At 64.9% G+C, this 192,622-nt stretch carries 171 protein-coding genes, 2 pseudogenes and 1 riboswitch; of the genes and pseudogenes, 104 read left to right on the plus strand and 69 right to left on the minus strand.

Annotation, left to right across the window (positions count from 1 at the left end; all coding sequences use genetic code 11):
- Positions 1-163: 163 nt before the first annotated feature.
- The 9 genes from AC51GT_RS21280 to AC51GT_RS21320 form a co-directional block, all read right to left on the minus strand.
- Positions 164-844, minus strand: coding sequence for a PIG-L deacetylase family protein (locus AC51GT_RS21280; protein ID WP_496330082.1), 681 nt, complete (start codon positions 842-844; stop codon positions 164-166).
- Positions 845-930: 86 nt separating this feature from the next.
- Positions 931-2,331 (minus strand): class II fumarate hydratase, encoded by a 1,401-nt coding sequence (locus AC51GT_RS21285; protein ID WP_496326156.1) that lies wholly within the window; start codon positions 2,329-2,331, stop codon positions 931-933.
- Between the two features lie 2 nt (positions 2,332-2,333).
- Entirely contained in the window at positions 2,334-4,034 is a 1,701-nt protein-coding gene (locus tag AC51GT_RS21290; RefSeq protein ID WP_496330083.1) for a fumarate hydratase, read from the minus strand.
- Between the two features lie 75 nt (positions 4,035-4,109).
- A complete protein-coding gene (glpX, locus tag AC51GT_RS21295; protein WP_496326154.1) occupies positions 4,110-5,120 on the minus strand; it encodes a class II fructose-bisphosphatase in 1,011 nt (336 codons plus the stop codon).
- A gap of 204 nt (positions 5,121-5,324) precedes the next feature.
- The gene (locus AC51GT_RS21300; protein ID WP_496326153.1) at positions 5,325-7,577 is read right to left on the minus strand and encodes an MMPL family transporter; all 2,253 of its coding nucleotides are present in this window, start codon (positions 7,575-7,577) and stop codon (positions 5,325-5,327) included.
- 90 nt (positions 7,578-7,667) lie between these two features.
- On the minus strand, positions 7,668-8,270 hold the full coding sequence (locus tag AC51GT_RS21305) for a DUF4245 domain-containing protein (protein ID WP_496330084.1): 603 nt from the start codon (positions 8,268-8,270) through the stop codon (positions 7,668-7,670).
- Between the two features lie 80 nt (positions 8,271-8,350).
- Positions 8,351-8,629, minus strand: coding sequence for an exodeoxyribonuclease VII small subunit (locus AC51GT_RS21310; protein ID WP_496330085.1), 279 nt, complete (start codon positions 8,627-8,629; stop codon positions 8,351-8,353).
- Positions 8,630-8,746: 117 nt separating this feature from the next.
- On the minus strand, positions 8,747-9,997 hold the full coding sequence (xseA, locus tag AC51GT_RS21315) for an exodeoxyribonuclease VII large subunit (RefSeq protein WP_496330086.1): 1,251 nt from the start codon (positions 9,995-9,997) through the stop codon (positions 8,747-8,749).
- 9 nt (positions 9,998-10,006) lie between these two features.
- Complete coding sequence (locus AC51GT_RS21320) at positions 10,007-10,642, minus strand: lipid droplet-associated protein (RefSeq protein WP_496326149.1); 636 nt, start codon at positions 10,640-10,642, stop codon at positions 10,007-10,009.
- A 69-nt stretch (positions 10,643-10,711) separates the two neighbouring features.
- Between AC51GT_RS21320 and AC51GT_RS21325 the strand changes: the two genes are divergently transcribed.
- Together AC51GT_RS21325 and AC51GT_RS21330 are read left to right on the plus strand one after the other, a co-directional pair.
- Positions 10,712-11,680 (plus strand): 4-hydroxy-3-methylbut-2-enyl diphosphate reductase, encoded by a 969-nt coding sequence (locus AC51GT_RS21325; RefSeq protein ID WP_496326148.1) that lies wholly within the window; start codon positions 10,712-10,714, stop codon positions 11,678-11,680.
- Positions 11,681-11,745: 65 nt separating this feature from the next.
- Positions 11,746-12,174 (plus strand): TIGR03667 family PPOX class F420-dependent oxidoreductase, encoded by a 429-nt coding sequence (locus AC51GT_RS21330; RefSeq protein ID WP_496330087.1) that lies wholly within the window; start codon positions 11,746-11,748, stop codon positions 12,172-12,174.
- Between the two features lie 24 nt (positions 12,175-12,198).
- Here AC51GT_RS21330 and mycP read toward each other — a convergent pair whose 3' ends face one another.
- Together mycP and eccD are read right to left on the minus strand one after the other, a co-directional pair.
- Positions 12,199-13,641: a type VII secretion-associated serine protease mycosin gene (mycP, locus tag AC51GT_RS21335; protein ID WP_496330172.1), complete on the minus strand. Its 1,443-nt coding sequence runs from the start codon at positions 13,639-13,641 to the stop codon at positions 12,199-12,201.
- Entirely contained in the window at positions 13,641-15,128 is a 1,488-nt protein-coding gene (eccD, locus tag AC51GT_RS21340) for a type VII secretion integral membrane protein EccD (RefSeq protein ID WP_496330088.1), read from the minus strand. The genes mycP and eccD overlap by 1 nt, the downstream gene beginning before the upstream one ends.
- Positions 15,129-15,328: 200 nt before the next feature.
- On the opposite strand from eccD, the gene eccCa reads away from it, so the two are divergent.
- The 9 genes from eccCa to AC51GT_RS21385 all read left to right on the plus strand — a co-directional run bounded on the left by eccCa (position 15,329) and on the right by AC51GT_RS21385 (position 26,349).
- Positions 15,329-19,327 carry a type VII secretion protein EccCa gene (eccCa, locus tag AC51GT_RS21345; RefSeq protein ID WP_496330089.1) on the plus strand — a complete coding sequence of 1,333 codons (3,999 nt, stop codon included), beginning with the start codon at positions 15,329-15,331 and terminating at the stop codon, positions 19,325-19,327.
- Between the two features lie 11 nt (positions 19,328-19,338).
- Complete coding sequence (locus AC51GT_RS21350) at positions 19,339-20,598, plus strand: type VII secretion-associated protein (RefSeq protein WP_496326143.1); 1,260 nt, start codon at positions 19,339-19,341, stop codon at positions 20,596-20,598.
- A 187-nt stretch (positions 20,599-20,785) separates the two neighbouring features.
- Positions 20,786-21,229, plus strand: a complete 444-nt coding sequence (gene rplM, locus AC51GT_RS21355) for a 50S ribosomal protein L13 (protein ID WP_482138295.1) — start codon at positions 20,786-20,788, stop codon at positions 21,227-21,229.
- A complete protein-coding gene (gene rpsI / locus AC51GT_RS21360; protein WP_496326142.1) occupies positions 21,226-21,762 on the plus strand; it encodes a 30S ribosomal protein S9 in 537 nt (178 codons plus the stop codon). The genes rplM and rpsI overlap by 4 nt, the downstream gene beginning before the upstream one ends.
- 102 nt (positions 21,763-21,864) lie before the next feature.
- Positions 21,865-23,199: a phosphoglucosamine mutase gene (gene glmM / locus AC51GT_RS21365; RefSeq protein WP_496326141.1), complete on the plus strand. Its 1,335-nt coding sequence runs from the start codon at positions 21,865-21,867 to the stop codon at positions 23,197-23,199.
- Positions 23,200-23,625: 426 nt separating this feature from the next.
- Positions 23,626-23,865 carry a hypothetical protein gene (locus AC51GT_RS21370; RefSeq protein WP_496326140.1) on the plus strand — a complete coding sequence of 80 codons (240 nt, stop codon included), beginning with the start codon at positions 23,626-23,628 and terminating at the stop codon, positions 23,863-23,865.
- Positions 23,866-24,024: 159 nt separating this feature from the next.
- The gene (locus tag AC51GT_RS21375; protein ID WP_496330090.1) at positions 24,025-24,339 is read left to right on the plus strand and encodes a hypothetical protein; all 315 of its coding nucleotides are present in this window, start codon (positions 24,025-24,027) and stop codon (positions 24,337-24,339) included.
- Positions 24,332-25,990, plus strand: a complete 1,659-nt coding sequence (locus AC51GT_RS21380) for a hypothetical protein (RefSeq protein WP_496330091.1) — start codon at positions 24,332-24,334, stop codon at positions 25,988-25,990. Before AC51GT_RS21375 ends, AC51GT_RS21380 begins: the two co-directional genes overlap by 8 nt.
- Positions 25,987-26,349, plus strand: a complete 363-nt coding sequence (locus AC51GT_RS21385; RefSeq protein WP_496326137.1) for a hypothetical protein — start codon at positions 25,987-25,989, stop codon at positions 26,347-26,349. Before AC51GT_RS21380 ends, AC51GT_RS21385 begins: the two co-directional genes overlap by 4 nt.
- A gap of 37 nt (positions 26,350-26,386) precedes the next feature.
- Here AC51GT_RS21385 and AC51GT_RS21390 read toward each other — a convergent pair whose 3' ends face one another.
- On the minus strand, positions 26,387-27,244 hold the full coding sequence (locus tag AC51GT_RS21390; protein WP_496326136.1) for a dienelactone hydrolase family protein: 858 nt from the start codon (positions 27,242-27,244) through the stop codon (positions 26,387-26,389).
- A gap of 120 nt (positions 27,245-27,364) precedes the next feature.
- Here AC51GT_RS21390 and AC51GT_RS21395 point away from each other — a divergent pair, with 120 nt between their 5' ends.
- Positions 27,365-28,777 carry an alanine--tRNA ligase-related protein gene (locus AC51GT_RS21395; RefSeq protein ID WP_496330092.1) on the plus strand — a complete coding sequence of 471 codons (1,413 nt, stop codon included), beginning with the start codon at positions 27,365-27,367 and terminating at the stop codon, positions 28,775-28,777.
- Between the two features lie 73 nt (positions 28,778-28,850).
- Here the strand turns inward: AC51GT_RS21395 and AC51GT_RS21400 are convergent, their stop codons facing one another.
- Positions 28,851-31,079, minus strand: coding sequence for a bifunctional lysylphosphatidylglycerol flippase/synthetase MprF (locus tag AC51GT_RS21400; RefSeq protein ID WP_496330093.1), 2,229 nt, complete (start codon positions 31,077-31,079; stop codon positions 28,851-28,853).
- A gap of 110 nt (positions 31,080-31,189) precedes the next feature.
- Entirely contained in the window at positions 31,190-32,476 is a 1,287-nt protein-coding gene (locus AC51GT_RS21405) for an alpha/beta hydrolase (RefSeq protein WP_496326133.1), read from the minus strand.
- A 455-nt stretch (positions 32,477-32,931) separates the two neighbouring features.
- Between AC51GT_RS21405 and glmS the strand changes: the two genes are divergently transcribed.
- The 9 genes from glmS to AC51GT_RS21450 all read left to right on the plus strand — a co-directional run bounded on the left by glmS (position 32,932) and on the right by AC51GT_RS21450 (position 42,132).
- A complete protein-coding gene (glmS, locus tag AC51GT_RS21410) occupies positions 32,932-34,794 on the plus strand; it encodes a glutamine--fructose-6-phosphate transaminase (isomerizing) (RefSeq protein ID WP_496326132.1) in 1,863 nt (620 codons plus the stop codon).
- Between the two features lie 18 nt (positions 34,795-34,812).
- On the plus strand, positions 34,813-36,231 hold the full coding sequence (locus AC51GT_RS21415) for an NAD(P)H-hydrate dehydratase (protein ID WP_496330094.1): 1,419 nt from the start codon (positions 34,813-34,815) through the stop codon (positions 36,229-36,231).
- A 13-nt stretch (positions 36,232-36,244) separates the two neighbouring features.
- A complete protein-coding gene (gene alr / locus AC51GT_RS21420; protein WP_496330095.1) occupies positions 36,245-37,390 on the plus strand; it encodes an alanine racemase in 1,146 nt (381 codons plus the stop codon).
- Entirely contained in the window at positions 37,390-38,439 is a 1,050-nt protein-coding gene (locus tag AC51GT_RS21425) for an alpha/beta fold hydrolase (protein ID WP_496326130.1), read from the plus strand. Before alr ends, AC51GT_RS21425 begins: the two co-directional genes overlap by 1 nt.
- Positions 38,436-38,894, plus strand: coding sequence for a tRNA (adenosine(37)-N6)-threonylcarbamoyltransferase complex ATPase subunit type 1 TsaE (tsaE, locus tag AC51GT_RS21430; RefSeq protein WP_496330096.1), 459 nt, complete (start codon positions 38,436-38,438; stop codon positions 38,892-38,894). Before AC51GT_RS21425 ends, tsaE begins: the two co-directional genes overlap by 4 nt.
- A gap of 115 nt (positions 38,895-39,009) precedes the next feature.
- A complete protein-coding gene (gene tsaB / locus AC51GT_RS21435; RefSeq protein WP_496326128.1) occupies positions 39,010-39,672 on the plus strand; it encodes a tRNA (adenosine(37)-N6)-threonylcarbamoyltransferase complex dimerization subunit type 1 TsaB in 663 nt (220 codons plus the stop codon).
- On the plus strand, positions 39,669-40,148 hold the full coding sequence (gene rimI / locus AC51GT_RS21440; RefSeq protein ID WP_496330097.1) for a ribosomal protein S18-alanine N-acetyltransferase: 480 nt from the start codon (positions 39,669-39,671) through the stop codon (positions 40,146-40,148). Before tsaB ends, rimI begins: the two co-directional genes overlap by 4 nt.
- Positions 40,145-41,176: a tRNA (adenosine(37)-N6)-threonylcarbamoyltransferase complex transferase subunit TsaD gene (tsaD, locus tag AC51GT_RS21445; protein WP_496330098.1), complete on the plus strand. Its 1,032-nt coding sequence runs from the start codon at positions 40,145-40,147 to the stop codon at positions 41,174-41,176. The genes rimI and tsaD overlap by 4 nt, the downstream gene beginning before the upstream one ends.
- 98 nt (positions 41,177-41,274) lie before the next feature.
- The gene (locus tag AC51GT_RS21450; RefSeq protein ID WP_496326125.1) at positions 41,275-42,132 is read left to right on the plus strand and encodes a class I SAM-dependent methyltransferase; all 858 of its coding nucleotides are present in this window, start codon (positions 41,275-41,277) and stop codon (positions 42,130-42,132) included.
- Between the two features lie 13 nt (positions 42,133-42,145).
- Here the strand turns inward: AC51GT_RS21450 and AC51GT_RS21455 are convergent, their stop codons facing one another.
- Complete coding sequence (locus AC51GT_RS21455) at positions 42,146-42,589, minus strand: MarR family winged helix-turn-helix transcriptional regulator (protein WP_496330099.1); 444 nt, start codon at positions 42,587-42,589, stop codon at positions 42,146-42,148.
- A gap of 86 nt (positions 42,590-42,675) precedes the next feature.
- Here AC51GT_RS21455 and AC51GT_RS21460 point away from each other — a divergent pair, with 86 nt between their 5' ends.
- The 3 genes from AC51GT_RS21460 to groL all read left to right on the plus strand — a co-directional run bounded on the left by AC51GT_RS21460 (position 42,676) and on the right by groL (position 46,375).
- Positions 42,676-44,175, plus strand: a complete 1,500-nt coding sequence (locus AC51GT_RS21460) for an MFS transporter (protein ID WP_496330100.1) — start codon at positions 42,676-42,678, stop codon at positions 44,173-44,175.
- Positions 44,176-44,328: 153 nt separating this feature from the next.
- Positions 44,329-44,628, plus strand: a complete 300-nt coding sequence (gene groES, locus AC51GT_RS21465) for a co-chaperone GroES (protein ID WP_482138334.1) — start codon at positions 44,329-44,331, stop codon at positions 44,626-44,628.
- Positions 44,629-44,749: 121 nt separating this feature from the next.
- The gene (groL, locus tag AC51GT_RS21470; protein ID WP_496326122.1) at positions 44,750-46,375 is read left to right on the plus strand and encodes a chaperonin GroEL; all 1,626 of its coding nucleotides are present in this window, start codon (positions 44,750-44,752) and stop codon (positions 46,373-46,375) included.
- Positions 46,376-46,585: 210 nt separating this feature from the next.
- Here the strand turns inward: groL and AC51GT_RS21475 are convergent, their stop codons facing one another.
- A complete protein-coding gene (locus AC51GT_RS21475) occupies positions 46,586-46,882 on the minus strand; it encodes a WhiB family transcriptional regulator (protein WP_331884365.1) in 297 nt (98 codons plus the stop codon).
- Positions 46,883-47,320: 438 nt separating this feature from the next.
- Between AC51GT_RS21475 and AC51GT_RS21480 the strand changes: the two genes are divergently transcribed.
- From AC51GT_RS21480 to AC51GT_RS21490, 3 genes are all read left to right on the plus strand, one after another.
- Positions 47,321-48,169 carry a hypothetical protein gene (locus tag AC51GT_RS21480; RefSeq protein ID WP_496330101.1) on the plus strand — a complete coding sequence of 283 codons (849 nt, stop codon included), beginning with the start codon at positions 47,321-47,323 and terminating at the stop codon, positions 48,167-48,169.
- A gap of 196 nt (positions 48,170-48,365) precedes the next feature.
- Entirely contained in the window at positions 48,366-48,953 is a 588-nt protein-coding gene (locus AC51GT_RS21485; RefSeq protein ID WP_496326120.1) for a sigma-70 family RNA polymerase sigma factor, read from the plus strand.
- A complete protein-coding gene (locus tag AC51GT_RS21490) occupies positions 48,937-49,872 on the plus strand; it encodes an anti-sigma-D factor RsdA (RefSeq protein WP_496330102.1) in 936 nt (311 codons plus the stop codon). The genes AC51GT_RS21485 and AC51GT_RS21490 overlap by 17 nt, the downstream gene beginning before the upstream one ends.
- An 83-nt stretch (positions 49,873-49,955) precedes the next feature.
- Here AC51GT_RS21490 and AC51GT_RS21495 read toward each other — a convergent pair whose 3' ends face one another.
- A complete protein-coding gene (locus AC51GT_RS21495; RefSeq protein WP_482138344.1) occupies positions 49,956-50,348 on the minus strand; it encodes a DUF5319 family protein in 393 nt (130 codons plus the stop codon).
- Positions 50,349-50,567: 219 nt separating this feature from the next.
- On the opposite strand from AC51GT_RS21495, the gene guaB reads away from it, so the two are divergent.
- From guaB to guaA, 4 genes are all read left to right on the plus strand, one after another.
- Positions 50,568-52,100, plus strand: coding sequence for an IMP dehydrogenase (gene guaB, locus AC51GT_RS21500; RefSeq protein WP_496326243.1), 1,533 nt, complete (start codon positions 50,568-50,570; stop codon positions 52,098-52,100).
- A gap of 99 nt (positions 52,101-52,199) precedes the next feature.
- Positions 52,200-53,342, plus strand: coding sequence for a GuaB3 family IMP dehydrogenase-related protein (locus AC51GT_RS21505; protein ID WP_496326118.1), 1,143 nt, complete (start codon positions 52,200-52,202; stop codon positions 53,340-53,342).
- 138 nt (positions 53,343-53,480) lie between these two features.
- Positions 53,481-55,208 carry a GMC family oxidoreductase N-terminal domain-containing protein gene (locus AC51GT_RS21510; protein ID WP_496330173.1) on the plus strand — a complete coding sequence of 576 codons (1,728 nt, stop codon included), beginning with the start codon at positions 53,481-53,483 and terminating at the stop codon, positions 55,206-55,208.
- Positions 55,209-55,286: 78 nt separating this feature from the next.
- Positions 55,287-56,879 (plus strand): glutamine-hydrolyzing GMP synthase, encoded by a 1,593-nt coding sequence (guaA, locus tag AC51GT_RS21515; RefSeq protein WP_496326117.1) that lies wholly within the window; start codon positions 55,287-55,289, stop codon positions 56,877-56,879.
- Between the two features lie 33 nt (positions 56,880-56,912).
- Here the strand turns inward: guaA and AC51GT_RS21520 are convergent, their stop codons facing one another.
- Together AC51GT_RS21520 and AC51GT_RS21525 are read right to left on the minus strand one after the other, a co-directional pair.
- The gene (locus AC51GT_RS21520) at positions 56,913-57,131 is read right to left on the minus strand and encodes a hypothetical protein (RefSeq protein ID WP_496326116.1); all 219 of its coding nucleotides are present in this window, start codon (positions 57,129-57,131) and stop codon (positions 56,913-56,915) included.
- On the minus strand, positions 57,124-58,470 hold the full coding sequence (locus AC51GT_RS21525; protein WP_496330103.1) for a PspC domain-containing protein: 1,347 nt from the start codon (positions 58,468-58,470) through the stop codon (positions 57,124-57,126). Before AC51GT_RS21525 ends, AC51GT_RS21520 begins: the two co-directional genes overlap by 8 nt.
- Before the next feature lie 123 nt (positions 58,471-58,593).
- Here AC51GT_RS21525 and AC51GT_RS21530 point away from each other — a divergent pair, with 123 nt between their 5' ends.
- Complete coding sequence (locus AC51GT_RS21530) at positions 58,594-59,907, plus strand: ATP-binding protein (protein WP_496330104.1); 1,314 nt, start codon at positions 58,594-58,596, stop codon at positions 59,905-59,907.
- On the plus strand, positions 59,907-60,578 hold the full coding sequence (locus tag AC51GT_RS21535) for a response regulator (protein ID WP_496326113.1): 672 nt from the start codon (positions 59,907-59,909) through the stop codon (positions 60,576-60,578). The genes AC51GT_RS21530 and AC51GT_RS21535 overlap by 1 nt, the downstream gene beginning before the upstream one ends.
- A 14-nt stretch (positions 60,579-60,592) precedes the next feature.
- Here AC51GT_RS21535 and AC51GT_RS21540 read toward each other — a convergent pair whose 3' ends face one another.
- Complete coding sequence (locus tag AC51GT_RS21540; protein ID WP_496330105.1) at positions 60,593-61,825, minus strand: serine/threonine-protein kinase; 1,233 nt, start codon at positions 61,823-61,825, stop codon at positions 60,593-60,595.
- A 234-nt stretch (positions 61,826-62,059) separates the two neighbouring features.
- On the opposite strand from AC51GT_RS21540, the gene imuA' reads away from it, so the two are divergent.
- The 6 genes from imuA' to AC51GT_RS21570 all read left to right on the plus strand — a co-directional run bounded on the left by imuA' (position 62,060) and on the right by AC51GT_RS21570 (position 68,192).
- On the plus strand, positions 62,060-62,917 hold the full coding sequence (gene imuA' / locus AC51GT_RS21545; RefSeq protein ID WP_496330106.1) for a DnaE2-dependent mutagenesis accessory factor ImuA': 858 nt from the start codon (positions 62,060-62,062) through the stop codon (positions 62,915-62,917).
- Entirely contained in the window at positions 62,914-64,494 is a 1,581-nt protein-coding gene (locus AC51GT_RS21550) for a DNA polymerase Y family protein (RefSeq protein ID WP_496330107.1), read from the plus strand. Before imuA' ends, AC51GT_RS21550 begins: the two co-directional genes overlap by 4 nt.
- Before the next feature lie 269 nt (positions 64,495-64,763).
- Positions 64,764-65,366, plus strand: a complete 603-nt coding sequence (locus AC51GT_RS21555) for a hypothetical protein (protein WP_496330108.1) — start codon at positions 64,764-64,766, stop codon at positions 65,364-65,366.
- Positions 65,367-65,583: 217 nt separating this feature from the next.
- Positions 65,584-66,552 carry a HipA domain-containing protein gene (locus AC51GT_RS21560; protein ID WP_496330109.1) on the plus strand — a complete coding sequence of 323 codons (969 nt, stop codon included), beginning with the start codon at positions 65,584-65,586 and terminating at the stop codon, positions 66,550-66,552.
- Positions 66,539-67,315, plus strand: a complete 777-nt coding sequence (locus AC51GT_RS21565) for a hypothetical protein (RefSeq protein WP_496330110.1) — start codon at positions 66,539-66,541, stop codon at positions 67,313-67,315. Before AC51GT_RS21560 ends, AC51GT_RS21565 begins: the two co-directional genes overlap by 14 nt.
- A 100-nt stretch (positions 67,316-67,415) precedes the next feature.
- On the plus strand, positions 67,416-68,192 hold the full coding sequence (locus AC51GT_RS21570) for a hypothetical protein (protein ID WP_496330111.1): 777 nt from the start codon (positions 67,416-67,418) through the stop codon (positions 68,190-68,192).
- 34 nt (positions 68,193-68,226) lie between these two features.
- On the opposite strand, the gene AC51GT_RS21575 is transcribed toward AC51GT_RS21570, so the two are convergent.
- A complete protein-coding gene (locus tag AC51GT_RS21575) occupies positions 68,227-69,510 on the minus strand; it encodes a serpin family protein (protein ID WP_496330112.1) in 1,284 nt (427 codons plus the stop codon).
- Positions 69,507-70,628, minus strand: a complete 1,122-nt coding sequence (locus AC51GT_RS21580; RefSeq protein WP_496330113.1) for an alanine racemase — start codon at positions 70,626-70,628, stop codon at positions 69,507-69,509. The genes AC51GT_RS21575 and AC51GT_RS21580 overlap by 4 nt, the downstream gene beginning before the upstream one ends.
- Before the next feature lie 117 nt (positions 70,629-70,745).
- Here AC51GT_RS21580 and AC51GT_RS21585 point away from each other — a divergent pair, with 117 nt between their 5' ends.
- Together AC51GT_RS21585 and AC51GT_RS21590 are read left to right on the plus strand one after the other, a co-directional pair.
- The gene (locus AC51GT_RS21585; RefSeq protein ID WP_496330114.1) at positions 70,746-74,033 is read left to right on the plus strand and encodes an error-prone DNA polymerase; all 3,288 of its coding nucleotides are present in this window, start codon (positions 70,746-70,748) and stop codon (positions 74,031-74,033) included.
- A gap of 51 nt (positions 74,034-74,084) precedes the next feature.
- Entirely contained in the window at positions 74,085-74,315 is a 231-nt protein-coding gene (locus AC51GT_RS21590) for a DUF167 domain-containing protein (RefSeq protein ID WP_496330115.1), read from the plus strand.
- Positions 74,316-74,795: 480 nt separating this feature from the next.
- Here AC51GT_RS21590 and AC51GT_RS21595 read toward each other — a convergent pair whose 3' ends face one another.
- Complete coding sequence (locus AC51GT_RS21595; protein ID WP_496330116.1) at positions 74,796-74,927, minus strand: hypothetical protein; 132 nt, start codon at positions 74,925-74,927, stop codon at positions 74,796-74,798.
- Positions 74,928-75,028: 101 nt separating this feature from the next.
- Here AC51GT_RS21595 and AC51GT_RS21600 point away from each other — a divergent pair, with 101 nt between their 5' ends.
- A complete protein-coding gene (locus AC51GT_RS21600) occupies positions 75,029-75,727 on the plus strand; it encodes an HNH endonuclease (protein WP_496330174.1) in 699 nt (232 codons plus the stop codon).
- A 228-nt stretch (positions 75,728-75,955) separates the two neighbouring features.
- On the plus strand, positions 75,956-76,375 hold the full coding sequence (locus AC51GT_RS21605) for a hypothetical protein (RefSeq protein ID WP_496330117.1): 420 nt from the start codon (positions 75,956-75,958) through the stop codon (positions 76,373-76,375).
- Positions 76,376-76,395: 20 nt separating this feature from the next.
- On the opposite strand, the gene AC51GT_RS21610 is transcribed toward AC51GT_RS21605, so the two are convergent.
- Positions 76,396-76,860 carry a tRNA (cytidine(34)-2'-O)-methyltransferase gene (locus AC51GT_RS21610; protein WP_496326102.1) on the minus strand — a complete coding sequence of 155 codons (465 nt, stop codon included), beginning with the start codon at positions 76,858-76,860 and terminating at the stop codon, positions 76,396-76,398.
- Between the two features lie 147 nt (positions 76,861-77,007).
- Between AC51GT_RS21610 and AC51GT_RS21615 the strand changes: the two genes are divergently transcribed.
- The 5 genes from AC51GT_RS21615 (at position 77,008) to AC51GT_RS21635 (ending at position 81,596) form a co-directional block, all read left to right on the plus strand.
- A complete protein-coding gene (locus AC51GT_RS21615; protein ID WP_496326101.1) occupies positions 77,008-77,604 on the plus strand; it encodes a pentapeptide repeat-containing protein in 597 nt (198 codons plus the stop codon).
- A 5-nt stretch (positions 77,605-77,609) separates the two neighbouring features.
- A complete protein-coding gene (locus AC51GT_RS21620; RefSeq protein ID WP_496330118.1) occupies positions 77,610-78,623 on the plus strand; it encodes an SMP-30/gluconolactonase/LRE family protein in 1,014 nt (337 codons plus the stop codon).
- A 48-nt stretch (positions 78,624-78,671) separates the two neighbouring features.
- Complete coding sequence (locus AC51GT_RS21625) at positions 78,672-79,544, plus strand: bifunctional methylenetetrahydrofolate dehydrogenase/methenyltetrahydrofolate cyclohydrolase (RefSeq protein WP_496330119.1); 873 nt, start codon at positions 78,672-78,674, stop codon at positions 79,542-79,544.
- 6 nt (positions 79,545-79,550) lie between these two features.
- Positions 79,551-79,907, plus strand: a complete 357-nt coding sequence (locus tag AC51GT_RS21630; RefSeq protein WP_496326098.1) for a DUF3017 domain-containing protein — start codon at positions 79,551-79,553, stop codon at positions 79,905-79,907.
- 177 nt (positions 79,908-80,084) lie between these two features.
- On the plus strand, positions 80,085-81,596 hold the full coding sequence (locus AC51GT_RS21635) for an Hsp70 family protein (protein ID WP_496330120.1): 1,512 nt from the start codon (positions 80,085-80,087) through the stop codon (positions 81,594-81,596).
- A gap of 75 nt (positions 81,597-81,671) precedes the next feature.
- On the opposite strand, the gene metX is transcribed toward AC51GT_RS21635, so the two are convergent.
- Positions 81,672-82,814, minus strand: a complete 1,143-nt coding sequence (metX, locus tag AC51GT_RS21640) for a homoserine O-acetyltransferase MetX (protein WP_496326096.1) — start codon at positions 82,812-82,814, stop codon at positions 81,672-81,674.
- 1 nt (position 82,815) lies between these two features.
- Positions 82,816-84,132: a bifunctional o-acetylhomoserine/o-acetylserine sulfhydrylase gene (locus AC51GT_RS21645; RefSeq protein WP_496326095.1), complete on the minus strand. Its 1,317-nt coding sequence runs from the start codon at positions 84,130-84,132 to the stop codon at positions 82,816-82,818.
- Positions 84,133-84,188: 56 nt separating this feature from the next.
- Positions 84,189-84,298, minus strand: a riboswitch (SAM riboswitch).
- A gap of 247 nt (positions 84,299-84,545) precedes the next feature.
- On the opposite strand from AC51GT_RS21645, the gene AC51GT_RS21650 reads away from it, so the two are divergent.
- From AC51GT_RS21650 to yhjD, 5 genes are all read left to right on the plus strand, one after another.
- Positions 84,546-86,078 carry a PE-PPE domain-containing protein gene (locus AC51GT_RS21650; protein WP_496330121.1) on the plus strand — a complete coding sequence of 511 codons (1,533 nt, stop codon included), beginning with the start codon at positions 84,546-84,548 and terminating at the stop codon, positions 86,076-86,078.
- 163 nt (positions 86,079-86,241) lie between these two features.
- Positions 86,242-87,459 (plus strand): MFS transporter, encoded by a 1,218-nt coding sequence (locus AC51GT_RS21655; RefSeq protein ID WP_496330122.1) that lies wholly within the window; start codon positions 86,242-86,244, stop codon positions 87,457-87,459.
- An 11-nt stretch (positions 87,460-87,470) separates the two neighbouring features.
- Complete coding sequence (locus tag AC51GT_RS21660; protein WP_496326092.1) at positions 87,471-88,277, plus strand: exodeoxyribonuclease III; 807 nt, start codon at positions 87,471-87,473, stop codon at positions 88,275-88,277.
- Between the two features lie 75 nt (positions 88,278-88,352).
- On the plus strand, positions 88,353-89,396 hold the full coding sequence (gene trpS / locus AC51GT_RS21665; RefSeq protein WP_496326241.1) for a tryptophan--tRNA ligase: 1,044 nt from the start codon (positions 88,353-88,355) through the stop codon (positions 89,394-89,396).
- 18 nt (positions 89,397-89,414) lie between these two features.
- Positions 89,415-90,527: an inner membrane protein YhjD gene (yhjD, locus tag AC51GT_RS21670; RefSeq protein ID WP_496326091.1), complete on the plus strand. Its 1,113-nt coding sequence runs from the start codon at positions 89,415-89,417 to the stop codon at positions 90,525-90,527.
- Positions 90,528-90,555: 28 nt separating this feature from the next.
- Here yhjD and AC51GT_RS21675 read toward each other — a convergent pair whose 3' ends face one another.
- From AC51GT_RS21675 to AC51GT_RS21700, 6 genes are all read right to left on the minus strand, one after another.
- Positions 90,556-91,911 (minus strand): D-alanyl-D-alanine carboxypeptidase family protein, encoded by a 1,356-nt coding sequence (locus AC51GT_RS21675; RefSeq protein WP_496330123.1) that lies wholly within the window; start codon positions 91,909-91,911, stop codon positions 90,556-90,558.
- A 138-nt stretch (positions 91,912-92,049) separates the two neighbouring features.
- The gene (locus AC51GT_RS21680; protein WP_496326089.1) at positions 92,050-93,048 is read right to left on the minus strand and encodes a TauD/TfdA dioxygenase family protein; all 999 of its coding nucleotides are present in this window, start codon (positions 93,046-93,048) and stop codon (positions 92,050-92,052) included.
- A gap of 78 nt (positions 93,049-93,126) precedes the next feature.
- On the minus strand, positions 93,127-94,119 hold the full coding sequence (locus AC51GT_RS21685; RefSeq protein ID WP_496330124.1) for a glycine betaine ABC transporter substrate-binding protein: 993 nt from the start codon (positions 94,117-94,119) through the stop codon (positions 93,127-93,129).
- Complete coding sequence (locus AC51GT_RS21690; protein ID WP_496326087.1) at positions 94,116-94,886, minus strand: ABC transporter permease; 771 nt, start codon at positions 94,884-94,886, stop codon at positions 94,116-94,118. The genes AC51GT_RS21685 and AC51GT_RS21690 overlap by 4 nt, the downstream gene beginning before the upstream one ends.
- Entirely contained in the window at positions 94,883-96,085 is a 1,203-nt protein-coding gene (locus AC51GT_RS21695; protein WP_496326086.1) for an ABC transporter ATP-binding protein, read from the minus strand. Before AC51GT_RS21695 ends, AC51GT_RS21690 begins: the two co-directional genes overlap by 4 nt.
- The gene (locus AC51GT_RS21700) at positions 96,082-96,729 is read right to left on the minus strand and encodes an ABC transporter permease (RefSeq protein ID WP_496326085.1); all 648 of its coding nucleotides are present in this window, start codon (positions 96,727-96,729) and stop codon (positions 96,082-96,084) included. The genes AC51GT_RS21695 and AC51GT_RS21700 overlap by 4 nt, the downstream gene beginning before the upstream one ends.
- A gap of 104 nt (positions 96,730-96,833) precedes the next feature.
- On the opposite strand from AC51GT_RS21700, the gene AC51GT_RS21705 reads away from it, so the two are divergent.
- The 5 genes from AC51GT_RS21705 to AC51GT_RS21725 are packed head-to-tail and all read left to right on the plus strand — an operon-like array spanning position 96,834 to position 100,642.
- Positions 96,834-97,115 carry a hypothetical protein gene (locus AC51GT_RS21705; RefSeq protein WP_496330125.1) on the plus strand — a complete coding sequence of 94 codons (282 nt, stop codon included), beginning with the start codon at positions 96,834-96,836 and terminating at the stop codon, positions 97,113-97,115.
- Positions 97,115-98,056, plus strand: coding sequence for an ABC transporter ATP-binding protein (locus tag AC51GT_RS21710; protein ID WP_496330175.1), 942 nt, complete (start codon positions 97,115-97,117; stop codon positions 98,054-98,056). Before AC51GT_RS21705 ends, AC51GT_RS21710 begins: the two co-directional genes overlap by 1 nt.
- A complete protein-coding gene (locus AC51GT_RS21715) occupies positions 98,053-98,871 on the plus strand; it encodes an ABC transporter permease (protein WP_496330126.1) in 819 nt (272 codons plus the stop codon). The genes AC51GT_RS21710 and AC51GT_RS21715 overlap by 4 nt, the downstream gene beginning before the upstream one ends.
- Positions 98,811-100,025, plus strand: coding sequence for a sensor histidine kinase (locus AC51GT_RS21720; RefSeq protein ID WP_496330127.1), 1,215 nt, complete (start codon positions 98,811-98,813; stop codon positions 100,023-100,025). The genes AC51GT_RS21715 and AC51GT_RS21720 overlap by 61 nt, the downstream gene beginning before the upstream one ends.
- On the plus strand, positions 100,022-100,642 hold the full coding sequence (locus tag AC51GT_RS21725) for a response regulator transcription factor (protein ID WP_496330128.1): 621 nt from the start codon (positions 100,022-100,024) through the stop codon (positions 100,640-100,642). The genes AC51GT_RS21720 and AC51GT_RS21725 overlap by 4 nt, the downstream gene beginning before the upstream one ends.
- 49 nt (positions 100,643-100,691) lie before the next feature.
- On the opposite strand, the gene AC51GT_RS21730 is transcribed toward AC51GT_RS21725, so the two are convergent.
- Together AC51GT_RS21730 and AC51GT_RS21735 are read right to left on the minus strand one after the other, a co-directional pair.
- Complete coding sequence (locus AC51GT_RS21730) at positions 100,692-102,065, minus strand: aspartate aminotransferase family protein (RefSeq protein ID WP_496326081.1); 1,374 nt, start codon at positions 102,063-102,065, stop codon at positions 100,692-100,694.
- The gene (locus AC51GT_RS21735) at positions 102,062-102,523 is read right to left on the minus strand and encodes an Lrp/AsnC family transcriptional regulator (RefSeq protein WP_482138426.1); all 462 of its coding nucleotides are present in this window, start codon (positions 102,521-102,523) and stop codon (positions 102,062-102,064) included. Before AC51GT_RS21735 ends, AC51GT_RS21730 begins: the two co-directional genes overlap by 4 nt.
- Positions 102,524-102,713: 190 nt before the next feature.
- Between AC51GT_RS21735 and AC51GT_RS21740 the strand changes: the two genes are divergently transcribed.
- On the plus strand, positions 102,714-104,207 hold the full coding sequence (locus tag AC51GT_RS21740; RefSeq protein ID WP_496330129.1) for a gamma-aminobutyraldehyde dehydrogenase: 1,494 nt from the start codon (positions 102,714-102,716) through the stop codon (positions 104,205-104,207).
- A complete protein-coding gene (locus AC51GT_RS21745; RefSeq protein ID WP_496330130.1) occupies positions 104,174-105,640 on the plus strand; it encodes an NAD(P)/FAD-dependent oxidoreductase in 1,467 nt (488 codons plus the stop codon). Before AC51GT_RS21740 ends, AC51GT_RS21745 begins: the two co-directional genes overlap by 34 nt.
- Before the next feature lie 96 nt (positions 105,641-105,736).
- On the opposite strand, the gene AC51GT_RS21750 is transcribed toward AC51GT_RS21745, so the two are convergent.
- Both AC51GT_RS21750 and AC51GT_RS21755 read right to left on the minus strand, forming a co-directional pair.
- Positions 105,737-106,603 carry a universal stress protein gene (locus AC51GT_RS21750; RefSeq protein WP_496330131.1) on the minus strand — a complete coding sequence of 289 codons (867 nt, stop codon included), beginning with the start codon at positions 106,601-106,603 and terminating at the stop codon, positions 105,737-105,739.
- Between the two features lie 60 nt (positions 106,604-106,663).
- A complete protein-coding gene (locus AC51GT_RS21755) occupies positions 106,664-108,181 on the minus strand; it encodes an APC family permease (protein WP_496330132.1) in 1,518 nt (505 codons plus the stop codon).
- Between the two features lie 230 nt (positions 108,182-108,411).
- On the opposite strand from AC51GT_RS21755, the gene AC51GT_RS21760 reads away from it, so the two are divergent.
- Complete coding sequence (locus AC51GT_RS21760) at positions 108,412-108,990, plus strand: DUF222 domain-containing protein (RefSeq protein WP_496330176.1); 579 nt, start codon at positions 108,412-108,414, stop codon at positions 108,988-108,990.
- On the plus strand, positions 108,987-109,730 hold the full coding sequence (locus AC51GT_RS21765; protein WP_496330133.1) for a hypothetical protein: 744 nt from the start codon (positions 108,987-108,989) through the stop codon (positions 109,728-109,730). The genes AC51GT_RS21760 and AC51GT_RS21765 overlap by 4 nt, the downstream gene beginning before the upstream one ends.
- Positions 109,731-109,739: 9 nt before the next feature.
- Here the strand turns inward: AC51GT_RS21765 and AC51GT_RS21770 are convergent, their stop codons facing one another.
- The gene (locus AC51GT_RS21770; protein WP_496330134.1) at positions 109,740-110,615 is read right to left on the minus strand and encodes an SDR family NAD(P)-dependent oxidoreductase; all 876 of its coding nucleotides are present in this window, start codon (positions 110,613-110,615) and stop codon (positions 109,740-109,742) included.
- 18 nt (positions 110,616-110,633) lie between these two features.
- Positions 110,634-111,281 carry a TetR/AcrR family transcriptional regulator gene (locus AC51GT_RS21775; RefSeq protein ID WP_496330135.1) on the minus strand — a complete coding sequence of 216 codons (648 nt, stop codon included), beginning with the start codon at positions 111,279-111,281 and terminating at the stop codon, positions 110,634-110,636.
- A 114-nt stretch (positions 111,282-111,395) separates the two neighbouring features.
- On the opposite strand from AC51GT_RS21775, the gene AC51GT_RS21780 reads away from it, so the two are divergent.
- The 3 genes from AC51GT_RS21780 to AC51GT_RS21790 are packed head-to-tail and all read left to right on the plus strand — an operon-like array spanning position 111,396 to position 115,136.
- Positions 111,396-112,745, plus strand: coding sequence for a hypothetical protein (locus tag AC51GT_RS21780; protein WP_496330136.1), 1,350 nt, complete (start codon positions 111,396-111,398; stop codon positions 112,743-112,745).
- Positions 112,742-114,202, plus strand: coding sequence for an acyl-CoA reductase (locus AC51GT_RS21785; RefSeq protein WP_496330137.1), 1,461 nt, complete (start codon positions 112,742-112,744; stop codon positions 114,200-114,202). The genes AC51GT_RS21780 and AC51GT_RS21785 overlap by 4 nt, the downstream gene beginning before the upstream one ends.
- Before the next feature lie 16 nt (positions 114,203-114,218).
- On the plus strand, positions 114,219-115,136 hold the full coding sequence (locus AC51GT_RS21790) for an HpcH/HpaI aldolase/citrate lyase family protein (protein ID WP_496330138.1): 918 nt from the start codon (positions 114,219-114,221) through the stop codon (positions 115,134-115,136).
- 78 nt (positions 115,137-115,214) lie between these two features.
- Here AC51GT_RS21790 and AC51GT_RS21795 read toward each other — a convergent pair whose 3' ends face one another.
- Genes AC51GT_RS21795 through sdhC form a run of 4 tightly spaced genes read right to left on the minus strand, consistent with a single transcriptional unit; the run spans position 115,215 to position 118,659 of the window.
- A complete protein-coding gene (locus AC51GT_RS21795) occupies positions 115,215-116,006 on the minus strand; it encodes a succinate dehydrogenase iron-sulfur subunit (protein WP_496326071.1) in 792 nt (263 codons plus the stop codon).
- Complete coding sequence (gene sdhA, locus AC51GT_RS21800; RefSeq protein ID WP_496326070.1) at positions 116,006-117,760, minus strand: succinate dehydrogenase flavoprotein subunit; 1,755 nt, start codon at positions 117,758-117,760, stop codon at positions 116,006-116,008. The genes AC51GT_RS21795 and sdhA overlap by 1 nt, the downstream gene beginning before the upstream one ends.
- A 28-nt stretch (positions 117,761-117,788) precedes the next feature.
- Positions 117,789-118,241, minus strand: a complete 453-nt coding sequence (locus tag AC51GT_RS21805; RefSeq protein ID WP_496326069.1) for a succinate dehydrogenase hydrophobic membrane anchor subunit — start codon at positions 118,239-118,241, stop codon at positions 117,789-117,791.
- A gap of 13 nt (positions 118,242-118,254) precedes the next feature.
- The gene (sdhC, locus tag AC51GT_RS21810) at positions 118,255-118,659 is read right to left on the minus strand and encodes a succinate dehydrogenase, cytochrome b556 subunit (protein WP_496326068.1); all 405 of its coding nucleotides are present in this window, start codon (positions 118,657-118,659) and stop codon (positions 118,255-118,257) included.
- Between the two features lie 224 nt (positions 118,660-118,883).
- Here sdhC and AC51GT_RS21815 point away from each other — a divergent pair, with 224 nt between their 5' ends.
- The 3 genes from AC51GT_RS21815 to AC51GT_RS21825 are packed head-to-tail and all read left to right on the plus strand — an operon-like array spanning position 118,884 to position 121,718.
- Entirely contained in the window at positions 118,884-119,306 is a 423-nt protein-coding gene (locus tag AC51GT_RS21815) for a cytidine deaminase (RefSeq protein ID WP_496330139.1), read from the plus strand.
- The gene (locus AC51GT_RS21820) at positions 119,293-120,606 is read left to right on the plus strand and encodes a thymidine phosphorylase (protein ID WP_496330140.1); all 1,314 of its coding nucleotides are present in this window, start codon (positions 119,293-119,295) and stop codon (positions 120,604-120,606) included. The genes AC51GT_RS21815 and AC51GT_RS21820 overlap by 14 nt, the downstream gene beginning before the upstream one ends.
- Positions 120,603-121,718, plus strand: a complete 1,116-nt coding sequence (locus AC51GT_RS21825; RefSeq protein WP_496330141.1) for an adenosine deaminase — start codon at positions 120,603-120,605, stop codon at positions 121,716-121,718. The genes AC51GT_RS21820 and AC51GT_RS21825 overlap by 4 nt, the downstream gene beginning before the upstream one ends.
- A gap of 94 nt (positions 121,719-121,812) precedes the next feature.
- Here the strand turns inward: AC51GT_RS21825 and AC51GT_RS21830 are convergent, their stop codons facing one another.
- Positions 121,813-123,108, minus strand: a complete 1,296-nt coding sequence (locus AC51GT_RS21830; protein ID WP_496330142.1) for a SatS C-terminal domain-containing protein — start codon at positions 123,106-123,108, stop codon at positions 121,813-121,815.
- A 157-nt stretch (positions 123,109-123,265) separates the two neighbouring features.
- On the opposite strand from AC51GT_RS21830, the gene AC51GT_RS21835 reads away from it, so the two are divergent.
- Complete coding sequence (locus AC51GT_RS21835; protein WP_496326063.1) at positions 123,266-123,430, plus strand: hypothetical protein; 165 nt, start codon at positions 123,266-123,268, stop codon at positions 123,428-123,430.
- A gap of 18 nt (positions 123,431-123,448) precedes the next feature.
- On the opposite strand, the gene AC51GT_RS21840 is transcribed toward AC51GT_RS21835, so the two are convergent.
- Both AC51GT_RS21840 and AC51GT_RS21845 read right to left on the minus strand, forming a co-directional pair.
- The gene (locus AC51GT_RS21840) at positions 123,449-124,552 is read right to left on the minus strand and encodes a C40 family peptidase (protein WP_496330177.1); all 1,104 of its coding nucleotides are present in this window, start codon (positions 124,550-124,552) and stop codon (positions 123,449-123,451) included.
- Positions 124,552-124,869, minus strand: coding sequence for a type VII secretion target (locus AC51GT_RS21845; RefSeq protein ID WP_496330143.1), 318 nt, complete (start codon positions 124,867-124,869; stop codon positions 124,552-124,554). Before AC51GT_RS21845 ends, AC51GT_RS21840 begins: the two co-directional genes overlap by 1 nt.
- A gap of 52 nt (positions 124,870-124,921) precedes the next feature.
- Here AC51GT_RS21845 and upp point away from each other — a divergent pair, with 52 nt between their 5' ends.
- A complete protein-coding gene (gene upp, locus AC51GT_RS21850) occupies positions 124,922-125,545 on the plus strand; it encodes a uracil phosphoribosyltransferase (RefSeq protein WP_496326061.1) in 624 nt (207 codons plus the stop codon).
- 16 nt (positions 125,546-125,561) lie between these two features.
- Here upp and AC51GT_RS21855 read toward each other — a convergent pair whose 3' ends face one another.
- From AC51GT_RS21855 to AC51GT_RS21875, 5 genes are read right to left on the minus strand one after another with little or no spacing between them, the layout of a single operon-like run.
- Positions 125,562-125,975, minus strand: coding sequence for a VOC family protein (locus AC51GT_RS21855; RefSeq protein ID WP_496330144.1), 414 nt, complete (start codon positions 125,973-125,975; stop codon positions 125,562-125,564).
- A 30-nt stretch (positions 125,976-126,005) separates the two neighbouring features.
- Positions 126,006-126,785, minus strand: a complete 780-nt coding sequence (locus AC51GT_RS21860) for an ABC transporter ATP-binding protein (protein WP_496330145.1) — start codon at positions 126,783-126,785, stop codon at positions 126,006-126,008.
- A 32-nt stretch (positions 126,786-126,817) separates the two neighbouring features.
- A complete protein-coding gene (locus tag AC51GT_RS21865) occupies positions 126,818-127,414 on the minus strand; it encodes a hypothetical protein (protein WP_496330146.1) in 597 nt (198 codons plus the stop codon).
- Positions 127,415-127,423: 9 nt separating this feature from the next.
- A complete protein-coding gene (locus AC51GT_RS21870) occupies positions 127,424-129,055 on the minus strand; it encodes a phospho-sugar mutase (protein ID WP_496330147.1) in 1,632 nt (543 codons plus the stop codon).
- A gap of 7 nt (positions 129,056-129,062) precedes the next feature.
- A complete protein-coding gene (locus AC51GT_RS21875; protein ID WP_496326056.1) occupies positions 129,063-129,902 on the minus strand; it encodes a purine-nucleoside phosphorylase in 840 nt (279 codons plus the stop codon).
- A 109-nt stretch (positions 129,903-130,011) separates the two neighbouring features.
- Between AC51GT_RS21875 and AC51GT_RS21880 the strand changes: the two genes are divergently transcribed.
- Genes AC51GT_RS21880 through AC51GT_RS21890 form a run of 3 tightly spaced genes read left to right on the plus strand, consistent with a single transcriptional unit; the run spans position 130,012 to position 133,163 of the window.
- Positions 130,012-130,704: an enoyl-CoA hydratase/isomerase family protein gene (locus AC51GT_RS21880; protein ID WP_496330148.1), complete on the plus strand. Its 693-nt coding sequence runs from the start codon at positions 130,012-130,014 to the stop codon at positions 130,702-130,704.
- Between the two features lie 41 nt (positions 130,705-130,745).
- Entirely contained in the window at positions 130,746-131,945 is a 1,200-nt protein-coding gene (locus tag AC51GT_RS21885) for an amidohydrolase (protein ID WP_496326054.1), read from the plus strand.
- A gap of 36 nt (positions 131,946-131,981) precedes the next feature.
- Positions 131,982-133,163, plus strand: coding sequence for a M20 family metallopeptidase (locus tag AC51GT_RS21890; RefSeq protein ID WP_496330149.1), 1,182 nt, complete (start codon positions 131,982-131,984; stop codon positions 133,161-133,163).
- Between the two features lie 36 nt (positions 133,164-133,199).
- On the opposite strand, the gene AC51GT_RS21895 is transcribed toward AC51GT_RS21890, so the two are convergent.
- Positions 133,200-133,688, minus strand: a complete 489-nt coding sequence (locus AC51GT_RS21895) for a gamma-glutamylcyclotransferase (RefSeq protein ID WP_496326052.1) — start codon at positions 133,686-133,688, stop codon at positions 133,200-133,202.
- Between the two features lie 119 nt (positions 133,689-133,807).
- Here AC51GT_RS21895 and AC51GT_RS21900 point away from each other — a divergent pair, with 119 nt between their 5' ends.
- From AC51GT_RS21900 to AC51GT_RS21925, 6 genes are all read left to right on the plus strand, one after another.
- The gene (locus tag AC51GT_RS21900; protein ID WP_496326051.1) at positions 133,808-135,226 is read left to right on the plus strand and encodes an NAD(P)H-quinone dehydrogenase; all 1,419 of its coding nucleotides are present in this window, start codon (positions 133,808-133,810) and stop codon (positions 135,224-135,226) included.
- 147 nt (positions 135,227-135,373) lie between these two features.
- Positions 135,374-136,549, plus strand: a complete 1,176-nt coding sequence (locus AC51GT_RS21905; RefSeq protein WP_496330150.1) for an aminotransferase-like domain-containing protein — start codon at positions 135,374-135,376, stop codon at positions 136,547-136,549.
- A gap of 77 nt (positions 136,550-136,626) precedes the next feature.
- Positions 136,627-138,198, plus strand: coding sequence for an HNH endonuclease signature motif containing protein (locus AC51GT_RS21910; RefSeq protein WP_496330151.1), 1,572 nt, complete (start codon positions 136,627-136,629; stop codon positions 138,196-138,198).
- 112 nt (positions 138,199-138,310) lie between these two features.
- The gene (locus tag AC51GT_RS21915; protein WP_496330152.1) at positions 138,311-138,622 is read left to right on the plus strand and encodes a hypothetical protein; all 312 of its coding nucleotides are present in this window, start codon (positions 138,311-138,313) and stop codon (positions 138,620-138,622) included.
- A complete protein-coding gene (locus tag AC51GT_RS21920; RefSeq protein ID WP_496330153.1) occupies positions 138,622-139,224 on the plus strand; it encodes a DUF3558 family protein in 603 nt (200 codons plus the stop codon). The genes AC51GT_RS21915 and AC51GT_RS21920 overlap by 1 nt, the downstream gene beginning before the upstream one ends.
- 121 nt (positions 139,225-139,345) lie before the next feature.
- On the plus strand, positions 139,346-140,599 hold the full coding sequence (locus tag AC51GT_RS21925) for a hypothetical protein (RefSeq protein WP_496330154.1): 1,254 nt from the start codon (positions 139,346-139,348) through the stop codon (positions 140,597-140,599).
- 12 nt (positions 140,600-140,611) lie between these two features.
- Here the strand turns inward: AC51GT_RS21925 and glpK are convergent, their stop codons facing one another.
- Positions 140,612-142,099, minus strand: a complete 1,488-nt coding sequence (gene glpK, locus AC51GT_RS21930) for a glycerol kinase GlpK (protein ID WP_496330178.1) — start codon at positions 142,097-142,099, stop codon at positions 140,612-140,614.
- A gap of 160 nt (positions 142,100-142,259) precedes the next feature.
- On the opposite strand from glpK, the gene glpD reads away from it, so the two are divergent.
- Positions 142,260-144,005, plus strand: a complete 1,746-nt coding sequence (gene glpD / locus AC51GT_RS21935; protein WP_496330155.1) for a glycerol-3-phosphate dehydrogenase — start codon at positions 142,260-142,262, stop codon at positions 144,003-144,005.
- 27 nt (positions 144,006-144,032) lie between these two features.
- Here glpD and AC51GT_RS21940 read toward each other — a convergent pair whose 3' ends face one another.
- The 4 genes from AC51GT_RS21940 to AC51GT_RS21955 form a co-directional block, all read right to left on the minus strand.
- A complete protein-coding gene (locus AC51GT_RS21940; RefSeq protein ID WP_496326043.1) occupies positions 144,033-144,440 on the minus strand; it encodes a Zn-ribbon domain-containing OB-fold protein in 408 nt (135 codons plus the stop codon).
- Between the two features lie 14 nt (positions 144,441-144,454).
- On the minus strand, positions 144,455-145,666 hold the full coding sequence (locus AC51GT_RS21945) for a thiolase family protein (protein WP_496326042.1): 1,212 nt from the start codon (positions 145,664-145,666) through the stop codon (positions 144,455-144,457).
- Between the two features lie 64 nt (positions 145,667-145,730).
- Positions 145,731-146,342 carry a TetR/AcrR family transcriptional regulator gene (locus tag AC51GT_RS21950; RefSeq protein WP_496326041.1) on the minus strand — a complete coding sequence of 204 codons (612 nt, stop codon included), beginning with the start codon at positions 146,340-146,342 and terminating at the stop codon, positions 145,731-145,733.
- A 108-nt stretch (positions 146,343-146,450) separates the two neighbouring features.
- Positions 146,451-151,037, minus strand: coding sequence for an ATP-dependent helicase (locus AC51GT_RS21955; protein ID WP_496330156.1), 4,587 nt, complete (start codon positions 151,035-151,037; stop codon positions 146,451-146,453).
- A gap of 265 nt (positions 151,038-151,302) precedes the next feature.
- Between AC51GT_RS21955 and AC51GT_RS21960 the strand changes: the two genes are divergently transcribed.
- The 4 genes from AC51GT_RS21960 (at position 151,303) to AC51GT_RS21975 (ending at position 154,230) form a co-directional block, all read left to right on the plus strand.
- A complete protein-coding gene (locus tag AC51GT_RS21960) occupies positions 151,303-151,554 on the plus strand; it encodes a CbtB domain-containing protein (protein ID WP_496330157.1) in 252 nt (83 codons plus the stop codon).
- 14 nt (positions 151,555-151,568) lie between these two features.
- On the plus strand, positions 151,569-152,381 hold the full coding sequence (locus AC51GT_RS21965; RefSeq protein WP_496330179.1) for a CbtA family protein: 813 nt from the start codon (positions 151,569-151,571) through the stop codon (positions 152,379-152,381).
- A 44-nt stretch (positions 152,382-152,425) separates the two neighbouring features.
- A complete protein-coding gene (locus AC51GT_RS21970; protein WP_496330180.1) occupies positions 152,426-152,920 on the plus strand; it encodes a histidine phosphatase family protein in 495 nt (164 codons plus the stop codon).
- Between the two features lie 71 nt (positions 152,921-152,991).
- A complete protein-coding gene (locus AC51GT_RS21975) occupies positions 152,992-154,230 on the plus strand; it encodes an acyl-CoA dehydrogenase family protein (protein WP_496330158.1) in 1,239 nt (412 codons plus the stop codon).
- Here the strand turns inward: AC51GT_RS21975 and AC51GT_RS21980 are convergent.
- From AC51GT_RS21980 to AC51GT_RS22025, 10 genes and pseudogenes are all read right to left on the minus strand, one after another.
- A pseudogene (locus AC51GT_RS21980) lies at positions 154,224-154,345 on the minus strand (IS3 family transposase); the annotation flags it as partial. The gene AC51GT_RS21975 and the pseudogene AC51GT_RS21980 sit on opposite strands and share 7 nt — an antisense overlap.
- 8 nt (positions 154,346-154,353) lie before the next feature.
- The gene (locus AC51GT_RS21985) at positions 154,354-155,427 is read right to left on the minus strand and encodes a porin PorA family protein (RefSeq protein WP_496330159.1); all 1,074 of its coding nucleotides are present in this window, start codon (positions 155,425-155,427) and stop codon (positions 154,354-154,356) included.
- A 250-nt stretch (positions 155,428-155,677) separates the two neighbouring features.
- Complete coding sequence (locus tag AC51GT_RS21990) at positions 155,678-156,505, minus strand: SDR family NAD(P)-dependent oxidoreductase (protein ID WP_496330160.1); 828 nt, start codon at positions 156,503-156,505, stop codon at positions 155,678-155,680.
- Between the two features lie 46 nt (positions 156,506-156,551).
- On the minus strand, positions 156,552-157,517 hold the full coding sequence (locus AC51GT_RS21995) for a PDR/VanB family oxidoreductase (protein WP_496330161.1): 966 nt from the start codon (positions 157,515-157,517) through the stop codon (positions 156,552-156,554).
- 35 nt (positions 157,518-157,552) lie between these two features.
- Complete coding sequence (locus AC51GT_RS22000; protein ID WP_496330162.1) at positions 157,553-158,767, minus strand: cytochrome P450; 1,215 nt, start codon at positions 158,765-158,767, stop codon at positions 157,553-157,555.
- Positions 158,768-159,114: 347 nt separating this feature from the next.
- Positions 159,115-159,891, minus strand: coding sequence for an SDR family NAD(P)-dependent oxidoreductase (locus tag AC51GT_RS22005; protein WP_496326032.1), 777 nt, complete (start codon positions 159,889-159,891; stop codon positions 159,115-159,117).
- Between the two features lie 28 nt (positions 159,892-159,919).
- Positions 159,920-161,137 carry a TetR/AcrR family transcriptional regulator gene (locus AC51GT_RS22010; RefSeq protein WP_496326031.1) on the minus strand — a complete coding sequence of 406 codons (1,218 nt, stop codon included), beginning with the start codon at positions 161,135-161,137 and terminating at the stop codon, positions 159,920-159,922.
- On the minus strand, positions 161,134-161,574 hold the full coding sequence (locus tag AC51GT_RS22015) for a MaoC/PaaZ C-terminal domain-containing protein (protein WP_496326030.1): 441 nt from the start codon (positions 161,572-161,574) through the stop codon (positions 161,134-161,136). The genes AC51GT_RS22010 and AC51GT_RS22015 overlap by 4 nt, the downstream gene beginning before the upstream one ends.
- Positions 161,571-162,047 (minus strand): MaoC family dehydratase N-terminal domain-containing protein, encoded by a 477-nt coding sequence (locus AC51GT_RS22020; protein WP_496326029.1) that lies wholly within the window; start codon positions 162,045-162,047, stop codon positions 161,571-161,573. The genes AC51GT_RS22015 and AC51GT_RS22020 overlap by 4 nt, the downstream gene beginning before the upstream one ends.
- Complete coding sequence (locus tag AC51GT_RS22025; protein ID WP_496326028.1) at positions 162,047-163,231, minus strand: lipid-transfer protein; 1,185 nt, start codon at positions 163,229-163,231, stop codon at positions 162,047-162,049. Before AC51GT_RS22025 ends, AC51GT_RS22020 begins: the two co-directional genes overlap by 1 nt.
- A 225-nt stretch (positions 163,232-163,456) precedes the next feature.
- On the opposite strand from AC51GT_RS22025, the gene AC51GT_RS22030 reads away from it, so the two are divergent.
- From AC51GT_RS22030 to AC51GT_RS22075, 10 genes are all read left to right on the plus strand, one after another.
- Positions 163,457-164,281, plus strand: coding sequence for an SDR family NAD(P)-dependent oxidoreductase (locus tag AC51GT_RS22030; RefSeq protein ID WP_496326027.1), 825 nt, complete (start codon positions 163,457-163,459; stop codon positions 164,279-164,281).
- Positions 164,278-165,147, plus strand: coding sequence for an enoyl-CoA hydratase-related protein (locus AC51GT_RS22035; RefSeq protein ID WP_496326026.1), 870 nt, complete (start codon positions 164,278-164,280; stop codon positions 165,145-165,147). The genes AC51GT_RS22030 and AC51GT_RS22035 overlap by 4 nt, the downstream gene beginning before the upstream one ends.
- A gap of 27 nt (positions 165,148-165,174) precedes the next feature.
- On the plus strand, positions 165,175-166,164 hold the full coding sequence (locus tag AC51GT_RS22040; RefSeq protein WP_496326025.1) for a DUF7064 domain-containing protein: 990 nt from the start codon (positions 165,175-165,177) through the stop codon (positions 166,162-166,164).
- 164 nt (positions 166,165-166,328) lie between these two features.
- Positions 166,329-167,537, plus strand: a complete 1,209-nt coding sequence (locus AC51GT_RS22045) for an acetyl-CoA C-acetyltransferase (RefSeq protein WP_496326024.1) — start codon at positions 166,329-166,331, stop codon at positions 167,535-167,537.
- 40 nt (positions 167,538-167,577) lie between these two features.
- Positions 167,578-169,755, plus strand: coding sequence for a 3-hydroxyacyl-CoA dehydrogenase NAD-binding domain-containing protein (locus tag AC51GT_RS22050; RefSeq protein ID WP_496330163.1), 2,178 nt, complete (start codon positions 167,578-167,580; stop codon positions 169,753-169,755).
- Entirely contained in the window at positions 169,748-170,890 is a 1,143-nt protein-coding gene (locus AC51GT_RS22055) for an acyl-CoA dehydrogenase family protein (RefSeq protein ID WP_496326022.1), read from the plus strand. The genes AC51GT_RS22050 and AC51GT_RS22055 overlap by 8 nt, the downstream gene beginning before the upstream one ends.
- The gene (locus tag AC51GT_RS22060; RefSeq protein ID WP_496326021.1) at positions 170,887-171,702 is read left to right on the plus strand and encodes an SDR family NAD(P)-dependent oxidoreductase; all 816 of its coding nucleotides are present in this window, start codon (positions 170,887-170,889) and stop codon (positions 171,700-171,702) included. The genes AC51GT_RS22055 and AC51GT_RS22060 overlap by 4 nt, the downstream gene beginning before the upstream one ends.
- Positions 171,702-172,754 carry a phosphotransferase family protein gene (locus AC51GT_RS22065; protein ID WP_496326020.1) on the plus strand — a complete coding sequence of 351 codons (1,053 nt, stop codon included), beginning with the start codon at positions 171,702-171,704 and terminating at the stop codon, positions 172,752-172,754. Before AC51GT_RS22060 ends, AC51GT_RS22065 begins: the two co-directional genes overlap by 1 nt.
- 1 nt (position 172,755) lies before the next feature.
- Positions 172,756-173,166, plus strand: a complete 411-nt coding sequence (locus tag AC51GT_RS22070; protein WP_496330164.1) for a hypothetical protein — start codon at positions 172,756-172,758, stop codon at positions 173,164-173,166.
- Positions 173,167-173,196: 30 nt separating this feature from the next.
- Positions 173,197-174,726, plus strand: a complete 1,530-nt coding sequence (locus AC51GT_RS22075; RefSeq protein ID WP_496326018.1) for a long-chain-fatty-acid--CoA ligase — start codon at positions 173,197-173,199, stop codon at positions 174,724-174,726.
- 56 nt (positions 174,727-174,782) lie between these two features.
- Here the strand turns inward: AC51GT_RS22075 and AC51GT_RS22080 are convergent, their stop codons facing one another.
- Positions 174,783-176,711 carry a flavin-containing monooxygenase gene (locus AC51GT_RS22080; RefSeq protein ID WP_496326017.1) on the minus strand — a complete coding sequence of 643 codons (1,929 nt, stop codon included), beginning with the start codon at positions 176,709-176,711 and terminating at the stop codon, positions 174,783-174,785.
- A 361-nt stretch (positions 176,712-177,072) separates the two neighbouring features.
- On the opposite strand from AC51GT_RS22080, the gene AC51GT_RS22085 reads away from it, so the two are divergent.
- Together AC51GT_RS22085 and AC51GT_RS22090 are read left to right on the plus strand one after the other, a co-directional pair.
- Positions 177,073-178,275, plus strand: a complete 1,203-nt coding sequence (locus AC51GT_RS22085; RefSeq protein WP_496330165.1) for an acyl-CoA dehydrogenase family protein — start codon at positions 177,073-177,075, stop codon at positions 178,273-178,275.
- Between the two features lie 90 nt (positions 178,276-178,365).
- Positions 178,366-180,228, plus strand: coding sequence for an acyl-CoA dehydrogenase (locus AC51GT_RS22090; RefSeq protein WP_496326015.1), 1,863 nt, complete (start codon positions 178,366-178,368; stop codon positions 180,226-180,228).
- Between the two features lie 65 nt (positions 180,229-180,293).
- On the opposite strand, the gene AC51GT_RS22095 is transcribed toward AC51GT_RS22090, so the two are convergent.
- Together AC51GT_RS22095 and AC51GT_RS22100 are read right to left on the minus strand one after the other, a co-directional pair.
- Positions 180,294-181,817 (minus strand): AMP-binding protein, encoded by a 1,524-nt coding sequence (locus AC51GT_RS22095; RefSeq protein WP_496330166.1) that lies wholly within the window; start codon positions 181,815-181,817, stop codon positions 180,294-180,296.
- Positions 181,817-183,964 carry an acetate--CoA ligase family protein gene (locus tag AC51GT_RS22100; protein ID WP_496330167.1) on the minus strand — a complete coding sequence of 716 codons (2,148 nt, stop codon included), beginning with the start codon at positions 183,962-183,964 and terminating at the stop codon, positions 181,817-181,819. Before AC51GT_RS22100 ends, AC51GT_RS22095 begins: the two co-directional genes overlap by 1 nt.
- Positions 183,965-184,280: 316 nt before the next feature.
- Here AC51GT_RS22100 and AC51GT_RS22105 point away from each other — a divergent pair, with 316 nt between their 5' ends.
- The 8 genes and pseudogenes from AC51GT_RS22105 to AC51GT_RS22140 form a co-directional block, all read left to right on the plus strand.
- Positions 184,281-185,177, plus strand: a complete 897-nt coding sequence (locus tag AC51GT_RS22105; protein WP_496330168.1) for an alpha/beta hydrolase — start codon at positions 184,281-184,283, stop codon at positions 185,175-185,177.
- Positions 185,178-185,211: 34 nt separating this feature from the next.
- Entirely contained in the window at positions 185,212-185,727 is a 516-nt protein-coding gene (locus tag AC51GT_RS22110; RefSeq protein WP_496326011.1) for a flavin reductase family protein, read from the plus strand.
- Complete coding sequence (locus AC51GT_RS22115) at positions 185,724-186,632, plus strand: alpha/beta hydrolase fold domain-containing protein (RefSeq protein WP_496326010.1); 909 nt, start codon at positions 185,724-185,726, stop codon at positions 186,630-186,632. The genes AC51GT_RS22110 and AC51GT_RS22115 overlap by 4 nt, the downstream gene beginning before the upstream one ends.
- A 256-nt stretch (positions 186,633-186,888) precedes the next feature.
- Entirely contained in the window at positions 186,889-187,416 is a 528-nt protein-coding gene (locus AC51GT_RS22120; RefSeq protein WP_496330181.1) for a TetR/AcrR family transcriptional regulator, read from the plus strand.
- Positions 187,413-188,951 (plus strand): flavin-containing monooxygenase, encoded by a 1,539-nt coding sequence (locus AC51GT_RS22125; RefSeq protein ID WP_496330169.1) that lies wholly within the window; start codon positions 187,413-187,415, stop codon positions 188,949-188,951. The genes AC51GT_RS22120 and AC51GT_RS22125 overlap by 4 nt, the downstream gene beginning before the upstream one ends.
- The gene (locus AC51GT_RS22130; RefSeq protein ID WP_496330170.1) at positions 188,948-190,654 is read left to right on the plus strand and encodes a GMC oxidoreductase; all 1,707 of its coding nucleotides are present in this window, start codon (positions 188,948-188,950) and stop codon (positions 190,652-190,654) included. The genes AC51GT_RS22125 and AC51GT_RS22130 overlap by 4 nt, the downstream gene beginning before the upstream one ends.
- Positions 190,654-191,304 carry a hypothetical protein gene (locus AC51GT_RS22135; protein ID WP_496330171.1) on the plus strand — a complete coding sequence of 217 codons (651 nt, stop codon included), beginning with the start codon at positions 190,654-190,656 and terminating at the stop codon, positions 191,302-191,304. Before AC51GT_RS22130 ends, AC51GT_RS22135 begins: the two co-directional genes overlap by 1 nt.
- Positions 191,305-191,398: 94 nt before the next feature.
- Positions 191,399-192,622: pseudogene (locus AC51GT_RS22140) on the plus strand (IS30 family transposase); the annotation flags it as partial.

Below are 192,622 nucleotides of genomic sequence, written 5' to 3' on the forward strand. Positions count from 1 at the left end.
CCGCAGCCCTCCGAGCACTCCGACGCCGCCTGGTCCGCACCGTCTATCAACGCCTGATCACCGACACTGCGCCCCAACCACGAGCCATTCAGACCGCCGCCGCTTGACATAGGAGCAACTTTTGGCGAACGTTTCCCCAGGTGGGCACCGCCAAAAGGGCACATCATCGGGTACGGCGTTTGAGTTCGAAGGTGACCGCGTGACGCTCGTCGAAGTCTTCGCGAGCAGCGGTGACCATCTCGGTCTGCGTCCGGGCCTGGTTGATCACCGGTGTAACCGGATCGAGGGTCTTCAGGTAGACGTCATGCGCGGCCAGTGACCTCACCGCGGCCTCGATCGCCGCACTGTCGACCTCCTCGGCATGGGTGGCGTCCGGGCCGGCCTCGAACAACCAGCGCGGCTTGGTGCCGAGGAAGTCATAGGTTTGCAGCACCGCCGCCGCGAACTCGGTGTGGTCGCGTTGATTGGGCATGCCCGGACCCCACTGCGGCCCGCCGTACACCGAGACGACGACCTCGGGAGCCAGCCTGCCGATGACCTCGGCGATCCGTAGACGCAGATCCGGATCATTGACGATCGCCGAGTCGGGGAAATCCCAGAACTCGACGGACTCGACGCCGACGATCCGCGCCGACGCCCGCTGTTCGGCTTCGCGGATCGGGCCCGCCTTCTCCGGCGGCATGCCCTCGATACCGGCCTCACCGCGTGAGGCCAGTGCGTAGACAACCCGTTTGCCCGCACCGGACCATTTGGCGACGGCTGCCGCGAGCCCGTACTCGGGATCATCGGGATGCGGCACCAACACCAAGGCGGTGCGCCAATCGGTGGGAAACGGAATCAACACCGCCCCAAGATACCGAAAGTGTGCCCTTTTGGCGGGCAAAAGCCCAGGTCAGGCTCGCCAAAAGGGCACATCATCGGGGGTGGGGGTCAGCGTTCGCGATCCAGGTTGGCCATCTTGAGGACATCGAGGCGTTGGTCGAGCTCGGCCTCGGAGAGTTTGTCACCGATCAGTCCTCGGTCGATCACGGTCTGCCGGATCGTCTTCTTCTCCTTGAGTGCAGCCTTGGCCACGGCGGCGGCCTCTTCGTACCCGATCGCACTGTTGAGCGGGGTCACGATGGAGGGCGACGACTCGGCTAGTTCCTTGAGTCGGTCCTCGTTGGCGACCAGACCCTCGATGCAGCGGTCGGCGAACAACCGCGACACATTGGCCAGCAGCTTGAGAGACTCCAGGACGTTGCGGGCCATCATCGGGATGTAGACGTTGAGTTCGAAGGCGCCGTTGCCGCCACCCCAGGTGACGGCGGCGTCATTGCCGATGACCTGCGCGGCGACCTGGGTGACCGCCTCGGGCAGCACCGGGTTGACCTTGCCGGGCATGATCGAGCTGCCGGGCTGCAGATCGGGGAGTGCGATCTCGCCGAGGCCGGTGAGCGGGCCCGACCCCATCCAGCGGACGTCGTTGGCGATCTTGGTCAGGGAGACCGCAACCGTCTTCAACGCACCCGACAGTTCGACGAGACCGTCGCGTGCGGCCTGCGCCTCGAAGTTGTCCTTGGCCAGCGCCAGCTCGTCCACACCGGTGAGTTTGATCAGCTCGGCGACGACCTTGGTGCCGAACCCGGCAGGCGCGTTGAGGCCGGTGCCCACCGCGGTACCGCCGATGGGCAGCTCACCGACCCGAGGCAGGGTCGCGGTGACCCGTTCGACGCCGGCCTCGATCTGGCGGGCATAACCACCGAATTCCTGGCCGAGGGTGACCGGCACCGCGTCCATCAGATGGGTGCGGCCGGACTTGACCACGGTGCGCCACTGGCTCGCCTTGTCCGCCAAGACCTTCTGCAGGTGCTGCAGGGCCGGGATGAGGTCGGTGACCGCAGCCTCGGTGGCGGCGACGTGGGTCGCGGTGGGGAAGGTGTCGTTCGACGACTGCGACATGTTGACGTGGTCGTTCGGGTGGACCTCGACTCCGGCCGCCTTGGCGATCGACGCGATGACCTCGTTGGCGTTCATGTTCGAGCTGGTCCCCGAACCGGTCTGGAAGACGTCGATCGGGAACTGGTCGTCATGCTTGCCGTCGGCGATCTCCTTGGCCGCGGCCACGATCGCGTCGGCCTTCTGCTCGTCGAGGAGACCGAGGTCTTTGTTGACCTGCGCGCAGGCGGCCTTGAGCAGGCCCATCGCCCGGATCTGGGTCCGTTCCAGCGGCCGGTGGCTGATCGGGAAGTTCTCCACCGCGCGCTGGGTCTGCGCACGCCAGAGGGCGTCGACCGGAACCCGGACCTCGCCCATGGTGTCGTGCTCGATGCGATAGGCCTGCTCACTCACAGTTAGCTCTCCTTAGATCGAATCCTGATGCCACTGAGCGGGATGCTCACTTCACCCGAGGGATCGGTGAAGAAGTCATTCCCCTTGTCATCAACAACGATGAACGCCGGGAAATCTTCCACCTCGATCTTCCACACGGCTTCCATGCCGAGCTCGGGGTATTCGATGACCTCCTGGCTCTTGATGCAATCAAGCGCAAGCCGTGCCGCCGGACCACCGATCGAACCGAGATAGAAGCCACCATGGGTGTTGCAGGCTTCGGTGACCTGCTTGGAACGATTTCCCTTGGCCAACATCACCATTGACCCACCGGCGGCCTGGAACTGTTCGACGTAGCTGTCCATGCGGCCGGCCGTGGTCGGACCGAAGGAACCCGAGGCCATGCCCTCGGGGGTCTTGGCGGGTCCGGCGTAGTAGACGGGATGGTTGCGCAGGTACTCGGGCATCGGGTCGCCGGCGTCGAGGCGCTCCTTGATCTTGGCGTGCGCGATGTCGCGGGCCACCACCAGCGGACCGGTCAGCGACAGCCGGGTCTTGACCGGGTACTGCGAGAGCTGCTCGAGGATCTCGGACATCGGCCGGTTGAGGTCGACTTCGACCACCTCGCCGCTGGAGATGTCTTCTGCCACACCGGCGGCCGGCATGTACTTCGCAGGATCGGTCTCGAGTTGCTCGAGGAATACCCCGTCGGCGGTGATCTTGCCCAGCGCCTGCCGGTCCGCCGAGCACGAGACCGCGATCGCCACCGGACACGACGCACCGTGCCGGGGGAGGCGGACCACGCGGACATCATGGCAGAAGTACTTGCCACCGAACTGGGCACCGATCCCGAAGGACTGGGTCAGTTTGAAGACCTCTTCCTCGAGTTCGAGGTCCCGGAACCCGTGCGCCGACATCGAACCCGAGGTCGGCAGGTTGTCCAGGTAGTGGGCCGAGGCGTATTTCGCGGTCTTGAGCGCGAATTCGGCCGAGGTGCCGCCGATGACGACGGCGAGGTGATACGGCGGGCAGGCCGCGGTGCCCAGCGAGCGGATCTTCTCGTCGAGGAACTTGAGCATTCCCTTGGGGTTCAGGATGGCCTTGGTCTCCTGGAACAGGAACGACTTGTTCGCGCTGCCGCCACCCTTGGCCATGAACAGGAACTTGTATTCGGGGCCCTTGGGGCCCTGCTCGGTCGCGTAGATCTCGACCTGCGCCGGCAGGTTGGAGCCGGTGTTCTTCTCGTCGTAGGTCGTCAGCGGTGCCAGCTGCGAGTACCGCAGATTGAGCTGGGTGTAGGCGTCGTACACACCGCGGGAGATGGACGCGGCGTCGTCGGCGCCGGTCAGCACACCCTCGCTCTTCTTGCCCATCACGATCGCGGTGCCGGTGTCCTGACACATCGGCAGCACGCCGCCGGCGGAGATGTTGACGTTCTTCAGCAGATCCAGCGCGACGAAGCGATCGTTACCCGAGGACTCCGGGTCGTCGATGATCTTGCGCAGCTGCGCAAGATGAGCCGGACGCAGGTAGTGGCTGATGTCGTGCATCGCCTCGGCGGTCAGTTTCCGGATGGCTTCGGGATCGACCTTGAGGAAGGTCTGGCCGTCGACCTCGAGCGTCGACACCCCCTCCGTGGTGATGAGTCGGTAGGGGGTGTCGTCGCCGTCGATCGGAAGCAGATCGGAGTAGAGAAACTCTGGGGCTGAGGCTGGTTTACTCACGCAACGCATCGTATCGGTGCGGTTCGCAGTGCCTCGTCAGAGGTGGTACCGGGTGCTCTCGCACCCCGGTTTCGATCAGCTGCCGGCAGCGGTGTTCGTCGAGATCTCGCCGACCTTCTGGCGGGTGTGGCGACCCTCGATGGTGCGGATGGTGCCCGACTTCGAACGCATGACCAGCGAGCGGGTGGTGGCACCATTGGCGCGGTAGCTCACCCCGCGCAGCATGTCGCCGTTGGTGACACCGGTGGCGCAGAAGAACATGTTCTCTCCGCTGACGAGGTCTTCGGTCTTGAGCACACGATCGAGGTCGTGGCCGGCGTCGATCGCCTTCTGCCGCTCGGCGGCGTTACGCGGCCAGAGCTTGCCCTGGATCTCGCCGCCCATGCACTTCATGGCGACGGCGGTGATGATGCCCTCGGGGGTGCCACCGATGCCCAGCAGCATGTCGACGGAGCTCTCGTCCTGTGCGGCGGCGATGGCGCCGGCGACGTCACCGTCAGAGATCAGCCGCACCTTGGCGCCTGCGGCACGGATCTCGGCGATGAGTCCTTCGTGGCGCTCGCGGTCGAGGACGACCACAGTGAGGTCGGCGACCTCGATGCCCTTCGCCTTGGCGACGGCCTGGACGTTGTAATCGACGGACTCGTTGATGTCGATGACGCCGGCGGCCTCGGGGCCGACGGCGATCTTCTCCATGTAGAAGACTGCGGAGGGGTCGTACATGGTGCCCCGCTCGGACACCGCGATCACGGCGATCGAGTTGGGGCGGCCCTCGGCCATCAGCGTGGTGCCGTCGATGGGATCGACGGCGACGTCGACCTCGGGGCCTTCGCCGTTACCGACCTCTTCACCGTTGTAGAGCATCGGCGCTTCGTCTTTTTCGCCCTCGCCGATCACGACGACGCCACGCATGGACACGGTGGACAGGAGCTGACGCATCGCGTCGACCGCGGCCTTGTCGCCACCGTTCTTGTCGCCCTTACCAACCCACCGTCCGGCCGCGAGTGCGGCTGCCTCGGTCACGCGCACGAGCTCCATCGCCAGGTTTCGGTCCGGAGCCTCGAAGTTGGTGTTAGCGGCTGACATTGTGGTGGCCTCCTGAATCGCGGCGATTGTGTTGAAGGCCATCCTTTCATGCCCGTTATTGCAGGTGGTGCACCGGTGCCTGCGCTCACACGCAGAAGTTCGTTGGAATTCGCGCCGTCCGGGTCCCCACAACGCACTCACCCCCGTCGACCGGGGGACGACGGGGGTGAGTGGGAGGGAACTGAAATCAGTCGGCCGGCGGCGTCACTCGGTGGCGCCGACTTTGGGCGCGAGTGGCTTTCCGTCCGGCGAGATCGACGAGTCGATCGGGATCTCGCGGATGGCGGTGCCCTCGATGTCGACGTTGGGCAGGATCTTGTCGAGCCACGCCGGCATCCACCAGGCCTTGTCGCCCATGATCGTGATGAGCGCCGGGACGATCAACATGCGCACGATGAACGCATCGAAGAACACGGCCGCGGCGAGGGAGAAGCCCATCATCTTCGCGGTGGTGTCGGGCGCGAGCATGAACGCCGCGAACACGGAGATCATGATCACCGCAGCCGACGACACCACGCGCGCGCCGTGCTTGTAACCGATGATCACCGCCTCCTTGGCCGGCAACCCATGCACATACTCCTCGCGCATTCGCGTCACGAGGAAGACCTGATAATCCATGGCCAGACCGAAGACCACACCGATCATGAAGATCGGCAGGAACGAGATGATCGGTTGGGTGTGGGTGATCAGGCCGAAGTGGCCGAGCTGGAAGATCGCCACCGTGGCGCCGAACGTGGCACATACGGAGAACAGGAATCCGATGGTGGCCGTCAGCGGGACCAGGATCGACCGGAACACGATCATCAGGATGATGAACGCCAACCCGACGACCAGCAGCAGATACGGGATCAACGCCGAGTTCAACTTGGCCGAGATGTCGGACATGATGGCGGTCTGACCGCCGACGTTGAGCGTTACCCCTTCGGCGTCAGTGGTTTTCGAGTAGTCGCGGATCTGTTCCATCAAATCGTGCGTCTGCGGACCACTCGGTGACTGTTGTGGCGTCACGAAGATCAGCGCCGATGTCGCGCCGGTCTGGGAGTTGGCCGCGTCCGGACCGTTACCGCGCCAGGTGAGCTGTTCGGGCGTCGCGACGTTGGACAGCGTCTTGATGAACGAGACGGTCTGATCCGCGGCGGGACCGACGTCGCCACCCTTGGTGTCGTTCAGCACCACCAGCAGGGGACCGTTGATGCCCTCACCGAAACCGCGTTGCAGCAGCTCGGTCGCAGCGACCTCGGAGTCGGTGGTGGTCGACAGGCCCAGTTCCAGCTTGGTCATCGGCAATGCCACCACAACCAGCGCCAGCAGCGAGATGACCGCGATCGGCCACGGGTATCTGGTCACGAACTTGGCAAAACGAAGACCGTTGGTCTCCTGCGATTCGGGCTCGTCCCCGTGGCGCAGTTTCGGGATGGGCGGCGAGAACGCAAAGCGGCCGAAGGCTCCCAGCAATGCCGGGATCAGGGTGATGGCACCGAGCACCGCGACGATCACGGCCAGCGCGGCGGCCAGGCCCATCTGCGAGATGAACGGGATCCCGACCACCGACAGCGCCGCCACCGCGATCACCACCGTCAGGCCCGCGAACACGACCGCAGATCCGGCGGTGCCCACCGCGCGACCCACCGCCGCCTCGCGCGAGCCACCGAGATTGAGCTCACTGCGATATCTGGAGACGATGAACAGGGCGTAGTCGATGGACACCGCGATCCCGAGCATCGTGATGATGGCGGTGGCGCTCTGGTTGATGCTGAGGAACTCGGCGCCCAACGTGACCAGCATGATGGTGATGATCACACTGACGATGCCGGTGATGAGCGGGATGAACGCGGCAACGATCGCGCCGAAAGCCACGATCATCACGAAGAAGGCGATGACGAAACCGAGCATCTCGGCGGCGCCGCCCGCTTCCTGGACCTGCATCAGCGAGCCGGTGCCCTGGACGTCGAGGCCACCGACCCGGAATTCGGCGAGGATGTCCTCGAACTGCTTCATGTCGTCGATGGTCAGGTCTTGCGGGTTGATGGTCTGCGCAACCTGGATCAGACCGATGGTGTTCTTGTCTCCCAGCACGGACGCTGCCAGCGCCGGCTCCAGCTCCGCGACGGTCAGCGGGTTGGCCACCTCGTCAGGAGTGGTGATCTCGGGCAAGGTCTTGAGCTTGGCGACCAGCTGATCGATGGTGGCGTTGTGGGCCGCCAGTCCGTCGTTCGCGGCGACGAGCACGCTGGTAGATGCCTCGGATTGCTGAGCGTTGATCGCCGGGAAGTTCTTCTCCATCAACGACATCGCTTTGTCCGAGTCTGTGCCCGGTAACTCGAAATCTTTGGAGAACTTCGGATTCAGTGCGCTGACCAGCGTGACCACCAACGCCGCGAGCACGATCCAGCTGACGATCGCCCACCATTTGTGCCGAAAAGAGAACCGGCCGAGTCGATACAAGAACATTGCCATGAGCAGACCTTATAGTCTGCCGGTGACATCGCTCTCAACAGTGGCGCGAATGTAAGATCCGTAACATTCGTTATCGGACAATGGTTTCCGCTACTTCGTGGGTAGAACGTGTGCGCCGGGGGTCGCTGCCGGCAGTGGTGAAACCGCAAGAACCGCTTCGGCGAGCGTGGTGAGATCGGGCTCCTCGGCCTTGTTCGTCATCAGGCCGATCCGCACGTCACCGAGGTCGGTCACCCACACCGAACGTCCGCCCTCGGGCTCGGTGTAGACCACCCACTGCGATCCACCGATGTCGCGGGTGCCCGCGCCGAGCAGGGTCTCATCGCCGGATAGTTGCCCGACCAGGGCGTCTTTGGCAGCGCCGGTCTGGCTCAGCTGGACGTAGACACCGTTGGAGGTGATGTAACCGGCGTTGGAGACGGTGGTGTCCTCCAGTGCGACCGTGCTGCCGCTGTTGGGCTTCCAGTCCGGAGGCGTCTGGGGCAGCCGGATGGGGAACGACGAACTACGCGCGTCGGCCTTCAACCCGCTCTCGACGTCATATGCGGGAACCTTGTCGTCGCCCGCGCCGCCGGTCAGGCCGACGGAACAATTTCCGGAGACCCCCGCGACGAACAGGCAGAGCAACAACAAAGGGATCAAAGACCAGATCATGTCTTTGTTGTTGGTCAGAATCCGGGGTTTTGCAGCCACCACCCGAGTATTGCAGGGCGCCGGTAATGGTCATAAACGGCCCGAGAGTGACCGAGGGTGTGGTCGCGCCGAATCAGATCTCAGGCCTCGTCGTCCGGGTCGTCGTCGACGTCGTCCTCGAATTCGTCGGCGTCGTCGGCCCCGAGGACTGCTTCGATACGTTTGCGAGCGCCTTCGAGATGTTCCTCACACCGCCGCGACAAAGCCTCTCCGCGCTCCCAGAGTTCCAGCGATGCGTCGAGATCGAGACCGCCCTGTTCCAGGGTGCGGACCACCACGATCAGCTCGTCCCGGGCCTGTTCGTAGCCCAGTTCACTGATCGGCCGCTCGTTGCTGTCGGCGTCTTTCTTCGCTGCCACTGTCTTCCTTCTTGTCCGTGCCCGGACGCCGGTGTCTTGTTCCGGCGAGTGCTGGTGCGTCCGGTGTTGGGTTGGTCTGGTGAACTCGCGTCCGGTCGGACCGGCGTTCTCGGGTTGTCAGCCGCGTCGGGGTTTTTCGACGCCCATCACCGCGGCGCGGGTCGCGCCGTCGGCGACCCGGACCCGGAGCTGGGTTCCGATGGGCATGTCGTCGACCGAGGTCACGACGTGGGGATCTTCGTCCGAACTGCTCGCGGCCCCGGGTACGCGCTGCACGACGGCGTATCCACGGGCCAACGTCTGTGCGGGCCCGAGCGTGGACAGGCGGGCCGTGAGATGTTCGATTCGCTGTTCCTCGCCGGACACGTGCCGGGCGACGTCGCGGCGGATGTCGCGGGCGGCGCGTTCGATCTCGTCGATCCGGTCGTCGACGATGCGATAGGGCTGGGCCAGTACGGGCCGGCCGCGCAGGGAGTCGAGTCCGCGTACCTGGGTGGTCACCCAATTGCGCAACGCCCCGGCGCTTCGTGCACGCAGATCGCGGACGGTCGCGAGTTCGACGGCGACATCGGGCACCACTCGTTTGGCGGCATCGGTGGGAGTCGCCGCGCGCAGGTCGGCAACGAGGTCGAGAACGGGGGAGTCGGGTTCGTGGCCGATCGCGCTGACCACCGCCGTGGTGATCTGGGCGACGGCCCGGCACAGTGCCTCGTCGGAGAACGGCAGCAGATCCTCGACGCTGCCGCCCCCGCGGGCCAGGATGATGACGTCGACGTCGGGGTGCGCGTCGAGTTCGGCCAGGTGCCTCAGGATGGCCGGGACCGCCGTCGGACCCTGGACGGGCGCGTTGCGGATCTCGAAACGAACAGCAGGCCAACGCTTTTGGGCGACCGAGACGATGTCGCGCTCGGCGGCGCTGGCCCGTCCGGTGATGAGTCCGATGGAGCCGGGCAAGAACGGTAGCGGCCGCTTGCGGGCGACGTCGAACAGTCCCTCGGCGGCCAGTAGGCGGCGAAGCCGTTCGATGCGGGCCAGGAGTTCGCCGATGCCGATCGGCCGGATCTCCGTGACCCGCAACGACACCGTGCCCCGCCCGGTGTAGAACACCGGTTTGCCCAGGACCACCACCCGTGCCCCCTCGGTCAAGGGGACCGGCGCGCGGGTCAGCAGATCGGGGCTGCAGGTGACCTGGATGGAGATGTCGGCGGCGGGATCGCGCAGCGTCAGGAACGCGGTGCGGGTACCTGGGCGACGGTTGATCTGGGTCAACTGACCTTCGACCCAGACCTGTCCCAGTTTGTGTAGCCAGTCGGCGATCTTGGTGTTGATCGTCCGCACCGGCCACGCCGATTCGGGCGTATTGCTCACGTGGGAAGGTTACTTGGTCGCCGCGGTCACACGGTTGTCGAGCATCGTGACAAACGGTGCGCGGGCCCGCGTGGACTTTTCGTACGCGGCCAGTTCCTTGAGTTCGTCGAGTCCGACGGTGCGGAGTTTGGCCCGCAGTTGGGCCAGCGTCAGCGAGTCGTAGTCGAGTGCCTCGACGATTTCGGGAGCGTCGCCGTTGGAGCTCGCGGTCGGTGTCGGATCCCCGGCGTCGACGTCGATCTCGGGAGTCGAACTGTAGAGCGCGAACCGCCCGGATCCGGCCGGCCCGGTCGCGGACCCGGAGTCGTCTTTGTCGGCTTCGCCCGCATCCGCAGCGCCGGAATCGGTGGCTGTGGCCGGAGTCACCGGACGAGTTACGGTGGGCAGGACGAAGTCGTCCTCGTCCTCATCGAAGGTGGCCCACTCCGGCTCGTCTTCGGCATGGCCGAGGAGGGACTCGAAGACCTCGTCGCCCTTGATGGCCATTTCGGCGATGCCCTGCTGAAGACGCATCACGGCCTGCAATGTCTCGCTGAGTGCGGTCATCGGAAGGGTGATCGCTGTGGTCGGCAATTTGCGTGTCTCTTCGAGCACTGTGACAACAACCCCGGCAGCGACCCTTGCGGCATAAGGTGGTCGGATCATGTCCATACTCTGCCTCATGCTGCAGGCGGTGACCACTGGTAGGGGCCGATTGCCCGTACGCTGAACCACATGAGTTCGGCCGAAATCACCCCGTCAGGCAAGAAAATCCTGCTCGCTGAGCCTCGCGGCTACTGCGCGGGCGTCGATCGCGCTGTCGAGACAGTGGAAAAAGCGCTCGAGAAGCACGGTGCACCCGTGTATGTGCGCAAGGAGATCGTCCACAACCGGCACGTGGTGGAGACACTGACAGACCGCGGCGCGGTCTTCGTCGACGAAACCGATGAGGTGCCCGAGGGCGCGCTCGTCGTCTTCTCGGCGCATGGCGTCTCGCCCGCGGTCCACGAATCCGCCGCCGGCCGCAACCTGCGCACCATCGACGCGACCTGCCCGCTGGTCACCAAGGTGCACCAGGAGGCCAAGCGCTTCGCCCGCGACGACTACGACATCCTGCTGATCGGTCACGAGGGTCACGAAGAGGTCGAGGGCACCGCCGGTGAGGCTCCCGACCACGTGCAGCTCGTCGACGGGCCGGACAGCGTAGACCGCGTCACCGTCCGCGACGAGTCCAAGGTGATCTGGCTGTCGCAGACCACGTTGTCTGTCGATGAGACCATGCAGACGGTCTCGCGCCTGCGGGAGAAGTTCCCGCTGCTCAACGATCCGCCGAGTGACGACATCTGTTACGCCACCCAGAATCGGCAGGTTGCCGTCAAGGCCATGGCCCCGCAGTGCGAGCTGGTTATCGTGGTCGGCTCGCAGAACTCGTCGAACTCGGTGCGCCTCGTCGAAGTGGCCCTGCAGGCCGGTGCGAACGCGTCGTACCTGGTCGATTACGCCCGGGACATCGATCCGGCGTGGCTCGAGGGCGTACAGACCGTCGGCATCACCTCTGGCGCGTCGGTGCCCGAGATCCTTGTCGCCGGCGTCATGGACCTGCTCGGTGAGTACGGCTTCGACAGCGTCGAGACGGTGACCACGGCACAGGAGACCCTGACCTTCGCCCTGCCGCGCGAATTGCGTCCCGCCCGCGCGAAGTAAGACCCCACGACGCCCGGCGCGCCCGGTCCGGGAAGATCGGCGCCCCGGGCATCGTTGTGATGTAGATGACATCCACGACTTTGCAACTGACCGAGCGGCAACGCGAACGTTTGCGCGCCGAGTACGTCATCTGGTTGACCACCGTCAAACCGAACGGGACACCGGTGCCCACACCCGTGTGGTTTCTGTGGTCATCTGACGAGTTCCTGATCCTCAGTGAGCCGGGCACGGCCAAGCTGACCAACATCTCCCAGAACGCCTCGGTGGCACTGAATTTCAACAGCACCGCCGACGGTGGAGACGTCGCGGTGTTCACCGCGCAGGCGTCGACGGACCCCGGCGGACCCACCGGCCCGGAATGGGATGCCTACGCCGCCAAATACGAGACCGCGATCCATCAGCTGGAGATGACCCCGGAAATGACCCCGGAGATGTTCCGGGCGGCGTATTCGACGTTGATCCGCGTCAAGCCCCGCCGGGTACGCGGCTGGTGAGCCCCGGGCCGGACCACATGCGGGTCAGTACTCGTCGGGGTCCAACTTGCGCAAGCGCCGCGCCGGCATCGAGACCGCCCAGCCGGCCACCAGGATCACCGCACACACACCGATTCCGATGAGGGCTGCCGTGCGTGGCCCGGTGTCGGCGGGCTGATCCGGGATCGGCGTCGAGATCGCCTGCGGAACAGCCCAATCCGTCGCCACGTCCGGGATTTCGAAGGTGAGTGCGGCAACCGGGTCGATCACTCCGTGGCCGATCGTGTTGTCGCGGCCGGTTCCCGGTGCGTGCGCCGTCCGGGTGATCCGTTCCATCACCTCGGCCGCATCGAGTTCTGGAAATCGCGCCCGGACGAGCGCCGCGACGCCGGCGACGTACGGCGCGGCAAAACTGGTGCCGTCGATGCCGGAGAGCCCTTTGTCACCGTCGTGGGCGTTGACCAACCTGCTCGATCCACCGGCGTTGTCCAGGCTCAGGATGCCGGTACCCGGCGCCGCGACGCCCACCCAGGGCCCCGACAGGCTGAAACCGGCCGGTGATCCGGTCTCCGAATCGACGGCGGCCACACTCAGGACATACGGCGAGTACCAGGCCGGACTGGCGACGGTGGTCACCGTGTCCCAGCCGTCGAGCTCGGGTTCGGCGGGGTTCGGTGGGGGATTCTGGGTGGAGCAGGCCGAGCCCTGGGTGAGGTTGCCGGCCGCGGCCACCACGACCACATTGCGGTCGAATGCGTACTTCACCGCTGCGCCCAACTGTTTGTCGTGCAGGTCGGTGCCTGCCGAGCCGCACGCGACCTCGGAGATGTTGATGACCGTGGCACCGAGGTCGACGGCCCGGACAACCGCGTTGGCCAACGTCTGCACCGTGCCGAATCCGGAACCCACGGTCGGATCGGGGGGCGTGTTCTGCCGCCGGTCCTTCGCCTCGAACGCGCCGCTGGACTGCCGGATCGCGATGATGGAGGACTCGGGGGCCACCCCGGCGAACGCGTCGGTCGAGGACGGCTGTGCGGCAATGATCCCGGCCACGAGTGTGCCGTGCCCGTCACAGTCGTCGGTGCCGTCGGTGCGCGAGACGTAGTCGCCGCCGGCCTGGACGCGGGGGAGCCGGGGGTGCCGGGTGACGCCGGTGTCGATGACGGCCACCCGTTGGCCCGCACCCCGGCTGAACCGCCAGGCCTCGGGCAGTCGCATCATCGTCTGCGCTGCCGAGGGCACGGTGACCTCGGTGCCCGGTGACAGAACGGGTTTGGCGCACAACATCTTCTGCTCGGTGGCCTCCGGTGGCGCCACCGGCGCCCCTCGCACCAGCGCGCCGGGCTCGATGACCGGTTGGACGATCGCGCCCGCGGTGGGTGCCGGGAACGCGGTCAGCACCGCCAGGACGCCGACCACTGCGGCAAGACGAACGGTTCGGTTGCCAGGCTTCGGGGGGTGCGCGGTGCGGGTTCCGAGACCCTCGATCACAGGTCGCGCACCGCGGCGAAGAGATCCATGATCCAGAACATCAAGGGCACGATCATGGCGATCAACAGGTATTCGGCGATCTCGACCAGGCGACGCATCACCGGCGAGAAGGACGACTGAGGCGCCACGACCCCACAGAGCAGGGCCAGGACCGCGACCACCGCGACGGCGGTCATCGCGAACGCGGCGTGATCGTCGGGGCCGAGCACCACCAGTGTGGCGGTCACACCGAACCCGATCGCCCCGGCGGCGATGAGGATCGACGCCTGTGCGAGGTCGGCGTAGGAACGTCCACGCAGGCACAGGAGAGTGGCGATGACCAACGCGTACACCGTGCAAAGCCAACTGAAGTCATCGACGGGGTAGGCCACCATCGCGATACCGGCCACCGCGGCCACCGACGTGCCGGCGATGATCCCGGTGAGATAACGCGCCGCAGTCCTGGCCCGGAGTTCGAGTGCCGCGGCTGAGGGGAGCGCCATGGCACCGATCGCCCCGATACCCTCGATGGCGGGACGAGGTGCGGAGTCGACGGGGTCGATGGGCGCACCGGCGGTCGGGACCGGGGGCAGCGGCAGCCTGGCGAGCAGGATCGTGATGCGCGGGGCCATCGAGATCGCCAGGATCGCGACGGCGCACAGCCCTGCCCCGAGTTTGACGGTGCCCGGTGAGAAGACAAGCTGCACAAGGGACGCGAAGGTTCCGAAGATCGCGGCGGCACCGACGGCCGAATGGATCAGCGGGCCTGCCGTCGATATTCGATAGGACAGGGCCGCCGATACCGTGACCACCGCGCAGCCGAGCGCGAGGTGAGCTGCTCCGAATGCGCCGGGCGGCAACATCATTCCGGCCGCACCTGCCGGCGCCATCGAGCACAACGATGCGATGGCCGCGCTGGCCGGATCGTCGTAATAGCGACCGACCACCGCGCCGGCCACCATGAAGGCGAGCGCAACCATCGCGGCGATGAGTATCGGCCACAACAGCTCACGGTCACCGCGTTCTGAGAGCAGCGATAATGAGAGCAGCGTCGAGGCCCCCACCGCGACGGCATACCCCATCGCCCGGGCCGCGGCGGCATTCCAGCTCGAGAACTGCGCGTCACCGAGACGGGCGACCGCATCGATGACGTCGTCGAAGAGCACCGGACTCTCCCGGGCCGGAACTGCCCGGAGAATCAGCAGGTCACCGTCACGGACCCCGGCCTCGCTGAGGCTGCGATTGGGCGCGATGGGGTCGTGACCGACCCGGGACAGTGTCCAGTGGTCGCGGATGGGACCGGGCCTCGAGTCGCTGTCCTCGTCGTCGACCGGTGCTCGGGTGCTGATCAAGGCGACGAGGTCGGGGATCAGCGCGGCCACCGCAACCGCGGCGGGCAGGCCGACGTCGAATTGCGTCGTCCCACCGATCACCGACACCCGCGCGAGCGCCGGTTCGGTACCGGCCGCAGCATCGAGCTCCGCCAAAAGGTCAGCAGCGGTCATGATTCCCCCCCCAAGAGATCCCCACCAAGTACCGATGACCATAGCGAACCGCTCCGACATTGCGCCTGCCACCGGCGGGTTCGCTGTGGATTGATTGCACCCTTCGGGGTGCCCGGCGGACCGCCATGAGGAATGATGTGCGGCCAGGGGAGCAAGTTTGAGTTTCAGGGGTGGGGGGTTTTGAAATCCATGATGTCGCGATGACGACGGGTACAACCGAGGGTTTTGTCCGTCGGGCCAGGGTGCCGGCACCGCGGACGCCGGGCGGAGAGGTCAATCTTCAGGTGCCACCGGACGTTCCACGGGTGGTGCCGGGCAATCTGCTGATGAAGATGATGCCCGTGGTGATGGTGTTCGCCGTGGTGGGCATGATCGCGATGATGTTCGTGACCGGCGGACGCAACATGTTGTCGAATCCGCTGTTCATGATGTTCCCGATGATGATGCTGATGTCGATGTTCGGCATGTATGCAGGTGGGGGCAATCGAGGCGGCAAACGCGCCGCCGAACTCAACGAAGAGCGCAAGGACTACTTCCGGTACCTGTGCCAGGTCCGCGACGAGGTCCACGAGACGGGCGCCGCGCAACGGCAGGCCCTCGAATGGAGCCATCCCGAACCCGCTGCGCTGCTCGGTGTGGTCGGTGGCCGGCGGATGTGGGAACGGCGTCGCGGCGACAACGATTTCGGCCATGTCCGGGTCGGCGTCGGATCGCAGCGCCTGGCAACCCGCCTGATGCCGCCGGAGACAGGGCCGCTCGAAGACGTCGAACCGGTGTCCGCGGTGGCACTGCGTCGCTTCGTTCGCACGCATTCCGTGGTGCACGGTCTGCCCACCGCCGTCTCGTTGCGCGGATTCCCGGCGATCAACATCGAGGGGGCCAGGCAGGAGACCAGGCAGCTCGCCCGGTCGATGATGCTGGAACTGTGCGCCTTCCACGGACCCGATCAGCTCATGGTCGCGGTGGTCACCGCCGATCCGGCCGCGGAATCGTGGGATTGGTGCAAGTGGCTGCCGCACGTGCAGCATCCGCACGAACGGGACGGTGTCGGGTCGGTTCGGATGATCTACCGGTCGCTGGCAGATCTCGAGGATGACCTGGCCACCGATCTCCTCGAACGTGGCCGGTTCTCGCGGTCGGCACCACCGGCGGCGGGCCGGGCCCAGTTGGTGGTGATCATCGACGACGGTCACGTCACCGGTGACGAACGGATCGTCGGTGACGCCGGGATGGAGGCGGTGTCGGTGCTCGACCTGTCCGCCCCGCCGGACGGCCTCGCGGTCCGACGCGGTCTGCAGCTGGTCGTACGGGACGGAAAAGTTGGCGCGCGCAGCGCATTCGGTGTGGAGGAGTTCGCCGACATGGACGCGCTGAGTGTTCCGGAGGCGGAGGCCTTCGCCCGCACCATGGCCCGCTACCGCCTGGCCACCGCCGCGCAGATGGTCAGCCTGGAGCAGGAGGTCTCACCGACCGATCCCGGTCTGATGAATCTCCTCGGTATCGGTGATGCGACCCGCCTGGATCTGCGCAGTGTGTGGGCGCCGCGGCCTGCCCGCAATCGCCTGCGGGTCCCGATCGGCTACTCGGTCAACGGGACACCGGTCGAGATCGACATCAAAGAGGCGGCCGAAGGCGGCATGGGTCCGCACGGGCTGTGTATCGGTGCCACCGGCTCGGGTAAATCGGAGTTCCTGCGCACGCTGGTGCTCTCGATGCTGGCCTCGCATTCGCCTGAGGCGCTCAACCTCGTGCTGGTCGATTTCAAGGGCGGCGCAACATTTTTGGGACTCGACGCCGCCCCACACGTGGCGGCGGTGATCACCAACCTCGAAGAAGAACTGTCGATGGTCGACCGGATGCGCGATGCGCTGTCCGGTGAGATGAACCGGCGTCAGGAGCTCTTGCGTTCGGCGGGGAACTTCGCGAATGTCGGTGACTACGAACGGGCCCGGGCCGCAGGTGCCGCACTGGAGCCGATGCCTGCACTGTTCATCGTGGTGGACGAGTTCTCCGAGCTGCTGGCCCAGAAGCCGGACTTCGCCGACCTGTTCGTCGCGATCGGGCGGTTGGGCCGATCGCTGCACATCCATCTCCTGCTGGCCTCGCAGCGACTCGAAGAGGGCAAGATGCGCGGACTCGACAGTCATCTGTCGTACCGGATCGGTCTGAAGACCTTCTCTGCCAACGAATCCCGGTCGGTTCTCGGCGTACCCGACGCCTACCATCTGCCGAATGTTCCGGGCTCTGGTTATCTGAAATGCGATTCCGCCGAACCGATCCGGTTCAACACCTGTTACGTCTCGGGTCCGTACACACCACCGGTGTCGGCGATCGATGCGGTGTATTCGCCGACACCGGGCGGTGGTGGTCGGCTCAAGATGTTCACCGCGGGGCGGGTTCCCCTCGACCCGGTGGTGATGTCCGAACCGATTCTTCCGGACCAGGTTCCCGAACCGGTGAACGCCCCACCGGCACGCACGTTGCTCGAGACCGTGATCGGACAGATCGAGGGCCACGGCCCGGCCGCGCACGAGGTGTGGCTGCCGCCGCTGGATGAGTCGCCGACGATCGATGTGCTGGCCCCGCACTGGCAGACGCCGCAGACCGGTCGGCTGGAGTTCCCGCTGGGCATCGTCGACCGTCCCTATGATCAGCGGCGCGATGTCCTGACGATCGACGTCTCGGGTTCACGCGGCAACGTGGCGATTGTCGGCGGTCCGCAGTCGGGCAAGTCGAATGCGGTGCGCGCCTTGATCCTTGCCGCTGCGGTCACGCACGGTCCCGAACAGGTGCAGTTCTACTGTCTGGACTTCGGTGGTGGATCGCTGTCGGGTATCGCCGGGTTGCCGCATGTGGGTTCGGTGGCCGGCCGCGCAGACATGGACGCGGTCCGGCGGACGGTCGCCGAGGTGGCGGCCCTGGTCCGACAACGCGAACTGCGGTTCGCGGCCCTCGGGATCGAATCGATGCGGGACTTCCGGAACCGGCGCAGCGCGGGGGACCCGTCCTTGTCCGAGGACATCTTCGGCGACGTGTTCCTGGTGGTCGACGGCTACGCCGTGATCCGCGGGGAGTTCGATTTCCTGGAGGAGCAGATCAACGGCATCGTCGCGCAGGGCCTGTCCTACGGCGTCCACGTGATCGTGACCGCCGCGAGGTGGGCCGAGGTCCGGCCGGCAATCAAGGACCTGATCGGCAGTCGGCTCGAACTACGTCTGGGCGACCCGCTCGATTCGGAGATGGGGCGCAAGGTCGCCGGACTCGTCCCCGAGGGCCGGCCCGGACGTGGTCTGACACCGGAACAACTGCACATGTTGATCGCATTGCCTCGCACCGACTCCCGGACCGACGTCGAGTCACTGCGCGGCGCGCTGGCGGACACGGTCCAGAAAGTCTGTGCGATGTATCCCGGCCGCAAGGCCATGGCGGTCCGCAAGCTCGCGTCCCATCTGGATCGGGCGGAGATGCTCGATCGCGTGCGTGAACGTGGGATCACGCTGAACCCGAAACAGGTGGCGATCGGTGTCGGCGAAGCCGAACTCGCCCCGGTCATCCTCGATTTCGGGGCACAGCCACACTTCATGGCCTTTGCGGACGTGGAACACGGGAAGACCACGTTGCTCCGCAACATCGTCGCCGGTCTCGTCGAGAACGGCACCGCTGAGCAGACCAAGATCGTGCTGGTCGACTACCGGCGGACCATGCTCGGTGTGATCGAGTCGGATCACCTGGCGGGGTATGCGAGTTCGGCCCAGACCCTGGCGCCGATGGTGAACGAGTTGGTGGCCTTCTTCACCGCCCGGATACCGGGCGAGAACGTGACGCAACAGCAGTTGCGAGAGGGCAACTGGTGGTCCGGGCCGGATGTCTACATCGTGGTCGACGACTACGACATGGTGGCCACCGGTAACGGGAACCCGCTGGTGCCGTTGGTGGACCTGCTCTCGCAGGCCCGCGACATCGGGCTGCATCTGATCGTCACCCGGCGGTCGGGCGGCGCGGGCCGGGCTCTGTTCGACACGATCATCGGGCGTCTGAAAGACCTGTCGACCGATGGCCTGTTGATGAGCGGTGACCGGGATGAGGGTTACCTGCTGGGCCGGGTCCGGTTGCAGAAGTTGGTACCCGGCCGCGGTGAACTCGTCTCCCGGTCGCGTCCGCAGGAAATGATCCAAGTCGCCCATCTGCCGCCCTTGTGAAGGAGGGCGTGGTGAACCAGAACCCTGTGAACCCGACCGTGGTGACAATGCCCCGCGGCATCCGGGCGACGGTGGCCGACATCGCCTACGACGAATTCGTCGTCGGGTCGGGCGGCGCCACTCCCATCGGAGCGCTGGTCTCGGGTATCAACGCTGCGGGTGTCACGGTCGATGGCCGGCGGATGCACATCGCCGAGGCGTGGTCGCGGTTGTTCGCCCGGCTGGGCGGGATCGGGCCGGTGACGCTGACGTATCCGAGTACGTGGGGCCGTCGGCGAACCGAGATCTTGCGCAACGCGGCGCTGGCCCACTGCGGCGAGCTGGAACTGGTACCCCGTGCCGTCGCGATCGCCCGTTCACACCTCGACGCGGCGGCCCAGTGTGTGGTGGTGATCGAGGTCCATGGGCGAACCAGGGCCGACGCGCGGATCGACATCCACGAGCTGCGGTCGTCGACGGCCGGACTGCAGATCTGCTCGACACGGGTCCTCACCGATCCGGCCGGACTACCCGACCTCCTGGCCGATATGGACAACCGTGTCGAGGCGATCCTGGTCGACGGTTGCGACCGGGCCGCGGTGACCGAGGTCCGTCGGAGCGCTGAGGAGTCGACCATCGTGGGGCGGGTCCTGGCGGTCGACCGGTCCCTGTTGCGGCGATTCGGCGGTGCCGAACTGCCTCCACCGCGCATCGACGACGACCCGCCGGCGAACGGGGCGCGGAGCCGCGGTCGGCTCGTCGCCGCGATCGCGGCCCTGCTCGTGGTGGTGGCAGCGGCGACCGGTGTCGCCGTCGTGGTGATCAGGGACGGTGCGTCGGCTACGTCGGCGGCGCAGCCGGATCAGTTCGTCCAGCTCGGTCGGGTGGGGCTCACGGTTCCCGGCGGCTGGCGGAGCAGCAGTGAACCGCCGGCCGAGGGTGTGGTGTCCCGGACGACGTTCGCCGCCCCGGAGAACGACACCCGCCTGATCGTGCTGCAGAACACGGTCCGCGACACCTCTACATTGGCATCGGTCGCGGTGAGTCTGCGCAACCGCATCGATCAGCGCGGCGATGCCGTGGTGCAGGAGTTCTCCGCGAGCACGCGGTACGCGGGCCGCGAAGTGATCGGTTACCGGGAGGTCCCGGTATCGGGCGGGACCATCCGCTGGTATCTGTTGGTAGAACGAGGTCTGCAGGTCAGCATCGGTTGTCAGAGCGGTTCGGCGGGCGAATCCATCGACGAGCAATGCCGCGGTGCGGTCGGATCGGTGCGGATCGCCGGGCCGTGACACCACCGGCACCCGCGGAGCTGGTGGCAGGCGTTTTGACCATGCAGTCGCCAAAACGGTACTGTTGTTCGTTGGTGCGCGGCCGTCTGGTTTACCGGGCGAGTCGAGGCCTGGGTCCCCACTGGTCGCCAGGGTAACCTCTGCCACGCACCTGACCAGCTCCATCACCGAAACGACAGGACTTTCTGTGCCTACGTACACCCCGAAGGCGAGTGACATCACGCATGCGTGGCTTGTCATCGACGCCACCGACGTGGTGCTCGGTCGCCTTGCCGTGCAGAGCGCCAATCTGCTCCGCGGCAAGCACAAGCCGACCTACGCCCCCCACATGGATGGTGGCGACTTCGTCATCATCATCAACGCCGAGAAGGTTGCCATCAGCGGCAACAAGCTCGACGACAAACTGCTCTACCGCCACTCGGGTCATCCGGGCGGCCTGAAGTCCCGCACTGTCGGTGAGACCCTGGCCACCCGTCCAGAGCGCCTCGTCGAGAAGGCGATCATCGGGATGCTCCCGAAGACCAAGCTCGGTAACGCCATGGCCTCCAAGCTCAAGGTGTACGCCGGACCCAATCACCCCCACGCGGCTCAGCAGCCCGTGCCCTTCGAGATCACCCAGGTTGCCCAGTGACGGCGCCGGAGGAGCAGAACGTGTCCGATCAGACCGAAGCCGAAGTTGTGGCTGCTGAAGTCGTCGAGGCCGAGGTCGGCGCCGATGACTACATCGTGGACGAGGTTGTCGCCGAAGAGGCCGTCACCCGTGCGCCGATCGAGTTCGATCGCCCGGTCCAGACCGTTGGTCGCCGTAAGGAAGCTGTCGTTCGCGTCCGCTTGATGCCCGGCACCGGCGAGTTCAAGCTCAACGGTCGCAGCCTGGAGGAGTACTTCCCCAACAAGGTGCACCAGCAGCTGATCAAGGCTCCGTTTGTCACCGTGGATCGCAACGATGCATTCGACATCTTCGCGAACCTGCATGGTGGCGGCCCGTCGGGACAGGCCGGCGCTCTGCGTCTGGCCATCGCCCGCGCGCTGATCGAGGTCACCCCGGACGATCGCCCGGCCCTGAAGAAGGCCGGCTTCCTCACCCGTGACCCGCGTGCAGTGGAGCGCAAGAAGTACGGCCTGAAGAAGGCCCGTAAGGCTTCGCAGTACAGCAAGCGCTGATCTCTTCTCAGTCGCGAGAAATATCAAGCTCGACTTGACCACAGGCAGGCGTTCAGAAATCTCTGGACGCCTGCCTGTGTGCATGGGAAACAAAGGAACGTAATGGGGCACCTGTTCGGCACAGACGGTGTTCGGGGATTGGCCAACGCCGACCTGACTCCGGAACTGACACTCTCACTTGCGCAGGCCGGAGCGCGAGTGCTCGCGACCGACCGCACCTCGGCCGGACGACCGGTTGCGATCGTCGGCCGCGATACCCGGGCATCGGGGGAGATGCTCGAGGCGGCGGTGTGTGCCGGGTTGACCGCAGCAGGTGTTGACGCCCTGCGCGTCGGTGTGGTGCCCACGCCGGCTGTCGCCCACCTCACCGACCATTACGGCGCCGCATTCGGCGTGATGATCTCGGCTTCTCATAATCCGATGCCCGACAACGGGATCAAGTTCTTCGGCCCCGGCGGCCACAAGCTTGCCGATGCGGCCGAGGACGCCATCGAAGCAGCCTTGGACGCTGCCGTGCCGCGTCCGACCGGATCCGATGTGGGACGGGTCCGCGACGCCGACGACGCGCTCGATGTCTACCTCCGTCATCTGTCGGGGATGGTCGAGTCGAATCTGAAACCGGTGACGGTGGTGGTCGATTGCGCGCACGGTGCTGCGTACCTCGCCGCCCCGCGCGCCTACCGCGCCGCAGGTGCCACGGTGATCGCGATCAGCGCCGATCCCGATGGCAACAACATCAATGAGGGTTGCGGTTCAACACATTTGGAGCAGGTCCAGGCTGCAGTCCGGGAATACGGTGCCGATCTCGGACTGGCCCACGACGGTGATGCCGATCGGTGCCTGGCAGTGGATGCCTCGGGCGAGGTGGTCGACGGCGACGCCATCATGGCGGTGCTCGCCACCTCCATGAAGGACGCCGGCACCCTCAAGGACAACACCCTCGTCGCCACCGTGATGAGCAATCTCGGTCTGCATCACGCCATGACACAGGCCGGGATTGCGGTGCGCACCACCGGTGTTGGTGACCGGTATGTACTCGAAGAACTCCGGGCCGGTGGGTACTCCCTCGGTGGTGAGCAGTCCGGCCATGTGGTCATCCCGTCGCACGGCACCACCGGAGACGGCATCCTGACCGGTCTGGCACTGATGGACCGGATGGCGTCCACCGGCAAGCCCCTGGCCGAGCTGGCCTCGATCATGCAGGCACTGCCGCAGGTGCTGATCAACGTTCGCGTGGCCGACAAGAACGTCGTGGCACAGGCGCAGTCGGTGAAGCAGGCCGTTGCGTCGGCAGAGGGCGAACTGGGGGACACCGGGCGGGTGCTCCTGCGGCCGTCGGGGACCGAGCAGCTGGTCCGGGTGATGGTCGAGGCCGCCACGGCGGAGCAGGCCCAGTCTGTTGCCGGACGGATCGCCGCGGCGGTCGAGGCGGCCTGACCGCCGGAGCTTTGCGCCCTCGCGGTTCGGTGCGCAGGTGCACCCCGGCGCGCCCGCACACTTGGCGGGGACTTGTGACTAGAATCACTCTTTTGCGGATCTTTCCGTCCTCCCTTTCTTTATGTGAATTCTTCGAGAAGTATTCTTGCATTTGCAACTATTGGACGAATGAACATCGATGTCGGACTCGGTTCATGCTGGTAGGTGGCGCGGAAAGGAATTGCTGTCCCCGATACCGGGGACACCGCGACGCGGCTCTCGAGGGCGGGTCGACAGGTGTGTGTGAACACGAGTGTTTACCGACGTGAAATCGTCTTAATGCGCGATTGGGATCCTTCGGTGCTCTGACCTGCGTAGATATGATGTATAGCACTTCCGCAAGGAATTTTTGTGTGAACAGAACTTCCACGGGGGGACTTGTCGTCTGTGGCCGCCGTCGCGGGATTTCGTTATGACAGACATGCCCGACTGTGGAATGCTGTGTATCGGGAAAGGGCGCAGATGAATTGCCTTTTCCCGAATCGTCAGGTCGCGCAGGGTAACTGCGCTATCTCTATGAAGGGGTTCAATATGGGATCGACTACGTCTTTTGACTTCGATGTGCTGGAAATCTTCCAGTTCCTGATCGACAACGCACCGTTTCTTGGTGTCTTCTTCGGCTCCTGAGTCGGCATAGGCCCAAGCCTGCCGCGATGTCCGCGTTCCGAGTATTCGGGACGCGGACATCGCTGTTTCTAGCCGGTGATATCGACCGCCGCACAATTTTCGGGCCGACGAGGGGAACCTGACCCGACGGTGGCGCGTCTTACCTGGCGGGAGGTGAACATGGGCGATTCGACCCGTATCGACCCGCCGGAGGTCAGGCGGATCGGGGGCATTTTCGGGGAGGCCGCGCGAACCGTTGATGTCGCGTGTACGGGTTTGGGGGAGTGCGACTTCGGTGCCCAGCTCGGCCGCCGTTACGCGCATCACGAGTTGGCCTACAGCGCAGGGTTGTTGGCGATGGCGCAGAGCGTGCGAGTCCTGGCGCGAGCGACGCGGCAGTTCGGCGAGGGTTTGGCGAGTGCGGCCGACACCCTGGGCGGACAGGACACGACCAATGCCGATTCGTTCGGCACTGGGGAAGTGGGTCGTGGGTAGGGGGCCGGGCACCGGCGCGAGCCTGCAGTCAGACCTGGCCGCCGCGCGTGAGGCGGCCGAATCCGCCTTGCAGTTCTTTGTACATGTCGCCCCACTGGCGCAGCGTCTGGGCATGACCGACTTCCCGGAGTTCTCGGCTTTTCGCAGCCGCTTCTGTCAATCCGACGACCTCAGTACGGCTCGACTGCGAGCTGACGGCGTTGTGGTGCAACAACTCCACGCAACCGTGACATCGGCGGTCGACGTCCAGAAGCAGCACGAGGGTGCGCTGGCGGATGCCTGGCCGGATGGTTCCGGGATCGACGCGCGGCAGCAACTCCGGACGATACTGCCCCGCGCCGAGACCGATCTCGCGGAGATATCTGCGATCGGTGCCGGCATGCTGATCGCCGCCGACTGCATAGATGTCGCACGTTTCACCCAGTACGGCTGCATCGGGACGATCGACGCGGACAGTCTTCTCGGTGTTCCGATTGCGCTGTGGCTGAAGATGAATACGGCCTGTTTCACACACCACGTCGAACTCCGGGCCGCGATCTCCGCCGCCGTCGATCTGTTCGGCGCAGCGGTGACGACCTGCGATGAGGCCATCGAAGCAATTCTGTCGGGTCTGTGCGCTGCCATGGCCGCGGTCGGCAGCGCCGACTGTCCGGCCGCAACCGGGGGACAACCCGAAGCGGCCGATGAGCCGGCAGGTCAGGGAGGTGACTCCGGCTTGGCTGTTGGGGCGGGTGTACAGACGGCGGGCGTCGCGCAGTCATCGGACGGCGGGGCTCAGCCGGAGGGCCGGAGCGGGGGAACCGTGGGCTCGTTGTCCCCGGCGTCCGGTGGCCCGGACGGCCCGGACGGCCCGGCGGTTGCTGCCGGGCTTTCGCCGCCCGTGGTCACGTCGCCGGCCATGGTCACAACGCCCGCGGTGAGTACATCGGCGTTCTCGGGAGAGGCTGCGTCGGAACTGCTGGGGCCGCTCCTCGGTGCTGTCGGCACGCTCGCTGCCGCTGCGATGACCGGCTTGGCCGAAGCGATCACCACCGTTGTCGCCCAGGGTGGGCTGTCGGCCGACGGGTCGTTCGATGCGGGTCCGGAGGAAGATTCGGCGGGGACCGATGGCCGCCGCGGTCCGGACCCCGGCTCGGCCGCTTCGATCATGCTGGGCGACAGGGTGATCGAGATCAAGGCGGGTCCCGACGGTGCGTCGGTGACGCTGGCGGTGACCGGGGCCGGCGGCGATACCGATACCCACGTCCTGGAAGTCCGGCCGGATGGTTCGATCGGTAGCCCGGAGGCGGCAATCGAGCCGGGGCACACCGAAGACCAGGAAACGCCTGCCGCCGAGGAGGTGCACGGCGAACAGGATGCGGTCCCCGAACAGAAGGTCCCGGTACCGTCGTCGGCTCCAGATGCGGTCGCCGTGCCCCCGGAAGCGGGGCAAACGCCGTGCCCGCCCGCCGATTCGGGCGGGCCGCCCCCGCTTCCGCAGGCGTCACCACAGACCGCCGCGCGGCCGGTGCCGGGCCCAGAACACACCACGCCCGGAGTCGGTGACACCTCGCCTGAGGAGGCGACGCCGGTGTCGCCGCAATCGTCGCCACAGAGCGACGAAGGCACACCTGCGGACGACGGGCAGCTGGCCTTGGCCGGTGACCAATGAGTATTGCGGATCAATTCGACGAGATCGTGGCCGCAGCACAGCGCAAGACTGTCGCCGCGACAAAGGGCTATGAGCGGCAGGTGGCCGCACTCGGTGAACGCGTCCGGGTGCAGGCCGCCGATGATCGGCATCGTCGCGGTGTCACGCGCGAATCGATCGCCCGGGGTGGTGCGATCCTCCTGCCCGCTGACGACATCGACCTGAGCCCACACACGCCCGTCGCCGGATCGGTCCCGATCGAAACCGGAGCCGAGAACACCGTCGAGGCCGGGACCGAAGAGCCGACCGCGTCCGTGCACCACCGGGTCGCCACCGGCGTGGATTCATCGTTCGAGAACGGCTGGCTGACCGACCGCTGAGAGATCTCCGCCGGACGGGGCCTGCGGCAAGCGCAAGTTACTTGCGGAGCAATCGGGTCAGTGGATCGATCACATCTTCGGTGCCCGGCGGCAGTGATTCCGGATCGACGGTGAGCATCTTGCCCAGTGCGGCCTCGGGGTCGCTGAATGCGGAGTAGGTGTTGTCCGAGGTCAGCTGATGGAGCAAGAAACCGGTGAGGACGCCGCGGGTCGCGCGCTGGGTGGCTCTGCTGTTACCGCCGGCGCCGAGTGCGCCACGCACGCTGAATCCCTCGGCCAGGCCGCGGTTGTCGGCCCTGGGCACCAATCGCAGAACGGGCTGGGCTTCGGCCGGCAGCGCGCGCCGCAGCGCCAACGCGTTCGAGGTCATCGATTCGAACTCACCCGGCGCGGTCAGGATCATCGTCGGGATCCGGATGTTTGCGGCCGCCGGCAGCACAGCCTTGCTCGTCGGCGCCGGATACAGCGCGGCCAGTGCCTTCGCGCGGTCACTGCGGGAGGCCGCGAGGGTGGCTGCGCCCGCCCCGAAACCGTGGCCGACCAGCCCGAGGCGATGCTTGTTCACGGTGATGTTGCCGGTCCCGAGACGCACCTCGCTGATCACGCCCAGCGCTGTCTCGAGGTCGGCAGCAAGGCCCTCGTCCGAGCCGAGCATGCCTTTCTCGGTGGACGGCGCCGCTGCGACGATGCCCCAGGAAGCCAGATGCGCAAGCGTCTTGTAGTACTGCCTGGCGCCGGTCAGCCAGCCGTGCCCGAAGGCGATGCCGGCGAGGTCTTTGCCCTCGGCCGGCGTGTAGACGGTTCCGGGGAGCCCGATGATCGCCATGTCGCCGCGCAGGACCTTGTGCGGTCCGGTTCTGGACAGCTGCGAGAGAAGCTTCTTGGGGTTGGCCACGATCTGACTCTAGGTGATCGCGCCGACCAACGGCAGTAGGCCATCGCCTAAAGAAAGCAAGTTCGGCCCAGAGTGCCGTTTCAGCGCGCAATTGGTTCCGGACATTGGGAGAGTAATCCAATGGATGCCAACAAAATCCGCAGTGCCTATCTGTCTTTGATGCAGGAAAAGGGCCATGCCCTGATCCCGCGATCTCTTCTGGTGCCGCAGGACGACCCCACCACTTTGTTCACCGGCAGCGGTATGCAGCCACTACTGAAGTACCTGCTCGGTCAAGAGCATCCCGAAGGCAATCGGCTTGCCGATTCGCAGACCTGTTTACGCTCGCAGGACATCGAGGAGGTCGGCGACAACCGGCACACCACTTTTTTCGAGATGTTGGGTAACTGGAGTCTGGGTGATTACTTCAAATCCGAACAGATTCCACAGTTCTGGCATTTCCTGACCGACATCGTCGGTCTGGACCCGAACCGTATCTACGTCACCGTGTTCGCCGGCGATCCGGAGAACGGCATTCCGCGGGACGACGAGAGTGCCGACATCTGGTCCGAGTTGTTCACCAAGGCAGGGGTTTCTGCGGACCGGGTTGTCCTGCTCACCGAAGAGCAGGGCAACGAACAGGGCAATCAGGGCGCGCGGATCGCCTATTACAGCGACAAGAACTGGTGGTCGCGCTCGGGAGGTCCGGAGACCATGCCGGTGGGCGATCCCGGTGGCCCCGACAGCGAGGTCTTCTACTATTTCCCGCAGGTCGAGCACGACACCGCTTTCGGCAAGTACCCGCATCAGAACTCCGACGGCGGACAATACATGGAAATCGGCAACTCGGTCTTCATGCAATATGCGAAGACCGACGACGGGTTCGCCCAATTACCGAAGCGAAACGTCGATTACGGCGGTGGCCTCGAACGGATCGCGGCCGCAGCGATCGACAGTCCCGACGTGTACCGGATCAGTCTGCTCTGGCCCATCGTCGAAAAGATCGAAGAGCTCACCGCGAAATCGTATGAGGACAATACTGTCGCGATGCGGGTGATCGCCGACCATATCCGCGGGGCGGTCTTCCTGGCCGTCGACGGTGTGGTCCCGTCGAACAAGGAACAGGGCTACGTGATGCGGCGTCTGCTGCGTCGTGCGATCCGATTCGCCCATCAGCTCGGGGTGGAACAGAATCTGCTGACGCAGCTCGTCCCGGTGGTGGCCGACCTCTACACCGAGGCCTACCCCGAGGTCGCGCAGCGACGTGACGTCGTGATCGCGGTGCTCGAGAAAGAGGAGCGGTCGTTCCGCCGGACGCTGGGCAAGGGACTGCGAGAGCTCAAACGCCTCGGCAAGACCGGTGACGCCGTCACCGGTGATGACCTCTTCAAGCTCTCGGACACGTTCGGATTCCCGGTGGAGTTGTCGGCCGAGGAGGCGGTCACCCGTGGGTTGCCGCTGACCGAGAACTGGCGCAGGGAGTTCGATGACGCCATCGAGGCGCAGCGCGCCCGGTCACACGCCTCGACCAAGCTCGGGGCCGGGACCGTCTAGGCGTTCGCTGGTCCGGCCGCCGCACCCCGTCATGGGTGCGGCGGCCGGATCCGCGGCATGCGCGTCGGCGCGATCACTCCCTGTTCGTCGCCAACCTGAGCATCTGACCCGGGGTGGCATTCGGTAGGTACGCGCGGGTCAGCGCGATTCCGATACGGGGCAGGTCGCCCTCGTCGCGGAAGCACATGTAGACCGGCTCGTACCGGGGTTGGAACTTCATCTTGAACGCGTGCAGGGAACGGAATCCGTAGAACGGTTCCATCGCCGCACCCAGGGTGTCGAGAAGACGATCCATCGCCTCGGCATCGCCCGACTCGTTCTCGGCCCGCGCCAGTGGGGCGCCCGACAGCGAGAGGATCTGTGCACCTTCGGCTTTGAACGCCAGCGCGGAGCTGGCGATGAGGAACTCGATGCAGGGGCGGAAGCCGTCGTCGCGGCGTCGCATCACGTCGAGCGTCCATCCGCGCATGGTGCCGTCGGGTCCGAAGACCGGCAGCCAGGAGAGCACACCGTGGATCGATCCGCTCTCATCGGTGGCCAGCGCGATCCGGACCTCGGGGTCGAGGGCTTCTTCCACGCTCCCCAGGGTGAACCCCATCTCGGGGAGATCCTTGTCGCCCACCCATTCCTCGGAGATCGCCCGGACCTGGGCGAGTACCGCGAACGGCTCGTCCTTCAAGGTGGTGAGCTTGAAGGTGATGCCCTCCTTCTTCGCCCGGTTGATGGCAGACCGGATGTCCTGCCACGGTTTACCTTTGAACGCCAGCGTCGGTAGGTCGATGATGGTGTCCTCGGCGATCTGCAGTGTGCGCCAACCCATGTCACGGGCGACGGTCGCGGTTCTCTCGCTGACGGAGAACCAGAACGGTATCCGGCCGCTGTTCTCGGCGAGGTCGGTGAACTCCCGGACCGTCTCGGTGAGTTTGTCCGGAGCGCAGACCGGGTCGGCGAGTGCGACTAGGGTGCCGGCGGGACGCTGGTACCCGATGACACCCGTGCCGTCTTCCGTGAAGGCGTAGCGGTTGTTCTCCCAGGTGATCATCCAGCTCATCGTGCTGCCGCCGTGCTGTTTCAACAGCGTGCGCACCTGTTCGGCCGGATCCGGTCCACCGTTTCCTGCCATTACTTTTCGGCTGTTGAACGGGACGGTGAAGGCGTAACGACCGTTGAACAGCAGGACCAATTCGACGATCCAGAGCAGGCCGGTCCCCACGGTGACCGCACCCTGGCCCTCATACGACGAGGTGATCAGCGCGATGATGACCACGATGAGCGCGACGATGTACAACACGCCGTAGACCACGGTGATCCACCAGGCCCACCGGCGGCCGCGACGTAGCTGGTCGGCGATGAGCAGCACGAAGATCATCGTGACGATCGATCCCCAGCTCAGGTCGTCGGTCGAGTCGGTGGGACCGAAGGGTCCGTCGCCCGGGAACAGCGCAACGGCGATGTTCACGACCCCGATCAGGACCAGTCCGAGGAAGCTGATCATCCGGATCTCTTGCCGGGTACGGGGCATCACGCCCGATTCGTCGCGGCTGAAGAACTTCTCGCCGATGACCAGCATGACGGCCACTGCGATCAGGTGTGAGACATCGGCGAGGGTTCCCTCGAACAGGAACGAAATCGCCACGTAGGCAAGGAGGATCGCGCGGGCGCGAAGCCGCCACGGGGATCGCAGGCAGGCGGTCGCCGCGGCCACCGATGCCACGACCGCGGTGCTCACGCCGACGTCGTGGACCTCGGAGAGGTTATCGACCCAGCGCCACGACGTCGGCAAGAAGATCGCGATGAAGGCGATCGCGCCGAGGATTCCGACGATCTGGCCGACGATCGCGACACACGCCACCCGCAGTGTGCCCAGCAGCCATTCGGACCAGCCGACAAAAATCGCAAGCAGCAGGACGATGCTGAGGTATCGCAGTGGGTGGAGGCCGAAGAGGGTGCCGGACAGGGGCGTCCACAACTTGCCCTCGGTCAGCGGCGCATAGCCGTACGCGACGTCGTCGAACCAGCTCTTGTGCTCGACCGCCCCCCATAGTGACCCGGTGGCGATGCCCACCATCAGGATGAGCGCGATGAGGGAGATGGTGAACGGGACCCTCCGAATCGTCTGGCCGATGACCCTGACGACCTTGGCGACCGCCGACGGTGCCGCAGGCTCTACGGGTGTCTGCGCGGGGGCCGGTGGTGGTGGTGGTGCGACTGTCGCTTGCGCCGTCGTCGTCTCGGCGGCTGCCGGGGTGGCTGCCACCGGGTCGGCCGGGGTTGCCTCGCTGGGGGTCTCGGGCGTGCTCATCGGCACCTCTCGTTGTTTTTCGCCGGACGTGTCCGGTGATTGACGGGCCGGAACGGAGGATCAGGCCACATTGTGATTCACGTCGCTTGCCGTCGGGGCCGTCATCTGGCTCATGGCAGACCGAGTCGGGTACCGAGCCAAGGCATTTCCTGTCTCAGGCCCGCTGACCAGACGGCAAACGAGTGGCCACCCGGCACGGTGCTGAAATGCACGTCCATCCCGGCGGCCTTCGCGGTTTCGTAGACCTGCTGAAGTCCTGACCGATATTCGGCATCCTGTTTGCCGACCACGAATGCGCCTGCCACGCCCGGGTACTGCCTGGTTTTCATCAGGTCCATCGGGTTGACGGCGACGAACTTGGCGTCATCGCCGGCGAATGCCGCGTCGACGGTCTGTTTGCGGTTGCCGAGTGTGGGCTCCAACTGCCCGGACAGGTCGATGAATGTCGGGTAGATCTCCGGATGATTGGTGGTCATCTGCAATGCGCAGGTGCCGCCGTAGGAGAGCCCACCGATGGCCCACGCCTTCGCATCCTCGTCGACCTGGAAGCTCTGTTTGATCCAGTTCGGGACGTCTTGTGAGAGATAGGTCGCTGCGTTGCCCAGTTTTGAGTCCGTGCACAGGGGATTGGCCAGCGCGCTGCCGGTGGCGTCGGCCACAACCACGATCGGCGCCAACCCGTCGTTCTGGTTCGCGTAGTGGTCCATCGTCTCGGACAGTCGGCCGCCGACGAGCCAGTCCTGAGGGGATCCGGGTTGTCCGGCCATCAGGACCAGAACCGGAAGCAATGGGCGGGGGTGGGAGAAATAGGCGGGGGGAAGATAGATCTTCGCCGGGCGCGCGGTGAACTCCGATGCCGTGGGCGGAATCGACGCAGTGCTGATGCTGCCCTGGGCGGGCAGATCATGAGGGTTCTTCCATTCATTTGGCGACACGGTTTTGAGGTCGGTTTTGCTCGCCTCTTCAATGGAGATCGTCTTGAAGTGATTGATGCCGAACACCGAGCCGAGCGTGGGGTATTCGCTGAAATGTTGATTGATCGCGGATAGGGGCATGACAATCGCGAATACGGCCGCGAAAACGGTGATGACCCTACCGATGCGACCGCTCCCCATCACCAGTCTCGGAACGAAGAGCAGTGCCGCGAACACCGCCACCCCGGCCCAGATATAGCACTTGGTGGGCACCGCATCGGAAAAGAGCGTCCAGACGTCCTCGATGAGCCACTTGGCCAACAGCACCAATACCACCGCGGCCGCGGCCGCGGCCGGGACCACCACCAGCAGGTACTTCTTGCGGAAGAACAGAACGAGCCAGCCGAGGCCGGCGAACCCGGCGATGTCGACGATCCATGGCAGCGCGCCATCGAGTACCGATAAGTCCCAGAGCCAATTCATGCTTGTCCTTCAAATGCTGGTGATCACCGACGCGGGGGGATCACCGCTTATGGAAAGGTACCTGCAAAAATGCCCGTATATGTAGTTTGGGAAGGGAATTGGCGCGAGTGTGTCGGATGATTCGTGGAAACAATCCGGACGTCAAGAATCATTGATTCCATCGCCGGGGAAAAGAGTTGTCGAAGGTATCTGAATTGATATTCAACAATGTCTGGGTGCCAATCGAATTGGCCACCGGTGGTGGAGGACATACGGATCGAACGTATCGAGGGCGTCCCAACTGACGCATCCCCCTTGACTCTCGCGGCGCTTTCGCTCCGTGAACTCCAAGAGTGCGCTTACCTTAACCAGAAATGTGGTTCCCTGTCACGCCGAAGCGGCATTTTGGTTTCGTAAATCAGGTTCTGCTTGCGGCAATTCACTCCTGCCGCAGGCGGCAAGTACCCTGTAGCACTATGTGTGGAATCGTCGGATACGTGGGCAGACGCGATGCTCTCGAGGTTGTGGTCGAGGCGCTGCGGCGGATGGAGTACCGCGGTTACGACTCGGCCGGAGTCGCGATTCTGGACGGCGCGGGTAACGCTGCAGTCGAGAAGAAGGCCGGACGCCTGGAGAACCTCGACAAGGAACTCGCCTCCATCGGGCGCGAGTCGTTCAGCGGTACCACCGGTATCGGGCACACCCGATGGGCAACCCACGGTCGGCCCACCGACCGCAATGCGCATCCGCACACCAGCATCGACGGCAAGATCGCGGTGGTCCACAACGGGATCATCGAGAACTTCGCCACGTTGCGGGGTGAGGTGGAGCAGGCCGGCATCGAGTTCTCGTCGGACACCGACACCGAGACCGCAGTGCACATGATGTACCTGCAGTACGCGTCCGGACCCACTGCCGGCGACTTCGTGGCCAGTGCATATGCCGTCCTCGAGCGTCTCGAGGGCGCCTTCACGCTCGTGTTCACGCATGCCGATCACCCCGACACGATCGTCGCCGCCCGCCGGTCGACACCGCTCGTCGTGGGTGTCGGGCAGGGCGAGATGTTCGTCGGTTCCGATGTGGCGGCATTCATCGAGCACACCCGCGACGCCGTCGAACTCGGCCAGGACCAGGTGGTGGTCATCACCGCCGACAGTTACCTGATCACCGACTTCGAGAAGAACGTGCAACCGGGTAAGCCGTTCCACATCGACTGGGACCTCGCCGCCGCGGAAAAGGGTGGCTACGACTACTTCATGCTCAAGGAGATCGCCGAGCAGCCGCAGGCGCTCGCCGACACCCTGCTCGGTCACTTCGAGAACGGGCGCATCGTCCTCGACGAACAGCGGCTGACCGACGACGACCTGCGTGACATCGACAAGGTCTTCGTCGTGGCCTGCGGTACCGCCTACCACGCCGGATTGCTCTCGAAGTATGCAATCGAGCACTGGACCCGGCTGCCGGTCGAGGTCGAACTGGCCAGCGAGTTCCGCTATCGCGACCCGGTGCTGGACCGGTCGACGCTGGTGGTGGCGATCTCGCAGTCGGGGGAGACCGCCGATACCCTCGAGGCGGTTCGACACGCCAAGGATCAGAAGGCCAAGGTGCTGGCGATCTGCAACACCAACGGTGCGCAGATCCCGCGCGAATCCGATGCCGTCCTCTATACCCACGCCGGACCCGAGATCGGCGTGGCGTCGACCAAGTGTTTCCTCGCGCAGATCACCGCGACCTACCTGGTCGGATTGGCGCTGGCGCAGGCGCGCGGCACCAAGTACCCCGACGAGGTGGCCCGAGAGTTTGCCGCACTCGAGGCGATGCCCGCCGCGGTCAGCAAGGTGCTCGACACCATGGAACCGGTTCGATCACTCGCCCGCGACCTCGCCCACTGCGGGACAGTCCTGTTCCTGGGTCGGCACGTGGGTTATCCGGTGGCACTCGAGGGCGCACTCAAGCTCAAGGAGCTCGCCTACATCCACGCCGAGGGCTTTGCCGCCGGAGAACTCAAGCACGGCCCGATCGCGCTGATCGAGGACGAACTCCCGGTCATCATCGTGATGCCGTCCCCGACCGGACGTGCGGTGCTGCACTCCAAGATGATCAGCAACATCCGGGAGATCCAGGCCCGCGGCGCGACCACGATCGTCATCGCCGAAGAGGGCGACGAATCAGTGGTCGACGTCGCCGACCATCTGATCCGGATCCCGCAGACCCCGACACTGCTCCAGCCGCTGGTCTCGACGGTGCCGCTGCAGGTGTTCGCCGCCGCGGTCGCGCAGGCCAGAGGTTATGACGTGGACAAGCCACGGAACCTGGCCAAGTCCGTCACCGTCGAGTAGTCCGGGGGGATCGCGGCCATGATCAGCTACTTCAGTGCCGACCGGATCCGGGAGGCCGAGGCGGCCACCGGTGATCTGCTGTCCGGTGGTGTGTTGATGCGTAGGGCTGCGCATGCGGTCGCCGAAGTGGTTGCCGCCGAACTGAAGTCCCGGGCAGGTGGTTGTTATGGCCGGCTGGTCGGGGTGGTCGCCGGATCCGGTGACAACGGCGGGGATGCGCTCTACGCGGCGGCTGAGCTCCGTCGTCGTGGGGTGCAGGTGCAGGCGGTGCTGCTCGGCGATCGTACGCACGCAGCCGGACTGGCAGCGTTTGAAAAGGCCGGTGGTGTGGTCGTCGAAAGATTCCCCACCGCAGTCGATCTGATCATCGACGGAATCGTCGGTCTCAGTGGGACCGGCCCGTTGCGCCCAGCGGCTGCGGAAGTCCTGGCCACGACGGAGGCGCCGATCGTTGCGGTGGACATCCCGTCGGGTGTCGAGGCCGACACCGGGTTCGTCAACACACCCGCCGTCAAGGCCGCGGTCACGGTGACCTTCGGGGCGGCGCGGATCGCCCATGTGATGGCGGCGACGCAGTGCGGTCGAATCGTGGTGGCGGACATCGGTATCGATGCCACCGAACCGACGGCCGGTCAACTCACCGACGACGACGTGGCGGCACTCTGGCCGATCCCCGGGCCTGCGGACGACAAGTACAGCCAGGGGGTGGTCGGGATCGTGGCCGGTTCGGCCCGCTATCCGGGAGCCGGGGTGCTGTGTACCGGGGCCGCGGTGTCGGCGACGTCGGGCATGGTCCGATACGCCGGAGGCGCCGGTCCGCACGTGCTGGCACAGTATCCGGAGACCGTGGTGGCCGATGAACCGGAAAACGCCGGCACCGTGCAGGCCTGGGTGGTGGGCCCGGGCGCCGGCACCGATGCCGACGGGCTCCGCCGGCTGGAGTACGTCCTGTCCACCGATCTGCCGGTACTGATCGACGCCGATGGCCTCACGCTGGTCGCCGCTCACCGGGATCTGGTCGTCGGCCGCGATGCACCGACCCTGCTGACCCCGCACGCCGGTGAGTTCGCCCGCCTGACCGGCTCGGCGCCGGGCCCGGACCGCATCGCCGCGGTGCGTGAACTGGCCGGCGAACTGCAGGCGACGGTACTGCTCAAGGGGCGCGCCACGGTGATCGCCGGGGCCGACGACCTGACCCTGATCAACGACGCGCGGTCGTCCTGGGCGGCGACGGCCGGTGCCGGTGACGTTCTCTCCGGTATGGCGGGCAGTCTGCTCGCGGCCGGCATCGATGCCTCGCTCGCCGGCGCGGCCGCGGCTCGGGTCCACGCGCTGGCCGCGATCACCGCATCGGGCGACACGGCTCCGATCGGAGCATCGGCCCTGGTCAGGGCACTCTCGCCGACCTTGCGTGAATTGCTCGGTGGTCGTAGGTGAGAGAATGGACGTGATGAACACTCCGGCACTAGAAGCGCGGATCGACCTTTCGGCGGTCTCGCACAACATCGGCGTCCTCCGCTCGCACACCACCGCCCAGATCATCGCGGTGGTGAAAGCAGATGCCTACGGCCACGGTGCAGTCGAGGTCGGCCGGGCAGCGCTGGCGGCAGGCGCCGCCGAGTTGGGTGTGACGACGATCGACGAGGCGCTCGAACTGCGCCGCGCCGGGATCACCGCCCCGGTGCTGGCCTGGCTGCACGGCAGCAACTCCGACTTCGTCTCGGCCGTCGAGGCGGACATCCAGTTGGGGATCTCCTCCTCTCGGGAGCTCGAGGCGGTGGTGGCCGCGGCACGCACCGCCGGACGCACCGCGTCGGTGACGGTGAAGGTCGACACGGGTCTGGCCCGCAACGGCGTGCACATCACCGAGTGGGACGACACCAGGGACGCGTTGGCAAAGGCCGTCGCCGAACAGGTGATCACCCTGCACGGCGCGATGAGTCACCTCGTGCGGGGGGACGAACCCGAACATCCGCTCAACGATCTGCAGGCGCAGCGGCTGGACGAGGCCGCTGCCGATCTGGCGCGGGTGGGGGCGCCGGTTGCAGTGCGGCACATCGCCAATTCGGCGGCCACCCTGATGCGGCCCGATCTCGCGCGCGACCTGGTGCGTCCGGGTATTGCGATCTATGGGCGCTCACCGATCCCCGATCTCGGTGACTTCGGTCTGATCCCGGTGATGACCTTGTCGGCCGAGGTGCTCTCGGTGAAGAAAGTTCCGGCGGGACAGGGTGTTTCGTACAGTCACAGCTGGGTGGCACAGCAAGACACCACCGTTGCGCTGCTGCCGGCCGGGTATGCCGACGGTGTGCCCCGGCTGCTGTCGAACACACTCGACGTGCAGATCAACGGACGCCGATACCCCAATGTGGGGCGCGTCTGCATGGACCAGATGGTGATCGATGTCGGCCCCGACGGTGGCGGCGTGGCCGTCGGGGATCGGGCCATCCTGTTCGGCACCGGCGCCGGCGGGGGTCCGACCGCGCTCGAATGGGCAGAGGCGATCGGCACCATCGACTACGAGATCATCTCGGGTATCCGTGGCCGTGCGGTCCGTACCTATGTCACCACGCCCGGTGGCGGTGAGGTGGCCTGATGGAGCGATCCGGACGACTCGAGATCCTCGCGGGCACTGCGGGTGTCGCGACGCTGGGCGCGTTGGCGCTCGGTGCGGCGGCCCGGTCGCTGACCCGCAGGCAACCGGCCACCGCGGATCCGAATTCGATCGAGGATTTCGGTTTGATCTACACCGACCACGCGAGCATCGTTGTCGCGGACGACGGTGTGCCACTTGCTGTTCGGGAGGTCGGCCCCGCTGACGCACCGCTGACGGTTGTGTTCGTCCACGGATTCTGCCTGCGCATGTCGACGTGGCACTTCCAGCGCCGCGATCTCGAAAAGCGGTGGGGCCCAGACGTCCGGATGCTCTTCTTCGACCAACGCGGCCACGGCGAGTCGGGACAGGCCTCGCCCGGATCGTGCACCATCACCCAGATGGCCGCCGACCTCGAGGCCGTCCTGCGAACCGTGGTCCCGACCGGACCGGTCGTCGTGGTCGGTCATTCGATGGGCGGGATGGCGATCATGGCACTGGCCAGCCGGCGACCCGAACTGTTCGGGACAAGGGTCCTCGGGGTGGGGCTGGTGGCCTCGGCCGCGCACGGCATCGCCGAGGCGGGACTGGGACGGGGACTGCAAAATCCCCTGGTGGATGCCTTCCGGTTGTCGGTGCGGCAGGCACCGCGCGCGGTGGAGGCCGGGCGCGGGTTGACCCGGATGCTGATGGCCCCGGTCCTCGCGGCCGGCAGTTTCGGATCCACCTTCCATTCACCGGCGGTCAGCGAATACGTGGAATCGGTCATCCAGCGGACCCGGATCGACACCGTGGTCAACTTCCTGCGATCTCTCGAAGAACATGATGAGACCGCGGGGCTGGCAGTCCTGTCGGCGGTCCCGACCCTGGTTGCGTGCGGGTACGAGGACAAGGTCACCCCGCTGCCGAACTCGGTGGAACTGCACAACCGATTGGGCTCGGGGTGCGAGCTGGTGGGTGTCCCGGAGTGCGGTCACATGGTGATGCTGGAGAACCCGGACGTCATCACCGACGCCATCGAGACCCTCGTCGAGCGGGCCTGGCAATCATGAACCCGGTCCTGCCACACCAGTGCACTCTGCCGGACGTCGCCGACACCGAGGCCTTCGGCCGCCAACTCGCCGCCGAACTCACCGCCGGTGACGTGGTGATCCTCGACGGACCGCTCGGTGCCGGCAAAACGGCGCTGGCCCGCGGGATCGGGGCCGGACTCGGCGTGATCGGCCGGGTGTCGTCGCCCACCTTCATCATCGCCCGCCAGCACCGCCCGGGTGCGCAGGGCCGTCCCGGCATGATCCACGTCGATGCGTATCGGCTCGGTGGCCTCGACGAACTCGATGCGCTCGATCTCGACACCGACCTCGAGGATTCGGTGGTGGTGGTCGAGTGGGGCGAGGGGGTCGCCGAGCGGCTGAGCCGGCGGCATCTGCTGGTCCGGCTCTCCCGCGACGTCGACACCGACGAACGCACCGCCGCCTACGGCTGGATCACTGACCCACCCCGATGATGGGTCGAGCTCCGCTTCGCTTCGTCTCCCGGTGATGTGCCCTTCTGGCGAACAAAAGCCCAGGTGAGCTGCGCCAAAAGGGCACATCATCGGGAGGCGGGTACGCTGGCTCATCGTGCTTGTGCTCGCCATCGATACCGCCACTCCCGAAGTTGTCACCGGGATCGTCGAACTGACCGCAGAAACGGGTCAGACGGTCATCCGCGCGCAGCGCAGCGAGGTGACCACCCGCGGTCACGCAGAGATCCTGACCACCCGAATCCTGGAATGCCTCGACGAGGCCGGCCTGGCCCGATCCGATCTCGACGCGGTCGTGGTCGGACAGGGCCCCGGACCCTTCACCGGACTGCGCGTGGGGCTGGCCACCGGCGCTGCGTTCGGGGACGCGCTGGGGCTGCCGGTGTACGGGGTGTGTTCGCTCGACGCCATCGCCGCGCAGGCAACCGATGTCGCCTCGCTGTTGGTGGTCACCGACGCCCGCCGGCGAGAGGTCTACTGGGCGCGCTACTCCGCCGGGGTCCGGACCCACGGACCCGATGTGATGGCGCCTGCCGAACTCGGTGCCAAGCTGGCCGGTGAACAGATCGATGCGGTCGCCGGATCGCCGAGTCACACAGGTCTTTACGACTACCCGATCCTGACGGCGACCGCACCGACGGCTGTCGGACTGGTGGTCGTGGCACTGCCAGAGTTGGTGTCCGGTGTGGAACCCGGACCACTGATCCCGCTGTATCTTCGTCGGCCCGATGCGGTGGAACTCAAGGACCGAAAGAAATGATCGGACCGCTCCTGACGCGGGATGCGGCCCGATGTGCCCGGATCGAAGCGTTGCTGTTCGAGGGGGACTCGCCGTGGCCCGCCGAGGCCTTTCGGTCGGAAATCCTTGTGCCGCACAATCATTACTTCGCCATACGCGATGGCGAGACGCTGATCGGCTATGCCGGGATCTCGGTGCTCGGACCCGCCGACGACCCCGAGTGTGAGATCCACACCATTGCCGTCGACCCGCAGTTCCAAGGACAGGGGCACGGTCGAACCTTGCTCGCGGCGCTCCTCGACATCGCCGACAGTCGGCACGCACCGGTATTTCTCGAGGTGCGGACCGACAACGAGACCGCCATCAATCTCTACCGCCGCAACGGATTCGAAGAAGTGGGTGTGCGCCGTGGCTACTATCAGCCCAGCGGAGCCGACGCCTACACGATGCGACGCCGGGCCGTCGGTGAGCAGTCACAATCGGGAGATTCGCAATGATCGTCATGGGTATCGAGAGTTCCTGCGATGAAACCGGGGTGGGCATCGTTCGGTGGAACGCGGATCACACCACCACTCTGCTGGCCGATGAGGTCGCCTCCAGCGTCGAGGAGCATGCCCGCTACGGCGGTGTGGTTCCGGAAGTGGCATCCCGTGCGCACCTCGAGGCGATCGTGCCCACCATGCGACGGGCGCTGAGCGCTGCCGACATCAAGGTGCCGGACGCCATTGCGGTCACGATCGGCCCCGGTCTGGCCGGCGCGCTGCTGGTCGGGGTGGCGGCCGCGAAAGCCTATGCCGCAGCTTGGGATGTGCCGCTCTATGCGGTCAACCATCTCGGCGGGCACGTTGCCGTCGACACGCTCGAACACGGACCGATGCCGCCCTGTGTCGCATTGCTGGTGTCGGGTGGACACACGCATCTGCTGCACGTCACGGACCTGGGTGCCCCGATCGCCGAACTCGGCACCACGGTCGACGATGCGGCGGGGGAGGCCTTCGACAAGGTCGCGCGGTTGCTCGGCCTGGGATTTCCAGGTGGACCCGCGCTGGATGCGGCTGCCGCGCAAGGGGATCCGAACGCCATCAAGTTCCCGCGTGGGATGACCGGTCCCCGCGACGCCCGGCACGACTTCTCGTTCAGCGGTCTGAAGACCGCAGTCGCGCGGTACGTGGAGAAGTGCCGCCGTGACGGTGTGGAACCGCCGGTGGCCGACATCGCCGCGTCGTTCCAGGAGGCCGTCGCCGATGTGTTGACGATGAAGGCCATCCGAGCGTGCGGCGACGTCGGTGTCGACACGCTGGTTCTCGGCGGTGGCGCGACCGCGAACTCGCGCATCCGGTCGATGGCACAGGAACGGTGCGATGCCGCGGGCATCACACTTCGGATCCCGAAACCGCGTCTGTGCACCGACAACGGTGTCATGATCGCCACATTGGGGGCGCATGTCATCGCCGGTGGGGCTTCTCCGTCCGCGTTGACGGTTGCGACGGACCCGGGACTGTCGGTTCAGGTCAGCACCTATTGATTCCGATGGTGTCACGAGCGGACATCATCGAGCCCGAACCCGTGACAAGCAGCACCCGTTGGCGCATCCTCGGTGGTAACCCCTGATGGGAGGCCGCGATGGGCGATCCGGACAGCAACGATCCGTTACGCAACCAGCTGCATGCGATGTGGAATTCGGTGGCCGGTGGTTGGGCCGCGCACGTCGACTACATCGAAGAGCGCGGGGCCGAGGTCACCGAGGCGATGCTCGACGGGCTCGCCCTGATCCCCGGAGATCGTGTCCTGGAACTGGCCTGCGGTACCGGTGCCGGTGGAATCGGCGCGGCGCGGCGCGTCGGTGCGGCCGGAATGGTGACGATGTCGGATGTGGCGCCGGACATGGTCGAGGTGGCCACCGACCGGGTGAAGCAACTCGGGTTCTCCAACATCGCCACGGCGGTACTGGACATCGAGCAGATCGAGATGCCGGCAGATGCCTTTGATGCGGTCCTCTGCCGCGAGGGTCTGATGTTCGCGGTGGATCCCGGGCGGGGTCTCACCGAGATTCACCGGGTGCTCAAACCCGGTGGCCGGGTGGCGATTGCCGTGTGGGCCGAGCGGGAACGTAATCCGTGGCTCGGCGTGATGTTCGACGGGGTGACCGCGGAGCTGGGTTTCGAGGTCCCGCCACCGGGTGTGCCCGGACCGTTCTCCCTCTCGGACAGCTCCACCCTCACGGGCCTGATCGATGCCGCCGGGTTTGTCGATGTGGCGGTCCGGGACATCGACAATCCCTGTGTTGCAGAAGATTTCGATCAATGGTGGGATCGGGTATCGGTGATGGCGGGCCCGCTTGCCGCGATCATCAAGAACCTCGCACCCGAGGTCCGGGACTCGCTCCGCGGTCGGTTGCAGAAATCTGTTGCCGAGTATCGAACCGCTACCGGTGTCGAACTGCCCGGCGCGGCACTGGTCGCCACCGGCCGACGGCCCTGACGGGGCCCGTCGGTCAGCGTTTGACCTGTTCTTGATGTAGTTCCGTTGCGCCGCAGACGGATCCGTCTTTGTTGTCGTCAGCCTCGGCTCGCAGGATTGCGCGTTGTACCGGCTTGGCCGCCTCGTAGCGGGTGCGGCCGGCGTCGGTCAGTTCGGTGAACACCGAACGGCGGTCGTTGGCGCACATCGATCGCTCGACCAGGCCGTCCTTTTCGAGACCGGACACCAGTCGCGACAAAGCGCTTTGACTCAGATGTACCTGCCCGGACAGCTCGCTCATGCGCATCTTGTGGTCGGTGGCATCGGCGAGCAGTTCGAGCACCTCGAACTCGCTGCTGGAGATCTGTTGGCAAGCTTGCAGTTCCCGGTCGAGGTCGCACTGGAGTTTGTGGTAGCGCACGGACAGGATGTGCCAGGCCCGGGCCAGCTCGTCGTCGCTTCGATGCGGGTGTGACATGGGACGCATCATAGCACATGCAGACACATTAAATGCACACAGATTTAATGTAGACGAATAAGATGCAACTGCATATAGTTCCACGCATGACTGTGGAACTGAAACGGAAGACCGCGCCCGGGCGGCCGATCGATTCCGGGCGGCCGCCCGATCACGTGACCTCCGCCGGTGGGTGGAGTAAGAAGACCTGGATACTGCTGGTGGTCCTGGCCGGGGCGCTGTTCCTGGACGGGCTCGACATCTCGATGGTGGGCGTTGCGCTGCCGTCCATGGGTGCTGACCTGGACATGGATCAGTCGCAACTGCAATGGATCGTCAGTGGCTATGTGCTGGGATACGGCGGCCTGCTCCTGCTGGGTGGTCGTGCCAGTGACCTGCTCGGCAGGCGCAGGGTGTTCCTGACGGCCCTGGCGGTGTTCGGGGTCGCGTCGGTGATCAGCGCCGCGACCGAGATCGACAACCTGATCATCGCCCTGAGGTTCGTCAAGGGTGTGGCGGCAGCGTTCACGGTTCCGGCCGGACTGTCGATCATCACGACCACCTTTGCCGAGGGCCCGGCCCGGAACAAGGCGCTGTCGATCTACACCGTGTGCGGTGCGAGCGGCTTCTCGCTCGGTCTGGTCTTCGGCGGACTGCTCACCGAACTGTCGTGGCGGGCAACGCTGATCTTCCCGGGGCCGGTGGCGCTGCTGCTCCTGGTCGTCGGCGCGCGGGTGGTCCCGAGGTCGGCCCGGGCACCCTTTCGCTGGGCCCACTTCGACGTGGTCGGCGCGATCACGTCCACCGCCGCATTGCTCAGCCTGGTCTACGCGGTGGTCCGGGCTCCCGAAGTCGGCTGGTCGGCTCCGTCGACCATCGCGCTGTTCGCGGTTGCCGCGCTGCTCGCTCTCGCGTTCGTCGGAGTCGAGATACGCCATCGCCACCCGTTGTTGCGGTTGGGGATCCTGCGGTCGATGTCGCTTGTCCACGCCAACTTCTCGGCGGCCGCCATGTTCGGCGGGTACGTCGCTTTCCAATTCGTGGTCACCCTCTATCTGCAGGATTCGCTGGGCTGGTCACCGATGGAGATGGCCCTGGGGTTCTTGCCCGCCGGTGTGCTGGTCGTGGCAAGTGCGGTGTTCATGGACCGGGTGCTGGACCGGGTCGACACCAAACTCTTGATCTCGGGTGGGTTTGTCGCCTTCATGACCGGATACCTCTGGTTCCTGCAAGTGGAGCCGGGCATGAGTTACGTGATCTTCCTGCTGCCGACGGTGTTGTTCCTCGGCGTGGGTTTTGCGGTCACCTTCCCGTCGGTGAACTCCCAGGCCACCGCCGGTGTCGCCGATGAGGAGCAGGGACTCGCGTCGGGTCTGGTCAACACCAGCATCCAGATCGGCGGCGCCCTGATGATGGCCGTGGTGACCGCGATCCTGGGTAGTTCCGAGCCCGCAGAGGCGGGCGAACTCATCGGTGGGATGGTCCCGGCCATCACGGTGATCGCCGCACTGACGACGGTCGCGTTGGTGACAACCGTCGTTGTGATCGTCGCCCAGCGACGACGGATGTCGGCCGCAGCTCGAGACACTTGCACCCTCGGACCTTGAGTGCTGGCACTCGCATGTATAGAGTGCTAGTCGGCACCCAGTGAGGTCCCGGCACCCGCGACGACGGGACCGATCCAGGCGCCGAATACGTGTAACACACAGCTACGGGTCCACCTCGGGCCCGAACTACCCCGAAAGTGGAGGGCTCACATCGTGGCGAGCGTGAACATCAAGCCGCTTGAGGACAAGATCCTCGTCCAGGCCAATGAGGCCGAAACGACGACTGCGTCCGGCCTGGTCATTCCGGAAACGGCGAAAGAAAAGCCGCAGGAAGGCACCGTTGTCGCCGTTGGCGAAGGACGCGTGAACGAACAGGGCAACCGGATCCCGGTCGACGTCAAAGAAGGCGACACCGTCATCTACAGCAAGTACGGCGGCACCGAGATCAAGTACTCCGGCGAGGAATACCTGATCCTGTCCGCGCGTGACGTGCTGGCAGTCATCTCCAAGTAATTCCAAGGTCTCGAGCGATCGAACCTGAATTGGATCACCGCCCCGGCGTCCCCCTGCGGGGTTGCCGGGGCGGTTCTGTTCTTGCGATCACCCCACTCACTTTCTAGGAGCCACAACACCCATGCCCAAGCAGATCGAATACAACGACGAGGCCCGGCGCTCGCTCGAACGCGGCGTCAATCAGCTCGCCGACGCGGTCAAGGTGACACTGGGACCCCGCGGTCGGCATGTGGTGCTGGCCAAGGCATTCGGCGGACCCAGCGTCACCAACGACGGCGTCACCATCGCCCGTGAGATCGACCTCGAAGATCCGTTCGAGAACCTCGGGGCACAGCTGGTCAAGTCGGTTGCGACCAAGACCAACGATGTCGCCGGTGACGGCACCACCACCGCAACCGTTCTCGCACAGGCCATCGTCAAGGCCGGCCTGCGCAACGTTGCCGCCGGCGCCAACCCGATCGAACTCGGAACCGGTATCAGCAAGGCGGCCGATGCGTTGTCCGAGGCCTTGATCGCCGCCGCGACCCCGGTCGAGGGTGCCGCAGCCATCGCCCAGGTCGCCACGGTCTCTTCGCGTGACGAAGAGGTCGGCGAGATGGTCGGCCGCGCGATGGAGCGCGTCGGTGTCGATGGTGTGGTCACCGTCGAGGAGAGCTCGGGCCTGATCACCGATCTGGAGGTCACCGAAGGCGTCCAGTTCGACAAGGGCTACCTGTCGCCGTACTTCGTCACCGACATCGACAGCCAGGAAGCCGTCCTCGAGGACGCACTGGTTCTGATCTACCGCGACAAGATCAGCTCCCTTCCCGACTTCCTGCCGTTGCTGGAGAAGATCGCCGAGTCCGGCAAGCCGGTCCTGATCCTCGCCGAGGACGTCGAGGGCGAACCGCTGTCGACCCTGGTCGTGAACTCGATCCGCAAGACCCTCCGCGCGGTTGCGGTCAAGGCACCGTTCTTCGGTGACCGCCGCAAGGCCTTCCTCGAGGACCTGGCGGTTGTCACCGACGGCACCGTGATCACCTCGGACATCGGCATCACCCTCGCCGACGCCGGCCTCGACCTGCTCGGCAGTGCCCGCCGGATTGTCGTCACCAAGGACTCGACGACCATCGTCGACGGTGCCGGCACCACCGAGGCCATCGCCAACCGGGCTGATCAGCTTCGTCGTGAGATCGAGGCCAGTGATTCGGACTGGGATCGGGAGAAGCTCGCCGAGCGGCTGGCCAAGCTGGCCGGCGGCATCGCCGTCATCCGGGTCGGCGCAGCCACCGAGACCGCACTCAAGGAGCGCAAGCACCGGGTCGAGGATGCGGTCGCCGCGGCCAAGGCCGCCGTCGAAGAGGGCATCGTCCCCGGCGGCGGGTCTGCCATCGTGCAGGCCTCCGCAGCTGTTCTCGACGATCTCGCCGCGAGCCTGACCGGCGATGAGGCACTTGGTGTCCGGGTGGTCCAGCAGGCTGCTTCGGCTCCGTTGTTCTGGATTGCCACCAATGCCGGTGCCGACGGCGCCGTGGTGGCCGCCAAGGTTGCCGAGCTGCCTCGCGGACACGGCTTCAACGCCGGCACCCTGACCTACGGCGACCTGCTCGCCGACGGTGTCGTGGATCCGGTGAAGGTGACCCGTTCGGCCATCGTCAACGCCGCATCCGTGGCGCGGATGGTGCTGACCACCGAGGGCACGGTCACCGAGAAGCCTGCCGATGAGCCCGCCGGCGACGGACACGGGCATCACGGACACGCTCACTGATTCGTGACTCGGGGGACGTTTCGGAGTCCCTGACAAAACAAACGGTGCCCCGGCGAGATTTCGCCGGGGCACCGTTTGTTTGTCATCGGTTCAGTCGAATCTTGTTGTGGCTGAAAAATCAGATCGGTGCCAATTGTCTTCACACTGATTTGAAGTATCCGACATCAAGAATTCGAGTGGGGAGTCGCTCGGGGGTCGATGGTGCGTGGTTCAGCTCGCGATGCGCCGGCCGACGCCGCGCTTCATCAAGATCCCACGCTCGGACTCCGACAAACCGCCCCAGATGCCGTACGGCTCCGCCACGGCCAGTGCATGTTCACGGCAGTGTGCAACCACCGGGCACTGGTGGCAGAGTTCTTTCGCCCGACGCTCACGTTGGGCCCGGGCGCGACCACGCTCGCCGTCGGGATGGAAGAACATGGATGAGTCGATTCCGCGGCACAAGCCCTTCATCTGCCAATCCCAGATGTCGGCGTTGGGTCCTGGGAGGTGGTTTGGTTGAGGCATCTGCGTGCTCCTCTTTGACGTGCCTTAGCGGCTTAATTGTGAGCTATTTGAAACCGATTCGACGTTTTTCCTCGTCGTCTTGCACACCGTATGCAAATGGGTGAAATGGAGTCAATAGCCCGATAAATGGGGCTATGGCGGAGAAAAGTTAGACCGGTGTTAACCATTCGTTTATTGACTGAGAGTCAGTCACCATGTCGATGAGGTGTGGCCGGGGAAGTGGTTTGGCGGCCATCGTCGCAGTTCACGGCCCTGGATCGGATGCCGGTGAGGATGTGGCGGTTTGAAAGCCGTTCGTTACGACGGCGCGCCGGTACTGTGCCGATTAACATATCGGAAACAATCTCGCCATCTCCCGTTGACGAACCCTCGGCGTTTCGGCTGATGCAGGTACGTTAAATCTGCGCTAATTCGAAGTTCGCCGAGTCCTGGAGAGCGATGCAGATCACATTACCCGCTATTGCGTTCGGCGGCAGCGCGAGCGTGCAAGAGATTCCACCGGCGGATGGGGCATGGTCACGATGGTTGCGGGCAGTCGCTCTCGGCGGTCAGGGGTTCTATGCCGCTGCGGCAGTGGAGTTGCGGCGCATCGAGGTCGGTGGCGGTTCTGCGGTGGTCCGGTCGCTGGCCGCGAGTACGAGGGCCGCTCATCTGCGGCAGGGTGGGCGGCACCATCGCGCCGCAGATCACGACGGCCTGGCTCTTCATATTGTCGGCCCGGCAGATCTGGGTGATGCCCGATCGTCGACAGCGGTCTGTGATGCGCTGACCGGGCTGGCGGCCGATGACCTCGGACGAGGCATGTTCTCGGCCGCGGACCGTCTTCTCGGACGCGTGGAACAGATACTCGGCGATCGCGACATGGTGCCCGGTGGTGACGATGAAGACTGGATCTGGGGCCCGCGGCCGGAATTGCGGTGGCGCTGGGTACGGGCTGAGCTGGCGATGTACACCGCGGACCCGGTCTCGGCGTCCGAGCACGCTGCGGCAGCTGAGGAGATCGCACTCGCGGGTCCGTCGTTACGTCATAAGATCAAGACCGATTTGATCTGCGCGGCCGCTGCGGCATCGGGCGGGGATATGGGGGTCGCCGGCGATCGCGCCTTGCGGGTGGCCGACGCGGCAGCGGTGGCCCGGCAACCACCGCTGGAATGGGCCGCGGCAAAATTGCTGGAGGGTATCGGGGCGGGGGAGCACTGGGCGGGACGATCCGAGCGACTGGGCTCTCTGCTCGCCGAACGGGGTGGGGAGATGGGTCGACGTCACCGGCGCGATGCCGACGGCTGACTAAGCTGGCAATTCATATGGATCAAGCAGACGGGGGCGACCTCCGGGGTATATGAACGGGGGGCGACCCCCGGGCGACTGTCCGGGGGTGATTTCCTCGGATCAGCGGGGGAATCGTTCCCGGTGGTCCGCGGGGGGTTCGTCCTCGCGTGGACACGGACATTCGGCGAAAGTAACGCGGAGACTTCAACGAGCGATGATTTTTACAGGTGACGAGTTGGACCGGGCGGTCACTGCGGCGACGCAGGGCGATCGGTCAGCTCTCTCCGACGTTTTAGAGAGTGTCCGTCCCATGGTTGTGCGTTATTGCAGGGCCCGGGTCGGAGGCGGTGAGCGGCATTCGCTCTCTGCCGACGACGTTGCGCAGGAGGTCTGTATGGCCGTCATGACCGCGTTGCCCAGGTATCAGGACCAGGGCAGGCCGTTCATGGCGTTTGTGTACGGCATCGCCGCGCACAAAGTCGCGGATGCGCACCGGGCAGCCGGCCGGAACAAGTCCGAACCGGTCGACGAGTTGCCCGAACAGATGGCCACCGACGGTGGCCCGGAACAACAGGCCCTCGATTCCGATGCCGGTCGGCGGATGAACGCGCTGCTGACCACACTCCCGGAGAAGCAGCGGGAGGTCCTGGTACTGCGAGTGGTGGTCGGGCTGTCTGCGGAAGAGACGGCCGCCGCCATCGGCAGTACCGCGGGCGCGGTGCGGGTGGCCCAGCACCGGGCGCTCGCAAAATTGAAGAAAGAGATCTTGAAAGGTGGTGAGGGTAGTGTCCAAAAAGCGTGATCGTCGGGTCGGTGGTGTCAACAAGGGACCCGCAGACATGCCCTCGCGGGATGATGCAGTGCTGGACGAAGACTCGATCCCGGTCGATCTCGGTGCTGTCCGCGCCGACGACGAGTTCATCGAGGCGCTGCAGTCGAAGCCGATCGTCCCGACCCGAACCCAGGTCGACTACGAGCTGGCCGGACTCCTCTCCACCTGGCGCGACGACGTGCTGGCCCAGCCGATCGGGCACAGACCCACGCTCGAAGACGTCGAGGCCGGCATCGCCGCGGCCGCACGACGCCATGACTCCCACCGACGTTCCTTCCGTATCGTCCGTTACGCCGGCGGTGCGGCGGCCGCCTTCGCCCTGATCTTCGGTGGCATGAGCGCAGTTGCGCACAACGCCGCACCCGGTGACCCGTTGTGGGGCGTCAAAGAGGTCATGTTCGGCGCCGACGCGTCGTCCACACTGGCCATGGCGGATGTCGAGGCAAAGATCGAGCACGCCGCCGAAGCATTCGTGGCCGGCGACAAGGTGGCCGCGAAGAAGTACCTCGACTCCGCGGAGTCTCTGCTCCATGACGTGCGTGATGCCGGTGACCGAGCGTCCCTGGAACGCAAGATCGACAAGATGCGCGGCCTGTTGGGTGAGCCCGCCTCGAACTCGTCGACCTCGCGGGCAGAATCGGGATCAACCGACTCCAGTTCGTTGCAGGTGCCGTTGACGGTCCTGCCCATCACGCCGACGGAAACGGTGACGGTGCCGCAGGAGACGGTGACGGTCACACCGTCGGAGACCGTTCCGACCGAACCGCCGCCGTCGTCGTCGGAGACGGAACCACCGCCCACGATTGTCAGTGAACCGCAGAGTTCAGAGCCCCCGCCGCCGGTGAGTACTCCCAGCAGCGAGGTGCCGGTGGTTCCTCCCGGCTCATGACGACCGAAAACTGCTGGTGATCAGTTGATCACCAGCAGTTGGGTTCGGTCCGTTCCGCGCGTTTCAGTCGGCGCGCGGGGGAGTCAGTCGTCTTCGCGGACGTGCATCATCGCGTCGGCGTATCCACGGCAGTAGTCCCAGGTCACATACGCCTCCGGTGACGGATCGACGGCCGGTTCGTGCGGTCGCACGGTTCCCTCGACGAGGAGCTGCAACAGATTCGCTCGAAGCATGTCCCAGTCGTGGTAGTGGTCGAGCTGGCAGTCGTCGCAGATCACCACCAGGCCGCGGACACCGCGACGGTTGAGTAGTGCCTCATAGACGGCGAGGTCGGCAAGGTCTTCCTCGATCGCCATCCGCTCACCTGCGTCCAGGGGTTCTCCGGGAGGGGCCGCATCAAGGGCTGCCGATGGGTCCCCTCGGGGATCGTCGGCAAAAGGATCCGGTGGCAGGCCCGGTGGCAAATGGTCTCGCACCTTGACCACGGTAGTCAGCCGCACCCCACCAGCGCCACTCTGCGGCCGGGGTGGCGGAAAGTTTCCGTTGCGCGGATGACATCGCGACGGCGATATCGCGGTGTGATGGGCCGCTCTGCTGCCGTGGCAGGGGTTGCACTTTCGAGCAGATAGGATAGGGGCATTCAAATGACTGTGCTGTCCCACGACGATGGCCCGACCGGAATGAGCGTGCCCGGAATGAACAATCAGATAGCCGGCCCAGCCCACGTGTGGACCGGTGGTGACGATCCGAACAAGGTGGCCATGCTCGGCCTCACCTTCGACGACGTTCTGCTGCTTCCAGCTGCCTCTGATGTCATTCCGAGTGACGTCGACACGTCGACGCAACTGACCAGGGAGATCACCCTGCGGGTTCCGCTGGTGAGCTCGGCGATGGACACCGTGACCGAGTCGCGCATGGCGATCGCGATGGCCCGTGCCGGTGGCATGGGCGTCCTGCACCGCAACTTGTCGATCGACGCGCAGGCAGGTCAGGTCGAGACCGTCAAACGGTCCGAGGCCGGCATGGTGACCAATCCGGTCACCTGCAGTCCCACCGCCACGCTGGCGGAGGTCGACGCGATGTGTGCCCGGTACCGGATCTCCGGTCTGCCGGTCACCGACGAGGCCGGCGAACTGGTCGGCATCATCACCAACCGGGACATGCGGTTCGAGGTCGACCAGAATCGCCCGGTCGCCGAGGTCATGACCAAGGCGCCGTTGATCACCGCGCAGGAAGGCGTCTCTGCAGAGGCTGCGCTCGGACTCCTGCGGCGGCACAAGATCGAGAAGCTGCCCATCGTCGACGGCCATGGACGGCTCACCGGTCTGATCACCGTCAAAGACTTCGTCAAGACCGATCAGCACCCCCTCGCCACCAAGGACGCCGACGGCCGCCTGCTCGTCGGAGCCGCAGTTGGTACCGGTGGCGATCAGTGGACCCGCGCGATGGCCTTGGCCGACGCCGGTGTCGATGTGATCATCGTGGACACCGCCCATGCCCACAATCGCCTGGTGCTGGAGATGGTCAGCAAGCTCAAGGCCGAGATCGGTTCCCGCGTCCAGATCGTCGGCGGCAACGTAGCCACCCGCGCCGCGGCTCAGGCGCTCGTGGATGCCGGCGCCGACGCCGTCAAGGTCGGTGTCGGACCCGGATCGATCTGCACCACCCGTGTCGTCGCCGGAGTCGGTGCCCCGCAGATCACCGCCGTCATGGAGGCCGTCGCGGTCTGCAAGCCGGCCGGGGTCCCGGTGATCGCCGACGGCGGTCTGCAGTTCTCGGGTGACATCGCCAAGGCGCTGGCCGCCGGCGCCTCCACCGCGATGCTGGGATCGCTGCTCGCGGGGACCGCAGAGTCCCCCGGCGAGCTGATCCTGGTCGGTGGCAAGCAGTTCAAGAGCTACCGGGGCATGGGTTCGCTGGGTGCGATGCAGGGCCGCGGTCAGGCCAAGTCGTACTCGAAGGACCGCTACTTCCAGGACGACGTGTTGTCGGAGGAGAAGCTGGTGCCCGAGGGCATCGAAGGACGGGTTCCGTTCCGCGGACCGTTGTCCCAGGTGATCCATCAACTCGGTGGCGGCCTGCGGGCGGCCATGGGTTACACCGGGTCCAGCTCGATCGCCGAGCTGCAGAATGCCCAGTTCGTGCAGATCACCGCGGCCGGCCTGAAAGAAAGCCATCCGCACGACATCACCATGACCGTCGAGGCACCCAACTACACTTCCCGATGAAAACCCGGTCGGCGATGAGCCGGCCATCCGGGGAGCGGTCAAATCAGCTGGTCGGCATCACGACTGTGTGATGCGCAGCGGCAACGAAAGGCACAACACGTGCGCGATCATGTGGACATCGGCATGGGCAGAACTGCCCGTCGGACATTCGAACTCGGTGACATCAACATAGTTCCGTCCCGCCGGACCCGTTCGTCCAAGGAAGTGTCGACCGCCTGGCAGCTCGATGCATACCGTTTCGACACGCCGATCCTGAGTCATCCGACGGACGCACTGGTGTCGCCGCAGGCGGCCATCGAGCTCGGCCGTCTCGGCGGACTCGGTGTGCTCAACGGTGAAGGCCTGTGGGCGCGGCATCGCGACGTCGAAGACAAGATCGCGCAGGTTGTGGAGATCGCGGAGAACGAGATCGATCCGTCGGCCGCGGTGCGCAAGCTGCAGGAACTGCATGCCGCCCCGATCGATCGTGACCTGCTGGGCGCGGCGGTCAAGACGATCCGCGACGCCGGTGTGACCACCGCGGTTCGGGTCAGTCCACAGAATGCTGCCGAGTTGACCCCGGTGCTGGTGGCGGCCGGTGTCGAGTTGCTGGTCATCCACGGCACGATCATCTCTGCAGAGCATGTCTCACAAGAGGATTCGGCGCCCCTGAACCTCAAGACGTTCATCGCCGAGCTCGATGTCCCGGTGATCGCCGGCGGTGTGCACGACCACCGCACCGCGCTGCACCTGATGCGGACCGGTGCGGCCGCGGTCATCGTCGGGTACGGATCGACGATGGGCTCGACCACCACCAGTGAAGTGCTGGGCATGGGTGTGCCGATGGCGACGGCGATCGCCGACGCCGCGGCCGCACGACGCGAGTATCTCGACGAAACGGGCGGACGCTACGTCCACGTCATCGCCGACGGCGACATCAACACCTCGGGTGAGCTCGCGAAGGCGATTGCCTGTGGCGCCGACGCCGCGGTTCTGGGCAGTCCGCTGGCCGCGGCCGCCGAGGCGCCCGGTCGTGGGTACTACTGGCCGGCGGCGGCTGCGCATCCGTCGATGCCGCGTGGTGCGCTCCTGCCGGTTGCTTCGGACGAAGATCGTCCATCCCTGGAGACCGTCCTTCACGGTCCCACGGACGATCCGTTCGGTCATCTGAACATCGTTGGCGCACTTCGTCGTTCCATGGCGAAGTCCGGTTACTCGACTCTCAAGGAGTTCCAGAAGGTCGGGCTCTCGGTCTGCGACTGAGGGCCGGGTCCGGCCGCGGGGCGAGTCGCCGACCGGCGCTATGTGACAAGGTACGATGTCACGGTGTCTGTATCACGCGGTAACGGTTACTCGCAGCCCGAGAAGTCCGACGCCCGCGGCGACCTCGATTTCGATGTACTGATCATCGGCTCGGGGTTCGGCGGGAGCGTCAGTGCATTGCGGCTGGTCGAGAAGGGCTACAAGGTCGGCGTCGTCGAGGCCGGACGTCGTTTTTCCGACGAGCAGTTCGCCAAGACGAGCTGGCGACTCCACAAATGGCTGTGGGCCCCCAAGTTCGGCATGTTCGGTATCCAGCGGATCCACCTGCTCAAAGACGTGATGATCCTGGCCGGCGCCGGGGTCGGTGGCGGATCACTGAACTACGCGAACACGCTCTACAAGCCGCCATCGCCGTTCTTCGCCGATCCGCAGTGGGCGCACATCACCGATTGGGAGAGTGAACTCTCGCCCTATTACGAGCAGGCCCGTCGCATGCTCGGTGTGGTGACCACCCCGATCGAGACCCATGCCGACCGGGTGATGCGCAAGGTCGCCGAGGACATGGGGGTCGCCGACACGTTCGGTCCCACGCCCGTCGGTGTGTTCTTCGGTGAAAAGTCCGGTGGTACCGGGCTTCCCGGTGAAGACGTGGCAGATCCCTACTTCGGTGGAGTCGGTCCGGACCGGACCGTGTGCACCGAATGCGGTGCTTGTATGACCGGTTGCCGGGTGGGCGCGAAGAATACGTTGCTCAAGAACTATCTGGGTCTGGCCGAATCCCACGGCGCGACGATCATCGACCGCACCACGGTGACCGGCCTGCGGGAGCGGGCCGAGGGCGGGTGGACGGTCCAGATGAGTCGCTCGGCCGCGTGGGGCCGGCTGGGTGCGCGCCGCCGGACCCTGACCGCGGGTCAGGTCATCGTCGCCGCCGGTACGTTCAACACGCAGAAGATCATGCATCTGAACAAGAACAGCGGTGCGCTGCCGAACGTGTCGGACGCGCTCGGCCTGCTGACCCGGACCAACTCCGAGTCGATCCTGGGTGCGATGCGTCGCAAGTACGATCCGGCACAGGACTTCTCGGAGGGCATCGCGATCACCTCGTCCTTCCATCCGGCGCCGGACACACATATCGAGCCGGTGCGGTATGGCAAGGGCTCCAACGCGATTGCGCTGCTGCAGACCATGTTGACCGACGGGGAGCCGGGACGTTCGCGGCGTCTGAAGCTCATCGACAAGGTGCGTGAGGAAGGGCTGGGCAGCCTGATCCAGTTGTTCAAGTTGCGGCACTGGAGTCAGCGGACGGTCATCCTGCTGGTGATGCAGAACCGGAACAATTCGCTCACCACGTTCGTGCAGAAGTTCGGCCCGTGGCGTTTCGTGAACAGCAAGCAGGGCCACGGTGAACCCAATCCGACGTGGATCCCGGCCGGTAACGAGGCCACCGAACGTGCCGCGTCGCAGTTCGAGGACGGTCTGGCGGGCGGAACCTGGGGCGACGTGTTCAACATGCCACTGACCGCACACTATTTGGGTGGGTGTGTCATATCTGACAGTCCCGACAGTGGTGTGGTCGATCCGTATCACCGGGTGTGGAACTACCCGACACTGCACATCACCGACGGGGCGGCCATCTCGGCGAATCTGGGGGTGAACCCGTCGTTGTCGATCTGCGCACAGGCCGAGCGGGCGGTTGCGTTGTGGCCCAACAAGGGTGAGCCTGATATGCGGCCGGAGCAGGGGCAGCCCTATGCCCGGATCGCGCCCACCCGGCCCAACTCTCCGGTGGTTCCCGAGGGTGCTCCCGGAGCGTTGAGACTGCCACTGACGGTGGTGCCCAGGCCGGCGGCGGCCGGTGCATGAGTGTGTTCTCGCGCTCTTTGTGCTGCCGATCGTCTCCCCAGGGGCAGGTCACCCCATCGACGCGTTTAGACTGAACCGGTGGTAGACAGCGTAGATACAGGTGTGCAAGCAGCGGCTCCGCGACCGGTGCTGGTGGTCGATTTCGGCGCCCAGTACGCGCAGCTGATCGCTCGGCGGGTCCGTGAGGCCCGGATCTATTCAGAGGTGATCCCGCATACTGCGAGCCTCGATGAGATCAGGGCGAAAGAACCTGTGGCACTCATCCTTTCAGGCGGTCCCGCGTCGGTGTACGCCGAAGACGCGCCGGGGATCGACACCGGCCTGTTCGAACTCGGGATTCCCGTGCTCGGTATCTGCTACGGATACCAGGCGATGGCCAACGCGCTGGGCGGTGTGGTCGCCAACACCGGTGGGCGTGAGTTCGGCCGCACCACGATGAGCACGTCCGGAGGTGTCCTCCACGGGGGAACCCCGGATCAGCAGCCGGTCTGGATGAGTCACAACGACGCCGTTCAGGAGCCGCCGCCCGGATTCGTCGTCACCGCGTCGACACCCGGTGCGCCGGTTGCCGCCTTCGAATGTGTCGAGCGCCAGATGGCCGGTGTCCAGTACCACCCCGAGGTCATGCACACGCCGCACGGGCAGCACGTGCTCACCCGATTCCTGTACGAGGTCGCCGACCTGGAACCGACCTGGACCGCATCGAACATCGCCGACGCCCTGGTGGAGCAGGTCCGCAAGCAGATCGGCGACGGTCTGGCGATCTGCGGGCTGTCCGGTGGCGTCGACTCGGCCGTGGCCGCAGCACTGGTTCAGCGGGCTGTCGGTGACCGACTGACCTGTGTTTTCGTCGACCATGGGCTGTTGCGTGCCGGTGAGCGCGAGCAGGTCCAGCACGACTTCGTCGCCGCCACGGGCGCCCGGCTCGTCACGGTGGATGCCGAAGAGACCTTCCTCCGGGAACTCGCCGACGTCAGCGATCCCGAGACCAAGCGCAAGATCATCGGCCGGGAGTTCATCCGGTCGTTCGAGGGTGCGGTCAGTGATGTCCTCGGTGACCGTGCCGCGCAGGGTGACAAGGTCGAGTTCCTCGTGCAGGGGACGCTGTACCCGGACGTCGTCGAATCCGGCGGTGGCAGCGGTACCGCGAACATCAAGAGCCATCACAACGTCGGTGGACTGCCGGAAGACCTCGAGTTCAGTCTTGTCGAGCCGCTTCGCCTGCTGTTCAAGGACGAGGTCCGTGCGGTTGGCCGTGAGTTGGGTCTTCCCGAAGACATCGTTGCGCGCCAGCCCTTCCCGGGACCGGGACTGGCCATCCGCATCGTCGGTGCGGTCAACTCCGAGCGACTCGAGTTGCTCCGCAAGGCCGATCTGATCGCCCGTGAGGAACTGACCACAGCCGGTCTCGACAATCAGATCTGGCAGTGCCCGGTCGTGTTGCTCGCCGATGTCCGCAGCGTGGGCGTCCAGGGTGACGGCCGCACATACGGCCATCCGATCGTGTTGCGCCCGGTGTCGAGCGAAGACGCGATGACCGCCGACTGGACCCGTATCCCGTATGAGGTCCTCGAAATCATCTCGACTCGCATCACCAACGAGGTGCCCGAGGTGAATCGCGTGGTTCTCGACGTGACGAGCAAGCCGCCGGGCACCATCGAGTGGGAGTGATCGCCGAGTCCGGCCGCTGAACGGTTCGACCGTTCAGTCCACCGGTTCGGTGTCCTCGGTGTCGTGATGACGATTCTTGTCCGGGCATGCGCCGCTGAAGACCAGGGCGAGTCCGACGAAGACCGCGACGACCAGGGTGCTCCACAACGCGGTGCCCGAGTTGGTGATGTCCGGGCCGCCGAGGAGTCCCCAGGTCGCCAGCAGGAGGGCGCCGATACCGCTCAGGGCGAGTGTGGGAGAGAACTTATCCACGGGTGACCTCCACATGTCCCAGTGCTGCGCTCAGGTCGAGGGTCAGGACGGGCCCTTCGGTTCCGTCCTTGCCGCCGTCCAATCCGTCGGGGCACTTGACCTCACCGACGGCGACATCGCAGTTGGCCCGGACGTTCATGTCGTCCGGCGCGATGACCGTGAACTCCCCGGCCCCGACCTCGGCGGTCACGGTCTTGTCCTCGGTCAGTTCGATGTTCCGCAGATCAAGGGTGCCGTTGCCCATGGACAGGGAGTAGTTGTCGCGCAGGTCCGCGGTGGTCAGCGGCTTCCAGTCACGGTCACCGACCCCTCCGGACGGGAATTCGATGTCATTGATCAACGACGCGACCACGATGAAACCGGCGACCGGGATGGCGACGGTGATCAGCCCGAAGCCGCGTCGGCGGAATGCGCCGACCAACATCCCGGCGGCGAGCACCAGCAATCCCACCGACGCAACCTTGGCCGGGCTGAGCCAGTCCACGGTGCTGGAGATGCCGGCGGTCACGGCGGTCGCGATGATCGCGAGGCCGAGCACGATCGGGGTGTAACGCGAGGAGGGCTTCTGTTGGGGTTCCGGCGGGGCGGGTTCGGGCAGATCCCAGGCAAATGGCGCAACTCCCAACGGATCCCAGGACGGTGGTGACGACGGTGGAACATCGATGGCCGCGTTGTCGCCCACCGCGGCGGTGGTGTCATCGGGGGTGGTCGGTGGTTCGTCCTTGAGCCAGGCTCGCGGGGTCCAGCGCTGGAACTGGTCTGCCGGATCCGTGGCGCTGTTCGTGCCGGCACCGCTGTGCCACCACGAGCCGGGGGCAGTGACTGGTTGACCGTCGGGCCGTGCACCACCGGATCCTTGTCCGAGGGTGTCGGCGCTGGTCCCCGGCTGCGGGACCGGTGTCCGCTGATAGAGGAGCCACCAGCCCAGCAGCATGAGTGCCGTACCGGCCAGACCGCCGCCGCTCCACGCCAGATTGGGTTGCAGGACAAGGACAACGATCACCAGGACCACGATCGCGGCGACGGTGGGTGGATGTGATGAGGTGTGGCCCAGACCGTGCCACCGTCGCCCATGCTGCTGGGCGTTCGGTGGTGTGGTCGCCGAACCCTCGGGCAGGAGGATCCACGCGGCGATGTAGAGAACCAGTCCCGAACCGCCGAACAGGGCTGCGACGATGAACGCGACCTTGACCAGGGTCGGATCGACCTTGTAGCGGGCACCGATGCCGGCGCACACGCCGCCGATCGTGGAACCGGTGGTTGCCCGGGCTGGCCGGGTCTGCCACATCTTCAGAACCTGCTGTTGCAGGTCGTCGGTGCTCGGAGTGCTGGTACTCATGCTCCTATTCTGCGGAGACCGAGCTCGGCGCACCATCGGGATTCACCCTGATTTGCACCCTGTCCCGACATCTGGGGAATGTCCCCGATGTGGCCGGCGGCCCGGACATGTCAGTATCGACTGATGTCCACCGTTGTCCCACGCGTCCGCCGCCGTGACGGAGGCCGTGTCATCGGTGGAGTCGCCGGGGGCGTGGCCGATCATCTCGGCGTCGACGCATTTCGGGTGCGCGTGGTGTTCGTGGTGCTCAGTGCGCTGGCCGGCGCCGGGATCTGCGCCTACGGGCTGCTCTGGTTCATGTGTCCGCCGGGTACCGACACCGTGCCACCCACCAAGGCCGAACGCAGACAAGGGATCGGGCTGGCGATCGTCGGCGTCGTCGCGGTGGTGCTGGTCGGGTTCGTCGCTTCCGGTACCCCGGCACAGTTCCTGATCCCGCTGGTGGTCGTTGCCATCGGCGCATCACTGGTCTGGCGGGAACTCGACTCGAGCTGGCGGCCACGGTCGGCCTCGGCGCGGGCGCTCACCTGGACCCGGATCGCCGGTGGCGCAACGCTGGTGGTGATCGGACTGGTGGTGGTCGTGCTGGCCAGCAACAACATGATCGGCGGCTGGAGCACCATCGTGCTGGCGGTGGCGGCCACGGTGATGGGCGTGATGCTGCTGACCATCCCGCTGTGGTTGCGGATGGCGCGCATGCTCGGAATGGAACGGGCCGCCCGGATTCGCAACATCGAGCGTGAGGAAATCGCAGCGCACCTACATGATTCGGTTCTGCAGACGCTGGCGCTGATCCAGAAGCGTTCGGCCCATGCCGACGAGGTGCAGCGACTGGCCCGCAGCCAGGAGCGAGAACTGCGCAGCTATCTGTTCGGAGAGGTTGACAGACACGGTGATTCGCTGACCGCGGCCATCAAGTCCGTTGTCGCCGAGGTGGAGGACCACTACGGGGTGGAGGTCGAGGTGGTGACCGTCGGCGACGTCACCGCAGAAGATCCGGAATGGAGTACCGACACCCGTCGCTGGGCCGCGTTGATCGCCGCCACCCGGGAGGCCGTGGTGAACGCGGCCAAGCATTCCGGCCAACGATCGGTGGATGTCTACGCGGAGGTCGACGCCGGGCAGATCGTCGTCTACGTCCGTGACCGTGGGGTGGGTTTTGATCCCGGACAGGTGCCCGAAGATCGTCGCGGAGTGTCGGGTTCGATCAAGGGCCGGGTGATCCGGCACGGCGGTAGCGTTGACATCAAGTCGGCGCCGGGCAAAGGCGTCGACGTCCGGATGGCGATGCCGCGTGCCGAGCGCGGCGGTGAGCCGCCGGCGGACAACAGCGGTGAGCCGCCGGTGGACAACAGCGGTGAGCCGCCGGTGGACAACAGCGGCGAGACGCCGGGGGACAACAGCGGCGAGACGCCGGGGGATGGAGATCAGCAGTGATGACCGGGCAACGCGGACCGTACCGCGTGTTCTTGGTGGACGATCACGGCGTCTTCCGTTCGGGGGTCCGGGCCGAACTCGCCTCGGAGGTCGATGTCCAGGTGGTCGGTGAGGCGGGGTCGGTGCCGGATGCCATTGCCGGGATCCTGCAATCGACACCGGACGTGGTGTTGCTCGACGTCCACATGCCGGCCGGTGGGGGGATCGCGGTCCTGCGGGGTGTTGCCGACGCCGCCCCGAACAATCCACCGGTGTTCTTGGCGCTCAGCGTTTCTGACGCCGCAGAAGATGTGATCGCCACCATCCGTGCCGGTGCCCGCGGCTATGTCACCAAGACCATCGACGGTGCGGAGTTGGCCGAGTCGGTGCGGCGGGTGGCCGACGGTGATGCGGTGTTCAGCCCACGTCTGGCCGGGTTTGTGCTCGATTCGTTCACCGGTCGTTCGCCGGTACCGGAACCACAACTCGATCCCGAACTCGATTCGCTGACGCCCCGGGAGATGGAGGTGCTGCGGCTACTGGCCCGCGGCTTCACCTATCGCGAGATCGCCGAGGACCTGGTGATCTCGATCAAGACCGTGGAGACGCATGCCTCGAATGTGCTGCGCAAGACCCAGCAGTCCAACCGCAACGCCCTCACCCGCTGGGCCGTGAACCGGCACATCCACTGACGGCAGGGCTCTGGTCAGCGCACCAGGGCGATGATGGTGAGCGCGATGGCGGCGAGCAGTACGAACACCAGGAACACCGCAGCGGCGAGTCCGAGATGGCGCTGGGGTGGTTGTGGATTGGGTGGTTGCGCAGCGGCCCAGGACACCGGATAGGCCGACCCGGAGATCTGCGGGGCCTGCCCCGCATCGGGGCCGGCGGACGGCGGTGTTCGTTCCGGTGCGGGCCGGGGGTGCGGCCGTGGCGGGGGAAAGGTCTGCGGAGCGGGCCCCGGCACACCGGTGACCGCGGGGAGCCCGGATTCGGTGGTGGTGGGTATCCGGCGGGTCGCGGGGCGATGGGCGGTGGCGGATCTGCGCTCGAGCGGTGTGGTCAGGATCGAGGTGGTGTTGCTGTTCTCGCCGGCGGCGATCTGGGCGAGTCGGTCGCGGACCTGGACCATGGTCGGGCGCCGCGCCGGGCTGGGTTCGAGCATTGCCAGCAGGGCACCTTCGAGGGCGCCGGATCGTTTCGGCGGGATGATCTCTCCGCGGGCGACCCGGTGTAGCAACACGAGCGAGTTCTCGTCGACGCCGAAGGGAGGTTGCCCCTCGACGGACGTGTAGAGAGTGGATCCCAGGGAATAGACGTCGGAGGCCTCGCTGGGATTCTCGCCCCGGGCCACCTCCGGGGCGAAGTACGCCGGAGTTCCGGTGACCACCCCGGTCTGGGTGAGCGCGACATCGTCTTTGGATCGGGAGATCCCGAAGTCGGTGAGTTTGACCAGGCCGGCGTTGCGCCCTTCGGCGATCAGGATGTTGCCGGGCTTGATATCGCGGTGCAGGATGCCCGCGGCGTGCGCCTCGACCATGGCGTCGGCGATCTGGGCGCCGATCTGGGCCACCTGGTCGACGGGCAGGGTGCCGGACTGGTGCAGGATCTCGGCCACGCTGCGCGAGGGGAGATATTCCATCACCAGCCACGGCTCGCCGGAGTCGACGGCGACGTCGTGCATGGCGATGGCGTTGCGGTGGCTCAGGCGGGCGGCGATCCGGCCCTCTCGCATCGCCCGTTGCCGCATCTCGGCTGCCGAGTCCTCGGTCATCCCGGCGACGGAGAGCACCTGTTTGACGGCGACCTGGCGGTCGAGGAGGGTGTCGTGCGCCAGCCAGACCGCGCCCATGCCGCCGCCGCCGATCCTCGAACGCAGGCGGTAGCGCCCGGCGACGAGGTAGTCGGGGCCGGGAACGCGATAAGAGGGAGCGCTCACGGGATCACCTTAGTGGACGCGCGGCGGGTGCGGTGCGGTGTCACTCTGCCCACGACTCACCGCGGCATTTCGGGGCCGACTCGCCGTACATGTTGACGCTTGTCGGAGGGCTGACCTACGCTCGTGGATATCGAAAACATGTTCGATTTGTCATATTGGTTCTGACGGTGGCTCACCTTCCCTGTGCCGCTTCCTCACCGAGGTGAGGAGTGATGTGGAGGTGTGATGCGGGCGATGGAAACGGGACCAGAGATGGCACCGGGCATGGCAACGGACGCGGTACCGAGTAGGGCGCAGAAGCTGGAGATGTTGCGGCAGACCCTGGCTGCTGCCACTACTCGTTCGCGGCCGGAATCCGTTGTGCCGCAGAGACAGATGGCCGCCGTGCGGACGGTGGACGAAAAGTACTCTGAGCGGGATCGCCTGCCGGTGCCGCCGGCGTTCGAACGGGTGTTGCCGCCGTCTGGGCTGGCTCGGGGCACGGTGTTGGCGCTGGAAGGAGCGCGATCGCCGTTGCTGTCGTTGATAGCCCAGGTGAGTGCTGATGGGGGCCATGTCGCCGTGATCGGGCAGCCGCAGTTGGGGTTGTTGGCGGCGGTGGAGATGGGTGCGGATCTGTCTCGGATCGCGGTCATCCCGGATCCGGGTCCGGATCCGGTGGAGATCGCCGCGGTGCTGCTCGACGGGCTCGACCTGGTGGTGGTCGGACTCGGCGGGCTCAGTGTGCCGCCGTCCCGGAGTCGGGTGGTGATGGCGCGGGCTCGCAGCAAGGGCGCGGTCTTGGTCGTCACCGACGGCGAGTGGGCGGGGGCGCATGTGAAAGTGCAGTCCCGGGTGTGTGATTACCGGCATCAGCCGTCCGGGTTCGCCCAACCCGGGCTTCGGCGCGGGCACGGTCGGCTCGGTGGGGTCTCACTGATGGTGCGTTCGCGGGGCCGGGGGTTCGCCGGTGCCACCACCCGGCTGGATGTGATGCACCGTGACAACCGTGTTCAGCTGGTGGATTCTCTCGCCGATGTCGGTGTTGTGTCGGATGATGCTGTGGCACAGGGCGGTTTCGAATCCGGACAACTCAAGGTGCGCTGTAGATGAGTGGACGGAGCTTTGGGGTCTGGTGCCCGGATTGGCCGGCGGTGGCTGCGGCGGCCGACGTCGACATCTCGCCGGAGCGACCGGTGGCGGTGTTGCAGACGGGGCGGGTTGTCGCCTGTTCGGCGTCGGCGCGTGGCGCCGGGGTGCGCCGGGAGATGCGCAAGCGCGATGCGCAGGCCCGGTGTCCGCAGTTGGTGATCGCCGATGCGGATGAGGGGCGAGATGCCCGCTTGTTCGAGCCGGTGGTGGCGGCGGTGGCCGAGTTGATCCCGGTGGTCGAGGTGTTGCGGCCGGGTCTGCTGGTGTTGCCCGCCCGCGGTGTGGCCCGCTATTTCGGGAGTGAGGAGATCGCCGCCGAGAAGCTGACGGATGTGGTGTCGGCCTGCGGTGTCGAGTCGCAGGTCGGGGTGGCCGACGAGCTGTTCACCGCGATCATCGCCGCCCGTCGTGGGTTGGTGATCCCACCCGGGCAGGGTGCCGAGTTCCTGGCGCCGCTGCGTATCTCGGAGCTGGCCGTGGAGCCGAGTATGTGCGCCGATGATCGGGTCGCGCTTGTTGATCTGTTGTGGCGGATGGGTTTACGCACCATCGGCGACTTTGCGGCGTTGTCGGCGACCGATGTGGCAACCCGGTTCGCGGCCGATGCGATCTACGCCCACCGCACCGCGCGGGCCCTACCCCAACGTCCCGCCTCGGGTCAGGCGCCGCCACCGGACCTGGTGGTCGAGCACCAGTGCGATCCGCCGATCGACCGGGTGGATGCGGCCGCCTTCGTCGGGCGCCGGCTCTCTGCCCAGCTCCACGATCTGTTGGCGGCGGCGTCGGTGGCGTGTACCCGGCTGACCGTCCAGGCGGTCACCGACAGTGGCCGCGAGTATTCGCGTACCTGGCGATGTGCGCAGCCGTTGACACCGGATGCCACGGCCGACCGGATCCGCTGGCAGGTGGAGGGATGGCTCTCCGGGCGCAGTGCCGCCGACCGCCCGGATGGACCGGTGGTGTTGATCCGGCTGGATCCGGTGGAGGTGATCGGCGCGGGGGCAATGCAATTGGGATTCACCGGTGGTGGGCTGACCGGGGGCGACGGCGAGGTGGCAGAGCGGGTGCGCCGGGCCCTGGTCCGGGTGCAGGGTCTGCTCGGTGGTGAACGGGTCAAGGTTCCGGTGCGCAGTGGTGGTCGGGGCCCGGGGCAACAGATCACCCTGGTGCCACTGGGTGATGAATTGGTGGCGGCATCGGATCCGTCGGCGCCGTGGCCGGGTCGGCTGCCGGGGCCCTCTCCGGCGATCCTGCCGATGGCACCGGTGCGAGTGCTGGATGCAGAAGACCGATCCGTCGAGGTCACCGCCCGCGGCAGTTTCAGTGCCGAGCCCGCCAGCCTGTGCTGGGGCCGCCGGACCTGGTCGCTGAGCTGGTGGGCCGGGCCGTGGGCTGTCGACGAACGCTGGTGGTCCGCCGCCGAGGACGGATCGCATGCCGGGTCATATGCGAGAGCTCAAGTGTTACTGGAAGATTCACGGGCATTGCTGCTGCTTTATCAACAGGGCAAGTGGGTGGTGGAAGGGGTCTACGAGTAATGGAACGATACGGCCCACACCGGATGGGCCGCTGCGGCGTGGCACATAGGCCGCCGTCGCCTCGATCCGTCGGTGGAACCGGACACGCCCGGCTGTGCACCGGAAGCTACTGTCTCCCAAGCATTACTCGCCGGATCGCTGCACTGTGTCCTAGAGCGGGATGGGTAGCACCGCGTGGAGGCCCGTGGACGTTCTCAAGTAACGCACGTGTTCTCAGTGTTCGACCGAAACTACGCGTAAGGATCTGACAAATAGACTGGCTAGATTTCGTGGCAGAGATGCCCCAGAGTTTGGCGTGGCCGGTCGTCGTTGTCGCGGGCGGGCTGGTATTCCGTAAGCGCATAAATGAAGTCGCGAGTCGGTTTAAGGGTCTCCTAGATGATCGAGTTGAACAGGCTTCGATAGGTAAGGATGGTTTGTCGATACGACGAAAGGTGGAGGAGAACCTGCAGCTGGCCGAGGAGGAGTTTCCTCCTGTCGATTCGGTCGAGGGGGTAGCGGTCCCCTTCAGCTCGTCGCCCTTCTTGGACCAGATCGAAGAGCTGGCTGCGATCAACCCAGCCGCAGCCATCGCCGTCGGCGGTGCTCGCCTAGAAACCGTTCTTGTAGAGGTGCTAGCCGGCGTCAGCGATTCAGAGTCGGTTCAAAGAAGGGGATTGGGGGCGCTGTTGAGAGAGTGCGGTCGCAAGAACTTGCTGGCACCGAATGAAATAAATGCTGGCCAACTTCTCGTAGCGGTCAGAAACGAAGCGGTGCATCGCAACATCGCCACAGTTGATCAAGCGCGCGAGTTTGGCGAACTTGCGCTGCGCTTAGCTGCTGCGGCGCGGCTCGGTGCCGGGCAGGTCTCAAACGAAGGAGAGCTGCTATAGGAGCTGCGGGCACCGAGGATATTGATGCGAAACTTGGAGCCTCGGGCGTAGGCGTTCTTGGATGGTGGTTCGAATGAACACCTGGATCGGTACTCGGTGGTTGGTGTCGGCACGCGGGGATGTCCAAGCAGACGGCTCCGGCCAATTTCGGAAGCTCCCGTTTAGTGAATCGGTGAGCCATCGACAGGTTGCGGCGTCCGTCGTTTAGGGTTTCTGCGTGGTGCTGCCTTTTGAAATTGTTGACCTCGCCGAATGGACTCGGGGTGAAAGTGAGCCAGGCGGGGACGAGGCGAAACGTTGGTTCATTGCTCCTGCGTCTTCGATGTACGCAGGCCATTGGTTGTTTAAACCCCGCACAGAGAAGCGCTTGCTTCTTTCGGAACAGCGACGTGCTCGCGGTGACAACCCAGACCTGCTCGTAGGCGGAGAAAACTGGGCCGAAAAGATCACCTATGAACTCGCGAAGTTGGCCGAGATCCCCGCGGCAGAGACTGAATTGGCAACAGTGTTTCGGTTGCAGGACGGCCGACGGTCTGTCGGCTCAATGAGTCGTGACATGCGGCCAGGCGTAGAGAGTCGGTCGTGGACTTGGACGCCGGGCGCCGCGTTGCTCGCAGAGTTTGACGACGAGTTCGATGCACAGACCTGCGACGGACACACCATCGAGGCGGTGCGGCGTGCCCTAGACGGTCTCAGTGGGCCGGTCAACACTGCCTACTCTGATTGGGAGGCATTCGATGTCTTCGCTGGTTATTTGGTACTCGATGCTTGGGTCGCAAACACCGATCGACACGCGCACAACTGGGGAGTGCTCCAGAATTCTTTGACCGGGGACGTGTGTCTCGGGCCGAGCTTCGATCATGGTTCGGCATTGTCGAGCGGGCAGCGGGAAGAAGATCGAGCCAAGTGGAACCGTCTTGGTGCCGTCGAGCGGTGGTGCGCGAAGGGCAAAACGAAGCGCTTCGAAGGCGGTCGTAGACTGGGATTGGTCGCTGTTGCTCTAGAGGGTCTCGCGATGGCAAGTGAGCGTGCGCGGCAACACTGGGTGGATCGAATCACCAGCATTGACCTCGGAGTATGCGACGATGTTGTCATCGCCGTCCCAGATTTGTCAGACCCAACCCGTAGTTTCTTGCAGACCGCCATAGCCACCAACCGAAAGCGACTCTGTGATGCTCTCAAGTGACCTGATGTCCGGGTCGGCCTTCGCTGACGTGGATATGCGGGCATCTCGGTTGATCGTCACCCGTCGGAGTGCTGCAGATCGAGCCTATAGAGCGATCGGCTACCTCGACAAAGTCATCGGCGACGACGACGGGCCTATCTACGAGTTCACCTACTTGAGTCGGGTGGCAGACGAACCTGCCTTTGTACCGATCGTCGGCTTCCGCGATGTTCGCCGTCACTATCGCTCATCCCGGCTCTTCCCGTCATTTGCCGACCGCGTAATGAGCGCGAAGCGACCAGATCGGCCGCAGTATCTCGCAGCGCTAAGTCTGGAGTCGGACGCCGATGCCTGGGAGATACTGACTGCCTCGGGCGGGTATCGCGAGGGCGACCCGATTGAACTTGTTTCGTTGCCGAGCTATGACCGAAGCACTGGTGCTACGACTGCGCACTTTCTGGCTCACGCGGTGCGCTATTGCACCGATGACGCGAGCGCCTATATCAGCGGACTAGAGGCGGGTCACCGGCTTACGTTGCGGCCGGATCCCGCAAACCCAAAGGATCCCCGGGCGATTGAAGTTGCAGACGGCGCGTTCTGCTTGGGGTTCGTACCGAGCCCGCTTCTGGACTACGCCCATTCCGTAATTGAAGGGGGCCCACATGAGTTGATAGTTGTGCACGCGAACCCCGCCGAGACTCACCCCCACCTTCGGCTGTTGTTGCGCCTTGATGGACGGTGCGACGGGTTCGTGTTCGACGGCCCAGAATGGCAATCGGCCTAAAGTTAGGGCCGGGTTGGGGGTGCACGACGTGGGCAGTATTAAACGGTCGCCGTGCGAACACTCCGTCTGCGCTCCAGGCGAGGTCGAGGAGCGTGCTGCCGTGATTCTTGCCCGGCTTGTCGATGACGATGGGTTTGTCCGTGTCTGCGAAGTCGAGCCCCGTGGAATTGCGAAGCCGGACTATCGTTCAGAAGATCACGCGCTGGAAATCAAACAACTGATCAGTCCGGCAGTGAAGTCGTTTAACGACGCGCATCGAAGACACCTCGGTCGCATTCACTATCCCGTCCCGAGTCTTTCCCACACATGGGCGGTAATGCCGGGTGTCAGTGAGGCTTTCGATTCGAGTGATCCGGGGACTTCGACGCCAGCCGTGAAGGAACTCGTTAAGCGACTCGTGCCGCTGTTCGAAGACTTGGAGAGGAAGGGAGTGACCAATGCGATCCACTCCAACGAGATCGCGAGGCTTATTCACTCCCGATTCGGATGTAGCGTGATCCCTAACTCGCCGTTCGATCCCGGGATCGTGTTCATGGGTGTGTCTTTCAGTTCGTCGCGAACCATGGACGTAGAGATTGACGTCGTCGGGTTCCTGCAAAAGTGGATCACTTCCGAGCGTGCGCACAACATGCTTGATTCATTGCGTGAAGAAAGCGGGAAACGATGTGCCGTCGTGATTGCGACTGGTGACTACGCACCTGCGTGGTCGATGATTCGGACACTCTCCGATGGCGATCCGGATGCCGTTCCTGAAACGAAGCTGAGGTTACCCTCCGAGATCGACGCTCTCGTACTGATCGCTGGCAATCATGTACTCGACTACGATCTCAGCGGTGAGTGGCGACGACGCACGATTGAGTCGCTGGGTATCGGCTGACCGGGCAGCAGGCGCACGGTGTTCCTCGGTGTCCTCAGCCTTGACCGGGGCGGTTGACCACGCCGAGGAACAGGGGCAAGCCGGTGGAGGTGTCGACGATCTGAAAGACGAAGGGCCGGTCGGCGACAAATGTCTCGGCCGGGTCGGTGGGCATCGCGGTGACACCGACATCGACCTGTGTGGCAGATGCGGCAACCGTGCCTTTCTCACCGACGGTGATCGAGGTGTTCTGTGCCGCAGAGGTGACCACCAATTGTTGGCTGATCGCGGTGAGATCGGCGGCGTCGGTGAACAGATCTCGGACACCGAGCCGTTCTAGTGTGGCCTTGAGATCCACCTTGTCGTCGATGTCCCACCGGGGCAGACTCACCGCCACCGACGACTCGGGGCCGGCTCGCAGCGCGGTGTCCGCATCGGTCAGAGCGGTGCCGTTCAGGAGGTCATCCGGCGTGGATCCGATGTCCGGCAACAAGACCTGCATGGCCAGGTTCTGTGAGTACGGCAGCTCGATCGCGGACCATCCGGGCCCGCGACGCAGTGACACGGTCAAGGTCTTGTTCATCGTGGCGACCTTGGACACCGAACCGCCGGTGGTGGTGAACTCCGCGGAAACGGTGGACTCCGGGGAAAACGGTTGCTGCCAGGCGCCGGCGAGGAACACCGTCGACAGCAGACTGATCACGGTCTCGGTGCTGTACTCGGTGGGGGTCTCGGCGATCTCGCCACCGGTGTTGACCGAGATCCACTGGTTGAGTGCCGATTCGGTCTGCCGCACCGAGAAGTCGACCGGGTAGACGCCGGTACCGAAGCTGCGTCCGAGCACTTCGAGATAGTCGGCACCGACCTTGAGGGAGTCGTCGATGAAGATCCCCGAGGCCTGATGGAACACCGGGGGCGACGGTGGGTTCTTCCGATCGACGTTGCCGGGATCACCCGAGACCTGATCGAGCTGACCGATCAACGCTGCGACGGCGTCGGGATCGGAGACACCCAGGACGGTATCGAGTTCGGCGGCGGTGTTGCCGCCGGCGCCGGCCCGCACCATCTGCAGCGTGACCATGGCACCCCACGGGGAGACCACCTGATTGGCCGGCTGATCGGCGGCAGACTGGGCGTCGTGGATCATGTCGATCCCCAGATCGCTGGTCGATCTGACCAGCTCGGTTGCCGCATCGCGGACCTCGTCGATGCCGATCTGCTCGAACTCGATGTCGGGGGCGGTGGTCAATTCCAGTGTTGTCTCGGGCTGTTCGTCAGAAGCACACCCGGCGACGGCCAACATCATGGCGGCCACGGCCGCGGTTCCCAGACGTCTCACGTGTTGGCCCCCCGAGCGGTGACGGGCCAGGAGGTCACCGCGTCGTCCGCGCCGACCACGATCAGCGCATCGGCGAGATTGACGGCGGTACACACATGATTGGGGGCGATCCGGACCCGCGACCCCGGTGCCGGGGTTCGCGATGCATGGGAGAAATCGATCGTCGCGTGATGCTCGGAGAGTGCGGTGATGCGCGCCTCGGGTTCGTCGGGAAGCCGGCCACCGCCGCTGATCCAAGTCGGCTGGTCTGCTCCGAGGACTTTGCTCCCGACATCGGCGACGGCTTTTGTCCCGCTGCTGTGCACCACGGTGCCGATTGCCGTCAATGCCACGTCGGCCATGGTAGCGACCCCGAGTTCGACCTGTTGCGCGTCGTTGAACACGTAGACACCCGGACGGATCTCGGTCAGGACGGTGGGATCGGCATCGGAGACCGACGGCGTCGAACCGCCGCTGCGGATCACCGGGGTGATCGCGCGGCTGCGCAGTGATTCGGCCGCGGTGGCCAGGGCGCGGGATTCTTCCCCGGCGGCGTCGGATGGGCCTCCGGGGCGGTAACTGTGTCCGGGGAAGGTGAAGATGCCGACCACCTGCAGTCCCGCTTCGACCGCGCCTGCCCCGACCTCACCGGCGAGCTCCGGGGCGACACCGGTGCGGTGATGTCCCGAATCGACCTCGATCAGTACAGAAGTCCCGGGCAGGTGCGCTGCGAGTTGCTGCGCGCCGGCAACCGAATCGACCGCGAGCAGGACCCGCGCCCGCTTCATCACCGCACGCAGTCGCGCGGCCTTGTTCTCGGTGAGCCACAGCGGATAGGCGATGAACAGATCTGAGAATCCGTCGGAGGCAAAGGTTTCTGCTTCGGCGATGGTGGCAACCGTCAAGCCTGTTGCGCCGCCATCCAATTGGCGTCGCCCCAGAATCGGGGACTTGTGCGTTTTGGCGTGGGGCCGCAACCGGAGTCCGGCGGTGGCCGCGAAGGCGGCCATGCGGGCGATGTTCGCGTCGAGCACTTGCTCGTCGACCGCCAGGAACGGCGTGTCGATGACCGATGTCGCGGCCAGTATCCGACCACCCCGGTCGGGTTCGGCCGGGCGAGCTGCGATGCGTTCCGTCATGGGAGGCAACAATGCCAGAGACGACGTCACGGCACGGAGGTAGTTCAGCGCTCTCGACTGTGGGGCGGGCGGTTCAGCACAACTTGTCATTCGAAAATATGTTCGATACGATGGGTTATGGGCTGGCACAATGGCCCTCCGACCTGGTCGGAGATGGAGCGCGTACTGTCCGGTCGACCGTCTGACGGCGGCCGGTCCGGTGAGACCTTTGCCGGTGACGGCAGTGATAGTCCGGCGTGGTCGCGCAAGCGCGAACCCTATGCGGCCGGAGCGCTGAGCAGGGGGGTCTCTGCCACTGCCTACGCCGAATTGCATGCCCATACCTCCTATAGCTTTCTCGACGGTGCGAGTAGCCCGGAGGAGATGGCGGAAGAGGCCTACCGGCTGGGGCTCGAGGCGCTGGCGATCACCGATCACAACGGGTTCTACGGGGTGGTGCGGTTTGCCGAGGCTGCCCGGGAGTGGGATCTGCCCACCATCTTCGGGTCCGAGTTGTCCTTGGAGCACGACTCATCGCGGACCGGGATCGCCGACCCGAGTGGTTCTCACCTGCTCGTCCTGGCCCGGGGGCAGGAGGGGTACCGCCGCCTCTCCCGTCAATTGGCCGACGGCCACATGGCGGCCGGGGAGAAGGGGTTGCTGCGCTTCGACATCGATACGCTGGCGCAGGCCGCGCAAGGGCATTGGCTGATCCTGAGTGGATGCCGCAAAGGGGACGTGCGCCGTGCGCTGGAATCCGGGGGTCCGTCGGCTGCCGAGAAGGCGCTGCGTGATCTGGTGGAGAAGTTCGGCCGCGACAACGTGGTGATGGAACTGACCGCCCACGGCATTCCCGAAGACGACGAGCGCAATGCCGCCCTCGCACAGATCGCCCACCGTAATCGGGTGCAGACGGTGGCGACCACGGGCGCGCACTTCGCCGCACCACACCGTCGGCGGCTGGCGATGGCGATGGCCGCGGTGCGGGCACGGCGCAGTCTTGACGAGATGGACGGGTGGCTCGGTCCGCTCGGTGGCGCGCATCTGCGCAGCGGGGACGAGATGGCCCGGTTGCTTGCGGCGCATCCGGAATCCCTCGACAACGCTGTCATGTTGGCCAAAGACCTGGCGTTCGGGCTGCACCTGATCGCACCGCAGCTGCCGCCTTTTGATGTGCCGCAAGGGCATACGGAGAGTTCGTGGCTGCGGGAGCTCACCGCACGGGGGGCCCTGGAGCGATACGGCACCCCGCAACAGCATCCAAAGGCATACCAGCAGATCGAACACGAGCTGAATGTGATTGATTCACTGGGCTTCCCGGGCTACTTCCTGGTGGTGCACGACATCGTCTCGTTCTGTCGCACCAACGACATCCTGTGCCAGGGTCGGGGCAGCGCGGCGAACTCCGCGGTCTGTTATGCCCTGGGGATCACCGCGGTGGATGCGGTGAGCAACGGGTTGCTGTTCGAGCGGTTCCTGTCGCCGGCCCGGGACGGCCCGCCGGACATCGATGTCGACATCGAATCGGATCGGCGCGAAGAGGCCATCCAGTACGTCTACCGGCGCTACGGCCGGCAGAACGCGGCCCAGGTCGCGAATGTGATCACCTACCGCGGTAAGTCGTCGGTGCGCGACATGGCCCGGGCCCTCGGATACTCGGTGGGTCAGCAGGATGCCTGGAGCAAGCAGGTGCACCGATACGGGTCCGCGTCGCCCGACGAGACCGACATCCCCGACGACGTCCTCGATCTGGCCGAGCAGATCAACGGCATGCCACGGCATCTGGGCATCCACTCCGGTGGCATGGTCATCTGCGACCGGCCGATCGCCGATGTGTGTCCCACGGAATGGGCGCGGATGCCCGGACGCAGTGTGCTGCAGTGGGACAAAGACGACTGTGCCGCAATCGGTCTGGTGAAGTTCGACATGCTGGGCCTCGGCATGCTCTCGGCCATCCACTACGCCATCGATTTCCTGGCCGAGCACCGCGACATCGGTGTCGACCTGGCGAAGATCGATCTCACCGAAAAGGCGGTGTACGACATGCTCTGTCGCGCCGACACCGTCGGTGTGTTCCAAGTGGAGTCGCGGGCACAGATGGCCACCCTGCCGCGGCTCAAACCCCGCAAGTTCTACGACCTCGTGGTCGAGGTGGCACTGATCCGGCCGGGTCCGATCCAGGGTGGATCGGTGCATCCCTACATCCGTCGCCGCAATGGCCTGGAAGAGCCGACCTGTGAGCATCCCTCGATGGAGCAGGCACTCAAAAGGACACTGGGGGTGCCGCTGTTCCAGGAACAACTCATGCAACTGGCGGTCGATGTCGCCGGTTTCAGTGCCGCCGAGGCAGATCAGCTGCGGCGGGCGATGGGCTCGAAACGATCACCGGAGAAGATGGACCGACTGCGCAGCCGGTTCTATCAGGGCATGGAAGACCTGCACGGGATCACCGGGGAGGTGGCCGACCGGATCTTCGAGAAGATGGCTGCCTTTGCCAATTTCGGTTTCCCCGAGAGCCATTCGCAGAGTTTCGCCTCCCTGGTCTTCTATTCGTCCTGGCTCAAACTGCATCACCCGGCAGCGTTCTGCGCGGCACTGCTCAAGGCGCAGCCGATGGGTTTCTACTCGCCACAGTCACTGGTTGCCGATGCCCGCAGGCACGGGGTCAAGGTGCACGGACCGGACATCAACGTCTCGAAGCCCCATGCGGATCTGGAGAACGGTGGTCTCGATGTCCGGCTCGGACTGGGAGCGGTGCGCAACATCGGCATCGAATTGGCCGAGAAGATCGTGGCGCAGCGGGACGCCGGGGGACCGTTCACCGGAGCCGCGGACCTGTCGCGGCGCTGTGAGGTGAGCACCCGACAGCTGGAGTCGCTGGCCACCGCGGGCGCGCTGGAGTGTTTCGGGACCAGCCGTCGTCAGGCATTGTGGGATGCCGGGGCGGCCGCTGCGGAGAAGTCCGACCGGCTGGCGTTGCACGAGGTCAACGGATCACCCGCGTTGCCGGGGATGAGTGACGTGGAGATGGCCGCCTCGGATGTGTGGGCCACCGGGGTCAGCCCGGGCAGTTATCCCACCGAGTTCATCCGGCCCCAGCTCACCGAGCTCGGCGTGATCGCGGCGGCGGATCTGTTGTCGGTGCCCGATGGTTCCCGGGTGCTGGTCGGGGGAGCGGTGACACACCGCCAACGGCCGGCGACCGCCTCCGGGGTGACCTTTGTGAACCTCGAGGACGAAACCGGCATGGTCAACGTGGTCTGCTCGGTGGGTCTTTGGGCCAAATATCGTAAGTTGGCACAGTCGTCGCCTGCCCTGTTGATCCGGGGCCGGGTCCAGAACGCCGAAGGCGCGGTGACCGTGGTGGCCGAACGTATGCAGCGTATGGACCTTCGGGTAGCCTCCCGATCCCGGGATTGGGCGTGATCCGTCGAGTGCCGAGAACCGTCGTTGATCATGGCGTAATAATCTGAAGCGGTGGAGAAACTGGTGGTGGTCACGGTGAAGCCGAACAGCCGCAAGGGGCCGCTGATCGAAGCGGACGAGGCCGGCGCGCTCACCGTGTTCGTCCGGGAACCGGCCACCGAAGGCAAAGCGAACACGGCTGTCGTGGCATTGCTGGCCAAGCACTTCGGCGTCGCGAAAAGCTGTGTGTCGCTGGTCGGTGGTGCCACTTCACGCGTCAAACGGTTCAAAGTCGTCCTTTAGGCGTCGCGTCGAGTTTCTTTGTCTTGCTATCGAAAAGTATTGCAGGAAAACAGAATTAGTGAGATTAAGTCTTGCGAATGTGTGTTCGATTGGCTAGGCTGGAGTCAGTTGATCACAGAGACTACGACAACGTCGAGCAAATCGCCTTCCACGAGAATTGGTCAACTTCCCTGTTGCTTTCGCGCCCGGAGGTGTTTTGTGATGCGGCTTCTCGAGATGGTCGATTCCCTGGTCGACCTGGTACCACCCGACGATCCCCACGCAGTGCTCGGACTGACAAAAGATCTGATCACCTTACGTAACGCGGCCGAGCACCAACTCACGGTCTGTGCCGCGGTGATCGACGAGTCCGGTATCGCTCGCGCAGCCGGGTCGACAACGTCGAAGTTGTTGCAGGCCAACGGTGCAGCCCCCGCCTCCGCGTACCGCTGGTTACGCATCGGCGCCGGAATCACGGGCTTGGATCGAACTGCCGGTTATTCACGGGATGGGTTTCTGTCTTCCGAGCATGTTGACGCGGTGGTCAAAGGTGTCGAGCATATCGTCGGCCGGTCCGAAGAAGCTGTCACCGTCGAACAACGGATCGCCTTCGAGCGGAAACTGTTGAGCCACGCCATCTCCGGAGCACCGCCGGCGGAAATAAGTGTGGCCGCCCGTGCACTGGGCAACGATGTGGCCAAAGGCACCGGCGGGCCACCACCGGCGCAGGACCGATCACTGAACAGTCTGGACTACACCATTGTCGAGGGCAGGTTGGTCGGGAAGTTCGACCTGGACGCGGTGATCGGGGAAAAGATGTTCTCCGCCTTGGACTTCTGGAGCCGGAAAGTCCTGAACCCGATGGTTCCGACGACAGTCGCACCCTGGCCCAGCGTCGCGCCGACGCCCTACACCAGTTATTGGATTGCGGCGGGGGTGGCCAAACGCTGGTGTCGGCACCCCGGACCGAGGTCATGCTGTCCGTGCCCGCCGACCATCCGCACGCGGCGTCCCTGCCGTGGATGGGGCCGGTCACCGAGGCGACCGCCGCCGCGTTGGCCTGCGATTCGACGATCACGTCGGTCACCTTGGACGGACAGGACGTGCCCATCGATATCAGCCCACCTAAACGTCTGTTCACCGGACTCGTGCGTAAGGCGATCATCATTCGCGATAAGTGTTGTGTGAAGTGTGGGGCGTCGGTGACCTGGACCGACTGCCACCACATCGTGCACTTCGTCGACGGCGGCGCCACCACCCTGGACAACGGGTGCTTGTTGTGCCGCACCTGCCATATGGCGGTCCACAACACTGACTGGGACGTGATCATGGGCTCCGACGGACACCCCTGGCTGATCCCACCGGCCGACATCGACCCACAACGAAGACCGCTGCCCGCTTACAACCGACGAACACTCACTCTCGTAGCCTGACACGCCAATTATCCGGTGTCCCTTGGTCTAACCGAACCTCTGTACCCTCGCACCCGGCTCCGGCCGGGACCGCGCACGAACATCGACAACTCCATAGTGTGAAAGCGGTGGTGCTGCCGCTCGGACCTGGTCCGATCCAGTCAGATCAACAGGGCTATGGCGGCAGCACTCACCGCGGTCGCGGCCACGGAAACCACCCGGCGGCCGGAAAGAGCCTAACCTCGGTATATGACCACGAGAAGCACGTATTCGAGCAATCTCGACAAGCAAGCGTCGGGAGACGACCAGGCAAACGCCAAAAAGGTCATCGACTCCCACATCAAAGACCTATGGGAGTTGGAGGACGGTTGGAAAGGGCCCGGTTCACTGGCCCCTACGGCCGCGGCCAAGGCGTTCTTCGAGTCCTATTGGGACGGACTGAGCAGCTCGTACTGGACCGAGTCCACGCCATCCGCCACGGCGGAGGGTGGTCTGAGCATGCAATGGGCGCGCGACAAACGCGGCTACACCGCGGACATCCTGCCCAGTGGTGAACTGCAACTGACGGTCACCGAGGTCACCCCGGAGGACAACGCCGAACTCCTGATCGCCGAGCCGACAGCCGCCATGCTGCGCAGATTTGTCATGCGCGGTCTGCCCCTCGACTGATCACCACCACCGGGATCTGCTCAGACCGCGCCGGGGAATCCGTGTTGCCGCCAGGCCTCGTAGATCACGATGCTCGCGGCGTTGGCCAGGTTGAGGGAACGCCGGCCGGGCAGCATGGGGATGCGGACCGTCTCGGTGATGTGGGGGTCGGCCAAGACCTCGTCGGACAGTCCGGTGGGTTCCGGTCCGAACAGCAGGACGTCGCCGGGCTGATATTTGATGTCGGTGTAGAACGTGTCCGCATGGGCGGTGAAGGCGTACACCCGCTTCGGTGACAGGGCGCTCCAGGCCTCGAGTAGATCGGCATGAACGCTGACCGACGCCATGTCGTGGTAATCAAGTCCGGCCCGTTTGACTTTGGGCTCCGAGAGGTCGAATCCGAGTGGTTCGACCAGATGGAGTTCGCAACCGGTATTGGCGGCCAGCCTGATCGCGTTTCCGGTGTTGGGTGGGATACATGGTTCGTGAAATAGCATTCTGAACACTCGCCAAGCTTGCCGTATCGCCGTGTTGCCCCCACCGATGGGTGTCGCAAACGAGCCGCTTGTACGAAGACGCGCCACAAATATGTGGCGCGTCTTCGTATATGTGGCTCGTTTGGGCGGGGGGATGGGCCGGTGTAGACATGGGGCATGACTGATGTGGCCGAAGATGAACAGTTCGACTATGCCGACTTCTCCGGGGAGACCTGGGCGGATCGAGAGTTCGTCAACTGCAGTTTCGTCGAGGCTGACCTCAGCCAGTTGTCCACTCGGGCAGTGACATTCATGAACTGTGACTTCACCGGCGCCAACCTCGCGTTCTCGAAGCATTCTTCGAGTGCGTTCCGCAACTGCCACTTCGAACGCACACACCTGAACAAGGTGGAGATGACGGACTGCAGTCTGCTGGGATCGGTGATCACCAGTTCGCGCGTCCGGCCGATGAAGATCATCGACAGTGATCTCTCACTCACCTCGATCGGTGGTCTGGACCTCTCGGGTGTGGTGCTGCGGGGATGCCGGCTGCGGGAGGCGAACCTGTCCGACTCGAATCTCACCGGCGCGGATCTGGCCGGGGCGGACCTGTCCGGTGTCCGCGCGATCGGGACAAAGCTCGGTCAGGCGAATCTGCGTGGTGCGAGAATAGACCCGATGCTCTGGCTGCAGGCCAAGGTCACCGGTTCCCTCGTCGACCATGGCCAGGCGATGGAATTCGCCGCAGCACACGGACTCGACATCGGAGGCTGACCGCGGTGAGCAAGCCATCGATCTCCCCGGTCCGCTGGACGTCGACCCCGGCGACGACCGATGGCTGGCCGCCGCCACACGAACCCGAGATCACCGTCATCGATGTCGAATCCGACTCACCCGAGGACGTGGTCGTCGATGGCCGGGGACGGATCTGGACCGGGGCGATCGGCGGCAACATCATCTGCATCGATCCCGGCACCGGGCGCCGGCAGGTGGTCGCCACCACGGGCGGGCGACCGCTCGGCCTGGAAGTGCTGGGCAGGCGACTGTTCATCTGTGACAGCGAACGCGGACTGCTGCAGATGGACCTCGAGACCCACGTGATCGAAACGATCCTCGACGAGGTGGACGGTCACCGCCTGACCTTCTGTTCCAACGTGATCGTGACCGAACACACCGGCGGCGACGATCCGCGGCCGAAGGTGCTCTACGTCAGCCAATCCACCACGCGATTCGGTTACGGCCACTACAAAGCCGCCATCATCGAGCACTCGGCGACCGGGCGGCTGCTCCGGGTGGACCTCGACGACGATCTGCGTCCGAGCGCCACCGTTGTCCTGGACGACCTGCAGTTCGCCAACGGAATAGTGGCCAGTGGCGGACGTCTGTTCATCGCCGAGACCGGTGGACACCGGGTGCGGTCCTACGATCCGGCGACGGGCGAGCAATCGATGCTCATCGACCGGCTGCCCGGATACCCGGACAACGCGTCGTTGAGTCACGACGGACAGCGCATGTGGCTGGCGATGGCGGGTATGCGGAGCCGTCCGCTGGAACTGCTCGCCGGATATCCGCGGCTGCGGAAGTTGCTCTGGCAGGTGCCGGACCGTTTCCTGCCGGAGCCGGTGGCCCCGCTGTGGATACTCGAGATCGAGTTGCCCAGCGGCCGTGTTGTCGCAGATCACCGGGCACATATCCCGGGCTTCGGTCAGAGCACCGGGGTTGTCGAGGTCGGTGAAAAAGTATGGATCTCCGGCATCGGATCGTCGAAGATCGCGTGCTTTCCCATCCGCTAGATACATGGCTTGCACAACCCACGGGCGCGACCTGAAATGATGGGTGACGTGAGCGCAGCTGTGTTGGACGGAAAAGCCACCCGTGACGAAGTCTTTGTCGACCTGAAAGAGAGGGTGGACAAGCTCCGCGCCGCCGGGATCGTTCCCGGTCTGGGCACCGTGCTGGTCGGGGAAGACCCCGGCTCGCACGCCTATGTGCGCGGCAAGCACAACGACTGCGCCAAACTCGGCATCGCATCGATCCGCAAGGATCTGCCCGCCGACATCACCACAGAACAACTCAACGCGGTCATCGACGAGCTGAACGCCGATCCGGCGTGCACCGGATACATCGTCCAGCTCCCGCTGCCCAAGCACCTCGACGAGAACGCGGCCCTGGAGCGGATCGACCCCGCCAAGGATGCCGACGGACTGCATCCGATCAATCTGGGTCGGCTCGTCCTGGACGGCTCGGGGACCTCGTCCGATGCACCGCTGCCGTGTACCCCACGCGGCATCCTGCACCTGCTCCGCCGGTACGACGTACCGATCGCCGGATCCCACGTGGTCGTCGTCGGGCGCGGTGTGACCGTCGGACGCCCGATCGGGCTCCTGTTCACCCGCCGGACCGAGAACGCCACCGTCACCCTCTGCCACACCGGCACCGCCGACCTTGCCGCCGAGGTCTCGCGCGCCGACATCGTGATCGCGGCAGCCGGCGTGGCAGGCCTCATCACCGCCGACATGATCAAGCCCGGCGCCGCGGTAGTCGACGTCGGTGTCAGTCGAACAGATGCAGGTTTGGTCGGCGATGTCGATCCTGCGGTCTGGGATGTGGCCGGATACGTCTCACCGAATCCCGGTGGTGTCGGACCGCTCACTCGAGCATTCCTGATGGCCAACGTCGTCGAGCGCGCCGAAGCCACGTTGTCGCAGGGCTGACCCGGGATGAACAGCAGGTCGACCGCGGGTGAGGGGGCGGCAACGAGCGCACGGCGTGCGCGGGCCCGTCGTCTGCATCGAGTCCGGCAGCTGCGGTCTGTGCTGGTCCAGATACCTTTCATCGCCGTGATGGCACTGATCGTGGTGGCCGCCGTCTTCCTGATCTTCGACCGCTGGCGTCGCGGCACTTTTGTTCTCGGTTCTGCGGCGTTGCTCGCGGCACTTCTGCGGGCTGTGCTGCCGACCTCACGCGCCGGTCTTCTCGAGGTCCGGGGGCGTGTTTCGGACGTTTCCTCGATGGTGTTCGTCGGTGTCGCCATCCTCTGGTTGGCGACCTCGATCGACCCTTTGGGCACAGATTGATTACAATGGTTCCCGTTGCTGTAATCGTCTGTTGACTTTGCCGGTGCCAAAAAGTACTGGCATCGCCGCAGACAATGGCTGCAGGGGACTGTCCACCGAGCGACAGTGAATGGATCAGGGGTGTGAAGTCGGCATCATCTGGGCCCCAACCGAGCGATAGCGATCGGAATGAGGACCATGAGTACGTCACTGGGTTTGTCCGCAGGCAGTGGAATGATCCACTGTGTCCTGCTGTCGACCGATGACAATGGTCGCCAGAGCTCGATCAATCGCGTCATCGACGTCGACCTCACCGATGGTCTGACGCGGGCCGGCCGGGTGAACTCCGGTATCGATCTGATGCTGGCCAACGCTCAGGACCGCGGGAGCACGGTCGGACCGATCGGCGTTGCGTATCGCACCGACGAACACGCTCGTGAAATCGCTTCGCGTGGCACCGGCGTCAAGCGGCAGATCCAGTTGATCGCCGAAACAGAGGCAGTTGCGCACCAATTGGTTTCGACCGGCGAGATCAGCCGGTTCGTCTCGGTGCTCATCGTCGACCTCGGCGACACCGGGATGAGCATGTACACCCTGGATCCGGCGACCGGGCGGATCAGCGACCTGAAGCGCAGTGAGGCGATCTCGGGCGGGGCGCTCGACGCTCAGCTGATGCGGGCGCAGACCGCCAAAGGTCGTCTGCGCGGCCGCCGCAGGTCCACTGTGCTCAGTGCCTGCCGGACCGCGAAAGAAGAACTCTCGGTCAGCGCGTCGACCACGCTGACGATCGGTGGTTCGTCGGATACCGGCACCCTGACCCGATCGATGTTCGAAGACCTCATCCGGCCGATGGCGCAGGCCGCTGCCGCTGTCGTCGCCGACTACGCGACGGCCTCCCGCCCGGAGGCCATCGTGCTCATCGGTGGCCTGGCCAACATCCCTCTGGTTCGGGACCTCATCGTGAACAAGGTCGACGTCGAGGCGGTGCTACCGCAGGGGCCGGAATCGGTTGCGGCCACCGGCGCTGCCCGTCTGGCGGCGGTGAGTACCCGCCCCGCCGGACTGGCCTTCATCGGCGGACGCCGCAGCCGGGACTGGCTGTCGGCGGCGCCGCTGGCCATGTTCGGTGCGTTGCTCGCCGGTGCGTTGATGACCGTGTACGCGGTCGGATCGTCGCTTGCCGGCAACCCGTCGACACCGTCCGAGGCCCCGGAGCCCCCGGTATCGCCGTCCGCGATCGCCGAGGCGCCGTCGCCGACGACAACGACCGCCACCAATGCGCAGGTGACTTCCACACTGATGCCGACCCGGACACAGCCGACGGTGGAGGTGGCGTCGCCGGTTGCCGGTGGAAATCCGGGACCCGGTTGGGCGACAACCGAACTCGCACCGCCGGTGTCTTCTACGGATCCGCCGACGAGGACCCTGAGCCCATCGTTGATCCCGTTCCCGTTGCCGAGCATCACGTGGCCCCCGAATCTCGCACCTTCGACGCCGTCGACTCCACCGTCCCCGTCGTCTCCATCGACGCCCCCGCCGCCGCCGGAATCGACGACGCCAGATCCGCCCGTGGAGATCGCTCCTCCGTCTGAAGGGGAAGTGACCGCGTCGCCTGCGCCCGCGGCGCCGCCTCTTGTCGCCCCGCCGGAGTCACCGCAGTCCGGTGATCCGGCGGCGGATACGGTGCCGACCTCGCAGCCCGCGACCTGACAGTTCTTTTAGACCCGATTCGGCGTCGCCCGCACCCGACCGACCGCTGTATGAGCGGTCGGTCAGGGCCGGGTATCAGCCGCGGGCGAGGACGAGAGTCTTCTTGAGAAGGTCTGAGACCGCGTCGTATTCGGTGAGGAATCCGTCGTGGCCGTTGGCGGAATGCACCACATGCAATCCATCGACACAGCCGGGCATGAGCTCGGCCAACTCGATCTGCTGGCGCAGCGGGTAGAGCCGGTCGGAATCGATGCCACCGATCACAACGGGTACATGGCAGCTCCGCAGGGCGGCTTCCACGCCACCGCGGCCCCGCCCGACGTCGTGGTTGTTGAGCACCTCGGACAGCACCACATAGCTACCCGGATCAAACCGGCGGACCAGTTTGTCGGCCTGGTGCTCGAGGTAACTCTGCACCGCGTAGCGGCCACCGTGCAACGGATCTTCCTGTCCCTGAGGGAAGTTGGCGAACCGCTGGTCGAGTTCGGGTTCGCTGCGGTAGTACATGTGGGCGATGCGGCGGGCGATGCCGAGGCCGGACGTGGGGGTCCGGCCAGTGCCGTGATAGTCGCCGTTCTGCCAATTCGCGTCGGCCTTGATCGCCGCGATCTGTGTTGTCTGCGTGCCGATCTGGTCGGCCGAGGCGCGAGCGCCGACGGCCAGGATCAAGCCGCTGCGCACTCGCTCTGGATAGCCGATGACCCACTCCAAGGCGCGTGCGCCACCCATCGAACCGCCGAGGACGGCTGCGACGGAATCGATCTGCAACGCATCGAGCAGGGCGACCTCGGCACGGACCTGATCGAGCACGGTGATGTGCGGGAACCGTGAACCCCACACCTGCCCTTCGGAATCCAGTGAGGCCGGGCCGGTAGAGCCGCCGCATCCACCGAGGACGTTCGCCGAGACGACACACCACTCGTCGGTGTCCACGGCGCCGCCCGGGCCGATCAGCCCGTCCCACCATCCGGGGGTGGGCTGATCGGGACCGGCGGGACCTGTTGCATGAGAGTCGCCGGTCAGGGCATGCAGTGCCAGAACAACGTTGTCGCGGGTGGGCGAGAGTGTGCCCCAGCGCTGAAACGCCAGGGTCACATTCTCGATCTGTCCACCGTTGTCCAACGAAATCGGGCCGACCGGCACACTGGTCAGCTGCCCATCGGGCAGGGATTCCCAGTCCGGATGAGTTCGTGGTGGCGTGTGCGGGTCGATACTCACCTCACTTGGCCGCAGCGAAGCCTGCGTCGAGGTCGGCGATGATGTCGACGACGTTCTCGATGCCGACGGCCAACCGGACCAGTCCGGGGGTGACGCCGGCGGCCAGCTGCTCCTCGGCGATCAGCTGCGAGTGGGTGGTCGATGCCGGATGGATGACCAGCGAGCGCACGTCACCGATGTTGGCGACATGGCTGTGCAGCACCAGTGCGTCGACGAACTTCTTGCCTGCGTCGACGCCGCCGACGATCTCGAAGCCGATGATCGCGCCCTGGCCGCGCGGAGCCAATTCCTGGCCCCGCTTGTACCAACGGGAGGATTCGAGGCCGGCGTAGGCCACCGACTCCACCTGCGGGTGCTCCTCGAGGTACTTGGCCACGGCCTGGGCGTTCGACACGTGGCGCTCGATCCGCAGGCTCAGGGTCTCCAGGCCCTGGGCGATGAGGAAGGCGTTGAACGGGGAGATCGCAGCACCGGTGTCGCGCAGCCACTGCACGCGCGCCTTGAGTGCGTAGGCCGGAGCGCCGAGGTCCGCGAAGATCGCGCCGTGGTAGCTCGGGTCCGGGGTGGTGAAGCCGGGGAACAGATCGACGCCGTCACGCTGGCCGCGCCAGTCGAAGGTGCCACCGTCTACGATCACGCCGCCGATCGCGGTGCCATGTCCGCCAAGGTATTTCGTGGCCGAATGCACCACGATGTCGGCGCCGTGTTCGAGCGGGTTGATCAGGTACGGAGTCGCGACGGTGTTGTCGACGATCAGTGGCAGACCCGCCTCGTGGGCGACGGCGGAGATGCCCGGGAGGTCGAGGATCTCGTTGTTCGGGTTCGAGATGGTCTCACCGAACAGGGCGCGGGTGTTGGGCTGGATGGCCGCGCGCCAGCTGTCGAGGTCTTCCGGGTCGTCGACGAAGCTGACCTGGATCCCGAGCTTGGGAAGTGTGTAGTGGAACAGGTTGTACGTGCCGCCGTAGAGACGGGGACTCGACACCACATGACCGCCGTTTTCGACGATGTTCAGGATCGCGTAGGTCTCGGCTGCCTGACCCGAGGCGACGAGAAGAGCCGCCACGCCACCTTCGAGGGCGGCGATGCGCTGTTCGACCGCGTCCTGCGTGGGGTTCATGATGCGGGTGTAGATGTTGCCCGGCTCGGCGAGGCCGAACAGGTTCGCGGCGTGCTCGGTATCGCGGAACGTATACGACGTTGTCTGGTAAATCGGCAGCGCACGGGCAGAAGTCGCCGAGTCCGGGCTCTGGCCGACATGGACCTGCTTGGTTTCAAAACTCCAGTTGTCAGCCGGATTGACGTCGGTGTCAGACATGTAGGACTTCTCTTTCATGGTCGGTGGACATCCAATTAGAGGGTCCGACCTTCCGGACCCCGCGCTTGCCGCGGCGAACCGCAACCTGGTCGTCACCCGGAGCACCCCACCGCGGTTGGAGGGTTGCCGGTCAGCTAGCCGGGGCTCATTGCTGACACTCAGGACCTGGCCAAAAGGATATAACACGCGGATCCTGCGCAAAAAAGCGTTCAGCGCACGGCGATTCTGCGGCTCGCCGTCGGCTGCGCCGTGCTGTACTACGTTCATGCGATTGGCCTTCGGCAAAGGTTGTCGTAACTTCAGTGAAGTTGCCTCAAATCACCCGAGGCCGTGTGCGATTCGAGACACCTGGGGCTGCTGTGAATGATGGTTCAAGACGTCGTCGGGCAGTCCCGACCCGTTCCGGTCGCCGGGTGACGGCGCTTGCGTCGGGGGCCGCGGCAGCCGCGCTGCCGGTACTGACCTTCCTCGGTAGTGCCCCGGCGCTCGCCACCGAAGCCCCGGCGGACTGTGGCAACGGCGCCGTGTTCGTGGTGGCCGGAACCGGCGATCCGGACTTCCTGCACACACGGGGAGTGGAGACCCGGTACATCGCCCAGGGTTATGTCGTCAAACGGGTCGACTATCCGGCGACATTCTGGCCGCTCGGTGCCCAGAGCTACGACGCCAACATCGAGGTCGGACAAGCCGTGCTCACCGATGATGTGGCGACCTATCAGGCCAGTTGCCCGGGCAAGCCGGCCGTCATCACCGGCTATTCGCAGGGCGCTCGAGTGGCCGGCGACGTACTGGCCGACATCGCGGCGGGCAAGGCGGATGGTGTCAGTGCCGACGGGGTGTCGGGCGAGCTCTATGCCGACCCGCGGCGACGCGGAACGAGCGCCGGCGCCGGGGCCGAGGTCAATCTCATCAATGCATATCCGGGCGCGATGCTCGACGGTTCGCGCGACGGCGATTTCGGCGATGTGACGGTCTACTCGGTCTGTATCGACGGTGATGCGGTCTGCGACGTGCCCGACCCTCGGCGAGATCCGATCGGGGCGCTGGACGCGTTGCTGGGTTTCTGGGTCAAGCACTTCAGCTATGGCGACATCATGTCGGCGGGCCCGGGGGCGTCCGCCGGCACCGATGGGGTGACCGTCGTCGAGGGCTCCGACGGGGCCACGGTGATCCTCGTCGGTGCCGATCCGTCACTGACCACCGTGCTGGCGCAGGTCGGACTACCCAACCTGCTGCGCCCGGTGATCCTCGATTTCCCGCGTCTCGAACCAGCTGTCATCCAGCCGATCTCGCGCGCGATCATGGGCTTGCTGCCGGCTCTGCCGCAGCTCGGGCACGGTGCGTATCTCACCGACCTGTACGCGATCCGGGACGCGCTGTCGGGGGACCCGGCGGCCTGGTCCGCGATCTTCGGGAGCGCGGTCAGCGTCGTCGGGTATCCGGTGAACTTCGTCCGGGACTGGGTGGCGGTGATCGATGCGGTCCTCGACCGGCGTGACCCGGATCTGGGGTTCATCGCGGCGCCGACGGTGCGCACCGTGGCCACTGCGGTGTTCGGTGCGGTGGTTCAGGCCAGGACCGAGCCGGCGGACCCGGCCGCTCACCCCGCCGTCGTCGACGATTCTCAGAAGGTCCTCGCCGTGGCGCCCGTTGATCACTCGCCATCGGCCGATCACCCGCCCGAGTCGGCCGCAGTCGTTGCCGAGCCCGGTCGACATCGGGCGTCGGAGGGGCCGGCGGCGCCGGTGGTCGACGGGTTCACCACTACGCCGGGGTGGAATCAGCTCCCCGACACTGCCGATTCCGACCTGCCCGCCGATCCCGGCCGTACCGGTTCGGCGGACGATCAGGAACCGGAGACTCCGGCTCCGGCTGCAGTCGAAACGCCTGCCGCGACCGAGACAACGCCCATCGACGTGCCGGCCGACCTCGCCGTCACCCCGTAATCCGGGTCTCCCGCCACCGCGCGGACACGTCGATCTGTGGGTCAGTTCACGTCCGATCCCGGAATGAGCCGTGACCCCGACGGGGTTGACACCGTAGTTGCCCCGGCAATGAATTGCCCCGGCAGTGTCGCCGTCGCCCCGATCGACTTCGAGAGGTTCACCCATGTCTGCTGTCAGCACCGTCGCCCCCGAATCCTCGGGGGCGGTGCGGGGCGGTAGACGCAGCGCCATCCTGGCCCTGTCACTCGGCGCATTCGGTATCGGGACCACCGAATTCGTCGCGATGGGGCTGCTGCCCCACATCGCCGATTCGCTGGGCACCACCGAACCGACAGCCGCACATGTGATCTCCGCCTACGCGCTCGGCGTCGTGGTGGGTGCCCCGACCATCGCTGCACTGACCGCGCGAATGCCGCGACGCACCCTGCTGATCGCGCTGATGGTCGCGTTCACCGTTGGCAATGTCGCCACCGTCCTCGCCCAGAACTACGGCATGCTGATCGTCGCCCGCTTTGTCGCCGGACTGCCACACGGCGCCTACTTCGGGGTCGCGGCGTTGGTCGCCGCACATCTGGCGGGCCCCGAGTCCAGGGCGAAAGCGGTGGGTCAGGTGATGATCGGTCTGAGCGTCGCCAACGTCGTCGGGGTGCCCGCGGCGACCTGGCTCGGTGGTGCCGTCGGTTGGCGGGCCGCCTTTGTGGTGGTGGCCGTCATCGGGTTGTTGACGATTGTGGCCCTGTTCAAGTTCCTGCCCGCACTCTCGGACATGAAGATCACCAATCCGATGACCGAACTCGGTGCGTTGAGACGCCCGCAGGTGTGGTTTGCGCTCCTCATCGGCATCGTCGGATTCGGTGGGATGTTCGCCTTCTACACCTTCATCAGCACCACGCTGACCACCGTCTCGGGCGTCTCCGAGTCGCTGGTCCCGTTTGCCCTGATGTTGTTCGGTCTGGGCATGGTCGCCGGCAACATCCTCGGCGGTGTCCTGGCCGATCGCGGTGTGGTGAGGGCGATCCTCATCAGTCTGGTCTCCATCGTGATCGCGCTCACCGCTTTCGCCGTGCTGGCGAGCAGTGCCTGGGCCGCGCTGATCCTGACCTTCTTCATCGGATTGACCGGGATCGCGCTGACCCCGGCGCTGCAGATCCGGTTGATGGATGTCGCCGAGGACGCCCAGACACTGGCCGCGGCCCTGAACCACTCGGCGCTGAACATCGCGAACGCGGGTGGGGCGTGGATGGGTGGACTGGTGATCGCGGCCGGATACGGATACCGCGCACCGTCGCTGCTCGGCGCCGGGCTGGCGGTCGCCGGACTCGTTGTCCTCGGGCTGGCGATGTTGTACGCCCGCAGACCCGCTGTCACAGGCCGCACGTAGGCTCGCCCGACGTGACCACAATCGTGACGACGATCAACGTAAACGGCATCCGCGCCGCGGTGAAGCACCGTTCGGAGCGCAATCTGGGGCTGATCCCTTGGCTGCGTGAGACCACCTCGGACCACGTCTTGCTCCAGGAGACCCGGGCCACCGAGGAGCAGGTCGCCGAAGCACTCGCCCCGGCCCTCGACGACGGTTGGTTCCTGAGTCTCAGCGAGTCGTCGGTCAAGGGTCATTCGGGTGTGGCGATCCTGTCCCGCACCGCACCGGACAAGGTGCGCAAAGGTTTCGGCAGCGATGAGTTCGACGCCACCGGGCGCTACATCGAAGCCGATTTCGGAACCCTGACGGTGGCCAGTCTGTATCTGCCCAAGGGTGCGAGCGACGGCCCGAAGCGCGAGGCGAAGTTCCGCTTTCTCGACGAGTTCGGAGCGCACCTGGGCGCACTCGGCCGCAAGCGCCGGGGTGTCGTGGTCGGTGGCGACTGGAACATCGCGCCCACCGCCCTGGATCTGAAAAACGCCAAGGGCAATGTGAAGAACCCCGGCTTCCTGCCGGAGGAACGCGCCTGGGTGGCCGGGATCCTGGACTCCGGGTGGACTGACGTGGCCCGCGATCTCGCCGGCGAGGTCGCCGGGCCGTACTCGTGGTGGAGTTGGCGCGGCAAGGCATTCGACAACGATTCGGGCTGGCGCATCGACTATCAGCTCGCCAACAAGACGATGGCCGCCGCGGCGACCAAGTCCTGGGTCGACCGCGCCGGTGCCTACGATCTGCGGTGGTCAGACCATGCTCCGGTCACCGTGGAGTACGCCTGAGGGGCGAGCGGGCCAAACGTCCAAGCGCGGTGTGTGTGAAATGCGGTGGCGGCCGGATGAGAGAATTCGGTGGTGATGCAATCGGCAAGCGAAACCAAGCCCGCCCGGCGCAAGCGAGTGCTGTCGGGTATCCAGCCCACCAGTGATTCCTTTCATCTCGGGAACTATCTGGGCGCGGTCCAGCAGTGGGTGAGGTTGCAGGACGAGTTCGAGCAGGCGTTCTACTTCATCCCCGACATGCACGCGATCACCACCGCGCACGACCCCAAGGCGTTGCGGGATCGCTCGCGACGCAGCGTCGCCCAACTGCTGGCGCTCGGCGTCGACCCGGCCCGCTCGACCATCTACCTGCAGTCACATGTGCCGCAGATCGCCCAATTGACCTGGGTGCTCTCGTGTCTCACCGGTTTCGGCGAGGCCGGCCGGATGACGCAGTTCAAGGACAAGTCGGCGAAACAGGGCACCGATCACGCCAGTGTCGGGCTGTTCACCTACCCGATCCTGATGGCCGCCGACATCCTCACGTTCCAGGTTGATCAGGTACCGGTGGGCGAGGATCAGCGCCAGCACCTGGAGCTGACCCGGAATCTGGCCCAGCGCTTCAACTCTCGGTTCGGCAAGACGTTCATCGTTCCCGAGGCCTACATCGTCGCGGAGACCGCGAAGATCTATGACCTGCAGAACCCGTCGGCGAAGATGAGCAAGTCCGCCGAGTCCGACTCCGGGTTGATCAATCTGCTCGACGATCCCAAGCGGTCGGCGAAGAAGCTCCGGTCGGCGGTCACCGACAACGGCCGGGAGATCGTCTTCGACCGGGAGAACAAGCCGGGCGTGAGCAACCTGTTGACGATTCAGTCGGCACTGACCGGCAAGTCGGTCGACGACCTGGTCGCCGGATACGACGGCCAGGGTTACGGCCAGCTCAAGGTGGACACCGCCGAGGCACTGACCGAGTTCGTGACCCCGTTGCGGGCCCGTTTCGACGAACTGCTGTCCGATCCGGCGCAACTCGATCAGATCCTGGCCGCGGGCGCGCAGACGGCCCGCGAAGTGGCCTCACGAACGTTGGCAACGGTCTATGACAAGGTGGGATTTGTAGCTCCAGTGCCGCTCGACTGAGACCGAACGGGGAACGACATGCCACAGGCTCGCGCCGGTGCAAAGCTCAAGCCACGGGCATCCGATCAAGGCCAGGACGAACGCACCCCGGGTGTGATCACCACGCCGGGCGCGGCCGACAAGCCGTCGTTCCTCGACAAACAGCGCGCACGGTATCCGTGGTTCGACCACCTGATGGAGGCGGCGAACCGGTACCAGAGTTCCAAGGGCGACTATTTTGCCGCCGGGGCGACGTACTTCAGCGTCTTCGCGCTGTTCCCGTTGCTGATGATCGGGTTCGCCGTCGCCGGTTTCGTCTTCGCCAACAACGAGGAGTTGCTCGACAAGGCGAAGGACAAGATCGCCGACTCGGCGGACGGCAGCATGGGCGAGCAGCTCACCGACCTGATGGACCAGGCCATCGAGTCGCGGGCCACGATCGGTGTCCTCGGCCTGCTGATCGCCCTCTACGCCGGACTCGGGTGGATGGCGAATCTGCGGAACGCGCTGACCGTGCAGTGGGGTTCAGAACCCGAGACGCCCGGCATGGTGAAGACCAAGTTGTCCGACCTCGGTGCCCTGCTCGGCCTCTTCCTGGCCATGATCGTCACCTTTTCGCTGTCGGCGCTCTCCAGCAGCGGTCTGGTTCACCAGATCTTGGAATGGGTGAGCGCTGACGACCTCCCCGGTGTGTCGTGGGCGGTCCGGGCCATCTCGCTCGTGCTCTCGATCCTGGCGTCATGGTTGCTGTTCACCTGGGTCATCGCCAAACTGCCCCGGGTGGCACTGCCACTGCGCAACGCGTGGAAGGCAGGCCTGCTCACCGCCGTGGTGTTCGAGATCTTCAAGCAGGTGGGGAGCTTCTACCTCAAGTCCGTGGTGAGCGGCCCGGCCGGTGCCACGTTCGGCCCGATTCTGGGCATCATGGTTTTTGCTTTCATCACCACCCGGATCATCCTGTTCGCCACCGCTTGGGCGGCAACCGATCCGCGCAACCGGAAGTACGAACCGACCCTGGTACCGGATCCGGTGGTCATCAGCCCGCGGGTCGTGGTCCGGGAAGGACTGTCCGGTCGTGGGGCGGTGGCCGCAGTCGGTGCCGGTGTGATTGCGGCGTTGGGTATTTCGGCGGCATCGCGGCGTAGACGTTGACCACCGCCTGATTCGGTGTGCGAGGTGTTCAGGAACGCCTGTTCAGACGCAGTCCGGCGTAGACCAGCGCCACCACGATCAGTGCACCCGTCAGCCCGATGACCAGCTTGGCAGTGCCCGAGGCTCCATCGGACCCGAGCCCGTCGGCCGATGCCATGTCGCCTCCGGTACCGCCGGTGCCCGGGGCGTCGGTTTCGGAGAGTTCTTCGTCGAGGTCGTCGGGCCCGTCGACCAGGACGCCGATGTTCTGATCGGCCGGCTGGGCGAAGCCGTAGTCCAGCATCGCCTCGGCCTGTCGCCAGAAGGATCCATAGCTGTCGTTCAGTCCGTACATCTGGACGACGAGAATCTGGCGACCATCGCGTTCTGCCGCTCCGACAAAGGTTTTGCGGGCATCGTCGGTGTATCCGGTTTTGCCTGCGATGGTTCCCTCGTAGTCGTACAACATTTGGTTCATGTTGTAGAGGTCGATTCCCTGGGCTGCGGCCGGGTCTGCCGCCGGCGTGGTTTCGGTGGAGTATCCGTCGATTGCGGGTGCCTCGGGCGGTGTCTGGGTGGGCATGCCCGGATAGCCGGGGAAGTGGGCCTGATCCTCCTGTGAGATCTCGACGAAGTCGGGATCGTTCAGGGCCGCTCTGAAGATCAGGGCCTCGTCGTACGGCGATGTGGTCATTCCCGGGGCGTCGAGTCCTGAGGGGGAGGCCGCGCGGGTGTCCTTCGCGCCGAGTTGCTGCGCCATCGTGTTCATCTTCGCGACGGTGGCATCGGTCCCGCCCAACGCGCGGGCCAGGGCGTTCGCGCAGTCGTTGCCGGACACCAGGATCAGTCCGGTCATCAGATCACGGACCGTATAGGTGCCACCGGGACCGACCCCGGCGGCGTCACCTTCGATCTCGTCGTCTTCCCGGGTGCCGGTGACGGTGGAGTCGAGGTCCAGTTCGTCGAGCACCACAAGCGCCAGGAGCACCTTGATGGTGCTGGCCGGCCGGTAACGCCCGTGCGGGTCTTTGGCGGCCAGCACGGTTCCGGCGGTCAGATCGGCGATCAGCCAACCCGTCGCGGTCAGACCCGGTGGCGGTGGTGCGGCACCGTCGGCGAGCACGACACCACAGCCGCCGAGCTCGTCGCCACCGACCGGCGGGTCGGGGACCGGGAGCGGCGTAGGTGTGGGGGACCCGGCCGGGACCACCTCCGATTCGTCGATCGGAGGCACCGGTGTGGTCTTGTACGGGCACGCATCGGTCACCGTTTCGGGCGCGGGCGCCGCGCCGATCGGGGGTGCCGTTGTCACGGGTTCGGCCCCGGCCGGTCCCGGACCACCGATACCGGTGAACAGCAGTGCCGCAGCCAGGAAGGCGGCGGCGTGCGTCATGGGTCGCTTCATCGCACCGGACGATACAGCTGTTCGCGCCTGTGGGCCCTCCACTGCGTCGGTGATTTGGCTGAATGACCACCTCCGGTTTGCTTTTGCCGGGCTGATGGCTACGGCGATGGGTGGATTGTGAACCCTTTGCCGTGGACTTCAATGCCGTTCGTCGGCGAACCCTCGAATACTCGCCGGGCTTGCCGGTTCCCATGCGACCAGGGGCCGCGGCGTTTCGACAACCGAATATCCCTTTGCATCGCCGGTGATGATCGTGGACCGGTCCCGATCGACGCCGATGGGGACGTCGCCGGCAAGTGTCACGCGATTGACTCGCCGGAACTGGTCGCCGAAGTCGGCCACACCGTAGTGCTGGGTGGAACGGTTGTCCCAGATTGCGACGTCCCCTGCGTTCCAGTTCCAGCGAAAGGTGTTGTCGGGACGCTCGATCCGTGCCTGGAGCAACCGCAACAGGTCGGCGGTCTCGGAGGTCTTGAAACCCGAGAACGACTTGACGAAGTGCCCGAGGGTCAGCGCCCGCTCACCGGTCTCGGGGTGCACCCGGACCGCCGGGTGCTCGGTCTCGAAGACGGTCTTGACGAACTCTTCTCGGTACGCCGGGTCGGAGCTGTCGCCGACGGTGAGGTGTTCGGCGTAGTCGTAATCGTTGGTGTGAACGGCCCGCAACCGGTCGACGAGTGCTCGCATCGGTCGGGGGAGGTTGGCGTATGCGGCCACCGTGGATGCCCACATCGTCGCGCCGCCGTACGTGGGGCGGACGGTCGCGCGCAGCACGGAGATCTTGGGGATGCGATCGACGAACGAGACGTCCGTATGCCAGGAATTCGCGGCACCTTCGAGGGGGAGCAGGTCCTCGCCGCGCGAGAGGACCGTCGGATGCGCCTTGGTGGGCGTGCCCAGGAGGGAGGCGAATTCGTACTGGACCCTGTCGTCGAAATGGTGTTGACCGGTGAAGACGACGGCCTTGTGAGTGGCGATCACGGTCCGGATGGCCTGCACCGTCGCGTCGTCGAGGTCGCCGGACAACCGGATGCCATCGACCCGGGCGCCGAGGTGTTCACCGAGTTTGGTCACCGTGAGGGTGGGAAGTGCCGACCGGGTAGAAGCGGCGGCTGGGGTTTCGACGAGGGCGGTCATGAACCCAGTTTTGCTCCAACCGACGGGCGTCGACACCTTAAGGCGCACCCTGATCGAAAGTCGGTGGCGGCCGGTCCCTCACCCCTTGGTGATGAAACCTTCGGAGATCATCCAGTCCCGGGCCACGATCGCCGGATCCTTGCCGTCGACGTCGACCTGCTTGTTGAGCTCGGTGATCACCTCGTTGGTGAGAGCGGCCGTGACCGGCGCCGTGACCTCGGCGATCTCGGGGTGCTTCTCGAAGAAACTCGCCTTCATTGTGACGGACGGGTTGTAGTGCGGGAAGAACTGCTTGTCGTCGGTCAGCACCACGAGGTCGAGGCCGGCGATCCGGCCGTCGGTGGTGAACACCTCGCCGAACTTGCACTGCGTTCCCGTCGAGGTCGCCTGATAGATGATCCCCACCTGAAGGATCGGGGTGTCGGCCTTCGCCGGATCGAATCCGTAGGCGGCGGCCATACCCGGGTATCCGTCCTGGCGGGCGCGGAACTCGGTGTCCACACAGGTGGCGGCCGCGGCCGGGTCGCGGTTGACCAGTTCCGCATACTCGGTGAGGTTGGTGACGCCGGTGTCGTCGATCACCTTCTTGCTGGCGGCCAAGGCATATGTGTCGTCCATCGGGCCCGGCTCGAGCCACACCATGTCATTTCTTTCGAGGTCCTCGTCGCGCACGGCCTCGAACTGTTCGCGGGTGTCGGCGATCGGTTTCTCGTGGCCGAGATAGTTGATCCAGGCGTTACCCGTGAACTCGTAGGCGACGTCGACCTGATCGGCGATCTGGGCATCGCGGGTACTGCGCGAACCCACGATCCCGGTCATGTCCCGGACATCGGCCCCGGCCGCCACGAGGGTGAACTCGAGGATGTATCCCAGGATCACCTGCTCGGTGTATTCCTTGGAGCCCACGGTGATCTCGACACCCTTGAGCCCCTCGTTCTCGGTGATCGAACCCGGGCCGACCTCGAGGGGGACGGCACCGCCCGAGGACAGTCCACAACCGAGCGCGACCACGCAGACGATCGCACAGAGGAGCGGCTTGAGCAGCCGGCCGGTTCGGGACACCGTTGTCATGCTCGTATCCCCTTCGGTCCGAGGTAGTACTCGGCCAGCGCGCCGACCCAGTCCACGAGTAGCGCCAGGCATACCGCCAGGACGCTGCCCAGGACCAGGGTCACGTTGTCCCGCAGCTTGTATCCGGTGTCGATCAGCACCCCGAGTCCGCCGGCATTGACGAGGAAGCACAGGGTCGCGGTACCGACGGCCAGGACCAGCGAGGTCCGGAGGCCCGCGAGGATGTACGGCACCGCCAACGGCAATTCGACGCGGAAGAGAATCGATGACCCGGACATGCCCTGCCCCTGGCCGGCGTCGATGAGTGACTTGTCGACCTGATCGATGCCGAGGATGGTGCTGCTGAACACCGGAAGCAGCGAATACACCGCGATGGGCAGGACACCGATCCAGAAACCCGTCTCGCCGGTCCACAGGAAGAGCAGGACCAACAGGCCGACCGCCGGTGCGGCCTGCCCGATGTTCGCCACACCGATGAACGGTGGTCGCAGGAAGCGGACCGGGCCGCGGGTCACCAGGATTCCGAGGGGGACTCCGACGAGGACGACGATGGCCGCGACCGTGATCGTGATCAGCAGATGCTGCCAGAGGAGGGTACTGACGTTGCCGGCGTTGATATTCACCTTTTGCGTGGCGGTCAGGTCCCGGTTGAACGCCCAGAAGATGACCGCAACCGCGACGATCACCACGAGGATCGGCTGGATGATCAGGCGCAGCCGGTCTGCCACGCTGATCGAGGTCGGCGGCGTCTCGACGGCCGCGGTCATGACGTGACGTCCCCGGCGGCCGTCGCGGTGGACGGCGCATCCCGCAGTGTGGTGATGGTCGAGATCAGGGTCTCCAATGTCACCACTCCCTGATACCGGTTGCCCGCGCCGGCAACCACGGCCGACGCGTGGTCCTCGGCGAGCATCGCCTCGAGCGCGTCCTGCAGGGTGGCCTGGATGCTGATCACCTCATCGAGGGGCTCGGCGAACTCGTCGACGGTGCGGGCCTGTCGCAGCCGACTCTCGCGCACCCAGCTGACCGGGCGCTGCCGATCGTCGAGGATCACGGCCCAATCATGCTCACCGCCGGCGAGTTCGGCGCGCAGCGCGTCGACATCGTCGCCGACGTGCGCGGTGGGTCTGGCCTCGAGGTCGATGTCCTTGACCCGGACCAGACCGAGTTGACGCAGTGAGGCACCGGTTCCCACGAACCCGGCCACGGTGTCATCGGCGGGATTGGCGAGAATCGCCTGCGGCGTGTCGTATTGCAGGATCTTCGACTGCTGACCGAGCACCGCGATGCGGTCCCCGAGTTTGACCGCCTCACCGAAGTCATGGGTGACGAACACGATGGTCTTGCCCAATTCGCTTTGCAGACGCAGGAGTTCGTCCTGCAGAGAGCTGCGGGTGATCGGGTCGACTGCGCCGAAGGGTTCGTCCATCAGGAGGACGGGCGGATCGGCCGCCAGAGCCCGTGCGACACCGACCCGTTGTTGCTGACCGCCGGACAACTGTCGTGGGTAACGCCCGGCGTACTGTGCCGGGTCGAGTCCGACCAGATCGAGCAGTTCCTCGACGCGCGCGGCAATGCGTTTCTTGTCCCACTTGAGCAATCCCGGGACCAGCCCGATGTTCTGACGGATCGTCATGTGCGGGAAGAGCCCGGCCTGCTGGATCGAGTAACCGATCGAGCGTCGCAATTCGGTGGGTTTGATCGACAGGGCGTCCTTGTCGCCGATCGTGATCTTGCCGGACGTGGGCTCGCTGAGCCGGTTGATCATCCGCATGGTGGTGGTTTTGCCACACCCGGAGGGACCGACGAGGACGACGACGTCGCCGGCCGGGATGTGCAATGAAACATCGTCCACCGCGGGCGTTTTCGACCCCGGGTAGATCTTCGACACGTGTTCGAGGGTGATCTGCACCCCGGTCGGGTTTGCTGAGCGCAGGCCGCTCGACGCTGAGGACTGTTCTGTCATCGGATGCCTTTCGACGTGGTGAGCCGTCCGAGGAGTACGTAGAGGGCGTCGAGAGCGAGGGCGAGTACAACGATCAGCAAGGTGCCGGACAGGGCCATGGGCACCGCGGTCGGACTGCCGACCCGGGCCAGGCCGGCGAAGATGAGATTGCCCAGCCCCGGACCCTTGACGTACGCGGCGATGGCGAGGACGCCCATGGCCATCTGGGTGCTCAGTCGCATCGCGGCCAGGATCGCCGGCCACACCAACGGCAATTGGACCCGGACAAGGGTGATGACGCCGCCCATCCCGATACCCCGGGCGGCGTCGATGAGTGCCGGCTCGATGTTGTTGAGTCCGACGATGGTGTTACGGATGATCGGGAGCAACGAGTACAGCACCAACGCGATCACCGAGGGCAGGACACCGAGACCGACGAGCGGGATGAGCAAACCCAGCAGGGCGAAGGACGGGACGGTCAGGATGGCGCTGGACAACGATGTGGCCAGGTTGGCCGCGATGTCGCTGCGATAGGTGAGCAGACCGACCACCACACCGATCACGGTCGCGATGAGGACGCTTTGGAGCACTGCGCTGACGTGCTGATAGGAATCGAACACCAGCTGAGATCGGTGTGAGGTCATGTAATCCCACAATGCGTTCAACCGTGCCCCCCGCTCTCTACTCGTCGTCCCGGCCGTCGAACTCGAACACTGACACCGTAAATCCCTGGCGCATTGACCAACATCGTGGCCTACTTTTGGTCCGCGTGCGCACGACTTTCGGTGTTCGGGTCGAACGCTCGGCGTGCGATGACATTTGTCATGCCTCGGGCATGAGTATTCCTGGGCTTATTGATGATCGGGTGCACTGGTGGGGTCAACAGATGTGGGTGAGCCTTGAAGGCATGACGACAACACATCGCAACCACCGAATTCATCCGCCGAGTCATCGCGAAACAGGCGCGCAATCAAGCAGTTTCGAAAATCTGATCAAAGACATCCATCGGATCGGCCCGGCACCCGTGGGCGGCCGAACGTGGGGGCAATGATGAAGACCGTGATCAGCGCCCGAGGGTTGCGCCGCACCTACGGCCAGGGCAAGGACGCATTCGAGGCGGTCAAGGGCGTCGATCTCGAGATCGCGGAGGGCGAGGTGTTCGCCCTGCTCGGCACGAACGGTGCCGGAAAGACGTCGACCTTTGACGTGCTGGAAGGGCTTGTCGCACCGTCTGCCGGCGAGGTCGAGGTCTTCGGCCTCGATCCACGCCGAGACCGCAAATTGGTGCGCCCGCACGTGGGCATCATGTTGCAGTCCGGCGGGCTACCTGCCGAGTTGACCGTCAGCGAGACCTTGGAGATGTGGCGCGGCACCAGCTCGAATCCGACCACCGTGGCCGCAGTCTTGGCGCAGGTCAACCTCACAGACCGCGTCCACGTGCGGGTCGGAGCGCTGTCCGGCGGTGAAAAGCGCCGCGTCGACCTTGCCTGCGCGTTGCTGGGGCAGCCCCGGTTGCTCTTCCTCGACGAACCGACCACCGGTCTGGATCCGGAAAGTCGTCGCGCCACATGGCGTTTGCTGACCGAGCTCAAGGCCTCCGGGGTGACGATCGTCCTGACCACGCACTACCTCGACGAGGCCGAAGAACTTGCAGACCGCATTGCGATCATGCACAAGGGCCAGATCGCCCGCCGCGGAACACTCCGTGACATCGTCGACGAGCATCCTGCGCGAATTGTCTTCGACCATCCCGGTCCGGCTCTGCCGGCGATGACCGGCGCGCGAGTCGACGCCCAGGAGCGCGTTACCGTATACACCCCCGACCTGCAGGGTCACCTCTCTGAATTGCTGGCCTGGGCTGGAGGTCGTGGCCTGCAATTGGTTGGCCTCGAAGCCCGTGCCGCGTCCTTGGAATCGGTCTTTCTCGAGGTCGCAGCCGATCCGGCCGTCGCGTCGAAGTCCACCCCCGACCTGATCGGAGCACACCGATGATCAGCAGTACCGTACTTACCTCAGGCGGCTACGGTCGGCGTCCGCTGAGCGCTCTGGCCAAGGCGGAGTACCAGCAGTTTGTCCGCAACAAAACCCTCGTGGTGCTGGGAACAGTGTTCCCAGTGGTGCTTCCGCTGACGACGTACTTCATCGCCCGCGGTGAGTCCGGTGCCACAGCGGAGGTCGCGACCACGGGCCTGGAGATGTTCGCGTTGATGGCATTTCTGTTCGTGCAGTACTACTCGGTGCTGTCGATGGTCACCACCCGCCGTGGGGAAGGAGTATTGAAGCGGCTGAGAACGGGTGAGGCAGCCGATTGGCAGATTCAGACCGCCCCGGCCGTGCCCGGCGCCCTGCTCACCGTGATCGGTGGTGTGATCGTTTCGGGAGTGATCTACGGCGCCGGTGCGCCCGCGCCCGTCAATCCAATCGCGCTGGTCATCGCGATGGCCGGTGGAATCATCGTCTTCTCGCTGCTCGGCCTGGCGACGAGTGTGGTTACCAAGAACGCGGAGGCAGCGCAGATCACCTCACTACCGGTGATGATGCTCGCGATGGCCGGCCTCGCATCGATCCGTGACATCCTTCCCGATCGCCTCGGCGATGTGGTCTCCTGGACACCGTTTGCGGCTCTGTCCGAACTGATCTCGGTCGGCGCCTCCGGCCTGCCGGCCACTGCCGACGAGTCTGCCGCCACGCTCGATTTCGCGGGCACGTTCGGCGAGATGGCACAACCTCTTGCGACACTGGGTATATGGATCGCACTGTCGCTCGCAATCGTCTCGACAAGGTTCCGCTGGGACGACCGTGGATGACCGGGGTGGCGTCCCGGTGGCGGGAGCTGTCCGGGTCGGCGAAGTTCCGGCTCTGCAGTCAGCTCATACTCCTGTCCTCCATCGTCGTAGGGGTGGTCGTTTCGGTGGACAGAACGGGCGACGTTCCGTGGTCGGCGGGCGGGATCGTCATCTCCGGGGCCGCAGCTCTTCTCGCCCTGCAGACCCGGCCCGAGCTGTCGGCATGGCCCAACGTCGGACCGCGCAGTTGGGCACTACCGGTCGGATCCGCAATGTTCATCGTGGTGTGGCTGTTCTGTGCGATCATGGCCAACCTGGCCACCGACGAATCCGACATCGACGCCGCACAGACGGTCGGCAACTTTGCCGCACTGCTGTCGATGCTGTCGATCATTCCTTTCTTGCGGGGCAAGTGGTGGTTCGTCCTCGGCGTCAGCATCGCCACCGGCGCAGCGTTCGAGGCTTCTGCGCCGTCGGCGCTCCGGGTGGCCGCGACCACGTTCTTCATCGGCGCCTTGTTCGTCGCCACCACGCTGTTGACGATGTGGGGCCTGGAGGTGGTCGATGAGCTGGAGCACACCAAGGCCGTCGAGGCCCGGTTACAGGTTGCCGAAGAGCGATTGCGTTTCGCCCGGGACCTGCACGATGTGGTCGGTCGCGGATTTTCCGCCATTGCAGTCAAAAGTGAACTCGCCGCGACACTTTCACGTGCCGGAGCGGGTGACCGGGCGGCCGGCGAGATGGATGAGGTGAAGGCACTCGCCGTCGAATCGATGAACACGATGCGCGAGCTGGTCCATGGCTATCGCGGCATCAACCTCGAAGGTGAGGTTGCCGGTGCCCGTTCACTCCTGGCCGCGGCGGGTTGCCTGCTTGTCGTCGAAGGCGATCCGGCCAAGGTGCCCGCACGTTTCCATGAGGTGGCGGCATGGGTGGTGAGGGAGGGTACCACCAACATCGTCAGACACTCAGCCTCGACTTCGGCGACCCTCTCGATCGGTGCAGGGGGAATGTCGCTGCGTAACAACGGTTCCCGTAAGGAAGTGGTGGAAGATCCCGGCGAGCATTCCGGACTTCGTGGCCTGTCGGAGCGTCTCGCGCGTGTCGGTTCTGGCCTTGAAGCCACCATGAGCGGAGAGACTTTCACGCTTGAAATACTCTGGGAGAAAAAGTGATTCCGGTACTGATGGCCGACGATGAAACCCTCATCCGCACTGCCATGGCGGCCATGCTCGACCTCGAAGACGATCTCGATGTCGTCGCGAACGTCGGGTCGGGTGAAGAACTCCTGACCATGTGGCGACAACGTGTCGCCGAAGACCGGCCCCTTGCCGTCGCGGTAATCGACCTGCGGATGCCGGGGATCGACGGCATCGACACCGCCACCGAGCTTCTCGCGTTGACTCCGGGCGCCGGCATCCTGATAGTCACCAGTCACGGCCGGCCGGGTTACCTCAAACGTGCGCTCACCACGGGCGTGCGGGGCTTTCTGCCCAAGACGTCGTCGGCTGCCACTCTTGCCGAGGTCATCCGCACGGTTCACGGCGGCGGCCGCCATGTCGATCCGCAGCTGGCCGCCGAAGCGATCAGCGCCGGCGACACGGTGCTGACCGCGCGTGAAGCCGACGTCCTCGAGTTCGCCATCGATGGTTCCTCGGTGGACGAAATCGCCACGCGCGCACACCTGTCGGTCGGGACCACACGCAACTACCTGTCATCGGCGATGGCGAAAATGGGTGCGTCGAACCGGTACGAGGCGGCCCTCAAGGCCCGCAGACTCGGCTGGATCTGAGCCGGTGCCTGCCGGTGCCTGCCGGTGTCGCCCGATGGTGCTCTGGTGCTCAGATCTTCGTGTACGCCTCGGTCAGCACCGAACGCAGGATCTGTTCGATCTCGTCGAACTCGGCCTGTCCGCAGGTCAGTGGGGGAGCGAGCTGGACCACCGGGTCTCCCCGGTCGTCGGCGCGGCAGTAGAGTCCGGCGTCGAACAGTGCGGTGGACAGGAAATCACGCAGGACCCGCTCGGATTCGTCCGGTGTGAACGTCTCCTTGGTGGCCTTGTCCTTCACCAATTCGATCCCGTAGAAGTAGCCTTCGCCGCGGACATCGCCGACGATGGGTAGATCACTGAGTTTGTCGAGCGTCCGCCGGAAGTCCGGGGCGAGTTGCTTCACCCGGTCGTTGAGACCTTCGCGTTCGAAGATGTCGAGGTTGGCCAGTGCGACCGCCGCCGAAACCGGATGTCCGCCAAAGGTGTAACCGTGGGCGAACGAGGTGGCGTTGTCGTTGAAGGGCTCGAACAGGCGATCGGTGGCGATCATCGCGCCGATCGGTGAGTAACCCGAGGTCATGCCCTTCGCGCAGGTGATGATGTCGGGGACGTAGTCGAAGTCGCTGCAGGCGAACATCGATCCGATTCGGCCGAAAGCGCAGATCACTTCATCGGAGACCAGCAGCACATCGTGCTTGTCGCAGATCTCCCGAACCCGCTGGAAGTATCCGGGCGGTGGCGGGAAACAGCCGCCGGCGTTCTGTACCGGCTCGAGGAAGACCGCGGCGACCGTGTCCGGTCCCTCGAACTCGATGGCCTCTTCGATGCGGTTGGCGGCCCAGAGACCGAACTCCTTGGGGTCGTCGCCGTGTTCGCCGGCCCGGTAGATGTTGGTGTTCGGAACGCGGAACGCTCCCGGCGTGAGTGGCTCGAAGGCTTCTTTCAGCGCCGGGATGCCGGTGATCGCCAGTGCGCCCTGCGGTGTGCCGTGATAGGCGATCGATCGCGAGATCACCTTGTGTTTACCGGGTTTTCCGGTCAGTTTGAAGTACTGTTTCGCGAGCTTCCAGGCGCTTTCCACGGCCTCACCACCGCCGGTGGTGAAGAAAACCCGGTTGAGGTCGCCCGGTGCGTAGTCCGCCAGGCGTTCGGCCAATTCGATGGCCGGCGGTGTCGCGTACGACCAGAGGGGGAAGAAAGCCAGTTCCTTGGCCTGCTTGGCCGCGGCCTCGGCGAGCTCGACGCGGCCGTGTCCGGCCTGCACCACAAACAGTCCCGACAGGCCGTCGAGATAGCTGCGGCCGCGATCGTCGAAGATCCGGACGCCCTCGCCGCGGGTGATGACCGGCGGGGTGGTGGTGTCGCCGTGCCTGGAGAAGTGGCCCCACAGGTGGCGGGCCGAGCGGTCGCCAAGGGTGGTGGTGTTGTTCTCGACTGCGGTCATCGGGTACCCCAATTGTATTGTTGTTTGACCAGTTTCAGGTAGACCAGGGTCTCTGTCCCGGTCACGCCAGGCTGCGATCGCACCTTTTTGTTCAGTACCTCGAGCAGGTGTTCATCGTTCTCGCAGACCACTTCGATGACCACATCGAATGATCCGGCGGTCAGGACCACGTAGTCGATCTCCTCGACCTCCGCGAGTGCCTCACCCAGGGCCGCGGTGTCTCCGGTGCAACGGATTCCGATCATCGCCTGGCGGGCGAAACCCACCTGCATCGGATCGGTCACCGCGACGATCTGGAGGACACCGGCCTCGCCCAGGCGCTGAACCCGGTTACGCACCGCAGCTTCCGAGAGTCCCACTGCCTTGCCCACCGAGGCGTACGAGCGTCGGCCGTCGGCCTGGAGCTCCTCGATGATCTTCTTGGAGATGTTGTCTAGGACTATTGGCTGCTCGGTCATGGCTCCGATTCTTCTCGATGCGCTGGCCGGTTCGATCGTTGCATCCCACATGCTACGGATTCCGCAATAATCTGCAACCGAAACGGGGGAAATTCGTTGTCTAGGGGCGGTATGCATCGCGGAATGCGCAGTGCCCCGGTATGGTGGCCGGCAGATACCCACTGAGGACGACGGCCCGCGAGGACTGAATATGACCACTGGTTCAACAACTTTTGCTGCCGGCTGGGTGGACGGGCGGGAGCGCGCCGGTGCCGGAGACGTCCACGATGTCATCGATCCGGCGACCGGTGCCGTCGTCGCGTCCACGAAGCTGGCCACGGCCGCAGATGTCGACGAGGCGGTCGTTGTCGCGCGAAATGCGTTGGAGCAGTGGTCCGGTACAACACCGACCGATCGAAGTGCGGCGCTGAGGTCGTTGGCGTCGGCGATGTCGGAGGCGGCCGATGACCTGGCAGCCGAAGAAGTACGTCAGACCGGCAAGACGATCCGCCTGGCCACCGAGTTCGACGTCCCGGGTTCGGTGGACAACGTCGAGTTCTTCGCCGGCCTGGCCCGCAACCTCGAGGGCAAGGCCAGCGCCGAGTATTCGGGCGATCACACGTCCTCGATCCGTCGCGAGGCGGTCGGGGTGGTCGGATCGATCACGCCGTGGAACTACCCGTTGCAGATGGCGGTGTGGAAGGTCATCCCGGCGCTGGCCGCCGGATGCACGGTGGTGCTCAAGCCTGCAGAGCTGACACCGCTGACCACGTTGACGCTGGCCCGTCTCGCCACCGAAGCGGGCATCCCCGACGGTGTCTTCAATGTGCTGACCGGGACCGGGGCCGAGGTCGGGGCCGCGATCGCCGGCCACGCCGGGGTGGACATGGTCACGTTCACCGGGTCCACCGCAGTCGGTCGTCAGGTGATGTCGCAGGCTGCGGCCAATGGCACCAGGGTCCAACTCGAACTCGGTGGCAAGGCCCCGTTCGTGGTGTTCGACGATGCCGACCTCGACGCGGCGATCCACGGCGCGGTGGCGGGCGCGCTGATCAACTCCGGCCAGGACTGCACGGCCGCGACCAGGGCCATCGTCGCCCGGTCGCGGTACGACGACTTCGTTGCCGGTGTCGGCGAACTGATGTCGAAGATACGGGTGGGTGATCCCGGCGATCCGGCCACCGACATGGGCTCGCTGATCTCGTTCGGCCACCGGGACAAGGTGGCCGCAATGGTCGACCGCGCCCGGGCGACCGGGATCCGGGTGGTCACCGGTGGTCGCGCACCCGACAGTCCGGGCGCCTTCTATCAGCCGACCCTGCTCGCCGACGTCCCCGAGGACGCCGAGGTCTACCGCGACGAGATATTCGGTCCGGTGCTGACCGTCAGTGCTTTCGATGATGACGACGACGCGATCCGGATGGCCAACGACACCGTCTACGGTCTGGCGGCGTCAGCGTGGACGCGGGACGTCTACCGCGCCCAGCGGGCATCGCGCGAGATCCACGCCGGATGTGTGTGGATCAACGATCACATCCCGATCATCAGCGAGATGCCGCACGGCGGGGTCGGGGCCTCGGGCTTCGGCAAAGACATGTCCGCCTATTCACTCGACGAATATCTCACCATCAAGCACGTGATGAGTGACATCACAGGAGTACCGCACAAACCATGGCACCGAACGATTTTCACGCTGCCGCACTGAGCGGTTCGGGCTCGCAGAACGGCTGGGCTCTCGAGCCGACCGTTCGCGGAACCGCGATGGTGGCCGGTGCGACCCCGGCTCCCTACTGGCTAGACCGGCCACTGCGACCCGCGGCCCGACCCCGTCTGGCCGGGCAGCACAGCGCGGATCTGGTTGTCGTGGGAGGCGGTTTCACCGGTTTGTGGGCTGCCGTCCAGGCGGCCGAGGCGAACCCGCAGCGATCTGTCGTGCTGCTCGAAGGCGACCGGATCGCCGAGGGCGCGTCGGGCCGCAACGGCGGATTCTGCTCGGCGAGCCTGACCCACGGCCTGGTCAACGGTATGGAGCGGTACGAAGACGAGCTGCCCGATCTGCTCCGGATGGGGGTCGAGACCCTCGACGCGATCGTCGACGCGATTGTCAGGCTCGGGATCGATGCCGACGTCGAGCGGACTGGAGAGCTCGATCTGGCCAGTTTCGACTGGCAGGTCCCCGGTCTCAAAGAACTTGTGGAGCAAGCGCATCAGCTCAATCAGCCGTTGCGCTTCCTCGACGGTGACGAGCTCACGAAGCATCTGCGCAGTCCGATGGCCCACGGTGCCGTGTACGACCCGGACGTGATGATGATCGACCCGGCGAAGCTGGCCTGGGGCCTGGCCGCGGCGGCCGAACGACTCGGGGTGCGGGTCTTCGAGCACAGCGAGGTGACGTCGCTGACCTCGGTGGGAGACCGGGTGACCGTTGCCACCGGATACGGCAGCGTTGACGCGGCGCGGGTGGTGGTGGCCACGTCGGCCTCGAAGCCGTTGCGCCGCAAGCTCGGTCACCTGATGGTGCCGGTCTGGGACTACGCGATCATGACCGAACCGCTGTCCGAGCGGCAATTGTCGGCGATCGGGTGGTCCGGACGGCAGGGTCTGGCCGATTCGGGCAATCGATTCCACTACTTCCGGCTCACCGCCGACAACCGGATCCTGTTCGGTGGCTGGGACGCGGTCTACTACTACGGCGGTGACACCGATTCCCGCCTCGCCCAGAAGCCCAGCGAATTCGGTTTGCTCGCAGAGCATCTGCTCCAGGTGTTCCCACAGCTCGAGGGCATCACCGCGACCCACACCTGGGGTGGTGTCATAGACACGTGTTCGCGGTTCAACAACTTCTGGGACGTGAGCATGGGCGGCAAGGTCGTCTCCGTGCTGGGATTCACCGGACTCGGCGTCGGCGCGGCGCATTTCGGTGCCGCCACCGCGCTCGACCTCGTCGACGGCAAGGATACCGAACGCGCCCGCCTGAAGATGGTGCAGTCCAAGCCGATCCCGTTCCCGCCGGAACCGTTGCGCTGGTTCGGGATCACCCTGACCCGTCGAGAGTTCGCGCGTGCCGACCGCAATCAGGGCCGACGCGGACTCTGGCTCAAGGCGATGGAGGCCGTCGGCCTCGGCTTCGACTCCTAGCCCCCACGCCCCCGCACCCCGATGATGTGCCCTTTTGGCGGAGCCCACCTGGGGAAATGCTCGCCAAAAGGGCACATCATCGGGTGCGGGGGCCGGTCAGGGGGTGAAGCCCTTGGGGACGACGACGATCGGGGCATCGGTATTCTTCAGGATGCGGGCGGACATCGACCCGAGAAACGCCCGGCGCGGAGGGGCCAGGTGTCCGGAACCGATGACCACGACGTCACCGCGCGACCATTGCAGCTGTTCGAGTGCCTCTTCAACGGTATTGCCCTCGGCAACAAGGGATTCGATCTTCACCGCATCGCCACAGCTCTTTTTGGCGAGTTCCAGATTCGCGGTGGCCTGGCTGATGTGCCGTTGCCGGACCGCCATGGACTCCTCGTCTTCACCGGGTAGGTCGTCGTGCGAGACCAGGGAGAGCAACCGCAGATTCAGCCCGGCCTTCTTGGCCAGATCCAATGCGAAGGGCAGGGGGCTGTCTTTCGCATCCGTGGTGGGGATGGCAACGGTCAGGGTGGGGATGACCGGACGTTCGAGGCGGGTGTAGCCCCGCGGGGCCAGGGCAACCGGTACCGGTGACGCATGGGTGAGGGCCGACGAGATGCTGCCCAGGGTGTGTTTGCCCAGGATGCCGTCGCTGGTGCCACCGACGACGATCATCGTGGCGTGGCTGTGCACCGCAAAGTCGATGAGCGCCTGCGGAAACGAGTTGGCGACCGGTGTGTGCAGAGCGACCTCGATGTCGTCGGGGATGTCGGCGGCTGCCTCTTCGAGCCACTGATGTGCCTTCTTGACCAGTGCTTCCTGGAACGTGACCCGGCCCGGGGTGCCGTCGGGTTCGACCTCCCGAACCACGCACACCAGGTCGATCGCGGCACCGGTGGTCTTCGCGATGGCGATCGCCAGGTTGACCCCGTCGTCGCCGGTATCGGTGTAGAGGTAACCCACAGTCAGTCTCATGAGTTGGTGCTCGCTTCCATCGATGCCGTTGGGGTGCACAGGTACCGGGCGGCACCGTCGTCAGTAGACATCGGGCACCTTGACCTCGGTGTTGGAATTGAGTGTCCTGCCCTTCCAGAAATCCTTCGGACCGAATGCAAAGCACAGCAACATCAACGGGATCCCGAGTACCAGCATGCCAACCCCCATGATGAAGACGCCACCGACACCGCCGATCGAGGTGGAACCGTAGTCGGTCGCGTACATGTCGAACGCGCTCTGGAAGAAGGCCCAGGTCATCGCCAGGGCTCCGATCAGCGGGAAGATGCCGCGGAAGAAGAGGTTTCGGGCCGACTGCCGCAGGGTCCGCCGGAAGTACCAGACACAGGCGTACGCGGTGATGCCGTAATAGAAGGCCACGGCGAGGCCGAGGGACGAGATCGAGTCGCCGAGTGTGTCCTCGCTGACCAGGGAGAGCACCAGGTAGAACATCAGCGCCGAGGCGCCCATCACGGCCGTGCCGAACGCCGGTGTCATGTACCGGGGGTGGATGGTGGCGAAGCGTTTCGGGATCGCGCCGTAGACGGCCATCGACAACGTTCCGCGGGCGGTCGGCAGGATCGTGGACTGGGTCGAGGAGAGCGCCGAAATCGACACCGTCAGCAACAACAGGGAGGCCATGATCGAGCCGGCGACAGGATCCCCGAGGATCGTCAGGACGTCGTCGGCGTTGTCCGGATTGTTCAAACCGATTCCGTCCTCACCGAATCCGGCAAATGACTGAATCGCGTAGGCGACCAGAACGTAGGTGCACACCAGGATGATCGTGGTGATGACCGCGGCCCGGCCGGGGGTCTTGGCGGAGTCCTTGGTCTCTTCACCGACCGCGAGGCACGCATCCCAGCCCCAATAGATGAAGATGCACAGGATCACCGCTTCGGCGATGGACGAAGCGGTCAGCCCGCTCGGCCACAGCCAGGACAGGCTCGGGTTGATGGCCTGCGGGCCGGCCTTGTCGAATCCGACCTTGAACAGTGCGATGACACTCGCGACGATCAGGACGCCGAATTGGATGACGACGAGAACGTTCTGCATGCGCTCGCTGATCAGGATGCCGCGGATGCTGACCCACGTCATCATCACGATCAGCGCGGAGCCGAGGATGACCTTGATCCAGAGGTTCTCGGCCCACGAGTCGAGGTTCAAGAACTTCAGCAGATAGACGCCGGCGATCTCGGCGACGTTGGCCAGCACGATGATTGCCGACACGGCCAGTCCCCAGCCGCCGATCCAGCCGATCCACGGGCCGAATGCCTTGGTGCCCCAGGTGAATGTGGTGCCGCAGTCGGGGGTGTCTTCTCCGAGTTCCCGATAGGCGAAGGCGATGAGCAGCATGGGGATGAAGGCCAGGACGAACATCGCCGGTGCCTTCTCGTGCACGGCTGCCACCACAAATCCCAGGGTGGCGGCCAGACTGTAGGCGGGGGCCACCGCCGAGAGTCCGATGACCACGTTGCCGAAGAGTCCGAGCGATCCGCTGCGAAGGCCCTTGGCTGGAACAGTTGGACCTGGCGCTTCCGATGCTTCCGATATGGCCATGTATGTCTCCCGACGGTGAGGGATTCGAACACGCCCACAGTACGATTTTCGTGGTGTTGGCGCTGCACAACGACGGTATTGTTTCCAAACAAGAAACATCTCGACTAAATCGGTTGTCTGGATGCGATCCGAACGACATTCCGGCTATTCAGCTCGGCCATGGTGGAGTGGCGGGTCTTCCACAGTCCCGGAGGCCATCCACAGATGTGGGTTTTTCGCCGATGTCTGTCATGGCCCCAGAGCGCAATGGAAAGCATGTTCGAAGACGGGGTGGAAGCGGCGTTCGGGGACCTGGGTGTGGCGTCCCCGAAGGTGTCCGGGAACGCCGCGAAAAAGCCGAGGATGGCCGCAGCTTCCAGAGGTACCCCACCCAGGACGGCATGGCTGACATTGTCGCTTCGATGAGCGCCGAGAATGCGCTGTTGCTGGACAAGAGAGTGCAGGAGCTGGCGTCCAAGGTCTGCGGGGGAGATCCACGAACCAAGCCCCAGCGACTTTCCGACGCGCTGTTCTTCGCAACGATGGGTGTCGACTTCGCCTGTCAATGCGGCGACGAGAATTGTGAACACGGATTCCGCGAGTCTGATGATGGCGACGGGTCTGCGCTTTTCGTTGTCCATGTGGTGGTGGACCAGGCGACGGCCGAAGGCCGGGCGAGTAACCCGGGCTTCATCGATGGGCACGGGGTGATCTCTGGAGATCACGCCGGCGACATCGCCCGTCGGCGTGATGCACGAATCCGGCCGCTCGGTGGCGAGTTGGCAACGAACCGGTCAACTGGAGACGGTGCCGATGACAATGGGGCGTGAGCACATACGCCCCCAAAGCTCCCGAACGCGACCCTGAGATGACTACAGCTGAGCGACTCGCCGAATGGAAGCGACTTACGAAGTTGGGCAAAACAGAAGCGAAGGATGCTGCGGCGACGCAAGATTCGGATGCCGCTCTCGGCGCAGAAGCCGAATGGGTGGCGAATGTCGCTACCGTCCCCGAACCCGCTGGGGCGTCGGCCGGCTCGGACGCCAAGAACCACACCCGTGAGGACGACACTTTGCACGAAGTAGCGGCGGAAGAAGTGGAGCCAACGAGCACGGACAAGACCAGGAATGGCCGCAGCCACAGACGCGGCACGGGACCGTTCCCCACGCCCATTCCTATGTCCATGAGCATTCCGTCGAATCCCTATCGGCTGTCGTCGGCGCTGGACGCGTGCCTGTGCAGGTTTCATCACCTGCTGAAATCCTTTGGCGACTGGATTGACGTCCAGGAGCTCGACGATGAGGGTCGCAGCCGGGTTGTGTTCATCAGCCCAGAAGGTGACCGCTTCAAAGGTCCCGCATGGACAGGTGAGGATCTGTTCCCAGAGTTGACGATCATGACGTGGATCGGTGCGAAACCGCGACCGGCCAGTGAGGGTATGCAGCTCCGGACGCAGACCCGCCTGGCAAGCAAACATGCTCGACGACAAGCTGAATGGGAACGTAACCGCCGAAGGCCTGCTGTGCCAGTGCCTGAGGTAGCCCGTGAACGCGTGGTCGATACTGCCTGATAACCGGATCTAGATACCCAAGGCGGCCAATAGTTTTTCGCTCTCGGTCCACAGGCGTGCCGCTGCGGCATCATCGAGTGCGGCCGCGGTCGGCTCCTCTTCGTCCCGGAGATGGAAGTAGCGTCCACCGTCGCGACCGCCCTCGGGGTCGGTGGCCAGCCAGCGGAGAGTCTCGGCCGGTTCATCGGGTGCGACAGTGATGGCAGTGGACATGTGCGCCTGCATGTACTCATCGCCGTGTGAAGCGAAATTGCTGGCGACCACCCCCGGGTGCATGACCTGGGCCACGATCCCGTTGGCGGCCACCCGCCGGGACAGTTCCCGGGTGAACAAGATGTTGGCGAGCTTGGCCTGCCCGTATGCCGCGGCGGAGCGGAACCTGCTGAGGCTCTGCATATCGTCCCAGTCGATACCTCGGCTCATCTTGTGCGCATTCGAGGACACCGCGAGCACCCGGGTCGAACCGGGCGCCGAATCGTTTGCGTTCGCCACGAGCAGTGGCATCAAGTCCCTGGTCAGCACGAACGGGGCGAGATGGTTGGCGGCGAAGGTGGCCTCGGTGCCCTCCGGGGTGACCACGCGCCGATCCCGTACACCGCCGGCGTTGTTGATGAGTACCTGGACGCGCGGCGTGAGCTCGGTGATCTCGCCGGCCACTCGCTGAACATCGGCCATCAGGTCGAAGTCACCGCGCAGCATGATGAATTTACCGCCATCGCAGACGGATTCGGCGATCTCGAGCTCGGCGTCGGCGCAGCGCCCGGGGTCGCGGCCGACTCCGATCACCTGCCAGCCCATCGCGACGAGTTTGCCTGCGGTCGACTTACCGATTCCCGAGCTGGCACCGGTGACGACGGCGACCGGACTGCTGGTGCCGAATTCCATGGTTGTCTCCTTGTGTCGTCATCGTGGTCGAAGGCCGTTGAGTAGTAGGCCGACGGTGAAATGGACCTGCGTGTCGAGCTCGGTCGGGGTGGGTTCCCGGCCATTGACGATGGCGCGCACCCAGCCGCCGACCACCAGGGACAAGAACGCCCGGGCGGCGAGGTCGGTGTCGGTCGGGGCGATCTCCTCGGCGGCGACCGCACGGTCGAACAGGCCGGCGACGAACTCGATCACCGGTTTGGCGCTCTGCCGATAGTTCGATGTGAAAAGCTCCGGGAACCGGTAGCTCTCGGTGTTGATGATGCGTTGCAGCCGAACGCCATTGGGTGTCATCACCTGACGGATACGCAGCCGGGCAATCGTCTCGAGGGTTTCGGCCAGGTCGCCTCGGTCGGCATCTTCGAGTGCCTGTGCGGGGACGACCTGTCGTTCGATGGCCCGCTGCGTGGCGGCGTGGAACAACGAGGCCTTGTCGGGGTGGCGCGCATAGACGGTGCGCTTGGTCATGTGGACCCGCGCGGCGATCATCTCGATCGTCGCGAGTTCGTATCCGTGCTCGAGGAACAGGTCGAGCGCGGCATCGAGTAGCTGTTCATGGCGGGCCTGGGCCTGTTCACGCGTCGGGCGGCCTGCGCCACGGTGAACGGATGGCTCCCGTTCTGTCATCACACCCCTCGCCGAAGTTGCCTCTTGCGCTCTCGCATTCGGTACAGGTACGAATGATACGCATAAGGTGCCATTAAGTGGAACTGGCGCGACGATAATTGAAAGGTTGACCAAGTGACCTCAGCCATCGAGAAGTTGGTGAGTTCGGTCGATGCGGAGGACCGCTTCGATCATTCGCCCGCTGACCTGCTCCCGGTCCAGATCGAAGCGCTCGACGAGCGATTCCAGGAACACAGAGGTCGCATCAAACTCCTCGGTCACCGGGCCCGGGAGGGCGGCATCTCCGAGGTCCGCAGTCGCGAGGACATGGTGGGGTTGCTGTTTCCGCACACCGCGTACAAGAGCTACCCCGAGAGCTTCCTGATCGAGGAGAAATGGGACCGCCTCGGCAAATGGCTCGGGACGGTCTCCCCGTATCCCATCGGCCCGATCGACACCGCTGACATCGGCGACATCGACGAGTGGATCCGGCGCCTGGCGGCTGCCGGGCACTATGTGTCCTGCTCGAGCGGCACCACCGGAAAGTCGGCGATGCTGCCGGCCAGCGACAAGGACATGGCGTGGTCGAGGCTGGACACGGTCAACGTCTTCTCGTGGGGTTCGGGTGTCACGCCGGCCGCGGACCGGCGGATCATGGGATTGGCGCCCACCGCCTCGGTCCCCAAGAACGAGGTCATCGCGGATGCCCAGCTCGCGGCCTTCGGCGATCCGGCCCGGGAGCGGTTCCGGCTGCCGATCCCGCCGATCACGGTCGGCTCGCTGACCCGGATGGTGGTCCTGCGCAAGAAGATCGCCGACGGTACCGCGCGGCCCGAGGAACTCGCGGACTTCGAGCGGACGTCTCTGGAGCGTCAAGAAAGCCTCGACAAGGCGATGATCAGCGGCGCCGAGGCGCTGATCGAGTACCGCCACGAAAAGCTCTACCTCGCGGGGATGTGGAACTCGCTCTACCAGCTGGCAAAGCTGGTGCGCGACATGGGCTACTCCGCGAAGGACTTTCATCCCGACAACTGCATCTACGTCGGCGGTGGACTCAAGCGGGCGCAGCTGCCACCGGACTATCAGGAGTTCGTCCACCAGACCTTCAACATTCCGGCCAGCCGGGATTTCCAGAACTACTCGATGCAGGAACTCAACTCCGGAATGCCGAAGTGCCAAGCGGGGGAGCGCTATCACGTACCGCCGTGGATTGTGCCCTTCGTCCTCGACGAATCCGGTGAGGCCCTGCTTCCGCACGAGACCGGTGAGATCGAGGGGCGCGCAGCCTTCTTCGACCTCTCGCTCGATGGCCGCTGGGGTGGCGTCATCACCGGTGACAAGGTCTCGCTCGACTTCAGTCCCTGCGCCTGTGGCTCCAAGGGTGCATCGATCCGCGACAACATCGCCCGCTACGCGGATATCAAGGGCGACGACAAGATCGGCTGTGCCGGCACCGTCGATGCATATGTGACAGGTCTGTCATGACAACGATCGACACCGGCCGGGCCGTGAACACCGACGGGGCAGGGAACACCGGCAGGGCAGGGGACACCACGGTCTCGGCACCGTTCTTCCTTCGCGGAGAACTGTTCGAGGGCGACGAGGTCTCGCATCGCTCCCGCGATCTCGGGGTCACGTTCACCACTCCGGAGATCGCGATGGACAAGGTGGTGCACCCGCGCACCGAACTGCCGCCGCTACTCAACGTGCCCCTGGCCGAGATCATCGACTTCCTCGTCGAGACCGGCCGGCGGATGAACGATCCGGCAAACCCGTTCGTGCAGGACTGCATCGACCGGATGGCCTCGACGCACGTATTGCCACGTTCGGTGCTGCAGGCGCAGGTCCGGGGTGCTGCCGCTTACCTCGACAAGCGGGTGCTCGAAACCGTCGTTGAGCAGAACTTCCCCGACCCCAAAGCGCTCGATGAGTGGATCCCGAAGGGGGACTTCACCGGCCGTAAGAGCTTTGTCCGCGCCTTCGCTCCACGGCTGGTCCATGTGCTGCCGGGCAACTCGCCCGGTGTCGCCGTCAAATCCATCGCCCAGGGCGCGATGGTCAAGGCCGTCAACCTGTTCAAGATGTCATCGAGTGATCCGTTCACCACCGTCGCGATCCTGCGGACCATGGCCGAGATCGATCCGGACCACGCGATCGTGAAATCGATGTCGGCGGTTTACTGGCGCGGTGGCGACGACCAGGTGGAGCGCGTGCTCTATCGCCCCCAGTACTACGACAAGATCGTGGCCTGGGGCGGCGGCGATGCGATCAACAACGTGGTCAAGTACCTCGGCCCGGGATTCCAGCTGGTGTCGTTCGATCCCAAGACCTCGATCTCGATGGTCGGCAGGGAAGCATTCGCCTCCGATGAGACACTCGACCTCGCTGCCGAGCTGGCTGCCACCGACGTCATGATCCTCAACCAGGAAGCGTGTGTGGCCAGCCGTTTCGTCCATGTCGAAGCGAACCGGGAGGACGCCGACCGGTTCTGTGAACGCCTCCATACGCATATCGTCGCTAAGGCCGCGGAGTCCGGCGACCGTCGGCCCCTGGAGATGGACCTGCGCGAGCAGGTCGACACATTGATGATGCTCGACGACGAGTTCCGGGTCTGGGGCAAGACCGACGGCACCGGCCTGGTGATCCGTTCCGATGAACCGGTCGACTTCCATCCGATCAACAAGACCGCCAACGTGGTGCGGGTCGACTCCCTCGACGACGCGATGAAGTACGTCAACGTGGCGACCCAGACCGTGGGCTTCTATCCGTTCGACCGGATGTGCGACTATCGCGATCGACTGGCCAGCGGTGGCGCGCAGCGGATCGTCCATCTGGGTGAGGCGGGACCGAGCACGATCGGCAATCCACACGATGCGATGTACCCGCTACATCGCCTGGTGCACTGGATGGCCCATGAGGATGGCGTCGACATCGGCCGATAGGGGATCATGTTCATTTGTGAACGCCTCTAAGATTTCCATCGCCACCGACCCCGACGAGATCGGCTCGCGCATCGATCCGGTGCTCGCCCGGAGTTGGCTCCTGGTAAACGGTTTGCAGAACGAACGCTTCCAGCCGGCCGTGCAATCGCGCGCCGACATCGTTGTCCTCGACATCGAGGATGCGGTGGCCCCGAAGGACAAGGTCGCCGCCCGCGACCACGTCGTTCGGTGGCTTTCCGCCGGAAATCGCGACTGGGTGCGGGTGAACGGATTCGGGACCCAGTGGTGGGCCGACGATCTGGCCGCATTGAGCGACGTCAAGGTCGGCGGCGTGATGCTGGCGATGGTCGAGTCGGTGGACCACGTGACCGAAACCGCCAAGCGGCTACCGGGTGTGCCGATCGTGGCCCTGGTCGAAACTGCCCGGGGACTCGAGCGGATCAGCGAGATCGCCTCGGCGAAGGGCACGTTCCGCCTCGCCTTCGGTATCGGCGACTTCCGCCGGGACACCGGATTCGGCGATCAGCCGGCGACCCTGGCCTACGCGCGGTCACGGTTCACGATCGCGGCCAAGGCTGCGCACCTGCCGAGCGCGATCGACGGACCGACCGTCGGGTCGTCGGCGCTCAAGCTCAGTGAGGCCACCGCGGTCAGCGCGGAGTTCGGGATGACCGGAAAGATCTGTCTGACACCGGATCAGTGCGCCGCGGTCAACGAGGGACTGTCGCCCTCGCACGAAGAGGTCGCGTGGGCGCTGGAGTTCTTCGCCGAATACGAGCGCGACGGGGGAGAGATCCGCAACGGATCAGACCTGCCCCGCATCGCCCGCGGCACCAAGATCCTGGATCTGGCCCGCGCGTACGGCATCGAGTTCAACCAGGAATACGACGACCCGGACCATATGCCGGCGCCGTCGGACACCTACCACTACTGATCGCCCGTCTCGAACACGAAAAATGGTCGCCGCCCTCGGAAAGGGCGGCGACCATTTTGTCAGTCGGATCAGTGCGATCTAGCGGGCAAACATCAACGCGCGCTTGACTTCCTGGATCGCCTGGGTCACCTGGATGCCGCGAGGGCAGGCGTCGGTGCAGTTGAAGGTGGTGCGGCAGCGCCACACCCCGTCGACGTCGTTGAGGATGTCGAGGCGTTCGGCGGCACCTTCGTCACGGCTGTCGAAGATGAACCGGTGTGCATTGACGATTGCTGCCGGACCGAAGTAGCTGCCTTCGTTCCAGTACACCGGGCAACTCGTGGTGCAGCAGGCACACAGGATGCACTTGGTGGTGTCGTCGAAACGGGCGCGGTCGGTCTGGCTCTGAATGCGCTCGCGGGTCGGCTCGTTGCCGCTGGTCATCAAGAACGGCTTGACGGCGCGGTACGCGTCGAAGAACGGCTCCATGTCGACGACGAGATCCTTCTCCACCGGCAGACCCTTGATGGGCTCGATGGTGATGGTGAGCTCTTTCGACTTGTCCTTGGGCAACATGTCTTTCATCAACAGCTTGCAGGCAAGGCGGTTCACGCCGTTGATCCGCATCGCGTCGCTGCCGCAGACGCCGTGTGCGCACGACCGGCGGAACGTCAGGGTGCCGTCGAGGTAGCCCTTGACGTAGTGCAGCAAATTGAGAAGGCGGTCGGTCGGCAGAGCCGGCACCCGGAAACTCTCGAATCCCTGTGCGTCGGGATTCTCCGGGTTGAACCGGCTGATCTTGAGCGTGACCATGGTCGCCTCTTCGGGGACCGGAGGCAACGGGGGGTTGTTGTCACTGTGCGCGGCGGCGATATCAGTGGTGAGAGTCATCAGTACTTCCGCTCCATCGGTTCGTAGCGGGTCTGGACCACTGGCTTGTAGTCCAATTCGATCGGGGCGATCAGGCCGTCGCCCTTTTTGTAGGCCATCGTGTGCTTCATGTAGTTCGCGTCGTCGCGGTCCGGGAAGTCCTCCCGGGCATGTCCGCCACGCGATTCCTTGCGGTTGAGCGCACCCACCACGGTAACCTCGGCCATTTCGAGCAGGAAGCCCAGCTCGATGGCCTCGAGCAGATCGCTGTTGAAGCGCTTGCCCTTGTCGTGCACGCGGATGCTGTTGTAGCGCTCCTTGAAGCCGCGGATGTCGCCCAAGACCTTGGTCAGGGTCTCGTCGGTGCGGAACACCGAGGCGTTGGCGTCCATCGTTGCCTGCAGTTCGGTGCGGATGTCCGCGACGCGCTCGTGTCCGTGCTCGGACAGGATCGTCTCGAGCCAGTCATCGACCATGGCGGTCGGTGCCTCGGGGAGCGGGGTGAAATCGGTCGAGAGCGCGTACTCGGCGGCCGCGATGCCGGCGCGACGGCCGAACACGTTGATGTCGAGCAGCGAGTTGGTGCCCAGACGGTTGGCGCCGTGGACCGAGACGCAGGCACATTCGCCGGCGGCATACAGACCGTGGACGACCTCGTCGTTGTTGCGCAGGACCTCACCGTTGATCTTGGTGGGGATACCGCCCATGACGTAATGGCAGGTCGGGAACACCGGCACGTACTCGGTGACCGGGTCGACACCGAGGTAGGTACGGGCGAACTCGGTGATGTCCGGGAGCTTCTCGTTGAGGACGTCCTCGCCGAGGTGGGTCACGTCGATGTAGACGTAGTCCTTGTTCGGTCCGGCGCCACGGCCCTCGAGGACCTCCAGCACCATCGACCGCGCGACGATGTCGCGGGGCGCGAGGTCCTTGATGGTCGGGGCGTAGCGCTCCATGAAGCGCTCGCCGTCGGCGTTGCGGAGGATTCCGCCCTCGCCGCGGACGGCTTCGGAGATCAGGATGCCGAGACCGGCCAGACCCGTCGGGTGGAACTGGTGGAACTCCATGTCCTCGAGCGGCAGGCCCTTGCGGAAGACGATGCCCATGCCGTCGCCGGTGAGGGTGTGGGCGTTGGATGTGGTCTTGTACATCCGGCCCGACCCGCCGGTGGCGAAGACGATCGACTTGGCGTGGAAGACGTGGATCTCACCGGTGGCGAGTTCGTAGGCGACCACACCGGTGGCCACCTGCTCACCCTGCTCGTTCTCGGTGAGGCAGATGTCGAGTGCGTAGAACTCGTTGAAGAACTCGACATCGTGCTTGACGCAGTTCTGGTACAGCGTCTGCAAGATCATGTGGCCGGTGCGGTCGGCGGCGTAGCAGGCGCGGCGGACCGGGCTCTTGCCGTGATCGCGGGTGTGTCCGCCGAAGCGGCGCTGATCGATCTTGCCCTCAGGGGTGCGGTTGAACGGCAGCCCCATCTTCTCCAGATCGAGAACGGCGTCGATGGCCTCTTTGGCCATGATCTCGACCGCGTCCTGGTCGGCGAGGTAGTCGCCGCCCTTGACGGTGTCGAAGGTGTGCCATTCCCAGTTGTCTTCTTCGACGTTGGCCAGTGCTGCGCACATTCCGCCCTGAGCCGCGCCGGTGTGGCTACGGGTGGGGTAGAGCTTCGTCAGCACGGCGGTGCGGGCGCGCGGCCCGGCCTCGATGGCCGCGCGCATCCCGGCGCCGCCGGCGCCGATGATGACTACGTCGTAACGATGTTCCTGCATGTGTTTGTTGCTCCGATTCGGGCCGGGTCTAGACGCTGTTCACGTCGAAGGTAAGCAGGGCGTAGGTGCCGGTGAGCAGCACCAGGATCATCGACAGGCCCAGCAGCACGTTCAGCCAGAAGCGGGTCGAGTCCTTGCGGGAGTAATCGGCGATCACGGTACGGACGCCGTTTCCTCCGTGAAGCTGGGCGAGCCACAGCATGCTGATGTCCCAGACCTGCCAGAACGGCTCTTTCCAGCGGGCGGCGACGAACGAGGCGTCGATCCGGTGCACACCGTCGTCCCAGGCCAACATGATGAACATGTGGCCGATGGTCAGGATGATCAGTGCAAGTCCGGAAAAGCGCATGAAGAGCCATGCGTTCTTCTCGAAGTTGCCGCCCTTGGGCCGGCGCGGTGAGCGCGGGTTGTCGAGGCTGGCCGGACGATCGTGGTCGGTGCCGTAGGTTTTGGCGATCCGAGGTGCTTGTGATGCGGTCATCTGCGGCGCCTTCCTAAATGTGTTCCACGAGCAGCTGCAGCAGACGTACCGTCGCTGCGCCGAAGATGATCACGAACAAGGTCAAGATCGTCCACAGCATCTGACGCTGGTACTTCGGGCCCTTGGACCAGAAGTCGACCAGGATGAGCCGGACACCGTTCAACGCGTGGTACAGCACGCAGGCGACGAGGCCGATCTCCATCAGACCGATGATCGGGTTCTTGTACGTCTCGATGATCTCGGAGTATTTGTCCGGATCGATCCGGATCACTGCCGTGTCGAGTACGTGTACAAAGAGGAAGAAGAAAATAGATACGCCGGTTATCCGGTGCAGCACCCAGGACCACATGCCTGGGTCGCCCCGGTACAACGAGCGCTTGCGCACCGGTTTGGGCGCGGTCTCGGTAGGAATGCTCATCGAGAAATTGGCCTCCAACATCGTTGATGGACGCGTCGAGCGCGGTTCCGGGCTGCTCGATCGTGGACCCACGTCACAAACCATAAACCTAAGCTGTTGTGAGAAAGAATCCTGCCCGAGTGGAGATGAGCTGCAACACATCTCGAATTAGGGTTGCCTTACCAAGGTTTTAGCGTGTACGTGACGTCCGGCTGCGTGGGCGTCGATGGCGAAAGGGTTGTCCTGTGGCACCGGAAATTGACTGGGAAGTATTGCGCGACAAGGCGGTTGGGGCAATGAGGTCTGCCTATGCGCCTTATTCGGGCTATCCGGTGGGTGCGGCCGCAATAGTCGACGATGGACGTTTTGTGACCGGTTGCAATGTGGAAAATGTCTCATATGGATTAGGCCTGTGCGCGGAGTGCACTTTGGCCGGAAACCTCCACGTAAGCGGTGGTGGGCGACTGATCGCTCTGAGTTGCACCGACAGCCGGGGCGAGATCCTGATGCCCTGCGGGCGTTGCCGGCAGGTGTTGCTCGAACACGGCGGACCGCAGATGTTGATCGATCACCCCTGTGGCCCGAAGTCCTTGGGCGAGTTGCTGCCGGACCATTTCGGTCCCTCTGACCTGGCCGCCGGGCGAGTGTCGGGTGATGGCCGTGGCTGAGGTTTTCGACGCGGTCTCGGTGATCCGGACAAAGCGTGATGGCGGGGCCCTGAGCGATGGCCAGATCGATTGGGTGGTGAGCGCCTACACCGCCGGCCTTGTCCACGACGAACAGATGTCCGCGCTGGCGATGGCGATCCTGTTGCGCGGCATGGACCGTCGGGAGATCGCCCGGTGGACCGCCGCGATGATCAACACCGGCGAACGCATGGATTTCACTGCGCTGCAGCGCGGTGGTGAGCGGTTGGTGACCGTCGACAAGCATTCGACCGGCGGCGTGGGCGACAAGATCACGTTGCCGCTCGCCCCGCTGGTGGCGTCGTATGGCATTGCGGTGCCGCAATTGTCGGGACGTGGCCTGGGTCACACCGGAGGGACGTTGGACAAATTCGAAGCCATTTCGGGCTGGCGCGCCGACCTCACCAACACCAAGATCACCGAACTACTCGAATCGGTCGGTGCCGTGGTGTGCGCGGCCGGTTCGGCGTTGGCGCCCGCAGACAAGAAGCTGTACGCACTGCGCGACGTCACCGGAACCGTCGAGTCGATCCCGCTCATCGCCAGCTCCATCATGAGCAAGAAGATCGCCGAGGGGACCAGTGCACTGGTGCTCGACGTGAAGGTCGGTTCCGGAGCGTTCATGAAGTCGGAGGCCGACGCCCGCGAGCTCGCCCAGATCATGGTCGAGATCGGCAATGACTCCGGTGTGCGGACCACGGCGCTGCTGACATCGATGTCCGAGCCGTTGGGCCTGACGGCCGGTAATGCGTTGGAGGTTGCCGAATCGTTGGAGGTACTCGCCGGCGGCGGCCCGCCCGACGTGGTGGAACTGACCGTGGCACTGGCCCGCGAGATGCTGGCCGCCGGTGGCATCACCGGGGTCGACCCGGCCGACAATCTTCGCAACGGCAAGGCGATGGACTTCTGGGAGGCGATGATCGCCGGACAGGGCGGTGATCCGAATGCCCCTCTGCCGCAGGCGGATCACGAACAGGTCATCAGAGCCGGGGAAGCCGGGGTGATCGAGTCGATCGACGCGATGGCGGTCGGGGTCGCGGCCTGGCGTCTGGGAGCGGGCCGCGAACGCCAGGGCCAGGCCGTGCAGGCCGAAGCGGGCGTCCGATGGCATGCGGTGGCCGGGCAGACGGTGCGGGCCGGGGACCCGCTGTTCACCATGTACACGCAGACACCGGAGCGGTTCAGCGCCGGAGCTCATGCACTCGCGGAGGCGGCGGTGATCGGTTCGGTGGCCCCGCAGACCGGGTCCCGGGTGATCGATCGGGTTACCGTCGAGGAATGACATCATCGCCGCTGGATCTGTCCTCCATCGCGCTCGCTCCCAAGGTGCTGCTCCACGATCATCTCGACGGTGGCCTACGTCCGGAAACGGTGCTCGAGCTCGCTCACGAAGCCGGGTACACATCACTGCCCGCCGACAACAACGCAGACCTCGCGACATGGTTCCGGGAGGCGGCCGACAGCGGCTCGCTGGTCCGATATCTGGAGACGTTCGAACACACGGTGGCCGTGATGCAGACCGTGTCGGCTCTCGAACGGGTCGCCCGGGAGTGCGCCGAGGATCTGGCGGATGACGGCGTTGTCTACGCCGAGGTCCGGTTTGCGCCGGAACAGCATCTCGAGGCGGGGCTGACACTCGACGAGGTCGTCGAGGCGGTATTGCGCGGCTTCATCGATGGCACCGCCGAGGCCGCTGCTCGGGGCCGCCGGATCCAGGTTCGCACCCTGGTTACCGCCATGCGACATGCAGCGCGCTCCCGAGAGATCGCCGAGCTCGCCGTCCGATACCGGAATCAGGGTGTGGCCGGCTTCGACATCGCCGGCGCAGAGGCAGGCTATCCGCCGAGCCGTCATCTCGACGCCTTCGAGTACATGAGGGCCTCGAATGCGCCGTTCACCATTCACGCCGGCGAGGCCTTCGGCTTGCCGTCGATCCATGAGGCCATCAGCTTCTGTGGTGCCGACCGGCTCGGACACGGGGTCCGGGTCATCGACGACATCACGTTGCCCGAGGGTTCCGACCTCGCCGCGGACGCATTCAAGGGTGCGCAGCTGGGGGACGTCGCGAACTATGTCCGGGACAAGCGGATCCCGCTGGAACTGTGCCCGAGCTCGAATGTGCAGACCGGTGCGGTGGCGAGCCTGGCCGAGCATCCGTTCAATGTGCTTGCCCGTCTACGGTTCCGGGTCACCGTGAACACGGACAACCGGCTGATGAGCGATACCAGTATGAGTCGGGAATGCAAGGTGCTCGTCGACCAGTTCGGCTACGGATGGTCTGATCTGGAACGCTTCACGGTCAACGCCATGAAATCAGCGTTCATCCACTTCGACGAACGCCTGTCCATCATCGACGACGTGATCAAGCCGGGTTATGCGGTGCTGATCGGCTGACCAGCCCTGAAAAACTGGCCAATACGGGGGCGGCGAGGGATATGTTCCCTCGCCGCCCCCGTATTTGACTGGTTTCAGGGCCACCCCTCGCGTACTAGCCGCGCTTCTTTTCCAAGCGGGTATCGAAGTCGTGCTCGAGTGCTCGCCACGCTTCGGACTCGTTGTCGAACGGCGGGCTCGGTGCCATCCGCTTCGGGTCGGGGTTGAGTGCGTAGTCGACAAACCAGCCGAGCGGGGTGGTCGAACCCAACGCCTCGGCCACCGAATCGTCGTCCGCATAATCTGCTGCGTCCGTGAGCAGTTCGACGGCCAATTCGAGTTGCTTGCGGTCGATGCGGCGGGGACCGTCGAGGATGTCGTCGGTCAGACCCGGCAGCACGTAGACGTTGTCCTCGTAGACGTCGATCTCCAGAGAGCCGTCGGTGGCCGCGACCTGGATGTCCTCGAAGGTGCTGATCGGCGACAGGTCGTGGTCGTTGTCGTCGGCCAGGTACCGCTCCAGCGCGCGCTTGGAGGTGAATGCGTAGATCTTGCCGTTCTTGCCGAGAAAGACCGGGTCGTCGTCCAGATAGCAACGGAGCGAGAAGAATTCACCCTCGGCGGTGACGATCTGGATGGGGTCGATACCGACCGAGGCCCAGAAGTCGTCTTCGTCGATTTCGTCGTACTCGTCGTCGTCTTCATCAACGAGGTCGTCGTCTTCGTCTTCTTCGTCTTCGTCGTCATCGTCATCGCCGGCGACGATCTCGACGTCCTCGTCTTCGTCGGGCTCGTCCTCGTCTTCCGCACTGGCAGCCGCGAGGAGCTCGGCCTCGGCCACCGCGACGGCCTCGGCGTCGACCTCAGGAGTGCTGATGACGTCGTCGATCGCGTCGATGACGTCGTCCCAACGCTTGTCGATGAGAGTGCCGATGCGCTCCCACAGTTCGGCGCCGTCTTTGCCGACGAAGTTGCGCGTACCTGTGGTGACCGCGCCCAGGATGGGATTGCCGTTGAAGAACTTGGTGATCGGCGTCAGTTCGCAGACCTCGCCGATGATCCGGACGATTTCGAGAACATCTTCGAGCTTGGCGATGACCTCGGGTGTCGGGTCTTCGGCAGCGAGTTCCGGGACAGCGATGAGGTCGTAGGACTTGTCCTGCGCCGGCTCGAACTCGTCGGCCTTGAGTCCGACAACGGTGTTCCAGGCGGGGTGCTCATCGAGATCGTTCTCGGCGCCCGAGCGGACGAACGCGACGAGGTCTGCGACCGAGCTGAATCCGTACAGATCTTCGTCGAGACCCAGGAACGCCTCCCACTCGTCATCGCCCTCACGCCAGCGGGGAGCCCACAGGGTAAAGGTGTTGCCTTCAGTGATCACGAGTTCAATTGGGACGATGTCTCCGGCCATGGGGACAGAGCCTAGTCACCGATGATGACCATGGGCCACCTCGCCTCACCATTACCGCTGTGGCTTTGCCATGAATTTGTCACCGGCTCTGAGGTGGGCCGGTGAAAGCCCTCGAAAGTGGGGTGCGATCCGACCGTGCGATGGGACGATGGCGGACGTGAGAGATCCAGAGACGATGGAGGATGCGGAGCTGCGCCCCGGCCTGGTTGCGGCGCAGCAGGCCCGCGAGTTGGCCATCGCGGTGGACGACGCCGACGAGCTGCCTTACATCGAGGCGCGGATCCGGCGCTACGCGGACGAAATCGTTCGCCGCGGTTTGTAGTCACACGCGGGGTGGGGCTCACGTGGGCCGGTAGAAGCCCTCGAATGTCTGGTCCAGGTTCGTGGTCCGGACCGCTGAAACGCTGACCGGGTCGCCGGCCTCAACCATTTGGCCATTACCGATGTACATCGCGACGTGTCCGGACCAGACGGCGAGATCGCCGGGTTGGAGGTCGGCCTGGGAGACCGCGACCCCGGCGGTGTCCTGTTCTTGGGCGAGGCGGGGCAGTTCGACGCCGGCCTCGCGGTACGCCCACTGGGTCAGGCCGCTGCAGTCGAGGCCCACGCCCGGAGTGGTCCCGCCCCACACGTAGGGCACGCCCTGCTGGCTCAACGCGGCCCGCACTGCCTTGGCGGCGCGCTCGTTGGGGGCATGGGCGACGGAGCCGTCGGGCAGGGTGATCGCGACGCCGGTGCCGTCGGGGTTGATCGCGGACAGGCCGGCGGGGACCGTCGATGCGGCGTTCGGGTCGTGCGGCAGTCCGGTTTCCGGCGTGGTCGGCGGTGCGGCCGCGGTGGCGGGCCCGAAAGCGGCGTGTGCGAGATTGCCGAGTTCGGTGCCCACCCGGGCGAGTTGGGTGGTGACCGGATCAGTGGTGGCCGGGCCGGTGGTGGCGGGTGCGGGTATCCGGCCGATCTGGAGGATTCTGTCGGTGTCGGCGGCCAGCTTCGTTCGAGTGCGTTCGACGACGTCGATACCGCGTTGCAGGTGGGCCATCGCGACCGGGAGGATCGCCGTGATGCCCGCCGGGGTGAACAGCGTCGGGCCCATAGCGACCGCGATCGTGACGAACGATTCCAGGATGGCCTCGAGTTCGAGGGCGCCCTGCCGCACGGTGTCACCGGCCGACTCGATGACGTCGGCGATGGCGACGCTGTCGTCGGAGTAGGTGGCCGCCGCGACGACCGCCTCATCCAGAACTGCGATGGCCGAGTTCGCGCCGGTCCCGGACCACTGCGGTTTGAGTTCGGTGTTCACCCGGTACTGGCCGGCGCGGGAATCGTCGAGAACCGTTGCGATGGTCCTCAATTGGGTGGCGGGTGCACCACCGGGCAGGACGCCGGTCCCGAGGGTGGCGAGCAATGCCTGCAGCGGCGCGATCAGGATCTCGACGGGGATCATCACATTGCCTCGACCTGTTGGTCGCTGATCTGGCGCGCATTTCCGTGATCGGTGCCGAAGTACGTAGCGGCGGATTGCTGTAGGTCGGTGGCCAGCGCGTCGATCCGGGCCGCGAGGTCGGTGAGCGCGCGACTGTGCCGGTCGGTGACCATCACCGCGGCCGCCGCGAACTCCGCTCCCATGAGTCCGAACGCCGGCATGAGCGCGGCCGCCTCGATGCGCCCGGTGGCTGCGCATGCGGCGATCTCGGCGCCCACCGATCGCGTTCCGGCAGCAGCAGCGGTCAGGGCGGCGGGTTCCACGGATACCGAAGTCATGGGTTTACGACGCGATGAGACGGCGGTCTGGTTCCCCTCGTATGGTTATCGCATGCAGATCCGGACTGTCGATCATCCCTTGGCCGCGGCCAGACTGACCACCTTGCGCGACAAGAGCACCGATAACGCGGCGTTTCGCGGGGCGTTGTCAGACCTGACCCAGATGCTCATCTACGAGGCGCTGATCGGTGCTCCGGTGACCGAGATCTCGGTGTCGACGCCGGTGACCGAGACCAAGGGTGTCCGACTGGCCACGCCTCCACTGCTGGTACCCGTGCTGCGGGCCGGCCTGGGCATGGTCGAGCAGGCGCACGCGATGGTGCCAGAGGCCAATGTCGGATTCGTGGGCATCGCTCGCAACGAGGACACCCATCAGCCCGTGCCGTATCTCGAGTCGCTGCCCGACGACCTGTCCGGCCAGCCCGTCTTCGTCCTCGATCCGATGCTCGCCACGGGTGGTTCGATGATCCACACGATCGAGTTGCTGGTGACCCGCAAAGCCACCGACATCACCGCCGTGTGTGTGGTGGCCGCGCCCGAAGGTGTGACGGCACTGAGTGATTCAGGACTTCCGGTTCGGCTGGTGACTGCTGCCATCGATGACGGCCTCAACGACGTCGCCTACATCACACCGGGTCTCGGCGACGCCGGTGACCGCCAGTTCGGGCCCCGCTGACCCGGACGTAGCCGGATCAGATGGCCGGCCGGCGGGTGTAGAACTCGAGGGCGATGCCATCAGGGTCGCGGAAGGCGATGAGGTGTCCGATCATCCCGGCCACGATCCCGTTGTGTTCGATCTGGGCGGTGTCCAGTATGGATCGCCAACGTTCCAGTTCGTCGAGGTCGGCGACTTCGAAGGCCAGATGATCGAGCCCGGGGCGGAACTCGGAGAATCTGTCGGGTTTCGCGCGCGCTCCGTGTGAGATGAGGCTGATGCTGAGCCCGCCGCTGTGGGTCAGCATCGCCTTGTCGGCGCCGTCCGTCTGTCGGCGGGCGGTGACCTCGAAGCCGAGGACCCATCGATACCAGTCGATACTCCGGTCGAGGTCGGCAACCGTGATGCTGACGTGGTGGATGGCACCGATCGACGGAAAGTCAGCCGTCATGGGTTTGCCTTTCGGTTGTCGTGTGCGGCTCTAGCTGCTGCGCGCCGTCCACCGTCCGCCATCGCGGGTGACCGTGACCGGGTGGTCGAAGCACTTGGTGATCGTCGCCGATGTGAGGGCCACCTCGACGCGGTCGGCGATAACCGTTTCGCCATCCCGCAGCAGCAGGGCATGACTGGTGCTGGTCGGTAGGTCTTCGAGGTGGTGGGTGACCATGACACTGGCCAGGTCGGTGACCTCACTGCGGAGTTGGTCGATGCTGGTCAGTAGCTGTTCGCGGGCGGCGAGGTCCAGGCCGGTGGCGGGTTCGTCGAGTAACAGCAGTGACGGTCGAGGCATGAGTGCGCGCGCGATCAGGGTGCGGCCGCGTTCGCCCTGACTCATCGTGGTCCAGACCGATTCGCGGCGTGCCGACATCCCGAGCAGCTCGAGGAGGTCGTCGGCATGGCGATGCTCGGCTGCGGTGTAGGTGCGGCGCGGGTCGAGCTCGGGGGTGTTGGTCAGTCCGGACAGGACGACGTCATGTGCCCTCAACGGAAGTTCAAGTCGGTGTCGCGGGTCGACATGTCCGATGTGCGTACGCAATTCCCGCATGTCGACGCGGCCCAGGCGGTGGCCCAGGACATCCACCGTGCCGCGGGTCGGGTGCCCGAATGCGCCGAGGATGTGCAGAAGCGTCGACTTGCCTGCCCCGTTGGGCCCCAGCAGCGCCCAGTGCTCACCGGGACGGACGGTGAAATCGATGTCCCGCAACAGATATCGTCCACCTCGGACCACGTCGATCGCGGCGGCGTGCAGAACCTCCGGCATGGGTGCAGTATCCGATTCGGTTGGTGTCACGATCAATTGGTCCAGTAGTAGAGCATCGGCTCACGCGAGGAGACCACGCCGTTGGTTGCGATGGTGAGGGTCGACGGCGTCATCTCGTACGTGGTGTCCAGGTTCAACGCCACGAACTGGTTCCCGGTACGGGTCGGACCCGGGATCTCGACGCCCAGACCGTTCGCCAGGCCCTTGTAGTAGTACGGGCCGGACGGGCCTGACTGGCAGATGACAATTCTCGACTGGTCCGTCTGGCCGACCATGACAACGCTGTCTTCCGGCCCGTTGCAACGCGGACCGCTGACAAAGCCCTGCTGATCGGTGCCCGGGACATTCGGGACCGGAGCGACGGGCGTCGAGGTCGTCGTGGTCGGTGTCGGCGAGGGGGTCGCGGTCACGGTCGACGGCTCGGCCGTCACGGTGTGCGTCGACACCTGCGGGCCGGCATTTGTGCTGCTGTCCTCGGCCTCGGCCGTGGAGTCATCCGACGGGATCAGGAGAAAGCCGAGGAGGACGGCCAGCGCCAACACGAGTGCGCCGGCCACGATCGCACCGATCACAACCGGTGACGACCATGGAGATCGCGGTGGGGGTGTCGGGTAATGGTTTCCGCTCACGCGCTCACCCTACCGGCGACCAGTGGCGCAGTAGGCGGTGATTTGAGCGGTGATCGCGGACATTCGAGCCTGCGCCGCACCTCGTGCGGTGGCCAACGGCGGGCCCGGGGTTTCGGCGACCTCCAGGTAGAACTTGAGCTTCGGTTCGGTGCCCGATGGTCTGGCGATGACCCGGATCCGGCCGGTTCCCGAGGTGCCGGTGAGCTGCACGGCATCGGTGGCCCGGCCCGGTGGACGTTCGAGTAGATCCTCGGCGTCGACCGCGATCCCGTCCAGGTGCTGCGGCGGATTCGTCCGCAGGTCCGTCATGATCGCCGCGATCTGGGCGAGGTCGTCGACCCGCAGCGAATACTGGCCGTTCAGGTGGACACCGTGCTCGGTTGCGATTTCGTCGAGACGGTCGGCGATGTCGCGATCGGAATCGGCGAGACCCTGGGCCAGGACACTGAGCGCGACCGCTGCAGTGATGCCGTCCTTGTCCCGGACGGCGTCCGGGTCGACGCAGTGGCCGATGGCTTCTTCGTAGGCGTAGACCAGGCCGTCGCCGGCCCGGACCAGCCACTTGAACCCGGTCAGCGTTGCCGCGTAGCGGACCCCGGCCGCTGCGGCGATCTTCCCCAGCAGGCTGCCGGAGACGATCGTGTTGGCCACCAGCACATCCTGGCCGGCGTGCTCGGCGATGATCTGGGCGCCGAGGAGCGCACCGGTCTCGTCGCCGGTGAGCATCCGCCAGGTGCCGTCGATCAACGCGCCGACGGCACAGCGGTCGGCGTCGGGATCCAGGGCGATGGCGATGTCGGCGTCGATGTCGGCCGCGAGCGCCAGCAGCAGGTCCGCCGCACCGGGTTCTTCAGGGTTGGGGAACGCCGCCGTCGGGAAATCGGGATCGGGACTGTGCTGCAAGCCGACGACCGTGACGTCGTGAAAGCCGCACTCGCGCAGGGCTTGTACCGCGATGTCGCCGCCGACCCCGTGCAGGGCGGTCAGGGCAATCCGGATCTTACGGTGTTCGCGGTGGCCGAACCGCGCCACGATGCGGGCCAGGTATTGCTCGATGTTGTCGCGGGCCCGGTTGTCGGGTGTCACCGCGGTCCGCGGTATGTCGATGGCCGGAGCGGTGGCCGCGATCAGCTGTTCGATCTCGGCGTCGGCAGGCGGAACCAGTTGCGCCCCTTGGTCCAGGTACACCTTGTAACCGTTGTCGGCAGGCGGGTTGTGTGAGGCGGTGATCTGGATTCCTGCGACGGCGCCCAGGTTCCGGACGGCGAAGGCGACGAGCGGGGTCGGGCCGGGGTCGGGCAGTGCGACCACGTCGAATCCCTGTGCGGCAAGGACTTCCGCGGTGGCGGCGTAGAAGTCCTCCGATCCGTGGCGGGCATCTCGCCCGACGACCACCGTGCCGCCGGCATGGCCGTGGTCGATCAGCCATTGCGCGACGCCGGCAGTGGCCTTGGTGACCACGGCGACGTTCATGCCCAGCGGCCCGCCGCGGACCGGACCGCGCAGCCCCGCGGTACCGAAATGGAGTGTGTCGGAGAATCTCTCGGCGAGATCATCGCTGTTCAACGCCGCGATCTCGGCTCGAGTCGCAGGGTCGGGATCGGCGTCGATCCAGGCCTGCACCGCATCCGGAGTCGTCATCGCCGCCTCAGATCTGTTCGATCACCTGGGCCAGCAGGTGGCCCATCCGGGTGGCCGAAGCGCGGCCGACTTCGAGAACTTCTTCGTGGTTCAGCGGCTCGCCGGTGATGCCGGCGGCAAGGTTGGTGACCAGGGAAATGCCCAGGACCGACATCTTCTCCGCGCGGGCGGCGATGGTCTCGTGCACGGTCGACATGCCCACCAGGTCGGCTCCCAGGACGCGCAGCATGTTGATCTCGGCGGGCGTTTCGTAGTGGGGGCCGGGAAGTCCGGCGTAAACGCCTTCGGCCAGCGTGGGATCCACGGCCTGGGCGATCTTTCTCAGACGCGGGGAGTAGGCGTCGACGAGATCGACGAACTGCGCGCCGATCAGCGGGGAGCGGGCCGTGAGATTGAGGTGATCACTGATCAGTACCGGTTGGCCGACCGCCATGTCACTGCGCAGACCACCGGCCGCGTTGGTCAGCACGATCGTCTCGACCCCGCACTTGGCGGCGGTCCGGACTGCGTGGACGACGCTGCCCAGTGGATGTCCTTCGTACGCATGGGTTCTGCCCAACAACACCAGCACCGAACGGCCGCCGATGCGCAGCGAGTGGACGGTGCCGGAGTGTCCTGCCGCACTCGGCGGGGTGAAGCCGGGCAGCTCCGCCATCGGGATGCTGGTATCGGCGGTACCCAAGGCGGCAGCGGCCGGCGCCCATCCCGAGCCGAGGACCACGGCCACGTCGTGACCCGGTTTGCCGGTTGCCGCGGCGATCGCGTCGGCGGCCGCCTGCGCTGCGCCGGTGGGGTCGATCGTCGGATCGGAGCTGGTTGGAATCACGTCGGGTCCGTCGGTTGCCATGGGACAACCCTAAGGCGAAATGGGGTGGGGTTCGCGCTCTGTGGGGGGTCTGCTGCAGACAGTGAGTGTCCGTCGAATCGAAAAAGGCGGCGACCGCTAGGCTCGCGACATGCCGTACGTGACCACACATGACGCCGTCCACACGCTCTATCTGGGCGCCGAGGGTGACGACAGTGATTCCGACAATCGCTTCGGAATCGACTGGCTCGACGCCATCAATGCCTGCCTCGATGAGGTCGCCGACAACAAGCCGGGCGCGTTGGTCATCACCGCGACCGGAAAGTTCTTCTCCAACGGCCTCGATGTGGACTACATCGGAGCCAATGGCGACAAACTTCCGGCGTACCTCGACCGCGTCCACGCCCTGTTCACCCGGATCCTGACGTTCCCGCAGCCCACCGTTGCCGCGGTGAACGGTCACGCTTTCGGTGCCGGTGCCATGTTGGCGCTGTGTGCTGACCACCGGGTGATGCGGACCGAGAGAGGTTTCTGGTCGCTGCCCGAGGTACTGCTCGGAATGCCGTTCACCCGGGGCATGGCGACGCTGATCCGGACCCGGTTGACCGACGCCACGGCCACCGAGGCGATGACCACCGGCCGTCGGTACGGCGGTCTCGACGCGGTTGCGGCCGGAATCGTCGAGCAGGCCGTCGACGTCGAGGCGCTGGTCTCCACGGCCACCGACATCGCCGGTGGACGTAGCGCGCTGGCCGGACCGACTCTGCAGATGATCAAGAAGGGTCTCCGCGAACCACTGCTCGCCGACCTCGCATACCCGACGCCGCCCAACCTGGTTGGTTAAGTCGGATCAGGCCGCAATCGCGATGGTGAGACAATGAACCGATGACACAGATCGGGCAGCGAGGCGCGCGTGCCGTACAGGCAGTGGCCGGCGACCTGATCGAGTTGTCCCATTCGATACATGCCGAACCGGAATTGGCGTTCTCCGAACATCGCAGCGTCGCCAAGGTGACCAGTCTGCTCGACGGCTACGGCTTTGACATCACCACCGGGGTTGCCGACCTGCCCACGGCGTTCACCGCGTCCTACGGCTCGGGTGATCTGGTGGTCGGTCTGTGCGCCGAGTACGACGCCTTGCCCGGTTTGGGGCATGCGTGCGGCCACAACATGATCGCCGCGACCGCGGTCGGTGCGGCCCGTGGTCTGGCAGAGGTCGCCGACGAACTCGGCATCACCGTCGTGGTCCTCGGCACGCCCGCCGAGGAGACCGGCGGTGGGAAGATCGTGATGGCCCGGGCCGGCGTTTTCGATCCGGTCGCGATGGCCTTGATGGTGCACCCGGGCCGGATGGACGAAGTGGCCAGCCGGTCATTGGCCTTGGATGATCTGGCAATTCGGTACACCGGTGTCGAATCCCATGCCGCTGCTGCACCCGAACGCGGCCGCAACGCCGCGGACGCAGGCACCATCGCCCAGGTGTCCCTCGGATTGCTCCGTCAACACCTGAAGGCGGGCCAGCAGATCCACGGAATCGTCAGCGACGGCGGCACCGCCCCGAATATCGTGCCCGGGCACAGCGAATTACTCTATTACCTCCGTGCCGTCGATGAGGCATCGCTGGCAGATCTTCGCGAGCGCGCCGAAGCGTGTTTCGCGGCCGGTGCGCTGGCGGCGGGTTGCACGTACGAGATCGCGACCGTGTCGCCGACTTATGTTGAGCTCCGGCACGATCAACGACTGCTCGCGGCCTACCGGGGTGCGATCGCCGACCTCGGACGCGAGGTCATGCCGGCCGCACTCGAGGGAGTTCGCCCCCTCGGCAGCACCGACATGGGCAACATCAGCCATGTGCTGCCGTCCATCCACCCCATGATCGGAATCGATAGCAACGGCGCCGGAACCCATGAGATCGAGTTCGCGGCCGCTGCGGCGTCGCCCTCGGCCGATCGGGCGGTTGTCGACGGCGCACTGGCGCTGGCAGCCACCGCCGCACGCGCAGCGGCAGATCCGCAGTGGCGTGAAGACCTCCTGCAGGAGCAGGAAAAACGAATTGGTTCAGTCCCGCGCAACGCGGGCAGATGACGATGAGTGTGTGACGAGAATATGAGTGGGCAATACGTGGACGCAGAACGTTTCCTGAAAGATCTGGACGGTTGGATCAACGCCAACACCGCGCAGTTGGTGGCGTGGCGTCGGGATTTCCATACCCATCCGGAACTGTCGCGAAGTGAGCTGCGCACCACCGGCATCATCGTCGACGAACTGACGAAGGCCGGCCTGTCCCCGCGGGTGCTGCCCCAGGGTGTCGGTGTGGTCTGTGACATCGGCCCGGCCGGGCCATTGGTGGCGCTGCGCGCCGACATGGACGCACTGCCGATCTCCGAGCTGACCGGGCTGCCGTTCAGCTCGGGCGTCGAGGGCGTCTCGCATGCCTGTGGGCACGACGGGCACACCGCGATGTTGCTCGGGGTGGGCAAGGCCCTGGCATCGATGGAGAATCTGCCGATCGGTGTACGGCTGGTGTTCCAGGCAGCCGAGGAAGTGATGCCCGGTGGCGCTCTGGATGCCGTCACCGCCGGTGTCACGCGTGGTGTGTCGCAGATCTATGCGCTGCATTGTGATCCGAAACTCGAGGTCGGCAAGGTCGGATTGCGGCGTGGTCCGATCACCTCGGCGGCCGATCATGTCGAACTGGTGTTGCATTCACCCGGAGGCCACACGTCGCGCCCGCACCTGACCGCGGACCTCGTGTACGCCATGGGCACTGTGATCACCGGACTGCCCGGGGTGCTGTCGCGCCGGATCGATCCGCGAACCAGCACCGTGATGGTGTGGGGTTCGGCACATGCCGGCGATGCGCCGAATGCGATTCCGCAAGAGGGCCGTTTGCGTGGCACGGTGCGTACGGGCGACCACGCCACCTGGGCGCTACTCGAGCCGTTGGTCCGGGAGATCATCGAAGGGCTGCTGGCGCCGTTGAGCGTGCGCTACGACCTGATCTACAAGCGTGGCGTCCCACCGGTGGTCAACGATTCGATCTCCACCGAGATCTTCCGCGATGCGATCTTGTCGGTGAGCCCCGACGCACTGGCCGACACCGCGCAATCCGGTGGTGGAGAAGACTTTTCGTGGTATCTCGAAAACGTTCCGGGTGCGATGGCGCGGCTCGGGGTCTGGTCCGGCCGCGGACCGCAGGTGGACCTGCATCAGCCGAACTTCGACCTCGACGAGCGTGCACTCGCGGTCGGTGTGCGGACGCTGGCCGGAATTGTCCTGCAGGCGAGCCTGCGTAACCGCTAGCGGTCGCGGGTGGCCCGGCTGGCCGGGCTATCCGGGCTAGTGATCCGGTCCGGGGCTGTCTGGTCCCGGACCGACATTCCGTGATTCGCGGACGCGGAGCTGATGCACGTAATCCGATGGTGCACCGGCGATTTCGGCTGCCTCGGACATGACGCCGAGGTAGCGCGCGGACGGCAGGCCACCTTCAAAGGCATCCAGGACGTACAGCCAGGCGAGGACCGGACCGTTGGCTGTGGTGATGCGGCAACGGATCTTGCGATGGATCCCGAGTTCCGACCCCTCCCAGCGGTCGAGGCTGGACTCGTCGTCCTCGGTGACGTCGTACAAGACGACAAATACGCGGGCATCGGGATCGTCGCGGTCCTCGGTGACCGTTGCCAGTGCGCCTTCCCAGCCGATGTCGCCGCCGCCGAACGTCAGTCGCCAGCCGTACAGCCACCCGGTGCCCGCCATCGGAGAGTGTGGGGCACGCATGAGCATCTGCTCGGGATGCATGTTTGAGCCATAGGCGGCGTAGATGGGCACGGAGAGGAGCCTAGATGGTCAGCTCCCCATCGGGAAAGTGCAACAGGCGATCGACTAGATTCTCTAGTGGCGCCACCCCGCCGGCAGGCCCATCCGACATCCCTGGGAGTTGACCTGAAATGACCAAAATCGTGATCCTCGGTGGAGGACCCGCCGGCTACGAGGCGGCACTCGCTGCCGCCACCTACGGTGCCGACATCACCATTGTCGACAGCGACGGAATGGGCGGTGCTTGCGTCCTGTGGGATTGCGTGCCGTCGAAGACCTTCATCGCATCGACCGGGATCCGGACCGACGTCCGCCGCGCCGTTGACCTGGGAATCAACCTTCGATACGACGGTGCGCTGGTGTCCCTGCCGCAGATCCATCAGCGCGTCAAGGACCTCGCCTTTGCCCAGTCGTCCGACATCCGCTCCCGGCTTCTGAGCGAGGGTGTCCGGATCATTCACGGCCGTGGTCGCCTCGCTACACCCGAGGCCGGATTTGCCCGACACAAGATTGTCGCGACGCCGTTCGGAGCCGACGGCAGCGAGGAAGCCGAAGAGATCCTCGACGCCGATGTGGTGTTGGTCGCAACCGGCGCGTCGCCCCGAGTTCTTCCGGACGCCAAGCCCGACGGTGAGCGGATCCTCACCTGGCGTCAGATGTACGACCTCAACGATTTCCCCGAACACCTGGTCGTCATCGGTTCGGGTGTCACCGGTGCCGAGTTCGTACACGCGTACACCGAGCTCGGAGTTCCGGTGACGTTGGTCTCGAGTCGGGACCGGGTGCTGCCGCACGAGGACGAGGACGCAGCACTCGTCCTCGAAGACGTGTTGGCCGAGCGCGGCGTCACGCTGGTCAAGCACGCACGTGCCGACAAAGTCGAGCGCACGGCCGATGGTGTGAAAGTCATTCTTGCCGATGGGCGCACCGTTGAGGGTTCTCACTGTCTGATGACAGTTGGATCGGTTCCGAACACGGACGATCTCGGACTGGAGAATGTCGGCCTGGAACTCGGTCGTGGCGGTTACCTCAACGTCGACCGGGTATCGCGGACCGCAGTACCCGGTATCTACGCCGCCGGGGACTGCACCGGGCTGCTCCCGCTGGCATCCGTGGCCGCCATGCAGGGACGTATCGCGATGTACCACTCTCTGGGTGAAGGTGTGTCGCCGATCCGCCTCAAGACCGTTGCGTCTGCGATCTTCACGCGGCCCGAGATCGCGACCGTCGGTGTGAGCCAGCAGGCCATCGACTCCGGTGAGTACCCGGCCCGAACGGTGATGCTCCCGCTGGCGACCAATCCGCGAGCGAAGATGAGCGGTCTGCGCCGTGGCTTCGTTAAGATCTTCTGCCGTCCGGCAACGGGTGTTGTTATCGGCGGAGTCGTGGTGGCGCCCAATGCATCTGAACTCATCCTTCCGATCGCTCTCGCGGTGCAGAACAAGCTGATGGTCAGTGACCTGGCGCAGACGTTCTCGGTTTACCCATCCCTGTCCGGTTCGATCACGGAGGCCGCTCGGCAGCTCGTCCGGCACGACGACCTGGACTGACCCTTCCCATAATTTGGGAAACGCATTTCATTTCTCGATTAAGGCGCGCTAGCCTGGGTTTTGCGACTCACACTGGCGCGCCTTATTCGGTGACCACTCTCATCACCACGCATCGTTGATACCTGCTGCTGTGGAGAGTGATTGCCTGTGTCTGTTGTCGAAAGTTCTTACGCACCATCGCACGCGTTGGCGAACATTCGCGGCTCGGCGATCCGCGATCTGCTGAAGCTGACCGAACAACCTGATGTGCTGAGTCTGGCCGGCGGTTTGCCCGCCACCGAATTGATCCCTGCGGCGCGGATCTCCGAGTCGGCTGCGCGCATCAGCGCTGATCCCGCCGCATTGCAATACACCGTGAGCGCAGGGGTGCACCCGTGCCGCGAGGCGGTGGCCCGATATCTCGGGACCCATGATCCCGGTCGCGTTCTGCTCACCCATGGCTCGCAACAGGCGCTGTTCCTCTTGGCGCATGCCCTCGTCAATCCCGGTGATCTAGTGGTGGTGGACGATCCGGTGTACGTGGGCGCGCTGCAGGTCTTCCAGTCGGTGCGGGCGCGAGTGCGTGCGCTACCGATCACTGCGTCGGGATGCGATGTCGGAGCACTGCGTGAGTTGCTCGAGGCGGGCGAGCGTCCCCGGATAGTGCACACCGTCAGCAACTTTCACAATCCTGCCGGTGTGACGGCCACGGCCTCGACGCGAATGGAACTGGCGCGGTTGTCCGATCGCTATGGATTCATCGTTGTCGAAGATGATCCGTACGGCCGGTTACGGTTCTCGGGTGATGACGTCGAACCGATTGCCGCGCATGGTGATCGGGTGGTCCGGTTGGGATCGGCATCGAAGATTCTGGCACCCGCGCTGCGGGTGGGTTGGATGACTGGTCCACCTGAGGTGATTTCAATGGTGGAACTGTTACGCCAGGGTGCGGACCTGTGCGGATCGACCTTCAGCCAGTTGATGGTGGCCGAGTTGCTCGATGACGAAGCGTGGCTCAATATGCATGTGGCCCACGTACAGGATGAATACCGTTTGCGTGCAATGGCTTTGACCGGCGCGCTGCGTCGATACCTGGGACAAATGGTTCAGTTTTCGGAGCCCGAGGGTGGCATGTTCTGCTGGGCACGGATGCCCGGAGTGGACACTTCGCAATTGTTGGTCAATGCCGTGGCCGGCGGTGTGGCATTTGTGCCGGGTGCCGCCTTTGGGGTCGAAGCGGACTTCAGCGACTGTCTGCGACTCAGTTTTTCTGCTCTTGGGCCCGAGGAGTTGGACGAGGCGGTTCGGAGATTGGCTGCGGCAGCGGAAAATTCATCGAAATAATTCGAAAAGGTGTTCGACATGAGGGGTCTTCTGGGGTAGACTGATTGAAAGCGTTTCGATCAGATGTGCTGGGGGGCATGATGACTGACGATCCACCTGTTGACTCTTCGGTTGATTCCTCGCCGGTTCCGGTGTTGGTGCGCAAGTACCTCGAGTTGGAGTTGCTCGTTGCCGATATCGCGGACTGCGCTGATTCCGATATGTCTGGCGCGGAAGTCAATGAGCTTGTGCGGGTGCATGAACGGATCGCCCGTAAGGTCGAGTTCACCGGGTTGCGTCACCTGTTGCGGGTCTCGGATCGGTCATCGTTTACCGAAGCCGGATATTCGTCACTGTTCGGTTTCACCCGTAGCGAGTTGCGGCTGACCAAAGGGCAAACCATGTCCCGGATCCGGGCCCTGGAGGCGGTCGGCCGATTCCACACGATGCAGGGTGAGAAGTTGGCGCCGAAATGCCCTGCCGCCGAGCAGGCCTGGTCCCAAGGTTTGATCGGGGCGGCGCATATGGATGTGATGTTGGATGTGCGCAAACAGATCCCGTCGGCCTCGGACCCGGCAGTCTATGACGTGGTCGATCACTGGATGACCGAAGAAGCCGTCGGCCAAGATCCCACCCAACTGACCGCCGCCGGTCGCGCGGTGTTGGCCCGGGTCGACCCCGATGGCCGGTTGACCGATGATTCGGATCGGGCTCGTAAACGGTCGATGGGTATCGGGGATCAGGGGGTGGATTTGATGGCCAAGATCTCCGGCACCCTGGATCCGGAAACGTTGGCCTTGTTGCGGACGGTGATGGATGTGTGGGCGGCGCCGGGGATGAACAATCCAGCCGACCCCAACTCGCCGACCGGTGCGTCCGATGATCCGAAACAGGATGCGGAGCTGGTCAGAGCTGCGGCCGAGCGGGATACCCGTTCGAAGGGCCAACAATGTCACGACGCGCTCAAGGCGATCCTGAAGACGATTTTGGAGTGCAACCTGCTGGGGAAGTCTCATCGTGGTTTGCCGGCGCAGTTGGTCATCACGATGACCAAAGAGCAGCTCGACGAGTGTGCCGGGATCGCCAGAACGGCGTCGGGAGTCGATATTCCGGTCAACGAGGCCCTGAATTTGGCGGCCCGGTCGGACAAATATCTGGCCGTGTTCGCCGACCACAGTGCTGAGGTGTTGTATCTCGGCCGGACCAAACGGACCGCCCAAAAAGGCCAGCGGCTTGCGATGTTCGTCCGGGATCGAGGCTGCTCGCATCCTGGCTGTACCAATCCGGCGACCTGGGTCGAGGCCCATCACCTACTTGCCTGGATCAACGGGGGCCTGACCGACATCAACATGATGGGATCAGCCTGCCCGCCGCACCACAAACTCATCGGTGACGGACCGCATCAGTGGCAAACAATCATGATCACCGAAGGCCCCGATGCAGGCCGGGTCGGCTGGATACCCCCGGCGTCGGTGGATCCGGAAAGAAAACCGCGGGTCAACCGAGCCCAACACGTCAACGAAACCTTGGCAGCAGCCTGGGAGAAGGTTCTGGCCGATCGCCGGGCGGTGTTGGCCGAAAAGTTGGCGGAACTGACGGACCGCGAACCTGAGGTCCAACCCGATCCCGAGTCGAATGGGCCTGACCAGGGCGAACAGTTGGATGAGTAGCGGGACCGCCCCACATCGTGTTCACCGAGATTGCCGAGTTCAACACTGGTTGGAACCGAACGCTACCGGCTAACGTCGTACCTCAGGTGGGAGATCTATGCGAGGAGGGGACATGGCCGACGAAGTGCAGTTCACCGATGAACAGTGGGAAACGGTAGCCAAGGCTGCAGAGGTGTTTGGAAAGGTGCTGGCCGAAGAGCGCGCAAAGCTGGAAAACGTACTAACGGCGAATTGGGCTGGCAACTGTGCCGAGGGTGAAGGGACAATTCGGAATCTTCGGGAATTGCTCCGCGGCGACATCGGCTTCGCTGGCGCGATTGAGGCTGAGAATCAGTACTTGGTCAAGCTAGCGTCACAATGTAGGTGGTCGAAGCAGCATCTAACTCAGGTTGATGCTGCTAATGCGACCTTCAACGAGAAGTGATGAAGAAGCTTTCGTTATTGGTTTTGCTGTTGGCTACTGTAACTGCTTGTCAGGTGCATGATGGCTCTACAGATGCACGTCCTCAGGTGAGGTCGTCTGAATTGTCGGTCCCAGTGGTCACTGGAACCCCGATACCCCTGCCTTTTGAGAACAAGTTCCCGAATCGTTGGAATCCATCGAACGACGGCACAAGCTTCGAACCTTGCGTTGCATATTCGGATGGTGAGCTGAGGAGATTCAATGTTGATCCACTCCAGCGCGAGGACGCTGCTCTTGTTGATGGTCAAGGAACGCGTGGGTGCAACTGGCATATGGCGGGTCAATTCAATCTGGGTCAGGTAGTGACCAACTCAGTGTCCTTGGACTCCTATCGGTCCGGTGTCTCGGAGGTGAATTGGAGCCAGGATCTAGATGTGAATGGTCGGAGGGTTGGGAGTTTTACGGTGGACTATGGAAACAGTCGGCTGTGCTCTACCTATGTTCAGTCGTCTGGAGCAGGAGTGGTAACAAATGTGCTGACGGACGTTTCATCTAAGAACATCGATGCTTGTGACTTGGTTGAAGATTTTACTCGCGCGTTTATCGACAAGATTCCAGAGTGATTGTTGCTGAACGTGACACGGTCTAGTGCTCTACACTTCTGCAGCAAGTCGGCGCTGGGGAGTGCTGTGAGGGGGATCGGGGGAGATTGTGGCGCCGAGGTCGATTGATCCGACGGATTGGGTGAGCCATGCGCTCGATGAGATGCGTCGGGTGTGCGCGAGTATGCAGCCGAGTTCGGCAGAGGCTGATGCTGAAGCGATCAGGCTGATTGCCAGTCGAATCCAGGCAGCTGCGGCGGTCTATGAATCGGCCCTTCCGAAGCTGTATCCGGAAGGGGAGTTCAGCGGTGAAACTGTCAATGGCTCGCACCGAGCAACGGTCGCCGGGATTCGACACACCGACAGTTCGGCAGCCATCGGACTGAAAATCGCGGATCAGATTTCAGCCATCGCGGGGATTCTGTCGCAAACGCAAGGCAACGTTGCAGATCTGGACGCCAAGTTCGGGGACGGGGGCGGTGACAACACCATGGAGCGAGCGGTGCATCGGGCGCTGATCGCAAAGACGATGACGGATTCGTACAGCAACCCGGTCATCGGCGCGAACGGCTCACTGCCCGAGTACGACGCCGCCCCGCTGCCGCAACTCGGTGCGGGCTTTGAGCCGAGTCTGGCGAATGCCCTTGGTGGAGTTGGTTCGGGCAGCGGACCAGGAGACACAGGTCCTGCGCTGCTCGCGGGATCGGGCGCGATCGGTGCAAATGGCCCAGACGGTCCAGGCGGGCCGAATGGCCCAGGCAATGATCAAGCTGCCTACATGGGAGGTCAGGCCGGCGACACGCCTTTCACTCTCGGAAGCGGTCGTGACGGTTCTGGGGAGAGCGGAGACGGATCGACGCCCGGCCCGCTCAACGGGGCGTTCGGTGCGCCGGTGGCCGGCGGTGCCGGTGCCGGCGGACTGACGTCGGCCGCGGCGCTGAACGGTGCACGCGGTGGGGCGTCCGGTCGTGGTTCTGGAATGGGTTCGGGCGCCGGACGCGCCGGTGGTGGTGGCGGGGGAGTCGGAGGCAGCGCACTCGGAGGCGCCGGCTCGGAAGCTGGTCCGCTCGGGCGTCGGATAGCTGCTCCGCTGGTGACACCGGCAACCGGGGCCAATCAATCGGCCGGCGCCACACCGTCGGCCGGTTCCCGGGGTGGAAGTCCGATGGGGTCGCCTGCCGGCGGCCGCGGAGCGGGGAAAGACAAGGAGGGAGAGCATCGCGCGCCGTCGTACCTGCACACCCGCGAGAACGGGGAAGAAATTGTCGGGCGCCTGCCGCTGGTGGGTCCACCCGTCCTCGGTGATTGGGCCCGTGTCCTGGATCTGGGACCAGATGAAAGCTCAAAATCACCCGACGCGCCTGGCGGTAAAGGCCCAGACGACACACAACAGTAGCGACCTCCCAGCTCAGGCCAGGTCGTAGCTCCGTTCGACGGCGGTGTTCCACTCGGCGAAGCGCTCATCTCGATCGTCGAAGGCCATCGCGGGTTCCCACGATTTGTCCGCTGCCCAGTTGTCGCGGATCTCCTGCTCGCTGTCCCAGTAACCCACCGCCAACCCGGCCGCGTAGGCGGCACCCAGCGCCGTGGTCTCGTTGACAACCGGCCGGACGACCGGAACGCCGAGAATGTCGGACTGGAACTGCATGAGCAGCTCATTGACGACCATGCCGCCATCGACCTTGAGGGTCGACAACGTCACGCCGGAGTCGGCCTGCATTGCCTCGATCACCTCGCGCGTCTGGAACGCGGTGGCCTCCAACGCCGCTCGCGCAATATGACCCTTGTTGACAAACCGGGTGAGGCCAACGATGACGCCACGCGCGTCGGGCCGCCAGCGAGGTGCGAACAGGCCGGAAAAGGCAGGCACGAAGTAGACGCCGCCGTTGTCGTCGACGGTCTGAGCAACCTCTTCGATATCGCCTGCGGCACTGATCAACCCCAGATTGTCGCGCAGCCACTGGATCAGGGATCCGGTCACCGCGATCGAACCCTCCAGTGCGTACACGGGCTTGTTGTCGCCGATCTGATAGCAGACGGTGGTCAGTAGGCCGTGTTCGCTGTGGACCACTTCTTCACCGGTGTTGAGGAGCAGGAAATTACCTGTGCCGTAGGTGTTCTTGGCTTCACCGACCGCCAGGCAGGCCTGTCCGAATGTGGCTGCCTGCTGATCGCCGAGGATGCCGGCGATGGGGACATCGGCGAGTGGACCCCGCTCGCGGACATGGCAATACACCTCCGACGAACTGTGGATCTCCGGTAACAGGCTCATCGGGATCTGCATCTCTCGGCAGATGTCCTCGTCCCAGGCCAGCGTCTCCAGATCCATCAGCATGGTTCGCGAGGCATTGGTGACATCGGTGAGGTGTCGTCCGCCGGATGGTCCGCCGGACAGATTCCAGATCAGCCAGGTATCCATTGTGCCGAAGCACAATTCGCCGGCCTCGGCGCGTTCTCGAACGCCCTCTACGTTGTCGAGAATCCACCGGATCTTCGGGCCGGAGAAGTATGTCGACAAGGGCAGTCCGGTGCGCTGCTGGTACCGGCCGGGACCGTCGTCACCGGCCAGTTCTTCACAGAGCGCTGCCGTCCGGGTGTCCTGCCACACGATGGCGTTGTACACCGGTCGGCCCGTCGAGCGATCCCAGACCACGGTCGTCTCACGCTGATTGGTGATTCCCAGCGCCACGATGTCGGCGGTCTCGAGGTCTTCGGCGGCTATCGCAGCCGCGACGACCCGGCGCGTATGGCGCCAGATCTCCAGGGCATCATGCTCGACCCATCCGGACTGCGGGAAGATCTGCGTGTGCTCGACCTGCTCCGAGCTCACGACACGTCCGGAATGATCGAAAATCATGCAGCGCGTCGACGTCGTTCCCTGGTCGACTGCGGCCACGTACCCCCTGCTGTTGCTCACGTCCCCGAGTGTTCCATGAACTGCCCGTAGAGTCCGCTGTGTGGCCTCGACGTGTCACCGGTGCGGTTGGAGTGGCCAGATAGTTACCAGCGGGTAACCTTGGCGCAAGAGTGTCCGCCCAGCTGAATGGGAGATCGCGATGAGCGCAGCAACTTTCGATCCGGATCGGCCCGCAGACCTCGGGCCCCGCTACCGGGAAAACGCCTGGCAGCGCCTCTCGACCGAACAGTTCGACGTGGTGGTCGTCGGCGGCGGCATCGTCGGCGCCGGAACTGCGCTCGACGCCGCAACCCGCGGTCTGCGGGTGGCCCTGGTCGAAGCCCGCGACATCGCATCGGGCACGTCGAGCCGGTCGTCGAAGATGTTCCACGGCGGACTGCGCTATCTCGAACAACTCGAGTTCGGTCTGGTCCGCGAAGCGCTGCACGAACGTGAACTGTCCCTGAGGACGCTGGCCCCGCATTTGGTGAAGCCCCTCCCGTTCCTCTACCCACTGACCCACCGTGTTTGGGAGCGTCCCTACGTCGCAGCCGGACTCTTTCTCTACGACTCGCTCGGTGGGGCGAAATCGGTTCCCGGACAACATCATGTGACCCGTTCGGGGGCGCTGCGGATCGCGCCGTCGCTGAAGCGGAACTCGCTCACCGGCGGGATCACCTACTACGACACCGTGGTCGACGACGCCCGGCACACCATGACCGTGGCGCGTTCGGCCGCCCACTACGGCGCGGTGATCCGGACCTCCACCCAGGTCACCGGCTTCCTCCGGGAGGCCGATCACGTCAGCGGTGTCCGGGTCCGCGACACCGAGACCGGCGAGATGGCCGACATCCGCAGCCACTGTGTGATCAATGCGGCGGGGGTCTGGACAGATGAGATCCAGGCGTTGTCCAAGCAGCGTGGACGCTTTCGGGTCCGCGCCTCCAAAGGTGTGCACATCGTCGTTCCGCGTGATCGCATAGTCAGTGAATCCGCCATCATCCTTCGAACGGCCAAGTCGGTGCTGTTCGTGATCCCGTGGGAGACCCACTGGATCATCGGCACGACCGACACCGACTGGAATCTCGACCTCGCCCACCCGGCTGCCACGGCCGCCGACATCGACTACATCCTCGAACGGGTCAACGAGGTACTGGTGACCCCGCTGACCCACGCCGACATCGAAGGCGTCTACGCCGGTCTGCGTCCACTGCTGGCCGGAGAGAGCGACGAGACGTCGAAACTCTCCCGCGAGCATGCGGTCGCCGAGGTGGCGCCGGGCCTGGTTGCCATCGCCGGCGGCAAATACACCACCTACCGGGTGATGGCCGCAGATGCGGTAGACGCCATCACCGACTTCATCCCCGTCCGGGTGGCACCCTCGATCACCGAGAAGGTGCCGCTACTCGGCGCCGACGGCTATCACGCGTTGATCAACCAGCGCGATCAGCTCGGACAACGACATGGGCTGCACCCGTACCGTATTCGTCGCCTGCTCAATCGCTATGGCTCGATGATCGACGAGGTCTTGGACTACGCCAAGAAAGATGCAAGCCTGCTCGAGCCACTGACGGGTGCCCCGCAATACCTGCGGGTCGAGGTTGTGTACGCCGTTGTCAGTGAAGCGGCGCTGCACCTCGAAGACATCCTCGCCCGGCGGACCCGGATCGCGATCGAATACCCCGACCGCGGTGTGAACTGCGCGGCCGAGGTCGCGGATCTGGTTGCGCCGCTGTTGGACTGGGATGCCGAGCAAACCGCGTTCGAGATCGAGACCTACCTGGCCCGTGTTGTCGCCGAAGTCGCCTCGCAGCGTCAGCCCGACGACGAATCCGCCGATGCCCTACGTGCGGCCGCTCCGGAATCACGGGCCGAACTCCTGGAGCCGGTACCGGTTCCGGACTGACACTGCCAAAAGTCGGCAGGCGCCAGATCAGGCGGGCTCGTACCGCAGCAGCGTGACGTCGTCGTCGGGGTAGTCGAAGAAGACCGGCTTGACCCGCATGCCCACCGTGATGTCCTCCGGTGCGACGTTGACCAACTCTGTCGACAGGCGGGGACCCTCGTCCCACTGCACCACGGCCACCAGCTGCGGCACCGAGTCTGCGAAATGCGGGGACACCGGCTTACGCGCGATGGTGAAGGTGTAGAGCGTCCCCAGTCCGGAGATCTCGCGCCACTCGAGGTCGTCGGCCAGCGTGCCGGGCGCCAGGATGCGCGGATAGAACACGTACTGCTGCAGCGACGGTGAATACTGGATACGGATCTTGTGCTCCGCCAACGCATCCCAGAAGGGTGCGGTCACCGGCGTTTTCACCGGCATCGGTTTGGTGAACGTCATGAGGTGATCGCTTTCTAGTCGCCCTGGAGAACAAGTGTGGTCTGCTCGCCCATCACGCCGCCGTTGCCGGAGACGAATGCGCGGTTGCAGTCATCGACCTGCGCGGCCCCGGCCCGGCCCATGATCTGGCGGGTCGCGTCGCACACGTGGTGCATGCCGCCGGCCAGTCCGGCCTGTCCGAAGCCCAGCTGGCCACCGGCGGTGTTCAGGGGGAAGTCGCCGCGGAACGTCAGGTCATGTGAGTTGACGAACTCCATGCCCTTGCCCTTTTCGCAGAAACCCGCGTCTTCCAGGCTCATCAACACCGTGATGGTGTAGCAGTCGTAGATCGAGACCATGTCCATGTCGCTGCGCTCGAGGCCACTCATCCGGAATGCGGAGTCCGCGGCCTGGGTGATCGGGGTCTGCAGCAGGTCCTCGGCATAGCTGGGGGTCTTGTAGGCGACATGCTCGCCGAATCCCTTGATCCACACCGGCCGGTTCTTGCTCTTCTTCGCCAGCGCCGCGGACGTCACCAGCACGGCGGCACCACCGGAACACGGCATCACGATCTCGAGGCGGTGAAGCGGATCGGCGATCATCGGGCTGGCCAACACGTCGTCGATGGTCAGGGTCTTTTCGTAGAAGATCGCATCAGGGGTGTGATTGGCGTTGACCCGTTGATCCACAACAATTTTCGCGAGTGCGCGCTCGTCGTATCCGTACGCGGAGCGATAGAGCTGCGCGATCTGACCATACGGTCCGTTCTGGCCGAGGTTGCCGAACGGGATGTCGAACTCGGCCTGCGGTGAGCCGTAACGGTTCGACGACGACCCGTACAGCAAAATGTCGGTGAGGCTCTCGGGCAGCGGCTTCTTCTCGTTGTACGGCACGCCGTAATCGGCAGGCAGCACACACAGAACGGCTTCGCAGATACCGAGTTCCACGGCCGCCGCGGCCCGCCAGACCATCGCGGAAGCCGATGCTCCACCGAGGTCGACGATCTCGGCGAAGTTGACCTTCGCGCCGAGGTACTCGGCGATGGTGGAGGGCACGAACATCTCTGACTCGAGCAGCGTCGAGGTGACGATCCCATCGATCGTGACACCGGTCAGGCCGGCGTCCTCGATCGCCGACGCCGACAGCGTCGCCCACTGTTCAAGGGTGAAGCGCGGCGTCCTGGTGGAAACCTTTTGCGGTGGTAACTCGGTATAACCGACGATTGCCGCATCGCCTTGAAACCCCATGGATGCTCCTGCGCGTTGAACAAGTGGAAGTGACGGTCATCCGCCAACCTACTAGAACCCGAATCTAGTTTTCAACAGTCTGCTCGACCGGGCCGAACAGGAAGTCCATGAATCGGTTGCAGAGCCGGTAGACGTCCTCCATCGTTCCGTCGTGGTAGATCGCCGATGTGAGGGCGGTGTTGATGATCGACCACAACATGATCGCGGCATCGGCGGCAGCACCCGGACCGAGCCGGGCGAAGTCACCGGCCAGGGTCTGTTGGCAGACGGTGAAGAACTCGCCGAGCAGCGCTTTTGCGTTGGCGTCCGAACTGGACTGCAGGATCACATGGACCTTGAAAAAGTGCGGGCGCCGCTCGAAGGAGGAGATGACCGCGTTCATCTTGGCGCGGATCTGATGCTCCGACAGGTTCTCCCCGGACCGCGCATAGGCCGGCGCCGCCCAGTCCAACAGCACCGCCGCATAGAGATGCTCTTTGGAAGAGAAGTAGCGGTAGAGGGTGCCGAGAGCGACCCCGGCTTCCTGGGCCACGTCACGGATCTGGATCTGCTCGTACTCCTCGGCCTTGAGTGCGGCGTTGGCGGCCTTGATGATGCTCAGCCTCCGTGCCTGCTGCCAGGCAGGCAGCTCCGAACTGAGCGTTGCCGCCGCAGTGGAAGGTGCCTGTTGCGCCATGAAGGTGTTCCTTTGCGTGTGGGAGCCGTGAACTGCCCGGTGTTTGCCGAGCTAGGTACACAGTAAATTGTGCCAACCGACCCTGTCCGCCACCCGCGAGGTTTCGGGTCAGCCGGTTCTCCGCAGCCGAAGCCCCCGGGGCGTGGCCGCGAATCCGCTTTCGCGTAGATGTGGTGCCAGGTCACTGGTCTGGACCGGGTCGCCGTTCACCCGTTCGACGTGTAGCCGGTCGACGTGACCGCGGACGACCACCTTTGCCAGAGCTCCGGCGGCCGCCTCCAGATGCGCGACGTTTTCGCTGAACGTCAGCACCGTCTTTCCGCCGCGTTCGACGAACAACACCAGGTGCCCATCGACGAGAACCACAAGCGCACCCGGCTTCCGGCCGGGCCGGTGCCCTTCGGCCTGTTTCGGCCACGCCAGTGCCGCACCGTACGGGTTGGCCGGGTCGGTGGCGGCGAGCGCCAGCGCCGAGGTCCCGGTGGTCTCGACCTCGTCGCGGAGCCGATCGACCGTTGTGGTCGCGGCGAACTGGGCGCCGCCGAGCCCGTCGATGTAATACCCGCGACGCACCTTGCCGCTGTCCTCGAACCCGCTGAGTGCCTTGTACACCCGTGAGAAACCGCCGGCGATGCCCTCGTTCATGACCGCGCCCTTCGTCACCACGCCGTACCGATCGAGCAGTGCCGAACACTGCGCGGCCACTGCTCGGGTCGGGTCGGACGTGGGCTCGGGCAGGGCAAACCACCGTCCCGTCATCGACAGCGGAGCCGTACGTGGGGTGCGGGCGAACCGGCTGCGACCGCGATGTGCCGGGGCACTGCGGGTGGCTCCCGACTTGCGACCGGGGCCGAGCAGCGCCCGCACCGGGGTGAAGGTGTCGTTGCTGATCCGTCCGGCCCAGGCCAGATCCCACAGCGCCGTCTCCAGGTCGGCGGCCAGTGGAGCGACACCGCCGAGCGTCAACGCATCGCTGAGTTGCCGAAAGAAGAAGGCGCCCCCGGAGGCGAGCTGGTCGAGTAGCCGGTTGTGCAGATCCGTCATGTCGATCTCGACCGGGATCGGGAGGCTGTCCTCGGCCACATCCGCCGGATGAAGGCTGATCCAGCCATCGGAGCCGGAGAGTCTTCCGTGGCCGGCCCAGAGCACCTCGCCGCCCGCGGTCAATTCGTCGAGCATGTCAGGGCGATAGTCGGCCACCCGGGCGGGCAGGACCAGTGACTCCCACGCCGAGGCCGGAATGGGCACTCCGGCAAGTTGATCGATCACCGCGGACACACCGTCGATGCCACGCAACCGCGAGCGCTTGGTGACGTGCTGCCAACCGGTGACGAATCGGGCATATGTCTCGTGACTGACCGGCGCGATCTCGGCGCGGCTCGCAGCGAGTGAACCCCGCCGCAGCACCGCGAGTACCTCGGTGTTGCACCACTGTTCGCCGCCACTCATGGTGCCGGCGGGCTCGGGCCGGAAATCGCCCTCGACGACCCGGCGCTGTCCGGCCAGCCGGACCAGGGTGTCGCGCACCACAGCGATACTCAGGCCCAGCCCGGTGGCGGCGTCGGATGCCACAAACGGTCCGTGGGTGCGTGCGTAGCGGCCGACGATATCCCCGAGCGGGTCGTCGACCGGTTCGAGGAACGCCAGCGGGAGTCCCTGGGGCGGAGGGATTCCCAATGCGTCCCGCAGTCGTCCGGCGTCTTCGGCGGCCGCATACAACTGTGCCTCGCCGCGCTGGATCGTGATGGCCCGGCCCGAGGCGACGAGTTCGTCGAGCAGCGGTTGTGGATCGTCACCGGTGAAGCGCAGGCCCACATCGGAGGCGCTCAGTGGTCCGAGCCATCGCAACAGGTCGGCGATGCCTTCGAGGTCGCGGGCCTGTTGATCCGGATGTAGCCGCTGCAACTTGGCCTCGGTATCGGCGATCACCTTCGCGTCGAGCAACTCCCGCAGATCGACGCGACCGAGAAGTTGGGCAAGCAACGCCGTGTCCAGGGACAGCGTGGCCGCCCGGCGCTCGGCCAGCGGCGCGTCGTCGGAATACATGAAGGCGCCGACATAGCCGAACAACAGCGATGAGGCCATCGGAGACGGGGTCTGTGTTTCGATCTCGATGATCCGCAGCCGCCGCGTTGCGATGCGGGTGAGCAGGTCGGTGAGCGCAGGCAGGTCGTACACGTCCTGCAGGCATTCGCGAAACGCCTCGAGGATGATCGGGAACTGCGGGTACTTGCGGGCCACGTCGAGTAGCTGCGCACTGCGCTGACGTTGCTGCCACAGCGGCGCGCGACGTCCCGGATTGCGGCGCGGCAAAAGCAATGCCCTGGCTGCACATTCGCGGAATCGGGAGGCGAACATGGCAGATCCGCCGAGTTGCTCGGTGACGATCTGCTCGATCTCGTCGGCCTCGAACCCGAACAACGCCGCGCCCGGCGACTGGTCGTCGGTATCGGGAAGTCGGACGATGATCCCGTCGTCCGCTGCCGAGACCGCTCCGTCGATGCCGTAATCCTGCTCGAGTCGTGCCGCGACAGCGCTGGCCCACGGCGCATGCACCCGTAAACCGAAGGGGGAGTGCAGGATCACCCGCCAGTCGCCGAGCTCGTCACGGAATCTCTCGACCAGCAGGGTGCGGTCCGTGGGCAGATGCCCGGTCGCGGCCTGCTGCTCGGACACCAGCTGGGCCAGGTTGTCGCGGGCATAGTCGTTGAGCCCCAGCCGCTTCGCGTGCGACTGCAGCTTCTTGTCGTCGATGAGTTCGCCGACAAACCGGCCGATGGCCTCACCCAGTTCGGCCGGTCGGCCGATGCTGTCGCCATGCCAGAACGGCAACCGTCCGGCCTGTCCGAACGCCGGCGTGACCAGGACTCTGTCGTGGGTGATGTCCTCGATCCGCCAACTGGTGGCACCCAGGGCAAAAACGTCACCGACGCGCGACTCGTAGACCATCTCCTCGTCGAGTTCGCCTACCCGCGTCTGCTTTTCGCCGACCATGTACACCGCGAACAACCCGCGGTCCGGTATCGCACCGCCCGAGGTGACGGCCAGTCGTTGCGCACCGGGCCGGCCGGTCAGTGTGCCCTGCGCCCGGTCCCAGACGATGCGGGGCCGCAGTTCGGCGAACTCGTCGGACGGATAGCGTCCAGACAGCAGATCGAGGGTCGCGTCGAAAACAGGCCGGGGCAGCGTTGCGTACGGCGCGCTGCGTCGGATGGTCTGGTACCAGTCGTCGACACCGATACTGCCGGTGGCGCAGGCGGCGACGGTCTGCTGCGCGAGGATGTCGAGCGGATTCGCCGGGACCGTGAGTTCTTCGATCAGTCCGTCGGTCATTCTCTCGACGGCGACCGCGCAGCGCAGCAGATCGGCCCGATGCTTGGGAAACAGCACACCCTGGCTGATCTCACCGACCTGATGCCCGGCCCGTCCGATCCGTTGGAGGCCGCTTGCCACCGACGGTGGTGCCTCGACCTGGATGACCAGGTCAACGGCGCCCATGTCGATGCCCAGTTCCAGACTGCTGGTGGCGACGACACACCGCAGACGTCCGGCTTTGAGTTCTTCTTCGATCTGCCCGCGGACCTCTTTGCTGACCGAGCCGTGATGTGCCCGGGCGAGCAGGGGAGCGGCACCTTTGCTGGCGCCACTGGCCATCACCTGTGCCGGCGCGCCCCCGGGGACACGGGGATTCGGGAGCGATTCCGGTGCCTGTCCGATCCGCGCGGCGTGCACCTCGTTGAGGCGGGCCGTCAGCTGCTCGGCGAGCCGCCGCGAATTGGTGAAGACGATGGTCGACCGGTTCTTCTCGATCAGATCGACGATCGAGCTCTCCACATACGGCCATAACGAGCCGGCCGCGGGCGCCGAGGCCTCGTCGTCGATCTCGTCAGTGCCCGCGATCACCGGGATGTTGGTCATGTCGGCAACGGGGACCTCAACCGACAGATCGAAGGTCTTCATCGCCGGCGGCTGCACCACCGTGCACGGGCGACTGCCGGACAGGAACTCGGCTACGCGCTGCGGTGGTCGCACGGTCGCGGACAATCCGATGCGCTGCGCGGGTTTGTCCAGGAGGTCATCGAGACGCTCCAGGGAGACCGCGAGGTGAGTGCCGCGTTTGGTTCCGGCCACCGCGTGGACCTCGTCGACGATGACGGTCTCGACCGAGGTCAGCGTCTCGCGGGCCGACGACGTCAGCATCAAGAACAGCGACTCGGGTGTGGTGATGAGGATGTCCGGTGGCTTGCGCAGCAACTGCCTGCGCTGGGCGGGTGGCGTATCGCCGGACCGCACGCCGACGGTGATCTCGGGAACGGGTTCGCCCAGATCCTGTGCCGCCCTGGTCAGGCCGATCAGGGGCGCGCGCAGGTTGCGTTCGACGTCGATCGCCAGTGCCTTGAGGGGCGAGACATAGAGGACACTGGTGCCGGCGGCCTCGGCTCCATCGGCGGCCGGGTGGGCGGCGAGCCGATCGAGCGCCCACAGGAAGGCCGACAGTGTCTTTCCGGACCCGGTCGGTGCCACCACCAGCGTGTTCTGGCCGTCGGCGATCGAGTTCCAGGCACCCAATTGAGCTGCGGTGGGTTCGGGAAACGCCGCCGTGAACCACGCCCGGGTGGGCGCGGTGAACCGGCCGAGGACCTGCTCGGCGTCGATGCCGGCAGACTTCGGCGAAGGGGGCTTGCGGGCGGCCATTGCTCCATGATCCATGAGTGGTCTGACAGTGCCGCCGGAGCCGGATCTGACAGGCCTTCTGCACTGCCGCCTTGACCGGGCAAAACGCGCCGGTTTAGAGTCAGCCCACGCTGTGTGGACGGGAAATCCGGTGAGAGTCCGGAACGGTCGCGCCACTGTGAGTTCCACGGATCCATCACCGATCCGGCGGAACAAGTCAGAGCACCGACACACGAGCGAACATCCATCGCAAACGCGGGCGCGTCTACCCGCGAGAGGAGTTCCGTTGTCGAGTCCTGCCGTATCCCAAGCATTTCCAGGTGGCCAATCGGGGCCGAGTGCACATCTTGCAGTCGCCGTACCCGACGTGTCGGTGGTCAACACCGCGCTGTGGTTGACGGCGACCACCTTCGTCGCGGCCCTGGCCTATTATTTCCTCGGCTATGACCAGGGCGCGGTGTCGGTGTTCGGCGCCGACACCCATGTGCACGAGTTCGTGCACGATGCGCGCCATTTCCTCGGCTTCCCGTGCCACTGACGGGCGCCGAGACCATGGAAAAGAAGTTCATCGGGGCCGGGCTGCTCGCCGGGGTCGTTGCCGGTCTGGCCTCCTTCGTGTTCGCCCGCATCTACATCGAGCCGCTGGTCGACCGGGCCATCGCCTACGAGGGCGCGCGTTCGGACGCGGAGATCGCCATCGCCGACGGTGTTCACGAACACGGCGAAGAGGTGGTCAGCCGCACCATCCAGCAAAATCTCGGGGTGGGTGTCGGGACAGTTGCCTTCGGCCTGATCATGGGGGCTTTTCTGGCCGTAGCGTTCACGGTTGCCTGGGCATACGTCGGGCGCCGCCACCCGCAGGTCGATCCCCGTTCGGTGACAGGCCTGCTTGCCGTTTCCGGGTTCGTCGCGGCCTACCTGATCCCGTTCTGCGCGTATCCGGCGAATCCTCCGGCGGTCGACCTGGAAGGCACCATCAACGGGCGAACCAGTTCGTTCCTCACCATCACTGTGCTGTCGGTGGTGTTCATGATCGGCGCGTGGGTGCTCGCGTTGTACCTCTCACCCAGGATCGGCGGGCTGTATGCGGCGATCGTCTCCGGTGCCGCTTACCTGTTGGCTGCCGGGATCGCGATTCTGCTGTTGCCGAAATACGACGAGATACCGGGGGAGCTCCTCGATGGCGACACCCTCGTGATGTCCGGGTTCCCGGCCGATGTCTTCGGCGATTTCCGCTTCTATTCGGTTCTGAACCAGGTCATTCTCTGGACTGTTCTCGGATTGGCGTTCGCGGTGATCCTGACCGTCATCGGCAAGCGTCAGGCACGGGCGGCTCAGGTACCGGTCTCTGCGAGCGCCGACTGAAACTGCGACTGATCACCGCGGCTCGGACCGGGCCCAACGCGGCACTGAGATTCGGCGCCGATGATTCGCTCGACAAACGCGGCCGCGCCGATTGTGCGCGGCTGCGTTTGCCGGTCTGCGATCAGATATGGATCGCGCCGGAGCGTGCGGCGATCGAGACCGCTGAATTGATCGGCGCCCATGGCCGGGCCGACCCTCGGCTGGCGTCGATCGATCTCGGATCCTGGGCACAGCGCTCCCCGGAGCAGATCGACCCCACCGAGCTCGGTGCCTGGATGGCAGACCCGGACTTCGCGTCGCATGGGGGCGAGAGTGTCACCGATTTTGTTGCGCGACTGGCTGATTGGCTGGGGGAATGCCCGGAGGCGGACCTGACTGTGGTCGTGACCGCCGGCACCGCGCAAGGTCTGGTGGCAGCAGCACTCGGCTGCGAGTTCTGGGGCGTCGAGGTCGCGCCCGCTCGCCTCATCGACCTGTCGCGGGGCAACGCGCGGTGGCGGGTCCGGTTCGGAGGGTCAGTAGGTGGACCCGATCCCTGAACCAGGCACAAGAACTGGAACTTGTTCTAGTGTTGAGTATCGAGTCGATACGCCAACGCTAGGGGATTTGAATGTTCGAGTGGTCCGAAGAAGACCTGATGGTGCGGGACGCGGTCCGGAGCTTCGTCGACAAGGAGATCCGTCCCCACGTCGATGAGCTCGAGACCGGGAACCTGCCGCCGTACGACATCATCCGGCTGATGCTCAAGTCGTTTGGTATCGATGCCATGGCGGCCGACGCACTCGAGAAGGACCTTGCTCACGAAGAGGCGGTGGCGCGCGGCGAGGCCGAGCCGAAGTCGGGGTCCGGCGGCGGTAGCGGCATGACCTCTATGGCGTCGATCTTGAACATCGAGTTGTCCGGGGTGAGCCTGGGCATCGTCGCGTCGATGGGTGTCAGCATGGGCCTGGCCCCCTCGACGATCCGGTCGAAGGGAACGCTGGCGCAGAAGAGGCGGTGGCTGCCCGATCTGGTCACCTTGAACAAAGTCGGGGCCTGGGCCATCACGGAACCGGATTCGGGTTCGGATGCGTTGGGCGGCATGAAGACAACGGTTCGGCGCGACGGTGACAAGTACATCCTCAATGGGCAGAAGACGTTCATCACCAACGGGCCGTACGCCGACACGGTGGTGGTGTTCGCGAAGCTGGACGAGGGTGATCCCGATGTCGATCGGCGACACCGCAAGGTCCTGACCTTTGTTCTGGACAAGGGCATGGAGGGTTTCACGCAAGGCAAACCGTTCAAGAAGATGGGCATCATGTCGTCGCCGACAGGTGAGTTGTTCTTCGACAACGTCGTGCTGGAAAAAGACCGTTTGCTGGGGGAGACCGAAGACACCGGAACGGGCAGCGGCGGTGACGGGGCCAAGGCAGGCTTCGCGATGGAGCGGGTGGGCATCGCGACGCTGTCTCTCGGGATCATCAACGAATGCCAGCGGTTGTCGATCGACTATGCCAAGCAACGCACCCTGTGGGGCAAGCCCATTGCCGATCTGCAGTTGATCCAGCTCAAGCTCGCCGAGATGGAGGTGGCCCGGTTCAATGTGCAGAACATGGTCTTCCACGCGCTCGAGCGTTCGAAGGCGGGTAAGCCCCTCGATCTCGCCGAGGCGTCGGTGATGAAGCTCTATTCGTCCCGGACAGCCACCGACGTCGCCATGGAAGCCGTGCAGCTGTTCGGCGGCAACGGCTACATGGCCGAATACCGCGTAGAACAGCTGGCCCGTGACGCGAAGTCGCTGATGATCTACGCCGGCAGCAACGAAATCCAGGTCACGCACGTCGCCAAGGGCGTGTTGGCCCGGTAGGCGAACGCTGGGTCTCGGCTCGGACGTTGCGGGCCGCAGTGAGGGGCTGCGCATCGTCCCGGTCACGTTGTGTGACCGGGACGATGCGCCATCGGAAGAAGGCGGTACGGGCGAAAGCGTCTGTCAGCGGTCTGCTTTGTGGCGATCGGTTGTCCGGTCGGCCGCGTTTGTTTCACCGGCTGCCGTGGCTGCCGGAGAAGGCCGGCGACGAAGGAATCCGACAACGATGAGGACCACACCGATGATGGCGAGCCCGAGGGGAGCCCAGATACCCAACAGGTTCAGCTGGGTCTGACTCTTCGAGAGCTTGTCGGCGGCGGTGGTGATCGATTCGTCGGAGGTTGCCACCTTGATCTGTGACATGTCCATCAGGGGAATGGTTTTGCCGTCCACCTGCATGTTGAGGACTGTGGTCTGGTCTTGTTCGTTCTTGAACGGTGCGCCGAAGTCGGAGTCGACCCACACAGCGACCGCGTTGATCGTGGTGAATTGGAGGGGCACCTGGTCGGGGGCGGCTGCCAGTGCCGCCCGGACACCGTCAGCTCGATCAGCCGCCACGGTGGGCAGCAATGCTTCGATCATCGGTTTGGGCAGTGTGCTTCCATCGCCGGTCTGCGCCATCGCCGCGATGCCGGCCTTGAGCGGGCCGAGAACGTCGGGGTCGGCAACCGGTGCGGTGGTGGTACCGGAGAACTCGTGAACTTCGCGACCGGACAGTTCGCTGGTTTTGACGAACTTCACGGGCTGCGCGGTCTGGGTGACCGAGTCATACATCAGCGCGTCGTCGGTGCTGGGATCCATGGGGAATGACAGTGTCACTCCGCCTTTTTGGTCTTCGACGTCGGTTCCGCTCGGAGCGTCGACCTGTGAGTAGTCAACGCGACTGATCGCGTAGGTATGGGCGTCGGTGGACTCTCCGGTCGGCAGCTTGGAGACGGCGGTGACGGTGACAACTGCGGTATCCCCGTCCACCTCGTCGACTGTTGCCGAGCGTTCGATGGAGATCGGTGTGGCCTCACCGAGTGTGAATGTTGCCGGGTCGATCTGACGGAGTTCGCCGTCGAACGTCGACGAATCGTTTGTGTCTTCCGGAAGTTTCGAAACGTACGGCACCGCGACAAACTTGATCAGCATCGCCAACGCGATGAGTAGGGCGCCAACAATGATCATTGCCAACGAGCTGCGGCGTATCGCCATCAAGATCTCCTCTGGATAGTTGTCGAACCGGCGAAATGGATGTGGAGCGTGTCGATCGGTCAGGAGTGTCGGGTGCCACATCGGGTATGAAATATGTTGTGGCACACAGTGAGGAATGGACATGCGAAACCGGCACACCTCGGGGAACGATGGGGTGTGCTTGGCTGCTGTTGAACGATGAGGCGGCTCGGTGGGAGCGGATGTGCGGGGGTGCACGCGGGAGTCGTGGGCCCGCGTGCACCCCAGGCGACTACTGGCTGGACGCCGTGGCCATTCCGAACTTCACCATGTCCGGCACGAACGGCTGGTTTGCGAGCAGACCACCATCGACCCGCACCACTTCTCCGTTGATGCCCCGTGAGTCGTCGGATGCCAGGAAGGTGAACACCTTGGCCAGTTCAGTCGGGCTGTTGAGCGCCTGCGCCATCGTGTGCTCGAGGTAGATGTCCTTGATCGCCTGTGGCAGTTGCTGTGCCGGCGGCGTTGTGGTCGTGCCCGGGCAGATGGCGTTGCAGCGCACGCCTTCTTTGCCGTACTGCGTTGCGGTGTATTTTGTCAGCGCCAGGATGGCGGCCTTGGTCGCACCGTATCCGGTCAGGCTGGTGTCGCCGGCGAACGCGTGGGTCGACGCCGTGTTCACGATCGCCCCACCCCCGTCCCGCAAGTACGGGAGTGCGTGTTTGGTCAGGAGCATCGCGGAACGAAGGTTCACGGCAAAGACATTGTCCCAGACCTCGATCTGCATCGTTGCGATGTCGCCGTCGTCGGGCGGGAACACCCCGGCGATGTTCAGGATGATGTCCGGTGCCCCGACCTGATCGACGGTCTGCTGCACCAGTTGCTCGATCTGTGCTTCCTCACGAAGGTCCACCTCGATGGCGAGCGCGGTCTTCTCGCCGTGTCGCTCGTTGAGGATCGAGGCAAGGCGTTGCGCACCTTCGAGGTTGATGTCCGCCAGAACCACGCGCGCACCCTCGGCGGCCAGCTCGGACGCGCTCGCGCCGCCGATGTTGAGTCCGCCTGGTTCAACGCTGGTTGCACCGGTGACGATCGCGATCTTACCTTCTACACGTCCCATATCAGTTACTCCTTCATCAGATGATCGGTCGAAATGTATTGGTGCATCACAGATCCAGCACCAGGCGGTCGCCGTGGCACCGAGAAACGCAGATCAGGATGTATTGGCCGGCGAGCCGTTCCTCGTCGGTGAGGATCTCGTCGCGGTGGTCAGGTGTTCCCTCGACGATGATCTGTTCGCATGTTCCGCACATGCCTTGCTGGCATGCGGAAGGAACGTCGACGCCGCCCGATTCAAGGGTCTTGAGGATGGAGACGCCGGGTTTGACGGTGAACGACCGATCCTGCTTCGCCAGAACCACCTCGAATTGTGAGTCGCCATCTGTGCTTCCTGACTGCGCCGCAATGAACCTCTCTGTGTGTAAAGATCCATCCGGCCATGTCGCGCAGTGTGTTTCGATGGCATCGAGCAGTCCGGCCGGCCCGCAGCAGTACACCGCGGTGCCGGGCTGAGATTCCCCGATCGCTGCGGGGAGATCGATGAGCCCGGTGCGGTCCTGGGGTAGCAGGGTCACCCGGTCGCCGTACGAGGCGAGTTCGTCTCGGAACGCCATCGAGTCGAGGCTGCGTCCACCGTAGACAAGTGACCAATCGGCGCCCGCGGCATCGGCCTGTCTGATCATCGGCAGGATCGGCGTGATACCGATCCCGCCCGCGACAAAGACATATCGCTGATGGTCGTCCAACTCAAAAGCGTTTCGGGGAAGACTGATTCGCAACGCGGTACCGCGATCGAGAACGGTGTGTACCTCATCCGATCCACCCCGTCCGGTGGGTTCTCGCAGCACTGCGATCCGGAACGTGCCGGTGTCCGACGGATCGCCGCACAACGAATACTGCCGCACAAGCCCCGACGGCAGGTGTATGTCGATATGTGAGCCGGGCGTCCACGACGGGAGTTCGGCACCGGTGGCCGGTTTCAGCCCGAAGGCCTTCACCCCGTCGGCGACGGTCTCCGCACTGTCGACGACGACGTCGATCAATTCGATGTCGCGGGCTCGCAGATCGGTCATTGCCAGGCCCCTTTCGGCCGAGATCTGTTGCAGCGTCACTGAGTCCATGTGACAGGCAGCTGGTGAACACCGAAGATACGGGCGTCGTTCTTCATCTGGATCTCCGATGCCGGCACCGCGAGCCGCAGATCGGGGAATCGTTCCAGTACGGTGCCGAAGACAACCGCGAGCTCCAAGCGGGCCAGCGGCGCGCCCAGGCACGAGTGCAGGCCGTGACCGAAGGTCAGGTGCCGGCTGGCGTCGCGATGGAAGTCGAGACGATCAGGCTCGTCGAACACCGACGGATCACGGTTGCCCGCCTCGGTCGAGAACATCAACAGGTCGCCCTTGGCGATGTGCCGGCCTTCGATCTCGATGTCTTCGGTGGTGGTGCGTGGAAGGCTGCCGATGATGTCGAGGTGGCGCAGCAACTCCTCGACGGCCTGTGGCATGAGCTCGGGGTCGTCACGCAGTTCCGCGAGCTGCTCGGGATGCTCGAGCAGGGCGAACAGTCCGAGTCCGATCATGTTGCCGGTCGTCTCGTGTCCGGCCATCAACAGAAACGTCGACATGCCCGCCACGTCGATGACGCTCAGATCGCCTGATTCGATGTGCTTGACCAGAAGGCTGATCAGGTCGTCGCCCGGCTCGGCCGTTTTGATGGCCACCAGTTCTGCGAGGTATCCCATCACGTCCCCGATGGCCGAGGCGATGTCCTCGGGTGTGCTGTCGGCGGCGAGCACAGCGCGGGTGCGTTCCTGGAAGAAGTCGTGCTTGTCGTACGGAACGCCCAGCAATTCGCAGATGACCAGCGACGGAAGCGGCAGCGCGAGGGTGTCGACGATGTCGGTCGTTCCGCCTTTCGCCAGAATGTCGTCGATCAGCCCGTTGGCGATCCGTTCGATGTTGGGGCGCATGGCCGCCATGCGGCGCGGGGTGAACTCCTTCGCCAGGATCTTGCGCAGATTGTCGTGCTGCGGCGGGTCCATCGCCACGAAGAAGCCGGGCACTGCTTCGTCGCCGGCATCTCCGCGCGAAGAATCGTCGATGCCGCGCACACTCATCCGCGGATCTGCGATCACCGAGCGGACATTGTTGTATCCGGTGACCAGCCATCCGGGTGTGCCGTTGAAATTGATCTGCTTCAGGTTCTCGTCGTCGAAGTCCTTGTACCGGGCGTTCGGCGAGAACGGACAGGTCCGACCGAAGGGGAACTGGGCGAGGTCATCTGTCTGAGTGGGCGATACGTCGTGTGCTGGGGTGGCGGTCATCGGTGGCTCCTTCATTGGCGGCGAAAGACGGCAGGATTCTGCAGTTGCGAGCGCGGGCCGAGCGTGAGGGTTCTCCCGCGCGAATGTGATGGCGGGCACATCAGTTGTTAACGGTGATTATAGTGACATGACCCACACGTGTTAGTCAATGGATTCGGCGAGGTGACTTCTCGAGAGGCGCTCGAGTCCAAGAGGGTGAGCGTTGACCTGCGGAACTACTGCTATATATGGGATTTGGCTGATACGCGACTAACCAAGACCCATTGCGTTGGCGGTGGGGCTTGGTTAGTGGCGAGACTGCGGGCGATGAACCGCCTCGAAGTTAGTGATAAATATGAAGGTGATTGTCAGATGGCAGATGCCCGCTGGAAGTGTCCGAGCAGATCCGGATATCGCACGAGGTGGGCCCCGCCGTTGAGGTCGAGATTCTCGCCGGTCAGCCAGGAGGCATGCGTCATGTAGACCGCGGCGTCGGCGATTTCCTCGGGCGTTCCGGATCGCCCCAGTGGCGTGTTGGCCAGATAGTCATCTTGCAGTCCCGGAACCGACATCGATGGCGTGGTCAACGGTGTCATCACGATGCCCGGTGCGATCGCGTTCACCCGGATACCACGCTCGGCGAGTTCGAGTGCGGCGACCTGGGTGAGCATGGCCAGCCCTGCCTTGGCCGAGCAGTACGCGCTCAGTCCGGTGCCTGGCTGCCGGGCGTTCAGCGACGACAGGGAGATGATCACGCCGCCGTCGTCCATCGACCGCGCCGCGTGCTTGATCACTGCGAACGCGCCGGTGAGGCAGACATCGACCACGCGCTTGAACTTCTCGATGGAGAGGTCGGTGATGGCGCCGGCAACGCTGAGGCCGGCACTGTTCACGGCGATATCGAGGCGTCCGCGCCGGGCGCGGACGGATTCGAACAGGTTCTGTACGGATCCCTCGTCCGCGACATCGACCTCTACGGCGTCATGCGGTGAACCAAGTTCGGAGGCAAGGGATTTCGCTAGTTCAAGGTTTCGGTCGGCTACGGTTACGGCCACGCCGTCGTTGGCGAGTGCCTGCACGATGGCAGCGCCGATGCCGGACGCGCCCCCTACGACGACTGCGCAGCGTAGATCGGTGGAAGACATATGTGAGGTCCCTTTCGGGGTAAAAGATTCATGGCAGTTCGAGTCCGGTCGGCAGGACCATCGCGTGGGCGAGGGCCGAGAGTTCCTCGGTGATGCCGGGGCGGGCTTTGAGTTCTGGATTTTGTGAGACGTCGGTGATGACGGCGATGGTGGCCTGGGACAGTGCGCGCGCATCGCTCGTACTGAGATGCCCGGCCAGGGTGCAGATCACCTCGACCCATTCGGCGAGGTACTCGCGCTGCGTCTCCCTCAGGGAGGCTTGTTCGTCCTCGGAGAGATAGAGCAGATCGGCGGCCAGGATATGCATGGTCCGCCCGTGAACGCCCAACGCCTGCCGAATGTATGTCTCGACGAGGGCACCGAGCACCTCGTGCGGAGTGGTCGCATGCGAGAGCGCCTCAGCGGTCACATACAGCAAGCCTTCGGCGCCCCGTTCGAGAATTGCCCGCAGTACCTGTGTTTTACCGGTCACGTGCTGGTACAGGGTTGCCACGGACATCCCCGACGCCTTGGCGATGTCATCGATGCGCACGTCGTAGAACCCGCGCTCATCGAAAAGCGTCGTCGATGCCGTCAGTATCCGTTCCCGGCGACCCGCCGGTTTGCGGTGTACCGGAGTCGGTATCGACTGTGTACCGGCGCTGACGTGCGGAAGGTTGCATCCGATGATCGCCTTCGCCAGCGCGGACTGGATGGCGATCAGTCGCTCCGGGGTGAGGCTGCCGCGGATACTCGGCGTGTTCGAGTACATCGTGAGTACCGCAAAGCCGAGCAATTCCGCTTGGTGCGTGGTGACCTCGGGATTCGCCGAGAGGATCATCGCCGCAAGGCGATCCCGGTTGGAACGGAACTGCGCCTGGAATTCGATGCGCTCGGCTTCCTTGAGGTGCCGCTGTTCGCGGCGCCACAGGGTTGCCTCGTCACCGTTTGCGGTGATGTCGCTCAGACCGTCGAGGAACAGGTCGAGGACTTCCTGCGCGGTGCTACCGGAACCGGCGGCCCGGTCCGTCAATTGCTGTGTCAGATCGACCTGGGTACGCAACGCCTCTACCAGGAGGGCGTACTTGCCTTTGAAATGCCGATACACCGCCGGACCGGTCAGCCCGACTGCTGACCCGATCTGGTCGATACTGACATTCTGGTAGCCGAGGTCCTGGAAGAGCAGCGTCGCGGCGCGAACGATCTGTTCGCTTCGGGGTCCTCCGCGGGTGGGTGCTGCGGAGCCGGCTTCGGCAGTGTCCGTCATGGGACCAGTGTCGCACTCGAACCCTGGTCAGCGCCGGACCACGCCACCACCGCGGTTCCGGCCAGAGTTCGTGTCCCATCTGCCAGAGTCACATTCAACTCGAGCACGGCTCGCTGTTCGTCGTCGGCGACGATGATTTCTTTTACCGTGGCCGTCAGCTCCGGCTCGGCTCGGACCGGGGTGATCGCGGTGAACCGCGCAGACAGTTCGCGGATGCTGCTCTGCGGGAATGTGTCGGTGAGCAATCGGCCCAGATACGCCATCGAGAGCATTCCGTGGGCGAACACGTCGTCCATGCCGGAGGCGCGCGCCGAGTCGAGATCGATGTGGATCGGGTTGTGATCGCCCGATGCCCCGGCGAACAACGCCAGTGTCGTACGGGTAACGACCCCGGGCTTGAGTGTCGCGACGACGTCGCCGACGGTGGGTGTGCTCATTTTGTCCCTCCCGGGTTCTTGATGACCCCCGCAGGGTTCTTTATGACGCTGACACTCTCCAATTCGGCCACGATGTCGCCTGCGCGGGTCACGGTGGTGCGTCGCACCAGGAAGTCAAGAGCGCCACCGGCTTTGGAGTATGCGTCGACATACCGTGTCTCGAACCGGACCCGGTCACCGGCATGCACATCGGCGAAGTAGCGGAATCGCTGTTCGCCGTGCAGGACGTTGCCCAGGTCGACGCCGTGTGCCGCGAGATCGCCGAATACGTCGGAGTTCTCCAGTTCCAGTCCGAACAGGAAGGTCGGGGGAGCGAGGACATCTGGGTGACCGGCGGCTATCGCGGCGTCGCGGTCGCGGTAGATCGGATTCTCTTCACCGATGGCGTCGGCGAACTGGCGGATACGTCCGCGTTCGACATCGGTGACGATCGGCGGTGAAACCACCTCGAGGATGGCGTGATCGAGTGCCATCAGGACACCTTCTCGTATAGGCTCACGACGCACGCGCCGCCGAGACCCAGGTTGTGCTGCAACGCAATCCGCGCGCCTTCGACCTGACGGTCGCCGGCGGTGCCGCGCAACTGCCACACCAGTTCGGCGCACTGGGCCAGTCCTGTCGCGCCCAGGGGGTGTCCCTTGGACAACAGGCCGCCGGACGGGTTGGTCACCACGCGACCGCCGTAGGTGTTGTCGCCATCGAGGATGAACTTCTCGGCGGTGCCCTCGGGGGTGAGGCCCAGGCCTTCGTAGGTGATGACTTCGTTGGTGGAGAAGCAATCGTGCAATTCGACGACGGGTATGTCGAGCGGGTCCACGCCGGACGCTTCATAGACCTCCGCGGATGCCTTGGCTGTCATGTCATAGCCGGCGACCCGCATCATGTCGGTCGTCTCGAAGGTGCCGGGAAGGTCGGTGACCATCGACTGTGCCCGCAACCGGATGCTCGAGTCGATGCCGCGGGATCGGGCGAACTCTTCGCTGCACACGATGGCTGCGGCCGCACCATTGGTCGGTGGGCAGCACATGAGCAATGTCAGCGGTCCCCAGATCTGTTTGGAGTTCATGACCTGCGCGAGGTCGATCGGGTCACGGAACACCGCGAGCGGATTGCGTCCGGCGTGCGAACGGGCCTTCACCGACACGCGTCCGAAGATCTCAGAGGACACCCCGTAGCGCTCCATGTAGGTCACGCCCGCGCCGCCGAACATCTTCGCGGCCGCGGGTGCCACGGCGTCGCCGCCGGGCCGCGAGACCGCGATCTTTTCGCCCCGCTCGGTGGGGCTCGGTCGATCGCCATAGGCATTGACCAGCGCACCGGGCTGCATCTGCTCGAAGCCCAGGGCCAGCACGCAGTCCGCGGCACCCGATGCCACGGCCTGGCGCGCCAGCCACAGCGCGCTCGACCCCGTCGAACAGTTGTTGTTCACGTTGATCACCGGGATGCCGGTCATGCCGATCTCGTAGAGAGCGTTCTGGCCCGACGTCGAATCACCGTAGACGTAGCCGACAAAGGCTTGCTGGACGTCGGCATAGCCGAGGCCGGCGTCCTTCAGGGCTGCAAGGGCTGCGGTGGAGCCCATCCGCTCGTAGGTCTCGCTCTTTCCGGCTTTGGTGAAGGGCATCATTCCGACGCCACTGATGCAGACATTTGTCATGGGACCACCTTTCGGTCATGGGGTATATCGAGGGTCTGGGTCCAGATAAGCACATAAAGTCAGGACTAACAATAAGCCGAAACTGCCAGCATAATTGGCTATTGACTCGCAACTTCTTCTGAAGTTAGTATTCACCCCAGTGACTCGGGTCACAAGCCGTGGACGGTGGCTGGGCCCGCGTCGATATCGCGTCGCGCGAAGATCGAACAGAACTCAGGAGAACGCATGAGCGTGCAGAAGCTTCAGGACAAAGTCGCAATGGTCTCGGGATCGGGCCGTGGCATCGGGCGGGCCGTAGCCCTCAAACTCGCTTCCGAGGGCGCCAAGGTGGTCGTCAACGACCTCGACCCCGAGCCCGCGAGAGAGGTGGTCGCCGAGATCGAATCACTTGGCGGGCAGGCCGTTGCGTGTGTGGGGAGCGTGACGGACCCGGAGTTCGCCGATCGGTTCGTCGCGGCGGCGGTCGACAACTTTGCCGCCATCGACATCATCGTCAACAACGCCGGATACACCTGGGACAACGTCATCCAGAAGATGACCGATCAGCAGTGGGCCGACATCCTCGACGTCCACTTGACTGCACCATTCCGGATCCTGCGGGCCGCGCAGCCGGTGATCAGCGCGGCGGTCAAGCGCGAACGCGAAACCGGTTCGGTCCCGTGCCGAAAGATCGTGAACATCTCCTCCACATCGGGGCTGCTCGGAAACCCGGGGCAGGCGAATTACTCGTCGGCGAAGGCCGGGATGATCGGTCTCACCAAGACGATTGCCAAGGAATGGGGCCGCTACAACGTCACCTCGAATGCCGTCGCCTACGGCGTGATCAACACCCGGCTGACGTCGGTGACCACCGAGGCCAAGACCATCAAGGTCGAGGACCGCGACATTCGAGTCGGTGTCGATCCGGCTGTGATGGAGGCCGCGACCAAGCAGATCGCCCTTGGCCGTGCGGGCACTGTCGAGGAGGCCGCCGGCGCTGTCTACCTGTTGTGCAGCCCGGAATCGAGCTACATCACCGGCCAGGTCCTCGTCTGCGGTGGCGGGTTGTGACGGACACGCTCGTGGCCACGACTGCGGCGGCAGGCCGCTACGAAGAAGTGGGCTATGACGTCGCCGACGGTGTGGCCGTGGTGACGCTCGACGCCCCGCAGCGGCGAAACGGCATGCGGGTACAGATGCTGGTCGACGTCTTGCACGCGCTCGATCGTGCGGACAACGACCCGAACGTGCGGGCCGTGATCGTCACCGGTGCGGGCCCGGCCTTCTCTGTCGGCGCCGACCTCGACGGCCCCGAAACCCTCACGCGCGCAATTGTGGAGGACGTCGACGGACACACTCCGACGGGCTATCGCGAACCTGCCGGACGCATCAGCGAGCGACTGTTCGCGATGCAGAAGCCGGTGATCGCGGCCCTCAACGGTCACGCAATCGGCGGCGGTGCCACCATCGCCGCCGCGATGGATGTCCGGATCGCCAGTGCTGACGCGCGGTTCGGGTTCGTGTTCAATCGCCGTGGCGTCGTGCCCGAGGGTGCGTCCACATGGTTCCTGCCACGACTGGTGGGTGTGGGCCGTGCGACGGACTGGATTCTGTCGGGGAGGGTCTTCGACGCCGCCGAAGGATATGAGGCCGGCTATCTCACCAAGGTTGTTCCGGCAGACCAGGTGATGACAGCGGCGCGTGAGTACGCGCAGCAGTTCGTCGCCGACACATCACCGACATCGGTCGCGCTGTCCAAGCGCCTACTCGCCTCGTCATGGTTGCATTCGCATCCCGGGCCTGCAGCCGCCGAAGAATCCCGAACCTACGCCGGACGCGTCGACTCGGCAGACGCGTGCGAAGGAGTCATGTCATTCCTGGAGCGTCGGCCGGCTGTTTTCCCTCCACTCGATCCCTCACCAGCACAACGATTCTGACCCATAGGGGTCCAACCGAGGAGAATCATGACAAGCCAACCGTTCACAGTGTGCAAGTATGGCGCCGATGCCGAGGGCACCCACGACTTCGCAGGCATCGACAATTTCAACGAGAGTGTCTACTTCAACTTCGTCGACCCTGTCTCACAACTAGGCGGCCTCGTCCGCATCGGGAACCGGCCGAACCTCGGCTACAGCGAGACCTCGGTGCAACTGACTCTGCCCGGCGGCGCCATTGCGTTCCGTGCCGGCCGCACACCCTGCGACACCAACGACAGTTTCTCGGGCCAGGGGCTCGAGATCACGATCAAAGAACCCACCCGCACCGCGGAGATCAAATACCAAAACTCTGTTGCGCGCGTGACACATCCGTCACTGATGGCTGAGCAAGGCCGGATCGCGCTGAAGAACGCGCCGGCAGAGGAGTGCGAGATCTCCCTCTCGTACACGGCGTCGAGTCCGATGTTCGTCATCAACGGCGACGGCGACGGTGATTGCACACCGGGTAGTTCGACGATCGCGAGCGATCACTACGAGCAGTTCGGTCACCTCTCGGGCACCATCCGGGTCGGCAAGCGCACCTGGGTCCTCGATGAGGTCACCTCGTTCCGTGATCATTCGTGGGGTCCGCGCGAGTGGGCGTCGTTCACCGGCGAATGGGTCGCCGGATGGCTCATGGACGGAACAGCTTTCAGTGCATACGGGGAATACGAGCCGTCGGGCGTGCGCGTCAGTGCCGGTGCGGTTCTGACCACCGACGGAGTCGCCCACCCGATCACCGACTATCGCGTGCTCACCGACTACGCCGGTGAATCCACCTATGCGGGACGCCATACCGGCATCATCTCGGCGGAGGGCTTGCCGACCATCATCGTGGACGGATCCATCCGCCACTTCGTGCCGGTCACCCAACGTACCGAGGACCGCGCGGTTCGGATGGCGCAGATGACGGTCGACCTCGCCGAAGGTCACGGGGGATGGGCAGTGGCCGAGTTCCTTCGTCCCATTCGCGCCTAGTCCTCGAGTCTGTCCCGGGTTCAAGTGCCCCAAGTGATTCCAGTTCATCGATGAGATACCCCGGCGGCCGACCGGGAAACTCTACACAAGTTGCTCCGTGACGCCTACCGGCCCGCCGCGGTTTCTGCAGGCGCCGGATCGCGCAAGAAAAGGATACGAATCCCATGCCACATGAAGTCTTTGTCTACGACGCACTGCGTACCCCACGCGGTCGCGGTCGCGGCGGATCGCTGCACAGCGTCAAGCCGATCTCGCTGGTGGTCGGTCTCCTGGACGCACTGCAAGAGCGCAATCCGAACCTCGACACCGCACGCGTCGACGACCTCGTGCTCGGCTGCGTCAGCCCCCTGCGCGATCAGGGAGCCGACATCGCGCGCATCGCCGCGATCGCCGCCGGATTGCCGGAAACCGTTGCAGGCGTCCAGCTCAACCGGTTCTGTGCCTCCGGACTCGAAGCGGTCAACACCGCGTCGCAGAAGATCGCGTCGGGTTGGGAGACGCTGGTTCTCGCGGGCGGCGTCGAAAGCATGTCGCGGGTGCCGATGGCCTCGGATGGCGGCGCCTGGGCCAACGATCCGGAAACCAACTTCACCACCGGCTTCGTGCCACAGGGCATCGGTGCGGACCTGATAGCCACACTCGAGGGATTCACCCGGGAAGACGTCGACGCCTTCGCTGCGGAATCCCAGCGCCGGGCGGCGGCAGCCTGGGACGAGGGACGCTTCGCGCGTTCTGTTGTTCCGGTGCGCGATCGCAACGGCACCGTCGTCCTCGACCGTGACGAGCACTTCCGGCGTGGCACCACCATCGAAACGCTTGGGAAGCTGAAGCCCGCCTTCACCGGGATCGGTGCAGCCGGGTTCGACGACGTCGCATTGCAGAAGTATCACTGGGTCCCGAAGATCGACCACGTGCATACCGGTGGCAACTCTTCGGGCATCGTCGACGGTGCGGCCATCGTGGCCCTCGGGAACGAGACGGTCGGGCGGGAACTGGGGCTCACGCCGCGCGCCCGGATCGTCGCCGGTGCCGTCAGCGGCTCGGATCCGACCATCATGCTCACCGGACCCGCACCCGCGAGCCGCAAGGCACTGGCCGTCGCCGGTCTGTCGGTCGACGACATCGACATCTTCGAGATCAATGAGGCCTTCTCATCGGTCGCGCTGCGCTTCATGAAAGACCTCGGTATCCCACACGAGAAGGTCAACGTCAACGGTGGTGCCATCGCCCTGGGCCACCCGCTCGGCGCCACCGGCGCGATGCTCATCTCGACCGTCATCGACGAGCTCGAACGTCGTGACGAGCGACGAGCTCTTGTCACCCTTTGCGTCGGCGGTGGCATGGGCATTGCCACCATCGTCGAACGCGTGTGAGTACAGCCCCCGACCCATCGAGAGAATCGTGACCCCCATCGTGAGCACCACTACCGCAACCAAATTCGGCACCATCGACTGGGCCGACCATGAATCCGGTGTCGTCATCCTGACCTTCGACGACCCGAGCCAATCCGTGAACACCATGAGCGCCGCGTGGTCGGAATCGCTGGGCCTGGTCCTCGACCGCCTTGCCGATGCCGCCCCGGTCGGCGTCATCCTCACTTCGGCGAAGAAGACCTTCTTCGCCGGTGGAGACCTCGGCGACCTGCTCGCGACGACCCCCGAGCAGGCCGCCGAGCTCAGCGCTTTCGCCGACGGCGTGAAAGCGATGCTGCGCAGGCTCGAGACCCTTGGGGTCCCGGTCGTCGCTGCGTTGGCGGGCAGTGCCCTGGGCGGCGGTCTGGAGATCGCACTGGCGTGCCATCACCGCCTCGCCGTGGACGATCCGTCGCTGCGGGTCGGGCTGCCAGAGGTCACGCTGGGCCTGCTGCCCGGTGGCGGCGGCGTCGTGCGCACCGTCCGCCTCCTCGGCCTGGACACCGCACTGGATCGAGTTCTGCTGTCCGGCAAGACATACACGCCGCAGCAGGCGCTCGAACTCGGGTTGCTGGACCGGGTGGTGGGCACCGTGGATGCGCTGATTCCCGCCGCGATCGAGTGGATCGGCGCCAACGCCGACGCCGCGCAGCCGTGGGACCGGAAGGAACCGATCCCCGGCGGTACCGCCTACACCCCCGCGATCGAGGCGGTCCTGCCGGCACGAGCTGCGGCGCTGCGCGCGGCGGCACACGGATCGCCCAATCCGGCAAAGGAGAACATCCTGGCCGCAGCCGTCGAGAGCACCCAGGTCGACTTCGAGTCGGCGTCCAAGATCGAGACGCGCTATTTCGTGGATCTCGCCACCGGGCCGATCTCCAAGAACATCATCCAGGGCACGTTCTTCGACAAGCAGACGATCAAGTCCGGCGCGAGCCGTCCCGCCGGATTCGCTCCTCACCGTGCCGAGTTCGTCGCCGTGCTCGGCGCCGGCATGATGGGGGCAGGAATCGCGCTGTCCTGTGCGCTGTCCGGGATGCGTGTCGCACTCAAGGACGTCGACCTGGCTGCGGCGGAACGGGGTAAGGACTACGCGCGCAAGGCGCTGTCTAAGCAGGTTGCAAGGGGTAGCCGAACCGAGGAGAGCGCTACGGTGGTCCTCGACCGCATCACCGCGGTCTCTGCGCCTGCAGATCTCGCCGGTGCTGATCTGGTCATCGAGGCGGTCTTCGAGGATCCCGCGCTCAAGAAGCAGGTGTTCGCCGAGGTGCTCGAGTTCGTCGCACCAGACGCAGTTCTGGGCTCCAACACGTCGACGCTGCCGATCACCGAGCTGGCCGACGGCGTTCGGAGCCCCGAGGACTTCATCGGGCTGCATTTTTTCTCGCCCGTCGAGCGGATGGACCTCATCGAGATCATCGTCGGGGACAAGACCAGTGACGCGACCCTGGCGAAAGCCTTCGATATCGCTCTGCAGATGCGCAAGACCCCGATCGTCGTCGGCGACGGTCGTGGATTCTTCACCAGCCGGGTGATCCTGCAGCGCCTGATCGAGGCGGCTGCGATGATCGGTGAGGGCATCGACCCGCATTCCATCGAGCAGGCATCGCTGCAGGCCGGCTACCCGGTCGGCACGCTCGCGTTGCTCGATGAGCTCACCCTGAGTCTCCCGCTGAAGATTCGCGGACAGTTCCGCGAAGTTGCCGAGCGGACCGGTGCGCCGATGGCCGAGCATCCCGGAGACGCTGTGCTGACCACGATGGTCGAAGAGATCGGCCGGCCGAGTCGTGCTGCGGGAGCGGGTTTCTACGACTACGAGGGCGGCAAACGGCAAACGATCTGGGCCGGCCTCGCCGAGGCGTTCCCGCCCGCATCCGGCGTGGCGAATCTGGCGGATCTGCGTGACCGGTTGCTCTTCTCCGAGGTGCTGGAGACGGTGAGATGCCACGAGAGCGGTGTCCTGCGCTCGGACGCCGATGCCAATGTCGGCTCATTGCTCGGCATCGGATTTCCGACCTGGACCGGCGGAACCACCCAGTTCCTGGCCGGATACCCGGGCGGCACTGCTGCCTTCGTCAAGCGAGCGACCGAACTCGCCGAGACGTACGGTGAACGCTTCGCGCCGCCGGCGTCGCTGCTGGAGCAGGTCGTGCCAGGTCAGGTCGTGACAGATGCGTAGAAACCTCTACACCGCAGAGCACGAGGCGTTCCGCTCCGCGTTCCGTACCTTCCTCGATCGCGAGGCGGTGCCCAACGTCGAGAAGTGGGAGGAGGCCGGGACGGTGGACCGGGCGTTCATCAGCGCCGCGGCGTCCGCCGGGTTCCTGGGTTTCGAGTTCCCCGACACCTATGGCGGACTGGGAATCTCGGACTTCCGCTACAACGCGGTGATGACCGAAGAAGTGGTCGCCTCCGGCATGGCCGGTGACACCTTCAGCATGCAGAACGACATCATCGTTCCGTACCTGCGAGACCTCACCGACGACGCGCAGAAGGCTCGGTGGCTGCCGAAGTTCACCGCCGGGGACTGCGTGACCGCCCTCGCGATGACCGAACCCGGCGCCGGCTCCGACCTGGCGGCGATCCGAACCACCGCACGGCGCGACGGTGACGACCTCGTCATCGACGGCACCAAGACGTTCATCACCAGCGGCGCCACCTGCGACATGGCGATAGTGCTGGTCCGGACCGGTGAAAGAGACGGCCGCGGAACATCATTCGTCGTCGTCGAAGCCGGTACTCAGGGATTCGAGCGGGGACGGCCGATGCACAAGATCGGACGCAAGGCACAGGACACCGCAGAGCTGGTGTTCACCGACTGCCGGGTGCCGGCGTCGAACATCATCGGCGAACCGGGGCGCGGATTCGGATCGGCGATGGTGAACTTGCCGCGAGAACGCATGTCGATCGCCGTGTCCGCGGTGGCATCGGCCGCGCATGCGCTGTCGCTGGCGCTCGATCATGTCCGCGACCGGGTCGCGTTCGGCGGCCCACTGGCGCAATTGCAGTCGGTGCGGATGTCGATCGCCGAGATGCACACCGACGTCGCCGTACTGCAGAACTACGTCGACCAATGCGTGCTGGCACTCGATGCAGGTGAGCTCACCGCAGACGAGGCCGCGGGGGCCAAGTACAAGGCCACCGATCTGCAATGGAACGTCATCGACACAAGCCTGCAGCTGTTCGGCGGATACGGCTACATGGAGGAGTATCCCATCGCACGGATGTGGCGCGACGCACGAATTCAGCGGATCTACGGAGGAGCGAACGAAGTCATGAAGGACCTGGTGGGTCGGGCGGTGGTGGGGCGATGAGCGCACCACTGCAAGGACATGGTGCGCTACCGCTGCGGGGACGGGTGGCACTCGTGACGGGCGGTTCGCGGGGAGCAGGGCGGGCGATCGCCTTGCGACTGGCCCGCGACGGAGCGAGTGTGGCCGTGAACTATCGACGTGATCGTGACGCTGCGGACGAGGTCGTCGACGAGATCGTCGCGGCCGGCGGAACTGCGCATGCATACCAGGCGTCCATCGACGATGCGACTGCCGTCGAGGCGATGGTCGATGCGATCGGAACCGATCTCGGTGTCGTCGATCTGCTGGTCAACAATGCCGGTTCCGCGAGTCGGGGCAACGATGTTGCCTCGACGTCTCGCGACGAGTTCGAGTCTCTGCTGAATGTCCACGCACTGGGACCGATCCGGTTGATCCAGCTCCTGTTGCCGGGTATGCGCAAGGCCGGATCCGCTCCCGGCGGGCGTGGCGACATCGTGATGATCTCCAGTAACTCGACCACGTCGGCCCCACCGAACTCGGCGCCGTACACGATGGCGAAGTCGGCGATGGAGACGTGCATGCGGACACTCGCGCGAGAGGAACTCGACCACCAGATCCACGCGAACATCGTCGCGCCCGGTCTGATTGCGACCGACATGGGACGCCGCCTGGTCTCGGCGGCACGTGGCGCCGACATCGGCGACCTCGACTCGTCGTCGCCGTTCGGCCGGGTCTGCCGGCCCGAAGACGTGGCAGGTGCGGTGGCCTTCCTGGCGTCACCCGACTCGGGCTACGTGACCGGCCAGCGCCTCGTCGTCGACGGTGGCGGCGCGAAGGCGGCATTGTTCTGATGACTGAAACCAGCATGCGGACAGATAATTTCCTCGAAAACCTCACGACCGATCTCGATCGTGCGCTGCACGCGAACGGATCCCTCACCCTGACCGACGTCGACAAACGCGGCGAAGGCAACTCGTGGGAAACCTACCTGGTCACCGCGTCTTGGAACGGAGCGGCCGGTGAAACGAATGCAACGTATGCAGTGAAGCGGCAGCCGATCAGCGGCATCGTGGGGGACTATGACGTCGCCCGGGAAGTCGCACTGCTCGAGGCCGCCGACGCGATCGGCATGCGCGTACCGAAGGTGATCTCACATGACATCGGGACCGAGGGCAACCGCGGCTGGTTTGTCATGGAGAAGGTGAACGGACAGATCCCGATGCCACCCACGGTGTCCCGGATCGTGCCGGATCCACAGACGCGGGAACGCCTGGGACGTGATGTCGCACGCGAGATGGCGCGGCTGCACACCGCCGATCCGCACGCGATGGGGCTGACCGCACTGGGGCCGGTTCCTGACCCCGGGAATACCGGTCGACTCGAGAACGACAAGTGGGCGCAGGTCTACCGCGATGTCGTCGACATCCCGATCCCGATTCTCGACCTCGCCTTCGCCTGGCTCGACCACCGCAGTGATGCCGTCTCCGGACGGGTATCACTGGTTCACAATGACTTCCGGATCGGAAATCTTGTCATCGACGATGGATCCATCACCGGGGTTCTCGACTGGGAGACCGCGCACTTCTCCGACCCGACTGCTGACATCGCCTGGTTTGCGCAGCGGACCTCGAGGGGCCGTTCACCGCTGCTGTGCAAACTGATCGAACTCGAGCCATTTCTCACCGAGTACGAGGGGGCCGGCGGCTGGCGGCCCGATGACGCGGCGCTGAACTGGTGGGCGGTGCAGTCCCTGACCAAGACAGCAGTCGGCTGTCTGCAGGCCGTCGACATCTACTCGCGCGGCGAACGAGACGAACTGCGGTATTCGAATATGGCGCACAGCGTCTACTTCAGTATCGCTTGGCTGGGAAAGATGTTGCGCGACAAAGAATGGGGCCACTGACATGACCGTCTACTCCACCGATCTCACCCAGGTGCTCGCCACCGTTCGTGAAACCCTCGTGCAGCGCGTCGCCCCAGGACTGACCGATGGCGGGGCGCGCCTGGAACTCGGCGCCGTTGTCGAGGCACTGGACAACCTCGCCGAACGGACCTCGTGGGACAGCATCGCACTGGCCGACAGCATCGCGCGGACCGAGGAGTTGGTCGCCGCGCTCGGGCTGACGGCAGCATCGGACGGCACTCTCACCGTTGAGACCCTGCGACAACAGCGCCGCAGGATCTCCGAGCGACTCGCGGACACGTACAGCGCCCCCGGGCAGGTACCCGGAATCGTGGACGCTGTGACCGAGTTCACCGGGCCCGATGTCCGAGTGCAGATCTCGACCGCGATGCGTCACAGTCTGCCGGAATGAACCGCGCCCATGCCTGCAGAAGGGTCACCTATGCGTGTGCACGATCTTCTCGACTATTGGGCGCAGAGGTTCCCCGATGAGGTGTATGTCGACGATGGGGACCGCCGGCTCACGTGGCGCGAGATGCGTGAGGCGACCCTGCAGGTAGGCAACTGGCTTGCCCGGAGGCTGAACCCGGGGGACCGGTTCGCCATGCTCGACCGGAACTCACCGGAGATGGTGGCACTGTACTTCGGCGCCTCGCGTGCGGGCGTCGTGCCCGTGCCCCTGAACTTCCGGCTGGCGCCGGTCGAGTGGCGCTACATCGTCGAGGACGCGCAGTGCCGGCTCGCCGTCGTACACGAAGATTATGCGTCGTCGTTCGGTGGAGTTTTGCCGGACGTCGCGGTGTCGGTGTTGCGAGATGACGCGCCGACGGTCCTGCACTTCGATTCGACTGTCGCGCAGAACTCGACGGAGCCGATCGAGGAGATGGTTTCGACGGACGCGGTCTATCACCAGATGTACACGAGCGGGACCACAGGAAAACCCAAGGGTGCCATGGTGACCCACCATGCGGCCTGCATGAACGCGTGGCAGATCCAGGTGGCGCTCGATTCGAACCGCAAACGCACCTTGTGCGTGATGCCGTTGTTCCATGCCGGTGCGGCACTGCAGATTCTGGCGTACACCGCGGGCGGTTGCTCGATCCGGATCGTGCGGGACTACGACCGTGACACGGTTCTTCGGTTGATGTCGGACTTGCGAATACAATTGCTGACACTCGCGCCGGCGATGATCCAGGACATGGTCGGCAGTACGCCGGTACACGAACTCGACTTCAGTGCGCTGGACCTGCTGGTGTACGGCTCCGCGCCGATGGCCGGCGAGGTGGTACAGAAGGCGATGGCTGTCTTCGGCTGTGAGTTCGCGCAGGCGTACGGGATGACCGAATGTTGCGCTGTGGCGACGATCCTGGCCCCAGAGGACCATCGTCGGGCGCTGCGGGACGACCGGAGGATCCTGACGTCCGCGGGGAGGGCGGTGTTCGGTTCGGCGGTGAAGGTCATGCGCGCTGACGGAACAGACGGTCAGGTGGGAGAGGTCGGGGAGATTCTCGTTCGTGGGCCGCAGGTGATGAGTGGCTACTGGGGGCTGCCAGAGGACACCGGGTCGACGCTGGTCGACGGTTGGCTGTGCACCGGCGACGCCGGATACATCGATGCCGAGGGTTTTCTCTACATTTCTGACCGGGTGAAGGACATGATCATCTCGGGTGGTGAGAACATCTACCCGCGTGAGATCGAAGAGGTTCTGTTCGGGATGGACGGTGTCGCCGATGTCGCCGTGATCGGCGTACCGAGTCAGCGGTGGGGTGAGAGCCCGATCGCGATCGTGGTCCGGGCCGCGGGTGCAGAGGTGTCGGCCTCCGACGTCGTGTCTCATTGCCGCGAACGCCTCGCCCGTTACAAATGTCCGGTAGAGGTCGTGTTTGTGGATGCGCTGCCGCGCAGTACAACTGGAAAGATTCTGAAACGCGAACTGCGGGAGCCGTACTGGGGCGGCGCGTCGTTGATGTGACACCGGCCGCCGGTTGAAGGGGTTCCCTTCAACCGGCGGCCGGAGGCGTATCTGTCCTAGCCGCGTGCCTTCTCCACAAAGTCCTCGGGTCGCGGTTGTGCGGTACGAGCCCAGTACTCGTTGACCGGCCACGGCGAGTTCGTCACCACCCGACCACTGGAGTTGCGGTAGTAGCTGCTGACCCCATCCATGGCATAGACCATGGCGTCGTTGGCAGCGTCGAGTTCGGCGTTGTACTGCTCATACGGCTCGGCCCGGCACTCGATCGACGACAGGTCGTCGGTCACCAACCGTGCAATCGATTCGACGACGTAACGCACCTGGGCCTCGGCGATGGTGATGTAGCTACCGCCGGGAGGATTGGTGTTGGGGCCGTAGAGGAAGAAGAGATTTGGGAACCCGGGTGTGGTGATGCCCAGATAAGCCCGTCCGTCATCGTCGGTCCAGCTCTCGCGCAACGACGTTCCCTCGCGGCCCCGGATCTCCATCGGGTACAGGTACCGCTGCTGCTGGAAGCCGGTGCACAGGATGAGCACGTCGACCTCTCGTTCTTCGCCCTCGGCCGTGACGATCCCGGTCGGTGTCAACCGTTCCACCCGATCGGTGAGCAACTCGACGTTGGGCTTGCGCAGCGTCGTGAACCAGCCGTTGTCGATGAGCAGGCGCTTGCCGAACGGTGGGTAGTCGGGCAGGGTGCGACGGACCAGATCCTCGTCATTTCCGAGCTGCTGCGTGAGGTAGGCCGTAAAGTGCGCGCGGTAGGCGTCGTTGAGGGAACTGACGAGTTTTCCCTTTTCCTCCCGCTTCGGGTCCACTGGCAGTGCGGCGTACGTGCGTTCGGTGTAGAGCCAGTACAGGCGGAACCGATACCAGCCGCGGTAGAACGGAATGTTGTCGTAGAGCCAGTGTTTCGTCGCGTCGGACTGCTCGAAGTAGTGCTCGTTGGGTGCGATCCACTGTGGCTGCCGTTGCAGCACGGTCATCGACTCCACCCGGTCGGCGATCGCCACCACCAACTGCATTGCGCTGGCACCGCTGCCGACGACGGCGACCCGCTTGCCGGTCAGGTCCAGTCCCTCCGGCCATTCCGCGGAGTGCACGATCTGGCCGGTGAAGTCCGCCGCCCCCTGGAAGTCGGGAACGAGGGGTACAGAATGCAGCCCGGCGGCCGTCACCAATGCGGTCGCCCGCAACTCCTGCGTCGCGCCGTCGGGGCCGGTGACAGTGAGGACCCAGAGCTGTTCTTCGTCGTTCCAGGTTGCTGTGTCAACGGAATGCCCGAGCCGGATCTGGTCGGTCACACCGTATTCGTCGGCGACGTCAGAGACGTAGGAAAAGATCTCGTCGCGGCGGGCGAAGTACTCCGACCAGTTCTTCGGGCGGAACGAGAACGAGTAGAGGTCACTCGGAATATCCACGCGCGCGCCGGGGTAACGATTGGACCACCACGTTCCGCCGATGTGGGAGTTGCGCTCCAGAATGGTGTAGGGGATGCCGGCCTTCTCCAGATTGATCGCACAGGTCAGCCCGGATACGCCTGCCCCGACGATCGCCACGCCGAAATCGGCTCGTGAGGAAGAGATCTGGTCACCGACATCGGCGGGGAGGTACGGACTGAAGCCGAGCTGCTCGGCGATCATCGGCGCATAGTCCTGCGAGATCGACTCGCCCATGACGGTACTCATCAGCCGGGCGAGGTCGGAGCCGGTCGGTGCCGCATGGGTCACGGGTTTGCCGTTGCACCAGTCGAGTACGGCATCGGTGACGGCATCGCGGATCTCGGCCTGCGCCTGCGCAGGGAGTCCGCCGTCGTTGAGCTCCTCGAATCCCTTGGGCGCGGCGGGACGGTAGGGGGCATCGAGCCACTTCTCTTCGCCGGTGAGCTGATACAGGACAGGTATCAGGCACCCGATGTTGCCGGCGTCGACGGCATTGCGCACGGTCGCACGGTCGAGGGCGGGATTCGGTAGGACGGTGGGGTTCATGGGTCTGCTTCCGATGATGGTTGAGGGTCAGGGAACGAAATTGGTCGATGACAGCGAGCCGCTCCGTTGTGTGTTGGTCAATCGTCCGGCGACGTTCTGGCGATCCTGCCGCGCGCTCGATGTCTCCGGAGAAGTCCGGTTGAAAGTCGTGTTAATGCTAACTATGCGAGTCGAAGAAGGTCAATGGTCATTCACCTGGCAAAAAGTGCATTGACATTAATGCTCACTATGTTACCTTACTCACACCACGGTGTGACCGAGTCGAGATCGCGGGTCCTCGTGAGATTCAAGGAGAGCGGTCGCGTTCCATTCCACCGAATGATGGCGCCACCGGACCAACATCCGCATGAAAGGCATGAACATGACTGAGACCCTGAGCCCGGAGACCCTCCCCACGCCGTCGAAGGAAGCCGACTACCTTCAGCGTGCGCGCTCTATCGCATCGCTGATCAGAGAGGAAGCGGCGGCGATCGAACGTGACCGGACGATCACCAAGCCCGTTGCCGACGCATTCGTCGAGCTCGGACTCCACGGCATGCTTGTCCCCGAGGAACTCGGCGGTGGCGGACTGCTGCCCAGTGAGGGCATGCAAGTCTTCGAAGAGGTCACCAAGGCCGACGCCTCCGTTGGTTGGGCCTGGATGGCCAGCGAATGGGGCACCTCCGGAGTGCTCGGTTATCTTCCGCCCCAGACCGCCGCGGAATTGACCAGCGGGGACGAGAAGTTCATTGCCGCAGGCCAGTTGCTGCCGCGCCACCCCGGCATCGAGGTCGAAGGTGGCTACATCATCGACGGGGACTACTCGTTCGCCAGTGGCTCGGACCACGCGACCTGGATCGGTGCAGGCTTCTTCGTCGCCGACTCCGATGGCAAGCCGATTCTCGGGGAGAACGGCCAGCCGCAGGCCCGTATCGCTTTGCTGCCCAGGGACAAGGTCGAGTTCTCCAAGAATTGGGATGTCTGGGGTCTGGCGGGCACCGGCAGCCATGACTACCGGGTGACCAAGCAGTTCGTGCCTGCCGAACACACCACCCCAACGTTCGGCGGTACCGCGACTCGCTCGGAGGTCATGTACAAGCTGACCAACGAGTTCGCCGGTGGTTTGCCCCACGCGCCGATTGCGCTCGGAATCGCCTCGCGGGCATTGGAATTGGTGGCCGAGTTGACCACCGGAAAAATGCGCCCGAACTACACCGTTCCGGTGGGCGAGGCCGACTTCTTCCGGATCGACTTCGCTCGCAAAGAAGCAGAGCTTCAGGCCGCTCGCCTCTACACCTACGAGGTCACCCGCTCGGCGGAAGCTGCGGTCGCTGCGGGTGAACCCATCACACCCGAACACATCGCGCGGGTGTCGCAGATGCTCGCCTGGGTTCACGAGGTGGCACTCGGTGTCGTCGAGTTCTCCCACCGTTGGGCAGGCACCAAGAGCATCGGCTCCACCAGCACCCTGGGCCGTTATGTTCGGGACATGCACGTGGCGACCCAGCATCTGCTCGTGGACCCGAAGATGCTGGTCGATTCCGCGGGTGTCCTGCTGCCGATCTATGCGAGCGCGCAGGACTGAAGAAGAGTTGGCAAGCCGGCCGCACCTCCGATAGGGGTGCGGCCGGCGTTTTCTGGCCTGCGGGCCCACAAGTTGGAGAGGTACCTTTCGATGGGGCACTACAAAAGCAACCTGCGCGACGTGGAGTTCAATCTGTTCGAACTGCTCGGCCGCGACGCCGTTCTCGGAACCGGACCGTTTGCCGAGGTCGACGTCGAGACTGCCAAAGTCGCTCTACGCGAGGTCGATCGTCTTGCGCGCGAGATCCTGTCCGAATCGTTCGAGGACTCCGATCGCGCCGCGACGGTGTTCGATCCGGTCGCTCACACCGTGACGGTCCCGGCGTCATACGCGGCGACGTACAAGACCTGGATGGGCGCGCAGTGGTGGCGGTTGCGCGTTCTCCCCGAACTCGGTGGCACCGCTGCGCCGAGTTCCCTCAACTGGGCACTCGCCGAGTTCGTCCTGGGGGCACATCCGACCCTCTGGACCTACGTCGGGTTCCCGACGGCCACCCGCGTCGTGTATCGGCGTGGGAACGATCGCGACAAGAGGATCGCACAGATCGTGGCGGAGAAGGGTTGGGGCTCAACGATGATGCTGACCGAGCCCGACGCCGGCTCCGATGTCGGAGCCGCACGCACGAGGGCCACGCGCAACGACGACGGGACGTGGAACATCGAAGGCGTCAAGCGGTTCATCACCGCCGGCGAGCATGACCTCGCGGACAACATCCTGCATCTGGTCCTCGCGCGACCGGCCGGCGTCGACGGTGCAGGTGGTGCCGGCACCAAGGGGCTCAGTCTCTTCCTGGTCCCGAAGTATCACTTCGATGTGGAGACCGGTGAGCTCACCGGCGAACGCAACGGTGTCTACGTCACCGGCGTCGAGAAGAAGATGGGCGTGAAGGTATCAGCGACCTGTGAGATGACGCTCGGCGACAAGGTACCCGCCCGTGGATGGCTGCTCGGTGATGTTCACGACGGCATCGGCCAGATGTTCGATGTCATCGAGGATGCGCGAATGATGGTGGGCAGTAAAGCGATCGCGACGCTGTCGACCGGCTATCTCAATGCACTCGCGTATGCAAAGGTGCGCGTGCAGGGGGCTGACATGACCCGGACCGCTGATCGGGATGCCCCCCGGGTCCCCATCACCGCGCATCCCGACATTCGGCGGTCGCTGCTGACCCAGAAGTCATATGCCGAAGGAATGCGTTCGCTGGTGTTGTACACCGCATCCTGGCAGGACGAGATCGCTGCGGGTGCTGCCGCCGGAACCGACACCGAACTCGCCGAGGCCGTCAACGACCTCCTCCTCCCGATCGTGAAAGGCTATGGTTCCGAACGCTCGTGGACCGTACTGGGGACGGAGTCGCTGCAGACGTTCGGCGGATCCGGATACCTGCAGGACTACCCGATCGAGCAGTACGTGCGGGACGCCAAGATCGACACCGTGTACGAAGGCACGACGGCAATCCAGGCGCAGGACCTCTTTTTCCGCAAGATCGCCAGAAACAGAGGCGTGGCACTCGGTCACCTGCTGGCCGAGATCACGTCGTTCACCGATGCTTCCACGGGTGGAGGCGATCTCGACGCGGAGAAAGCCCTCCTGCGGGAAGCGGTACGCGGCGTCGAGACGATCGTTGCGAAGATGACCGCCGACCTCATGGCGTCCGATTCGAAAGTCGACGGGGGGCGGGCGGAGAACGTCTACAAGGTCGGGCTCAACACAACCAGGTTGATGTACGTTCTCGGTGACGTCGTGGTGGCTTGGCTCTTGCTGCGTAGTGCTGTGATCGCACTCGAGGCGCTCGATGCCGGCCCCACGCAGGCCGACAAGGCCTTCTATGAGGGCAAGGTGGCGGCGGCGAAATTTTTCGCGCACAATGTTCTTCCACTCGTTCCGGCGCACGTCCGGATCGCCACCGAAGTCGATGATTCGGTGATGAGCCTGTCGGAAGAGGCGTTCTAGCGTTCACCGGGACCGACCGGCGCAGGACCAATCACGCCCGAGTCGCAAGACTCGGGCGTGACCTGTCAGTTCCAGTACGGCGCTTTCAAGCGGCGCTTGAACAGCTTCCCGGTGTCTTCGCGCGGCAGGTTCTGTTCGAACACGACAACCTTGGGTACTTTGTACTTCGCGAGCCGGGACGCGACATGTGCGCGCACGTCCTCGGCGGTGAGGGTTCTTCCGGCGTCCGGTTGAACGTGTGCCGCAATGGATTCGCCGAAGTCCGGATCGGGTATCCCGAATACCGCCACATCGGCGACGCCTTCGAGGTTGAGGATCGCCGATTCGATTTCGGTGGGGTAGATGTTGACGCCGCCGGAGATGATCATGTCACCTCGGCGATCACTGAGATACAGATAGCCGTCGGCGTCGACGTATCCGATGTCGCCGACGGTGAGGTAGTCGTCGTACCCGTCCGGTGTCAATTCCCGGCGCTTCGCGTCGTTGCCCAGGTAGGTGAAGTCCGGCCACGACGAGAACGGCCTGAGGTAGATGTCACCTTCGTGTCCGACGGCTGCGCGCGTTCCGTCGTCGGACAGGATCAGTACATCGGCATCGGCGAGCGGCTTGCCGACGGTTCCTTGGTGGGTGAGCCATTCGGCGCTCGAACACGCCACAGCGGCACCGGATTCCGATCCTCCATAGTATTCGTGGACTATCGGGCCGAACCAGTCGATCAGCGCGTGTTTCACATCTACCGGACAGGGCGCCGCGGCGTGTACGACGCCGGTCAGCGATGTCAGGTCATAGCGTTCCCGGATCGCCGCCGGTAGCTTCAACAAGCGCACGAACATGGTGGGTACCGCCTGAACATGCTCGATGCGGTGCTGCGCGACAAGGCGTAGCAGTTCCTCCGCATCGAATCGCGGCATGATCTCGATGTTCATCCCAAGAGCGAAGGCGAACTGAAATTGTGTATTCGGGGCGGTGTGGTACATCGGCGCGGCGACGAGTGTTGTTCGCGCAGCACCGAATGCAAAGGCTTCGACCACCACTTTGTGCAGATCCGCGACCTGGTCCGCGGCGATCGGCTGACGGAGGATACCCTTCGGCAGCCCAGTCGTTCCCGATGTGTAGATGACGCTCATCGGTGGCTCGTTCGACGTGGCTGCGTGGGGTTCGTGGGTACGGACCAGGGTCTCGAGATCCGGGTACCGCCCGGAGAGCTCAGGTCTGGAGATCTTGTATGCCGACGTGATCGATTCGGGTACCTCGACCTCCACGATCTTCGTGTTGTCCGGCAGCACGGCCTCGACTGTGGGGAGAAGGTCGGTGTGCACGAACACCACCCGTGACCCGCTGTCGGACAACACATGCCCGAGGTCGTCCGAGTTGCCGTGCCAATTGGCCGGCACCGGTACGGCGCCGATGGCCGAGCCGGCGAGGGTAGCCTCGACGAACCGGATCTCGTTGCGCAGCACCAGCGCGTATCGATCCCCGTGTTCGACCCCAAGACCTACCAGCGCCGCGGCCAATCGTGAAGCGCGGTCGGTGACCTCGGCGTGAGTGCGAACATCTGTGCCGCAGCGAATGATCCGATCAGTTCGCACTACTTTCCCTCCTGGGTCCGTGAGTCGGGCCGAACGATGCACAACGCATCGACGGCAACCAACCCGTCCTCGGTGACGAGCACCGGGTTGATGTCAAGAGATTCGATCCAATCGTGGCAGGCCGCCGACAACTTCCCGATTCCCACCAGGAGGTCCGCAAGCTGCCCGAGATGCCACGGGGCTGCGCCCCGGTACCCGTGCATGAGTCGCAGGTCCCGGAACTCTTCGATGAGTGCCTCGGCGTCAACTCGGGTCAGCGGTGCCGGGCGTCCGCCGACCCGTCCGAGAATCTCCACGAGGATGCCGCCGATGCCCAGCACCACCATCGGACCCAGCTCGCTTCCACCTTCGATACCGACCAGCAATTCTCCGCGCGCGGCAGTCATCGGCTGCACCACGACGACATCGGAGACGCCGTGCCGGGCCGCGATCGCCCGCATGCTCGCGACGGAGTCGGCGAGGCCTTCGCGGGGAATTGCCAGACGCACGGCGCCGAGTTCGGTGCGGTGTGGAACGTCCGCCAGCTTCACCGCATACGGCCCGTCGAAATCGGGCGCGACCTGGTCCTTCGCCCCGACGAGCGAGTACGGTGCGATCGGCACACCGAAGCTCGACAACAGGTCCATGGCGTGACCGAAGGGCAAGAAGGGGCGACCGTCGCCGGTCTCGGGGAAGGGGCCGGTGGGGCGGGGCAGAGGCGCGACTGCTTCGGCTGGTGGGTGCGAGGTGCCGCGATTGCGGACAAACGTACCCATCGTCCGCAGTCCCCGCAGTGTCCCGCGCAGCCCGTAACCGATGGCGACGGAACCGTCGGTGCCGATCACGTCGGACGCATACGAACCGACCGGCCCTGCCCCGGCTGCGATCGCGACGGGCTTTCCGTGCCGACGTGCGGCTTGCACGCAATCGTCGATGAGCCTTCGGTAGACCGGTGAATCGTCACCCTGCCCCCACATGTTCACGAATACGACGGCGTCGAGCTCAGGCGAGCCGACGTAGCGTTCGACGATGTCGGACCAGAAGGTCGCGCCGAACCCGGTGGTGTCGAGCGGGTTGGGTACGGTGATACCGGGAATCGTGTCGGCGACCCACTCAGTGAGACTGTCCAGGGGCGGAAGGGTGAGCCCCTCGGCTTCGGCGAGATCGAATGCGAGAGAGGCGAACCCGCCGGTCCCTGCGACAACTGCGATGTTCTCTACGGAGTTCCACTTCGCCGGGTCGAGCTGATCGACGATCGACAGACGGTCGACGAGTTCTTCGATGTCGTGCGCAGGCTGGATCCCGGCATGACCGAACGCGACGTCATACGCCCAGGCGTTTCCGGCCAGTGCTCCGGTGTGTGACGCCGCCATCTGCTGTGTGCGGCTACTTCGCGCGAGTTTGAGTGCGACGATTGGTTTCCCGGCTTCGATGCAACGCCGCGCCGCGGCGAAGAAGGCCTCTGGACGACGAATGCTCTCCACGATGAGTCCGATGGCAGACGTGTCCGGGTCGCCGGCGAGGAAGTCGAGATAGTCGGCGATGTCCGTGGTTGCCTCGTTGCCCGCCGAGATGAGGCGTGAGATGCCGACACCGGTCCGACGAGCCGCCTCGATGGCGACGCCACCGATCATCGCTCCGCTGTGGGACACGACGGACACTCCACCGGCCGGCGGATGATAGTTCGCCGACGCGGTGAGATTCAGACTGCGGGGAACACTGATGTAACCCAAGCTATTCGGGCCGACCATCGCCAACCGGCCGCGTTTCGCCGCCGAGACCAGTCGTGACTGCAGCGCGGCGCCGTCCGCACCGAGTTCGGAAAAGCCTGCCGCGTAGACGATGAGACCTCCGCAGTCGAGATCAGCGCACTCCTCGGCCAGTGCCACGGTCCGCTCGGCCGACATCATCGACAGCACCGCATCGATCGGACCCGGGATGTCGGAGATGGACCGGTAGGCCGGCACACCGAGGACCTCGGCCGCCGTTGGATGGACGAAAAAGACCTGGGCCGCACTCTGCAACGTCGGAGCGATGAAGGGCGCCGCCGGGGACTTGTCGCTGAGTCCGACCACGGCGATGGTCTTCGGGTTGAGGAGTCGGTCGAGGGTCGACTCCGCGCCGACGCCGTGGTCGGCCGCGGGAGCATCGTGTGAGGTGACGGTCATGTCTGGGATCTCCGGTTCATCGGCGCGTGGTCGCACGTGATCGTGCGTGGCGCGCGTGGATAAGACGTTGTCGGCGGTGCCGCTGCGAAACGGATGTGTCCGGACCCGTCAGGCGCGAGTTCCGGCGCGGGGCCCGGGACACCGGGTATTGGGTACTGCACAAAAAGTACCTTGTGAAGACTGATTCTGGTAGTGATCGGCCTATTGGCCGAGAAAGTCCAGGAAAACTCTTCCGTAGTTAGTATGAACTATGTAATATCAATCACAACGCCGACCGTGCCCGGGTGTCGGCATCCACATTCATCTCGGAGGAATCATGGCCAGGACCCCTGCTCTCGAACGCGTAGAAAAGATGTACTTGGAGGGCTTTCCCGATCCTGAGACGGCAACGGTCGATGATCTGCGTGAGGCCTATGACCGCCTGTTCCTACAGTTCGAACTCCCTGTCGGCGTAGTGCCCGTCGAAGGTGACGTCGATGGTGTGCCGACCCTGACCGTCGCAGCTTCGGGCGCCACCACAGACAAGGTCCTCGTCTGGTTCCACGGCGGCGGCAACATCATGGGCACCGCGCGCGGGTTCCAAGAGCTCGGCCACAATTTGTCGCGCGCATCCGGAATGTCGGTGGTACTGGCCGACTTCCGGCGGGCGCCGGAGCATCCGTTCCCGGCTGCAGGCGACGACGCGGTTACCGTCATCTCCGCACTCGTCGCAAAGCACGGTGCGAAAAATGTTGCGGTGGGCGGTGATTCGGCAGGTGGGGGACTGGTACTCGCCGCGCTCGTCGCGTTGCGTGAGCGGGGCGAAGCCTTGCCCGCTGCGGCGGTCTTCATCTCTCCGCTGCTCGACATCACCGCAAGCGGTGGCACCATCGACGAGTTCGACGGCGTCGACATCGCGGTGTCGCGCGGTTCGATCGGCAACATCAGTGCTGCGTACCTACAGGGGCATGACCCCGCCGACCCGAAGGCGTCGCCCCTGTTCGCGGAGTTGAATGATCTTCCTCCGGCGCTCTTCATGGTCGGTTCCAAGGAGGTGCTCCTCGATGATTCACGGCGTGCGGCCGAGAAGATCGTCGAAGCAGGCGGTTCTGCGAGCGTTTCCGCTTACGACGACATGGTTCACGTGTGGCCGCTCTTCTCGGCGATTCTCCCCGAGGGCATCGAGGCCGCAGACGAGGCCGGGGCTTTCCTTCGGAAGAACCTCTGCGACTGATCCACCCCCCGTCACCCACGAAAGGTCTGCCGACATGGCTGAACATCAACTCGACGAACTGACGTCACGATTCCGTGATGCCATGGCAACAGTCTGCACGCCGGTTGCGGTGGTGACAGCCATGGACGGACAACGTCCACATGGCACCACCGTGAGCGCCTTTGCGTCCCTGTCGATGTCACCGCCGTCATTCCTCGTCTCGCTCGATCGGGGCTCGGAGTTGTTGGGCCTGGTGCTGGCCTCTGGAGCGTTTGGGATGAACGTTCTCGGCAGCGAGCAGTCGGCGCTTGCCGCACAGTTCGCGCGGAAAGGCGCTGACAAGTTCGACGGCGTGACGTGGCGCGTGGACGCCGGTGTGCCGCGCATCGCCCAAGTGCCTCACTGGATGGCGGCAGAGGTGATGGCGACGACCGAGGTTGCCGATCACATCGTCGTATTCGGTCGGGTGATCGACGTGGTGAGTGAGACGATTGCGCCCCTGACCTACCATGCGCGAAGTTTCGGCACTCACGCCGCGTTGCCGCCGACGAGCAGCGTGGTGCGTCGATGACGACGACCTGTGAACACGACGGAGCCCTTGCGCGGGCCCGCGACTCTTTTGCGGCGGTGTTCGGGAACGGGCGGCTCGGCCTCGGCGAGTTGCGGCGCAACCTCGACACAATGATGACCGAATCCGCACTCGCGGAGGATGTCTCGGTCGAAGAAGTCGTTGTCGGCGATGTTGCGGCGCTCCAGGTGACCGCCGGCGTCGGTACCGGGGCCGGGGCCGGGGTACTCGTCTGGTTCCACGGTGGTGGCTATGTCATGGGCAGTCCCCGCGGATACGCCCACGCCGCCGCCGCCCTGTCGCGCGCACTGCGGATGCCGGTGATCGTTCCCGACTACCGGTTGGCACCAGAACATCCGTTTCCCGCCGCGCTCGACGACGCGGCAGCAGTCGTTGATGCAGTAGTTGCGCGATATGGCGCCGAGAACGTCGCGGTCGGGGGTGACTCCGCAGGCGGCGGTCTCACGTGTGCGGTACTGGTTCATGCCCGGCAACGCGGTGCGACCCTCCCCGCGGTCGCCGTCGCCGTCTCACCGCTCGCCGACTTCACGGCGTCGGGTGCGAGCATCGAGTCCAATCGCGAGACGGACCCGGTGATCACGGCGCGTTCGCTCCGCAATCTGGCCGCTGCATATCTATGTGATCATGACCGTTCGCTTCCTCTGGCCTCACCGGTGTTCGCTGATCTCGCCGGATTACCTCCGATCCTGTTTCTGGCCAGTGACAGCGAAATTCTTCTCGACGACGCGGTTCGCCTTGACGAACGGGTGCGGGCGGGCGGTGGTATCAGCGTCCTCTCGGTCTACCCCGACACCTGCCACGCGTGGACGCTCTTCACCGATCTTCTTCCTGCGGCGCGAGAAGGCGTAGCCGAGATATCGGACTTCATCAGGCAAGTACTGCCATAACGACGGCGTGGGAACCTGAAACCTGTCGAATCCGAGGCCGCCGAGGGTAAATAGCCCTTGGCGGTCTGGTATTTGACAGTTTCCAGGGTCATTTTCTTGGCACGGGCAGAAACCACTTACAAACAGGCTGGACTGTTTCTTAGTTCTCAGCTAGCCTCGCTGTGTGGCGACGAACACATCAACGACCGATGGCACGAACGGGTCTGACAACCCGGCTGTGACGCCCAGTCGTACCCAGGCGCAGCGGACCGCGGAGATGCGGGCCCGGTTGCTCGACGCGGCGATCGGTTGCCTCATCGACAAGGGATACGCCGGGACGAGCACCCAGGAGATCTCCCGCCGGGCGGGTGTCTCTAGAGGGGCGCAGCTCCATCACTTTCCGACCAAGGAATCACTGGTGGTCGCGGCCGTCGAGCATCTGGTCGAGCAACGACTGGCCGAGATGCTCGACGCCCATGTGGCGGATGACAAGGCCGGCGTCGAACTGTTTCTCGTTGCCTTCTCCGGACCGCTCTTCTACGCTGCGCTCGAATTGTGGATCGCCGCGCGTACCGATCCGGTGCTGCACGCTGCGGTCCTGCCCCTCGAGGCCCGGGTCAACGAGGCCATCCAGGCCGGGAGCGCGGCGATCTTCGGTGACCGGATGTCGCCGGAAGCCATCGAGATCAGCGTTGAACTGGCCAGGGGACTGGCGGTTTCGGCTCTTTTTCGCAATGACACAACCGACCGGGAGATGCGTGCGCGCCTCGTCCCGATATGGGAGGCAATGGTGACCCGTACATGAGTACTCAACCCGCAGGCGCAGCTTCACTGGCAGCGTTGCCGGCGCAGGTGCACACGTTGATCGTCGGAACCGGTTTTGCCGGGATGGCCGCAGCGCACAAGATCCTGACCGAAAAGACCTCATCCGATGTGGTGCTCATCGAACGTGCATCCGATGTGGGCGGCACCTGGCGCGACAACACCTATCCCGGTGCGGCGTGCGATGTCCCGAGCAACCTGTACTCGTTCTCTTTCGCGCCGAGCCCCTCGTGGACGCACAACTACGCCCGTCAGCCGGAGATCTTCGACTATCTGAAGTCGGTGGCAGACCGTCACGGGATGCGTGAGCGGACGCTCTTCGACTGTGAGTTGCTCGGTGCGTGGTGGGATCCGGCCACCTCCCGGTGGCGGGTCGAGACCTCGCGTGGTGTCACATCGGCGCAGGTGCTGGTGGCGGCGACGGGCACACTGTCGAATCCGAGCTTTCCGCAGGTCCCCGGGATCGGAGATTTCACCGGGACGATGTTCCACAGTGCCACCTGGGACCACAGTTTCGATCCGGCGGGCAAACGCATCGCGGTGGTCGGAACGGGTGCCTCAGCCATCCAATTTGTGCCCGAATTGGCCGACCCCGCAGAACATCTCACTGTTTTCCAGCGCACACCGGCATGGATCATCCCCCGGCTCGATCGCTCGATCGGCAGACTGGAACGCACCCTGTACAAAGTGCTGCCTGCCTCGCAGAAGCTCGCCAGGGGTGGCCTCTACGTGTACCGCGAGGGCTATGTCCTGGCCTTGGCGAAGTTCACGTTCCTCTTGCCGCTGTTCAAGCTGCTCGCGAAGAGCCAGCTGCGCAGACAGGTGAAAGATCCGGTGTTGCGGAAGAAGCTGACGCCGAAGTTCACCATCGGTTGCAAGCGGATGCTGCTGTCCAACACCTGGCTTCGGACCCTGGCCCGACCCGATGTGAATCTCGTGGACACCGCGGTGACGGCAATGACCGCGGACGGGGTGGTCGACGGACACGGCGTGGAACACAAGGTCGACGCGGTGGTCTTCGGTACCGGGTTCACTGCGACGGAACCACCGGTGGCACAGGTGCTGCACGGGGCCGACGGCCGCAGCCTTGCCGAAACCTGGGACGGCAGCCCCAGCGCCTACCGGGGGACGTCGGTGAACGGCTTCCCGAATCTGTTCCTGATGTATGGGCCGAACACCAATCTCGGGCACAGCTCGATCGTGTACATGCTGGAATCGCAGGCGAACTACGTCAATTCGGCGATCGCGCAGATGGCCGACCGGAAGTTGTCCAGCATCGACGTCACGAGTGAGGCCCAAGAGGCCTACAACGCGGACATCGACGAACAGTTGACCGATACCGTCTGGAACGCCGGCGGATGCTCCAGCTGGTACTTCGACCGCAACGGACGCAACTCCGTCATGTGGCCGACGTTCACCTGGGAGTTCCGCAAGCTCCTGCGCACAACAGATCTTAACGACTTCGAACTCGGCAGCGGCGCGGTGACCCCGCAGCCCCGGGAAAGTGAGCCTGCATGAACGACTATGACGTGGTGGTTGTCGGATCCGGTTTCGGTGGTTCGGTGGCCGCACTCCGTCTGGCCGAAAAGGGCTACAAGGTAGCAGTTTTGGAGGCAGGACGACGCTTCGAAGACGACGAGCTGCCCAAGACCAGCTGGCGACTGCGCAAGTATCTGTGGGCGCCGTGGATGGGTTGTTATGGTCTGCAACGCATACACCTGCTGCCCGATGTCCTGGTGATGGCCGGGGCGGGGGTGGGTGGTGGATCGCTGAACTTTGCCAACACCCTGTACCAGCCGCCGAGGCGTTTTTTCGAAGACCCGCAATGGGGTGATATCACCGACTGGTTCGACGAACTCGACCCCTACTACGACCAGGCCCGACGGATGCTGGGCGTTGTCGACAACCCGAGCGTGACGGCCGCCGACAAGGTCATGCGCGAGGTGGCCGAGGACATGGGCGTCGGCTCGACGTTCACCACCACGCCGGTGGGTGTGCTGTTCGGCAATCCCGGTGAGCGGGTGGCGGATCCGTTCTTCGGTGGTACCGGCCCCGAGCGGACGGCCTGCACCGAATGCGGGTCCTGCATGACCGGTTGCCGGGTGGGTGCCAAGAACACTCTGGTGAAAAACTACCTGCATCTCGCCGAGAGAGCCGGCGTGACGGTCCTGCCGTTGACCACGGTGCGTGCGGTCCGTCCGGCGTCCGGCGGATTCGAAGTCGTCACCCGGCGTACCGGGGCCAAGCTGCGTCGTCGTGAGAAGAGTATCTTCACCGGTCAGGTGGTCTTCGCTGCCGGAACCTACGGCACGCAGAAGTTGTTGCTCGCGATGAAGGAGACCGGTGAGCTGCCAGAGCTCTCCGATCAGCTGGGTTCGGTGGTGCGCACCAACTCCGAGGCCGTGCTCGCCGCGACCGCTCGCAACCGGGATATCGACTACACCAACGGTGTGGCCATCACATCGTCGTTCCATCCGGATGACCACACGCACATCGAGCCGGTTCGATACGGCAAGGGCAGCAACGCCATCGGACTGTTGCAGACGGTGTTGTCCGATGGCGGCGGGCGAACACCTCGGATACTCAAGACGGCCGGTGTTGCGCTACGTCATCCGGGCGCGTTCGTCCGGAGCCTGTCGGTGCGGCATTGGTCGGAGAAGACCGTCATCGCCTTGGTCATGCAGACCGATGACAACTCACTCGAGCTGGCGTCCAAGCGCGGCATCTTCGGCCGTAAGCTGACCAGCCGGCCCGGCTCGGGAAATCCGCCTCCTGAGTGGATCCCGCAGGGACATACGGCGATCCGCTTGCTCGCCGACAAGATCGGCGGCGATCCGGGCGGGTCGATGGCCGAGGTGGTCAACATCCCGATGACCGCACACTTCCTGGGCGGCTGCGTGATCGGCGCGGATGCCGAGCACGGTGTGGTCGATCCGTATCACCGCGTCTTCGGCCATCCCGGGCTGCATGTTGTCGACGGGTCGGCGGTGAGCGCGAACCTGGGCGTCAACCCTTCCCTGACCATCACCGCGCAGGCAGAACGTGCGATTGCGTTGTGGCCGAACAAAGGCGACGTCGACCGTCGCCCCGAGGTGGGCGAGGGGTACGTGCGACTCGCCCCCGTGCCACCCACCGCGCCGGTGGTTCCGCCGGATGCCCGCGGGGCGTTACGGCTGCCCCTGTTCGTGACCGGTTCCGAGACGATGAAGGGGGCCTGCTGATGTGGAGCGTGATCGAATCCGAAGGTGCTCCGGAGCAGCTACCGATCAGCTCGCCGCCGCCGTGGCCGGCGTCGGTGCGGGCCACCATCTGGTGGCATCGGGCCACCGAAGAGGCGGTGGTCCTCGGTGGCGGGGCATCGACCATCAACATCACCGTCGGAATGGTCGTCGACTACCTGGACTCGCCGGTCGGACCGTATCGCGAGATCCTGGCCAGTCCGGTGCTCCGGCGGCCCGGGGGTGGGCTCGGGTTGATGCCTCGCCTGTCGGTGCCATTCATTGCCGTCGACTCCGCGGCCTCGGTTCACGGAGGTCGTTCCCACTGGAAGCTGCCAAAAGTGCTCGCCGATTTCACCGGCGATGTTCTCGCGGGTGCCGGTGTCTCGGGCCGGGACTGGTTGGTGCAGACCCAGTCCGACGGGCGCGGGCCGTCCTTCCCGATCAAGGGATCACTCGGGTTTGCGCAACCGGCAGACCGCGGGCTGGACATTGCCGCGACCAGACTGACGGGCCGGGCTCGCTACGCGAAGGTCGCTGTCCTCGCCGAGGGACCGACCCTGTCCAGTTGGCTCAAGACCGGCACTCACCACGGGCTGCAGATCGTCTCCGGAACGATGGAGACCGGTACGGCCCGCACCATCCCGGCCTGAGCTCACCAACCTTCCCCGGCCCCACCCGTCGAGCGTGCCGAAACTACCGTCTTGGGCTCAAGGAGTCGTTGCAACACCCTGACGATATGGGGTGATGTCGATGGGTACGCCACCGGTGCCGGTGTTGAAGGTTCGAACGTTTTGGCATTTGAAAGCAGCTGGGTGGTCCACGGCGCGGGCTGCGACACGCGCTGGGTTTTCGGTCCGATACGGCGGGAAGTTGGTGCACAAGCATGGTGGGGTGATCCCCACTGTGGTGCTACCTCAGATTGTCTCCGACTGCGGCTCGGGTCCTGCTGGACGTTATCTGTCATTGGACGAACGAGACTTGATAGCGGGCAAACGCACTGCGGGGCTATCGATTCGGGCGATCTCCCGGGATCTTCGGCGTAGTCCGTCGACGATTTCCCGGGAGATCAACCGCAACACGATGAGCCATAAACGGTATGCCGCCGGCGCAGCTCAACGCCTCGCTGAACAACGATTACCGCGACCGAAACCCCGCAAAGTGGTCACCAACGCTCGGTTGGGGCAGTACGTGTGGGAGAAGTTCAGCTGCCAGCAACGCTGGTCGCCGGAGCAGATCAGTACCCGCCTGGTGCTCGATTTCCCGGATGATGAATCTATGCGGATCAGCCCGGAAACGATCTATCAAAGCCTCTATGTTTTCCCCCGCGGGGAACTTAAAGCTGAGGTCAAACGGTGTTTACGGACCGGCAGGACGATCCGTAAACCCCATCGTCAGGCTGATGGGCGCCGCGACATAGTTCCCAAGGAGCTACTCATTGCCAATCGCCCGCCCGATGTTGAAGACCGGGCACTGCCTGGCGATTGGGAAGGCGACTGCATCGTCGGCAAAGACAATCAGTCCCAGATCGGAACGTTGGTCGACCGGATGACCCGATATGTGATTTTGCTGCACCTTCCTCACACGCGCACCGGCGAGGAGATGCGTGATGCGATGCGCGTTGCGATCGGCGAGTTGCCGACGACGTTGAAGCGGTCGATCACGTGGGATCAGGGTTCGGAAATGCGTGGGGCACATCGTGATATCGCTATTGATCATGATCTGTCGGTCTGGTTCTGCAATCCGCACTCGCCGTGGGAGCGTGGCACCAACGAAAACACCAATGGGTTGCTACGCCAATATTTTCCGAAGGGTACGGATCTGTCTGTTCATTCTGCCGCGTACCTCGATGAGGTTGCTGAGGCTCTCAATAATCGGCCGCGGAAGGCGCTCGATTTCAGGACACCAAACGAGGCGATGGCTGCGCTGCTAGATTCAGCGGATTGATGGTGTTGCGACGATCACTGGAAT

This window comes from Williamsia sp. z34, assembly GCF_059553395.1.

What these genes read in the sequence shown, in the direction of transcription:
- AC51GT_RS21400 (WP_496330093.1), bottom strand. Translation starts at nt 31,079, where the DNA reads ATGAGCACGCCCGAGACCCCCAGCGAGGCAACCCCGGCCGACCCGGTG.
- AC51GT_RS21740 (WP_496330129.1), top strand. Translation starts at nt 102,714, where the DNA reads ATGACCACTGGTTCAACAACTTTTGCTGCCGGCTGGGTGGACGGGCGG.
- AC51GT_RS21820 (WP_496330140.1), top strand. Translation starts at nt 119,293, where the DNA reads ATGGCCGTGGCTGAGGTTTTCGACGCGGTCTCGGTGATCCGGACAAAG.
- AC51GT_RS21645 (WP_496326095.1), bottom strand. Translation starts at nt 84,132, where the DNA reads ATGTCTGACACCGACGTCAATCCGGCTGACAACTGGAGTTTTGAAACC.
- AC51GT_RS21715 (WP_496330126.1), top strand. Translation starts at nt 98,053, where the DNA reads ATGATCAGCAGTACCGTACTTACCTCAGGCGGCTACGGTCGGCGTCCG.
- AC51GT_RS21635 (WP_496330120.1), top strand. Translation starts at nt 80,085, where the DNA reads ATGAGTACGTCACTGGGTTTGTCCGCAGGCAGTGGAATGATCCACTGT.
- AC51GT_RS21860 (WP_496330145.1), bottom strand. Translation starts at nt 126,785, where the DNA reads ATGCCGGAGGTTCTGCACGCCGCCGCGATCGACGTGGTCCGAGGTGGA.
- AC51GT_RS22120 (WP_496330181.1), top strand. Translation starts at nt 186,889, where the DNA reads ATGCGGGCCCGGTTGCTCGACGCGGCGATCGGTTGCCTCATCGACAAG.
- AC51GT_RS21880 (WP_496330148.1), top strand. Translation starts at nt 130,012, where the DNA reads ATGCCGTACGTGACCACACATGACGCCGTCCACACGCTCTATCTGGGC.
- AC51GT_RS21915 (WP_496330152.1), top strand. Translation starts at nt 138,311, where the DNA reads ATGGCCGACGAAGTGCAGTTCACCGATGAACAGTGGGAAACGGTAGCC.
- AC51GT_RS21680 (WP_496326089.1), bottom strand. Translation starts at nt 93,048, where the DNA reads ATGACCGCCCTCGTCGAAACCCCAGCCGCCGCTTCTACCCGGTCGGCA.
- AC51GT_RS22135 (WP_496330171.1), top strand. Translation starts at nt 190,654, where the DNA reads ATGTGGAGCGTGATCGAATCCGAAGGTGCTCCGGAGCAGCTACCGATC.
- AC51GT_RS21375 (WP_496330090.1), top strand. Translation starts at nt 24,025, where the DNA reads ATGGGCGATTCGACCCGTATCGACCCGCCGGAGGTCAGGCGGATCGGG.
- AC51GT_RS21320 (WP_496326149.1), bottom strand. Translation starts at nt 10,642, where the DNA reads ATGATCCGACCACCTTATGCCGCAAGGGTCGCTGCCGGGGTTGTTGTC.
- rimI (WP_496330097.1), top strand. Translation starts at nt 39,669, where the DNA reads ATGATCGGACCGCTCCTGACGCGGGATGCGGCCCGATGTGCCCGGATC.
- AC51GT_RS22115 (WP_496326010.1), top strand. Translation starts at nt 185,724, where the DNA reads ATGACGACGACCTGTGAACACGACGGAGCCCTTGCGCGGGCCCGCGAC.
- guaB (WP_496326243.1), top strand. Translation starts at nt 50,568, where the DNA reads ATGAACAATCAGATAGCCGGCCCAGCCCACGTGTGGACCGGTGGTGAC.
- AC51GT_RS22065 (WP_496326020.1), top strand. Translation starts at nt 171,702, where the DNA reads ATGACTGAAACCAGCATGCGGACAGATAATTTCCTCGAAAACCTCACG.
- AC51GT_RS21825 (WP_496330141.1), top strand. Translation starts at nt 120,603, where the DNA reads ATGACATCATCGCCGCTGGATCTGTCCTCCATCGCGCTCGCTCCCAAG.
- AC51GT_RS21900 (WP_496326051.1), top strand. Translation starts at nt 133,808, where the DNA reads ATGACCAAAATCGTGATCCTCGGTGGAGGACCCGCCGGCTACGAGGCG.
- AC51GT_RS22105 (WP_496330168.1), top strand. Translation starts at nt 184,281, where the DNA reads ATGGCCAGGACCCCTGCTCTCGAACGCGTAGAAAAGATGTACTTGGAG.
- AC51GT_RS21910 (WP_496330151.1), top strand. Translation starts at nt 136,627, where the DNA reads ATGATGACTGACGATCCACCTGTTGACTCTTCGGTTGATTCCTCGCCG.
- AC51GT_RS21965 (WP_496330179.1), top strand. Translation starts at nt 151,569, where the DNA reads ATGGAAAAGAAGTTCATCGGGGCCGGGCTGCTCGCCGGGGTCGTTGCC.
- AC51GT_RS21325 (WP_496326148.1), top strand. Translation starts at nt 10,712, where the DNA reads ATGAGTTCGGCCGAAATCACCCCGTCAGGCAAGAAAATCCTGCTCGCT.
- AC51GT_RS21695 (WP_496326086.1), bottom strand. Translation starts at nt 96,085, where the DNA reads ATGACAGAACAGTCCTCAGCGTCGAGCGGCCTGCGCTCAGCAAACCCG.
- AC51GT_RS21845 (WP_496330143.1), bottom strand. Translation starts at nt 124,869, where the DNA reads ATGACTTCGGTATCCGTGGAACCCGCCGCCCTGACCGCTGCTGCTGCC.
- AC51GT_RS22000 (WP_496330162.1), bottom strand. Translation starts at nt 158,767, where the DNA reads ATGACCGCCACCCCAGCACACGACGTATCGCCCACTCAGACAGATGAC.
- AC51GT_RS21415 (WP_496330094.1), top strand. Translation starts at nt 34,813, where the DNA reads ATGATCAGCTACTTCAGTGCCGACCGGATCCGGGAGGCCGAGGCGGCC.
- tsaD (WP_496330098.1), top strand. Translation starts at nt 40,145, where the DNA reads ATGATCGTCATGGGTATCGAGAGTTCCTGCGATGAAACCGGGGTGGGC.
- AC51GT_RS21760 (WP_496330176.1), top strand. Translation starts at nt 108,412, where the DNA reads ATGGCCCCAGAGCGCAATGGAAAGCATGTTCGAAGACGGGGTGGAAGC.
- AC51GT_RS22045 (WP_496326024.1), top strand. Translation starts at nt 166,329, where the DNA reads ATGCCACATGAAGTCTTTGTCTACGACGCACTGCGTACCCCACGCGGT.
- AC51GT_RS22130 (WP_496330170.1), top strand. Translation starts at nt 188,948, where the DNA reads ATGAACGACTATGACGTGGTGGTTGTCGGATCCGGTTTCGGTGGTTCG.
- imuA' (WP_496330106.1), top strand. Translation starts at nt 62,060, where the DNA reads ATGGAAACGGGACCAGAGATGGCACCGGGCATGGCAACGGACGCGGTA.
- AC51GT_RS21455 (WP_496330099.1), bottom strand. Translation starts at nt 42,589, where the DNA reads ATGTCACACCCGCATCGAAGCGACGACGAGCTGGCCCGGGCCTGGCAC.
- AC51GT_RS21885 (WP_496326054.1), top strand. Translation starts at nt 130,746, where the DNA reads ATGACACAGATCGGGCAGCGAGGCGCGCGTGCCGTACAGGCAGTGGCC.
- AC51GT_RS21920 (WP_496330153.1), top strand. Translation starts at nt 138,622, where the DNA reads ATGAAGAAGCTTTCGTTATTGGTTTTGCTGTTGGCTACTGTAACTGCT.
- AC51GT_RS21955 (WP_496330156.1), bottom strand. Translation starts at nt 151,037, where the DNA reads ATGGCCGCCCGCAAGCCCCCTTCGCCGAAGTCTGCCGGCATCGACGCC.
- AC51GT_RS21875 (WP_496326056.1), bottom strand. Translation starts at nt 129,902, where the DNA reads ATGGCAACCGACGGACCCGACGTGATTCCAACCAGCTCCGATCCGACG.
- AC51GT_RS21615 (WP_496326101.1), top strand. Translation starts at nt 77,008, where the DNA reads ATGACTGATGTGGCCGAAGATGAACAGTTCGACTATGCCGACTTCTCC.
- AC51GT_RS21735 (WP_482138426.1), bottom strand. Translation starts at nt 102,523, where the DNA reads ATGACCGAGCAGCCAATAGTCCTAGACAACATCTCCAAGAAGATCATC.
- AC51GT_RS21585 (WP_496330114.1), top strand. Translation starts at nt 70,746, where the DNA reads ATGGGCTGGCACAATGGCCCTCCGACCTGGTCGGAGATGGAGCGCGTA.
- AC51GT_RS21480 (WP_496330101.1), top strand. Translation starts at nt 47,321, where the DNA reads ATGCAGATCACATTACCCGCTATTGCGTTCGGCGGCAGCGCGAGCGTG.
- glpX (WP_496326154.1), bottom strand. Translation starts at nt 5,120, where the DNA reads ATGTCAGCCGCTAACACCAACTTCGAGGCTCCGGACCGAAACCTGGCG.
- eccCa (WP_496330089.1), top strand. Translation starts at nt 15,329, where the DNA reads ATGACGACGGGTACAACCGAGGGTTTTGTCCGTCGGGCCAGGGTGCCG.
- AC51GT_RS21675 (WP_496330123.1), bottom strand. Translation starts at nt 91,911, where the DNA reads ATGAAGCGACCCATGACGCACGCCGCCGCCTTCCTGGCTGCGGCACTG.
- yhjD (WP_496326091.1), top strand. Translation starts at nt 89,415, where the DNA reads ATGCCACAGGCTCGCGCCGGTGCAAAGCTCAAGCCACGGGCATCCGAT.
- AC51GT_RS21460 (WP_496330100.1), top strand. Translation starts at nt 42,676, where the DNA reads ATGACTGTGGAACTGAAACGGAAGACCGCGCCCGGGCGGCCGATCGAT.
- AC51GT_RS21940 (WP_496326043.1), bottom strand. Translation starts at nt 144,440, where the DNA reads ATGACGTTCACCAAACCGATGCCGGTGAAAACGCCGGTGACCGCACCC.
- AC51GT_RS21710 (WP_496330175.1), top strand. Translation starts at nt 97,115, where the DNA reads ATGAAGACCGTGATCAGCGCCCGAGGGTTGCGCCGCACCTACGGCCAG.
- AC51GT_RS21805 (WP_496326069.1), bottom strand. Translation starts at nt 118,241, where the DNA reads ATGACCGCATCACAAGCACCTCGGATCGCCAAAACCTACGGCACCGAC.
- AC51GT_RS21720 (WP_496330127.1), top strand. Translation starts at nt 98,811, where the DNA reads ATGGATCGCACTGTCGCTCGCAATCGTCTCGACAAGGTTCCGCTGGGA.
- AC51GT_RS21475 (WP_331884365.1), bottom strand. Translation starts at nt 46,882, where the DNA reads ATGCCTCAACCAAACCACCTCCCAGGACCCAACGCCGACATCTGGGAT.
- AC51GT_RS21775 (WP_496330135.1), bottom strand. Translation starts at nt 111,281, where the DNA reads ATGACAGAACGGGAGCCATCCGTTCACCGTGGCGCAGGCCGCCCGACG.
- AC51GT_RS21535 (WP_496326113.1), top strand. Translation starts at nt 59,907, where the DNA reads ATGACCGGGCAACGCGGACCGTACCGCGTGTTCTTGGTGGACGATCAC.
- AC51GT_RS21450 (WP_496326125.1), top strand. Translation starts at nt 41,275, where the DNA reads ATGGGCGATCCGGACAGCAACGATCCGTTACGCAACCAGCTGCATGCG.
- AC51GT_RS22085 (WP_496330165.1), top strand. Translation starts at nt 177,073, where the DNA reads ATGACTGAGACCCTGAGCCCGGAGACCCTCCCCACGCCGTCGAAGGAA.
- AC51GT_RS21300 (WP_496326153.1), bottom strand. Translation starts at nt 7,577, where the DNA reads ATGGCAATGTTCTTGTATCGACTCGGCCGGTTCTCTTTTCGGCACAAA.
- AC51GT_RS22030 (WP_496326027.1), top strand. Translation starts at nt 163,457, where the DNA reads ATGAGCGTGCAGAAGCTTCAGGACAAAGTCGCAATGGTCTCGGGATCG.
- AC51GT_RS21855 (WP_496330144.1), bottom strand. Translation starts at nt 125,975, where the DNA reads ATGACGGCTGACTTTCCGTCGATCGGTGCCATCCACCACGTCAGCATC.
- AC51GT_RS21840 (WP_496330177.1), bottom strand. Translation starts at nt 124,552, where the DNA reads ATGATCCCCGTCGAGATCCTGATCGCGCCGCTGCAGGCATTGCTCGCC.
- AC51GT_RS21530 (WP_496330104.1), top strand. Translation starts at nt 58,594, where the DNA reads ATGTCCACCGTTGTCCCACGCGTCCGCCGCCGTGACGGAGGCCGTGTC.
- sdhC (WP_496326068.1), bottom strand. Translation starts at nt 118,659, where the DNA reads ATGAGCATTCCTACCGAGACCGCGCCCAAACCGGTGCGCAAGCGCTCG.
- AC51GT_RS22015 (WP_496326030.1), bottom strand. Translation starts at nt 161,574, where the DNA reads ATGAGCACACCCACCGTCGGCGACGTCGTCGCGACACTCAAGCCCGGG.
- groL (WP_496326122.1), top strand. Translation starts at nt 44,750, where the DNA reads ATGCCCAAGCAGATCGAATACAACGACGAGGCCCGGCGCTCGCTCGAA.
- AC51GT_RS21395 (WP_496330092.1), top strand. Translation starts at nt 27,365, where the DNA reads ATGGATGCCAACAAAATCCGCAGTGCCTATCTGTCTTTGATGCAGGAA.
- tsaE (WP_496330096.1), top strand. Translation starts at nt 38,436, where the DNA reads ATGAACCCGGTCCTGCCACACCAGTGCACTCTGCCGGACGTCGCCGAC.
- glpD (WP_496330155.1), top strand. Translation starts at nt 142,260, where the DNA reads ATGAGCGCAGCAACTTTCGATCCGGATCGGCCCGCAGACCTCGGGCCC.
- AC51GT_RS22040 (WP_496326025.1), top strand. Translation starts at nt 165,175, where the DNA reads ATGACAAGCCAACCGTTCACAGTGTGCAAGTATGGCGCCGATGCCGAG.
- glmS (WP_496326132.1), top strand. Translation starts at nt 32,932, where the DNA reads ATGTGTGGAATCGTCGGATACGTGGGCAGACGCGATGCTCTCGAGGTT.
- AC51GT_RS22055 (WP_496326022.1), top strand. Translation starts at nt 169,748, where the DNA reads ATGCGTAGAAACCTCTACACCGCAGAGCACGAGGCGTTCCGCTCCGCG.
- AC51GT_RS21755 (WP_496330132.1), bottom strand. Translation starts at nt 108,181, where the DNA reads ATGGCCATATCGGAAGCATCGGAAGCGCCAGGTCCAACTGTTCCAGCC.
- AC51GT_RS21690 (WP_496326087.1), bottom strand. Translation starts at nt 94,886, where the DNA reads ATGACCGCGGCCGTCGAGACGCCGCCGACCTCGATCAGCGTGGCAGAC.
- AC51GT_RS22100 (WP_496330167.1), bottom strand. Translation starts at nt 183,964, where the DNA reads ATGACCGTCACCTCACACGATGCTCCCGCGGCCGACCACGGCGTCGGC.
- eccD (WP_496330088.1), bottom strand. Translation starts at nt 15,128, where the DNA reads ATGACCGCTGCTGACCTTTTGGCGGAGCTCGATGCTGCGGCCGGTACC.
- AC51GT_RS22125 (WP_496330169.1), top strand. Translation starts at nt 187,413, where the DNA reads ATGAGTACTCAACCCGCAGGCGCAGCTTCACTGGCAGCGTTGCCGGCG.
- AC51GT_RS21730 (WP_496326081.1), bottom strand. Translation starts at nt 102,065, where the DNA reads ATGACCGCAGTCGAGAACAACACCACCACCCTTGGCGACCGCTCGGCC.
- AC51GT_RS21945 (WP_496326042.1), bottom strand. Translation starts at nt 145,666, where the DNA reads ATGGGGTTTCAAGGCGATGCGGCAATCGTCGGTTATACCGAGTTACCA.
- AC51GT_RS21485 (WP_496326120.1), top strand. Translation starts at nt 48,366, where the DNA reads ATGATTTTTACAGGTGACGAGTTGGACCGGGCGGTCACTGCGGCGACG.
- AC51GT_RS22075 (WP_496326018.1), top strand. Translation starts at nt 173,197, where the DNA reads ATGCGTGTGCACGATCTTCTCGACTATTGGGCGCAGAGGTTCCCCGAT.
- AC51GT_RS21975 (WP_496330158.1), top strand. Translation starts at nt 152,992, where the DNA reads ATGTTCGAGTGGTCCGAAGAAGACCTGATGGTGCGGGACGCGGTCCGG.
- AC51GT_RS21580 (WP_496330113.1), bottom strand. Translation starts at nt 70,628, where the DNA reads ATGACGGAACGCATCGCAGCTCGCCCGGCCGAACCCGACCGGGGTGGT.
- AC51GT_RS22070 (WP_496330164.1), top strand. Translation starts at nt 172,756, where the DNA reads ATGACCGTCTACTCCACCGATCTCACCCAGGTGCTCGCCACCGTTCGT.
- AC51GT_RS21525 (WP_496330103.1), bottom strand. Translation starts at nt 58,470, where the DNA reads ATGAGTACCAGCACTCCGAGCACCGACGACCTGCAACAGCAGGTTCTG.
- alr (WP_496330095.1), top strand. Translation starts at nt 36,245, where the DNA reads ATGAACACTCCGGCACTAGAAGCGCGGATCGACCTTTCGGCGGTCTCG.
- AC51GT_RS22110 (WP_496326011.1), top strand. Translation starts at nt 185,212, where the DNA reads ATGGCTGAACATCAACTCGACGAACTGACGTCACGATTCCGTGATGCC.
- AC51GT_RS22010 (WP_496326031.1), bottom strand. Translation starts at nt 161,137, where the DNA reads ATGACGGACACTGCCGAAGCCGGCTCCGCAGCACCCACCCGCGGAGGA.
- AC51GT_RS21745 (WP_496330130.1), top strand. Translation starts at nt 104,174, where the DNA reads ATGGCACCGAACGATTTTCACGCTGCCGCACTGAGCGGTTCGGGCTCG.
- AC51GT_RS21605 (WP_496330117.1), top strand. Translation starts at nt 75,956, where the DNA reads ATGACCACGAGAAGCACGTATTCGAGCAATCTCGACAAGCAAGCGTCG.
- AC51GT_RS21950 (WP_496326041.1), bottom strand. Translation starts at nt 146,342, where the DNA reads ATGGCGCAACAGGCACCTTCCACTGCGGCGGCAACGCTCAGTTCGGAG.
- AC51GT_RS22025 (WP_496326028.1), bottom strand. Translation starts at nt 163,231, where the DNA reads ATGACAAATGTCTGCATCAGTGGCGTCGGAATGATGCCCTTCACCAAA.
- glmM (WP_496326141.1), top strand. Translation starts at nt 21,865, where the DNA reads ATGGGGCACCTGTTCGGCACAGACGGTGTTCGGGGATTGGCCAACGCC.
- AC51GT_RS21425 (WP_496326130.1), top strand. Translation starts at nt 37,390, where the DNA reads ATGGAGCGATCCGGACGACTCGAGATCCTCGCGGGCACTGCGGGTGTC.
- AC51GT_RS21565 (WP_496330110.1), top strand. Translation starts at nt 66,539, where the DNA reads ATGCTCTCAAGTGACCTGATGTCCGGGTCGGCCTTCGCTGACGTGGAT.
- AC51GT_RS21990 (WP_496330160.1), bottom strand. Translation starts at nt 156,505, where the DNA reads ATGGGACGTGTAGAAGGTAAGATCGCGATCGTCACCGGTGCAACCAGC.
- AC51GT_RS21550 (WP_496330107.1), top strand. Translation starts at nt 62,914, where the DNA reads ATGAGTGGACGGAGCTTTGGGGTCTGGTGCCCGGATTGGCCGGCGGTG.
- AC51GT_RS21985 (WP_496330159.1), bottom strand. Translation starts at nt 155,427, where the DNA reads ATGGCGATACGCCGCAGCTCGTTGGCAATGATCATTGTTGGCGCCCTA.
- AC51GT_RS21795 (WP_496326071.1), bottom strand. Translation starts at nt 116,006, where the DNA reads ATGACTCTCACCACTGATATCGCCGCCGCGCACAGTGACAACAACCCC.
- AC51GT_RS21750 (WP_496330131.1), bottom strand. Translation starts at nt 106,603, where the DNA reads ATGAGACTGACTGTGGGTTACCTCTACACCGATACCGGCGACGACGGG.
- AC51GT_RS22020 (WP_496326029.1), bottom strand. Translation starts at nt 162,047, where the DNA reads ATGGCACTCGATCACGCCATCCTCGAGGTGGTTTCACCGCCGATCGTC.
- AC51GT_RS21870 (WP_496330147.1), bottom strand. Translation starts at nt 129,055, where the DNA reads ATGACGACTCCGGATGCGGTGCAGGCCTGGATCGACGCCGATCCCGAC.
- AC51GT_RS22005 (WP_496326032.1), bottom strand. Translation starts at nt 159,891, where the DNA reads ATGTCTTCCACCGATCTACGCTGCGCAGTCGTCGTAGGGGGCGCGTCC.
- AC51GT_RS22080 (WP_496326017.1), bottom strand. Translation starts at nt 176,711, where the DNA reads ATGAACCCCACCGTCCTACCGAATCCCGCCCTCGACCGTGCGACCGTG.
- AC51GT_RS22090 (WP_496326015.1), top strand. Translation starts at nt 178,366, where the DNA reads ATGGGGCACTACAAAAGCAACCTGCGCGACGTGGAGTTCAATCTGTTC.
- AC51GT_RS21995 (WP_496330161.1), bottom strand. Translation starts at nt 157,517, where the DNA reads ATGACCGATCTGCGAGCCCGCGACATCGAATTGATCGACGTCGTCGTC.
- upp (WP_496326061.1), top strand. Translation starts at nt 124,922, where the DNA reads ATGCAGATCCGGACTGTCGATCATCCCTTGGCCGCGGCCAGACTGACC.
- AC51GT_RS22060 (WP_496326021.1), top strand. Translation starts at nt 170,887, where the DNA reads ATGAGCGCACCACTGCAAGGACATGGTGCGCTACCGCTGCGGGGACGG.
- AC51GT_RS21630 (WP_496326098.1), top strand. Translation starts at nt 79,551, where the DNA reads ATGAACAGCAGGTCGACCGCGGGTGAGGGGGCGGCAACGAGCGCACGG.
- AC51GT_RS21385 (WP_496326137.1), top strand. Translation starts at nt 25,987, where the DNA reads ATGAGTATTGCGGATCAATTCGACGAGATCGTGGCCGCAGCACAGCGC.
- AC51GT_RS21330 (WP_496330087.1), top strand. Translation starts at nt 11,746, where the DNA reads ATGACATCCACGACTTTGCAACTGACCGAGCGGCAACGCGAACGTTTG.
- AC51GT_RS21770 (WP_496330134.1), bottom strand. Translation starts at nt 110,615, where the DNA reads ATGGAATTCGGCACCAGCAGTCCGGTCGCCGTCGTCACCGGTGCCAGC.
- AC51GT_RS21405 (WP_496326133.1), bottom strand. Translation starts at nt 32,476, where the DNA reads ATGAATTGGCTCTGGGACTTATCGGTACTCGATGGCGCGCTGCCATGG.
- AC51GT_RS21785 (WP_496330137.1), top strand. Translation starts at nt 112,742, where the DNA reads ATGACAACGATCGACACCGGCCGGGCCGTGAACACCGACGGGGCAGGG.
- trpS (WP_496326241.1), top strand. Translation starts at nt 88,353, where the DNA reads ATGCAATCGGCAAGCGAAACCAAGCCCGCCCGGCGCAAGCGAGTGCTG.
- AC51GT_RS21830 (WP_496330142.1), bottom strand. Translation starts at nt 123,108, where the DNA reads ATGGCCGGAGACATCGTCCCAATTGAACTCGTGATCACTGAAGGCAAC.
- AC51GT_RS21685 (WP_496330124.1), bottom strand. Translation starts at nt 94,119, where the DNA reads ATGACAACGGTGTCCCGAACCGGCCGGCTGCTCAAGCCGCTCCTCTGT.
- AC51GT_RS21655 (WP_496330122.1), top strand. Translation starts at nt 86,242, where the DNA reads ATGTCTGCTGTCAGCACCGTCGCCCCCGAATCCTCGGGGGCGGTGCGG.
- sdhA (WP_496326070.1), bottom strand. Translation starts at nt 117,760, where the DNA reads ATGCAGGAACATCGTTACGACGTAGTCATCATCGGCGCCGGCGGCGCC.